Origin of the sequence: Streptomyces sp. Inha503 (genome assembly GCF_047215865.1) — a bacterium.
Lineage (GTDB): Bacteria > Actinomycetota > Actinomycetes > Streptomycetales > Streptomycetaceae > Streptomyces > Streptomyces lycopersici.
In genome coordinates, this window is sequence record NZ_CP178360.1 from 1,660,890 (window position 1) to 1,890,773 (window position 229,884).

At 71.8% G+C, this 229,884-nt stretch carries 189 protein-coding genes, 3 rRNA genes, 5 pseudogenes and 1 riboswitch (1 of these 198 cut by a window edge); of the genes and pseudogenes, 73 read left to right on the top strand and 124 right to left on the bottom strand.

Features of this window, described 5'->3' with window-relative positions; translation table 11 throughout:
* A protein-coding gene (locus ACJX2R_RS06835; protein ID WP_413099266.1) for a sulfite exporter TauE/SafE family protein crosses the window boundary here: on the bottom strand, positions 1–477 show its 5' portion. Its footprint begins 285 nt before the window's first position; the window shows 477 of its 762 coding nt (coding positions 1–477); its start codon is at positions 475–477; the stop codon falls past the left edge of the window.
* A gap of 84 nt (positions 478–561) precedes the next feature.
* Here ACJX2R_RS06835 and ACJX2R_RS06840 point away from each other — a divergent pair, with 84 nt between their 5' ends.
* Complete coding sequence (locus tag ACJX2R_RS06840; protein ID WP_413099267.1) at positions 562–1,485, top strand: LysR family transcriptional regulator; 924 nt, start codon at positions 562–564, stop codon at positions 1,483–1,485.
* A gap of 253 nt (positions 1,486–1,738) precedes the next feature.
* Here the strand turns inward: ACJX2R_RS06840 and ACJX2R_RS06845 are convergent, their stop codons facing one another.
* Entirely contained in the window at positions 1,739–2,188 is a 450-nt protein-coding gene (locus ACJX2R_RS06845) for an RrF2 family transcriptional regulator (RefSeq protein ID WP_413099268.1), read from the bottom strand.
* A 178-nt stretch (positions 2,189–2,366) separates the two neighbouring features.
* Between ACJX2R_RS06845 and ACJX2R_RS06850 the strand changes: the two genes are divergently transcribed.
* Entirely contained in the window at positions 2,367–3,485 is a 1,119-nt protein-coding gene (locus ACJX2R_RS06850) for an NADH:flavin oxidoreductase (RefSeq protein ID WP_413099269.1), read from the top strand.
* 143 nt (positions 3,486–3,628) lie between these two features.
* Here ACJX2R_RS06850 and ACJX2R_RS06855 read toward each other — a convergent pair whose 3' ends face one another.
* A complete protein-coding gene (locus ACJX2R_RS06855) occupies positions 3,629–4,972 on the bottom strand; it encodes a cellulase family glycosylhydrolase (RefSeq protein WP_413099270.1) in 1,344 nt (447 codons plus the stop codon).
* Between the two features lie 159 nt (positions 4,973–5,131).
* On the opposite strand from ACJX2R_RS06855, the gene ACJX2R_RS06860 reads away from it, so the two are divergent.
* Complete coding sequence (locus tag ACJX2R_RS06860) at positions 5,132–5,521, top strand: TraR/DksA family transcriptional regulator (RefSeq protein ID WP_413099271.1); 390 nt, start codon at positions 5,132–5,134, stop codon at positions 5,519–5,521.
* Between the two features lie 30 nt (positions 5,522–5,551).
* Here ACJX2R_RS06860 and ACJX2R_RS06865 read toward each other — a convergent pair whose 3' ends face one another.
* Positions 5,552–6,478, bottom strand: a complete 927-nt coding sequence (locus tag ACJX2R_RS06865; protein ID WP_413099272.1) for an SDR family oxidoreductase — start codon at positions 6,476–6,478, stop codon at positions 5,552–5,554.
* Between the two features lie 213 nt (positions 6,479–6,691).
* Between ACJX2R_RS06865 and ACJX2R_RS06870 the strand changes: the two genes are divergently transcribed.
* On the top strand, positions 6,692–7,627 hold the full coding sequence (locus ACJX2R_RS06870; protein ID WP_262700229.1) for a D-alanyl-D-alanine carboxypeptidase family protein: 936 nt from the start codon (positions 6,692–6,694) through the stop codon (positions 7,625–7,627).
* Here ACJX2R_RS06870 and ACJX2R_RS06875 read toward each other — a convergent pair.
* Positions 7,615–8,301, bottom strand: a complete 687-nt coding sequence (locus tag ACJX2R_RS06875; RefSeq protein WP_413099273.1) for a hypothetical protein — start codon at positions 8,299–8,301, stop codon at positions 7,615–7,617. The two genes, ACJX2R_RS06870 and ACJX2R_RS06875, sit on opposite strands and share 13 nt — an antisense overlap.
* Before the next feature lie 158 nt (positions 8,302–8,459).
* On the opposite strand from ACJX2R_RS06875, the gene ACJX2R_RS06880 reads away from it, so the two are divergent.
* Together ACJX2R_RS06880 and ACJX2R_RS06885 are read left to right on the top strand one after the other, a co-directional pair.
* Positions 8,460–9,464, top strand: coding sequence for a tetratricopeptide repeat protein (locus ACJX2R_RS06880; protein WP_413099274.1), 1,005 nt, complete (start codon positions 8,460–8,462; stop codon positions 9,462–9,464).
* Between the two features lie 175 nt (positions 9,465–9,639).
* Positions 9,640–10,602, top strand: a complete 963-nt coding sequence (locus tag ACJX2R_RS06885) for an alpha/beta hydrolase fold domain-containing protein (RefSeq protein WP_413099275.1) — start codon at positions 9,640–9,642, stop codon at positions 10,600–10,602.
* Between the two features lie 48 nt (positions 10,603–10,650).
* On the opposite strand, the gene ACJX2R_RS06890 is transcribed toward ACJX2R_RS06885, so the two are convergent.
* The gene (locus ACJX2R_RS06890; protein WP_413099276.1) at positions 10,651–11,610 is read right to left on the bottom strand and encodes a LysR family transcriptional regulator; all 960 of its coding nucleotides are present in this window, start codon (positions 11,608–11,610) and stop codon (positions 10,651–10,653) included.
* Between the two features lie 146 nt (positions 11,611–11,756).
* Between ACJX2R_RS06890 and ACJX2R_RS06895 the strand changes: the two genes are divergently transcribed.
* The 4 genes and pseudogenes from ACJX2R_RS06895 to ACJX2R_RS06910 all read left to right on the top strand — a co-directional run bounded on the left by ACJX2R_RS06895 (position 11,757) and on the right by ACJX2R_RS06910 (position 16,776).
* Positions 11,757–12,875: a PrpF domain-containing protein gene (locus ACJX2R_RS06895; protein WP_413105789.1), complete on the top strand. Its 1,119-nt coding sequence runs from the start codon at positions 11,757–11,759 to the stop codon at positions 12,873–12,875.
* Positions 12,872–14,266, top strand: a complete 1,395-nt coding sequence (dctA, locus tag ACJX2R_RS06900) for a C4-dicarboxylate transporter DctA (protein ID WP_413099277.1) — start codon at positions 12,872–12,874, stop codon at positions 14,264–14,266. The genes ACJX2R_RS06895 and dctA overlap by 4 nt, the downstream gene beginning before the upstream one ends.
* A 208-nt stretch (positions 14,267–14,474) precedes the next feature.
* Positions 14,475–14,874, top strand: a pseudogene (locus tag ACJX2R_RS06905) (hypothetical protein); the annotation flags it as partial.
* Between the two features lie 387 nt (positions 14,875–15,261).
* The gene (locus tag ACJX2R_RS06910; protein ID WP_413099278.1) at positions 15,262–16,776 is read left to right on the top strand and encodes an LCP family protein; all 1,515 of its coding nucleotides are present in this window, start codon (positions 15,262–15,264) and stop codon (positions 16,774–16,776) included.
* A gap of 64 nt (positions 16,777–16,840) precedes the next feature.
* Here the strand turns inward: ACJX2R_RS06910 and ACJX2R_RS06915 are convergent, their stop codons facing one another.
* Positions 16,841–17,683 (bottom strand): helix-turn-helix transcriptional regulator, encoded by an 843-nt coding sequence (locus ACJX2R_RS06915; protein WP_413099279.1) that lies wholly within the window; start codon positions 17,681–17,683, stop codon positions 16,841–16,843.
* A gap of 81 nt (positions 17,684–17,764) precedes the next feature.
* Here ACJX2R_RS06915 and ACJX2R_RS06920 point away from each other — a divergent pair, with 81 nt between their 5' ends.
* Positions 17,765–18,481: an SDR family oxidoreductase gene (locus ACJX2R_RS06920; protein ID WP_413099280.1), complete on the top strand. Its 717-nt coding sequence runs from the start codon at positions 17,765–17,767 to the stop codon at positions 18,479–18,481.
* Between the two features lie 79 nt (positions 18,482–18,560).
* Here the strand turns inward: ACJX2R_RS06920 and ACJX2R_RS06925 are convergent, their stop codons facing one another.
* The 3 genes from ACJX2R_RS06925 to ACJX2R_RS06935 form a co-directional block, all read right to left on the bottom strand.
* A complete protein-coding gene (locus ACJX2R_RS06925; protein WP_413099281.1) occupies positions 18,561–20,177 on the bottom strand; it encodes an MDR family MFS transporter in 1,617 nt (538 codons plus the stop codon).
* Between the two features lie 118 nt (positions 20,178–20,295).
* A complete protein-coding gene (locus ACJX2R_RS06930; RefSeq protein ID WP_413099282.1) occupies positions 20,296–21,531 on the bottom strand; it encodes a glycosyltransferase in 1,236 nt (411 codons plus the stop codon).
* 66 nt (positions 21,532–21,597) lie between these two features.
* Complete coding sequence (locus tag ACJX2R_RS06935) at positions 21,598–22,911, bottom strand: UDP-glucose dehydrogenase family protein (RefSeq protein WP_413099283.1); 1,314 nt, start codon at positions 22,909–22,911, stop codon at positions 21,598–21,600.
* 264 nt (positions 22,912–23,175) lie between these two features.
* Between ACJX2R_RS06935 and ACJX2R_RS06940 the strand changes: the two genes are divergently transcribed.
* Entirely contained in the window at positions 23,176–23,805 is a 630-nt protein-coding gene (locus ACJX2R_RS06940) for a TetR family transcriptional regulator (protein ID WP_413099284.1), read from the top strand.
* A 77-nt stretch (positions 23,806–23,882) separates the two neighbouring features.
* On the opposite strand, the gene ACJX2R_RS06945 is transcribed toward ACJX2R_RS06940, so the two are convergent.
* The 21 genes from ACJX2R_RS06945 to ACJX2R_RS07045 form a co-directional block, all read right to left on the bottom strand.
* Positions 23,883–24,755 carry a peptidoglycan-binding protein gene (locus ACJX2R_RS06945; RefSeq protein ID WP_262700244.1) on the bottom strand — a complete coding sequence of 291 codons (873 nt, stop codon included), beginning with the start codon at positions 24,753–24,755 and terminating at the stop codon, positions 23,883–23,885.
* A gap of 79 nt (positions 24,756–24,834) precedes the next feature.
* Positions 24,835–26,370, bottom strand: a complete 1,536-nt coding sequence (locus ACJX2R_RS06950) for a DUF6519 domain-containing protein (RefSeq protein ID WP_413099285.1) — start codon at positions 26,368–26,370, stop codon at positions 24,835–24,837.
* 102 nt (positions 26,371–26,472) lie between these two features.
* Positions 26,473–28,650: a hypothetical protein gene (locus ACJX2R_RS06955; protein WP_413099286.1), complete on the bottom strand. Its 2,178-nt coding sequence runs from the start codon at positions 28,648–28,650 to the stop codon at positions 26,473–26,475.
* On the bottom strand, positions 28,647–32,618 hold the full coding sequence (locus ACJX2R_RS06960) for a putative baseplate assembly protein (RefSeq protein ID WP_413099287.1): 3,972 nt from the start codon (positions 32,616–32,618) through the stop codon (positions 28,647–28,649). Before ACJX2R_RS06960 ends, ACJX2R_RS06955 begins: the two co-directional genes overlap by 4 nt.
* Positions 32,615–35,797, bottom strand: coding sequence for a putative baseplate assembly protein (locus tag ACJX2R_RS06965; protein ID WP_413099288.1), 3,183 nt, complete (start codon positions 35,795–35,797; stop codon positions 32,615–32,617). The genes ACJX2R_RS06960 and ACJX2R_RS06965 overlap by 4 nt, the downstream gene beginning before the upstream one ends.
* 118 nt (positions 35,798–35,915) lie before the next feature.
* The gene (locus ACJX2R_RS06970) at positions 35,916–36,314 is read right to left on the bottom strand and encodes a GPW/gp25 family protein (RefSeq protein WP_020873817.1); all 399 of its coding nucleotides are present in this window, start codon (positions 36,312–36,314) and stop codon (positions 35,916–35,918) included.
* Entirely contained in the window at positions 36,311–36,655 is a 345-nt protein-coding gene (locus ACJX2R_RS06975; RefSeq protein ID WP_413099289.1) for a hypothetical protein, read from the bottom strand. The genes ACJX2R_RS06970 and ACJX2R_RS06975 overlap by 4 nt, the downstream gene beginning before the upstream one ends.
* A 29-nt stretch (positions 36,656–36,684) precedes the next feature.
* Positions 36,685–37,218 carry a phage baseplate assembly protein V gene (locus tag ACJX2R_RS06980; protein ID WP_413099290.1) on the bottom strand — a complete coding sequence of 178 codons (534 nt, stop codon included), beginning with the start codon at positions 37,216–37,218 and terminating at the stop codon, positions 36,685–36,687.
* 33 nt (positions 37,219–37,251) lie between these two features.
* On the bottom strand, positions 37,252–38,391 hold the full coding sequence (locus tag ACJX2R_RS06985; protein ID WP_413099291.1) for a hypothetical protein: 1,140 nt from the start codon (positions 38,389–38,391) through the stop codon (positions 37,252–37,254).
* The gene (locus tag ACJX2R_RS06990) at positions 38,381–38,773 is read right to left on the bottom strand and encodes a hypothetical protein (RefSeq protein WP_413099292.1); all 393 of its coding nucleotides are present in this window, start codon (positions 38,771–38,773) and stop codon (positions 38,381–38,383) included. Before ACJX2R_RS06990 ends, ACJX2R_RS06985 begins: the two co-directional genes overlap by 11 nt.
* A 6-nt stretch (positions 38,774–38,779) precedes the next feature.
* Positions 38,780–39,466 (bottom strand): hypothetical protein, encoded by a 687-nt coding sequence (locus tag ACJX2R_RS06995; protein WP_211834553.1) that lies wholly within the window; start codon positions 39,464–39,466, stop codon positions 38,780–38,782.
* A gap of 46 nt (positions 39,467–39,512) precedes the next feature.
* On the bottom strand, positions 39,513–40,283 hold the full coding sequence (locus ACJX2R_RS07000) for a hypothetical protein (RefSeq protein ID WP_413099293.1): 771 nt from the start codon (positions 40,281–40,283) through the stop codon (positions 39,513–39,515).
* A 17-nt stretch (positions 40,284–40,300) separates the two neighbouring features.
* The gene (locus ACJX2R_RS07005; RefSeq protein ID WP_413099294.1) at positions 40,301–46,879 is read right to left on the bottom strand and encodes a DUF4157 domain-containing protein; all 6,579 of its coding nucleotides are present in this window, start codon (positions 46,877–46,879) and stop codon (positions 40,301–40,303) included.
* Positions 46,876–47,169, bottom strand: a complete 294-nt coding sequence (locus tag ACJX2R_RS07010) for a hypothetical protein (protein WP_413099295.1) — start codon at positions 47,167–47,169, stop codon at positions 46,876–46,878. The genes ACJX2R_RS07005 and ACJX2R_RS07010 overlap by 4 nt, the downstream gene beginning before the upstream one ends.
* Positions 47,160–49,394, bottom strand: coding sequence for an ATP-binding protein (locus ACJX2R_RS07015; RefSeq protein ID WP_413099296.1), 2,235 nt, complete (start codon positions 49,392–49,394; stop codon positions 47,160–47,162). The genes ACJX2R_RS07010 and ACJX2R_RS07015 overlap by 10 nt, the downstream gene beginning before the upstream one ends.
* A gap of 35 nt (positions 49,395–49,429) precedes the next feature.
* The gene (locus tag ACJX2R_RS07020) at positions 49,430–50,341 is read right to left on the bottom strand and encodes a DUF4255 domain-containing protein (protein ID WP_413099297.1); all 912 of its coding nucleotides are present in this window, start codon (positions 50,339–50,341) and stop codon (positions 49,430–49,432) included.
* Positions 50,342–50,345: 4 nt separating this feature from the next.
* Positions 50,346–51,089, bottom strand: a complete 744-nt coding sequence (locus ACJX2R_RS07025; RefSeq protein WP_413099298.1) for a hypothetical protein — start codon at positions 51,087–51,089, stop codon at positions 50,346–50,348.
* On the bottom strand, positions 51,082–51,960 hold the full coding sequence (locus tag ACJX2R_RS07030) for a hypothetical protein (protein WP_413099299.1): 879 nt from the start codon (positions 51,958–51,960) through the stop codon (positions 51,082–51,084). The genes ACJX2R_RS07025 and ACJX2R_RS07030 overlap by 8 nt, the downstream gene beginning before the upstream one ends.
* A 104-nt stretch (positions 51,961–52,064) precedes the next feature.
* A complete protein-coding gene (locus ACJX2R_RS07035) occupies positions 52,065–52,589 on the bottom strand; it encodes a phage tail protein (protein ID WP_014058531.1) in 525 nt (174 codons plus the stop codon).
* Between the two features lie 7 nt (positions 52,590–52,596).
* Positions 52,597–54,444 carry a phage tail sheath family protein gene (locus ACJX2R_RS07040; protein WP_413099300.1) on the bottom strand — a complete coding sequence of 616 codons (1,848 nt, stop codon included), beginning with the start codon at positions 54,442–54,444 and terminating at the stop codon, positions 52,597–52,599.
* A gap of 501 nt (positions 54,445–54,945) precedes the next feature.
* On the bottom strand, positions 54,946–55,521 hold the full coding sequence (locus tag ACJX2R_RS07045; protein WP_413099301.1) for a DUF6817 domain-containing protein: 576 nt from the start codon (positions 55,519–55,521) through the stop codon (positions 54,946–54,948).
* Between the two features lie 180 nt (positions 55,522–55,701).
* Here ACJX2R_RS07045 and ACJX2R_RS07050 point away from each other — a divergent pair, with 180 nt between their 5' ends.
* The 5 genes from ACJX2R_RS07050 (at position 55,702) to ACJX2R_RS07070 (ending at position 59,689) form a co-directional block, all read left to right on the top strand.
* Positions 55,702–56,631 (top strand): LysR family transcriptional regulator, encoded by a 930-nt coding sequence (locus ACJX2R_RS07050; protein WP_413099302.1) that lies wholly within the window; start codon positions 55,702–55,704, stop codon positions 56,629–56,631.
* A 194-nt stretch (positions 56,632–56,825) separates the two neighbouring features.
* Entirely contained in the window at positions 56,826–57,833 is a 1,008-nt protein-coding gene (locus tag ACJX2R_RS07055) for a sporulation protein (protein WP_413099303.1), read from the top strand.
* Positions 57,834–58,015: 182 nt separating this feature from the next.
* Positions 58,016–58,525, top strand: coding sequence for a DinB family protein (locus ACJX2R_RS07060; RefSeq protein WP_413099304.1), 510 nt, complete (start codon positions 58,016–58,018; stop codon positions 58,523–58,525).
* Positions 58,526–58,685: 160 nt separating this feature from the next.
* Positions 58,686–58,817, top strand: coding sequence for a hypothetical protein (locus tag ACJX2R_RS07065; protein ID WP_413099305.1), 132 nt, complete (start codon positions 58,686–58,688; stop codon positions 58,815–58,817).
* A complete protein-coding gene (locus tag ACJX2R_RS07070; protein WP_413099306.1) occupies positions 58,814–59,689 on the top strand; it encodes an MBL fold metallo-hydrolase in 876 nt (291 codons plus the stop codon). The genes ACJX2R_RS07065 and ACJX2R_RS07070 overlap by 4 nt, the downstream gene beginning before the upstream one ends.
* Before the next feature lie 67 nt (positions 59,690–59,756).
* On the opposite strand, the gene ACJX2R_RS07075 is transcribed toward ACJX2R_RS07070, so the two are convergent.
* Positions 59,757–60,299 carry a hypothetical protein gene (locus tag ACJX2R_RS07075; RefSeq protein WP_413099307.1) on the bottom strand — a complete coding sequence of 181 codons (543 nt, stop codon included), beginning with the start codon at positions 60,297–60,299 and terminating at the stop codon, positions 59,757–59,759.
* Positions 60,300–60,478: 179 nt separating this feature from the next.
* Between ACJX2R_RS07075 and ACJX2R_RS07080 the strand changes: the two genes are divergently transcribed.
* Positions 60,479–61,399, top strand: coding sequence for a glycosyltransferase family 2 protein (locus ACJX2R_RS07080; RefSeq protein ID WP_413099308.1), 921 nt, complete (start codon positions 60,479–60,481; stop codon positions 61,397–61,399).
* Positions 61,400–61,509: 110 nt separating this feature from the next.
* A pseudogene (locus ACJX2R_RS07085) lies at positions 61,510–61,635 on the top strand (glycosyltransferase family 2 protein); the annotation flags it as partial.
* On the opposite strand, the pseudogene ACJX2R_RS07090 reads toward ACJX2R_RS07085, so the two are convergent.
* Both ACJX2R_RS07090 and ACJX2R_RS07095 read right to left on the bottom strand, forming a co-directional pair.
* A pseudogene (locus ACJX2R_RS07090) lies at positions 61,632–61,914 on the bottom strand (carbamoyltransferase); the annotation flags it as partial. The pseudogenes ACJX2R_RS07085 and ACJX2R_RS07090 sit on opposite strands and share 4 nt — an antisense overlap.
* Before the next feature lie 53 nt (positions 61,915–61,967).
* Positions 61,968–63,233, bottom strand: a complete 1,266-nt coding sequence (locus tag ACJX2R_RS07095) for an APC family permease (RefSeq protein ID WP_413099309.1) — start codon at positions 63,231–63,233, stop codon at positions 61,968–61,970.
* A gap of 222 nt (positions 63,234–63,455) precedes the next feature.
* On the opposite strand from ACJX2R_RS07095, the gene ACJX2R_RS07100 reads away from it, so the two are divergent.
* Complete coding sequence (locus ACJX2R_RS07100) at positions 63,456–63,815, top strand: ArsR/SmtB family transcription factor (RefSeq protein WP_164431515.1); 360 nt, start codon at positions 63,456–63,458, stop codon at positions 63,813–63,815.
* Positions 63,816–63,845: 30 nt separating this feature from the next.
* Here the strand turns inward: ACJX2R_RS07100 and ACJX2R_RS07105 are convergent, their stop codons facing one another.
* Entirely contained in the window at positions 63,846–64,859 is a 1,014-nt protein-coding gene (locus tag ACJX2R_RS07105; RefSeq protein ID WP_413099310.1) for a cation diffusion facilitator family transporter, read from the bottom strand.
* 235 nt (positions 64,860–65,094) lie between these two features.
* On the opposite strand from ACJX2R_RS07105, the gene ACJX2R_RS07110 reads away from it, so the two are divergent.
* The 5 genes from ACJX2R_RS07110 to ACJX2R_RS07130 all read left to right on the top strand — a co-directional run bounded on the left by ACJX2R_RS07110 (position 65,095) and on the right by ACJX2R_RS07130 (position 71,392).
* Entirely contained in the window at positions 65,095–66,144 is a 1,050-nt protein-coding gene (locus tag ACJX2R_RS07110) for a LacI family DNA-binding transcriptional regulator (protein ID WP_413099311.1), read from the top strand.
* Positions 66,141–67,142 carry a 2-hydroxyacid dehydrogenase gene (locus ACJX2R_RS07115; protein ID WP_413099312.1) on the top strand — a complete coding sequence of 334 codons (1,002 nt, stop codon included), beginning with the start codon at positions 66,141–66,143 and terminating at the stop codon, positions 67,140–67,142. Before ACJX2R_RS07110 ends, ACJX2R_RS07115 begins: the two co-directional genes overlap by 4 nt.
* A 14-nt stretch (positions 67,143–67,156) precedes the next feature.
* Positions 67,157–68,362, top strand: a complete 1,206-nt coding sequence (manD, locus tag ACJX2R_RS07120; protein WP_413105790.1) for a D-mannonate dehydratase ManD — start codon at positions 67,157–67,159, stop codon at positions 68,360–68,362.
* A 5-nt stretch (positions 68,363–68,367) separates the two neighbouring features.
* Positions 68,368–69,885 carry a mannitol dehydrogenase family protein gene (locus ACJX2R_RS07125; protein WP_413099313.1) on the top strand — a complete coding sequence of 506 codons (1,518 nt, stop codon included), beginning with the start codon at positions 68,368–68,370 and terminating at the stop codon, positions 69,883–69,885.
* Positions 69,886–69,997: 112 nt separating this feature from the next.
* The gene (locus ACJX2R_RS07130) at positions 69,998–71,392 is read left to right on the top strand and encodes an MFS transporter (protein ID WP_413099314.1); all 1,395 of its coding nucleotides are present in this window, start codon (positions 69,998–70,000) and stop codon (positions 71,390–71,392) included.
* 4 nt (positions 71,393–71,396) lie between these two features.
* On the opposite strand, the pseudogene ACJX2R_RS07135 reads toward ACJX2R_RS07130, so the two are convergent.
* Together ACJX2R_RS07135 and ACJX2R_RS07140 are read right to left on the bottom strand one after the other, a co-directional pair.
* Positions 71,397–71,480 (bottom strand): annotated as a pseudogene (locus tag ACJX2R_RS07135) (30S ribosomal protein S18); the annotation flags it as partial.
* 97 nt (positions 71,481–71,577) lie between these two features.
* The gene (locus tag ACJX2R_RS07140; RefSeq protein WP_413099315.1) at positions 71,578–72,654 is read right to left on the bottom strand and encodes an enoyl-CoA hydratase/isomerase family protein; all 1,077 of its coding nucleotides are present in this window, start codon (positions 72,652–72,654) and stop codon (positions 71,578–71,580) included.
* A gap of 211 nt (positions 72,655–72,865) precedes the next feature.
* Here ACJX2R_RS07140 and ACJX2R_RS07145 point away from each other — a divergent pair, with 211 nt between their 5' ends.
* The 4 genes from ACJX2R_RS07145 to ACJX2R_RS07160 all read left to right on the top strand — a co-directional run bounded on the left by ACJX2R_RS07145 (position 72,866) and on the right by ACJX2R_RS07160 (position 76,988).
* The gene (locus ACJX2R_RS07145; RefSeq protein ID WP_413099316.1) at positions 72,866–74,320 is read left to right on the top strand and encodes a serine hydrolase domain-containing protein; all 1,455 of its coding nucleotides are present in this window, start codon (positions 72,866–72,868) and stop codon (positions 74,318–74,320) included.
* A gap of 182 nt (positions 74,321–74,502) precedes the next feature.
* Positions 74,503–75,033, top strand: a complete 531-nt coding sequence (locus ACJX2R_RS07150; RefSeq protein ID WP_413099317.1) for a hypothetical protein — start codon at positions 74,503–74,505, stop codon at positions 75,031–75,033.
* A gap of 70 nt (positions 75,034–75,103) precedes the next feature.
* The gene (locus ACJX2R_RS07155) at positions 75,104–76,630 is read left to right on the top strand and encodes an FAD-dependent oxidoreductase (RefSeq protein ID WP_413099318.1); all 1,527 of its coding nucleotides are present in this window, start codon (positions 75,104–75,106) and stop codon (positions 76,628–76,630) included.
* A 109-nt stretch (positions 76,631–76,739) separates the two neighbouring features.
* A complete protein-coding gene (locus ACJX2R_RS07160; protein WP_262700292.1) occupies positions 76,740–76,988 on the top strand; it encodes a DUF5133 domain-containing protein in 249 nt (82 codons plus the stop codon).
* A gap of 40 nt (positions 76,989–77,028) precedes the next feature.
* Here ACJX2R_RS07160 and ACJX2R_RS07165 read toward each other — a convergent pair whose 3' ends face one another.
* The 10 genes from ACJX2R_RS07165 to ACJX2R_RS07210 form a co-directional block, all read right to left on the bottom strand.
* Positions 77,029–77,931: a DUF1396 domain-containing protein gene (locus tag ACJX2R_RS07165; RefSeq protein WP_413099319.1), complete on the bottom strand. Its 903-nt coding sequence runs from the start codon at positions 77,929–77,931 to the stop codon at positions 77,029–77,031.
* 70 nt (positions 77,932–78,001) lie between these two features.
* Entirely contained in the window at positions 78,002–80,320 is a 2,319-nt protein-coding gene (locus ACJX2R_RS07170; protein WP_413099320.1) for a molybdopterin-dependent oxidoreductase, read from the bottom strand.
* Entirely contained in the window at positions 80,317–81,498 is a 1,182-nt protein-coding gene (locus ACJX2R_RS07175; RefSeq protein WP_413099321.1) for a peroxidase-related enzyme, read from the bottom strand. Before ACJX2R_RS07175 ends, ACJX2R_RS07170 begins: the two co-directional genes overlap by 4 nt.
* 20 nt (positions 81,499–81,518) lie before the next feature.
* Positions 81,519–83,366, bottom strand: a complete 1,848-nt coding sequence (locus tag ACJX2R_RS07180) for a dipeptide ABC transporter ATP-binding protein (RefSeq protein WP_413099322.1) — start codon at positions 83,364–83,366, stop codon at positions 81,519–81,521.
* A 22-nt stretch (positions 83,367–83,388) separates the two neighbouring features.
* Positions 83,389–84,573, bottom strand: coding sequence for a M24 family metallopeptidase (locus ACJX2R_RS07185; protein WP_413099323.1), 1,185 nt, complete (start codon positions 84,571–84,573; stop codon positions 83,389–83,391).
* Positions 84,570–85,457, bottom strand: a complete 888-nt coding sequence (locus tag ACJX2R_RS07190) for an ABC transporter permease (RefSeq protein WP_413099324.1) — start codon at positions 85,455–85,457, stop codon at positions 84,570–84,572. Before ACJX2R_RS07190 ends, ACJX2R_RS07185 begins: the two co-directional genes overlap by 4 nt.
* Positions 85,454–86,386, bottom strand: a complete 933-nt coding sequence (locus ACJX2R_RS07195; RefSeq protein ID WP_413099325.1) for an ABC transporter permease — start codon at positions 86,384–86,386, stop codon at positions 85,454–85,456. Before ACJX2R_RS07195 ends, ACJX2R_RS07190 begins: the two co-directional genes overlap by 4 nt.
* Complete coding sequence (locus tag ACJX2R_RS07200; protein ID WP_413099326.1) at positions 86,383–87,939, bottom strand: ABC transporter substrate-binding protein; 1,557 nt, start codon at positions 87,937–87,939, stop codon at positions 86,383–86,385. The genes ACJX2R_RS07195 and ACJX2R_RS07200 overlap by 4 nt, the downstream gene beginning before the upstream one ends.
* Complete coding sequence (locus tag ACJX2R_RS07205; RefSeq protein ID WP_413099327.1) at positions 87,936–89,120, bottom strand: C45 family autoproteolytic acyltransferase/hydolase; 1,185 nt, start codon at positions 89,118–89,120, stop codon at positions 87,936–87,938. The genes ACJX2R_RS07200 and ACJX2R_RS07205 overlap by 4 nt, the downstream gene beginning before the upstream one ends.
* Positions 89,117–91,042, bottom strand: coding sequence for an FAD/NAD(P)-binding protein (locus tag ACJX2R_RS07210; RefSeq protein WP_413099328.1), 1,926 nt, complete (start codon positions 91,040–91,042; stop codon positions 89,117–89,119). Before ACJX2R_RS07210 ends, ACJX2R_RS07205 begins: the two co-directional genes overlap by 4 nt.
* 360 nt (positions 91,043–91,402) lie before the next feature.
* On the opposite strand from ACJX2R_RS07210, the gene ACJX2R_RS07215 reads away from it, so the two are divergent.
* From ACJX2R_RS07215 to ACJX2R_RS07225, 3 genes are all read left to right on the top strand, one after another.
* Positions 91,403–92,215, top strand: coding sequence for a GntR family transcriptional regulator (locus ACJX2R_RS07215; RefSeq protein WP_413099329.1), 813 nt, complete (start codon positions 91,403–91,405; stop codon positions 92,213–92,215).
* Positions 92,216–92,378: 163 nt separating this feature from the next.
* Positions 92,379–94,847 (top strand): SpoIIE family protein phosphatase, encoded by a 2,469-nt coding sequence (locus ACJX2R_RS07220; RefSeq protein ID WP_413099330.1) that lies wholly within the window; start codon positions 92,379–92,381, stop codon positions 94,845–94,847.
* Between the two features lie 134 nt (positions 94,848–94,981).
* Positions 94,982–96,280 (top strand): GAF domain-containing protein, encoded by a 1,299-nt coding sequence (locus ACJX2R_RS07225; RefSeq protein WP_413099331.1) that lies wholly within the window; start codon positions 94,982–94,984, stop codon positions 96,278–96,280.
* Here the strand turns inward: ACJX2R_RS07225 and aspA are convergent.
* The 4 genes from aspA to ACJX2R_RS07245 form a co-directional block, all read right to left on the bottom strand.
* Complete coding sequence (gene aspA / locus ACJX2R_RS07230) at positions 96,263–97,678, bottom strand: aspartate ammonia-lyase (protein ID WP_413099332.1); 1,416 nt, start codon at positions 97,676–97,678, stop codon at positions 96,263–96,265. The two genes, ACJX2R_RS07225 and aspA, sit on opposite strands and share 18 nt — an antisense overlap.
* A 41-nt stretch (positions 97,679–97,719) precedes the next feature.
* Complete coding sequence (locus ACJX2R_RS07235) at positions 97,720–98,754, bottom strand: asparaginase (RefSeq protein WP_413105791.1); 1,035 nt, start codon at positions 98,752–98,754, stop codon at positions 97,720–97,722.
* Positions 98,755–98,872: 118 nt separating this feature from the next.
* Complete coding sequence (locus tag ACJX2R_RS07240) at positions 98,873–100,312, bottom strand: amino acid permease (protein ID WP_413099333.1); 1,440 nt, start codon at positions 100,310–100,312, stop codon at positions 98,873–98,875.
* The gene (locus tag ACJX2R_RS07245; protein ID WP_413099334.1) at positions 100,309–101,064 is read right to left on the bottom strand and encodes a FadR/GntR family transcriptional regulator; all 756 of its coding nucleotides are present in this window, start codon (positions 101,062–101,064) and stop codon (positions 100,309–100,311) included. The genes ACJX2R_RS07240 and ACJX2R_RS07245 overlap by 4 nt, the downstream gene beginning before the upstream one ends.
* Before the next feature lie 108 nt (positions 101,065–101,172).
* On the opposite strand from ACJX2R_RS07245, the gene ACJX2R_RS07250 reads away from it, so the two are divergent.
* From ACJX2R_RS07250 to lnt, 3 genes are all read left to right on the top strand, one after another.
* Entirely contained in the window at positions 101,173–102,186 is a 1,014-nt protein-coding gene (locus ACJX2R_RS07250; RefSeq protein ID WP_413099335.1) for a sugar ABC transporter substrate-binding protein, read from the top strand.
* A gap of 115 nt (positions 102,187–102,301) precedes the next feature.
* On the top strand, positions 102,302–104,788 hold the full coding sequence (locus ACJX2R_RS07255) for a SpoIIE family protein phosphatase (RefSeq protein ID WP_413099336.1): 2,487 nt from the start codon (positions 102,302–102,304) through the stop codon (positions 104,786–104,788).
* A 155-nt stretch (positions 104,789–104,943) separates the two neighbouring features.
* Positions 104,944–106,467 carry an apolipoprotein N-acyltransferase gene (lnt, locus tag ACJX2R_RS07260; protein WP_413105792.1) on the top strand — a complete coding sequence of 508 codons (1,524 nt, stop codon included), beginning with the start codon at positions 104,944–104,946 and terminating at the stop codon, positions 106,465–106,467.
* Here the strand turns inward: lnt and ACJX2R_RS07265 are convergent.
* Together ACJX2R_RS07265 and ACJX2R_RS07270 are read right to left on the bottom strand one after the other, a co-directional pair.
* Entirely contained in the window at positions 106,379–107,344 is a 966-nt protein-coding gene (locus ACJX2R_RS07265; RefSeq protein ID WP_413099337.1) for a Gfo/Idh/MocA family protein, read from the bottom strand. The two genes, lnt and ACJX2R_RS07265, sit on opposite strands and share 89 nt — an antisense overlap.
* Positions 107,341–108,567 carry an FAD-dependent monooxygenase gene (locus tag ACJX2R_RS07270; protein WP_413099338.1) on the bottom strand — a complete coding sequence of 409 codons (1,227 nt, stop codon included), beginning with the start codon at positions 108,565–108,567 and terminating at the stop codon, positions 107,341–107,343. The genes ACJX2R_RS07265 and ACJX2R_RS07270 overlap by 4 nt, the downstream gene beginning before the upstream one ends.
* Before the next feature lie 86 nt (positions 108,568–108,653).
* Between ACJX2R_RS07270 and ACJX2R_RS07275 the strand changes: the two genes are divergently transcribed.
* The 13 genes from ACJX2R_RS07275 to ACJX2R_RS07335 all read left to right on the top strand — a co-directional run bounded on the left by ACJX2R_RS07275 (position 108,654) and on the right by ACJX2R_RS07335 (position 121,755).
* On the top strand, positions 108,654–109,307 hold the full coding sequence (locus ACJX2R_RS07275; RefSeq protein WP_413099339.1) for a TetR/AcrR family transcriptional regulator: 654 nt from the start codon (positions 108,654–108,656) through the stop codon (positions 109,305–109,307).
* Positions 109,308–109,348: 41 nt separating this feature from the next.
* Complete coding sequence (locus ACJX2R_RS07280; RefSeq protein WP_413099340.1) at positions 109,349–109,855, top strand: DinB family protein; 507 nt, start codon at positions 109,349–109,351, stop codon at positions 109,853–109,855.
* A gap of 597 nt (positions 109,856–110,452) precedes the next feature.
* Entirely contained in the window at positions 110,453–111,484 is a 1,032-nt protein-coding gene (locus tag ACJX2R_RS07285; RefSeq protein ID WP_262700315.1) for a hypothetical protein, read from the top strand.
* 31 nt (positions 111,485–111,515) lie between these two features.
* Complete coding sequence (locus tag ACJX2R_RS07290) at positions 111,516–112,787, top strand: FAD-dependent oxidoreductase (protein WP_413099341.1); 1,272 nt, start codon at positions 111,516–111,518, stop codon at positions 112,785–112,787.
* Positions 112,788–112,907: 120 nt separating this feature from the next.
* The gene (locus ACJX2R_RS07295) at positions 112,908–114,311 is read left to right on the top strand and encodes an MFS transporter (protein ID WP_413099342.1); all 1,404 of its coding nucleotides are present in this window, start codon (positions 112,908–112,910) and stop codon (positions 114,309–114,311) included.
* A gap of 72 nt (positions 114,312–114,383) precedes the next feature.
* Positions 114,384–115,232 (top strand): FAD binding domain-containing protein, encoded by an 849-nt coding sequence (locus tag ACJX2R_RS07300; RefSeq protein ID WP_413099343.1) that lies wholly within the window; start codon positions 114,384–114,386, stop codon positions 115,230–115,232.
* Positions 115,229–117,601 carry a xanthine dehydrogenase family protein molybdopterin-binding subunit gene (locus tag ACJX2R_RS07305; RefSeq protein WP_413099344.1) on the top strand — a complete coding sequence of 791 codons (2,373 nt, stop codon included), beginning with the start codon at positions 115,229–115,231 and terminating at the stop codon, positions 117,599–117,601. The genes ACJX2R_RS07300 and ACJX2R_RS07305 overlap by 4 nt, the downstream gene beginning before the upstream one ends.
* Positions 117,598–118,137 (top strand): (2Fe-2S)-binding protein, encoded by a 540-nt coding sequence (locus ACJX2R_RS07310; protein WP_413099345.1) that lies wholly within the window; start codon positions 117,598–117,600, stop codon positions 118,135–118,137. Before ACJX2R_RS07305 ends, ACJX2R_RS07310 begins: the two co-directional genes overlap by 4 nt.
* Positions 118,128–118,769 (top strand): SRPBCC family protein, encoded by a 642-nt coding sequence (locus tag ACJX2R_RS07315; RefSeq protein ID WP_413099346.1) that lies wholly within the window; start codon positions 118,128–118,130, stop codon positions 118,767–118,769. Before ACJX2R_RS07310 ends, ACJX2R_RS07315 begins: the two co-directional genes overlap by 10 nt.
* Positions 118,766–119,473 carry an isochorismatase family protein gene (locus tag ACJX2R_RS07320; protein WP_413099347.1) on the top strand — a complete coding sequence of 236 codons (708 nt, stop codon included), beginning with the start codon at positions 118,766–118,768 and terminating at the stop codon, positions 119,471–119,473. The genes ACJX2R_RS07315 and ACJX2R_RS07320 overlap by 4 nt, the downstream gene beginning before the upstream one ends.
* On the top strand, positions 119,470–120,321 hold the full coding sequence (locus ACJX2R_RS07325) for an alpha/beta fold hydrolase (protein ID WP_413099348.1): 852 nt from the start codon (positions 119,470–119,472) through the stop codon (positions 120,319–120,321). Before ACJX2R_RS07320 ends, ACJX2R_RS07325 begins: the two co-directional genes overlap by 4 nt.
* Positions 120,322–120,357: 36 nt before the next feature.
* Positions 120,358–121,194: an Asp/Glu racemase gene (locus tag ACJX2R_RS07330; protein WP_413099349.1), complete on the top strand. Its 837-nt coding sequence runs from the start codon at positions 120,358–120,360 to the stop codon at positions 121,192–121,194.
* An 81-nt stretch (positions 121,195–121,275) separates the two neighbouring features.
* A complete protein-coding gene (locus ACJX2R_RS07335) occupies positions 121,276–121,755 on the top strand; it encodes a MarR family winged helix-turn-helix transcriptional regulator (protein ID WP_413099350.1) in 480 nt (159 codons plus the stop codon).
* Between the two features lie 38 nt (positions 121,756–121,793).
* Here ACJX2R_RS07335 and ACJX2R_RS07340 read toward each other — a convergent pair whose 3' ends face one another.
* Together ACJX2R_RS07340 and ACJX2R_RS07345 are read right to left on the bottom strand one after the other, a co-directional pair.
* Complete coding sequence (locus tag ACJX2R_RS07340; RefSeq protein ID WP_413099351.1) at positions 121,794–122,258, bottom strand: hypothetical protein; 465 nt, start codon at positions 122,256–122,258, stop codon at positions 121,794–121,796.
* A gap of 91 nt (positions 122,259–122,349) precedes the next feature.
* Positions 122,350–123,405: a helix-turn-helix transcriptional regulator gene (locus tag ACJX2R_RS07345; protein WP_413099352.1), complete on the bottom strand. Its 1,056-nt coding sequence runs from the start codon at positions 123,403–123,405 to the stop codon at positions 122,350–122,352.
* A gap of 86 nt (positions 123,406–123,491) precedes the next feature.
* On the opposite strand from ACJX2R_RS07345, the gene ACJX2R_RS07350 reads away from it, so the two are divergent.
* Positions 123,492–123,905: a DUF3224 domain-containing protein gene (locus ACJX2R_RS07350; RefSeq protein WP_413099353.1), complete on the top strand. Its 414-nt coding sequence runs from the start codon at positions 123,492–123,494 to the stop codon at positions 123,903–123,905.
* Positions 123,906–123,928: 23 nt separating this feature from the next.
* Here the strand turns inward: ACJX2R_RS07350 and ACJX2R_RS07355 are convergent, their stop codons facing one another.
* The 10 genes from ACJX2R_RS07355 to ACJX2R_RS07400 form a co-directional block, all read right to left on the bottom strand.
* Entirely contained in the window at positions 123,929–124,609 is a 681-nt protein-coding gene (locus tag ACJX2R_RS07355; RefSeq protein WP_413099354.1) for a uracil-DNA glycosylase, read from the bottom strand.
* A 142-nt stretch (positions 124,610–124,751) separates the two neighbouring features.
* Complete coding sequence (locus tag ACJX2R_RS07360) at positions 124,752–125,513, bottom strand: SDR family oxidoreductase (protein ID WP_413099355.1); 762 nt, start codon at positions 125,511–125,513, stop codon at positions 124,752–124,754.
* Between the two features lie 18 nt (positions 125,514–125,531).
* Entirely contained in the window at positions 125,532–126,293 is a 762-nt protein-coding gene (gene fabG, locus ACJX2R_RS07365) for a 3-oxoacyl-ACP reductase FabG (protein ID WP_020873750.1), read from the bottom strand.
* 169 nt (positions 126,294–126,462) lie between these two features.
* The gene (locus ACJX2R_RS07370) at positions 126,463–126,858 is read right to left on the bottom strand and encodes a DUF3037 domain-containing protein (RefSeq protein WP_201854765.1); all 396 of its coding nucleotides are present in this window, start codon (positions 126,856–126,858) and stop codon (positions 126,463–126,465) included.
* Positions 126,855–127,679 (bottom strand): HipA family kinase, encoded by an 825-nt coding sequence (locus ACJX2R_RS07375; RefSeq protein ID WP_413099356.1) that lies wholly within the window; start codon positions 127,677–127,679, stop codon positions 126,855–126,857. Before ACJX2R_RS07375 ends, ACJX2R_RS07370 begins: the two co-directional genes overlap by 4 nt.
* A 361-nt stretch (positions 127,680–128,040) precedes the next feature.
* Positions 128,041–128,991: a LysR family transcriptional regulator gene (locus ACJX2R_RS07380; protein WP_413099357.1), complete on the bottom strand. Its 951-nt coding sequence runs from the start codon at positions 128,989–128,991 to the stop codon at positions 128,041–128,043.
* 49 nt (positions 128,992–129,040) lie between these two features.
* On the bottom strand, positions 129,041–129,898 hold the full coding sequence (locus ACJX2R_RS07385; RefSeq protein ID WP_413099358.1) for an NAD-dependent epimerase/dehydratase family protein: 858 nt from the start codon (positions 129,896–129,898) through the stop codon (positions 129,041–129,043).
* A gap of 42 nt (positions 129,899–129,940) precedes the next feature.
* Positions 129,941–130,579 (bottom strand): SDR family NAD(P)-dependent oxidoreductase, encoded by a 639-nt coding sequence (locus ACJX2R_RS07390; RefSeq protein WP_413099359.1) that lies wholly within the window; start codon positions 130,577–130,579, stop codon positions 129,941–129,943.
* A 42-nt stretch (positions 130,580–130,621) separates the two neighbouring features.
* The gene (locus tag ACJX2R_RS07395; RefSeq protein WP_413099360.1) at positions 130,622–131,353 is read right to left on the bottom strand and encodes an SDR family NAD(P)-dependent oxidoreductase; all 732 of its coding nucleotides are present in this window, start codon (positions 131,351–131,353) and stop codon (positions 130,622–130,624) included.
* A 105-nt stretch (positions 131,354–131,458) separates the two neighbouring features.
* Positions 131,459–132,295: an SDR family oxidoreductase gene (locus ACJX2R_RS07400; protein ID WP_413099361.1), complete on the bottom strand. Its 837-nt coding sequence runs from the start codon at positions 132,293–132,295 to the stop codon at positions 131,459–131,461.
* A gap of 95 nt (positions 132,296–132,390) precedes the next feature.
* Here ACJX2R_RS07400 and ACJX2R_RS07405 point away from each other — a divergent pair, with 95 nt between their 5' ends.
* The 3 genes from ACJX2R_RS07405 (at position 132,391) to ACJX2R_RS07415 (ending at position 136,383) form a co-directional block, all read left to right on the top strand.
* The gene (locus tag ACJX2R_RS07405; RefSeq protein ID WP_413099362.1) at positions 132,391–132,960 is read left to right on the top strand and encodes a TetR/AcrR family transcriptional regulator; all 570 of its coding nucleotides are present in this window, start codon (positions 132,391–132,393) and stop codon (positions 132,958–132,960) included.
* Positions 132,961–133,317: 357 nt separating this feature from the next.
* On the top strand, positions 133,318–134,397 hold the full coding sequence (locus ACJX2R_RS07410; protein WP_413099363.1) for a PP2C family protein-serine/threonine phosphatase: 1,080 nt from the start codon (positions 133,318–133,320) through the stop codon (positions 134,395–134,397).
* Positions 134,398–135,069: 672 nt separating this feature from the next.
* Positions 135,070–136,383, top strand: coding sequence for a hypothetical protein (locus ACJX2R_RS07415; RefSeq protein WP_413099364.1), 1,314 nt, complete (start codon positions 135,070–135,072; stop codon positions 136,381–136,383).
* 27 nt (positions 136,384–136,410) lie between these two features.
* On the opposite strand, the gene ACJX2R_RS07420 is transcribed toward ACJX2R_RS07415, so the two are convergent.
* The 23 genes from ACJX2R_RS07420 to ACJX2R_RS07530 all read right to left on the bottom strand — a co-directional run bounded on the left by ACJX2R_RS07420 (position 136,411) and on the right by ACJX2R_RS07530 (position 162,680).
* Positions 136,411–138,843: an NB-ARC domain-containing protein gene (locus ACJX2R_RS07420; RefSeq protein ID WP_413099365.1), complete on the bottom strand. Its 2,433-nt coding sequence runs from the start codon at positions 138,841–138,843 to the stop codon at positions 136,411–136,413.
* A 163-nt stretch (positions 138,844–139,006) separates the two neighbouring features.
* The gene (locus ACJX2R_RS07425) at positions 139,007–139,705 is read right to left on the bottom strand and encodes a haloacid dehalogenase type II (RefSeq protein WP_262700334.1); all 699 of its coding nucleotides are present in this window, start codon (positions 139,703–139,705) and stop codon (positions 139,007–139,009) included.
* Between the two features lie 184 nt (positions 139,706–139,889).
* Complete coding sequence (locus tag ACJX2R_RS07430; RefSeq protein WP_413099366.1) at positions 139,890–140,603, bottom strand: LuxR family transcriptional regulator; 714 nt, start codon at positions 140,601–140,603, stop codon at positions 139,890–139,892.
* Positions 140,600–141,307 carry a response regulator transcription factor gene (locus ACJX2R_RS07435; RefSeq protein ID WP_413099367.1) on the bottom strand — a complete coding sequence of 236 codons (708 nt, stop codon included), beginning with the start codon at positions 141,305–141,307 and terminating at the stop codon, positions 140,600–140,602. The genes ACJX2R_RS07430 and ACJX2R_RS07435 overlap by 4 nt, the downstream gene beginning before the upstream one ends.
* 230 nt (positions 141,308–141,537) lie before the next feature.
* Entirely contained in the window at positions 141,538–143,121 is a 1,584-nt protein-coding gene (locus ACJX2R_RS07440) for a class I adenylate-forming enzyme family protein (protein ID WP_413099368.1), read from the bottom strand.
* Positions 143,122–143,152: 31 nt separating this feature from the next.
* Positions 143,153–143,884 (bottom strand): 2-hydroxychromene-2-carboxylate isomerase, encoded by a 732-nt coding sequence (locus ACJX2R_RS07445; protein ID WP_413099369.1) that lies wholly within the window; start codon positions 143,882–143,884, stop codon positions 143,153–143,155.
* A gap of 13 nt (positions 143,885–143,897) precedes the next feature.
* Positions 143,898–144,641, bottom strand: a complete 744-nt coding sequence (gene fabG / locus ACJX2R_RS07450) for a 3-oxoacyl-[acyl-carrier-protein] reductase (RefSeq protein WP_413099370.1) — start codon at positions 144,639–144,641, stop codon at positions 143,898–143,900.
* Positions 144,642–144,656: 15 nt separating this feature from the next.
* Positions 144,657–145,166, bottom strand: coding sequence for a 3-hydroxyacyl-ACP dehydratase FabZ family protein (locus ACJX2R_RS07455; RefSeq protein ID WP_413099371.1), 510 nt, complete (start codon positions 145,164–145,166; stop codon positions 144,657–144,659).
* A complete protein-coding gene (locus ACJX2R_RS07460) occupies positions 145,163–145,549 on the bottom strand; it encodes a 3-hydroxyacyl-ACP dehydratase FabZ family protein (protein WP_262700340.1) in 387 nt (128 codons plus the stop codon). Before ACJX2R_RS07460 ends, ACJX2R_RS07455 begins: the two co-directional genes overlap by 4 nt.
* Positions 145,546–145,809, bottom strand: coding sequence for an acyl carrier protein (locus ACJX2R_RS07465; protein ID WP_262700341.1), 264 nt, complete (start codon positions 145,807–145,809; stop codon positions 145,546–145,548). The genes ACJX2R_RS07460 and ACJX2R_RS07465 overlap by 4 nt, the downstream gene beginning before the upstream one ends.
* Before the next feature lie 89 nt (positions 145,810–145,898).
* A complete protein-coding gene (locus ACJX2R_RS07470) occupies positions 145,899–147,026 on the bottom strand; it encodes a beta-ketoacyl synthase N-terminal-like domain-containing protein (protein ID WP_413099372.1) in 1,128 nt (375 codons plus the stop codon).
* 59 nt (positions 147,027–147,085) lie between these two features.
* Entirely contained in the window at positions 147,086–147,481 is a 396-nt protein-coding gene (locus ACJX2R_RS07475) for a hypothetical protein (protein ID WP_413099373.1), read from the bottom strand.
* 3 nt (positions 147,482–147,484) lie between these two features.
* A complete protein-coding gene (locus ACJX2R_RS07480; RefSeq protein ID WP_413099374.1) occupies positions 147,485–147,892 on the bottom strand; it encodes a hypothetical protein in 408 nt (135 codons plus the stop codon).
* Position 147,893: 1 nt separating this feature from the next.
* Positions 147,894–148,220 carry a hypothetical protein gene (locus tag ACJX2R_RS07485; protein ID WP_413099375.1) on the bottom strand — a complete coding sequence of 109 codons (327 nt, stop codon included), beginning with the start codon at positions 148,218–148,220 and terminating at the stop codon, positions 147,894–147,896.
* A gap of 63 nt (positions 148,221–148,283) precedes the next feature.
* Complete coding sequence (locus ACJX2R_RS07490; protein WP_413099376.1) at positions 148,284–149,294, bottom strand: thioesterase family protein; 1,011 nt, start codon at positions 149,292–149,294, stop codon at positions 148,284–148,286.
* Positions 149,291–150,172 (bottom strand): alpha/beta fold hydrolase, encoded by an 882-nt coding sequence (locus ACJX2R_RS07495; RefSeq protein ID WP_413099377.1) that lies wholly within the window; start codon positions 150,170–150,172, stop codon positions 149,291–149,293. The genes ACJX2R_RS07490 and ACJX2R_RS07495 overlap by 4 nt, the downstream gene beginning before the upstream one ends.
* Complete coding sequence (locus ACJX2R_RS07500) at positions 150,169–151,191, bottom strand: beta-ketoacyl synthase N-terminal-like domain-containing protein (protein WP_413099378.1); 1,023 nt, start codon at positions 151,189–151,191, stop codon at positions 150,169–150,171. The genes ACJX2R_RS07495 and ACJX2R_RS07500 overlap by 4 nt, the downstream gene beginning before the upstream one ends.
* On the bottom strand, positions 151,188–152,339 hold the full coding sequence (locus tag ACJX2R_RS07505; protein WP_413099379.1) for a beta-ketoacyl synthase N-terminal-like domain-containing protein: 1,152 nt from the start codon (positions 152,337–152,339) through the stop codon (positions 151,188–151,190). Before ACJX2R_RS07505 ends, ACJX2R_RS07500 begins: the two co-directional genes overlap by 4 nt.
* A 22-nt stretch (positions 152,340–152,361) precedes the next feature.
* Entirely contained in the window at positions 152,362–153,606 is a 1,245-nt protein-coding gene (locus ACJX2R_RS07510) for a beta-ketoacyl-[acyl-carrier-protein] synthase family protein (protein ID WP_413099380.1), read from the bottom strand.
* Positions 153,607–153,659: 53 nt separating this feature from the next.
* The gene (locus ACJX2R_RS07515; protein ID WP_413099381.1) at positions 153,660–153,911 is read right to left on the bottom strand and encodes an acyl carrier protein; all 252 of its coding nucleotides are present in this window, start codon (positions 153,909–153,911) and stop codon (positions 153,660–153,662) included.
* Positions 153,912–154,052: 141 nt separating this feature from the next.
* A complete protein-coding gene (locus ACJX2R_RS07520; protein WP_413099382.1) occupies positions 154,053–155,237 on the bottom strand; it encodes a cytochrome P450 family protein in 1,185 nt (394 codons plus the stop codon).
* A gap of 30 nt (positions 155,238–155,267) precedes the next feature.
* Positions 155,268–156,515, bottom strand: coding sequence for a crotonyl-CoA carboxylase/reductase (ccrA, locus tag ACJX2R_RS07525; RefSeq protein ID WP_413099383.1), 1,248 nt, complete (start codon positions 156,513–156,515; stop codon positions 155,268–155,270).
* An 84-nt stretch (positions 156,516–156,599) separates the two neighbouring features.
* Positions 156,600–162,680, bottom strand: a complete 6,081-nt coding sequence (locus ACJX2R_RS07530) for a type I polyketide synthase (protein WP_413099384.1) — start codon at positions 162,678–162,680, stop codon at positions 156,600–156,602.
* A gap of 775 nt (positions 162,681–163,455) precedes the next feature.
* On the opposite strand from ACJX2R_RS07530, the gene ACJX2R_RS07535 reads away from it, so the two are divergent.
* Complete coding sequence (locus ACJX2R_RS07535; protein WP_413099385.1) at positions 163,456–165,153, top strand: AfsR/SARP family transcriptional regulator; 1,698 nt, start codon at positions 163,456–163,458, stop codon at positions 165,151–165,153.
* 12 nt (positions 165,154–165,165) lie between these two features.
* On the opposite strand, the gene ACJX2R_RS07540 is transcribed toward ACJX2R_RS07535, so the two are convergent.
* Positions 165,166–166,785, bottom strand: coding sequence for an ATP-binding cassette domain-containing protein (locus ACJX2R_RS07540; protein ID WP_262700358.1), 1,620 nt, complete (start codon positions 166,783–166,785; stop codon positions 165,166–165,168).
* Positions 166,786–166,929: 144 nt separating this feature from the next.
* Here ACJX2R_RS07540 and ACJX2R_RS07545 point away from each other — a divergent pair, with 144 nt between their 5' ends.
* Positions 166,930–167,436: a Rieske (2Fe-2S) protein gene (locus ACJX2R_RS07545; protein WP_262700359.1), complete on the top strand. Its 507-nt coding sequence runs from the start codon at positions 166,930–166,932 to the stop codon at positions 167,434–167,436.
* Here ACJX2R_RS07545 and ACJX2R_RS07550 read toward each other — a convergent pair.
* On the bottom strand, positions 167,402–168,196 hold the full coding sequence (locus ACJX2R_RS07550) for a cysteine hydrolase family protein (RefSeq protein ID WP_413099386.1): 795 nt from the start codon (positions 168,194–168,196) through the stop codon (positions 167,402–167,404). The genes ACJX2R_RS07545 and ACJX2R_RS07550 overlap by 35 nt on opposite strands.
* Positions 168,197–168,253: 57 nt before the next feature.
* Here ACJX2R_RS07550 and ACJX2R_RS07555 point away from each other — a divergent pair, with 57 nt between their 5' ends.
* On the top strand, positions 168,254–168,721 hold the full coding sequence (locus ACJX2R_RS07555) for a pyridoxamine 5'-phosphate oxidase family protein (RefSeq protein ID WP_413099387.1): 468 nt from the start codon (positions 168,254–168,256) through the stop codon (positions 168,719–168,721).
* A 20-nt stretch (positions 168,722–168,741) separates the two neighbouring features.
* Here ACJX2R_RS07555 and ACJX2R_RS07560 read toward each other — a convergent pair whose 3' ends face one another.
* Positions 168,742–169,647 carry a LysR family transcriptional regulator gene (locus tag ACJX2R_RS07560; protein ID WP_413099388.1) on the bottom strand — a complete coding sequence of 302 codons (906 nt, stop codon included), beginning with the start codon at positions 169,645–169,647 and terminating at the stop codon, positions 168,742–168,744.
* Between the two features lie 73 nt (positions 169,648–169,720).
* Between ACJX2R_RS07560 and ACJX2R_RS07565 the strand changes: the two genes are divergently transcribed.
* A complete protein-coding gene (locus tag ACJX2R_RS07565; RefSeq protein WP_413099389.1) occupies positions 169,721–170,728 on the top strand; it encodes a DMT family transporter in 1,008 nt (335 codons plus the stop codon).
* Here the strand turns inward: ACJX2R_RS07565 and ACJX2R_RS07570 are convergent.
* Entirely contained in the window at positions 170,725–172,053 is a 1,329-nt protein-coding gene (locus tag ACJX2R_RS07570; protein WP_413099390.1) for an aminotransferase class I/II-fold pyridoxal phosphate-dependent enzyme, read from the bottom strand. The genes ACJX2R_RS07565 and ACJX2R_RS07570 overlap by 4 nt on opposite strands.
* Positions 172,054–172,089: 36 nt before the next feature.
* Between ACJX2R_RS07570 and ACJX2R_RS07575 the strand changes: the two genes are divergently transcribed.
* Positions 172,090–172,791, top strand: a complete 702-nt coding sequence (locus ACJX2R_RS07575) for a pyridoxamine 5'-phosphate oxidase family protein (RefSeq protein WP_413099391.1) — start codon at positions 172,090–172,092, stop codon at positions 172,789–172,791.
* Positions 172,792–172,874: 83 nt separating this feature from the next.
* On the opposite strand, the pseudogene ACJX2R_RS07580 reads toward ACJX2R_RS07575, so the two are convergent.
* Positions 172,875–173,865, bottom strand: a pseudogene (locus tag ACJX2R_RS07580) (EamA family transporter).
* Between the two features lie 49 nt (positions 173,866–173,914).
* Entirely contained in the window at positions 173,915–174,424 is a 510-nt protein-coding gene (locus ACJX2R_RS07585) for a Clp protease N-terminal domain-containing protein (RefSeq protein ID WP_413099392.1), read from the bottom strand.
* 236 nt (positions 174,425–174,660) lie between these two features.
* On the opposite strand from ACJX2R_RS07585, the gene ACJX2R_RS07590 reads away from it, so the two are divergent.
* The gene (locus tag ACJX2R_RS07590; protein ID WP_413099393.1) at positions 174,661–175,089 is read left to right on the top strand and encodes an SRPBCC family protein; all 429 of its coding nucleotides are present in this window, start codon (positions 174,661–174,663) and stop codon (positions 175,087–175,089) included.
* A 5-nt stretch (positions 175,090–175,094) separates the two neighbouring features.
* Here the strand turns inward: ACJX2R_RS07590 and ACJX2R_RS07595 are convergent, their stop codons facing one another.
* The gene (locus tag ACJX2R_RS07595) at positions 175,095–175,766 is read right to left on the bottom strand and encodes a PadR family transcriptional regulator (protein ID WP_413099394.1); all 672 of its coding nucleotides are present in this window, start codon (positions 175,764–175,766) and stop codon (positions 175,095–175,097) included.
* Between the two features lie 224 nt (positions 175,767–175,990).
* Between ACJX2R_RS07595 and ACJX2R_RS07600 the strand changes: the two genes are divergently transcribed.
* Positions 175,991–176,815 (top strand): PhzF family phenazine biosynthesis protein, encoded by an 825-nt coding sequence (locus tag ACJX2R_RS07600; RefSeq protein WP_413099395.1) that lies wholly within the window; start codon positions 175,991–175,993, stop codon positions 176,813–176,815.
* A gap of 28 nt (positions 176,816–176,843) precedes the next feature.
* Here the strand turns inward: ACJX2R_RS07600 and ACJX2R_RS07605 are convergent, their stop codons facing one another.
* Both ACJX2R_RS07605 and ACJX2R_RS07610 read right to left on the bottom strand, forming a co-directional pair.
* Positions 176,844–177,656, bottom strand: coding sequence for a CPBP family intramembrane glutamic endopeptidase (locus tag ACJX2R_RS07605; protein WP_262700370.1), 813 nt, complete (start codon positions 177,654–177,656; stop codon positions 176,844–176,846).
* Positions 177,657–177,732: 76 nt separating this feature from the next.
* On the bottom strand, positions 177,733–179,235 hold the full coding sequence (locus tag ACJX2R_RS07610; protein WP_413099396.1) for a glutamate--cysteine ligase: 1,503 nt from the start codon (positions 179,233–179,235) through the stop codon (positions 177,733–177,735).
* A gap of 447 nt (positions 179,236–179,682) precedes the next feature.
* On the opposite strand from ACJX2R_RS07610, the gene ACJX2R_RS07615 reads away from it, so the two are divergent.
* Positions 179,683–180,270 carry a hypothetical protein gene (locus ACJX2R_RS07615; RefSeq protein WP_413099397.1) on the top strand — a complete coding sequence of 196 codons (588 nt, stop codon included), beginning with the start codon at positions 179,683–179,685 and terminating at the stop codon, positions 180,268–180,270.
* 263 nt (positions 180,271–180,533) lie between these two features.
* Positions 180,534–180,740: a DUF5999 family protein gene (locus ACJX2R_RS07620; RefSeq protein WP_037964925.1), complete on the top strand. Its 207-nt coding sequence runs from the start codon at positions 180,534–180,536 to the stop codon at positions 180,738–180,740.
* A 92-nt stretch (positions 180,741–180,832) separates the two neighbouring features.
* Here ACJX2R_RS07620 and gcvP read toward each other — a convergent pair whose 3' ends face one another.
* Positions 180,833–183,748, bottom strand: coding sequence for an aminomethyl-transferring glycine dehydrogenase (gene gcvP / locus ACJX2R_RS07625; protein WP_413099398.1), 2,916 nt, complete (start codon positions 183,746–183,748; stop codon positions 180,833–180,835).
* A 191-nt stretch (positions 183,749–183,939) separates the two neighbouring features.
* Positions 183,940–184,037, bottom strand: a riboswitch (glycine riboswitch).
* 146 nt (positions 184,038–184,183) lie between these two features.
* On the opposite strand from gcvP, the gene ACJX2R_RS07630 reads away from it, so the two are divergent.
* On the top strand, positions 184,184–184,501 hold the full coding sequence (locus ACJX2R_RS07630) for a PRC-barrel domain-containing protein (protein ID WP_020873604.1): 318 nt from the start codon (positions 184,184–184,186) through the stop codon (positions 184,499–184,501).
* On the opposite strand, the gene ACJX2R_RS07635 is transcribed toward ACJX2R_RS07630, so the two are convergent.
* The 13 genes from ACJX2R_RS07635 to ACJX2R_RS07695 form a co-directional block, all read right to left on the bottom strand.
* The gene (locus ACJX2R_RS07635; protein ID WP_413099399.1) at positions 184,477–186,033 is read right to left on the bottom strand and encodes a DNA polymerase IV; all 1,557 of its coding nucleotides are present in this window, start codon (positions 186,031–186,033) and stop codon (positions 184,477–184,479) included. The genes ACJX2R_RS07630 and ACJX2R_RS07635 overlap by 25 nt on opposite strands.
* Positions 186,034–186,141: 108 nt before the next feature.
* The gene (locus tag ACJX2R_RS07640) at positions 186,142–186,768 is read right to left on the bottom strand and encodes a MerR family transcriptional regulator (protein ID WP_413099400.1); all 627 of its coding nucleotides are present in this window, start codon (positions 186,766–186,768) and stop codon (positions 186,142–186,144) included.
* A 167-nt stretch (positions 186,769–186,935) separates the two neighbouring features.
* Positions 186,936–187,409, bottom strand: coding sequence for a bifunctional nuclease family protein (locus ACJX2R_RS07645; RefSeq protein WP_014058684.1), 474 nt, complete (start codon positions 187,407–187,409; stop codon positions 186,936–186,938).
* A gap of 52 nt (positions 187,410–187,461) precedes the next feature.
* A complete protein-coding gene (locus ACJX2R_RS07650; protein WP_413099401.1) occupies positions 187,462–188,217 on the bottom strand; it encodes a MerR family transcriptional regulator in 756 nt (251 codons plus the stop codon).
* Between the two features lie 17 nt (positions 188,218–188,234).
* Positions 188,235–189,065, bottom strand: coding sequence for an FHA domain-containing protein (locus ACJX2R_RS07655; RefSeq protein ID WP_371106008.1), 831 nt, complete (start codon positions 189,063–189,065; stop codon positions 188,235–188,237).
* 130 nt (positions 189,066–189,195) lie between these two features.
* Positions 189,196–190,077 carry a DUF881 domain-containing protein gene (locus ACJX2R_RS07660; RefSeq protein ID WP_413105793.1) on the bottom strand — a complete coding sequence of 294 codons (882 nt, stop codon included), beginning with the start codon at positions 190,075–190,077 and terminating at the stop codon, positions 189,196–189,198.
* Positions 190,078–190,610: 533 nt separating this feature from the next.
* Positions 190,611–190,943 (bottom strand): small basic family protein, encoded by a 333-nt coding sequence (locus ACJX2R_RS07665; protein WP_014058688.1) that lies wholly within the window; start codon positions 190,941–190,943, stop codon positions 190,611–190,613.
* Entirely contained in the window at positions 190,940–191,866 is a 927-nt protein-coding gene (locus tag ACJX2R_RS07670) for a DUF881 domain-containing protein (RefSeq protein ID WP_413099402.1), read from the bottom strand. Before ACJX2R_RS07670 ends, ACJX2R_RS07665 begins: the two co-directional genes overlap by 4 nt.
* A 116-nt stretch (positions 191,867–191,982) precedes the next feature.
* Positions 191,983–194,478 (bottom strand): sugar phosphate nucleotidyltransferase, encoded by a 2,496-nt coding sequence (locus tag ACJX2R_RS07675; RefSeq protein ID WP_413099403.1) that lies wholly within the window; start codon positions 194,476–194,478, stop codon positions 191,983–191,985.
* A 114-nt stretch (positions 194,479–194,592) separates the two neighbouring features.
* The gene (locus tag ACJX2R_RS07680) at positions 194,593–195,201 is read right to left on the bottom strand and encodes a CDP-alcohol phosphatidyltransferase family protein (protein WP_262700379.1); all 609 of its coding nucleotides are present in this window, start codon (positions 195,199–195,201) and stop codon (positions 194,593–194,595) included.
* Positions 195,202–195,346: 145 nt separating this feature from the next.
* Positions 195,347–195,463, bottom strand: a 5S ribosomal RNA gene (rrf, locus tag ACJX2R_RS07685).
* 96 nt (positions 195,464–195,559) lie between these two features.
* Positions 195,560–198,680 (bottom strand): 23S ribosomal RNA (locus ACJX2R_RS07690).
* A gap of 285 nt (positions 198,681–198,965) precedes the next feature.
* A 16S ribosomal RNA gene (locus ACJX2R_RS07695) occupies positions 198,966–200,492 on the bottom strand.
* Together the 16S, 23S and 5S rRNA genes form the textbook arrangement of a ribosomal RNA operon.
* Before the next feature lie 565 nt (positions 200,493–201,057).
* Here ACJX2R_RS07695 and ACJX2R_RS07700 point away from each other — a divergent pair.
* Together ACJX2R_RS07700 and ptsP are read left to right on the top strand one after the other, a co-directional pair.
* The gene (locus ACJX2R_RS07700; protein WP_413099404.1) at positions 201,058–201,504 is read left to right on the top strand and encodes a PTS glucose transporter subunit IIA; all 447 of its coding nucleotides are present in this window, start codon (positions 201,058–201,060) and stop codon (positions 201,502–201,504) included.
* Positions 201,505–201,609: 105 nt separating this feature from the next.
* Positions 201,610–203,280, top strand: a complete 1,671-nt coding sequence (gene ptsP / locus ACJX2R_RS07705) for a phosphoenolpyruvate--protein phosphotransferase (RefSeq protein ID WP_413099405.1) — start codon at positions 201,610–201,612, stop codon at positions 203,278–203,280.
* A 99-nt stretch (positions 203,281–203,379) separates the two neighbouring features.
* Here the strand turns inward: ptsP and ACJX2R_RS07710 are convergent, their stop codons facing one another.
* Both ACJX2R_RS07710 and ACJX2R_RS07715 read right to left on the bottom strand, forming a co-directional pair.
* Positions 203,380–204,333 carry a hypothetical protein gene (locus tag ACJX2R_RS07710; protein WP_413099406.1) on the bottom strand — a complete coding sequence of 318 codons (954 nt, stop codon included), beginning with the start codon at positions 204,331–204,333 and terminating at the stop codon, positions 203,380–203,382.
* Between the two features lie 22 nt (positions 204,334–204,355).
* Entirely contained in the window at positions 204,356–205,717 is a 1,362-nt protein-coding gene (locus ACJX2R_RS07715) for an MFS transporter (protein WP_413099407.1), read from the bottom strand.
* A 63-nt stretch (positions 205,718–205,780) separates the two neighbouring features.
* Between ACJX2R_RS07715 and ACJX2R_RS07720 the strand changes: the two genes are divergently transcribed.
* Positions 205,781–207,178, top strand: coding sequence for an aminotransferase class I/II-fold pyridoxal phosphate-dependent enzyme (locus tag ACJX2R_RS07720; RefSeq protein ID WP_413099408.1), 1,398 nt, complete (start codon positions 205,781–205,783; stop codon positions 207,176–207,178).
* Positions 207,179–207,498: 320 nt separating this feature from the next.
* Here the strand turns inward: ACJX2R_RS07720 and ACJX2R_RS07725 are convergent, their stop codons facing one another.
* Positions 207,499–209,517: an acetoacetate--CoA ligase gene (locus ACJX2R_RS07725; RefSeq protein ID WP_413105794.1), complete on the bottom strand. Its 2,019-nt coding sequence runs from the start codon at positions 209,515–209,517 to the stop codon at positions 207,499–207,501.
* Positions 209,518–209,854: 337 nt separating this feature from the next.
* On the opposite strand from ACJX2R_RS07725, the gene ACJX2R_RS07730 reads away from it, so the two are divergent.
* Together ACJX2R_RS07730 and ACJX2R_RS07735 are read left to right on the top strand one after the other, a co-directional pair.
* Positions 209,855–212,542 carry a glycoside hydrolase family 31 protein gene (locus ACJX2R_RS07730; protein ID WP_413099409.1) on the top strand — a complete coding sequence of 896 codons (2,688 nt, stop codon included), beginning with the start codon at positions 209,855–209,857 and terminating at the stop codon, positions 212,540–212,542.
* Between the two features lie 477 nt (positions 212,543–213,019).
* Complete coding sequence (locus tag ACJX2R_RS07735; protein WP_413099410.1) at positions 213,020–213,820, top strand: M15 family metallopeptidase; 801 nt, start codon at positions 213,020–213,022, stop codon at positions 213,818–213,820.
* Between the two features lie 7 nt (positions 213,821–213,827).
* Here ACJX2R_RS07735 and ACJX2R_RS07740 read toward each other — a convergent pair whose 3' ends face one another.
* The 4 genes from ACJX2R_RS07740 to ACJX2R_RS07755 form a co-directional block, all read right to left on the bottom strand.
* On the bottom strand, positions 213,828–214,640 hold the full coding sequence (locus ACJX2R_RS07740) for an ABC transporter permease (protein ID WP_413099411.1): 813 nt from the start codon (positions 214,638–214,640) through the stop codon (positions 213,828–213,830).
* A 113-nt stretch (positions 214,641–214,753) separates the two neighbouring features.
* Entirely contained in the window at positions 214,754–215,599 is an 846-nt protein-coding gene (locus tag ACJX2R_RS07745; protein ID WP_262705174.1) for an ABC transporter permease, read from the bottom strand.
* Position 215,600: 1 nt separating this feature from the next.
* Positions 215,601–216,782 (bottom strand): ABC transporter substrate-binding protein, encoded by a 1,182-nt coding sequence (locus ACJX2R_RS07750; RefSeq protein ID WP_413099412.1) that lies wholly within the window; start codon positions 216,780–216,782, stop codon positions 215,601–215,603.
* Between the two features lie 91 nt (positions 216,783–216,873).
* Complete coding sequence (locus ACJX2R_RS07755; protein WP_413099413.1) at positions 216,874–217,953, bottom strand: ABC transporter ATP-binding protein; 1,080 nt, start codon at positions 217,951–217,953, stop codon at positions 216,874–216,876.
* 155 nt (positions 217,954–218,108) lie between these two features.
* Here ACJX2R_RS07755 and ACJX2R_RS07760 point away from each other — a divergent pair, with 155 nt between their 5' ends.
* The 4 genes from ACJX2R_RS07760 to glpK all read left to right on the top strand — a co-directional run bounded on the left by ACJX2R_RS07760 (position 218,109) and on the right by glpK (position 222,383).
* The gene (locus ACJX2R_RS07760; RefSeq protein ID WP_413105795.1) at positions 218,109–218,561 is read left to right on the top strand and encodes a Zn-ribbon domain-containing OB-fold protein; all 453 of its coding nucleotides are present in this window, start codon (positions 218,109–218,111) and stop codon (positions 218,559–218,561) included.
* Complete coding sequence (locus ACJX2R_RS07765; protein ID WP_262705177.1) at positions 218,558–219,748, top strand: lipid-transfer protein; 1,191 nt, start codon at positions 218,558–218,560, stop codon at positions 219,746–219,748. The genes ACJX2R_RS07760 and ACJX2R_RS07765 overlap by 4 nt, the downstream gene beginning before the upstream one ends.
* 323 nt (positions 219,749–220,071) lie before the next feature.
* Positions 220,072–220,836, top strand: coding sequence for an MIP/aquaporin family protein (locus tag ACJX2R_RS07770; RefSeq protein ID WP_413099414.1), 765 nt, complete (start codon positions 220,072–220,074; stop codon positions 220,834–220,836).
* Between the two features lie 14 nt (positions 220,837–220,850).
* Positions 220,851–222,383 carry a glycerol kinase GlpK gene (gene glpK / locus ACJX2R_RS07775; RefSeq protein ID WP_413099415.1) on the top strand — a complete coding sequence of 511 codons (1,533 nt, stop codon included), beginning with the start codon at positions 220,851–220,853 and terminating at the stop codon, positions 222,381–222,383.
* 89 nt (positions 222,384–222,472) lie between these two features.
* On the opposite strand, the gene ACJX2R_RS07780 is transcribed toward glpK, so the two are convergent.
* From ACJX2R_RS07780 to ACJX2R_RS07795, 4 genes are read right to left on the bottom strand one after another with little or no spacing between them, the layout of a single operon-like run.
* A complete protein-coding gene (locus tag ACJX2R_RS07780; protein ID WP_037964151.1) occupies positions 222,473–223,063 on the bottom strand; it encodes a GTP-binding protein in 591 nt (196 codons plus the stop codon).
* On the bottom strand, positions 223,044–223,439 hold the full coding sequence (locus ACJX2R_RS07785; RefSeq protein ID WP_020873579.1) for a DUF742 domain-containing protein: 396 nt from the start codon (positions 223,437–223,439) through the stop codon (positions 223,044–223,046). The genes ACJX2R_RS07780 and ACJX2R_RS07785 overlap by 20 nt, the downstream gene beginning before the upstream one ends.
* A 15-nt stretch (positions 223,440–223,454) precedes the next feature.
* Positions 223,455–223,883, bottom strand: coding sequence for a roadblock/LC7 domain-containing protein (locus ACJX2R_RS07790; protein ID WP_413099416.1), 429 nt, complete (start codon positions 223,881–223,883; stop codon positions 223,455–223,457).
* Positions 223,880–226,564 (bottom strand): nitrate- and nitrite sensing domain-containing protein, encoded by a 2,685-nt coding sequence (locus ACJX2R_RS07795; RefSeq protein ID WP_413099417.1) that lies wholly within the window; start codon positions 226,562–226,564, stop codon positions 223,880–223,882. Before ACJX2R_RS07795 ends, ACJX2R_RS07790 begins: the two co-directional genes overlap by 4 nt.
* Before the next feature lie 345 nt (positions 226,565–226,909).
* On the opposite strand from ACJX2R_RS07795, the gene ACJX2R_RS07800 reads away from it, so the two are divergent.
* Positions 226,910–227,359 (top strand): hypothetical protein, encoded by a 450-nt coding sequence (locus ACJX2R_RS07800; RefSeq protein WP_413099418.1) that lies wholly within the window; start codon positions 226,910–226,912, stop codon positions 227,357–227,359.
* On the opposite strand, the gene ACJX2R_RS07805 is transcribed toward ACJX2R_RS07800, so the two are convergent.
* Both ACJX2R_RS07805 and ACJX2R_RS07810 read right to left on the bottom strand, forming a co-directional pair.
* Entirely contained in the window at positions 227,307–228,509 is a 1,203-nt protein-coding gene (locus ACJX2R_RS07805) for an NAD(P)/FAD-dependent oxidoreductase (protein ID WP_413099419.1), read from the bottom strand. The genes ACJX2R_RS07800 and ACJX2R_RS07805 overlap by 53 nt on opposite strands.
* Entirely contained in the window at positions 228,506–228,868 is a 363-nt protein-coding gene (locus ACJX2R_RS07810; RefSeq protein ID WP_044579289.1) for a bifunctional 3-phenylpropionate/cinnamic acid dioxygenase ferredoxin subunit, read from the bottom strand. Before ACJX2R_RS07810 ends, ACJX2R_RS07805 begins: the two co-directional genes overlap by 4 nt.
* 151 nt (positions 228,869–229,019) lie before the next feature.
* On the opposite strand from ACJX2R_RS07810, the gene ACJX2R_RS07815 reads away from it, so the two are divergent.
* Positions 229,020–229,817: an IclR family transcriptional regulator gene (locus ACJX2R_RS07815; RefSeq protein WP_138912448.1), complete on the top strand. Its 798-nt coding sequence runs from the start codon at positions 229,020–229,022 to the stop codon at positions 229,815–229,817.
* The last annotated feature ends 67 nt before the right edge of the window (positions 229,818–229,884 follow it).

Consider the following 229,884-nt stretch of genomic DNA (forward strand, 5'->3'; position numbering starts at 1 on the left):
GATGCCCACGGCACCGCCGAAGTATCCGCCGTACACGGCGAGCAGGAACTGACCGGCCAGGACGGCCCGGGGGCTCATGCCGACCGCATGACCCCTCGCCTCGCTCACCGCGCGGGAGACACGGCGCCCGAAGGCGAGGACCACCGTGGCGAACGCGAGCAGCCAGGGCACCGCGGCGTCGAACGACACCGCGGGCAGCGCCAGCAGCAGACCGGCACCGAGCCCGCCACCGATCACACTGACCGCCGTCAGGGCCCGTGTGGACGTGTTCCCGACCGGGGCCAGATCGCGCCGGTACACCCACGCGCTCGCCACGCTCCCGGGAACGAGGGCCACGGTCGAGGACGCGTTCGCCGTCACGGGGGACAGACCGGCCGCCACCAGGGCGGGGAGCGCCACGAAGGTGCCCCCGCCCCCGATGGCGTTCAACGCCCCGGCGGCCACACCCGCCAGCAGAACAAGCACTGTCTCGGACACCCGCCGAGCATCGCCCCATGGCCCGTGGGCCCACAATGCGTGATCCGCGTAGCCGGCCCAAGGCTCTGCCTTAGGCTCATCAGGGTGCGGTATGACCTGGACGACCTGCGGCTCTTCCTTCACATCGTGGCGGAGGGCTCGATCACGGCGGGCGCTCGCCGGATGCATCTGAGCCTCCCGTCGGCCAGTGCGCGGGTGCGCTCGCTCGAGCACCACGCGGGCGTGGACCTGCTGATCCGCGGCCGGCGGGGCGTGCGCCCCACCCCGGCGGGGACGGCGCTGGCCCGCCACGCACGGGACGTGCTCGACCGGACGGCGCGCCTGGAAAGCGCCGTGGCGAGCTACGCCCGGCCGCCGACCGCCCCGCTGACCCTGCTGGGCGGTGGCTCCGCGATGCACCGTCTGGTGCCACGGGCCCTGGTCTCGTTCCTCCGCGCACACCCGGACGTCGACGTCGAGGTGTCCGAGAGCCGCACCCCACGGACCGTGCGGATGCTCGCCGACGGCGAGGCGGACCTGGGCGTCGTCCTCGACGGCGAGGCCCGCGACTGCGGTCTCACCATGGAACCCCTCGGCGACGACTCGCTGGTGGTGATCGGCCAGTGCGGCGGGATCCTCGCGGGGCGTACCGAGGTGACCTACAGCGAAGTGGCCGAGCATCCGCTCGTGGGGCTCGACGCCGGTTCCTCGCTGCGACGCTCGATCGAGAAGAACCTCGGTCCGCACGCTCCGGCGGTGCGCTACCGCACCACCGTCGCCCATCTCAACACCCTGGTCTCCCTCGCGGCCGCCGGTGTCGGACTCGCCGTCGTGCCACGCCGTGCCATCGCCCCGTACCATCCGCTCGACGTCTGCGACCTCCGCGATCCCTGGGCACGCCGCCACCATCTGCTGGCCTGGGGTGCGAAGGCCCCGGCGTCGTCCACCGCCACCGCGGCACTCGCCGAACATCTGCGCCGCGCGGCCATGTCCGAGCCGGACGGGGGCGATGGCCTTCCGGTCCAGTAGGGTGCCGCCGCCGGGAGCGGCAGCCAAGGGAGCCGACGGGAGAGACCGTGCCACGTAATGTTCGCCTGCCTCTGGGGCGGCTGGCAGTCCTCACGTGCACGTCCGTCCTCGCCGCCACGGGCTGTGGTGACGACGATTCCGGCGCCCCCAAGCCGACCGCCGACGCCGGGCTGATATCCGTCACCCGAGCCCCATCCTCGGCCGGTGGCTGGGGACTCGCCCGCCCGTCGCCCCGGAGGTCGCCGGGCCCGGATCAGCCCTGCCGGGGGTGGTCCGTGCAGAGGCGGCGCAGTTCGCTCACGCCGTCCGCGAGCGTGCGGTCGCCCAGCGATGCGAGGACCGCTTCCTCGGCCTCGGCGGTGAGCGTGGCGAAGTACTCACCGGCGTGCGCGGTCACCGGGCACACGGGCTCCGCCCCCGGCGAGGTGGCGAACAGGGGCTTGTCGCCGACGGCACAGCGGTAGATCTCGGCCAGGGTGATCCGGTCGGTCGGCCGCCCCAGGCGCGCCCCGCCGGTACGGCCCTTGACGCAGACGACCAGCCCCTCGTCCGTCAGCGGGACGAGGAGTTTCCGGACCAGGCTCGGGTTGGCGTTGAGTTTGTGGGCCAGCTCGGCGGAGCTCAGCGGCCCGGCCCCGTTGTCGGCGGCCATGGCGAGGAACAGCATCACCTGGAGCGCACGGGAGAACCGGATGTCCAACACCTTCTCCACCTCCGCCCGCGGATCGGGGCACAGCCTACTCGACGGTGCCGTTCCGCCCTCACCCAAAAAGCAATCAACACAGTTGCAGTTTACGCCGTTGAAACTGTATCTTTCAGACTCACATTTTTGAGGCTCCGGGGGAAGCCTCCTCGGCACGACACGTCTGGAGAGCGACACCGTGAACACCCGCCTGGCCACGGCACTGTCCCGCCCGTTCGCGCTGGGTTCGGCCAAGCTGCCGAACCGGATCGCCATGGCGCCCATGACCCGCGGGCACTCCCCCGACGGCATCCCCGGTGAGGATGTCGCCGCGTACTACGCGCGACGGGCGGCGGCGGGGACCGGCCTGATCATCACCGAGGGCACCACCGTCGACCACCGGTCCGCCGGTTACATCGACGGCGTCCCCCGGTTCCACGGCGAGGAGCAACTGGCCGGATGGCAAAAGGTCGTTGACGCCGTGCACACCCACGGTGGCGCGATCATGCCCCAGCTGTGGCACGTGGGCATACAGCGCCCCGCGGGAGCGCCGCCGTTCCCCGACGCCCCGTCCGTGGGCCCGTCCGGGATCGCGCTGGACGGCACGCCCGGAGCGGGCGAGACGATGACCCTCGCCGACATCGACGACGTCATCGGCGCCTTCGCGAAGGCCGCGCGAGCGGCCGAGGAGATCGGCTTCGACGGCGTGGAGCTGCACGGCGCGCACGGCTATCTCATCGACCAGTTCCTCTGGGAGCGCACCAACCGGCGCACCGACACCTACGGCGGCGATCCGGCCTCCCGGACCAGGTTCGGCGCCGACCTCGTGGCCGCCATCCGCGAGCGGGTCGCGCCCGACTTCCCCGTCGTACTCCGGTTCTCCCAGTGGAAGTCCGACAACTACGACATCCGGCTCGCCGAGGACCCCAAGGAGCTGGAAACCCTGCTCACGCCGCTCGCTGAGGCCGGGGTCGACGCGTTCCACGCCTCCGGGCGGCGCTACTGGCAGCCGGAGTTCCCCGACACGGGATCGGATCTGAACATCGCCGGATGGACGAAGAAGGTCACCGGCAAGCCGGTCATCACCGTCGGCTCGGTCGGCCTGGACACCGCCTTCCACCCCGGCTCCCTCTCCGGAGCCAACGCGGCCGTGGACTCCATCGACCGGCTCCTGGAACCTCTGGAGCGGGATGAATTCGACCTCGTCGCGGTCGGACGCGCACTGCTCGCCGACCCGGAGTGGGCCGACAAGGTCCTGAACGGCCGGGTGAGCGAGCTCACCCCGTTCAGCCGGGACGCGGTGGAGTCCCTGTACTGAGTCCCTGAGTTCTCGCACCGATCCCCGCACCGACGGGAACGGCGCCGGCCAGCACGGGGGTATCTGGCCGGCGCCGGGCACGGGGTGCGCTAGTTAGTTTAACATTTCACGATCGCTCCGCGTTCCCGGTGCCGTTTCCGGCGTCAGCCGGTGGCGCAGGTGCCGCCGTCGAGGGTGAAGGCGGTCGGCGCGGCGTTGGTGGCGCCCTTGCCCGCGGTGAAGCCGATGGTGACCGAACCACGGGCGGGGATGGTGGCGGTGTACGAGGCGGGGGTGACGGTCACCGCGGCACCGCTCTGCCGCGGCGTGCCTCCCCACATATTGGTGATGGTCTGGCCGTTGGCGAAGCTGAACCCCAGCGTCCAGCCGGTGATGGCCGCGGTGCCGGTGTTACGGATGGTGATCTCGCCCTGGAAGCCACCACCCCATTCGCCCGCCACCCGGTAGCCGACCGAGCAGCCGGCGCCGGAGCCGCCGCCGTAGACGGTGGCCTCGCGGGAGGTCTCGGCGATGCCGTCGGGGCCATTGAAGACGCGCTTGCCCCAGTCGGTGAGCCTGGCCGGGTCGAAGTCGGTGGCCAGGTCCAGGATGGGATCGGTGTTGCCGCTCCAGGACCAGGCCAGATAGCCCAGCTTCAGCCGCTGGGCGGTGGCCATCATGGTGTTCTCGTCCGGATCGCCCCACTGGTCGGCGGGCCCGCCGAACTCGCCGATGAGGATGGGCAGCCTGGCGCTCACGAAGGCGTTCAGATAGTCGGTGATCTCCTGCGCCGTGTCATAGACGCTGTACATATGGATCGAGAAGATCAGGTTGCCGGTGGAGTCGGCCTCGTAGACGGTCCGGGCGTTGGTGCGCATCACGTTCTGGAGGTCCTGCCCCCAGTTGGGGGCGTCCACCATGATGGTGTGCTGGAACCCGGCGTCGCGCAGCTTCTGGACGGCGGCGACGGTGGGCGCGGTCCAGCCGGCCGGGTCGGTGTTGCCCCACGGTTCGTTGCCGATATTGATGATGACGTAGCTCTCCTCGCCGGTGAGCACGCTCTTGAGGCCGATCCAGTAGTCGGCCGCCTGGTCGAGCGTGGCGGCCGCGGCGTCCTCGCCGTAGCCGGTGGTGTCGTGCACCTCCAGTACGCAGATGAGCCGGTTGGCCTTGCACTGGGCGATGATGGCGGCCACGTCCTCGGGGCTGTTCCTGGTCCAGCGGTGTCCGCTGGAGAGGACGACCCGGACGGTGTTGGCGCCCAGGGCCTTGATGTCGGCCAGCGACCGCGTCTCGCCCGGATACCAGGTGTGGGCGTGGTTGACACCGCGCATCACGAAGTCGTTGCCGTTGCCCTCCAGCAGGCGGCCGTCGCCGATGTGCAGACCCGCGGCCACGGGGGCCCGCTGGCGGGCCGGTTCGGCATGGGCGGTCCGGCCGAGACCCGCGATCCCGAAGAGGCTGACCAATAAGGCCAGTAAGGCGGCCAAGGATCTCTTCCGTCTCATCATGACTCCAAGGAGTGAGCGCGCGATGGCGTCCGTATGGGGCGCACGGTCGAATTTGGGAGCGCTCCCATCCATTGCATCGGGCCCGGGAGACGTCAAGGCCTCCGGGGAGGGGTGGCAGCCGGAATGCGGACCGGGCGCGCCGAGGTTGTGCCGGGCATGAGCGATTCATCCGGTGCGGCCGCTTCCCCTCCGGCCGGGCGCGAAGCCATCCGCGGACGACTGGCGGCCGAGCGTGCCGAGACCAGCACACGGATCGCTGCCCTGAACCGTGAGTTCGACGCGATCGTCGCGTCGAACGCCCTGGTGGCGGTGGATGACGAACACGACCCGGAGGGGTCGAGCACGGCCTTCGAGCGAGCCCATGTCGCCGCCTTGCTGACCCAGGCCCGCGATCATCTGACCGCCCTGGACGAGGCGCTGGAACGGCTGGACCGCGGCGGCTACGGGCGGTGCGAAGTGTGCGGCGAGCCGATCCCGGCTGAGCGCCTGGAGGCGCGCCCCTCGGCGACCACCTGCGTACGCTGCGCGACCGCCCGCCCCCGCTGAGCGGCTGGGCGCGCCACGGCCTCGGCCGTGTCAGGTCGCGGACCAGCTGTCGGGTTGCGAGCCGTCGGTGTCGGTGAATCCGTACTCCCGGGCGAGCTCGGCGGAGCTCACCGATCGCTGGTTCCACCTCGCCCGGCCGGGGTCGGCCGCCAGTGCCGCGATGGCGCGGCCGACGTAGCGCGGCGACTCGGAGGACGCGAAGGCTTCGGGGGCCGTCGGGCGGCCCTCGGCACGGTCCGGGAGCAACGCGTCGCGCCAGTTGCCCTCGCCGACCCCGTACGCGTCCAGCATCATCTCCGAGCGCAGCCAGCCCGGTGTGATGGCGACCGCCGTCGCCCCGTACGGCGCCAGCTCGTGGCCCTGGGAGAAGGCCAGCCGGTTCACCGCCGTCTTCACGAGGTCGTAGAAGACCGAGATGCGGTACCGGTCGGCGTTGTACGCGGCGGTGCCGTCGGTCATCTCCACGAGCAGCCCACCCGGCTTGCCGATCAGCAGTGGCAGCAGGTGGTGCGAGGTGATCAGGTGGGTGTCCAGCCCGAGCCGGAGGATGCGCAGTCCGTCGTCGAGGCTGTGCTCCCAGATCGGGGTGTTCCAGTCGGCCGGCCCGCCCTTGAGCCGCTCGGCGCCCCAGATGTCGTTGACCAGCACATCGATGCCGCCGTGAGCGTGGCGGACGCGCTCGGCCAGCCGCCCGACCTGCCCGGGGTCGAGATGGTCGGTCCGTACGGCGACACCGGTGCCACCGAGCCGGGTGACGAGCTCGGCCGTCTCCTCGATCGTCTCGGGCCGGTCGTAGTCCGACCCGCCCCCGCCCGACACACTGCTGCGTCCGGTGCAGATGACGGTCGCTCCGGCCTCGCCCAGCGCGGCCGCGATACCGCGCCCGGCGCCACGGGTCGCCCCGGCCACCACGGCGACACGTCCGCGCAGCGCATCGTGGTCGAGTGTCCGGTTCACACCATGAGTGTGGCAGATCGCCGATCATCGGGCGCGCGCTCAGGCCCACACGTGGCCGCCCCGCACCCGCCATCGGGCCAACAGCGCTGGTCCGAACACTAGTTGTTTCCCCAAAACCACCGCGTGTCCGCCACCCCGAGGCATGGCCGATTTTCGCCTGGTGAGACGATGCGTTCGCCCGAAACACACCTCAACAAGCGAAACGGAGGGCGAATGCATAAACGTCGTGGAACCGTGACCCGCCGCTGGAGAGTCGCGGCGGTCGCGTCCACGGTGGCCGTAGCGATCGCGGTCCCGGTGGCGATGGCCCAGGCTTCGGCCGAACCGCCACCGGAGGTCAGCGCCAAGGGCGCGTACCTGCTCGACACCGGTTCCAACAAGGAGCTGATGGCCAAGGACGCCGACACCAAGCGTCCGATGGCGAGCACCACGAAGATCATGACTGCCCTCGTGGTGCTCGAGACCCGAGGCCTCGACCTCAACAAGCAGATCACCGTCAAGCAGGAGTACCGCGACTATGTGACCAAGTCCGGTGCCAGCACGGCGGACCTGCAAACCGGTGACAAACTCACCGTCAACCAGCTGCTGTACGCATTGATGCTGCCATCGGGCTGCGACGCGGCGATGGCGCTGGCCGACACGTTCGGCACCGGCGACACCACCGCCGAGCGGACCAAGTCGTTCATCTCCAAGATGAACGCGAAGGCGCAGGACTTGGGGCTGACCAACACCAAGTACGACTCCTTCGACGGTGTCTCGGCCGACGCCGACAACTACTCGACGCCCCATGACCTGGCGCAGCTGACCCGGCGCGCCATGGAGAACGCGACGTTCGACACGGTTGTCAAGTCGGTGTCCACCAAGCAGGAGGCACCGGCGGCCAACGGCCGTACCCGGTACTACTCCTGGGACAACACCAACACGTTGCTGGGTTCGTACCAGGGCGCGATCGGCGTCAAGACCGGGACCACCACCCCTGCCGGTCCCTGCCTGGTGTTCGCCGCCAAGCGCGGCGACAAGACGGTCGTGGGGGTCATCCTCAACGACGCGGACCGCTACCCGGACGCGAAGAAGATGCTCGACTGGACGTACGACACCACCACCGAGGTGAAGTGGCGCCAGCTTCCCAAGGGCGCTCAGCGGGACTGATCCACAAGCCCCGTGAGGCGACAGCGCGGTGCCCCGGCCGGACTCGCTCCGGCCGGGGCACCGGTGCTCGTGGCCAAGCCCGTCGAGTGACACATCTGCCGCCCGAGGCGCGACTGGCGCTCATCGCGTGCGAGGTGGTCCACGATCCCCAGTACGTCCTCACCGGACTCCCGGGCCATCCCCTCGTCGTGGTCGCCGAGACCTACCGCGGCAACGGCGGCGCGCTGGATGGCAGCGGCGCGCCCGGGGCCGCGGGTGCGTACGGGGCCACCGGACCGTCCGGCGTCGGTTACAACGGCATGGACGGCGGCCCCGGCGGACCCGGCGGCACCGGAAGCACGGGCGGCGCCGCCACGCCCGTCACGGTGCTCGCGCACACCATCACCGACCTGCGGATCGCCGCCCGCGGCGGTCAGGGCGGCCGGGGTGGTACGGGCGGGCAAGGCGGGCGCGGCAAGGACGGCGCCCGTCCGCCCAACCGGCCGGACCCGCCCGACTCCATCCCGGGTGGCATCGGCGGCCCCGGTGGACCGGGTGGCACCGGGGGCGTCGGCGGCCCGGCCGCGGAGATCGTGGTCGAGACGGTCGCGTACTCGGGGCTGTCGCTCGACGGGGCGGGCGGAGCGCCCGGCGCCACCGGGTCCGGCGGCAGAGGCGGCACCGGAGGCAGGCACGGCGGCGAGAACGGGCCCGGCGGGCCATCGGGCACCGCCGGGGCCACGGCCGGTCCGGGGGTGGAGCCCCGGCTCCTGGCGCACTCCGACGCCGACTGGTGGGGCATGGTGCGGTCGCGCCTGGGCGGGCGGCGGAGTGGGCCCACTACCGGACGGCGGTGGGCGAGTTCCTCTTCCGCTCCTACGCCCCCGGGTTGCCGGAGCGGAACGGCCACCGCGACACCGCGGCCCATGAGTTCGGCCGGGCCCTCGCGCTCGACCCGGGGCAGGAGCGGGCCGCCGAGCTGTCGCGGTACATCGCGACCAACCTCTCGCCGATCGGCCAGCCGTACAACCTCGACCTCATGCCGGACTTCCCGAACTTCGAGGACGTGGTCGTCGACTACGACCCGATCGTGCACGGCCGCTTCATCGACGCCATGAACCTGCTGCGCTCCGTCCTCAGCACCGGCCAGAAGCGCGAGCTGCTGAAGACCGACATGGAGCAGCTGGCCGGTATGCGCGATGTGCTGGTCCTGGAGGAGAAGGCCGCGGGGCTGGCGCTGGAGGGGGCCGAGGGCCGACAGAAGATCATCAACCAGCAGATCGAGGAGGTCAACCAGCAGATCCAGCAGGTCCGCGAGGAGATGACCCGGCAGCGCATGCAGTTCCCGCCGGGCAACGGTCTCGGCCCGCTGGTGGGCGCGGCCATCGCGGTGGCCGCCTACCGGGTGCTGGCCGCCGCCAACCCCGCCTTCGAGACGGTGATGGCGAAGATGCTGGTGTTCCTGGGGATGTATCTCCAGCATGCGGGCCGCCACGAGGAGGCGGTGACGGCCGGACGCGACGCGGTGGCGGTCTGCCGCCGCCACGAGGATCTGCCCAATCTGGCCTGGGCGCTGAGCAATCTCGGCGCCCTGTTGCAGTCCGCGGGCCGGCCCGGCGCGGGCGCCGACGCATGGCGGGAGGCGCGCGACATCTACCAGCGGCTCGATGCCACCGTGCCCGGCACCTACCGCCCGCTGCTGGCCATCGCCGCGTACCGGCAGGCGGCGCTGCTGGTGGCGGACGGGCGCCGTGCGGAGGCCCTGGCCGCGGCCGACAGGCGGTGGCGCTGTACGAGGAGCTGGGCGCGGCCGGTCCCGGCAAGTACGGCGCCGAGACCGAGGCGGCCAGGAAGCTGAGGGACTCGCTGCGGCCCGGATGAGGAGTCCGGGGCGGAGCGCCGCACCCGGCGGAGCCACACCCGGTAGGAGTCGTCAGGCCGCCGCCAGTCCCTGTACCGGGCCTCGAGCGCAACTCGGCAGTCTGGGAGGACAGTTGGGGCAGCGGCCCCGCCGTCCTCGAACGGAGTCGACCATGGCCTTCACCCTCGACCCTGAGCTCGCCGCGGTTCTCCAGGCCCTCGCGGAACAGAGCGGCCCCGCTCCCCCGCCCGAGCGCGACGACTGGCGGACGCTGCGCGCCAGGGGCACGGCCTCGATGCGGTGGATGGCCTCACTGCTCCCCGCGTACCCGTCCGGCTATCCGCTGGTGAAGGCGTCCTCGCACAAGGTGCGGTCCGCGGACGGGGCGGAGATCCTCGTCCGCTGGTACGAGAAGGCCGACTCCGCGCCGGGTTCCGCGGTCGTCTACGCCCATGGCGGCGGGATGATCTCCGGGAGTGTCGATCTCTATGACTCCGTGGTCGCCGGGTATGTCCAGGCCACCGGGGTGCCGTTCCTGTCCGTGGACTACCGGCTGGCCCCCGACGCGGCCACCGGTACCGGCCCCGTGGAGGATGTGTTCGCCGCGCTGATCTGGCTGGGCGAGCAGGCGCCCGAGCTGAGGGTCGATCCCCGCCGCATCGCCGTCATGGGCGACAGCGCCGGGGGCGGGCTCGCCGCGGGCGTGGCGATCCTCGCCCGTGACCGGGGCGTTCCGCTCGCCCGCCAGGCCCTGCTGTATCCCATGCTGGACGACCGCACGCTCACCCCGGATCCCCGGCTGGCCCCCTATGTGGCCTGGACCTGGGACGACAACTGGACCGGCTGGCATGCCCTGCTGGGCGCGGCGTTCGGCACCGACGACGTCCCACCGCAGGTGGCGCCCGCGCGCGTCGCCACCGTCGAGGGTCTGGCACCGGCCTATGTCGAGGTCGGAGAGCTCGACATCTTCCGCGCCGAGGCCGTCACCTACGCCCAGCGGCTCGCCGACGCCGACATCCCCACCGAACTGCATCTGCACAGCGGTGCCATCCATGAGTACGACCGCCTCGCCCCCGCCTCCCGGCTCGCCCGCCGGGCCATGGAGGACCGCAGGCGGGTGATCTCCTCGCTGTGAGAGCCCGCCATATGAGGGCCCGCTGAGAGCCCGCCATATGAGAGCCCGTCATGAGCCGGAGCGCGGATCCGGCACCACCGCTCGCCCGCCCGCGTCCATGGCGTCGGTCCGCCGGGCCGCGGCGCTCTCCCGCAGCGAGCCGAGGAACGCCCCGGCGGCGGGGGTGAGGACGTGGTCGGCCATGCGCACGAGCAGGATCCGGCGCACCGGCGCGGGCGGGCGCAGCGGCAGCACGCTGACGCCGGGGCGGATGCCCTCCAGGGCCAGGGTCGGGGCCAGCGCCACGCCCAGACCGGCGGCCACCAGGCCCTGCGCCTCCTGGTAGTCGTGTGCCTCATAGGCGATCTGCGGTTCGAAGCCGACCGCCCGGCAGCTGCGCACCAGCGCCTCGGCCACCGGATGGCGGTCGGCGCGGGTGATCCACGAATCGTCGGCGAGATCGGCGAGGGTGGCGTCGGTACGGGTGGCCAGCGGGTGGCGGTCGCCGACGAGGAGGGCGGGCGGATCGTCGAGGAGCGGGGTGATGTCCACGTCCTCGCGGTCGATGCGGCACCAGTCGTAGTCCCACATCAGCGACATCTCGATCTCCCGGCTCTCCAGCATCGACCACAGGCCCGCGATACGGGCGCTGCGCACGGTCAGCCGTACGTCCGGGTGGGTTTCGCGGAAGGCGATGACGGCGGGTGGCAGCAGCGAGGCGCCGACGGTGGGGAAGGTGCCGATGCGCAGAGTGCCCGCGCGGAGCCCCGCGAAGTCGGCGAGCTCACTCTCCGCGGCCTTCAGCTCACGGGCGATCCGCTCCCCGCGGTCGGCCAGGGCGCGCCCGGCGTCGGTGAGGGTGACCCCCCGTGCGTGGCGGTCAAGCAACGGCTGGCCGGCCTCCGTCTCCAGCCGGCTGATCTGCTGGGACACCGCTGATGGCGTGTAGTTCAGGGCGCGGGCGGTGGCCGTCACGGAGCCGCGCCGGGCCACCTCGGCGAAGAGCAGAATGCGCCGGACGTCCAGCACGACATCACCTCAAGCCTTCAGCTCTGCTTAATACCCCTACAGATTTCCGAGATTGTACTTCACGCTGCGGTAACACACCGTAGATGCCACCGCTCACGGAGCAGCCGTCGGCGGGGTGTCGATTCCACGGCCATGGGGAGTCCGTTGTGTTGCGTCTGCCGGGCGAAATGATCCGCGGGGGTACCAGCAAGTGCTGGATCTTCGACCACCACGAGGTGGTGGCCACCGGAGTGGATGCCGACACCCTGCTGCTCGCCGCCTTCAACGCGGCCGACCCCCGCCAGATCGACGGGGTGGGCGGCGCCTCGTCCACCACCTCCAAGGCCGCGATCGTCCAGCTGTCGGACGTGGCGGGCGTGGATGTCTCCTACGCCTTCGCGCAGGTGGGCATCGGCGATGAGCGGGTGGAGTGGACCAGCAACTGCGGCAACTGCGCCACCGCGGTAGCGCTGTACGCCGTCCACCGCGGGCTGGTGCCGATCACCTCGGACACCACCACCGTCCGCATGCTCAATGTGAACACCGGGGCCCGCCTCACCGGCACCATCCCCACCCCCGGCCTGACCGCGCCCGACGAGGGCACCGCCGTGGTGCCCGGCACCGACGCGCTCGGGGTGCCGGTCCTGCTGGGGTTCCAGGACCCGGCCGGGTCCACCACCGGCCGCGCCCTGCCCACCGGCCGCCCCCTGGACACCCTGACCGGGCCGGACGGCCCCGTCGAAGCCTCGCTCGTGGACGCGGGCGCGCCCGCCGCGCTCTTCGACGCCAAGGCGTTCGGCCTCGACGGCTCCGAGTCCCTGACCGCGTTCGCCGCCGTGGTGCCCGCGCTCACCGTGCTGCGCCGCAAGGCGGCGCTCGCGATGGGGCTGGTCCGCGAGGACGCGCCGGTCAGCCACGCGGTGCCCAAGGTCGGCGTCGTCGGCGGCCCCGTAACATATCGCACCACTCACGGCCTACAGGTCACTCAGGACCAGTACGACGTGGCCGTGCGCATGGTCTCCATGCACGCCCCGCATCCGGCGATCGGCCTCACCTCCGCCGTCGCCCTGGCGACGGCCGCCGCGACCCCCGGCACCCTCGCCCACCGCGTCACCCGGCAGACCGCCGACGGCACGCTGCGGCTGGGCACCCCCGCGGGCGTCATCACCGCCCGAGCCGTCCCCGCACCGGACGGCGCGTCCCCCACGGTGTTCCTGCACCGCGCCGCCCGGCGCATCGCCCGAGCCGAACTTCTCGTTCCCGTCCCGGAAGGACGCCCCGTATGAGCCGCAACGCCGCAGCGCCGGGCACCGCCACCGCCCCCGACCGGCCCGGCCGCCTCCGCCTGCTGCTGTCCCGCCTCTATGTCCAGTGCCTGCTCGCGGTCCTCGCCGGGGTCGTCGTCGGTTCGCTGTGGCCCTCCTTCGGGGCGGAGCTGAAACCGCTGGGAGACGGTTTCGTCGCGCTGGTGAGGATGATGATCGCGCCGATCATCTTCTGTACGGTCGTCCACGGCATCGCCGCCATGAGCGACCGCAGAACGGTCGGCCGGGTGAGCCTCAAGGCCCTGGTCTACTTCGAGATCCTGACCACCATCGCCCTGGTCATCGGGCTGGTCGTGGTCAACGTCGTACGGCCCGGCAGCGGACTGCACGTCGATGTCTCCACCCTCAGCACCGACAGCCTCCCGGCCGAGGCGACCCAGGCCCATGAGAGCTTCACGGACTTCGTCCTCAGCACCATTCCGGACACCCTCGTCTCCGCGCTGACCGGCGAGGAGATCCTGCCGGTGCTGTTGGTGGCGGTCCTGTTCGGCTTCGGCCTCCAGGCCAGTGGCGAGGCCGGGGCGGGCATCGCCGCGGGCATCGAGAAGCTCTCCACGGTGCTGTTCCGGCTCATCCGCTGGATCATGCGGCTGGCCCCGATCGGCGCCTTCGGCTCGATGGCCTTCACCATCGGCAACTACGGCCTGGGCACCCTGCGCCATCTCGCCCTGCTGGTCGGCTCGTTCTGGCTGACCGCGCTCTTCTTCGTCCTGGTGGTCCTCGGCGCGGTGATGCGCCTGGGCGGACTGCGCCTGTTGCCGTTCCTCCGCTACATCAAGGAGGAGCTGCTGATCGTGCTCGGCACCTCGTCCACCGAACCGGTGCTGCCGCGCATGATGGCCAAGCTGGAGCACGCGGGCGCCTCGAAGCCGGTCGTGGGCATCACCCTGCCCGCCGGGTACTCCTTCAACCTCGACGGAACCGCCATCTACCTCACCATGGGTTCGGTGTTCCTCGCCCAGGCCGTGGGGATCGACCTCAGCCTCACCCAGCAGCTGACCATGCTCGCCGTCATGCTGCTCACCTCCAAGGGCGCGGCGGGGGTGACCGGTTCGGGCTTCGTCGCCCTGGCCGCCACGCTCAGCGCCGTCCCCCATGTCCCGGTGGCGGCCCTCGCGCTGATCTTCGGCATCGACCGGTTCATGTCCGAGGCGCGGGCCCTGACCAGCCTGGTGGGCAATGGTGTCGCTACCCTGGCCGTGGCCCGCTGGGAGGGGCAGCTGGACGAGGCCCGGACCCGCGCGGTGCTCCGGGGCGACCTGCCCTTCAACCCCGATGACACGGCCACCGACGGCCTCGTTCCCGAGGAGTCGGCGGGATCGCCCCGCGAACCCGTCCCCGCCATCGGCTGACCACGCCACCACCTGGCGCACCGTCTGGGCCGAAGCGTTCGCTTCGGCCCGGACGTCGTTTGTCGGCCCGCCATTTTCCGTTGCACGTGGGTAAACCCAGCAGTGCCATATGTGCAATTGCCGTCATTCGCGAGGGTGCCTACGGTCGAGGCACAGACGGCGAAGCGCGCGCCAAGCCTCCCCCTCTTTCACCATCGCGGGAGCACTCATGTCCATGCCCAGCGGCACCACCACCTCCGAAACCGGCCTCGACGCCACCCTGCTCACCCGGGTCACCGAGGCCGTCCAAACCGCCGGTGACCTGCTGCGGGAGCGCCACACCCGACACGCCCGCGGAGTGGAGCTCGACGAGATCGTCGCGGAGATCCACGCCAACGACGACGCGGTGCTGGACGTTCTGAAGGGGCCGCTGATGGCCGCCAGGCCGGGTGCGCGCTGGGCCGAGGACGAGTTGGAGGGCGGTGCGCTGCCGCCGAGTGCTCACCGTCGTCCACCTTCCGCTGACCGGCGACTGGTACACCGCGATGGCCCATGTGGCCGCCGGGCGCATGGACGCGTTCTGGCAGTTCTCCGATGTGCCCTCGGGCCTGGTGGCCGGCGCGCTGCTGGCGCACCACCGCCACCACCGGATGACCGCGCCCGCCGAGCTGTCCACCCCGCCCAGCGTCTATCTCTCCGGCGACGACGCGGATGCCAAAGCCATCACCGCGGGCCTGCTCGGCGACCTCGGCCGGAAGCCCGAGTGGATCGAGGACCTGGGTGACATCACCACCGCCCGTGCCGCCGAAGCCCTCGTACTGCTGGTCCCCCATGTGGTGCGCCGCCATGGATTCCGGCCGTTCGCCGTCTCCCTGGCCCGCTGACCGCCCCGCACCTCCGGCACCGCGGGGACGTGTCGTACCACACGCTATGAAACATGCCCTTGCGCATCGATTGAACCTCAGGCCAGCATCGATCGTCTTCTCTTCCGAACAGCCGCCGGACGAAGGACGCGCATGACAGGCAGAGACGGGGAGACGACGGGGAGCGCTGCCGCGGAACGGACGGACGCGGGGCGGCAGCGCAAGGGGCGCCGCCCGCTGCGGATCGCCCTGGTGATCGTGGTGTCGTTCCTCGTGCTGCTCGGCGGCGGAGTGGGCTGGCTCTACTTCAAGCTGAACGGGAACATCACCACCTTCGGGTCGGACGGCCTCTCCGACAACCGCCCGGAGGGAAACGCCGCCGGTCAGAACGTGCTGGTCATCGGCTCGGACACGCGGTCGGGCGACAACAGCAAGCTGGGCGGCGGCACCGGAGACGTGGGCCGTTCGGACACCGCCCTGCTGCTGCACGTCTACGCCGATGGCAAGCACGCGGTCGGGGTGTCGATACCGCGCGACACCCTGGTCGACATCCCGCCGTGCCGGCTGCCCGACGGCTCATGGACCAGGACGCGACGGAACGCCATGTTCAACTCGGCGTTCTCGGTGGGCGAGACCGCCCAGGGCAATCCGGCCTGCACCCAGAACACCGTCGAGAAGCTGACCGGGCTGCGCATGGACCACACCGTCGTCATCGACTTCGAGGGCTTCTCCCGGATGACCTCCGCGGTCGGCGGGGTCCAGGTGTGCGTGCCCCAGGACGTCTACGAACGCGATCTGAGCCCCAGCCGGTCGACCCGCGGCAAGCGCATCTTCAGCAAGGGGGTTCAGACGGTCTCCGGGCAGAAGGCGCTGGACTACGTGCGCATCCGGCACGGGATCGGCGACGGCTCCGACATCGGGCGCATACGGCGGCAGCAGGCGTTCATCTCCGCCCTGCTCAAGAAGGTGAAGGGCCAGGGAATCAACCCGACCACGCTGTATCCGCTGGCGGACGCGGCCACCAAGTCCATGACCGTGGATCCGGGGCTCGGCTCCGCGAAGAAGCTGATGTCCTTCGCCATGTCGATGAAGGACATCGATCTGCACAACACCAAGTTCGTCACCATCCCCTGGCGCTACCAGGGCGAACGGGTCGCCATCGTCCAGCCCGACGCCGACGGGCTCTGGGCGGACATCAGGGCCGACCGGACCATCGACGGGAAGGCGGCCGGCGGAAAGAAGGACGAGCCCCGGGACCCCGCCACGCCAAGTGCCACGTCCACCGTGTCGGGCGCGGGCATCAGCGTCACCGTCTACAACGGCACCACCTCCCCGGGCCTCGCCGCACGCGCCGCTGACACGCTCAGGACGCATGGCTTCACCGTGACCGGCGCCACGAACGCCGAAACCCAGGATCACGCCACCACCGTGGTCGGCTACGGTCCGGGTGAGCGGGACCGGGCACAGACCGTGGCCCGGCTCTTCCCCGGCGCCGGGCTGCGCCCCGCCACCACCCCGGGCGTCAGCCTCACCCTGGGACGCACCTACCTCACCGCGCCCTCCCCCGACGCCTCCACGCCCTCCGCACCGTCCACACCGTCCTCCCATGTGGCCGACGACGCCCGCTCCGCCGACGACGACCCCTGCGCCAACCTGTCCTACGGCTGACCGGATCCCCGTACGCGCCCGCACACCCGGTCCGGGCGTCGTGTACGGCCTGTCGTTCGGCGGTTCACGGAACTGACGCATCCATCGCGCTCATCCTGTCCGCCACCGCGGCCGCGAGCCCGCGGATCGTACGGGCGGAGGGGGATCCGGGGTCGGCCGTGATCAGGACCACCTCCTGGTCGTCCTCGGGGACGAGCAGGACGTCGCAGTTGAGCCGGAGTGTTCCGGCCGTGGGGTGGTCGACGGTCTTGGTCCGGTGTCCGGGGGCGTGGACCGGACGCTCCTCCCAGATCTGCCGGAACTCCTCGCTGCCGGTGCGCAGCTCGTCCAGCAGCGCGGTGAGCGCCGGGTCCCGGGGGTAGCGGTCGGCGGCCCGGCGCAGCCGGGCGACCACGATGTGGCCGAACTCCTCGGCGCTGGAGCTCTCGTACGCGTGGCCCCGGCCGAGGAAGCGGCGGCGGGCGAGGTTGCCGTCCCGGCCGAGGTCGTCGCCGAGCAGGACCCGCGCCAGCGGGTTCCAGGCGATCACGTCGTAGGCGGCGTCGGTGACGATCGCCGCGGTGTCCGGCAGCCGCCGCAGCATCTGGGCCACATGCGGACGGACCCGCCGTACCGCCCGTGCGCCCGGGGGCGCGCTCGTCCCCGCGAGCCGGAACAGATGGCTGCGCTCCGCGGGCGCGAGCCGCAGCGCCCCCGCCAGCCCGTCCAGGATGCGCGGCGAGGGCCGGGGGCCACGGGCCTGCTCCAGGCGGGTGTAGTAGTCCACCGACATATGGGCCAGCTCCGCCACTTCCTCCCGCCGCAGCCCGGGCGTACGGCGGTGGGGGTCGGCGGGCAGTCCGATGTCCTGGGGGCGCAGCCCCTCGCGGCGGTCCCGCAGGAAGCGGGCCAGCTCGTGCCTCGCCATGCTGCCTCCTTCGGCTGATGGGTACTGCCTGGGACAGGTTGTCCCTGGCAGAGTGAACGTGGCCGGGGAACCCTTGGTGCCATGAACGATCGCACAGCACTGGTCACCGGTGCCAACAAGGGCATCGGTAAGGAAATCGCACGCCAGCTCGCCGCCGAGGGACTAACCGTGTACGTGGGCTCGCGCGACGCCGAGCGGGGGCGGCGGGCCGTCCGGGAGATCGGCGGCGACGCCCGGCTGATGGTGCTCGACGTGACCGACGCCGACAGCGTCGCCACGGCCGCGGCCCGGCTGGAACGGCTGGACATCCTGGTCAACAACGCGGGGATCATGGTGGGCGGCGCCACGGCGCCCGAGGCCGATCTCGAGGACTTCCGCCGGACCTATGAGACCAATGTCTTCGGCGTCCTCGCCGTCACCAACGCCTTCCTCCCGGCCCTGCGCCGCTCGGACGCGCCCCGGATCGTCAATGTCTCCAGCGGCACCGGCTCGCTGACCTGGAGCGCGGACCCGGAGCACCAGTTCGCCGTGTCCGCCGGGTCGGGCGCGGCGTATCGCTCCTCCAAGACGGCCCTGAACGCCCTGACCCTCTACACCGCACAGGCCCTGGCCTCCGAAGGCTTCAAGGTCAACGCGCTGGCCCCCGGGCTGCGCAGGACGGATCTGAACGCCCGCGCCGCCGGGAGCGACGGGGATCCGGCCGAGGGCGCGGCGGGCGCGGTCCGGCTCGCCCTCCTCCCGGACACCGGGCCCACCGGCGGGTTCTTCTCCTGGGACGGCACTCCGGCGCCCTGGTAGTCCCCGGCCTCACCCGGGCCGTGCGGTGGTCCGCTCGCCGTCGCCCCGGTGCCCCGCCCGCTCCCGCCGACCGCGTCGGTCAGTCGGCGGAGAGCTGGGTGTTCGGCACCCGCCAGGCGGCGATCACGAAAGCGATCAGGCCCACCGCGGCCCCGGTGAGGAAGACCACGCGCAGGGCGCTGACATAGCCCTCCAGGAACGGCTGCGCCACGGCCGGATCGAGGTGGTGGAGGAAGGCCGAGTCCTCCAGGTTCACCCCGCCGTCGGGCCGTACGACACCCTTCAGCGCCGCCGCGTTCGCCGGTTCCTCGGCGAGCCCGCGGAACGACGCGTCCTGGGAGGCCACCGCCAGGCGGTCGCTGATCCGCGTACCGGCCAGGGAGAAGAGGATGGACAGGAAGGCGGCGGCGCCCACCGTGCCGCCGTTGGACCGGAAGAAGTTCACCGACGCGGTGGCCGCCCCCATGTCCCGCCCGGGCACCTCGGACTGGGCGAGCGTGGTGATCGTCTGCATCGCCGCACCCAGGCCCGCCCCCATGAACACCATGCCGATGGCCACGTACCACAGCGGGCTGTCGTCCCTCAGCGTGGCGAACACCAGCATCGCGACGGTGAGGGAGCCGACGCCCGCCACCAGATGGACCTTGAACCGGCCCGTCCGTGACATCAGCCTGCCCACCACCAGGGTCACCGTGACATTCGCCGCCATGGTGGGCAGCGTGGCCAGGCCCGCCCCCATCGGGCTCATGCCCTTGGCCAGCTGGAGATAGAGCGGAAGTGTCGTCATGGCGCCGAACATGGTGATGCCCACGGTGAAGTGCAGCACGGTGCCGAGCCGGAACGCGCGGATGCGGAAGAGCCTGACGGGCAGCAGCGCGGCATCCGCCATCCGCCGCTCCAACAGTACGAAGCAGATCAGTCCGACCACGCCCACCGTGTACATCACCAGCGCCCGGGGCGAGGCCCAGCCCCAGCTCCGTCCCTGTTCGGCCACGACGAGCAGCGGCACGATCCCGACCGCCAGCGTGAGCGCCCCGCCGTAGTCCAGCCGGTGCCGTACCGGCTGGTGGGGTATGTGCAGCACGCGCAGGATCACCACGATGGCGAGGGCCGCCAGCGGCACGTTGACCAGGAAGATCCAGCGCCATCCGTCGATCCCCAGCAGAGTGGCGCGCCCGGCGAACACCCCGCCCACCAGGGGGCCGATGACACTGGACCCGGCGAACACCGCCGTGATGTAGCCCTGGTAGCGGCCGCGCTCCCGTGGCGAGGTGATGTCGGCGATGATCGTCATGGCGAGGGACATCAGCCCGCCACCGCCGAGGCCCTGCACCGCACGGAAGGCCGCGAGCTGGTGGATAGACGTGGCGAATCCGCACAGCAGCGACCCGAAGGTGAACAGCACGATCGCGGACAGATAGACCGGGCGGCGGCCGTAGATGTCGGAGAGCTTTCCGTACAGCGGGGTGACGATGGTGCCGGTGACGAGATAGGCGGTGGTCACCCACGCCTGGGCGGTGAGTCCGTGCAGATCGTCGGCGATGGTGCGCAGCGCCGAGGAGACCACGGTCTGGTCCAGCGCGGCGAGGAACATGCCGAGCACCAGCCCGGACAGCACGGTGACGACCTGGCGGTGGGTCAGCCGGGCGGGGGTCTGGGGCTCGGTGGGCTCGGTGGTGGTGGATGAGGACGACATACGTACCTGCGAACCTTCTCTGCCGCGCGTGGGGGGCGCGTGGCGGGGGCTGGAAACCCGCGGGGAGGAGCGGGCCCGGAGCCCGGGCGCCGGGGGCCCGGGCTCCGGCGTCGGGGTGTTATCCGGCGAGCTTCTCCAGGTCGGGGACGGCACTGTCGATCTCCGGGAGCGCCAGCATCTCCAGCCGCGCCCGGCGGGCCACGGCGCGGCAGCCTTCGTCGGCCAGCACCTCACGGCAGCCGGCGACGATACCGTCCGCCGTGGTGTCGGTGATGTGCTTGCCGAGCCGGAGTTCCGCGACCCGCTGTGCGTTGCCGGGCTGATCGCCGAACTGGGGCAGCACCGCCATCGGTGTCGCCGTGCGCAGCGATTCGCGGATGCTGTTGAAGCCGCCGTGGGTGAGGAAGAGGTCCACGGATTCCAGCAGCAGTGGCTGGGGCAGCCGCTCGGTGATGTGCACGTGCGGCGGCACCCCGTCCGTGTCCACGGGGATGCCCCCGGTGGCGAGGATGACGGTGCACTCCTCCAGCCGGGACACCCCCTGGATCATGGTCCGCAGCGTCTGCACCGGGTCCGGCATCGGCATGGCCGGCGCGGAGGCGTCCGCCTCGCGCGCCTTGTCGCGGAGCATGGGGATCGCGGTGCCGATGGCGGCGAACACCAGCGGGCGGTCGGTGGGCAGTTCGGCGACCCAGCGCGGCAGCACGGCGCCGCGGTCCACGTCCACCGTCTGCCGGTAGGCCCGGGACGTCGGCAGGTGCTGGGCGAAGGAGAAGGCCGGGGGTACGTAGTCGATCCGCCCGTGCGGGACCACCGACAGCGGGTCCTCGGAGGTGGGCAGCCCGCGCCGCTGCCGCAGGGCGTTGAGGTGCGGCAGCACCTTGTCCGGGTTGAAGGTGTTGCTGCTCCCGGAAGGGGTGGGCAGCTGCGGTATGCCGAGGGTTTCGGCGATGAGGCAGGAGCCGAGGTCCATGCCGTCGCGCAGGATGAGGTCCGGCCGGAAGTCGCGTGCCACGGGGAGCAGGGCGTCCAAGAGCGTCGTGGCCATCGGGCCGGACAGCACCTTGGTGATGACGCGCAGCAGGAAGGCCTGCCGCTCCGCATCGTCCATCCGGGCCATGTCCGGCGGACCGTCCGGGCCGGACTCCTCGGCCATCGCGGGGCCGAGGAAGGTCGCCGGGGAGAGGTCGTCGAGACACGTGGTCACCCGCACATCGTCCGACGCGAAGACGGAGGCGAGGACCGGGGTGGTGGCCACCAGCACCTCATGGCCGGCCGCCGCGAGGGCTCGGGCCAGGGGAAGCTGGGCGCGGCCGTGGGAGGGGCTGCCGAGCGTAGTGAACAGTACCCGCAACGCAGGGGCCTTTCTGTGGGAAGGGTCTCGTACGGGAGGGATACGGCGAGAGAGGGGGCGGGGCGGTCAGCTCGCCATCGCGGGCGTACGGCCGATGCCCTCGCAGGTGAGCCCGGCGCGGCGCAGCCGGTCCGGGTCCAGGAGGTTGCGGAAGTCGTAGACCACCGGGGACCCGAGCAGTCCGGCGACGCGCTCCCAGTCGAGGGCGCGGAACTCAGGCCACTCGGTGAGGACGAGACAGGCCCGCGCTCCCCGGAGGGCCTCCTCGGGGCTGTCCGCGAGGGTGAGCAGATCGCTGAGGTCGGGGCGGGTCTCGCTGAGCGCGGGGTCGTAGGCGTGGAGTTCGGCGCCCCGCTCCTTGAGCAGCCGGGCGATGGCCAGTGCCGGTGAGTCGCGCAGATCGGAGGTGCCCGCCTTGAACGCCAGGCCGAGCACGCCCAGCCGTACGCCGCGCAGTGAGCCGTCGCCCGGGGTGCATCCGGCCACCACGCGTTCGACGAGCCGCCGCTGGTGTTCGACGTTGGTCTCGATGGTGGCGCCCAGCAGCGGGAAGTCCACACCCGACTCCTGGCAGATCGTCAGCAGGGCGTGGGTGTCCTTGGGCAGGCAGGAGCCGCCCCAGCCGGGGCCCGGCTTGAGGAACGCCGAGCCGATGCGGGGGTCGTGGCCGATGCCCGTGAGCACGTCGTCCACATCGGCGCCGAAGTGCTCGCACAGCGTGGCGAGGTTGTTGGCGAAGGAGAGCTTCATGGCCAGGAAGAAGTTGGCCGCGTACTTGGCGAGTTCGGCACCCGCGGCGTCGGTGAGCACCAGCGGGGCGTCCAGCCCTGCGTACAGGTCCGCCACCCGCCGTGCCGCGTCCCGGTCCGCGGCGCCGACCACGATGCGGTCGGGGTGGAGGAAGTCGCGCACCGCGTAACCCTCGCGGAGGAACTCCGGGTTGCTGACCACGGCCACGTCGGGGCGGTCCAGCAGCGTGGCGACGCGCTCGGCGGTGCCCACGGGCACGGTGGACTTGTTGACCACCACGCTGCCGCGCGGCAGCGCGTCGCGGATCTGGTCCGCCACGGCCTCCACGGCGGCGAGGTCGGCGGCGCCACCGACGCCCATCGGGGTCGGCAGGCACAGGAACACCACGTCGGCGTCGGCTACCGCGGCCCGGGTGTCGCGGACGAACGCGAGCCGCCCGGAGTCCAGTCCCTCGCGGACGAGTTCGGGCAGCCGGGGCTCGAGGATGTCGACCTGTCCGCGCCGGAGCCGTTCGACCTTCTGGTGGTCGGTGTCCGCGCACACCACTCGATGGCCGAGGGTGGCCAGACAGGCGCCGGTGGTCAGTCCGACATAGCCGGTGCCCACCACCGCGACGCGTCGTATCTGCACAGGGGATCACCACTTCTGCTGGGGGTCAGATGCGGATGCGTGGCGAGGGCGGCGCGGGGCCGCCCGGTCGGGATACGAGCAGGCCGGACACCGTCGTCCGGCCTGGATCGCGCGATTCGGCGACCAAAGTCACCACGCGTTGACAAAACATAACGCGCCGACCCACAGCTTGGTCAACAACTGATGACAACAGTGGGTGACTTCTGGACATGCGAGGCTGAACCGGCAGCATGTACGGCAGCGGTCCAGGCGGAGGTACGACAGGTGAACCGGGCAAGCGACTCACGGGGGTGCGACGGCCACCCCGGCCGCGCCCGCAGATACGACGCGGCGGGCACGCGCAGCGCCCTGCTGGGCGCCGCCGCGCTGCGGTTCGCCAGGTACGGCTACGACGGTTGCAGCGTGCGCGACATCGCCAAGGACGCGGGGGTGGACGCCGCCCTGGTCTACCGCTATTTCGGCTCAAAGGAGGCGCTGTTCGACGCCGTGTCGGCCAGCACCGGTATGTTCGAGCCGCTGCGCCATCTGCCGCTGGACGAGGTGTCGGCGTGGATCTGCGATGTCGTCTCCACGGGGCCCACCGAGGAGGAGGCCCCGCATCCGCTGCTGACCAAACTGCGCTCCTCCAGCCGGGAGGAGACCGTCGGGCGGTTCCGTGAGGAGATCACCGAGGTGTTCTCGGAGGGGTTCGCGCGGCGTCTGGAGGGCGAGGACGCCGAGCTGCGGGCCGAGTTGATGGCGGCGTGGCTGATGGGCATCACCCTGCTGCGCCTGGCCATCCGCTCACCGGCGCTGGCCGCCACACCGGACGAGACCCTGCTGCGCTTCCTCCGGGCGGGCATCGACCCGCTGCTGGACGCGGGCTGCCCCGGGAGCAGGAGCGAGGACGGCTGACCTGTCCTCGCTCCGCCCCCGGGGCGGGTTAAGAGCCCCCACGCGGCGGAGCCGCGTTTCGGGAACCGGTGTGGCGGCTAGACGTTCGGCACGCGCAGCTTGTCCCAGCTGGTCTTGCCGGGGACGCCGTCCGCGTCATCGCCTGAGTAGCCCAGCTTGCGCTGCCAGGCCGCGTAGGACTTGCGGTCCGCCTCGGTCCACTCCGGGCTCGGGCCCTCCTCGTAGCGTCCGCAGCCCTCGGCCACCAGCCGCTTGCCCATCGCTGTGATGATCTTGCTCTCGCGGCCGTTCCGGAAGAAGTCGGCGCCCGGGAACGGCTCGTAGGTCGCCGGTGGTTTGGGCGCGGGGCCGTCCGGCTTGGCGCCGAGCCGCTTGGCGACGCGGCTGCGCATGCTGTCCATCGTGAAGCCACGGGGGTCGACCTTGCCCGGCTGCCACTCCAGATGGCCGATCACCGAGCGCTGGGTCCAGCCGTGGGCGCGGCAGATGGCCGCGGACACCTTCTCGATCGCCAGCTTCTGCGCCTCCGGCCAGGGGTCCTCGCCGTCGCCGAGGTTGACGCACTCGAAGCCGTAGAAGTGGCGGTTGCCGTCGGTGTCGGCCTCGTTGTCGGGAGGCAGCGCGGATTCGTTGACGACGGCTCTGAGCACGTCGCTGTCGCCCAGGCCCGCGTGGTTGGCGCGGCCGTTGCCGACCAGGTGGACCGCGCCCGACTTGTCGATGACGCCGTGGCACAGCGGCCCCGGCAGCGAGGAGTGCCCCTCGTAACACAGCTCCACGGAGGAGTCCGTGCCCTTGGTGACGGTGTGATGGATCATCACTCCGTTGACCGGCCCCCAGGGGCCCTTGCTGTTGCGGTTGTGAGTCCGCCAGTCGCGGTACTCATGGACTTCCAGTCCCTCGTCGCGAAGCGCCTTGAGCAGACGGTCGGCGGTGAGCGGCGTGGCCATGGTGATGTGCTCCTTAGGGATGAGGCATGGTGATGTACGGATGCCACGGGTCCGGAGCTCAATCGGCTCCGGACCGGGCCTACGCTTCCGGTTCGGCGTCCTCCCCGGTCCGGGTCTCGGCCGCCGCTTCGGCCTCCGCCGCGAGCGCCGAGGCGTCCGCGGCCGGGGCGGGCACCGCCAGTGGCCCGAACACCATCCGCAGATCCAGCTCCGCCTGCTCGGCGGTCACCCACGCCAGGGGCGCGTAGTGCGCCTGGATCCCGGCCGGGGACTGGAGGAGCGGTTTGCGGGCCGCGTTGACCGGCCACTCCACGCTGCCCGTGGCGGTGCGGGCCGGGATCAGCCAGTGGTCCCCTGAGCGGTAGGCGCCGTCGGGGGCGAAGTACACCTCGACTCCGTCCTCCAGGGGCAGCCAGCGGCCCTCCTCGACCTTGAGCGCACCGCGCCTCAGCCGCGCCGCCGCGCCCTTGCGGGGGCGCCGGGTGGTCTCCCGGTGGTCCCAGCGGCGCAGGAACGGCCGCAGCTCGGGGCGGCGTCCGACACCCGGCTCGGGCTCACCGGACAGCCGCACCCGCCGCCCCGGCAGGTCGACCTCCTCCACCCGCAGCAGCGGCAGCGGTTCGCCCCGGCTGGTGTAGGCGGTGTCCACGAACTCCACCAGGTCCCCGACGCCCAGGTCCAGCTTGTCGTCGCTGCCCAGTGACGCCAACTCCACCCAGGTGCCGTCGAGTTCATCGACCGGGAAGACCACCGAGCCGTTCTCCCTGGACCATTTGAAGGTGGCCTCCTTCGCCGTGCCGCCCTCGTGGATCTCCACCCGGTACAGCTGGTTCTCCGGCCCCCGGTAGCGGGCGTCCGGGCGGACCAGGCAGGGGTCCTGGTCCGCGTGTTCCGGCCGCTCGGCGCGCGCCGCCAGCCCGGACCCCGGCGCCGTGGCCCTCCGCGCCCACGCCTCGAACGCCTTGCCGACCTGCTCCTTGCTCGCCCCTCCCGGGTTCTCCAGCTCCAGCTCCGAGCTCTCCACCGGAAGCACCTGCCAGACCACCTTGACCCGCGCCGCCGTGTCCGGCATCGCCGAGCCGAGGGCCACTTCGCGCAGCGCCGGGTCCTCGGCGGCGGTCACCGACCGCTCCCACACCTTCAGGGCGACCAGGAACGGACGCTGCTCCGGCAGCCGGTCGCCCGGCCGCTCCGGATCCCGGTAGGCGTCAGGCTGGTCCCAGTAGGTCCAGGTGGCGGGCGGCTCGTCCGGCTCGGGCGCGTCGGCCTCGCCCTCCTGGCCGGATGGCTGGTCCGCCGCCTCGTCGTCGACCGCCACACCGGGCAGCGGCCGGGTCGCGTCGCACAGGATGCCGTCCACGTAGTAGCGGCCGCCCTCGATGATCAGGTCGTCCAGATCGCGGCTGCCGCCCTTGAACCGGATGTGGAATCCGGCCTCCCCGGACGGGCCGCCGTGCTGCCCGATCAGGTCGGCGGCGAGCGTACGGGCCTGGTGGAGCTGGATCGCGGTCTGCTCGTTGGCGTCGGCGTCAAGCTGTACGCGGCCCTGCTGGGCGACGACGGCGGAGTAGCGCCGGTCGGGCCGGAAGGTGAGTCGGGAGAGATCGGCGTGCATGGAAGGGGTCCCCCTCGGAAGGTTCGGAAGTCCGGCGGGCGCGGCTCGGACGAGCGGGCGGGCGGGCCGGGGCATCGGTGTCAGTGTCGGTGTCACATCGGCTCACGTCACGGCGATGACTCCCGCGTCCGTGCCCGCCGGCGCGTACTCCGCGAGCCGCGCCCGCAGGCTGTCCTCGCGCTGCGGCTGGTACAGGTCGTGGAAGGCGCCCATCTCGGCACCGTCCTCGGCGCCCCGGCGGATCTCCTCCGCGCACCCGGCCGCCAACTGCCCGTACACCGGGGTGCCGTAGCGCTCGCCGCTGAACAGCGGCCGCACCCGCCACGCCTCCTCGGCCCCCACCAGATCCGGCTGGCAGCGGTGGCGGCGCGGGGTGCGCGAGCCCGGCGGCACATAGCTGAACCGCAGACATCCGACACCGCGCCTGGCCACGTGCATCCGCCCGGTGAAGAGGCTGTTCTCGCCGATCCGCACGGCGTGGGTGTGCACTTCGCCGATGACGGTGGTGCGGTGGGCGTGCAGTACGGCGTGGGCGTGGCGGCAGTCCGGGGCGGACAGCGCCGGGCGGTCGTGTCCGGTGGCGTCCAGGATGGAGTCGCGGATGTGGAGGGCGAGCGGGTCGGTGTGCACCTCCTCGCCGATCACCTCGATGGTGCCGAGGACGCTGCGCTCGATCTGGACGCAGGCGGTGGTGCGCTCCAGGACCAGGCTGGGCTCGTCGGGCGAGCGCGGCTCGCACTCCGGCTCCAGGGACCAGCCGGGGACGAGGGTGCAGTGGCGCAGCACCACGGCGCCGACCGGCCCGGTGACGTTGAGGCCGCGCCCCGCGATCAGCAGCCCGTCCAGGGCGATGCGCGGCGCCTCGCCACCGGTGTTCCCGTGCTCCTCCCGCGCCCGGATGTTGAGCGCGTCGGGGCGGTTGCTGTACCAGTCAAGCAGCCGGATCACCGGCCGGGTGCCCTCGGCGGCGCGCAGTTCGAGCCGGTCGCCCGGGTCCAGGTCGAAGTCCAGCTGCTCCTGGTAGGCGCCGCTGTGGGTGATCTCGATGATGCCCTCGGGGCCGCATCGCCCACTCCGCCGGTCGTGCTGCCACTGCCGGTACGCGTCCATGATCCGCTGGTACGCGCACCCCGGCCCGACCCGGTAGACCTCAGCGGCCTGGGAGGTCTCGCGGTCGTCCCGGTCGTACTCCCCGCCGCCCATGTCATCGGGGGACGCGTAGTGGTAGGTGACCCAGACCCCGTGGCGGGGCGCGGTGCGCGAGCCGAAGGCGATCCGGCCGAGTTCGGGGTCGACGACCACCTGGCCGCGCTTGGCGCGGTAGCGCCAGTCCGTCAGATCGGCCACCACGATGTCCGACGGCGGCACGGGCTCGTCGTGGCCGTCCCGCCAGACGGTGAAGCTCTTGCCCGGACCGTAGTAGTCGAGAAGGTGGTCCGCGAGCTGACGGCGGCGGATGTACGCGGGCACGTTGTCGATGGAGGCGATGTGCGCGGCGGACGGCTCGGGTTCCGGACGGGTCACCAGCGGGGTGTCATTGCCGAGGATCGAGAACGTGTAGAGGTTGCGGGCCCGGTCGACGCAGTACGCGGGCGCCCTGGTCGCGTGGTACGGCTTCAGCCGCCATACGAACAGCCCGACTCCGGCCGGGGTGTGGCCGCCCTGTCCGCGGCGGGAGCCCGCGCGCCGTACGTCCACCGAGCGCGCCACCGTCCCGAACGGCCCGCCCGCCAGGTCCAGCGCCGCCCCATCCCGCAGATCGGCGAGCCGGCCCCGGGAGAGCCTGCGCAGGTCCGCCGCCGCGCCACCGGTCCCGCCGTAGAGCTTGACCGGCTGGTGGTGCGCGGTGAGCCGGGAGAGCTCGACGGCGCGGGCGGGCCATCCGGCCACCGACGCGGAGAGCTCCTCCAGCAGCGCGAGCGTGCCCTTGCGCCGCCGGTGGGCCACGGTGGCGGCCACGTCCCGGCGTGGTGCCAGCGCCTCGGCCAGCCGCGCCAGGGACGCGTCCGGCGGTCCGCCGTCGCGCAGTCCGGTGGCCAGTACCCGCTCGTAGCCGGGCAGCGGGCGGTAGCCCACCAAATCACCGAGGTAGGGCAGCACCCATGCGGTGGCGGTCTCCACGAACCAGTCGTCGTACTGGTGCGCCACCCCGTCGCGTACCCGATCGACCTGCTCGGCGATCACGGCGAGCAGGGCGCGCAGGGGCTCGCCCGCCTCGGCGTCCCTGAGGCGGTGCCACTGCGGAAGCAGCTCGACGAGCCCGTCCGGCTCCCTGCTCATGAGGTGACCTCCGTGAGGATCAGCGTGTCCGGGACATCGGGTGAGAACATCGCGAGCCGCGCCGGGCGGATACCGCGGAAGACGGAAACCGAACGGCCCCTGGTGAGGCGGCGGGTGTCGGTGATGTCGGGGTTGAGGCGCAGCAGCTCGGCGAGCGGGATGCCGTGGCGTCCGGCGATGTCGGTGAGCGTCTCGCCGTCCGTGGCGGTGACCCGGTAGGTGTCCTCGGCGTACTCGGCGGACCGGGCGGGCACCACGGCGCCGGGCTCGGTGAGCCGGGCGGCCAGGCCGGCCAGTTCCCCCGGGGTGCTGGAGGCCGGGACGCCGGTGAAGGCGTCCACGTCCACGTAGTCCACACCGGGCACCGACTGGGCGGTGGCCAGCACCTCGGAGAGCGCGGCCGGTTGCCCCAACTCGCGCCCCGGATAGCCAAGTTCGCGCAGCAGGGCCTGGCGCAGCCGGGGTTCGACCAGCTCCCAGGAGTGGTCCGGCGCCACCTTCACCCGTGCCACCAGCACCAGCAGCACCAGCTCCCGCACATCCACCCGGACCGGCAGCCGGGTGTCCCCGTAGGCCGCCAGCGAGGTGCGCAGGGCGCGCAGCACCTCGGCGTCCTCGCCGATCGGCGCGTCGTCCACCCCGGCCACGGTCACATGGAGCACCCTGCGCCGCCCGTCGAAGAGTTCGCGGGCGGCGGCCCGGCCGATGCCCGCGCGGGACCGGGCGAAGTCCTCGTAGTCCTGGAGCGAGACCAGCCGGTCGAGCGCGGAGACCGCGAGCGGGATGGTGCGTCGGGTCAGGCCCGGGCCGTCGCCGTCCGCACCGCCGGTGGCGGGCCGCGGATTGGTGACGGCGGTGACGCCGAGGGGCCGGGTCAGGGCCTGGGTGATCCGGTCCGCGGGCACGTTGGCGGCCTCGCCGGTGCCGAAGCGGTAGCGGGCCCGTACGTTCTCGTGGCCACCGGGCAGCCGGGCGCCGTGCACCCCGTCGCCGAAGGTCACCGTGGTCCGCCCGTCGCCGGTGGTCCCGGTGACGTAGACGCGCTCGCGCGGCCCGCGTCCGGCGAGGCTGTCCACCCGGTGCCACAGCAGCCCGTCGACGCGGATCTCGAGGGCGGGGACGGCGCCCAGGGGGTTGTCGGCGGGGAGCCAGGTCAGCGGCGACTGCCACAGTGTGAAGGTCTGGCCGGGCACGGCCGGGTCGCCGCTGCCGATGGCCTCGTCCCGGCTCTCGCCGTGGGTGGCGGGCACGACATTGCCCTGGACACGGACCGTCTCACGGCGGTAGCGGCAGGCCAGATCGGCGGTGAGGGTGAGGGTGGTTTGCACATGGTCGCCGGGCAGCTCGGGGTCGACGCGCTGGTCCACGGCGGCGATCACCGCGAGCTCCGTGCCCCGGACCCCGGTCGGCCCGCCGGGACCGGCCGGGCCCGGGATGTCGGTGCGCTCGCCGGAGACGACGATGCGGCGGCCGGGCCGCAGCCCGTCGTACAGCTCGGCGAGCTCGATCTCGTTGCCGTGCACGTCCTCGCCCAGCGGCTCGTCCGCCGGGCGCAGCGGCTCACCGCCCGCGTGCACGGTGGTGTCGCGGATCGCGGAGAGCAGCACATCGTGTTCGTCGAGCCACGGGTCGGCGAGGGTCAGCTGGGTGCCGCGGCCGGTGATGCCGTAGTTGGTGTACGCGGCGGTGCGCACGGCGACGACGCGGGTGGTGACGGAGGCGAGCTTCCTGTCGCCCGGGATGCCGTCCGGCTCGCCGGACCCCTTGCGGGGGCGCTCGATGGCCACCCAGCTGCCGACCGTGACGGAGTTCTGCACCGAATCCAGCGGCAGCACATAGCGGTTGGTGGGCTCGGGCACGGTGGCGATGCCGATCTCGACGGCCGGGGGCTCACTGCCGGGGGTGAAGCGCAGCGTCAGTTCATAGTCGCCGTAGCCGATCTGTTTCGGGGGTTCGCCACGGCTGAGCATCCACTGCTTGGTCTCCCCGTTGTCCACGACCACATGCACCCGCCCGTCCTCGGCGGGCCGGGACACGAACAGGGTGAGCGCGGGCAGTCCGGGCAGCAGGGTGGCGGTGACACCGGGCTCCTGCGAGTCGGTGGGACGCCCCCGGAGCCAGCCCAGGTCGTGGTCCTGACCCACCCGGGTGGACAGCCGCACCCGTCCCGGGCCGAGCTCGAACTCGGCGGTCTGCGGCAGGTTCTCGCCGCGCTGCCACGACGTCCCGGACTCGATGTGCTGGAACTCCGCCTTCACCGGCGCCTTGACCGCCGTGTCGTACACGATCCGTACGGCGGTCAGCTCACCGCCGGTCAGCGGCCAGTCGGTCTGCCGGATGACCCGGCCCCGGTCGTCCTGCACCGGCTTGAGCGGCGCCATCGCCCCGAACGGCGCGGCCGTCACCCGCATCGCCAGCAGCTCGCGCAGCAGCGGGACGGTCCCCGGCGGGGCGGTGGCGGCCGGGGCGGCGCGGCGCCACGCCGCGTACATCCCGCTCCCCACCCTCGGGTCGAGGGCCGACAGCAGCCCGGCGGCCAGGTCGGACCCCGGCCCGAAGAGCCGCCGCGGATCGTGCGCCGCCGTGGCGCGGGCGCCGGACGGGGGCCGTACGACGCGGGTGCGCAGGGCGGGCAGTACGGCGCCGAGCGCGCGCATGGCGGCGGCGCCATGGGCGGGCCCGGTGTCGGGGGTGTGGGCCCCGGTTCCGATGGCGGGGGCGTGGGCCCCGGTTTCGGTGGCGGGGTCGTCGGTTTCGGTGGCGCGGTCGCTCGCGGGTGGCCGGTCCTCGGCGAGCTGGGACCGCAGCCGCACCTCGCCGGACCCGGCGGCGTCCAACTCCCCCGCCCGCTCGCGCAGTTCGCCGATCACCGCCTCCAGCCGCTCGAACCAGGCGGCGACCTCCTCGTACGGGGCGGCCAGCACCTGCGCCTCCGCCAGCCGGTCATGCGGTTCGGCGAGCCGCCGGGCGAGCTGCCCGGGCGTGGTGATCCCGTCCAGGTCGCCCCGCAGCGGCGCCAGGACCTGCGCGTCGAACTCCTCGATCAGACGGCTGACGGGACGCGGATCGGGGTGGTCCGGCGTGGGCTCGGCGTCCCCCCGGTCGTCCGGGTCCTCGTCCGCCTCCGGGTCGGTTATCCACCGCCGTACCTCGTCCACCAGCTCCTTGAGCGACGGCGGGGCGGACTCCGGCAGCCCGATCGCCGTCACGTCCTCGTCGCGGTCGACGGTCACCCGCGCCACCGGCAGCAGCCGCCTCAGTCCACCGCCCCCGGACTCCGCCGTCCCGCCGAAGACGAAGAGCAGCTTGTCGCCGGCGGTCAGTCCGAGCGAGGTTCCGGACACCAGCAGTTCCGAGCGGCGCCGCAGGTCGTCGGGGCCGATCAGGGCGGGCCGGCGGCGGCGCACCGCCAGTTCGTTCCACGCCCAGCGGGCCGCCAGGTCCTCGCTCGTCTGAAAGGTCTGCGACTCCTCGTCGGAGGCCGCGGGGACGCTGTGGCTGATGGCCCCGCGCGGAATGGTCACCACGACGTCCTCGGCGCGCGGATCCCGGTCCAGGGTGTACGCGAGGTGGGTGTCGGCGGCCACGCCCGGCCGTGGCACATGTCCCACCAGCCGCCCCAGGAGGGCGAGCGAGCGGGGGTCGTGGGCGGTGCGCAGATAGCCCTCGTCGGCGATCCGCTCGGAGTGGAAGGTCAGCAGGTCGCTCAAGACCGCCCAGGCGTCCAGCAACCCGATGGCCGGGTCGTCCGGGGTGCGTACGGTCAGGCCTCGCAGCGCGGGGTAGGCGGGCGAGGCGAGCCGGTCGAGCATGGCGGCCAGGAACGAGCCGTAGTCGCCGACGCGATAGTCCAGGGCGGTGCGGCCGGGCGGGTTGTGCGGGGTGCCGGGGGCGGCCCGGCGCTCGTCGTGGCCGCCGCAACCGCAGCCACAGCCGCCGGAGTCGACGTGGTCGGGGTGGTCGCTCATCGGGCCCCCTTCAGCTCGATGACCAGGCGGCCGTTCTCGGGCCGGTCGGGGTCGTTGTCGCATTGGGCGATCTCCAGGGGGCCGATGCGCAGGATGCCCTCCTCCAGCGCCTCGCCGTGTGACGTCTCGTACGAGGTGCCGTCATCGGGCTCCTTCGGCCCCTCCAACCCCTCGTGCCACAGCCGTCGCAGCCGGGTGACATCGACGCGCCGCACCCCCGGCACCGCCGCCGCGACGGCCACCAGGCGGCTGAGCCGCACCGGTTCGCCGAAGGTCAGCGCGTCGGGGTGGAAGAAGCCGAGCCGCCCGCCGGAGAACCGGCGGCTGCCCAGCGCCCGGTACAGCTCGGCGAGGATCTGCCCGTGCTGGTGTCCGGGCGCGGCGCACACCTCGATCGCGATGTCCAGCGGCACGGCGCGGGCCGGGCCGACCACCAGGTCGTGTCCGATCCGGCGGTAGCCCTCCAGGGCGTGCGCGACCGAGTCGAGGAGGGCGGGGGGCGGCGCCCCGGTCCCGTACGCGTCGATGGCGATATGTGCCTCCCGCACACTGCCGGTCCAGCGGATCTCCGCCGCCGCGCGCCGCACCCCGGGCAGTTCGGAGGCGAGCGCCGCGTAGTCCTCGGCGGTGATGGCCCGGTGCCGGACGCGCTTCAGATCGAGCGGGGCGAGCTGGCGTACCTGCTCGACCGGCTCGGGCTCGGCGCCGCCGACGGCGGACAGCGGATTGCGCACCCCGGCCACGGGCAGGGGCCGTCCGGTGTCCGCCGCTTCCGGATCCCGGCACAGCACCAGGTGGTTGATGGCCTCGGGGCCGACGTTGCCCGCCGTGCCACCTCCGGTCCGGTAGTGGACCGCGAGGCGCGCCCCGGGCCTCGGCACGGCGCCGTACCGGCCGTCGCCGAAGCGCAGCGCGATACGGCCGTCGTCCTCCAGCTCGCCGACGAAGTGGCGGTCCCGGGGGCGGGAGGTGAGCAGATCGCGGCGCGGCGTCCAGGTCTCGTCGCCGTCCTCGACCCTCACGGCGGGGAGCGCGGCCCGTGGGTCCTGGACGAGGGCGGCGGCCGGACCGTGCAGCACCGGATCCTCGGGGCGCAGCCCGGCGGCGTACGCCCGGCCCCAGCTGTGCGCGATCTCCCAGGCGATGCGCCCGTCCAGGACGGTGCCCGCCCGTGCTCTGGCGGTCAGTGCGGCCAGGCGCCCCAGCTTGGCGTCGAGCAGCCGGTCGCAGCGGTGCAGCAGCTCGCGCAGCGCGCGGACGGGGTGGCGGGCGAGTTCGAGGCGCTCCAGGACGCGCGGCCCGAACAGCACGGTCAGCTCGGCGATCTCCTCGTCCGAGAGCCCGTCGCGGTCGCGGGCGCTGCGCCACAGCTCCGTCAGCCGCTGCCGCACCCGCCCCGGGACGGCGGCCAGATGCTCGGCCTGCCCGGCCGCGATATGGCGCGGATCGGGGAAGGGCACGGCCTGGGTGACGGGGGCCTGGTGCAGTACGGGCCGGAAGCGCGGCACGATCCCGGGGTAGACGGACTGGGCGAGAAGCGTCCGCAACGCCTCGGCCTGCGCGTACGCGGTGCCGGGCACGACCTTCTCGCGCCGCTGCCCGGCCGGCTCCAGGCCGATCCCGGCCCGGCCGGTGGCCTCCGGGCCGACGGTGGTGAACAGCTCCCGTACGTCGTCGGGGGTCAGTTGCCGCCCGTGGCGGGCCCGGTCCAGCAGGGAGTCGATGAGCCGCGCGGGCGCGTTTCCGGCGTCCCTGTCGAAGCAGCCGAAGGCGGGCGGGTCACAGGACCCGGCGACGGCGGGGACGGGCGGCACGGTGAGGCTCTCCGGTGTGCCGCAGCAAAAGGTCAGCGAGCGGCCGTGGTCGACCAGCACCACATTGCCGCGCGCCACGCTGACGTCCTCGACGGGCGCGCAGTCCGGACCGCCCCGGGTGGCCAGGCACAGCGGGAAGGCCAGCGCGTCCTCCCGCGCCCAGGTCACCTCGAGCACCGGCTGTTCGGCGAGCCGGTCGACGGCGGGGGTGACGGAGAGCAGGCGCACGGCCTGCCGGTGCGACGGGTCGGCGTCGCCGGGCGTCCCGGAGCGCGGCCCCCGCACCTCCTCGAAGAGCAGCAGATCGCCGGGGCGCAGATCGAGCGCGCGGGCCTGGCACTCCTCGTCGGCCCACGTGTCGCGCAGCGTCGCGGAGGTGGCGCCCACGGGCAGCGAGCACACCTCGCCGCCCCAGGTCCACAGGCGGATGCGGTGGTGTTCCGGCCGCAGGTGAAGGGGTCGGTCGGTGACGACGGGCTCGAACACCTCAACCGATCCGCGCTCATCGAGCACGGCCAGCTCCCGGTCGTCCAGCACGGCCCCGATGTCCGGCCGGTCCAGCGGGCCGAGCGTACGGATGTCCACGGCGGCGAAGCGGTACTCCCCCGGCTCCAGCGTCAGCGGCTCGACGGTCTCCACGGTGACGAAGGCGCGGGCGTTGCAGCCGTCGTGCATCGGATAGTCGATGAGCCGCACGTGGCGGCGTACGGACACCCGGCGGCGGGCGGTGTCGAGATACGCCTCGGTGGCCACCGCGTCCTGCTGGTAGCTGATCTGGTCGGCGGTGTAGGCGAGCAGTTCGACCAGGGTGGTGCCGAGGTCGGCGGCGCCGCGCTCGACCCAGTCGGGGGTGGTGAGGCGGAGCCGGTCCAGGACGACCTGACGGAGGGTGTCGTAGTCGCGGGCGGTGTAGTCGATGACGGGGGCGGGCCGGAAGGTGGCGGGGAGGTCGTGCCCGTCCCGCTCCTGGCAGTCGAAGGGGGTCGGGCAGTCGGGCCGGAAGGTGAACTCGGCGGAGAAGTACCGCTGGTCGAAGCCGGGGAAGGGCTCGGTGCCGGGCCGTCCATAGGGGTCGGTGTCCACGACGGAGAGCCGGTAGGCGGAGGTGTCCCCGGCCCGGTCCACGGTGACATACAGCTTGTCGTCGAGCTCGGGGTCCTCCTCGCGCTCGACGGAGATCTCCATGACCTCGATGCCGGTGATCCGGCGGCCGCCGTCGACGCGTACGTTCTCCGGGCACAGGCCGTGCGGGGCCTTGCCGAGGAAGGTGACGGTGAGGGTGATGCCGTCGTCGCCGACCTCGACGGCGTCCACCCCGTTGAGGTGGGCGGCCCTGATGCGATCGCGCCGTGACGCGGTGCTCATGCCCCTCCCTCCCGCTCAGTCTTGGCGCGCTTCCATGCGCGGGCTTCCTTCGTCACTGCTCGCTCCTTCGTCGCTGCGCGGCTCCTCAGTCCAGCCCGTGCAGCGCGCCAAGACACGCTCATGCGGCGCCCCTCCCCTCGAACACCTCATCGCGCAGGCCTGCGGTGGCGCGCACCACATACCGCAGGTGGACGCGTACGACGTTCTCCTCGCTGACCACGTCCAGGGACTCCACCTCGATCAGCTCGCCGAGCCAGCGCTGTAGCGACGCCTGGACGGACAGCTCGACGGCGGAGGCCAGTTCGGGGCTGTTGGGCGTGAAGACGAGGTCGAGCAGCCCGCAGCCGAAGTCGGGCCGCATCACGCGTTCGCCGGGGCTGGTGAAGAGCAACTGCTCGATGAGATCGCGTATGTGGTCGTCGTGGTCGGCGTGCGCGGTGCGCCCGCGCCGGTCGATCCGGAACGGGAAGGCGATATCGGTCCGTACGGTGTGTGTCCTGCCGGTCCGTGTCCTCATCCGCACCTGACTCCTTGCCGCGCGGCGGAGACGACGGGTGGCCCCTGCGGCACGAGCCCCGCGCTGAAGCACTGTGCCGAGGAGGTGTCGAGCAGAACGGGCACGCCGTCGACCAGCACCGTGTCGCGGTCCGGAGTCCACCGGACGGTGGTGCACGGCAGCGGGACGCGGTCGACGGTGTGCGGGCAGCCCACGACCGTGAAGACGTCGTCGGCGGTCGGCACGGGCTGCCCGTCGAGCCGCACACCGGACGACGGAACGGATGCCGCCCGTACGCGTCCGCCATGCGGACAACTGATCACGGCGGTATGGCTGACGAGGTTCCCGGAATTCCCGGACACGTCGCTTGTCCCTCCCCGTTAGCTGCTGGCTATCGCTTCTTGGGCACGGTCAACCGGCCCTGATTCAGGTCGACTTGATCGCCGACCAGGGAAACGGAAGCCCCCTGGCCGTTGTTGATGTGCACTCCGGTCGCGTCGATCCGTATGGACGCGCCGCCGGGTGCTTGCAGCAGGATTCCCTCGGCCGGAACGTCGGACATCACGATCTTGTGCTTCCCCGGTGTCTGGATCACCACGGGGTGCGCGGTCGCCGGATCGGTCCGTGCGTCCTCCGGTAGCTGCTCCCTGGCCCCGAACCAGCACCCCGTCCAGATGGGGAAGCTGGGGTCCCCCTGCTCGAACTCCACCCACACCCCGGCCCCGACCGACGGCACGACGTATTGCCCGGCGGGCCGCTGCTGGTCCCCGGTGAAGGGGAAGCAGGGCATGGCCCAGGTCGACGGCTCATCGCCGAGGACATCGGGCACCTCGACGGTGATCCGGCCGATTCCGAGCGGGTCCTGGTTGTCCCGCACCCGGCCCCGGAACTTGCCGAGGAAGCGGTTGTTGGGCGTAGCCGCCATGGGGCTCCTGATCCTTTCCTCTTGTTCTATGGCTCAGGGGCGAACTGTGCCGCTCCGGGCGATGAGCCCTTCGCGGGTGAGGGTGAAGTTCTGCTGGAACGAGCCGGGCCGGAGATTGTGGGTGACGGATTTGACGTAGTACTCCCCGTCGTAGGTGACCCCGGCGCCCCGGACGCCGACGAGCTGGCGCGGCTGGAGGATGTACCCGTGCCGGTTGACGTCGAGCGAGCCGGAACCGGAGATGGCGTCGGCGGTGGTGGCGGCCCTCGCCAGGGCCTCGGCCTCGGCCTGCGCCCGGTCCTTCTTGGCCGTGCCGGAGAGCGTCTTGCGCTTGAGGGCCGGGGTGGCCCGTTTGCCGAGGGGCGGCCGGAGGGGGCTGATGTCGGGCTGGGCGAGGAGGGTGGAGGTACGGGTGGTGGGGTCCTGCCAGCGGGCCTGGGGCTCCTCGCGGGCGGTCCCGTCGTAGGCGAACGTCAGCTGGTCGACGGTGGAGTTGACGTCCATGTTGACGCTGAGGGCGTGCTGGGCCGTGCCGATGCGCTTTTCGGGCCCCCAGTAGGCGGTGGAGACCCCGGCGACGGGCCCCGGGATGAGGTAGAAGACATAGCCGTTCGCCTGGGCGAGATCGGTGACGTACTGGAGGTCGGTGCCGGTCTGGTAGTCCACGCGGCGCTGTGCGTTGGGCGGTTGGAGGATCTTCTCCTCGATGACGTCCCCCTCGATCCCGTAGTCGGTGTACTTCGCCAGGATGCGGCCGACGCGTTTGAAGGGCGGGAGGTTGGGATAGCGGTCGGTCCGCTCCTCGAGGTCCAGGAGGAGGGTGAGATCCTCGCCGGTGACGGTGAGGGTGGTCTGCCCGGGCTGGTTGCTGGCCCCCACCTCATGGCGCACGATGAGCCCGTCGAGGAGGACGATCGGCGTGCCCTTGACGGCGGCCGTGACGATGACGCGGGTGCGGGGGTCGAAGAACCCCTCGGGAAGCAGCCGATCGATGATCGCGCCCTTCTTGGTGAGGTCGAACGCCATCTGGAAGCCGCTGCGTTCGCCCGCGGTGGTGGTGATCTGCGCGGACAGCAGCGCGTCGGTGACCTCGGGGGGCACGGGGCGGGTGAGCTTGGGTCCCATCCGTAATTCGAGGTGGATGGGCCCCTGCCCGACGGGCTCATCGGCCATGGCGCCCACCGCCTCCGCCCGCGAACCCGCCCGCGAACCCGTTGGGGATCTCTATCTCCTCGCCCGGCTCGGCGGTCAGCTCGCGGGGGTCGAGGACGGGGTTGGCGTCGGCGATCCGCCACCAGGCGGCGGGGTCGCCGAAGTAGCGCTGACCGAGGTGGTCGGGGCGCTCGCCACCGCTGACGGTGTGAGTGGCGGTGTCCCCGCCCACCTCGCCGAGGGGCGGCAGCAGCCGCCGCTTGACGTAGCGGACGGGGGTGCCGTCGGGTTGGGTGTGGATCCCGATCTCGGCGTCGTGGTAGCGGCTGGAGCGGGGGTAGGGGTGCGACCCCGGAATCGCGTCGAGCACACTCTCGTATGGCTGTGGCTGTGATCCGGCCATCTGCTTCTACACCCTCCCCAGCCCGATGTCCCCGCTGTTCAACCCCAACGCGCTGAGCGCCCCTCCGCGGGCCGCCGCCGCGAGCCGCTCCTTCTGCGCGAGATGCGCCAGATAGAGCTCGGCACCTCGGTGGCCGGCGGGCAGATCGCTCACGGTGAGCACCTTCAGCCCGATGCTGAGGGATGCGCGGATGGGGTTGAGGTTGACGTCGAACGCCGATTCGTTGATCGAGAGTTCCGTTATCCGCACGGGCATGACCCGCTTGCTGCCCCAGGTGAAGAGGGTCAGCGGCATCTCGATCGGGCTGATCTCGATGGTCCCCTTCTTGGACAGCCGCATGGCGTCCCGCAATTTGGCGGTGGTCGGCTGCACGAGCATTTCGAGCGTCGCGAGCTGCGGGTGAATCCCGTCGGGCGCGGCCACCTCGAACTGATCGGTCGCATCGATCTCCGCGGTGAACTTCCACGTCTCCTGAGCGGGGCCTTTGAGTCTGAGGGCTTCATTTTTGTCCCCGCTTCCGCTGCCGCCTCCGCCGCTGTCGGCTTGGTCTCCGGCGGATTGGGGAGCCAATGACCGCTCCAGTGTGTCGGGGTTGAACTGGAGGATGATGATGCGTTGGGGGGTGCCGCGTTCGGGGTCTACGAGGACTATTCCGGAGCGGATGGGTTTGGGGATGTCGGGGTAGCGGGTCACAGGATCTCTCCGTCTCCGAGGGCAGCTGGTTCTTGAAGCGATGCCATCACCACTCGTCCTCCAACAGATCCCGGACGTCGTCAGCAGGGAAAGGGGCCTTGGCCGGCCATGAGGCAGCCAACCGTTTCAGTTGATCAATCCATCTCGCAGCACAGTCCATTTGGAGAATCGCCAGAGCGATATGCGCCTGGATAGAGATGTCCGGATCGCCCATGGCGATGGACAGAGCCTCGACTGACTGATCCGTATTCATCGATCCCAAGGCGCTGATGGCCGAGATGCGATTTTGCGGAGCCTCGCGCACGTCGTAGGCGATCACCCCGAGAAGCTGAACGAATTCGATGTCATCTGCGTCCTTGGCGCCGACGACTCTGGAGCAAGAAGCCAATGCAAGGTTTCGTACTTCGCCGTTGGTCGTGGTATCGATTATCTTTTTGACAAGACGGAAATCCTGAGGAGAAATAATATTCGCTGTGGCAAGAAGAGCACTTGCGTGATTCGCCCCTTCACCCGTGTGCGGACTGAGACTTGCAGGGGACGGCGGAGACTCGAGTGTCGCACGCGCGATCTGCAACACCTCCCCGCTGTACACGTCCAGTGGGTTCACCCCACCCATTCTGCTTCCGGATTCGCTCATCTCATAGTGATCCATGGCAACTCCCGCTGCCACACTGTCTCCGCTACGCAAGAGCGTCAGAAAGCTAGCGAATCGCGCCTCTACATCACCGGGATTCGTCAACTCCTGGTAAGCCTCAACGAGCGCGTCCTGATGCAACTGAGAATCTTGCCAGTAGTGCGAATGCTTCACAGTAACCACGGTCTTGTTCCTTGCTATCAGAAGATCTTCGTGATGGCGCTCTTGGGGATGCGTTTACGCACGAGCAGTTCCTGCGTCCGAACGACGTCTTTCAGTACTCCGACGTGCCGAGTGCCTTCGAGCGCCGGCACGAAGGCGTGGCGGGAGTGAGTGAGCGTGGTGGTGAGGTCCAGTACGTCGTCCCTGGAAACCTGTGCCATGTCGATCAAGATTACGCCGGAACCGTACCGCTGTTTCTCGCCCGGAGGAGTCGCCAATCGTTCCCCTTCCCGCCCGCCGAGAGGGTACCCGTTGGGATCGGTTATCTCGGCATCGAGTTCCTTGGAGACAGATATCCAGTTCGATGGTTTCTCTCCACGCGCATGTGCCCACGGAGAAGGATACTTCTTGGACCCTGATCCGCTGATCCTGTTTGATTCAGTAACGGAAACGATGTAGCTTTCAGATTTGGTGTTTATGCGCTCCAGATCGTCGGGCGTGATGTTCCGTCGAAGAAGACGCGGTATCAGCTGATTCTCCTTGTCGAGCACATATTCTTCGCCGTCGGGGCCTTTGATCACCTTCTGGTTCTCATGCTGCTCCTTTGTTCGCGGCTGCTCCTCGAACCTTCCCCCCTTCTTGTACATGCCAATAGGAACGGGGTTGAACGGGGTTGCCTTGGGAACAACGAAGACAACAAGTGAATCCGGGAAAGTTTTGACGTCCAGCCTGTCGCCGCCCTTGAGGATTGCACGCACGGCCTTCCGGCACTCAAGGTCGACTTCCCAGTAGTCCGCGCCCTTTGATTTCATTCTCTCGAAGGCTTCGGAGATCGCATTCTTGACGTGAGTGTACCGCTTGTCGTTGAGACCGAACGACTCATGGTGGTCATCCAAGTTCAGGACAGCAAGGTTGTCATCCCAGACTCCGCGCTGAACTGACCCCTCAGGGTTTAGGGCAGCCGTTACGTCGAAGTTGGGGCGGCCCACGGCAAGAAGTCGAGTAAGTCGATACCACGCACTGAGGCCCGCAAGCACTCCACGAAATGGCATGCCCTCGATTCCGTGCTTCAACAGGGTGCGGACCTTGGGGCGGATTCGTGCGATGATCTTCTTGAGACGATCCTCCTTAGACTCCTTCGAGTCCTCCTTCTTCTTGCGCTTATCCTTTTCCGGCTTGGACTTGGGCCTGCCCGGACCGCTCTTGTCGGGATGGGGCTTGCGGTTGTTGGGGCCCTTCTTATTCGGCCGCCTGCCGGGGCCGTCCTTGTCGGGTTTGGGCTTTCGGGGACCTGGCTTGTCGCCGTCCTTGTCCGGCTTGGGCTTCTTGCGGTCGCCTTCCTTCGGCCTGGTGGGCTTGTCGCCGTCCTTGTCGGGCTTGGGTTTCTTCGGGTCGTCCTTGTCGGGCTTGGGCTTGGTGGGGTCCTGGTCCTTGGGGTCCTTGGTTGAGGGCTTGTCGTCGTTCTCGGGCCTGTTCTCGGGGCCCTTGTCGTCCTTGGGGTTGGGCTTTGTCTGCGGCTTGGGCTTGGCCGGGGGTTCCGGCTTGGGCTTGGGTTTCGGAGATGGGGTCGGGCGGGTGTCCGGGCGGTCTTCCTCGGGCTTGGGCTTGCCGTTCTTGTCCTTCGTGGTGGGGGCTGGGGTCTTGGTGTCCGGTGTTGGCTTGGGCCCGGTGGGGGTTTCGGGGCTGGTGGGTTTGGTTTGTGGGTGCGATCGCGTTGTCGGCTTCTTGGGCGTCGGTTCGGCGCCCGGTTTCGGCTTCGTGGCCGTCTGCGTCGGGCGCGTCGTTGTTTTCGGTGCCGTGGTCGGCTCCTGCGGCTTCTCTTCGGTGCCCGGTTTGCCGCCCCGACCGTCCGCGCCCTCCCCGGCCGCGCCGCCCTTCCCGCCCGCTCCGCCCTTGCCGCCCTTCCCCTGGCCCAGCTTCGCCGCGATGTTCTTGAAGCGCCGACCCACCTTCGCGACGTACTTGCCGATCCCCGACAGCAGCGCCTGGTAGGCCAATTCGAGGAGCGCCACGATGCCCGCCGCGACGGCCTTCGCGAAGAGGATTCCCGCGCCACCCATGCGGACGAGCTTCAGCCAGTCCAGGACCGCGCCCACCGCGCGCAGGATCGCGCCGAGCGCGCCGATGGCCGTGCGGATGGCGTCGATCACGGCCATCACCCAGCCCGCTCCCGGGATCAGCTTGGCGACGACCTTGGTGATGACGATCTCGCCGATGATCAGGGGGAGTTGGGGGACGATCGCGTCCCACGTCTCCTTGACGATCTGCTCCAGCGTGAAGCCGCCCTTGAGCAGCTTGTCCAGGATGGCCTTGGGGACGCCGATGATTTCCTGGATCTTGGACTGGAACCAGTCCTTGACGGCCGACTTGACCTCGCGGAAGAGGTGGTTCTTCGCACCGTCCACCGCCGAGTTCTTCGCACCGCTCAGCCAGCCGCCGGGGTCGGAGAGGAAGTCGACCGCGATGAGCATGAACTCCCCGAGCGCGCCCAGGAGCTTGGAGGCGAAGTCCAGGACCGCCTTGACCGCGTCCACGACGGCCTTGACCACGTCCAGCAGCATCTTCTTCAGGACGTCAAGGATGCTGCTCAGCAGCTTGCCGAGGGCGTTCAGCAGGTCGGTGATGGCCTGCTTGAGCATGGTGGCGAGCTTGTTGACGAGGGCGATCGCGGCGTTGATCAGGCCGGTGATGAAGTTGCGGATGCGCTTGGCCAGGTCGATGACGGCCCGCACCATCGCCTTGGCGAACTCGATCAGGTCATTGATGAAGTTCTTGATCGCGTCGACGATCGCCTTACGGGCGTCGTTGATCCAGCGCTCGACGGTCTCCTTGAAGTTCTTGATGAACCCGATGACCGCGTCCCGCGCCTCCCTGATGACACGGACGATCGCGTTCTTGATCTCGATGACCTTGTCCTTGATCCAGTCAAAGGCCTTGCTGACCCAGTTGCCCGATTCCTCGACGCTGTCGTCGCGCTTCTTCTCGGCGTCGCGTTCGGCCTGGTCGCCCTTGTCCTGGATCTTCTTGTCGCTGTCGTCCTTCTCCTTGTCGACGTCCTTGTCGGTCTGCTCTTCCTTGTCCTTGACGTCCTTGCGGATCTTCTCGTGGCGGTCGGTCTTCTTGTCGCCGAGTGACTGAAGCTCCTTGTCCTGCTCCGTGCGCCAGTCCTGACGCTTGGCGGTGACCTCGGCCGTCGCCTTCTCACGCTCGCTCGCCTGGCTCTTCGTATTGGCCGCGACCTCTGCGTCGACCTGCCGCTTGTGCTGCTGCTGACCGTCCCGGAAGTCGCGGTCCTTGGTCTGCCGCCCCTCGGACACGCTCTTCTGGCCGTCGGTGAACGCCGCCTGGAACTGCGGTCCGCGTTCGTGCTCGGCCACTTCCGACGCGGCCTCGGGAGGCACGGCGCCCGTCGTCGCGCCGCCTCCCGGCGCACCGCCGCCCCCGCCGCCCTGCTGCCCGGGCACCTTGGCCGACATCTGCTCCTTGGGAGCGTTGGGGTAGACCTGATCCTCGCCCATACCCCGGCCCGCGTCGTCGCGGCCCGTCGCGACGGTCTCCTGGCCCTTGGTGTCGACGGCCGAACCCTGCTCACCGGCCGTCTGGTCGGCGGAATCCCGCATCCGCACACCCGGCGCGCTGCCCGCCTGGGCCTGCTTGAGCGCTTCGTCCTTGGTCGGCAGCCCGGCGAACTTCGCGGCCAGTGCCTGCGGGTCCACCACGGGCTTGTCGGCGCCGAAGAGGCTCGCGACCCCGTTCACGATCTTGCCGCCGATGAAGCCCAGGGCCATCTTGAAGGTGTCCCAGCCGCCGGGCTCCTCGGCCTTCTCCGCCTCGATCTGGCCCTCGGGCTCCTTGGCGCCCGTGACCTTGGCGTCCTCCTTCTCCGGCGCCTCGGACTTCTGGGCCGGATCCTGCGAGTACTGGGCCGGGGCGTCGGTCTTCGGCTTGCCCCGGAGGGTCTGCGGGGCGCCCGCCGGGCGCTGCATCGAGGGCGGGGCGGCGGCGAGCGCCTTGTGTTCGTCGCCGACGGTGCGGTCGACCGATCCGCTCACGCCCGTCATGGCCTGCAACGCCACATGGGGCTTGAGCTTCGAGGCGGTGGACAGGCCCGCTTCCGGGGACACTTGGGAGAGGTTCGGGGCCGGTCCGGAGTCCTTCTTCTTGCCCTTGGCGGAGGCGGACGCCTTCCCGCCGCCACCGCCTCCCCCACCACCGGCCCGGGACCCGCCGCCACCGCCACCGCGTGGCGCCTTGGCGGACGGTGCCGACCTGGGCGCGGCGGCCTTCGCGCCCGGTGCGGCCTTGGGCGCCGGTGTCTCCTTCGCAGTCGCGGCCGCGGTCGCAGGCTCAGGGGCCTGGTCGGGCTCGGCGGACTTCTTCGGTTCGGGTGCGGGCGGCGCCGACTCCGCCGCCGGGGCCTCGGTACGCTCCGTCGGCGCGCTCTGCTCGCTCTGTGCCCCGCTGCTCGCCCCGCCGGGCGTATCCGCGTTGGATCCGCCCGTGACCTGGGTGTCCCGCGCGGGAGAGGGGGACTTGGCGTCCGCCGTGGGTTCGCTCTTGGCCGCCGGCGCCGCGTCCGCCTTCTTCCGCTCCTCCTCGGCCGCGGGCTCCTGCGCCGCCTGACCGCCCACCGCCTGCTGGGACGCCTTCTCCCGCGCACCGCCGGACGCGTCACCCGCCGCCGAGGTGCCCTTCTCCTCCTTCGCGGCCTGCTCCGTGGCTTCGCTGCCGTCCTCGGACCTGCCCGCGGCCTCCTGCACCGTCGTCTGGGCGGCGACGGGCCCGTCCTTGGGGTCGGCGCCGCTCTTCGGGTCGCGTGTCACGGCCGGTCCCGGTCGGCTCTCGGCGGCCTGCTCCACGGCGAGACGGTCAAGCCCGCCGCCCGCGGCCGCGCCGCCGTCGTCCGCCTCCGCCGCGGGCTCGGCGTCGGCGGCCGAGTCGGCGGCGTCCTCCTCGGGTTCGGCGTCCTCCGCCTCGTCCTCGGCGTCCTCCGCGTCCCGCTCGGCCTGCACCTTGTCGGCCTTGGTCAGCGGAGGGGCGGGGAAGGACGGGACGGGAGGGTCGGCGGACGAGGCGGGGTCGAGCGTGTCCGCGGTCGGTACGCCGGACACGTCGAGATCCTGCTCCGGCAGGAAGTCCTCCGGCTGGAGCTTGATGTCCCAGGCGCTCTTCTCCGCGCCCCCGACCTCGACCTCCGACTCACTGCCGGAGCCGAACGGGTCCTCCTCGGCCCGCTCCTCCGGGCCGTCGAGATCCTGGGCGCGTACGCCGTCGAGCGTGGAGAACGCGCCGGGCGACTGGGTGTCCGCACCCGAAGCCGTCGGCGAACCGGTGGGCTTGTCCGGGCCCCGCTTGTCCTGCTGCCTCAGCTGCTGACCCGCCACGAGCGAATCGGCCGCGCCCGGGCGGTTCTTGGCCGCCGACTCCTCCTTGCTCGGCGTCGCGACGCCCTGCTGCTCCTGCCCTTCCTTCCCCTCCCCCTCCTTGCCTTCCTTGCCCTCCTCGGAGCTCTCGGCCTTCTTCTCGCCATCCTGCTGCCCGCCCCCGGACTTCCCACCCGACGAAGGGCTTCCGCCCTCGCGTCCCGCGTCGGCGCCCGGCCGCTGCTCCCGGCTCCCTCCCTGGCCCTCCTTCTCGGGCGCGCCCCCGCCGTTCCGCGGTGTACTGCCCGGCGCGCCCTCCCCCGCGGGCCCGTCCTTCTCCGGACCCGGCGCGGGCGCCGGGCGCCGCTCCTCCTCGCGTCGCTCCTCCGCCCTCCGCCGCCGCGTCTCGCGCTCGAACAGCAACTCCTCGACCGGGTCCGGCTCGACGTCCGGGGCGGCCAGCGACTCCCGCTCCAGGTTGTCGTCCGCCTCGATCTCGTCGACGAAGTCCAGCACCCGCTCGTGCTCCGAGCTCAGGAGCCTGGTCTCCAGCCGGTCGAGGACGGCGTCCTGCACCTCGTCCGGCATCCGCGCCAGTTGCATACGGGTGCGCTTGGAGCGGTCCTCGGGGTCGCCGCGCAGGGAGCGGACGACGCTGTTGGCGAGGCGGTCGACCAGGGTCGCCGGATCGAGCTTCTCCATGCGGTTGCGGTCGGCGTCGACCGTGGCGTAGCGGAGCCAGCCGGGGGTCGCGGACGGCCGCGGCTCCGTCCCGGTGTCCGGCTGCCCGCCGCGTGCCAGGTCCCGCGCCGTGTCCTCCGCCTCGCGCTCCATCGCGTCCTGGGGCAGGCTCACCGCGCCCAGGTCGCGGCCCGCGCGCAGGGTGCCGAGGCCGTGGGGGTTCTGGACGGTGTGGAGCAGTTCGTGGGCGAGGAGGCGGCGGCCCTCCGTCGTGCCGGGGCGGTAGGTGTTCTCGCGGAAGAAGATGTCCTGGCCGACCGCCACCGCGTCCGCGCCCAGCAGTTCGGTGAGGTGGCCCGCGTCCCGGTCGGTGTGCAGGCGGACCTGGCCGAGGTCGTGGCCGAACTGTTCCTCGAGGTCGCGCCGGACGCTCGGGTCGAGGGGCTGTCCGGCGCCGCTGACGATGTCCTTGGGTTCGGGCGTACGGGCCTTGCCGGTCCGCTCCTTGCGCTTGCGGCGCTTGGCGGACTGGGGCCCGCGGTCGTCCTGGGTGGTGGACGGTGCGTTGCTCATCTGCCCTCCCGCCCCCTTCCGGACAGGCCCGCGTGCACGGCCCGGGCCAGGGCCTCGCCCAGCCGGGCCGGGGAGGTGGTGGCGGGGAGCGGGGGCAGGCCGGACAGGGCCTCGATCGCCGTGCCCTCCCCGGTCGCCGCGAGCGGTACGCCGCGCTCCCGCACCAGCCGGGCCAGCTCGGCCTGGAACGCCGCCGAGACCCGGTCCGGGTCGATCCCGGCGCCGAAGCCGGTCAGCGCCAGTTCGCCGATGTCCACACGGACCGTGCGCGGCTCCTCGTTCAGACCCATCCGGTGACCTCCGAGGGTGTGAGCGAACGGTCCAGCTTCTGGTACTCGGTGCGCGCCGCCGCCAGCATGTGGCGCATCTGGAGGCGGTCGCCCTCCTCGGCGGCGAGGAAGGCCCCGGAGAGCGCGATGTTGCGGATCGAGCCGCCCGCCACGGTGAGTTGGGCGAGGCGGTCGGGGTCGATGTCCTTCATCGGCGCCCGGGCGGGGAGCACCCGGCGCCAGATCTCGGCGCGCTCGCCCTCGCCCGGGAAGGGGAAGTCCACGACGAAACGGATCCGGCGCATGAAGGCCGGGTCGAGGGCCTTCTTCATGTTGGTCGTGAGGATGGCCAGGCCCCGGTACGACTCCATCCGCATCAGCAGATAGCTGACCTCCAGGTTGGCGTACCGGTCGTGGCTGTCCTTGACCTCGCTGCGCTTGCCGAACAGCGCGTCCGCCTCGTCGAAGAGCAGCAGTGCGCCACCGCGCTCGGCGGCGTCGAAGACCTTCCGCAGGTTCTTCTCGGTCTCGCCGATGTATTTGCTGACCACCTGGGAGAGATCGATGATGAACAGGTCCAGGCCCAGCTCCTTGGCCATCACCTCGGCGGCGAGGGTCTTGCCGGTGCCGGAGCCGCCCGCGAAGAGGGCGGTGACGCCCAGACCGCGGCGGAGTGTCGCGGCGAAGCCCCACTCCTGGTGGACGGTGGCGCGCTGCCGTACGTGGGCGACGATCTCGCGCAGGATCCGCGCCTGGTGGTCGGCGAGCACCAGGTCGTCCCAGGCGGCCTCGGGTTCGATCCGCCGGCCCAGCTCGTCCAGGCCGATGCGGGCCTCGACGAGCCCGGCCCGCCAGGCGAGTTCGGCGGGGTCCAGCGGGTCATCGGTGAGGTCACGGCGTACGGCTGCGGCCGCGGAGCGGATGATGTGCGGCGGCAGCTGGAACTGGGCGACCAGCGACCGCAGATGGGCCTCCGCCATCCGCGGGATGCCGGCGAAGGCGTCCGCCCAGAGGGCGAGTTGTTCGCTGTCGTCCAGCCCGGGCACGGCGACGCGCTCGCCGCGCGGGCGGCCGGTCCGGCGCGGGTCCTCGCTGGAGACCACGAGGGGCACGGCCGCGCCCTCGATGAACGCGTCCGTGGCGGCGGTCTGCTCCCGGTCCATCTCGCCGACCTCCAGCAGGAGCGCGGCGGGCAGCAGCACGGCCTCGCGCTGCCAGAGCCGGGCCAGGCGGTCGCGTTCGGCCGCGTCGGTGGGGACGTCGTCCGAGGCCATGACGTACAGCGCGAGCCCGGTGCGGCGGGCGGCCTCGGCGGCGATGTCGGTACGGGTGGTCAGGTCGCCGCCGACGAGCTCCACCCGCAGCGGGGCCTCCGCACGGGACTCGTTCCAGCCCGCGGCCACCTGGTCCGCCGCCCGTTCGTACGAGGGGGGTAGGGTCCGCGGGGGCCGCGCACGGCGCAGCAGTCCGTGCAGCCGGGCGTCGAGGTAGGGCGATCCGGCCAGGAAGTGCAGGACGCGCTCGTCGATCCGGAGGCGTGAGGTGGTGAGCCGGGTCTCGTCGTCGAGGTCTATGAGCCGCCAGCGGCGGAGCGGGGACACGGGGGTGAGCGCGCTCCAGTGCGGCTCGTCGAGCGCGGCGAGGGCGAGCGAGAAGGTGGGGTAAGCACGGGCCGGATCGCCGCTGGCGGCGGCGCACCGCGCGGCGGCGGTGGGGTCCAGCTCGGCGGCCGCCGCCAGTACGACGAGCTGGCGCTCGAAGGCGCTGAGGCCGAAACAGGCCACGAGCGCGTCGAGTGCGGCGGGGCCGGGGATCGCTTGCTCGTGGTCCTCCGTGTGGGGCGAGTGGGGCGGTTGGGCGGCGGTGGCTGAGAGGCCGCCCGAGAGGGTCGCGGTCTCGGGCTCGCCCGGCGGGCCCGGTGTGGCGTCGGCCAGGGTCGTTGTTCGGGACGTGGGTCCTTGGGACGTATGGCGGTCGTGGCGTCGGCCGTCGTCGGCCGGAGCGATGGGCTCGTCAGTGGTGGCGGCGCCGGGCCCGGCCACATCGTGGCGGGTGGCGCCCGGCCGGGTGGCGCCGGGGCGGGAGCCGTTGGCGGTGGCGCGGCGCGCGTGGGCGTCGACGCGGGCCAGTACGGCCTGGACGGCGGCGGCCAGGGCCTGTCCGTCCTCGGCCGCGATGGCGGCCACGCTCACGCCGGCCTCATCGGCCGCCGACGCGCGGCCGCTTCGGCCGTCTCTCGTGCCCATGGTGTCGTCCGCCCCCTTCTCCCCCACCGGGTGCCTCAGCTCTCCGTGTCCTCGGAGCGGCCGCCGCGGCGCCGGGGCGTGGACTTGCGGGTACGGGCGGGCGAGGCGGCGGACTTCGTGGTCTTGGTGGCGGCCGCCTTGGCGGTCCTGGCGGCTTTGGCCGTCTTGGGCGCGGCTGTCTTCGCGGCGGCCGCCTTCGCGGCGGCGGGGCGCTTCTTGGCGCGCTGGACGGGCGACGGGGTCTCGTTCTCCGCCGACGCCTCCGCCGACGCCTCCGTCTCTTCGGGTTCCTCGGGTCTCTCCGCCCCCGGCAGGGTGGGTGGCTCCGGCGCTCCCGGGGCGCCGAAGGGCAGTACCCGTACCGTGGGCCGTTCCACCGGCTTCGCCGGGACCGGGCGCTCGCGTCCCTCGATCAGGACCAACGAGCCCTGGTAGCAGACCGACAGCACATACGGGGTCTGGTAGAGCATCCCCCAGAGCTTGGAGGTCTCGTCCACGTCCATCTGTGTCGGGGTGAAGCGCATCCGCTGCACCGCCTCGACCAGATCGCTGCCCGTCAGGTACGAGCGCCGGGCGGCCTCCTCGATCACGTCCTTCGGCAGCATCGGGATCTCGTGCAGGATGCGTACCACGGTGCCGATCAGGCGTTGCCCGACCAGTTCGGACTCCTCGCCGTACGCGCTGATCAGATAGTGCAGATCCATGGCCGCGGCCGGTCGCTTGAGCAGGGTTCCGTCGGAGGCGCGGGTGGGCAGGTCGGTGGCGCGCAGCGAGGCGTTCGGGGTGACCTGGTAGAGGAAGACGTTGATGGTCGGTTCGGTGGGCGGCTCCGCCGGGGGCCTCCGGGTGTCCACCGTGACCGCGATGTCGATCTCGGGCCGCAGATTGTTCGCGATCAGCAGCGCGAGGGCCTGGGTGACGGTCGCGAAGGCGAGTCCGTTGCTCATGGTGTCAGTCCCTCCTCTCACCGCGTGCCAGGTAGTCCTCCAGGCTCAGCGCGGGCGCGCGCCGCCCCGTCGCTCCGGCGCGGGCGCCCGTGGTGCGGTCGGCGCCGGGCGGGGCGGCGGCGGTGACCTCCAGCCGTCCGATCTGGACGTGCACCGTGCGCTGGGCGGATCGGGCGCGGCGCCGCCCGGCGGGGAGGCGTGCCGCCTCGCGGCTCAGGGCGGGGTCGGCCACGCGGGGCGGCGGTGGCGCGGCGGCCACCGCGGACCACACGTCCGCGGACGGCAGGCCGGGCGGGGGCCCGGCGGCAGCCGGTGTGGCATCGGATGCCGGGGACGCCGTGGTGCCCCGCCGGGTGGCCGGGCCGTCGGGGGCGACCGGTTGCGGGCTCGCGGTGATCTGGGCGCCGGGGAGCAACAGCGGTGCCGGGCCCGGGGGTCCGGCGTGCCGCTCCACGTTCTCGTACGGTGTGGGCTCGGCGCGTACGACGGTGTGCCGGTCGGTCCTGACCTCGCGGTCGTGCCGGACCACCTCCTGGTGGCGGTCGGCCGCCGGGGGCGGGGACATCCGTGCGGGCGCGGGCTCCTCCGACAGCGGCGATTCCCCCCGCAGCGCCTCGATCCGCTCGTACGGGCCGGGCAGCCGCGGCCGTACCCGGACCGGGCGGTCGCCGACGCCGCCGCCCGCGGCCGGCCCGGACACGGGGGCGGGGGCGTGCCGCGCGAGCAGCCGGTCGAAGTAGTCAGCCATCTGCGCAGAGCTCCAGGTAGTAACGGCGCCGCAGCGGGCTGAGCGCCAGGATCTGAGGCTCGCTCCAGCCGTACGCGGTGGCGAGCAGGTGGACGTCGAGGAGCAGGTCCCGGGCCCAGTGGTCGAGTTCGGCCCAGAGGTAGGAGGCGATATCCAGTTCGGCCCGGGTGGCCTCGCCGCATTCGGGGCAGGCGACGTTGAGCGTCACATCGGCCGCCGGGTCGGCGCGTTCGGCGGCCTCGGCGATGCGTCGCTGCACCGGCTCCGGCAGTTCGGCCGCGGGGAGGCGGTCGGCGGTGATGAGCCGCCCCGAACGGTGCACGGAGACGATGCAGCGGGCGAGCAGGGCCCGGCGGGCGCGGGCGGCGGGGGTGGGTTCTCGCTCGGCCCCGCCGCCGTACGAGGCCGAGTCCGCGTCCGAGGCCGCGTCCACGTTCCCGTGCGCGCCGACGCCCACGCTCGCGTTCCCGCCCACGTCCACGGGCCCGCCCGCTTCGGCCGCCGCCTGCGCGGCGGCCTCCAGGTCGGCGACGGTGGGCAGCCGGAGCTCGACCGTCCACTCGCCCTCCTCCACCCGGAGCGGACCGTCCTGCTCCCCCGGGCGCACGCCCAGGTCGCGTGCGTCGAGGTCGAACTCCATGGCCTCGCCGCACGCACCGCACTCGGCCCGGATCTGCATCCGCTCGCCGAAGAGCGCGCGCCGCAGGGCGTACAGATCCGCCTCGCGCTCGCCCACCGGCAGTGCCAGCAGTTCGTCCGCCGCGGCCTCCGGGCGGGCCGCCCGGTGCAGCAGCAGGGCGCGGCCGGGGCCGTGACGCGCCAGCCCCGCCTCCCAGATGGCCAGCAGCTCCGCGGGCCCCGTGTTCCCCATCTCTCAGGCCGTCCGCTCCCCGTACCGTGCCGTGCCGTTCCCCGTACCCGTGGCCCGCCGCCGCGTCCCGATGACCGCCGCCGTCCCGCGTCCCCGTCCCCCGCCTACGCGGGATGCGTGAACGAGGGCTCTTCCGGCTCCGGCACCTCGTAGTCCCGCTCCCAGCCCTCGCACTCCAACTTCAGGCTCTGGATCGCGACCGCGTTGGCGTTGGCGTCCAACTCGCCGAGCACCTGGTACTCGCTCGGCCAGGTCCGGTAGAGCTTGTGTGAGACGGCCACCTGGCCCGCCTCGTTGAGGACCTGGATGACGATGTCCTTGCGGAAGTCGGCGAGCGAGACCTCGGCGCCGAGCCCCGCGCCGACCTGCCAGACCTTGTTGGCCCAGCGGTCGAACTCGGGGTCGTGGGTGACGCCGCGCTCCAGGGTGATCCCCTCGAACTCGGACCGGCCCGGGGACTTGCGGGGTGAGCTGGGGTCGCCGCCGTTGCGGTGTTTGACGACCTCGGTGGTGCGCTTGAGCGGACTGATCTTGCTGATGCCCGCGACCGTACGACCGTCCCAGAGGACCAGAAACTTGAAGTTCTTGTACGGGTCGAAGCGATGGGCGTTGACCTGGAACTCAGCCATCACATTCCTAAATCTCGAACTGTCCGGCCATCTGCTGGATCTTGACGATCACGAACTCCGCGGGCTTGACCGGCGCAATACCGACCACGACATTCACGATGCCGCGTGCGATGTCCTCGTCCGTCGTGGTGTCCTTGTCGCACTTGACGAAGTACGCCTGTCGCGGAGTACCGCCCTTGAACGCGCCCTTCTCGAACAGCGTGTGGAGATAACCGGAAGCGTTCAGCCGGATCTGCTGCCACAGCTGCTCCGTATTGGGTTCGAAAACGACCCATTGCAGTCCGCGGCGCAGGCTCTCCTCGATATGCAGCGCCAGCCGCCGTACCGGTACGTACTTCCATTCGCTGCTCTGCGCGTCGGCGCCGCGCAGCGTGCGGGCGCCCCAGACCAGCGGGCCCACCACCGGGAACGTGCGCAGGCAGTTGATGCCCAGCGGATTGAGCAGCCCGTTCTCGCGGTCGGTCAGCTGGACGGCGAGCGAGTACACCCCGGCCAGCCGGGCCTCGGTCCCGGCCGGTGCCTTCCACACACCGCGCTCGCCGTCCGTACGGGCCATGACGCCCGCGAGCGCCCCGGAGGGCGGGAAGGCGCGCAGCCGCCCGGTGAGCGGATCGGTGAGCCGCAATTGCGGGAAGTACAGCGCGGCGTGGTCGCTGCGGACCGGTTCGAAGGCGCCGATCCCGGCGCGGGCCGCGTCCACGCTGCCCCAGGCGGAGGGCGCGTCGACCAGCAGGAAGATCCGCCGCTCCCGGCACAGCCGGTCGGCCGCCGACAGTACGGTGACCATGTCGCCCACGGACTCGTATCCGGCGATCTCGGGCAGCGACAACAGGTTGACGTCCTCGATGTCGCGCAGCGCCTGGAGGCCGGTCTTGTCCGCCTCGCTGCCGATGAGGTCGCGGGGGCCGGGCGGGGCGCCGTCCTCGCCGCCGGACAGCGGGAAGACGGGCGGGTTGACCGATGCCTCCAGGCCCAGGTCATTGGCGCATTCGCCCAGGAAGCGCACCACGTCGTCGGGGTCGATGGAACCGGCGACGACCTGGAGGCGGCGACCGAACGCGGTGACCTCGGTGCCCGCGAAGGCGTGCTTGCCGGGGGCATCGGGCAGTGCGCGCAGCTTGCGCTCCAGGAGCAGGGCCAGCTCGGTGACGTCACACGGGGCCTCACCGTCGCAGTCCGGGTCGTAGAGGGTGAACGCGCGCTCCACCTCGCCGATCTTGACCGTCAGCTCGACCTCGAGGTCGGGGAGTTCCTCCGCGAACGGCTTGGAGACCGTGCCGGAAGGGTCCGGCCGGCCCTCGCCGACCACCTTGACCCGGATCAGCGCCGACCCGGCGTTGATCACGGTCTCGGCGTGGCGGCCGTGGGCGGGGTCCATGGACAGGTTGGTGAAGGACTCGCGGGAGGCGCCCCGGGCGTCGAGCACATGGAGGTTGAAGGTCTCCTCCGGGCACGGGGTGTCGTAGTCGACGGCCAGCCGCAGGCCCGAGCCCCAGCGGCCGGGCTCCTTGGCGTGCACCTCCAGCACGGGGCATTCGCTGTGGCCCTCGGTGGATTCGAGGGTGACGCAAGCGGCCTTGCCGGTCCCGGCCTTGGTCACGCGGACGACGACCGCCACGGTGCCGCCGTTGCCGAAGAACTGGTGCACCGCGTAGCCGACCGCGCTCTGCGAGGTGAGGCCCCCGAAACGGCGCTCGAAGTCGGCGAAGCTGGTGATGCGGACCGGGGTGTTCAGCGGGCCCCGCCGGGTGTGGCCCACGAAGGCGGTCACCGAGGTGGTGACCGAGGCGATGGTACGGACGCTGCTGGGAAGCTCTTCGATGTAGACACCGGGATAGCCCGCGGGCGTCGGCATTCCCCCTCCATTCTCTTCAGCGCATCAAGAGATGAGGAGGGGAAGTGAAGATCACACGCGCGGATTTCCCGTCGCGCACACATTTTCTCCTTGTACTTCCCCCGGTCGCACGCCCCCGCGAAACCGGTATCGCAGGATTCGGAACGTCGCTTGCGGCTCCTGATGCGTGAGTGCGGTTTGAGTTTCCGCGCTCGGCGCGATTCCGGTCAAGACATTGATCCGGTCATCTCCTTCACGGGGAATTCCTAGATCGTTTCATCCTCTCCATGAAGTTGACCAAGCCATTACCGTGCGCGAACGCTTCCGGCAATTCGTGATCACAAAATCCCGGCCGGTGGGTGCCGACGGCGAGAACGAGCCGAAAAGGTGAACGGTTCGGCGCGCCGTTTTGCGGTCCCGCTCTCCCGGCGATATCACACCCGCGCCCGCGGGCCGCGCCCGCTGAGCAGGCACTTCAGTCGCGGGGCACTTCAGTCGCCGGGCACGTCAGCCGCGGGGCACTCAGTCGCGCGCGAGCGGGGACGGCGCGAGGGTCGCATGGCCGTCCAGCCAGGCCGGGCGGCTGAGCAGCGGGCGGCAGCGGGTGAACAGGGCGAGGAGTTCGGGGCCGCGCCGCTCCCGCAGGGCGGGGTCGAGACGGGCGAGGTCCAGCTCATTGGCGGCCGAAAGCTCGGCGAAGTCCCGGAGCAGCCGGGGTTCGGGGATGTGCGCACGGCCGGTGAAGCGGTCGTGGAAGACCGCGTCGGTGTCGCCGAGCGCCGGGCAGGTGGCCTTCCGGTCGCAGCTCGCGTAGAGGTACACGATGGCTTCGGCCTCCGCGCCGATCACCGCCACGAGTTCGCCGCGGCGGCCGAGGGGCAGCAGGGTGACGGGGAAGCCGTCGGTGCCGTAGAACGCGTGGCACAGCCCGGCGAGTTGGAGCTCGGGGCGGGCTCCCCAGGCGGCGAGCCGGGCGCGTACGCGCTGGAGGTGGGCCAGGAGGGTGCTGCCACCGGGGTGGGCGATGCGCGCGGCGCCGAGGCGGCGCAGGAGGGTGACGGCCCGGTCGGCGGCGGGGGGAGGGGGAGCGACAGGCACAGGTCGTGTCCTTTCGGTGCTTGGCAGGTCGGCACCCGCACCGCGCCCCCACCCGGTCCGGATCCTCGTGCGAGCGCCGTACGGGTTGCCGCCTGAGCCCTGCGACGATCGTCGCGACCACCGGCCACCCCAGTCAATCCTGGGAATTGCTCGCCAACTCCAAGCTCTACCTTGGGGGTTATGACTCTGGACGATCTGCGGGTGTTCGTGGCCGTGTGCCGGGCGGGCAGCCTCAGCGCCGTGGCCCGTGAGCTGACCTGCACACAGTCGGCGGTGAGCCAGCGGGTGAAGCGGCTGGAGCGCGAGACCGGCGTCAGCCTGCTGGAGCGCCAGGCGCGCGGGGTCGTGCCCACCCCGGCGGGACGCATTCTGTGCGAGGCCGCCGCCGACGGGATCGCCGGGCTCGATCTGGCGCTGCGCCGCCTGGGGGACCTGGTACACGGGGAGAGCGGTTCGGTGCGGATCACCACCGGCAGCACCACCGTGCGGCACTTCATGGCCGAGGCGATCGTCTCGTTCCGCCGCCGCTATCCGAAGGTGAACCTGGAGTTCCAGACCGAGAGTTCCAGCCGTGGCTGCCTCGGTGCCCTCATCGCCGGCAATCTGGATCTGGCCTGGATCACCCTTGGCGGCCCGGTGCGCGGCGTCGAGCAGCGGCCGGTGGCCGAGCTGCCGTGGGTGCTCGCCCTGCGGGCCGGGGATCCGCTCGCGGCCAGGTCGCGGGTGGAGGTGTCCGACCTGGCCGAGATCCCCCTGGTACGGCTGCCGCCGAACTCCACCTCCGGCGGGCAACTCCACGCGGCCCTGGCCGAGCTGGGCGTACGGGCCGGTTCCGACACCAGCGTCGCCGACTGGGACACGGCCCTGCTGCTGGCCGAACTCGGCCTGGGGCGTGCCGTGGTACCCGCCCTGCCGGGGCTGCCGGTGCCCGGGGACGACGGGCCGCTGCGGCTCGTCCCGATCCCCGCGCTGCCACCGCTGCCGGTCGGCTGGGCGGCCCGCCGCTGGGACGCGCTCCCGCCGCTGGCCAGGGCCTTCGCTGACACGGTGGCCGACACCTTGCGCGTCGTCGCCTCGTCCGAAGGGCACTCGACACGGCCCCACGAGTGATCATTTTCGGACTTCCGCCGTCAACGGGCCGGGATGGGCCGCCTCGACGCGGCGCGCACCCCTATGCTTCTACACGCATGTAGAAGCACGCACCCACTCGCACCCGTAACTCCATTCTCACCCGTAACCCCCCACGCACCCGTAACCCCCTACGCACACGCGACAGTACGCACATTGAAGGAGTGGACGCCCTCATGGTGTTCAAACGACTGCTCGGCTCGCTCGGTGTCGGCGGGCCCACCGTGGACACGGTGCTGGACCCCGGCCCGGTACACCCCGGCGGGCCGCTGACCGGTCAGGTCCATCTCCGGGGCGGCACGGCGGACTTCGAGATCGAGCAGATCACGCTGGAGCTCGTGGCCCGGGTGGAGGACGAGCACGGCGACGAGGAGCGGGAAGGGGTCGTCCTCTTCGACCGCTTCACCGTCGGCGGCGGCTTCCGGCTCGCCGAGGGCGAGCACCGCAGCCTCCCGTTCACCGTCCACCTCCCCTGGGAGACGCCGATCACCGAGCTGTACGGGCAGCCGCTGGGCATCATCCTCGGCGTCCGCACCGGGCTGGAGGTCGCGAGCGCGAAGGACAAGGGCGACCTCGACCAGCTGACCGTGGCCCCGCTGCCGGCCCAGGAAGCCGTTCTGGAAGCGCTGGGGCAGCTCGGCTTCGGCTTCAAGTCCGCCGATCTGGAGCTGGGCCATGTGGGCGGCACCGGGCAGCGGCTGCCGTTCTACCAGGAGATCGAGCTCACCCCGGCCCCCCAGTACGCCCACGCCATCAACGAGCTGGAGGTGACGTTCCTGGCGAGCCCGGGCGGCATGGACGTCGTCCTGGAGGCCGACAAGCGCGGCGGGCCCTTCTCCTCGGGGGAGGACGCCCTCACGCTCTTCACCGTCGGCCATGAGGGCGTCGAGCACCGCGACTGGAACGCCGAGGTCGGCGACTGGATCCGCCGGCTCGTCGAACGGCGCGCCGCCTATGGCTCTTACGGCTCGCATGGCTCCTACGGGCACGGTCACGGCTACGGGTCCGCGGACCACCACCACGATGGGCACCACGACGGCGGGCGGCGCTCCGGCCCGAGCACCGCGGCGGTCGTCGGAGGCGTCGCGGCGGGTGTCGCGGTCGGCGTCGTCGGCGGGATGGTCGCCGCGGAGGTCGTCGACGAGATCGGCGACGCCTTCGAGGACGAGGAGGACGAGGACTGACCACCTTCCCCGGCCAGGGGCGGCCCCCGGCCTCCCCGGCCAGGGGCGGCCCCGGGCCGGGGAGCCTTCTCGGCGTTTCGGCCATGGCCCGGTGCGGCCGGGTCCCGACGGCCGTGGTCCCATGGGGCCGAACAGCGCCACCCGAGGACCCGCCGCCCAGCCGTCGAGGAGGACGAACGACCATGACCGCCGACAGCCGCCCGGAACCACCCCACTTCGGCGACGAGCGCGAAACCCTGCGCGCCTTCCTCGACTACCAGCGGGCGACGCTCGCCATGAAGTGCCGGGGGCTGACGGACGAGGAGTTGCGGCAGCGCTCGATGCCGCCCTCGACGCTGACGCTGCTGGGCCTGGTGCGGCACCTGGCCGAGGTGGAACGGGCCTGGTTCCGGCGGGTGTTCGAGGACAACGACGCCCCGATGGTCTGGTCCCCGGTGATCGACTTCCAGGCGGCGTACGACGTGAGCGAGGCGACCGGAGCCGAGGCGTTCGCGGCCTGGGAGGCGGAGGTCGAGACCTCCCGCCGGATCGAGCGGGAGGCGGACTCGCTCGACCTGACGGGCCATCAGCCCCGGTGGGGCGAGGAGGTTTCGCTGCGGATGGTGCTGGTGCATGTGCTGCTGGAGTACGGCCGCCACAACGGGCACGCGGACTTTTTGCGCGAGGGCGTGGACGGGACTGTGGGGGCCTGAGCGACTTGACGGTGTCATCCCGGCCATGGGGTACGCGCAGCTGCCCATGCGGAGCGGACGCCCCCGCGACGGGGCGGGGCGGCTGGTTGAGGCGGCCGGAGCTGGGCACTCCGTGGGTCACGTGACCCGATACGACCGTGCCGGATGCCAAAGGACGATCATGAGCGAGCCCAGGACATCGACATCCCCCCGCATGCTCGGCATCTACCTCAATGACCACCTGACCGGAGCGACGGCCGGAATGCGACTGGCCGGCCGGACGGAGCCGCGGGAGGCGGTGGTCGGAACATGACTCCTCCCGCTCCCCGCACTCCTCCCACTCCTCCCGCACCTCCCCCGGACGGCGCCGCCGAGTTCCTCTTCATCGGCAATGCCACGCTCCTCATCCGCTACGGCACGCTGACACTGCTCACCGATCCCAACTTCCTGCACCGGGGCCAGTACGCCTATCTGGGCAAGGGGCTGATGTCCCGGCGGCTGACCGAGCCCGCCCTGAGCGTCTCGGAGATCCCGTCCGACCTGGACGCCGTGGTGCTCTCGCATCTGCACGGCGACCACTGGGACCGGGTGGCGCGCCGGCGGCTGGACCGCGCGCTGCCCATCATCACCACCCCGCACGCCTCCCGGCGGCTTCAGGGCGTCCATGGGTTCAGCCGGGCAACCGGGCTGCCCACCTGGCACGATCATGTCCTGGTGAACGACCGCAGCCAGGTCCGGATCACCGCACTGCCCGGCAGGCACGCCCCGGGCCGGTGGCAGCGGCTGCTGCCACCGGTGATGGGGAGCCTGCTGGACTTCGGCGCGCCGGGGGCGGCGCCACGGCTGCGGGTGTACATCACCGGCGACACGCTGATGTTCCCGGGCATCCACGAGATCGCCCGGCGCTACCCGGATGTGCATCTGGCCGTGGTCCACCTGGGCGGCACCCGGCTTCCTGGCGGGCTGATCGTGACCATGGACGCGCTCCAGGGGGCCGGTCTGGTCAAGGCCGTACGGCCGGAGCGGGTGCTGCCGGTGCACTACGACGACTACGCCGCCTTCAGCTCCCCGCTCTCCGCGTTCCTGGAGGAGACCCGGCAGCCGGACTTCCCGTCCGAGGTGGTCCACTGCCCCCGCGGCGAGCGCGTCACCGTGAACGCGCAGGGCGTGCTCCAGGCGCTGTGACACGCGAGGCCAAGGCGGCGGCGTGCCGACCCGCCGTCAGGCCGCGCTCCGTGGCGTGCCGGTGCTATCAGGCCGCGCTGGTGGGCGTCTGGTCGTCGCTGCGCAGCAGCCGCAGGCGTTCCAGCAGCTGGGGACGGTGCAGCTCCACGACGCACGCCATCAGGTCCGGATGGCGCATCAGCGGCGCGGCCTGCCAGTCGTGGGCGTCGGGCTCGGTGAGCCGCCGGAACTCCCTGGGCGACCCGGCGGCGTGCTCACAGTCGGCGAGCGCCGCCACGGCCTCGGCCGCGAGGGTGGAGCAGGTGAGCAGGGCCGCCGCCCAGCTCGCCACGACCTCGTCCACCCAGGTGCGCCAGACGCCGTCTGGGCCGCGGATCTCGTACGGCTCAGCGTCCACGAGCCAGTCCAGCCGGTAGGAACCGCCCGGTCCGGCCATGGTCACCAGGGCGGCGTCGGTGGTGGTCGGGTAGCGCAGCCACGCGGCGACGGTCACGGCCTGTCGAGCCTGCGCCTCTGCGAGCGCGGCGTTCATCGCGCCGTCGGCCGCCGGATAGGCCCTGATCAGCCACTGCGCGGTCGCCGCTATGACGGATGACAGGTCCAGGGACAAACGAGCCGCTCCTCTTGCGCGATAGCTGTCAGCACCGTACCCGCAGGACGGCGGTGTCGAACATGACATAGATCACTCTCAATGGCGGCGCGCCGGTATGGACGCGCGGGCGAGGAGCGCATAGCGGCCCGGCGGTCGGTGTACCGCATAGCGGCCGGGGCGCCGGGTACCTGGTGGCCATGAACGCCCCAGGTCCCGCCGTCGGTGTGGTCATCGCCACCCGCGATCGCGCCGAAACACTCGCCACCGCCCTGGAACACCTCACCGCCCTGCCGGAGCGGCCACCGGTCGTGGTCGTGGACAACGGCTCGACGGACCACACCAGGGCCATGGTCGCCGAGCGGTTTCCCCAGGTACGGGTCCTGGCGCACGGGGCCAACCGCGGCGCGCTCGCCCGCAACGACGGTGTACGCGCCATCGGCACACCCTACGTGGCCTTCAGCGACGACGACTCCTGGTGGCGGCCCGGCGCCCTGGCGCGGGCCGCCACCCTGCTGACCGGCCATCCGCGGCTGGGGCTGCTGGCGGCCCAGGTGCGGGTCGGGCCGGAGGAGCGGCCCGACCCGCTGAACGCCACGATGAGCGCCTCCCCCGCCGGCCGGGCCGCGGACCTTCCCGGCCCCGAGGTCCTCGGCTTCCTCGCCTGCGGGGCCGTGGTGCGCCGGGATGCCTTCCTGGAGGCGGGCGGCTTCCATCCACTGATCTTCTTCGGCGGCGAGGAGACCCTGCTCGCCTATGACCTCGCCGCGATGGGCTGGGGCGTCTCGTACTGCCCCGAGGTGGTCGCCCACCACCATCCGGCCTCCTCGCCGCGCAAGGACCGCACCGCCGTGATGCGGCGCAACGAGCTGATCGGCTGCTGGCTGCGCCGCCCACTGCCGCTCGCCGCCCGGCGCACCGCCGGGCTGCTCACCGAGGCCGGGCGGGACCCGGTGGCGAGAACCGCGCTGCGCGGTCTGCTCGCCCGGCTGCCCGCCGCGCTGTGGCAGCGCCGGCCGCTGCCGCCGTGGGTCGAGGAGGCCGCCCGGCGCGTGGACCGGCAGCGGACGGACGACGCGTCCCTACAGGAGGAGAGGCAGGCCGTCACCCATGACCGATGACCAGGGCGAGGACCGGGGCCGGGACCAGGGCCTGGGCCGGGACCGGGACCTGGGCCAGAGCCAGAGCCAGGGCCCAGGGACCGCCGACGGACGCCACGACGGTCGTCGTCATCACCCGCGACCGGCGGGACGAGCTGCTGCACACCCTGGACCGGCTGGCCGAACTGCCCGAGCGGCCGCCCGTGATCGTCACCGACAACGGCTCCACGGACGGCACGGCGGAGGCGGTGGCCCGGCGATAAGGCCCCTCGCGGGCGATACGGGAGTTGGCCACGCACTCCCCCGGCCAGGGTCAGCACCCGGTCATGGGTGCGCCCGTGCAGCCGGCGCACCAGGTCCAGCAGCGTCTCCTCCAGACACGCCTGGGCGCTCGCCGCGAGATCGGCATGCGGCTGCGACCACGCCCGGCCGGGGCGCAGCGGGGGGCACAGCTCGGCCCAGGGCACCCCGGTGGCGTGGAAACCGCCGTCGCCGGTGGCGTACACATACCGCCGCAGCTCGTCCAGCATCCGGGGGTTCCGTAAGGGCGCCCGTGTCCGGGGCCCGGCTGACACGGGTTGCCGTACGTCTACGCGGCCGTCGCGCGCCGCACCCCGTAGGCCGCGGCCCCCAGTGCCAGCACCGCCGCACCGGAGACCACCGAGGAGACCGGCAGGGCGAAGGCGAGCAGCAGACAGCCGGCCAGGCCGAGCCCCGGCACGATCCGCGGTGGACGGCCCTCGGCCGGGGTGAGGGTCCAGGCGGAGGCGTTGGCGACGGCGTAGTAGGCCAGCACCCCGAACGAGGAGAACCCGATGGCGCCGCGCAGATCCGCCGTCGCCGCCAGGACCGCCACCACCGCGCCCACGGCCAGCTCGGCGCGGTGCGGCACCGCGAACCGGGGGTGCACGGCGGCCAGCGCGGGCGGAAGGTGCCGGTCGCGGGCCATGGCCAGGGTGGTCCGGGAGACGCCCAGGATGAGCGCGAGCAGCGACCCCAGCGCGGCCACCGCGGCGCCCGCCCGCACCACCGGCGACAGCCCCGGGAGCCCGGCGGCACGCACGGCGTCGGCCAGCGGGGCGCCCGCCGCGCCCAGCCCGCCACTGCCCAGCACGGTCAGCGTGGCGACCGCGACCGCCGCGTAGACGGCCAGGGCGATGCCGAGCGCGAGGGGGATGGCGCGGGGGATGGTGCGCGCCGGGTCGCGGACCTCCTCGCCGAGGGTGGCGATACGGGCGTATCCGGCGAAGGCGAAGAACAGCAGGCCGCCCGCGCGCAGCACCCCGCCGAGGGTGGCGTCGCCGCCGATCTCCAGCCGTGCGGCGGCCGCATCCCCGGAGGTGAGGAGGGCCACGACCACGGCGGCCAGGACCGCGAGCACGACGGCCACGATCGCCCGGGTCAGCCAGGCGGCCTTGTGCACGCCCACGTAGTTGACCGCCGTCAGCGCCACCACGGCCGCCACCGCCACCGCGTGTGCCTGGGCGGGCCAGACATAGGAGCCGACGGTCAGGGCCATCGCCGCGCAGGAGGCGGTCTTGCCGACCACGAACGCCCAGCCGGCCAGATACCCCCAGAAGTCGCCCAGCCGCTCACGGCCGTAGACATAGGTGCCACCGGACCGCGGGTAGCGGGCGGCCAGCCGCGCGGAGGAGGTGGCGTTGCAGTACGCCACCAGCCCGGCGGCCACCAGGCCGAGCAGCAGCCCCGTCCCCGCCTCCCGCGCCGCGGGCCCCAGCGCCCCGAAGATGCCCGCGCCGATCATCGACCCCAGGCCGACCACGACCGCGTCGAAGACGCCCAGGCGCCGCCGCAACTCCCCCGGTCCGGCAGGGGTGTTCACCGTGTCCCCCATCGCTCAGCCCCGGTCCGTGTCGTGGCTGCACCCGGTCCGGCGGCGCGGGCGCGGGCCGCTGACCGGCCCGAGGGCGCGCGGCGGCGGGAGTTGGCGGGCGAGGGCGTAGCGCATGTGCTTCAGTATGGTGCCGGGTTTCGGCCACCGGCCAGGGCCCGCCCTCTCGACACCGTGCGGGCCCAAGCGGGGTCCGCCCGCCGCCCGCCGCTCTACGATGGGGACATGCCGGTCAGCGAACCCTCCTCAACTGCGACCCGGTCGCATACGCATCCCAGCGGCGCGGCGCAGTTCGCCACGGCCGCCAATGTCTTCTCGCTGCTGTCCGACCCGACCCGGCTGCATCTGGTGTGGTCCCTCGCCCGGGGCGAGGCCGATGTCAACACCCTTACCGAGGCCAGCGGGGCGGCCCGCCCGGCGGTGAGCCAGCATCTGGCCAAGCTCCGGCTGGCCGGGCTGGTCCAGGTGCGCAAGGAGGGCCGCCGCTCGGTGTACTCCCTCCACGACGGCCATCTGCGCCGGCTGGTCACCGAGGCCGTCAACCACGCGGACCACATGGTCACCGGGGCCCCGCCGCACGACTGAGCCTCGGCAGAGGACGCCGACGGGACCTCCTCACACGGCGTGGTGGGCCAGCAGCCGATGCGGGTCCTCCGCGCCCGGCGCGGGGGCCGGATCGGTGTGCACCAGGGCGGCGGTCAGCCGGGGCACCGCGTGACGGAGGGCGTGTTCGGCCCCGACCGCCACATCGTGCGCCGCCCGCAGATCCAGGCCGCCGTCCACCTCGACCGTGACCTCGGCGCGCAGCCGGTGGCCGATCCAGCGCATCCGGAGCTCGGTCACGCCGAGCACTCCGGGGACCTCCCGCAGGGCGGCCTCGCCCGCGTCGATCACCGCCGGGTCGACGGAGTCCATCAGCCGCCGGAACACCTCGCGGGCCGCGTCCTTGAGGACGAGCAGGATGGCGGCGGTGATGGCCAGGCCGACGATCGGGTCCGCGCGCTGCCAGCCGAGGGCCGCGCCGCCCGCGCCCAGCAGCACCGCCAGGGAGGTGAAGCCGTCGGTGCGGGCGTGCAGCCCGTCGGCGACCAGGGCCGCCGAGCCGATCCGCCGCCCGACCCGGATCCGGTGCCGGGCCACCCATTCGTTGCCGATGAAGCCGAGGACCGCCGCGACCGCGACGACCCCCGGGTGGGACATGGCGCGCGGGTGCAGCAGCCGCTCCACGGCCTCGTACGCGGCCAGGGCCGCCGAGGCGGCGATGGTCAGGACGATGACGATCCCGGCCAGGTCCTCGGCCCGGCCGTAGCCGTAGGTGAACCGGCGGTTCGCCGCGCGGCGCCCCAGGACGAACGCCACGCCGAGCGGCAGCGCGGTCAGCGCGTCGGCGGCGTTGTGGACGGTGTCGCCCAGCAGCGCCACCGAGCCGGAGAGCACGACGACCGCGGCCTGGAGGACCGCGGTGGCGCCCAGGACGGCGAGGGAGAGCCATAGGGCGCGCATGCCCTCCGCCGAGGACTCCAGCGCGGAGTCGACCTTCTGGGCCGACTCGTGGGAGTGCGGTTTCAGCAGATGCGCGAGCTGGTGCCAGCGGTGGTGGTGCCGGTGTCCATGGTGATGCGACTCCATACCGCCATTATGTGCATACACGCGCACGCATGCACCCGTTGAGCCGGAGAAGACTCCGCCGGACCACGAAAGAGGCCTCTCCGAACACGCGAAAGACCTCTCCCGACCATGGAAGACCTCGGTGCCGACCGGTCTTGCCAATGTTTTGGCAAGCATTGACAAGGTTGCGCAACGGTGAAGACCATGCCACATGCCGTTCATCCACCCCACCTCGTCACACCGGTAACGGGCTGCCATGGCCCCCACCCTGACCGATGTCGCCAAGGGCGCCAATGTGGCACTGTCCACGGCGTCCCGGGCGTTCAGCGACCCCGGCCGGCTCGGCCCCCAGACCCTGCGCAAGATCCTGACCGTCGCGCAGGAGCTGGGGTACGAACCACCCGTGGCGCGCACCGCCGAGAGCGCCACCGCGGCCCGAGCCGAGACCGCCACCGTCGCGCTCGTCGTCCCCGATATCGCCAACCCCGTCTTCGGGGCCTTCGTCAAGGCCGCACAGGGCGAGTGCCGGCACCGCAGGCAGACCGTCGTCCTCGCCGACACCGACCTCGACCCGGACCGTGAGCGCGAGATCCTCGCACACCTCAAGGAGCGGGCGGACGGCCTGGTCGTGTGCTCTCCCCGGCTCGACGCGGACGATGTGCTCGACATCTGCGACCGCACCCCCGCCGTGCTGGTCAACCGCGAAACGTCCGGCACCGACTGTGTGCTCGCCGACGCCGCCCACGGCATGCGCCAGGCCGTGGAGTACCTCGCCGCCCTGGGACACCGGCGGATCGCCTACGTCCAGGGCATGCGGCGCTCCTGGTCCAACGCCCACCGCGTGGACCTCGTCCGCGCCGAGACCGAACGGGCCGGGCTGGAGCTGGAGTTGCTGGGCTGGCAGTCCGAGACGGTGGCGGGCGGCACCGCCGCCGCCGCGAGCGTCATGGCCTCGGGCGCCTCCGCCGTCATCGCCCACAACGACCTGATGGCGTTCGGCGTGCTGACCGGCGCCCGGGCGCTGGGGCTGAGCGTGCCCGGGGACCTCAGCGTCATCGGGTTCGACGACATCCCCTTCGCCGAGGTCTCCCAGCCGTCCCTGACCAGCGTCGCCGTGCCGATGGCCCGTGCCGGGGCGCTCAGCCTGCAAATGCTGGGGCAGGTCCTCGCGGGCGAACGGCAGATCCCGCGTACCCACCGGCTGCCCACGCAGCTCATCGTGCGCGACTCCACCGGCCCCGCCACGACCACCGCCCCCAGCACGCCCGCCACCCCCACCATCCCCGCCACCAAGGACCCCTCATGACCGCCGACCCCCTGACCGTGGTGGTCGCCGACCCCAATCTCGCCCCGCTGCGCGCCGAGTTCGAGGCCGCCCTCCCCCACGGCACGGTCGTCCACTGGCCCGACCCCCGGCACACCGAGGCGGTCGAAGCCGCCGTGGCGGACGCGGACGTCCTCGTCTCGGGCCGGTGCACCGCCGCCATGGCCGCGGCCGCCACCCGGCTCCGGCTGGTCCACGCCGCCGGCGCCGGGACGGACAACATCGACATCGCCGCGCTGGCGCCGGGCACCCAGGTGGCCAACACCTTCCACCACGAGAACGCCATCGCCGAATACACCCTGTCCGCCACGATCCTGATGCGCCGTGGCTTTCTGCGCCAGCACACCGCGCTGCGCCGGGAAGCACACTGGGACTCCCCCGCCCATGACCCACGGGCCCCCTGGGCGGAGGACCTGACCGCCGCCACCGTCGGGTTCATCGGCTTCGGCCACATCGGGGCCCGCTGCTGGCGGCTGTTCCAGGCGTTCGGCGCGCGGGGCGTCGCCGTCACCCGGAGCGGGAAAGTGGACGCGGCGGCCCACGGACTGCTGTGGGCCGGGACCGTCAAGGACCTCGACGCCCTGCTGGAGAGCTGCCACGCCGTGGTGGTGTCCGTGCCACTCACCGAGGACACCACCGGGCTGATCGGCGCGGCCGAGCTGTCCCGGATGCGCCCGGACGCGGTCCTGGTCAACGTCGGCCGTGGCCCCGTCGTGGACGAGGACGCGCTGTACGAGGCGCTGAGCGACCACACCATCGGCGGCGCCGCGATCGACGTCTGGTACCGCTACCCGGCCGACGGACACACCGCCGCCCCCGGCAACCACCCCTTCGACACGCTGGACAACGTGCTGATGACCCCACACTCCTCGGGCCTCACCCGCCAGACCTTCGTCCACCGCACCGCCGACATCACCGCCAACATCCGACGGCTCGCCGCGGGCGAACCGCTCCGCAACGTGGTGGCGGTGGCCCCGTGACGACGAACGACACCATCACCGCCGTCGACGTCCTGGTCACCAGCCCGGGCCGCAACTTCGTCCTCCTCAAGATCACCACCGCGGACGGCGTCACCGGCTGGGGCGACGCCACCCTCAACGGCCGCGAACTCGCCGTCGCCTCCTACCTCCGCGACCACCTCGCACCCCTCCTGATCGGCCGCGACCCGGCCCGCGTCGAGGACACCTGGCAGTACCTCTACCGCGGCGCCTACTGGCGGCGCGGACCGGTGACCATGACCGCCATCGGCGCGGTGGACATCGCGCTCTGGGACATCAAGGGCAAGACCACCGGACAGCCCGTCTACCAGCTGCTGGGCGGCGCGGTCCGCGACCGGATCCTCGCCTACACCCACGCCACCGGCTGGGACCTCCCCCAACTGCTGGAGTCCATCGAGGCACGGCGGGACCGCGGCTTCCGCGCCGTACGGGCCCAAAGCGGCGTCCCCGGCCTGGAGATGGTCTACGGCGTCAGCAGAAGCGGCACCGGATACGAACCGGCCGGCCGGGGCGCCGCCCCCGTCGAGGAGACCTGGGACACCGACGCCTACCTCCGCCACATCCCCCACGTCCTCACCCGGATCCGCGAACACGTGGGCCCCGAGCTGAAGCTCCTCCACGACACCCACCACCGGCTCACCCCAGGCGAGGCCGCCCGGCTCGGCCGCGCCCTGGAACCGGCGGACCTCTTCTGGCTGGAGGACGTCACCCCCGCCGAGAACCAGGAGGTACTGCGGCACATCCGCCACCACACCACCGTCCCACTGGCCATCGGCGAGGTGTTCAACACCGTCTGGGAGTGCCAGACACTGATCACCGAGCAACTGATCGACTTCATCCGCACCTGTGTGAGCCACGCCGGAGGCATCAGCCATCTGCGCCGCATCGCCACCCTCGCCGACCTCTGGCAGGTACGGCTCGGACCACACGGCCCCTCGGACATCTCACCCGTCGCCCTCGGCGCCTCACTCCACCTCGGCCTGGCCACCCCCAACTTCGCCATCCAGGAGTACATGGGCTACGAACCCCTGGTCCACGAGGTGTTCCGGCACGCCTGGTCCTACGCCGACGGCCACCTCCACCCCGGCGACGCACCCGGCATCGGCGTCGACATCGACGAGGAACTCGCCGCCCGCCACCCCTACGAACCCGCCTGTCTGCCGGTCGCGCGACGGCTCGACGGCTCGATGACGGACTGGTGACACCGATGCCCCACCCCCTCCCCCGGCTCCGCCGCGCCACCACCCCCGCCGCCGCCCTCACCCTCCCCCACCCACCCACCGAAACCGGCATCGTCCACCTGGGCCTCGGCAACTTCCACCGCGCCCACCAGGCCGTCCACACCGCCGCCGCCCTGCGCCACACCGACGGCCCCTGGGGCATCCTCGGCGTGGCCAGCCACTCCGCCACCGTGGCGCGGGCCATGCGCGACCAGGAGATGGCCTACGCCGTCGTGGAGATCTCCCCCGACGACACCCGCGTCACCGTCCCCGCCGTGCACACCGGCACCCTGGTGGCCACCGAGCAGCCCGACGACCTCCTCGACGCCCTCGCGGCCCCCGCCACGGCCGTCATCACCCTGACCGTCACCGAACACGGCTACACCTTCTCCCCGCGCACCGGCGGCCTCGACCTCGACGCCCCCGCCGTCCAGGCCGACCTGCGCGGCCACACGCCACCACGGACCACCATCGGCCAGATCGTCCGCGGCCTCCAGCGCCGCATGCGCACCGGAGCCCGGCCCGTCACCGTGCTCAGCTGCGACAACCTCGTCGGCAACGGCACCCAGACCAGGCGGCTCGTCCACGAGTTCACCCAGGCCCTCCCGGCGGCCGAACGCGACGACCTCACACCCTGGCTGGAATCCGCGGTGACCTTCCCCAGCTCCATGGTCGACCGCATCGTCCCCGCCACCACCGACACCTACCGCGACGCCGTCGCCACCCACCTCGGCGTACGCGACACCGTCCCCGTGCCCGCCGAACCCTTCAGCATGTGGGTCATGGAGGACCGCTTCGCCGCCGGACGCCCGCGCTGGGAAACCGGCGGGGCACTCTTCACCGACGACGTCGAACCCTACGAACTGCTGAAGCTGCGCCTGCTCAACGGCACCCACTCCCTCATCGCCTACCTCGGCGCACTGGACGGACGCGAGACCATCCCGGATGCCACCGCCCGGCCGTTCATCGCCGAAGCCGCCCACGCGGTACTCCACGACGACTATCTGCCGACCCTCACCGTGCCCACACACATCAACCCCGACCACTACATCGGACAGCTCTTCGACCGCTGGGCCAACACCGCCCTGGGCCACCGCACCCGGCAGGTCGGCTCCGACGGCTCGGTCAAACTGCGCCAACGGGTCCCCGAACCCGCCCTGTTCCACCTGCGGGCCGGACGCATGCCCCACCATCTGGCGCTCACCGTCGCCGCCTATCTGTGCTGCGTGGCACCGCGCCCCGGCTTCTCCCCCGGCCCCCACGCCACCGCGATGGCGGACCCCGCCCGGGAGCCGCTCGCCACCATCGCCGCGCGGAGCGCCACCGCCTCCGGGCCGCCCTTCGTCGAAGCCGTCCTGGACAGCGGATTGCTCGGCGACGGGCTGAGAGACCACCCGGACTTCGCCGCCCGGGTATCCGAGCTGATCGACCTCATCGTCCGCCACGGCCCCGCCGCCGCGGCAGCCGACGCCGCCGGGGCCCTCCGGACCCCCGCCCACCACTGACCCCGTCCCCCCTTTCTCCCCCACTCCCCATCTCTCCACTTCCCCCGTCCCCTTTCGCCCGCCCTCCCCTCCACCGCTCCGCTGCGTCGATCCGTTCAAGGAGGCATGGATCATGGACAGCAATCCCACCCCCGCCACGGCGCGTCCCCCGTCGCCGGCCACCGCCCCCTCCGACCCATCCACCCCCGCCGAACCACCCGCCGACCCCCGCGCGGTGCGCCGCGCCGCCCTGGCCGGCCTCATCGGCACCGCGCTCGAACAGTACGACTTCGTCATCTACGGCACCGCCTCGGCGCTGATCTTCAGCGATCTGTTCTTCCCCAACGCCTCGCCGTCCGTGGGCATCCTGGCCAGCTTCAGCACCTACGCGGTGGGCTTCGCCGCCCGCCCGCTCGGCGGGCTCTTCTTCTCCCGATACGGCGACCGCCTCGGCCGCAAGTGGGTACTGGTGGCGACCCTGCTCCTGATGGGCGGCTCCACCCTCGCCATCGGACTGCTGCCCACCTACAACGAGGTGGGGCTGCTCGCCCCGATCCTGCTGCTCATCTGCCGCATGGGGCAGGGGTTCGGGGCCGGGGCCGAGCAGTCAGGCGGCGCCACCCTGCTCACCGAGACCGCCGCCCCAGGGCGCCGCGGCAGACTGTCCTCCCTCGTCATGACCGGCGCCGCGCTGGGCACCGCCCTGGGCGCGGTGGCCTGGATCCTCGCCCAACGCCTGCCCGACGACGCCCTGATGAGCTGGGGCTGGCGGCTGATCTTCGGCAGCAGCCTCCTCGTGACCGTGATCGCCCTGGTGCTGCGCCGCAAGCTCGACGAGAGCCCGGTCTTCACCGAACTCAAGGAGCAGCGGGAACGGCCCGCCTCACCGGTGAAGGAGGTCTTCCAGCACGGCCGGAAGCCCATGCTGCTGGCGCTGTTCATGAACTTCGGCGTCAGCACCCAGTCCTACACGTACCAGGTGTTCATGGCCTCCTACCTGGTGTCCAGCGTCGGCGTCGACAAGGACTTCGTCCCCCAGGTGCTGCTGATCGGGGCCCTGTGCGGCGGTCTCGCGGCCATCTGCTTCGGCACCCTCTCCGACCGCCTCGGGCGGCGCCCGGTGTACTCCACCATCGCCGCCGCGCTGGTGCTGCTGCCGGCCCCGACCTTCATCGCGCTGAACACCGGCTCACATGTGGCCATCACCGTGGCCATCGTCATCGGCTTCATCCTGGCCTGCCACGGCTCGGTCGGCGTCCAGATGAGCTACTTCCCCGAACTGTTCGGCAAGCGCTACCGCTACGCGGGCGTCACGCTGGGCCGGGAGTTCTCCTCACTGATCGGCGGCGGGGTCGCACCGCTGATCTGTAGCGCGCTCCTCACCTCGTTCTCCGGCTCCTGGATACCGGTCGCCATCTATATGTCGCTGGTCACGGCGGTCAGCCTCGTCGCCACCCGGATGTCCCCGGAAACCCTCGACCGCGATCTGAACACCGCGGCCGACGCCACCGAGCCGGTGCGCCGGTGAACGCCTAGCGCGATCCGCAGGGCAGCAGCGCCATCCCCCGCGCGTTCGTGATCGCACGGGCCAGTTGGCGCTGCTGCCGCACTCCGGCAGAAGAGCAACGCTTGGCACACTATTTCAGCCGTCGACGCCAAGGGTCCGCCCGTCGACGCCAAGGGTCCGCCCGTCGACGCCGACGGAGCGTCCGGCTACGGTGCGTCGCCGAGGCGAAGATCACCGTCGATGGGCGGCACGAAGAAACCGGCCACCTCCGCCTCCGTGACCTCGGCGAGAGCCGCCGGGGTCCAACGGGGGCGGCGGTCCTTGTCGATCACCTGGGCGCGGATGCCCTCGATGAGGTCCGGGCGGGACAGGGCCGCGCAGGAGACGCGGTACTCCTGCTCCATGACCCGCTCCAGCGAGCCCAGCGTCCGGGCCCCGCGGACGGCGGCCAGCGTGACCTTCAGCGCGGTCGGCGACTTGGCGAGGAGGGTCTCGGCGGCCTCCTTGGCGGCCGGTTCGCCGACCGCCATCAACCGGTCCACGATCTCCTCGACGGTGTCCGCCGCATAGCACTGGTCGATCCACTCCCGGTGGCCGTCCAGGGTTCCGGCCGGGGCCTGGACGGCGTACCGGGGCAGGACGTCCGCCACCGGCTCCACGGCCAGGTCCCGGGTCAGCGCGGGCAGCTGACCGGAGGGGACAACATGGTCGGCCAGCCCGCAGCGCAGGGCGTCGGCGGCGCCCACCGACGCCCCCGTGAGCGCCAGATGCGTGCCCAGTTCGCCCGGTGCGCGGGCCAGCAGATGGGTGCCGCCGACGTCCGGTACGAAGCCGATCGTGGTCTCGGGCATGGCCACCCGGGAGCGTTCGGTGACGATCCGCACACCGCCGTGTGCCGAGATCCCGACGCCGCCGCCCATCACGATGCCGTCCATCAGGGCCACATAGGGCTTGGGGTAGCGAGCGATCCGGATGTTGAGCGTGTACTCGTCGCGCCAGAACGCCCGCGAGGCCGCGCCGCCGCCCGAGGTCACGTCCTGGTGGATCAGGCGGATGTCGCCGCCCGCGCACAGCCCGCGCTCCCCCGCCCCGTCGATCACCACGGCCGCTACGGCCGGGTCCCGCTCCCAGGCGGTGAGGGTCTCGGCGATCCGGGTCACCATCGGATGGGTGAGGGCGTTCAGGGCACGGGGCCGGTTGAGGGTGAGATGTCCGGCGCGGCCCTCGACGCGCGTCAGCACGGCGTCGTCGTCGGTCGCGCGATCGGTCACGGAGTCGGTCACGAGGTGTTCGTTCCTTCCGTCGTCTGGTGCGTTCGCGGATCACCGGCGATCCGTCACCGCCGATCCGTCACCGCCGATCCTCTCAACGACCCCTCGGCCCGCCGCGGCCGCGCCCTCCGCCCGGCCGATCGGCACAAAACCCTCTGGACACCCGCCGCCCCGCCGGGGAGGGTTGGCGCAGCCCACCCCTGACCCCATGAGGACCCCTCTGATGAGTGCTCATCCGCTGCCCACCAGCACCCCCGCCGCCGAGGGCGTGGACGCGCGGGGCGTCCACGCCTTCCTCGACGCCGTCGAGGGCGCGCCGGACATCGAGCCGCACAGTCTGATGATCCTGCGCCACGGCCGGCTGATCGCCTCCGGCTGGTGGGCGCCGTACACCGCCGAGCGGCCGCATCTGCTCTACTCCCTCAGCAAGAGCTTCACCTCCACGGCGGCGGGGCTGGCCGCCGCCGAGGGGCTGCTGGACCTCGACGCTCCGGTGATCTCGTACTTCCCGGAGTTCGAGGCGGAGATCACCGACCCGGGCAGCCGCGCCATGCTCGTACGCCATGTCGCGTCCATGGCCAGCGGACACCTCGAGGAGACGATGGAGCGGGCGTTCGGGCTGGACCCGGAGGAGCCCGTGCGCGGCTTCCTGCGGCTGCCGCCGGACCGCGCGCCGGGCACCGTCTTCGCGTACAACCAGCCGGCCACGTACACGCTCGCCGCGATCGTCCAGCGGGTGACCGGGCAGTCGCTGACGGAGTATCTGCGGCCGCGTCTGTTCGATCCGCTGGGGATCGGCGAGACGGCCTGGCTCCAGGTGCCGGCCGGGCGCGACCTCGGCTTCAGCGGGCTGTTCGCGGCCACCGACGCGATCGCCCGGCTGGGGCTGCTGTATCTGGGGGGCGGTGAGTGGGAGGGCGAGCGGCTGCTTCCGGCGTCCTGGGTCGAGGACGCGACCCGGCTGTGGATCCCGACCGAGGAGCCCATGGCGGGTGGCTCGGGGCCGGACTGGCGGCGGGGGTACGGGCTCCAGTTCTGGATGTCCCGGCACGGGTACCGGGGCGACGGGGCGTACGGGCAGTTCTGTCTGGTGCTGCCCGAGCACGATGTGGTGATCGCCACGACGGCGGACACCGAGCGGATGCAGGCCGTCCTGGACGCGGTCTGGGAGCAGCTGCTGCCCGCGTTCGGTGACGCCCCGCTCACCGGCCGCGAGGACGAGGACGCCGCGCTGGAGCGGCGGCTGTCCCGGCTCGCCCTGCCGCCGCTGGCAGCGAAGCCCGCACCGCTCACGGACCCCGGCGCCTGGTCGGGTGCGGAGTTCGCCCCCGAAGGCGGCGTCTGCGCGGACCAGCCGACCCTGACCGGGGTCACCGTGGCCGAGGACGGCTCCGGCGGCTGGGCCGTCTCGCTGGCCGAGCGGGCGTCCCGGCTGGACCTGGGGTTCGACGGCGCGGGGTGGCGGGTGCACGCCGGGCCGGAGGCGCCCGTTCCGACGGCGGTGAGCGGGGGCTGGACGGACCCGGACACGCTGACCGTCGACATCGCGTTCCTGGAGACCCCGCACCACCTGGTGGTCACCTGCTCCCTCCCGGACCGCGTCTTCACCGCGCGGTGGCGCACGACGCCGCTGCACCGCGGACCGCTGCACGCCATGCGCGCACCGGGGCCGCGCTGACGCGTTCCGCCCGTCTGACCGAGGCACGGCCCGGCCCGGGGCACCCCCGGACCTGGCCCCCTCGCGGACGGATCGCGGCCCGCGGAGCGGCTGTGCGGTGGCCGTCTCTTGGGAGTCCTCCCGGCGGGTACCCGTCGGAGCGCTGACAGCGCTGCTCGGGGCCCGGCGTCGGGAGGACGACCATGGCTGTACCGGCCGCGACCCGCTCCGGCGGCGTCCACGCGCCGCCGTGGCTCGGGATCTACCTCAACGACCATCTGGTGGCCGCCACGGCAGCGGTCGGGCTGGCCCGCCGGATGAATCGCAGACACCGGCGCTCGGCGTACGGCGGCGAGCTGGCGAGGCTCACCGCGGAGCTCGTCCAGGACCGCAGGTCGCTGCTGTGGTGCATGGCCTCGCTCGACGTCCCCGTCCGCCGCGGCAAGCTCCGCGCCTCGCGGGCGGCCGAGCGCACGGCGCGGCTGACGCCGGGCAGCCGGCCGCGGCGGCGCACCGGGGTGAACACGCTGGTGGGGCTGGAGGCGCTCCGGATGGGCGTGGAGGGCAAGGCGCTGCTGTGGCGCTCGCTGCTCGCGGTGGCCGTCCATGACACCCGACTCCAGACCGGCCGCCTCGCGGAGCTGCTGGAGCGGGCCGGGCAGCAGCTCACCACCCTGGACTCGCTGCACTCCCGGGCCGCCTCCGCGCTGATCGCGGCCGAGGGCCCGGTGTAGCCGGCGGCCGGTTTCGCCCGGCGCTCCCGCCCATCCGCTTCAGGAGTGCGCCGGTGGGCACTCGGGGACGATGACGAAACTTCCCGGCGCGCCCGAGTCGTACTGGATGGCCACCGCCCCGCCCGGCATCCCCCACCCGGCCCTCACCGAGGACCTGGAGGTCGATGTGGCCGTGATCGGCGCCGGGATCGCGGGGCTGAGCACCGCGTGGGAACTGGCCCGCGCCGGGCGCCGGGTGGCGGTGCTGGAGGCGGACCGGATCGCGGCGGGCGTCACCGGCCACACCACGGCCAAGCTCACGGCGCTGCATTCGCTCGTCTACGACCGGCTGCGGCGCACCCGCGGGCCGGAGGGCGCCCGGATGTACGCGCGGTCGCAGTCCGAGGCCGTCGAGCGGGCGGTGGCGATCGCGGCCGAGCTCGGTATCGACTGCGATCTGGAGCGCGTCCCGGCCTTCACCTACACCGAGGACCCGGCGCGCGCGGACACCATGCGCGCCGAGGCGGACGCCGCGAGCGAGGCGGGGCTGCCCGCCTCGTATGTGACGGAGACCGGGCTGCCCTTCCCGGTCGCGGGCGCGGTCCGGGTCGAGGGAGGGGCGCAGTTCCATCCGCGCGCCTACCTCCTCGGGCTCGCCGAGGATCTGCGCGCCCGCGGCGGGCGGATCCATGAGCACACCCGCGCCACCGGCCTGGAGGAGGGCACCCCCTGCCGGGTCACCACGGAGGGCGGGGCGGTGGTGACGGCGGGGGACGTGGTGATCGCCACCCACTACCCGGTGTTCGACCGGGCGCTGCTGTTCGCCCGGCTCTCGCCGCACCGCGAACTCGTCGTGGCCGGTCCCCTTCCCGCCGACCGGGATCCGCGGGGCGCGTACATCACCCCGGACCAGCACACCCGGTCGGTGCGCACCGCGCCGCACGGCGACGGGCAGCGGCTGCTGATCGTGACCGGAGAGAGCTTCACCCCCGGCACCGGGGACACCGCCGAGCGGTTCGAGCGGCTGGCGGACTGGACCCGGGAGCGCTTCCCCGGCGTGGAGATCACCCACCGCTGGGCCGCCCAGGACAACGACCCGACCGACACCGTGCCGCTGGTCGGCCCCTTCCACCCCGGCGCGCGCCACACCTATGTCGCGACGGGCTTCGCGGGCTGGGGCCTGAGCGGCGGCATCATGGCGGGCCGACTGCTCACCGCGCTCATCGGCGGTGAACGGCCGGAGTGGGCCGGGCTGTACGACCCCCGGCGGCTGGGGACCGCGCTGCGCGAGGCCCCGGCGCTGCTCGGCCACCAGTTCCACGTCGGGAAGCATTTCGTCGGCGACCGGCTGAGCACCCCGGGCGCCGACTCGGTCGACCGGATCGCCCCGGGCACCGGGGCCGTGGTCCGCCTGGACGGGCGGCGCCGCGCCGTCTACCGGGACGAGGACGGCACGGCTCACGCGGTGTCGGCCCGGTGCACCCATCTGGGCTGTCTCGTGGCGTTCAACGCCGCCGAGCGGGCCTGGGAGTGCCCCTGCCACGGCTCCCGCTTCGGCACCGACGGCCGGGTGCTCCAGGGCCCGGCCAACCAGCCCCTGGAGCGGCGCGACATCTGACCCGCGGCGCCCTATCCCCGCGGTGTGTTGGCTGGAACACGTACATGGCCCCCGGCCACGGGGGTACACGCCTGGTGGCAACCCGTCGGCTGAGAAAGGACCACTTGCCGTGCTGATGGCCCACCCGGTCGTACTTCAGAACCTCATCGAGCAGTACGAGACGCTGCGGACGCTGCACGCCGAATCGGGCGGCACCGAGGTACGGCAGCGGATGGACGACCTGGCCTACACCCTGTGCGTCTCCACCGGGACGCGGGATGTGGACGCCGCCCTCATCGCCGCCCGGCACCGGCTGCCCGGCGCACGGGTGGAGGACGACTCGGCCCTCACGGCCGGGGCGGGCGCACCGGGCGCCTGAGCCCGCCGCGCCGCCCACGGATGAGGCCGCGCCCGCCCGATCAGCCCTCGGCCCCCCGCGCAAGCTCGGAGAGATCCATGGTCTGGTTCGCCGGTGGCGCCTTGACCGTGACCGGCTCGTTGAGCGCCGAGAAGGTGATGGTCATGTCGAGCGGGCCCTTGTCCCCCTCGCCGCGGACGCGGAACCGCTTGGTGTGGCCGTCCGGGTCGATCCACATGTCCATGGACAGCCGGTCGATCCCCATTCCCTCGTACGCCTTGACGTTCTTCTCGCGGCGCTCGCGGGTCGCCGCGTCCTCGTCCTTCAGGCTCGCGCGCATCTGGCGGAGGCTGATGGTGCCCCGGTAGTGCGTCGTGCGCACCCCGTCGATGGTCTCCTCGCCGACCCGCTTCACATCGTCGGCGCCGGAGAGGAAGGCCGACTCGTCGGCCGGGTTCTTGTCTGCCTGGCGGGAGAGCGAACCGCCGGCCAGCGCGCTGGTCGCCTTCTCGCCCAGCGCCCCGAGGTCCAGCTTGAGCCAGGTCTTGCCGTCCAGCCCGGCGGCGGCCTCCTTGCCCCCGTCGAGGTACATCGCCCCGTCGAGCATCCGGATCTCCACCGCCGCGTCGGCGCCCTGGCCGACCGCGCGCATCTTCATGCTGACGGCGACCGGCTCGGTGCTCATCGCCGCCTCGCCCTCGATCCGCCCGTCCTCGGGGGTGCGGCCGCTCATCCGGTAGCGGAACGAGGTGAGCTTCTCGCTCTTCTTGGCGGCCGCGCGCACGGCCGCCGCCGGGGCCAGCCGCACCTGCTCCGAGGACTTCTCCCCCGCCTTGCCCTCGGACTTCCCGTCCGCCCCGGACGATCCGCAGCCGACCGCGCCGCCGCAGAGCAGCACGGCGGTGAGCACGGCACCGGCCGCACGGGCACCCCTGCCATGTCCCCCATGTACGACCATGGCCATAAACCCCACCCCTTGCAGAACTTCTGTTCGTTTCACTGTGATCCGGGAGAGTACCAGCAGACGCCGACAGCTACCCGTGCACCCGGACCGGGGGCAGGGGGCCGCCGTGGCGTTCGAGGGCGACGCGGGTGAGCTGTCCGGTGCAGCCCTGGGCCAGCCGTGAGGTGCCGATGTCATGGGTGACGGCGTTGGGGTTGCCGTGGACGCAGGTGGCCACCTCGGGGGCGGAGGGGTCCCACCAGGCGCCGGTGGCGAGTTGGGCCACCCCGGGGCGTACCGCGTCGCTGATCTCCACTCCGGCCAGACAGCTGCCGACGGCGCTGCGGATCCGCACCACGTCGCCGTCGGCCAGCCCCAGTGATCCGGCGTCCCGCGGGTGCAGCCGGACCGGCTCACGGCCCGCGATCTTCGACGACGCGCTCAGCTCACCGTGGTCGAGCTGGCTGTGCAGCCGGGTGGCGGGGTTGTTGGCGACGAGCCAGAAGGGGTATTCGGCGTCCTGCCCCGGGTCCGGGGGCAGCCAGGCCGGGTGGCCGGGGCAGTCGTCGTAGCCGTACGAGGCGATGGTCGCCGAGGCCAGCTCGATGCGGCCGCTCGGAGTGGCCAGCGGACGGGCGCCGGGGTCGGCCCGGAAACCGGCATAGAGGGTGTGGTGTTCGCGCAGCCCGCGCAGGGGGATCCGGCCCGCCCGCCAGAAGGTGTCGAAGTCCTCCTCGGGGGCGTAAGCCGGGTCGAGCCCCGCGCGCCAGCTCTCGTAGAGGTGCTCCAGCCAGCCGCGTTCATCGCGGCCCCGCGAGAAGTCATGGCCGATGCCCAGCCCGTCGGCGAGGTCGGACAGGGCGCGGAAATCATCGCGGGCCTCGCCCACCGGGGCGGCGACGCGGTGCATGGCGATGAGTGCCGCGTCCTGACGCGCGCCGCCGATGTCGTCGCGTTCCAGGGTGGTGGTGGCGGGCAGGACCACGTCCGCGTGGCGGGCGGTGGCCGTCCAGTGGGGCTCATGGACCACGACCGTGTCCGGGCGGCCGAAGGCGCGGCGCAGCCGGACCAGGTCCTGGTGGTGGTGGAAGGGGTTGCCACCGGCCCAGTGGACGAGGCGGATGTCGGGGTAGGTGTACCGGCCGCCGTCGTAGTCGAAGGTCTCCCCCGGGCACAGCAGCAGATCGGCGATCCTGGCGCAGGGGATGAAGTCGGGGACGGGGTTGATGCCCTGGTCGAGGGTGGGCAGCCGGTACGGGAGAGTGCCGGCGCCGACGCCGGCGGTGGCTCCGTACCCATGGCCGAAGCCGCCGCCGGGCAGCCCGATCTGGCCGAGCAGGCAGGCCAGGGCGATCCCCGCCCACAGGGGCTGCTCACCACGGTGGGCGCGTTGCAGGGACCAGCTGAGGGAGATCATGGTCCGGTGCCGGGTCAGCTCGCGGGCGAGCTCGGCGATCCGGGCGGCGGGGATGCCGCAGATCCCCTCGGCCCACCGCGGGGTCTTGGGAGCGGAGCCGTCCCGGCCGAGGACATGGCGGGCGAAGGTGTCGAAGCCCGTGCAATGGGTGCGGCAGAAGTCCGCGTCGTAGCGCCCCTCCTCGATGAGGACATGGCTGAGCGCCAGCATCAGCGCGGTGTCGGTGCCGGGGACGGTGGCCAGCCACTCGGCGTCGAGTTCGGCCGCGAGGTCGTCGCGCACCGGGCTCACGAGGATGAACCGGGCGCCCCGGGCGCGGGCCGCGGCCAGCCGCTCCGCGGTGCGATGACGGCTGATGCCGCCCGCGTTGACCTGGAAGTTCTTGGCCGGCATACCGCCGAAGCAGAGAAAGAGGCCGGTGTGCTCGGCCAGCACCGGCAGGGTGGTGGGGGCGCTGATCGGCGAGTCGTCGCCGACGACATGGCGCAGCAGGGTGCGGGACGCGCCCAGGCTGTAGGTGTTGACCGAACGGGTGTAGCCGCCGAAGCAGTTGAGGAAGCGGTGGATCTGGCTCTGCGCGTGGTGGAAGCGGCCCGCGCTGCTCCAGCCGTAGGAGCCGCCGAAGACGGCGCGGTTGCCGTGGTCGGTGCGGACCCGGCCGAACTCCCGGGCCAGGAGGGAGATCGCCTCGTCCCAGGACACCCGTACATAGGTGTCCGAACCGCGCTCGGGGTCGGGCCCGGGGCCGTGCTCCAGCCAGCCGCGGCGGACATGCGGGGCGAGCACCCTGCCACGCGGGCCGAGAGCGGCGGGGACGTTGCGCAGCAGGGGCGACGGGTCGGGGTCCCCGGGGTCGGGGATCACCTCAAGGCCGCCGCCGGGGAGGGGCGCGGCGGTGAAGGCGCCCCAGTGCGAGCTGTGGGGGCGGGGGGCGGGAGCGGGTGCCGGCGGCGTGTCGGAGGGCAGCGCGTGGCCTGGCCGGTCCGGGGTCATCCGGTGGCCTTCCTCCCGTCGTCCTCCTCCGTCTCCCCCGCGACCGAACCGAGGCTCAGCATCAGGCGGTTGGCCCAGCCGAAGAACGCCGCACAGTGCACGAGGTCGACCAGCGCGAGCTCGGTGAGACCCTGCGCGCGCAGCGCCTCCACATCGGCTTCGGCGGCGGTGGCCGGGACCGGGGCGAGCCCCGCGGCGAGCCGGACGATCAGCTTCCAGCGGCGGCCGAGGACGGCCGTGGAGCCGTGCGCCAGGAAGCGGTGCACCGGGGCGGGGTCACCGTGCAGCCGGGCGGTGAGCCGGGCGTGCACCGAGGCGCAGTAGACACACCCGTTGTACAGCGATACCGCGGTGGCGGCCAACTCCCGTTCGGCACGCGGCAGTCCGCCCTCGGCGGTGAAGGCGGCCAGGTCGATGGCGGTCCGTACGGCGAGGATGCCGAGGTCATGGCCGAGGGTGCGGAAGTACGGCGTGTCGGCGCGCCGTTTGCCGGCGAGCGCGGCGCGGTGCTCCTCGCCCAGCTCCTCGGGGGCGAGCGGACGGATGGCGGGACGCCAGGTGAGGACGTCGGTGGTGTACCGCGGCCCGCCGGACACGGTGGTCGAGGGCGCGCCGGGGTCGGTTCCGGTGCCCGAGTCACCGGTGGCCAGCAGCGCCAGCCCGGCGGCCAGGTGCATCTGGTGGTTGGCGAAGGCGACGGTCTGGGAGAGCGTCACGATCTGCGGATCGGTGAATCCGGCGGCGCGCGGCGCGTCCGGTCCGCCCTCGGCCGGAGTGTGGGTGAGCAGCCGGGCGTGGGCGACGGCGGCGGCGATGCGGCGTGCCGTCGCCGTCGCCGTATCACCGTTCAGTGGGGTGCGGGCGGTGATCCGTTCCGCGGTGGTGGTGTCCCCCGTGGCGGCCTCGAGCAGCGTGCCGTAGTGGCGGACCGCCGGGGCACTGCGGTGCTCGACGGCCACGGCGAGGGCGGCCGCGGCGCGCTCGGCGGCGCTGACGCCGGTGTCGGCGGCCGCCCCGGGGCCGGGTGGGAACAGCACGTCATACGCGCGCTGTTCCAGTTCGACCAGCTCCGGGCGCAGGGCGCGCAGCCGGGCCAGCTCCGGGGTGGCGCCCGCGAAGTGGTCCAGGACGTCGATGACGCCGATGGGGTGCTCGGCGTTCTGCGCGGCTTCGTTCACGTCGGGGCCTTTCAAACCGGTCATGACGGGCGGCGCGGGGACGGGGCGGCCTCGATCAGCGCACGGGTGTAGTCGCTGCCCGGACGCTCCATGATCTGCTCACGGTCCCCGGTCTCGACGATCCGGCCGTGGCGCAGTACGGCGATCCGCGAGCACATGTGCCGTACGACGGTGAGGTCGTGGGAGATGAAGAGCATCGCCAGCCCCCGGTCCCGGCGCAGCTGGGTCAGGAGGTTGAGCACCTGTGCCTGGACGGAGACGTCGAGCGCGGACACCGGCTCGTCGGCCACCAGCAGCCGGGGCTCGGGGGCGAGGGCACGGGCGATGCCGACGCGCTGGCGCATCCCGCCGGAGAGCCGGTCCGGGTAGGCACCGGCCAGCTCCGGGTCCAGGCCGACCTCGGTGAGCAGCGCGGCGACACGTTCACGACGGGCCGCTCCGCGGGGGAGCGCGGCGCCGATCGTGTCGCCGACCCGGCGGTCGGGGTTGAGCGAACCGTACGGGTCCTGGAACACCATCTGGATCCCGGCGGCCAGCTCACGGCGGCGGCGCCGGGTGGCGTGGGTGATGTCCTCGCCGTCGAAGTGCACGGTTCCGGAGCCCGCGCGCTGGAGGCCGAGCAGGACGCGGGAGATGGTGCTCTTGCCGGAGCCGGATTCGCCGACGAGGCCGAAGGATTCGCCGGGGGCGATGGCGAAGTCGACGTCGTCGACGGCCTTGAGTGGGGGGCGGGCGAGGGCGCCGGGGTAGGTGACGGTGAGCGCTCGGACTCGGAGCAGGGGTTCTTCCCCACCCCGCCCCTCCCCGAACCGGGGCTCCGCCCCGGCCCCCACCGGGGGCTCCGCCCCCACACCCCCGCCGGGGCTCCGCCCCGGACCCCGGTCCTCAATCGCCGGACGGGCTGGATTGCCCGTGGTCTCCGGCACGGCCAGGGCGTCCCGAGCCACCGTGGTGGCGGTCGGTTCGCCGGAGGCGATCCGCAGGGACGGGTCCGCCAGGGACTCCTCGTCCACGGGGCCCACCAGGGCGGCGACGGTTTCGGGGACCGTGGGCAGGCGGGTGCCCGGGGTGTCGTCCATGCGGGGGACGGATGCCACCAGGGCTCGGGCATAGGGGTGTTGGGCGGCGGTCAGGATGCGGTCGGTCGGGCCCTGTTCGACGACCCGGCCCCGGTACATGACCACCAGGCGCGAACACATCCGCCCGATCACCCCGAAGTCATGGCTGACCAGCACCACCGCCATGCCCATCGCACGCTGGAGCTCCGCGAGGAGCTCCAGGACCTGGGCCTGGACGGTGGCGTCCAGCGCCGTGGTGGGCTCGTCGGCGATCACCAGCTCCGGTTCGTTGACCAGAGCGGCGGCGATCATCACACGCTGGCGCATCCCGCCGGAGAACTGGTGCGGATACTCCTTGGCGCGCCGCTCCGGCCGGTCGATGCCGACGCGTTCCAGCAGTTCCACGGCGCGGGTGCGGGCCTCGGACCGCTTCACGTCGTGGTGCAGCCGGTACGCCTCGGCTATCTGGGCGCCGACCGCGCGGTAGGGGTTGAGCGCGTCGAGGGCGTCCTGGAAGACCATCGAGACGCGGCGGCCGCGCAGTCCGCGCAGGGTGCGTTCCCCGGCGCCGACCAGCTCCTGGCCGCCGAGCCGGATGGATCCGGTGATCCGCGCCCGCGGCCCGTGGAGGCCGAGGACCGCCAGTCCGGTGGCGCTCTTGCCCGAGCCCGACTCCCCCACCAGGCCGACCGTCTCGCCCGGCCGGACCTGCCACGACACCTCGCGTACGGCCTCGACGCCGGCGTCGGGGAAGGCGACGCTCAGGCCGGACACGTCCAGCAGCGGGTTCGCCCGTTCCTGTTCCGTCACCGGTTCCGTCCTCTCTGACCGCTCAGACCTGGATCAGGTCGCGTCGGGTGTGGGTCAGCAGCTCATGGCCGTCTTCGGTGATCACCAGGCTGTCCGAGTGCTGGAGGCCGCCGAAGCTGGGGATGCGCAGGTTCGGTTCGAAGGTGAGCGTCATCCCGGGCTCCAGCACCAGGTCGTCCTGCGGGCCGAGGCTCGGCTGCTCATGCGGGCCGAGGCCCAGGCCGTGGCCGACGCGGCCGGGGAGGTAGTCGCCGTAGCCGTGCCGGAGGTAGCTCTCCCGGGCCGCCTCATAGACCTCGGCGCAGGTCAGTCCGGGCCGCAGATACGGCTGGACCTCCTCGCGGATGGCCAGCAGCGCCTCGAAGGCGCGCTGCCGCTCGGCGGGCAGCGGTCCGACGGCGACGCTGCGCTCGTTCTCGGCGTGCATACCGTCGATGGCGGTCCAGATGACGGTCCACTGGATCTCGCCGTCGACCGGGCGCCGGGAGGTGGGCGGTGCGGAGTTCATCGGCACCCGGTCGCCCACCAGGGAGTAGGCCCACAGGGCGTTGAAGACACCGCCCTCGAGGTTGCCGAAGTCCATGGCGAGCCGGTCGGGGTGGCGGCCGGACCACACCTCCTGCATGGTGCGCATGGCGGCCGAGGAGACCTCGACCTCGCTGCGCCGCGCGGCGACCGCCGCCAGCGCCGCGTCCATGCCCGCGTCCGCGATCTCGCAGGCGACGCGGAGCGATTCGAGCTCGGCGGCGTCCTTGACGTAACGGGCGCGCATCAGGGCCTGGCCGCTGTCGGTGAAGACCGCCTCGGGCAGGGTGTGTTCCAGGGTGCGCTGGTAGTTGACGGGCAGGAACTCGCCCTCGATGCCGATCCTGGCGTCGCCGAGACCACGTTCGGCCATCACCTCGGCGAGCACCTGCCACCAGTGGTCGGGGCCGATCTCCTTGGCCCAGCGCCCGTAGGGGCGGATGTCGGAGATCCGGGAGACCGTGCGGGAGCTGTGGGCGCGCAGCGCGTGCAGGATGAACACCGGCTCCCCTTCCGCGGGCAGCACCACCAGCACCGGATGGGAGTAGATCATCGGCGTGTAGCCGGAGAGGTAGAAGGTGTTCTGCGGCTTGACGACGACCATGGCGTCCACGCCGTCGGCCCGCAGGTTGTTCTGGACGCGGGCCCAGCGGGCGCGGACGGTCCGGGTGTCGGGGATCATACGGTGGTGCTCCTCGCGGTCACGGTCTTCTTCACGGTGCTGCGGGCCGTGCGGCGTCCCTCGCCGCGCTCGGCGAGCCGCTCCCCCAGCAGATTGGCGCCGATCACCATCGCCACCAGGCCGAGGCCCGGAGTGACGGCGATCCACCAGGCGCCGAGCAGCTGCCCCTGCCCCTCGGCCACCATCAGCCCCCAGTCGGGGGCGGGTGCCTGGGCGCCGAGGCCCAGATAGGTGAGTCCGGCCTCCATCAGCACGGCGCGGGACAGGTCGAGGGTGGCGGTGACGGCGACGAGTCCGCGCACCCCGGGCAGCAGGTCGTAGACCAGCACCCGCCAGATGGGGATGGACTGGGTCAGCGACGCCTCGACATACGCCATGGTGCGCAGGGCGAGCACCCGTGAGCGGACGAGGCGGAAGTAGGCGGGCCAGCCGGTCAGCGCGATCACCAGCACCAGGACGGCGGTGGACTGGCCGCCGAAGGTCAGCACCAGCAGCGCCAGCAGCACGGACGGCAGGGCCAGTTGCACATCGGCCAGCCGGGAGAGCACCTGGTCGAGCCAGCCGCGGGCGAAGCCGGACAGCAGCCCGAGCAGCGTCCCCACCAGACCGCCGCAGACCACGGCGACCACCCCCACCACCAGCGGGGTGCGGGCGCCGTACAGCAGCCGGCTGAGCAGATCGCGGCCCAGTTGGTCGGTGCCGAGCGGATGGCCGTGGACGCCGGGCGCGGCGTCGGTGTGGGCGAGGTCCTGGGCGAGCGGATCGTGCGGGGCGAGCACGGGCGCGAGCAGTGCCATCAGCACCACGAGGGCGAGCAGCACGGCGCCGGTGGCCCCGGCCGCGCCCGGCCGGAAGCGCCGGCCTCGCTGGTCGATGCGGCTCATCGGCTCTCTCCCGCCTGGTGCCGGACTCGTGGGTCGAGCACGCCGTAGAGCAGGTCCACGACCAGGTTGACCACGACGAAGGCGGTGATCAGGAAGGTCAGGTCGGCGAGGACCAGCGGATAGTCCTGGTTCTGGAGGGCGGTGATGGCGAGCTGGCCGACGCCGGGCCAGGAGAACACCGACTCCACGATCACGGTGCCGCCGAGCAGCGCGCCCGCCTCCAGTCCGAGGACGGTGACGGTGGGCAGCATCGATCCGTACGCGGCATGCCGCACCACCCGGGCGCGGCTCATGCCCAGCGCCGTCCCGGTGCGGGAGTACGGGCGGGCCAGCTCACCGCGGAGGTTGTTGCTGAACACCCTGGCCAGCGGGGGCAGCACCCCACAGACGAGGGTGACCGCGGGCAGCACGATGGAGGTGGCGGTGGTGGCGCCGGAGGTGGGCAGCCAGGCCAGCTCCACCCCGAAGACCCACACCAGCAGGACACCGATGTAGAAGCCGGGCACCGACTGGGTGAGGAACACCAGCCACATGGGCCATTCGCGGCGCGCCCCGCCACCCTCGCGCGACCCGGTCCACAGCCCGACCAGGAGCGCCGCGGCGGCGGCTCCGGCAAGGGCGACGGCGGCCAGCAGCACGGTGGCGCCGAGCCGTTGCAGTACCACGTCCATCGCGGGCTGCTGGAAGGTGAGCGAGTCGGGGAAGTGGCCGCGCAGAGCGTCGCCGAAGAACGACGCGTACTGCTCGGCCAGCGGGCGGTCGTAGCCGAGGGCGTGGCTCAGCTGGGCGACCTTCTCCGGCGGGGAGCCGATCGGGGCCATCAGCACGGCGGGGTTGCCGGAGGAGTGCAGCAGGCAGAAGACGGCCGAGAGGGCGCCCCAGACGGCCAGCGCGGTGAGCGCGAGGCGGCGGATCAGGAAGCGGATCATCGGGTGGCCCCCTTCCAGGACATCTCGGCGGGGCGGACCCAGTCGTCGCGCCTGGCCCGCCAGTTCAGGCCCTCGGCGGTGGCGTAGAGGCCGGGCTGGGGGAAGAGGAAGAGCACCGGGGCCTGGTCGCGGGCGCGCCGGGCCGCCCGGCCGTACAGCCTGTCGCGCTCGGTGCGGTCGTCGGTGCCGCGCGCCCGGGTGACGGCGTCGGTGAACTCCTCGTCGTGCCAGTAGGCGTAGGGGCTGTCGGAGACGAAGAGCCCGTAGAGCCCGCCGGCGGCGAGGGTGGGCCAGGCCTGGGTGATGTACTGCATATCGGGCATCGCCTTCTGTTGCAGGTACTTCTGCATGTAGACGGCGAACGGCACGCTGTTGATCTTCACGCTCACGCCGGTCTCGCGGAGCTGCTGGGCCACGGCCTGCACGACCAGTTCGCCCGCCACGTACTGACCGCTGGGCACGGTCAGCTCCAGCCTCAGCGGGTGGCCCGTGCCGTATCCGGCCTCGCGCAGCAGCGCCCTGGCCCGGTCCGGGTCGTGGGGGTAGCCGGTGAGGCCCTCGGTGTAGCCGGAGTAGGACGGGGTCATCAGCTGGCCGGGGCTGGGGTCGACGGTGTCCTTCAGCAGACTGGAAGTGATGGCCCGCTTGTCGACCGCGTAGTTGACCGCGCGCCGGACCCGTACGTCGCGCATCGGACCCTTGAGGGTATTGAGCTTGATGAACGCCATCCGGGTGGTGTCCAGCCGCTGGATCCTCAGGCCCCGGTCGGCGCGCAGCCGGTTCAGGTCCTGCGGGTCGAGCCCGGCGACGGCGTCGAGTTCCCCGGAGAGCAGCCCGGAGACGCGGGCGGCCTCGGAGGGGGTGATCCGGAAGGTGACCCGGCGGATGGCGGGCGCGGGGCCCCAGTAATCGTCGCGGGCGCGCAGCTCGACGGTGCCGCCGGGGCTGTAGCCGGTGATCGTGTAGGGACCGGATCCCATCGCCTCGGTGGCGGGCTTGTGGCTTCCGGCCCAGCGGGGCTCCAGCAGGTACAGGAAGGACAGCGCGCCGAGCAGATCGGCGTCGGGGCGGGAGGTGATGAGATCGACGGTGTGCCGGTCCACCTTCTCCGCGCGGATGAGGTCGGGGAAGTTGGGGGTCATGCGCAGCGCGTTGTCCGCGTTGAGCAGCCGCCGGACGTTCCAGACCACGACATCGGCGTCCAGCGGGGTGCCGTCGGCGAACGCCGCCCCGGGATGGAGGCGGAACCGCCAGCGGGTGGGCACCACTCGCCGCCAGGAGGTGGCGGCGTCCGGGCCGATGGTCAGATCCGGCTTGCGGGTGACCAGCGAGGAGTGGACCGAGGACAGCACGGACAGATCGGTGCCGACCGAGGTGGTGTTCATCGGGTCGAGGGTGGTGACGGCCGCGGACAGCCCGATCACCACATGCGAGGCGTCCGCCCGGTCCCGAGGGGTGTCTCCGGGCAGGCAGCCGGCCAGCGCCGGGGCGAGGGCGAGACCGGCACCGAGGCCGAGCAGACCGCGCCGGGTCAGCGGTGGTGTGCCGTTCATCCGGCCGCTCCGGCTGCCGGGGAGTCGCCGAACACCGTCCGGTCGGAGGCGCAGGGGTTGCCGAGGGTCACATAGAAGGCGCCCTCGGGGAGGACGGCGATGGAGGCATAGGTCGTCTCGGAGCCGGCCCCCTCGACCTGGTGGCGGCAGAGCGAGTCCTGCGGATAGCCGGTGTGGTCGGTGAGCAGTTCGGCGAGCGCGCCCGGGGTGAGCCCGTGGGAGGTGCCCAGGGCGCGGCCCGCGGTGGCGGCGCGGTGGTACGAGGAGGCGTTCTCGTCCGGGCCGGGGGCGAGCTGTGCGGTGGCCGGGCACTCGTAGTGGTTGGTGAGCACGTGGTGGTCGGCCGGGTCGCGGACGGTCACCTCGGAGGCGGTGGCCTCCACGGCGAGCCGGTCGCCCGGGTCGGCGAGCGCGATGTTCAGCCCGCTCAACCGGGGCTGCCCGCGCAGCAGGTCGGCGAACTCCGCCGCGGTGCGGGCGCGGCGCAGCAGATCGTGCGAGTTGATGAGGATCCATCCGGTACCGGAGGCCCGCCAGTCCACTCCGGTGCGCTCGCTCCAGACGCCGGAGGTGGACATCGCCACCCCGGAGTCGTTGATCCCGCTGCCCGGCCACAGCACACTGCCCGCGACGGTGACTTCGGTCATCCGCCGCCCGTCGGGGTAGCGGCGGCGCAGCACGACATGCCGGGCGAAGTGGCCCGCCATGTCCCGGGTCTTGGCGAGCAGGGTGTGCCCGTCGGCGGCGCGGTCCCCGGCGGCCAGGAGCTGGCTGCACTCCTGCGGGACCCAGCGCAGCACCATATGGGCGGGCAGGTTGAGGGCGAGGACGTCGTCCAGGGGCGCGTCCGCGCCCTCGGCGATACCGCACAGCTCGGCCCACTGCTCCGGGTCGTGGCGGCGCACGAAGCCGGCGTTGGCGGCGAGGCACTGGCGGTAGCGGCTCACCGACTCCTCGTCGGCGCACAGTTCGCCGATGTCGCGGCGTACGGCTTCGATATTGGCGGCGATCGCCGCACGGGCGGCCCGGCCGTGCTGCCGACCCTGTTCGGCGGGGTCGCCGGAGAGGTCGAGATAGGCGGGGTCGGCCGGCTCCCCGGCCGGTCCCGGGGCCGGCCCGGCCGGCCCCCACTCCCGCCAGCGACTGGGATGGGCGGCGCGGACAGGTTCTGCGACGGTCACGGCTGGCTCTCCTCGGTCAGGGGACGGTGTGGGGCGGGGACGGCGGCGGCGTTGCGGCGCTCCGACGGGCCGACGGCGCGCAGGAGTTCGGCGGCGACGTGATCGGTCTCGTGGAAGAAGTCCGCGTCCGTACCGGGCCTGGCCCCGATGGCGGTGGTCCAGCGAACGCCTTCCAGGGGGACGCCCACGGCGAAGAGCGCCTGGTGCACCGTGCCGTCGGGGCGGCGCACCCGGCCGTCCGCGGGGCGGACGTCGAGCGCGCCGGTGGGCAGCGGCCGGGCGCCCGTGCCGTCCGGGGCCAGCCGGTGGGGGCGGCCCATGCCGTCGGCGAGGAGCCGGCGTACGACGCCGGGGCCTTCGGTGGTGACGTCCGTTCCCGGCAGCCAGGCGTCGATCACCACGTCGGCCCGTACCGACAGCCCCGCCACGACCGCGGACTCCGCCCGCGTCCCCGGGCGGACCGGCCCCAGCAGGCCCACCACGCCGGCGTCCAGCAGCGCCCGCAGCTGACGGATCCGCAGCGCGGGCGGGCCGCCGGAGACGAAGTTGGCGAAGCCGTTGAACCAGCCGAGGACGTCCCGCCGGTAGGACTCGCCGCTGAGGTTGCCCGCGGTGATGAGCGTGCGCAGCGCGGGGCGGGCCTGGCGTACGGCGACGGCGAGCGCGGCGGGCGGCGGCACCCGGGGATCGGTGGTCGCGGCCACATCGGCGTCGAGGTACCCGGCCCACCATTCGTGCAGTTCCGCGGAGCGGGCGAAGCTCCGCCCGCGCAGCGGTTCGGCGATCGCGTCCAGGTCCAGCCGGAGGGCGGCGGGGGCGGCGGCGCGCAGGGCGGTGTCGCGGTCGGGGCCGGGCGGCTCGGCGAGGGCGCGGCGCAGCGCGCCGGGGTCGGGCAGTTGGTCCGCGTGGAGCTCCAGCACCCGGTCGTACCAGGCGAGTTCGAAGTCGGCGAGCAGCAAGGGCAGCACATCGGCGCGGAAGTCCAGCCGATCGCGGGCGGCGAGCGTGGCGACTCGCTCGGGGGTGAGGAAGGCTACGGGCGCCGTGACCCCGGGGACGTCCACCCGGGCGTGGAACGGGACACCGCGTCGGCTGGTGATCCAGATGTGCGGCTCCCGGCCGCTGGGGATGTAGCCGTGCTCGCCGAAGCGGCCGCCCCGGCCGAGGGTGAGCAGGGCGAGTACGTCGAAGGCGTTGAGCCCGCCGCCCCGCAGCAGCACCTGGGCGTGCGGGGCGATGGTGTCGAGGGCGTAGTCGGTGGGGTGGCCGCCGGGAAGGTGGAGCGGCTCGCGCCGCGGCGGGGCGGCGGGCGCGTCGAGATGGCCGGTGGCGAGGACGACGGCCCGGGCCGCCAGCCGGTCCCCGTCGTCCAGGACGACCTCGTATCCGGCCGGTGCGCCGGAGGAGTCCACCGGGGCCGTCAGGGGTGTCACCCGCACCACGGCCGCCGTGCGGACCGCTGTCCGGATACGGTCCCCCGCGGCCGCCCGTATCCGGTCCAGGGCGTCGGCGAGATAGGCCCCGTAGACGCGCCGCGGGGCGTAGTGGCGGTCATCGGCGCGGGCGGCGAATTCCGCGACGGTGGAATCGGGATGGCCCTTGCCGGCGATACCCCGCAGCCATTCCGAGAACGTGGGGCCGGTGTCCACGGGCGCGTCCAGGCGTACCGATCCATCGGGGAAGACGGTGTTGTCGGCCACCATCGTGTTCATCAGCAGCTGCGGCGGCTGATCACGCCGCCACACCCGACCGGCGCCCGGCGGATACGGGTCGACCAGCACCGCGCTGAGCGGACGGCTCCCCGAGGCCGCCCTCGCCACCAGCCGTTCCAGCACCGACACCCCGCGCGGACCGGCGCCCACGATCACCGCGTCGACCGGTCGGCGGTCGGGCCTCGGCGCGGGCACGGCGGAATCGTTCATAAAGATGTCACATTTCTGGGACGGCGCGGGAAAGCGGCGGGACGAAATCTTGCGGGCCGCGTCCCCGCACGTCAAACCCCTGTTTGGGGAATCCCGAATAGTGGCTTTGGGACCGGGCGGAAAAGCGAGCGGCGCGGGGAGTGGATCTGTTGCATCAGATTTCCCGGACGACGGGGAATAGGGTGTTGTCCCTGCCGGTCGGCCCCGTCGCGATCCGGCCCGGTGCGCATCTGGTGCATCAGGCCGAGGGCTGTGGTATCCGTCACAGTCACCCGCCGGGAGCCTCCGGAGCCCGGCGCGGCCGGCGGACGTACAGGACGCGGCCAACGGACGCACAAGAGAAGAAGCAGACGACACGACATGACCGCATCCGAACCACCCGAACCACCCGCCTATCTGCGCCTGGCCCGGGACCTCCGCCGCCGGATCGAGGACGGCCGGCTCCCGGCGGGCGCCCAGCTGCCCTCCCGTGCCCAACTGGCCCGGACCTACGGCGTCGGCCCGAACGTGGCGAACTCCGCGGTGCGGGTGCTGATGGCCGAGGGGCTGGTGCACGGCCGCGCGGGCAGCGGGGTGTACGTGCGCGAGCCCAGGGCGCTGCGCCGGATGCTGCGCTCATGGCACGACGGACGGCTCAGCGGCACTCCGTATGTACTGGATCTGCCGGGCCACGGCGGGGGCCGGCGGGAGGGGAGTTCCACCACGCTGACCGCGCCGCCGGGGATCGCCGAACGGCTGGGGCTGGCGTCCGGAGCGCAGGTGGTACGCAGCGCGTATGTGTTCTGGAGCGGCGGCGGGAGCGGTGAGGGCGCCGCGCGTGAGGGCGCCACGGGCGAGCGGGCCACGGGCGAGCGGGCCATGATCTCGACGAGCTGGGAACCGCTGGAGCTGACGGGCGGCACACCGGTCGCGCTGCCGGAGGCGGGCCCGCTGGCGGGGCGCGGGGTGGTGGCGCGGATGGCGCACATCGGGCTGCCGGTGGACCGGGCGGTGGAGGCCGTCGTGGCGCGCACGGCGTCGGCCGAGGAGGCGTCGCTGCTGGAGATCGCGGCGGGTTCGGTGGTCGAGGCGCTGGAGCGCACGTACTACAGCGGCGATCGGGCCGTGGAAACGGCGGACATCGTCGTCCCGGCCGGACGGTATCAGCTGGTGTACGAGTTTCCGGTCGACTGACCGGCCGCCCCGGCCGCGATCCGCGGGCCGCACCGTGTGCCGACCCCTCGGACCGTGGGCATACTTGAAGACGCGACCATTGGTTCACTCTCCGCCAAGGGCGCCACGGTGGAGCCGGCACCCCGCCCACGGCGGAAGACCGGGGCAAGGGTGAGATGACAGCATGACGCGACCGGACACCCCGCGGGACGAGTGGTCCGTCCGGTCGGGCGATCTCCTCGGCGAGGGGGCCACCGCCAAGGCCACGGTCGACGAGCACGGCATCGTCACCCAGTGGAACGAGGCGGCCCGCGGGCTGCTCGGCTACCGCCCCGCCGAGATCGTGGGCAGGCCCGCGGCCGAACTCCTCCACGACTCCTCTTCCGCCCGCGCCGAGGTGCCGGCCGCGCTGGGCTCCCCCTCCCCGCCCGCCCGGCTGAACGGGCGGGTCACCCTGCTGCGCCGCGATGGCTCCACCGTGGAGCTGGGGCTGCTGGCGCACCGCCGCACCTCGTCCGCCGGGGCCCCCGAGTGGCTGATCGTCTCCGCCGTGCCGCGCGCCGGGGACACCGCCCGGGACGAGGAGTTGATGCGGCGCGCCTTCCTCGAGGGCCCCTGCACGATGGCGGTCTACGACACCGGGCTGCGGCTGCGCTGGGCCAACCGCGACCTGGAGCGGGTGCTGGGCCTGGAGCAGGAGGAGATGCGGGGGCTGCGGATTCCGGAGATCCTGCCCGGCCCCGAATCCGAGTCGGCCGAGCGGACGATGCGGCGGGCGCTGGAGACGGGCGAGGGGCAGCGGCTGGAACTGGCCACGCCCATGCCCGACCGCCACCGCCCGCTCGCCTGGTCCGCCGTCGTCGCCCCGCTGCTGGACGACGAGGGCCGGACGGCGGCGGTGATGCTGTCCGCTCACGACACGACCGCCCAACTGACCGCCCGGCAGCGGCTGACACTGCTCAACGAGGCCAGCGTGCGGATCGGCAGCACCCTGGACATCGACCGGTCCGCGCAGGAGCTGGCCGATGTGGCCGTCCCGGCACTCGCCGACTTCGTGACGGTCGATCTGCTGCCCGCGGTGCACGACGGCGGCGAACCGCGCCCCGGCCCGCCGGGCAGCCATGTGCTGCTGCGCCGGGTCGCCTGCCGGTCGGTCTTCGCGGGCTGCCCGGAGGCCGTGCTGGAACCCGGGCAGGTGGCCGCCTACCCCGACTTCTCCCCACCGGCCGAGTGCCTGAAGGCCGAGCGGGCGATGCTGAACCGGGTCACCGACCCCGCCGTGGCCCGGTGGGCCGACGAGGCACCGGAGCGGGCCGCCATGATCCGCCGGTTCGGCCTCCATTCGACGATGGCCGTTCCGATGCGGGCCCGCGGCACCACCCTCGGCGTGGCCACGTTCTCCCGGCATCGCCGCCCCGAGCCGTTCGAGCAGGACGATCTGCTGCTCGCCGAGGAGATGACGGCCAGGGCGGCCGTCTGCGTCGACAACGCCCGGCGGTACACCCACGAGCGGCACACCGCGCTGGCCCTCCAGCGCAGTCTGCTGCCGCGCACCCTGCCCCCGAGCGCCGCCGTGGAGGTCGCCTCCAGCTATCGGCCGGCCGACTCCCGGTCCGGGGTGGGCGGCGACTGGTTCGACGTCATCCGGCTGTCGGGCGCGCGGGTCGCCCTGGTCGTCGGCGATGTGGTGGGCCATGGCGTACGGGCGTCGGCGGCCATGGGGTGGCTGCGGACGGCGGTACGCACCCTCGCCGACGTCGATCTCGCCCCCGATGAGCTGCTCACCCATCTGGACGATCTGATCAACCATCTGTCGGACGAGACGGAGAACGACAACGATGACGCGGACTCGGCGGAGGCCGTGGGGGTGACCAACGCGCAGGTCGGCGCCACCTGTCTGTACGCGGTCTACGACCCGGTCTCCCGCCGCTGCTCACTGGCCCGGGCCGGGCATCCGCCGCCCGTGCTGGTGACGCCCGACGGCACCGCCGCCCTTCTCGACCTGCCCAGCGGGCCGCCGCTGGGGCTGGGGAGCCTGCCGTTCGAGACGGTCGAGCTCGAACTGCCCGAGGGCAGCCTGCTGGCCCTCTACACCGACGGTCTGATCGAGTCCCGCGGCCAGGACGTCGACAAGGCGATCGACACCCTGCGCCTCACCCTCGCCCGGCCCGCCGCCTCCCTGGACGGCCTCTGCCGGGCGGTGCTGACCAAGCTGCTGCCGGGCCACCCCACCGACGACATCGCCCTGCTCCTGGCCCGCACCCGGGGGCTGGACGCGGACAGCGTGGCCACCTGGGAGCTGCCGGACGACCCGGCCGTGGTGGCCCGGGCCCGCCAGGAGGCCGCCGAGCGGCTGACCGCGTGGGGGCTCGAGGAGGCCGCCTTCACCATGGAGGTCGTGGTCGGCGAGCTGGTCACCAACGCCATCCGGCACGCCACCCCGCCCATCAGGCTGCGTCTGATCCATGACCGGGCCCTGATCTGCGAGGTCTCCGACGGCAGCGCCACCGCGCCGCATCTGCGCCGCGCCCGCGCCTTCGACGAGGGCGGCCGCGGACTGCTGCTGGTGGCCCAGCTCACCGAGAGCTGGGGCACCCGGCAGACCGCCACGGGCAAGACCATCTGGGCCGAACTGTCCGTGCCCGCCGTGTAGCAGCCATGGCCCCGAGGGCCCCGCATATCGCCGCCGCCGCTCCACGGCTTCACGACCGCAGCCCCCGCCGCACCTCTTCACTACAATCGCGGAACAACGAAGCCCCGCCCAGCAGAGGCTGAAGGCTGCCATCCATGCGTATCCAGCACCCACGCGACGCCAGTCCCCTGGCCGCGCTGAGCCCCGCCGAATCGGCCCGTCTCATGGCGGTGATCCGCGAGGCGGCGCTGAGCCGGGGACGGCTTCCGCTGCCCGCCCGCCCGGTGATCGGCGCCTCCTGGGACCGGATGCTGCGCCTGGGCCTCGACCCCGATCACGGCCGCGCGCCACGGCCGCTGGGCCTGGACGAACTGGAGCGCCGGAGGCGGCAGACCCGGCTGGCCGAGGTGCTGCCCACCCTGCGGGACGGGCTGCTGGAGGCGGCGGAGGCGGCCGCGCACATCATGATCATCGCCGATGCGGAGGGCCGGATCCTGTGGATCGACGGCCATCGGGGGGTGCGTCGGCAGGCCGACGGCATCGCGCTCGTGGAGGGTTCGCACTGGGCCGAGGACGTCGTCGGGACCAGCGGAATCGGCACCGCGCTCGCCGTGAAGTCCCCCGTACGGGTGCATTCGGCGGAGCACTTCGTGAGCGCCTTCCACACCTGGAGCTGCGCGGCCGCCCCGGTCCACGACCCGCGCGACGGACGGCTGCTGGGCGTCATCGACGTCAGCGGCCCCGCCGGGACCGCCCATCCGACGGTGCTCTCCCTGGTCACCGCGACCGCCCGGTGGGCCGAGGGCGAGCTGCGCCTCGCCCACAGCCAGGAGCTGGAGGGCCTGCGCGCGGTCGCCGCGCCGCTGCTGGCGCGGATCCACGGCAAGGCCGTGGTGGTCGACCAGCACGGCTGGATCGCCGGGGTCACCGGGGTGACCCCGCGCGAGCGCCGGCTGTCGCTGCCGAAGGCGCCGTACGACGGGCCGGTGTGGCTCCCGGCGCTCGGCGCGTGCGCGGTGGAGCCGCTGCCCGGCGGCCATCTGCTGCGGGTGCTGGACGGCGACACCCCCGAGGGGGGCGGTCCGGGCTCGGGCGATCTACTGCTGGACGTGCGCCGTCCGCACCGCTGGACCCTGACCTTCTCGGGCCCCTCGGGCACCTGGACCCATGAACTCAGCGCCCGCCAGGCAGAGGTGCTGCTGGTGCTCGCCGCGCACCCCGAGGGGCGCTCGGCGGCCCAGCTGGCCCAGGACCTGTTCGGGGACCCGACGCGGACGGTGACCGTACGGGCCGCGATGTCCCGGCTGCGCGGACGCGTAGGGGCGGTGCTGGCGCACCGCCCCTACCGCATCGCCGACAGCGTCCGCATCGACGTGGCAGGCCCGGACCACCCCACCGAACTGCTCCCCCACAGCTCGGCCCCGGGGGTCGTCCAGCTACGGACGGGGCCCTGAGACCTGCCCGGCCACCTCTTCCGGCCTCAGCACCTCGGCCAGGCGGTCGGCGGGCAGCAAGCCCTTCTCCAGGACGAGTTCGGCCACGCCGCGGCCCGTGGCGAGGGCCTCCTTGGCGATGCTGGTGGCCGCGCCGTAGCCGATGTACGGGTTGAGCGCGGTGACCAGGCCGATGGAGTTCTCCACGGAGGTGCGCAGCCGCTCGGTGTTGGCGGTGATGCCCGCGACGCACCGCTCGGCCAGCACCAGGCAGGCGGCGCGCAGATGGGTGACGCTCTCCGAGAGGGAGTGCAGGATGATCGGCTCGAAGGCGTTGAGCTGGAGCTGTCCGGCCTCGGCGGCCATCGTGATGGCGACGTCGTTGCCGATCACCTCGAAGGCGACCTGGTTGACCACCTCGGGGATCACCGGGTTGACCTTGCCGGGCATGATGCTGGAACCCGCCTGCACCGGGGGCAGGTTGATCTCGTTGAGCCCGGCCCGCGGGCCCGAGGAGAGCAGCCGCAGGTCGTTGCAGCTCTTGGAGAGCTTGACGGCGATGCGCTTGAGGACGCCCGACAGATGGACGAACGCGCCGCAGTCCTGTGTGGCCTCCACCAGGTTGGCGGCGGTGACCAGCGGCAGTCCGGTGATGGCCTCGAGGTGGCGGCGGGCGGCCTCGGCGTAGCCCTCGGGGGCGTTGAGGCCGGTGCCGATGGCGGTCGCGCCGAGGTTGATCTCGTGCACCAGGGTGGCGGCCTCCAGCAGCCGGCTCTGGTCCTCCTCCAGCATCACGGCGTACGCCGAGAACTCCTGGCCCAGCGTCATGGGCACCGCGTCCTGGAGCTGGGTGCGCCCCATCTTCAGGACGTCGCGGAACTCCTCGGCCTTGGCGGCGAACGCCCGACGCAGCGTCTCCATGGCCGTGTGGAGCTCACGGACGGCGATGATCGTGGAGACGTTGACGGCGGTCGGATAGACGTCGTTGGTGGACTGGCTGAGGTTGACGTCCTCGTTGGGGTGGAGGTGGGCGTAGTCGCCCTTCTCGTGGCCGAGGAGTTCCAGCGCCCGGTTGGCGATCACCTCGTTGGCGTTCATGTTGGTCGAGGTCCCGGCGCCGCCCTGGATCACATCGACGATGAACTGGTCGTGCAGGGCGCCCCGGCGTATCTCCTGGCAGGCGGCCGCGATGGCGTCGGCCTTCTCCGTGGTGAGCAGCCCGAGGTCCTCGTTGGCGCGGGCGGCCGCCTCCTTGACGGCGGCCAGGGCGCTGATCAGATGGGGATAGGCGGAGATGGAGGTGCCGGTGATGGGGAAGTTCTCGCCGGCGCGCAGGGTGTGGATGCCCCAGTAGGCGTCGGCGGGGACGTCGCGGTCGCCGAGCAGATCGTGTTCGCGGCGTTGGCCGGTGGCGCTCATGGTGTGCGGTCTTCTTCCTTGGTTCCTGGGAAGGGCGGGCGTCATGCGGTGGGCGGGGCCAGGACGTCGGTGGGGTGCACACCGCCGACGGCGGCCCCGCCGCCGTACACCGGTGTGGTGGCGAACTCGGCGAGGACACCGAGGTCGATCCCGCAGTGGGCCAGCGCCGCGGCGGTCACCGGCATCCGGGCGCGGTCCGCGCCGTCGGCGATCTTCACGGCGACGGCCCGGCCGTCGGGCAGCGCCGCGATCTGCACGCCCTCGAAGCCGTCCTTGGCGATCAGGCCCGGTACGGCACGCATCAGCCGGGCCACGTCCCGGTCGGTGCCGGACGCCATGTCCGGATGGGCGCGCAGGGCGGCCGCGACCCGCCCCTCGGGGGTGTCCATGGCGCCGGAGGCGATCCGGGCGGCGGCCGTCGCGAGCCCGCGCAGGGAGACGGAGAACAGCGGCGCGCCGCAGCCGTCGACCGAGACCCCGGCGATGCCCTGCCCGGTGAGGTCGGCCACGGTCTCGGCGATCGTCCGCTGAAGCGGATGGGCCGGGTCGAGGTAGTCCTTCAGCGGCCAGCCGCGCAGCTGGGCGGTGAGCAGCATCGCGGCGTGCTTGCCGGAGCAGTTCTGGGCGAGCCGGGTGGGCTCGCCGCCGTCGCGCAGCCAGGCGTCGCGCTCGGCGGCGCCGTACGGCAGGTCCGGGGTGTTGCGCAGGTCGGCCTCGGTGAGCCCGGCCCGGTCGAGGATGCGGCGGGCGCCGTCCAGATGGCGCGGCTGGCCGGAGTGGCTGGCGGCGGTGAGCGACAGCAGCTCCCCGTCCAGCGGCAGCCCGGCCCGCAGCAGGGCCACGGCCTGGACGGGCTTGAGCGCGGAGCGCGGGTAGAAGGCCACGTCGATGTCGCCGGCCTGGAAGGCGACCCGGCCGTCGGCGGCCAGGACGACGACCGAGCCGTGGTGGACGCCCTCGATGGCCCCGCCGCGTACCACATGGGCGAGCGGCACATGGCGGGGTTCACGGATGGCGGGGGGCTCGGCCGGGGTACGGCGGGTCGCGTCGTCGGTCCGTCCGAGGAGGGTGTTCATGGTGGTGCTCTCGTGGTCGGGGGTGTTCACGGGGTGGGATTCCTCCGGGTGGTGGTGGAGGGAGAGGGCGTCCGGGGGTGGTGCGGCCGCGCAGGAGAAACGATTCCTCAGTGTGGGCTCACGAGGGGTCCTTCATCCGGCTGCGGGCCGCGTACCAGCCGATGACCAGCGCCACCAGGATCGCCGGAAGCGCCATGACGGTCAGCCGGCTGGGGCCGCCGTCCGCCCACATCAGGACGAGGACGGAGGCGAGGAAGCCCAGGGTGACGATCTCGGTGTACGGGGAGCCGGGGAGCCGGTAGCCGGGGCGGCTGACCAGGCCTGCCTGGGCGCGCCGCCAGAACAGCAGATGACAGAGCATGATCACGGCCCAGGTCGAGAGGATGCCGATCGCGGCGAAGTTGAGCACGATCTCGAACGCCTCGCTCGGCACCACGTAGTTCAGACCCACGCCCAGCACGCAGAAGAAGGAGGTGAGCAGGATGCCTCCGTAGGGCACATGGGTGCGGCTCATGGCACCGGTGAACCTGGGCGCGGAGCCGGACATCGCCATCGAGCGCAGGATCCGGCCGGTGGAGTACAGCCCGGAGTTGAGGCTGGACATCGCGGCGGTGAGCACGACGAGGTTCATCACGCCGCCGGCCGCCGGGACGCCGATCTTGGACAGCACGGTGACGAACGGGCTCTCGTCGCCCGAGTAGGAGCCGGAGGGCAGCAGCATCGAGAGCAGCACCACGGAGCCGACGTAGAACAGGCCCACACGCCACATGATGGAGTTGATCGCCTTGGGCATGATCTTCTCGGGGTTCTCGGTCTCGCCCGCGGCCACGCCGACCAGCTCCACGGAGGCGTAGGCGAAGACGACGCCCTGGATGACCAGCAGCATCGGCAGCACACCGTGCGGGAAGACACCGCCGTGCTCGGTGATCAGGCTGGGCCCGGTGCTGCCACCGGCCACCTGCTCGCGGGTGACCAGCAGGAAGATGCCGATCGCCATGAAGACGACGAGCGCGCCGACCTTGATGATCGCGAACCAGAACTCCAGCTCACCGAAGATCTTCACCGAGATCAGATTGACCGTGAGCACCACGGCGAGCGCGATCAGGGCGATCACCCACTGCGGGATCTCGGTGAACATCCCCCAGTAGTGGGTGTACGTCGCCACGGCCGTGATGTCGGCGATCCCGGTGGTGGCCCAGTTCAGGAAGTACATCCAGCCCGCGACGAAGGCACCCTTCTCGCCGAGGAACTCACGGGCGTAGGACACGAACGCGCCGGAGGAGGGCCGGTGCAGCACCAGCTCGCCCAGGGCGCGTACGACCAGGAAGGCGAAGACGCCGCAGACCGCGTACGCCAGGGCCAGCGACGGCCCGGCGTCCTTGAGCCGCCCGCCGGCGCCTAGGAAGAGGCCGGTGCCGATGGCGCCGCCGATGGCGATCATGTTGACGTGCCGGGCCTTGAGGGACTTGCTGTAACCGGCGTCGCCCGCGTCCACATGCGCGGGGCTCCCGGCCTGGTGCTGTTGGCGGTCTTCTTGCCGGAGGGACTGCTCGCTCACGCCTGCTGTCCGCCTTCCGTCGGTGCTGTCGTCCGGCTGTCCGCCGCAGCGGGCCGCACGATGGAGGTCAGGGTGGTCTCCACGCGTTCGAGGTGGTGGGACATGGCCTCCACCGCGTCGTGTTCGGACCCGTCGGCGAGCGCCTCGACGATCGCCCGGTGTTCCCGGTTCGACTGCTCGCGGCGGCCGCCGAGTTCGTTGAGAAATGCCGACTGCCGGGCCAGGGCATCGCGGATCTCCTCGATGACCCGCCGGAAGACCGGGTTCCGGGCCGCCTGGGCGACGGCGAGATGGAACAGCGTGTCCATCGCCACCCATGCGGTGGTGTCGGTCTCCCGCTCCATCCGCTCCAGCAGATGGGCCAGGTGGTCGAGGTCCTCGGCGGAGCGGCGCCGGGCCGCGTAGCCCGCCACCGGGATCTCGATGTGCCGGCGCACCTCCAGCAGGTCGCTCGCGGCGTAGTCGCCGAAGGTGGGGTCCTCCACCGGACCGCTGGAGATGACGAAGGTGCCCTTGCCGGTGCGCGAGGCGGTCAGCCCCATGGTCTGGAGAGCCCTGAGGGCCTCCCGGAGCACCGGCCGGCTCACCTCCAGGCGTCGGCAGAGCTCGGCCTCGGAGGGGAGTTTGTCCCCCACCGCGTAGTCGCCGCGCTCGATCGCTTCCCGGAGGTGGTGGAGAACCGCTTCCATCGCGCTCACGCGACGGGGGGCGGTGAATCCGGAGCCGCCTGTCTGGCTGTCTGACAAGTTCACGCGGCGATCCTCAGGCGTACACCGGAGGGTTGTCAAGGGTCGACTTTCCCCTCCTTGCCGCCCGTTCTGTGTTGATATGGGTTATCCATCCTGAATGTCGGAGACCCCATGCCCCACCGCCTCACCACCGCCACCGCGGCCCTGCTCCTGCTGTGCGGCCCGGCCGTCGCGGGCTGCGGCGGGGGCGCGGACTCGGGCAAGGTCGGCGTGGTGCTGCCGCTGCTCGCCTCGCCCTTCTGGGAGGCGTACAACGACGAGATCCCGGAGCAGGCCAGGAAGGCGGGCGTACGGGTACTGCCGACGGTCAACTCCGAAAACGACCCGGGCAAACAGATCACCGATATCGACAATCTGCTGGCACAGGACGTGGGCGGCCTGGTCGTCTCCCCGATCGACTCCGCCGCCATCGACCCCGGGCTGAGTGCCGCCCGGCGCGCCCATGTGCCGGTGGTCGCCGTCGATGTGGCCCCCGACCGGGGCAGGGTGGCCATCGTGGTCCGGGCCGACAACCGCGCGTACGGCGTCAAGGCGTGCCACAGCCTCGGCCGCGCCGTGCGGCGGGGCACGGTGGTGCAGATCGAGGGCGATCTGGCCTCGGCCAACGGCCGGGACCGCACGGCCGCGTTCGACCGCTGCATGGCGCGGCACCACCCGGACATCAAGATCCTGGACATCGCGGCCGGCTGGCAGGCGGAGAAGGCGGCGGCCGGTCTGGAGGCCCTCTACAGCGCCCACCCCGATATCAAGGGCATCTACCTCCAGGCCGGCGGCGTCTATCTGGCGCCCACCCTGCGCACCCTCCAGCGCCACCGCGCGCTGGTCCCGGTGGGCCGGCCCGGCCATATCGCCATCGTCTCCAACGACGGGATCCCGCAGGAGCTGGACGCGATCCGTAAGGGTCTCATCGACGCCACCGTCTCCCAGCCCGCGGACCTCTACGCCGTCTACGGCATGCGCTACATCAGGCAGGCCATGGCCGGGAAGCCCTTCAGGGCCGGGCCGACCGGCCACGGCAGCACCATCGTCCGGCTGCCCGGCGGCAATCTGGAGGACCAGCTGCCCGCCCCGCTGGTGACCCGGGCCAATGTCGACGACCGCTCCCTGTGGGGCAACCGGGTATGACCGGGCGCGGTCAGCGGGGCGCTGATCGTGGGGCCGGGGCTGAACGGATTCATCGTGCCCCAGGCCCAGGAGTCATAGTATTAAAGGAAATGTATCCGCAGATGGGACTGGTGCGATGGCCATCCCCGAGGGAATCGCGCCGACCGAGACGCATGTCCCGTTCGACATGGCGGATGCGGCCTCGGCGCTGATCGACGCCACGGGGACCATCATCGGCTGGACCCCGGCGGCGGAGCGACTTCTCGGCTATCCGGCGGCGGATGCGATGAAGCAGTCGGCCAGGATGCTGCTGGCGACGCCGGAGGACGCGGCGAAGGCCGAGGCGATCGGCTCGTGGTGCCAGGAGCACGACGGCTGGGGCGGTCTGGGTCGGCTCCGGCACCGGGACGGCCGCCGGATCGAGGTGGGGCTGCGGATCTCCGCCATGCGCGACCCGGACGGCGAGGTCTCCTGGCTGGTCTCCGGGATCGATGTGGGCTCCATCCCGACCTGGGCGCTCAGCGGCTCGCTGCTCCAGGCGTTCCTCACCCGGTCGCCGGTCGGGATCGCCGTGCTCAGCCCGGATCTGCGGTATGTGTGGCTCAACGACACGCTGGAGCGCTACGGCGGGCTGCCCCGTGAGCAGCGGATAGGGCGCCGGATGGCGGAGTGCCTGCCGGGGCTGGACACCGAGGCGCTCGAGGCGCAGCTGCGGCAGGTGCTGAAGACCGGCGAGCCGGTGATCGACTACGAGTACCGGGGCTGGACGATGGCCGCGCCCCACCGCGAGAACGCGTACTCGACCTCGTTCTTCCGGCTGGACAACGCCGAGGGCCGTCCGGTGGCCGTGTGCCACATGGTCATCGACGTCACCGACCGCTGGCGGGCCCGGGAGCGGCTGGCCCTGCTCAACGAGGCCAGCGAGCAGATCGGCAGCACGCTGGACGTGATGCGCACCGCGCAGGAGCTGGCCGACTTCGCGGTGCCCAGGCTCGCCGACTTCGTCACCGTGGATCTGCTGGAGTCCGTCCTGCGCGGCGAGGAGCCCTCGGCGCGGCACCCCCGGGCCATCCCACCCTTCCGGCGCGCCGGCCAGGCGTCCATCCACGAGGGCTGCCCCGAGTCCATCGCGGCGCGCGGTGATCCGATCGCCATCTCCCCGGCGTCGCCCTTCGCCTGTAGCTTCCTCGAGGGAGAGGCGGTGCTGGATCCGGAGCTGGACGTCGCCCTGGAAGCGTGGAGCGGCGAGGACCCGGACCGGACGCGGAAGGTGCACGAATTCGGGATGCGCTCGTTGATCGTGGTCCCGATCTGCGCCCGCGGCGCCGTCCTGGGCGTGGCCTCGTTCGTCCGCTCCGACCATCCGGACCCGTTCGAGGAGGACGATCTGCTGCTCGCCGAGGAGCTGGTCGCGCGGGCCGCCGTGAACATCGACAACGCCAGCCGCTACAGCCGTGAGCGCGCCACCGCGCTGGCCCTCCAGCGCAGTCTGCTGCCGCACGCCCTGAGCGGCGGCCAGGCCGTCGAGGTGGCCTCGCGCTACCTCCCCACGGACGCGCGCAACGGGGTCGGCGGCGACTGGTTCGATGTGATCCCGCTGTCCGGCGCCCGGGTGGCGCTGGTGGTCGGCGACGTGGTCGGGCACGGCATCAACGCCGCGGCCACCATGGGGCGGCTGCGGACGGCCGTGCACACGCTCGCCGACATGGACCTGCCGCCCGAGGAGCTGCTGGCCCACCTCGACGACCTGGTCATCCGGCTCACCGAGGAGGAGGCCGGGCAGGAGGGCGTGGCGGCCGCGTTGATGGGCGCCACCTGTCTGTACGCGATCTACGACCCGGTCACCCGGCGCTGCACGATGGCGCGAGCGGGCCACCCGACCCCCGCGATCGTGGACCCCTCGGGCGAGGTGACCTTCCCCGCGCTGCCCGCCGGTCCCCCGCTGGGCCTGGGGTCGCTGCCGTTCGAGTCGGCGGAGCTGGAGCTGCCCGCCGGAAGCCTGATCGCCCTCTACACCGACGGGCTCATCGAGACCTGCGACCAGGACATCGACGTCGGTCTCAGCCGGCTGAGCAACGCCCTCGGCCAGGCCGTGCTGCCGCTGGAGGAGCTCTGCCGCACGGTCGTCGACACCCTGCTGACCTCCCCGCAGACCGACGACGTGGCCCTGCTGCTGGCCCGTACCCACGGTCTGGGCACCGGCCATGTCGTCTCCTGGGACCTGCCCTCCGATCCGGCCGTGGTGGCCAGCGCCCGCTCGCTGGCGATGCGCCAGCTCGCCGAGTGGGGTCTTGACGAGCTGATGACCACCACCGAGCTGATCGTCAGCGAGCTGGTCACCAACGCCATCCGCCATGGCACCGGCCCCATCCGGCTGCGGCTGATCCGGCACGACGTGCTGATCTGCGAGGTCACCGACACCAGCAACACCTCGCCACGGCTGCGCCACGCCCGCACCACCGACGAGGGCGGCCGGGGGCTGTTCCTCGTCGCCCAGCTGACCCGCCGCTGGGGCACCCGCTACACCGAGGGCGGCAAGCTCATCTGGGCCGAACAGGACCTCCCGGAACGAGACCTGCCGGAACACGACCGCCCGGAACACCATCTCCCGGAATCGGCATGAAGCACGCTCCGGCGCACCCCCGCCCTGTTCATGATCGGCTGACTCCCGCACACTGGCCCTGTGCCAACAGGAGGGGGGCATCCGAGGTGCGGAGGCCGGTCGGCGACGGGGATCTGTGGGAGCGGCGGCTGGACTCCCCGTGGTGGCGGGGCGCGATGGCTCTGCTGGCGGGCGCGCTGCCCGCGCTGGCCTTTCCGGCGCCCTCGCTGTGGTGGTGGGCGTATGTGGCCCTGGTGCCCTGGCTGATGCTGATGCGCTCGGCGCCCACCGGCCGCCGGGCGATGCGGGACGGCTGGCTGGGCGGCGCCGGGTTCCTGCTCGCGGTACACCACTGGCTGATGCCGAGCCTGCATGTGTTCATCGTGCTTCTGGCGCTGCTGCTGGGGCTGTTGTGGGTGCCCTGGGGGTGGCTGACGCACCGGCTGCTGCACGGCTGCCCGGGGGCCGGGCGGGTGGCGGCGGCGCTGGTGCTGCTGCCGTCCGTCTGGCTGATGGCCGAGCTGGCCCGGTCCTGGCAGTATCTCGGCGGGCCCTGGGGGCTGCTGGGCGCGAGTCAGTGGCAGGTGGCGCCCGCGCTGCGGCTGGCCTCGGTGGGCGGGGTCTGGCTGCTCGGGTTTCTGCTGGTCCTGGTGAATGTGGCGGTGACCGTGCTGATCGCGGTGGCCCGCGCCCGTACGGTGGCGCTGGCCGGGCTCGCCGCGTGCGGCGCCGCGGCGGCCGGGGCATGGGCCTGGGTGCCCGAGGCCAAGGAGCCCGGGACGGCGCGGATCGCGGTGGTGCAGCCGGGGGTCATCCAGGGGCCGGGGCCGCGCTTCGAACGCAGCGCGGAGCTGACCCGGCAGCTGGCCGGCCGCGATGTCGACCTGGTGGTGTGGGGCGAGAGCAGCGTGGCCCATGATCTGACCACCCATCCGGGGCTGCGCGGGCGGCTGGCCGCGCTGTCCCGGACGGTCGGCGCGGACCTGCTGGTCAACGTGGACGCGCGGCGGGGCGATATGCCCGGCATCTACAAGAGCTCGGTGCTGATCGGGCCGAACGGTCCTACGGGGCAGCGCTACGACAAGATGCGGCTGGTCCCCTTCGGGGAGTACATCCCGGCCCGGCCGCTGCTGGGCTGGGCCACCTCGGTGGGCAAGGCGGCCGGTGAGGACCGCCACCGGGGCACCCACCCGGTGGTGATGAACCTCCCCGGTTCCCTGCGGATCGGGCCGCTGGTGTGCTTCGAGTCGGCGTTCCCGGACATGAGCCGGACCCTGGCGCGGGAGGGGGCGCGGATGCTCGTCGTCCAGTCCTCGACCTCGACCTTCCAGGGGAGCTGGGCGCCCGAGCAGCACGCCTCGCTGGCCGCGCTGCGGGCCGCCGAGACCTGGCGGCCGATGGTGCACGCCACGCTGACCGGGGAGAGCGCGGTGTTCGGGCCGCGTGGCGAGCCGGTGGGCCCCCGGATGTCCACCGACACCAGCGCGGCCAGCGTCTACACGGTGCCGCTGGGGCAGGGCACCAGCCCGTATGTGCGGATCGGGCCCTGGCCGGTGTACGGGGCCATGGCGGCCCTCGCCGTCTACTGCGCGGCCGAGGGGGGCCGGGCGCTCAGACGGCGGACGGGCCGGCCGGCGGACCGGAGGCCGGGGCGACCGGCGGACCAGCGGACGGACCAGCCGACTCCAGGGCGTCCCTAACGACCCGTTCGCACAGCTCATGGGTGCGCAGGGCGTCCTCCGCGCCGATCCGCCGCCCGGCGCGCACCGCGTCCAGGAAGGCGTCGGTGATCTGCTCGATCCCGCGCTGCCGCGCCACCGGCACCCAGTCGCCCCGGCGGCGCACGCTCGGCTGGCCCTTGTGGTCGACCACCTCGGCCAGATTGAGCACCTGCCGCTTGGTGTCCTGGCCGGAGACCTCCAGGACCTCCTCGGTGGAGCCGCTCATCCGGTTCATCACGCCGAGCGCGGTGAACCCGTCCCCGGACAGCTGGAGCAGCACATGGTGTATCAGCCCGCCGCGGATCCTGGCGCGCACATCGATGTGGTCCACCGGCCCGGGTGCGAGGAAGCGCAGCGTGTCCACCACGTGGATGAAGTCGTCCAGGACCAGGGTGCGCGGGTCCTCGGCGAGGCCGACGCGGTTCTTCTGGAGCAGGATCAGATCGCGCGGATGGTCCAGGCACTGGGCGTAGCCGGGTGCGTAACGCCGGTTGAAGCCGACCATCAGGCTCACCCCGCGCTCCTCGGCGAGCCGTACGAGCCGCTCGCTGTCGGCGAGGTGGTACGCGAGCGGCTTGTCCACGTAGGTGGGCACCCCGGCCTCGAGCAGCCGGGTGACGAGGTCGGCGTGGGTGTCGGTCGGGGCGTGCACGAAGGCCGCGTCGAGCCCGGCCGCGAGCAGTGAGTCCAGGTCGGCGTGGCGCTGGGCGTCCGGGACCCGATAGGTGTCGGCGACCCGCCGGAGGGTGGCGGGGGTGCGGGTGTGGAGATGCGGCTCCAGGCCGGGGCGGGCCATCAGCACGGGCAGATACGCCTTCTGCGCGATGTCGCCGAGCCCGACGCAGCCGACCCTCATATGTTCTCCCCGGTCTCTTCCGATCGTGCCTTCCGCTGTGCCCCCGCAGGATACGTGGGGGTGGGCGGACACCAGTCGGCGATGCCGTCGAAGGAGCGGAGGGCAAGACCGGGGGCGAGACGGCCGAGGGCGGCGATCGCGGCGTCGCGCAGGGCGACGGAGGGGGCGCCGGTGAGGGTCATCATGCGGGCGCCGCGCGCCGAGCGGCGCACTACGTCCATGGTGCGGGGCAGCCGGTCTCGGGTGTAGGAGGCCAGGGCGGCGGAGGGGGCGGCGATGTCGGGGGCCAGATGGTGGGCGAGGACGACGGCGTCCTCGATGGCCTGGTTGCCGCCCTGCCCCATGGTGGGGGCCATGGCGTGGGCGGCGTCGCCGAGGAGGGCGACCCGGCCCCGGTGGTAGGCGGGCAGGGGCTCGGCCATGTACCGGATGTCATGGCGCAGCACGTCCCGGGGCGCGACGGCGGCGAGGACGTCGGGGATGGGGCTGTGCCAGTCGCCGTAGAGCCGCAGCAGTTCGGACCGCTCGTCGTCCGGGGCCCGGCCGCCGGGCGGGGCGACGGCCGCCGCGTAGGCGTAGACCCGGCCGTCCTTGAGCGGCTGGGTGCCCCAGATCCGGCCCCTCCCCCAGGTCTCATGGGGCTCGAACGGCCGGTCGGGGGCCGGGATGACGACGCGCCAGGTGGTGAATCCGGCGTAGCGGGGCCCGGGGTGGTCCGGGAAGAGCGCGCGGCGGACGGCCGAGTCGATGCCGTCGGCGCCGATGACGAGGTCCGCCTCGTGGTCGCCGTCCTCGGTGGTGACCCGGGCCGGGCGGCCGGCGGCGCCGGGGTCGGCCAGCCGGGCGGCGGTCCCGGTGTGGACCGCGCCCTGGGGCAGCCGGGAGACGAGCAGGTCGACGAGGGTGGCCCGGTGGAGGAGGACCAGCGGGCCGCCGAAGCGCTCGGCCATCGAGGCGCTGTCCATCCGGGAGAGCCAGCGGCCGCCGGGGGCGCGCAGTCCGCCGCCGCCCTGCCAGGCGGCGAGCGCGCGCACGTCGTCGCCGAGGTCGATGGCGTCCAAGGCGCGCTGGGAGTTGGCGGCGAGCGAGATTCCGGCGCCGACCGGCTCGAGGCGGGCGGCCCGCTCCAGGACGGTGATGGACCAGCCGCGGCGGTGCAGGGCCGCGGCGGCGGTGAGCCCGCCGACTCCGGCACCGATGACGACGGCACGGGGCTGCTGCATGACTCCTCCAAGGGCACTACAGATGTAGTACTCAGTTACGTTACTACATCCGTAGTGCGAGTGGCGGATGGGCTTAGGTTGGCCCCATGACCGCTGATCGAACCGCCGCCTCCGCTTCCGGCGCCGCCCCGTCCGCCCCCGCTTCCGGAGCGTCCCGCGCCGAGCTGATCGCCGACACCGCGCTGGCGCTGCTGGCCGAGCGCGGAATGCGGGGACTGACGCACCGCGCGGTGGACGAGGCGGCCGGGCTGCCGCTCGGCTCGACCTCCAACCACGCCCGGACCCGCGCCGCCCTGCTCAAGGCGGCGGTCCGGCGGCTGGCCCAGCGGGAGGCGGAGGTACTGGCGCCCGACGAGATGCCGGGCCCCGCCGGCGCGGCACCCGACGGAACCGATCCGGTCGCGGCCCTGGCCGACGCGCTCGCGCTCGCCCTGCACCGCTCGCTCACCACCCAGCGCGATCTGCTGATCGCCCGCTACGAGCTCGCGCTGGAGGCGACCCGCCGCCCCGAGCTGCGGGAGTTCTACGACGCCACGGGGCGCGGCTTCCGGGAGCCGCTCGAGGCGATGATGACGGCGCTGGGCTCCACCGAGCCCCGGCGGCACGCGCGGTCGCTGGTGGCCTGGTGCGAGGGGCTGATGTTCAGCTGCGCCGCGGGCGCCGACCACGACGCCGTACCCGACCGCGCGGCGCTGCGCACCGGGTTCGGGGAGCTGCTGCGCGGGATGCTGGACGAATAACGCGTGGCGGGCCGGGTGACGGCGCCGCCATCATGACCGCCATGACAACCACAGAACGCCCCGACCCGCCCCGGACCGCCGATGAACGCACCAGCCTGGAGGGGTGGCTGGACTTCCACCGCGCGACTCTCGCCCTCAAGTGCGAGGGACTGGACGACAAGCAGCTGCGCGAGGCGTCGGCGCCGCCGTCCGGGCTGACCCTGCTCGGCCTCGTACGGCATATGGCCGAGGTCGAGCGGAGCTGGTTCCGCCGGGTGCTCGCCCAGCAGGACATAGCGCCGATCTGGTACAGCGAGGAGGACCCGGACGGGGAGTTCCACCTCACCGACGAGGACACCTCGGAGGCCGCCTTCGCCATCTGGCAGGAGGAGATCGCCAAGGCCAAGGAGGCCGCCGCGGGCCGTTCCCTGGACGACGTGGTCAGCCGTCCCGTCCGCGGGGACTACAACCTGCGCTGGATCTATCTGCACATGATCGAGGAGTACGCCCGCCACAACGGCCACGCCGACCTCATCCGCGAGCGGATCGACGGCGCCACCGGCGACTAGGCGGTTTCCGGCGGATCTTGGCGCCCGCGGCGGGCCGCCCCCCTCCCCGCCCCTTCCCACGACTGGGACTCCGCCCCAGACCCCGGATCCAGAGAGCCGCAGGGCCGGTGCCCTGCGGCTCTCGCATGGGCAGTGCGCCGAGGGACGCGGGGGATGACCATCGGAGCCCTCCTTGGAGGCGGCGCGCCGCCGAGAACCAGCCATCGCCAGGCGGCTCAGGACACGCGATCCGGATGTGAACAGAAACCATCCGAGCACGTACGAACTCTCGGCGCAAGGCTTCGCGCCAGCCGCAATCATCTTTCGTTCATCTTCATGAAGTCGGGGAAGACGGCCGACACCTGGGGAAAATACGAGGTCAGCAGGGTTGTCCCGCCCTCCGCAGCCACCCCGGGAGGCGGACTGATCACAAAAAAGTTCGGCCGAACCCCTTGCCAGACCCAGATCGTACGCGTTCGGATTAATTGCGTCGGCGGCGCCCATGAGACCCGCGTCTCCCCATGAAGCCCCCTGGCCGCATGGCTGGATCTATACCCCTACGCCTACCCGGACCGTGCGATCGCCGTCTGCCACCTTCCCCCTCCCCAGGAGCGAGACATGCTCGACCTCACCTCCGTTGACCTGCTCGACGCGTTCACCCAGGAGCTGAAGCTGTGCAAGCTCAAGCCCGATGAGCACGTCGTCGTCCTGTCCGAGCCCACCAGCCGCGGCGACTACGTGGCGGCCGCCTTCGGCGCGGCCAAGGCCTGCGGCGCGCATGTCATCGCCGCCACCGTCCCCGGCGGCAACCCGTCGCCTTCGGACAGCACCCGCACCGGTGCCGGTCCCGGCCTGAGCGCGGTGCTCGGCGACACCGCCGCGCAGGACCTGCTCAAGGCCGCCGACCTCGTCGTGGACCTCACCCGGGAGGGGTTCATCCACGCCCCGCTCCAGCAGGAGATCATGCGGACGGGCACCCGGATCCTCTTCGTGTGCGACGCCCCCGACGTACTCGTCCGCAATCTGCCCAAGCCGGAGGACAAGGCGGAGGTGCTCAAGGGCGTCAACCTGCTGAAGGGCGCATCCGTCATGCGGGTGACCTCCGAGGCCGGCACCGACCTGACCGTCGAACTGCCGGGCGCCAAGCCGGAGTTCCAGGTGGGCTTCGCCGACGACCCGGGCCGCTGGGACCACTGGCCGAGCACCATGGTCCTGTGCTGGCCGCGGTTCTCCGAGGGCCGGATCGTGCTCTCCGAGGGCGACATCCTGCTGCCGTTCAAGGAGTACGTACGTCAGCCGGTCACGCTGGAGATCGCGGGCGGAAACATCGAGAAGGTGTCCGGTGGCGCCGAGGCCCACCTGCTGAACACCTTCTTCGACGACGCGGACGACGAATGGGGACGCAGCCTGTCCCATATGGGCTGGGGCCTGATGCGCACCGCCGACTGGTTCGCCACCGCCCTGTACGGCAAGGAAGAGCTGATGGGCATGGACGCGCGGGCGTTCGCCGGGAACTTCCTGTGGTCCACCGGACCCCACCCCGTACTCGAGCGCGAGTCGTACGCGCACGTCGACATCGCCATGCGCGGCTGCACGGTCTCCGTCGACGACCAGGACGTCGTCACCGCGGGCCGACTCGTCGACTACTGATCCCGCCGCCGCACCTGTATCTGGAGAGAAGATGGCATCCACCCAATCCCTCGACGTCGTCATCGTCGGCGGCGGGCTCGGCGGAATGACCGCCGCGCTGTCGCTGCGGCAGCGCGGGCATCACGTGACCGTGCTGGAGCAGGCACCGCGGTTCGGCGAGATAGGCGCGGGTATCCAGACAGCGCCCAACGCGAGCCGAGTCCTGCTCGGGCTGGGGCTGCGCAGGCAGCTGGAGGCCATCCGCACCGAGCCCCTGGACCAGGTGCGGCGCCGGTGGAAGGACGGCAGCGTCATCGGGCTGACCCAGCTCGGCGACCACTGCAAGCAGCAGTACAACGCGCCGTACTGGCACTACCACCGGGCCGATCTGCACGGTGTCCTCACCGATGCCTGCGTCGACCCGACCGGCCCCGGCCCGGTGGTCGCACTGCACACCTCGAGCCGGGTCGGCGAACTGGACCGGAGCGACCCCCACCGCCCCGCGGCCGTGACCGATGACGGCCGGCGCTTCGAGGCCGATGTGCTGATCGGCGCCGACGGCATCCGGTCCCGGGTCCGTGACCTCATGGGCCTCCCGGACACCCTGCTGTTCTCCGGCGAGATGGCCTTCCGGGCCCTCATCCCCGGCGACCTCATCGCCGCCGACCCGGCCACGCGCTTCTTGATGGACCGCTTCCAGAGCACCATCTGGTACGGCCCCGACCGGCACCTGGTCCACTACATGATCCGTGGCGGCGAGTACCTCAACGTCGTCGGCTGCGTCCCGTGCACGGACGAGATCGCCGAGAAGTGGACCGGCTCGGCCACCGCGGAAGACCTGGTGAACGCCTACGAGGGCTGGGACGACCGGGTGGCGGCGATGCTGTCCAAGGCCAAGGAGGACGTGCTCTCCTTCGCCCTCTACCACCGCCGGCGCGACCCGGTCTGGATGGACGGCCGCACGGCCCTCCTGGGCGACGCCTGCCACGCCATGCTGCCCTACCAGGCCCAGGGGGCCTCCCAGGCCATGGAGGACGCCGCCGTACTGGCCGAGGAACTGGGCCGGGTCAACGCCGACGGCGTCGAGGGCGCACTGCGCCGCTACGTGGACCGGCGGGCCAAGCACGCCGGCATGGTCCAGGACGCCTCACTTCAGAACAAGACCTTCTACCACTATCCCGACGGCCCGCAGCAGGAGGCCAGGGACGCCCTGCTGCGGCGCGGCTTCGACGGCGAATCCGACGTCTCCTACCACTGGTTGTGGAGCGGCAGCCCGCTCGACGACCCGGACCTGGGCGCCTTCGACTACCGCTTCGCCCGCTGACCGGCCCCTCCCGTCCCCTCCCCTCCCGTTCATCACCCGCCCCCTCCGGGGCCACTTCCCGCTCATCCACCTCGGTGTCGCCCCGCGCGGGCACATCCCCGAACACCCCGTGGAGCGACAGTGAAAACAGGCGACCAAATCGTCCAGGACCTCCCATGGAGATGGGGGGTCCAGGGCAGGATCTTCATCATCGGCGGCCTCGGCTACCTCTTCGACGCCTATGACATCGCCCTCAACGGCTTCCTGATGCCGCTGCTGGGCGACCACTTCCACCTCTCCCTCTCCCAGCGAGGTCTGGTGGCCACCGCCAACCTGGTGGGCATGGCCGTGGGCGCGGTGACCTGGGGCGCGATCGCCGACCGCATCGGGCGCAAGAAGTCCTTCAGCGTCACCTTGCTGATCTTCGCGCTGTTCTCGGTGGCCGGCGCCCTGGCCCCGAACTACGGGATCTTCCTCGCCCTGCGCTTCATCGCGGGTGTCGGACTGGGCGGTTGTGTTCCCGTCGACTACGCCCTGGTGGCGGAGTTCTCCCCGACGAAGTACCGCGGACGCGTACTGACCGCGCTGGACGCCTGGTGGCCGATCGGCGTGACCCTGTGCGGTCTGGTCTCGACGGCCATGCTGTCCCTCGAAGGCAACTGGCGGTGGATGCTCAGCGTGATGAGCGTTCCGGCGCTGCTGCTGTTCTGGGTGCGGAGGGGGGTGCCGGAGTCGCCCGTCTACCTCAGCAAGAAGGGCCGGGAGGCCGAGGCGCGGGCCGTCATCGACGATCTGGTCGCCCGTACGGGTGCGCCCGTCGAGCCGTACGTCATTCCCGCCCCGGTGCCCGAGGCCGGCGGGAACGGCCCCCGCGCCGCGCTCGAACAGCTGCGCGCGGTCTGGAAGTTCAGCCCGCGCATCACCTCCGCCGCCTGGCTGCTGTTCGCCACCGTCATGCTGGTGTACTACGCGGCCCTGAGCTGGCTGCCGTCCATCCTCAAGGAGGAGGGCCTCGGCGACACGGCCGCCTTCATGAGCACCACGCTGATGAGCGCGGTCGGCATCGTCGGCGTCCTGACGTCCACGGTGCTGGTGGACGCGGTCGGCCGGAAGTGGCTCATAGGGGTCTCGGCCCCGGTCGCCTCGCTCGCACTGGTGGTGTTCGCGCTGGTGATGCGGATGCCGACGGGTTCCATCGTGGCCATCGCCGTCTTCGGCTTCCTGATGCAGCTGACCATCCCCGCCATGTACGCCTACGCCTCCGAGCTGTACCCGACAACGCTGCGGGCCAGCGGTTTCGGCTGGGCGTCCTCGTTCAGCCGGGCGCTCACCGGCTTCGCCCCGATGCTGTTCGGCTCGGTGATGTGGCCGCTGCTGGGGTTGCCGCTGACCTTCGGGGTACTGGCCGCGGCCGTCCTGGGGGCCGTCGTCTGGACGGCGTTCGCGGCGCCCGAGACAAAGGGACGCGACCTCGACGAGGACGACCCGACCGCGGTGCCCGCCCCCGCGTCCCCGGAACCGGCCGTCGGTCAGCCGGTGCGCTGAGGGGCAGCCCGCCCCACCTGGGCCGCCCGGGACCGGACCGCCCGGGCGGCCTTCGAAAACGACAGGAGAAACATGAAGCCCGCTCCCTTCCAGTACCACCGAGCGCGCGACGTCGAGGGCGCCACGGCACTCCTGGCCGAACTCTCCGACGAGGCCAAGGTCATCGCCGGCGGCCAGAGCCTGGTCGCGATGATGAACTTCCGGCTGGCCCGCCCGGGGCATCTGGTCGACATCGCCGGCCTGCGCGAACTCGACCATCTCGGGGTCGGGGCCGACGGCGGGCTGCACATCGGGGCGCTCACCACCCATCACACGGTGGAGACCGCGCCCGCGGAACGGCTCGGGGCGGGTTTCGGGGTCATCCGCGACGCCATGCGCTGGATCGGCCATCTGCCGATCCGGACCCGCGGCACCGTGGGCGGCAGTATCGCGCACGCCGATTCGACCGCCGAGTGGTGTCTGCTGGCCGTGCTGCTCGACGCCGAGTTGGTGGCCCACGGTCCGCACGGGCGGCGTCGCATCCCGGCCGGTGAGTTCTTCTTCGGCTACTACACCACCGCCCTGGACCCCGACGAGATCCTCGTGGAGATCGTCTTCCCCCGCCCGGCGCCGCGCGCGGCGCTCACCGAGTTCGCCGAGCGTCGCGGGGACTTCGCCATCGTCTCCGCCGCGGTCGATCTGGCGACCGACGGCGAGGACGTCCGCGGCGGCCGGGTGGCCCTGGGCGGAGTCGCCGCGATGCCGGTACGCGTACCCGAGGCGGAGGCGGTGCTGGCGGCCGGCGGCTCGTTCCGGGACTGCGCGGAGGCGGCGGCCTCCGCCGTGGATCCGCCGAGTGACGGAGGCGGCAGCGGCGACTACCGCAAGCACCTCATCCGCAATCTGATCGAGCGAGCCTGTGAGGAGGCGATGTCACGATGACGTCCGCCAGGGACGACCGGCTGGTCGGCAGGTCGGTGGCGCGCCGGGAGGATCCCCGGCTGCTGTCCGGACGTGGCCGTTTCGTCGACGACATCGAGCTGCCCGGCATGCTGCACGCGCAGTTCGTCCGCAGCACGGTCGCCCATGGGACGATCACCGAGATCGATCTGACCCGGGTGCGTCAGGTCCCGGGGGTCGTCGCCGCGTTCACCGCCGCCGATCTGGAGCTGGGTGACATCACCGCCCAACTCGGCCGTCCGCTCTCGGAGTTCGTGCCGACCGCCATGCCCGTCCTCGCCCGCGACCGGGTCCGCTATGTCGGCGAGCCCGTCGCCGTGGTCGTCGCCCGCGACCCCTACCTCGCCGAGGACGGCCTGGAGGCCGCCAAGGTGACGTACGCGCCCCTCCCGCCCATCACCTGCGAGGAACAGGCCCTCGCCCCCGGCGCTCCGCGGGTGCATGCGGAGGCCCCCGACAACACCCTGGTCGACGTCGGCCTGTTCGCCACCGAGGGCATCGACGAGATCTTCGACCAGGCCCCCTGCGTGGTCCACGTCGATGTGCGAACCGGCCGGCAGAACGCCCTGCCGCTGGAGACGCGTGGCGCGGTGGCGCAGTGGGACGCCCGGGACGAGCAGCTCGTCCTGCACACCTGCACCCAGACCCCGCATCAGGTGCGGACCGTGGCCTCCCGCTGCCTGCGGCTGGACGAGCGCGCGGTGCGGGTGATCGTCCCGGACATGGGTGGCGGTTTCGGCCTCAAATGCGTGGTCGGCCGCGAGGAGATCGCCGCCGCGGCGGCCGCGCTGCGGCTCGGCCGGCCCGTCAAATGGATCGAGGACCGCAAGGACGCCCTGTCCGCCTCGTTCCTCGCCCGGGAGCAGCACTACACCGCACGCGCCGCCTTCGACGCCGACGGCCGGATCCTCGGCCTCGACGCGGACGTGGTGTGCGACATGGGCGCCTACTCCTGCTATCCGTTCACCGCCGGTATCGAGCCGCTGATGGCCTCCGCCGAGATGCCCGGCGTCTACAAGGTCCCCGCCTACCGGGTGCGCGGCCGGGCGATCACCACCAACAAGGCGCCCACCGCCCCCTACCGGGGCGTGAGCCGCCCGAGTTACGTCATGGCCATGGAGCGGCTCATGGAGCGCGCCGCCCGCGAACTGCGCCTGGACCCGGTGGATATCCGGCGCCGCAACGTCATCACCGAATTCCCGTACACCGGCGTCAACAACATCACCTACGACCCCGGCTCATATCTGGAATCCCTCGACCGGTGCGAGCGGGCGGTGCGCGAGGCGGGCTGGTACGACCGGCAGACCGCGGCCGCGGCCGAGGGCCGGCACATCGGGATCGGCTTCAGCTGCTTCAGCGAGCGCACCGGCTACGGCTCCGCCGCCTTCGCCCAGCGCAAGATGGAGGTCGTGCCCGGGTTCGACCTCGCCGAGGTCCGCATGGACACCAGTGGCGCGGTCACCGCCACCACCGGCACCATCAGCCACGGGCAGAGCCATGAGACGACCATGGCGCAGATCGTCGCCGATACGCTCGGCCTCGACATCGCCAAGGTCAAGCTTCACCAGGGCGACACCGACCGCATCACCTACGGCTGGGGCACCTTCGCCAGCCGCTCGATCGCGGTCGGCGGCAGTGCCGTACGTCTGGCGGCGGGCAAGCTCGGCGACAAGCTCCGCGCCATCGCCGCCGACGAGTGGGGCATCCCCCCGGAGGAGACCGAACTGGACCGGGGTCGGGTCAGGCGACGCGACGACCCGGATGTCGCACTCACCTACGAGCACCTGGCCGACACCGCCTACCTCAAGTCGCATCTGCTGCCCAAGGACATCGACCCCGGTCTCACCGCCACCGCCGTCTTCGACGTCCACAACGACGGCACCTTCTCCAATGCCACCCACGGGGTGGTGGTGGAACTGCACGAGGGCACCGGGCAGGTGGAAATCCTCGCCTACTTCTGCGTCGAGGACTGCGGTGTCGCCGTCAATCCGCAGGTGGTGGAGGGGCAGTGCCGGGGCGGTATCGCGCAGGGCATCTCGGGGGCGCTCTTCGAGCAGATCACCTACGACGCCCAGGGCGAGCCGTCGGCCACCAGCTTCATGGACTACAAGGTGCCCACCGCCCATGAGATCCCGGAGGTGGTGATCCACCATCTGGAGACCCCTTGCGCCTTCACCGCGACGGGCGCCAAGGGCGCCGGCGAGGGCGGCACCATCGGGGCCCCCGCCGCCGTACTCAACGCCGTCAACGACGCACTGCGGCCCACCGGCGTCGAACTGGACAACACGCCCATCACACCGGAGACGGTCCACCGTGCCCTGACCCCCCGCACCCCGGAGCAGACACCATGAACGACACCACCGGCCTGGGCGACGACGTCCAGCTCATCACGCTCGACGTCAACGGAACGTCCCACGAGGTGATCTCGGCGCCGCGCCGCACCCTGGTGGACGTGCTCCGCCACGATCTGCGGCTGACCGGCACCCACGTCGGCTGCGAACACGGGATCTGCGGCGCCTGCACCGTGCTCGTGGACGGGCTCCCGGTCCGGGCCTGTCTGATGTTCGCCGCCCAGGCGGAGGGAGCGCGGATCACCACCGTCGAATCCCTCGCCGACTCCGGCACCGGCGACCTCAGCGATCTCCAGCGGGCCTTCACCGCCCACCACGGCTTGCAGTGCGGCTTCTGCACCCCCGGCTTCCTGATGCTGGCCCAGGGCTTCCTCGCGGAGCGGCCGGAGGCGACCAAGGAGGAGATCCGGGAGGTCGTCGCCGCGAACCTGTGCCGGTGCACCGGCTACCAGACCATCGTCGAGGCGATCGACGCCTGCGCGACCGCCCGGCGCTCCCAGCGGGCCATGGGCGCCGAGGAGGACTCATGCAACTGATCAATACCGTCTCCGTCAAAGCCGAGCCCGACGCGGTGTTCGCGCTGCTCGGCGACGTCCAAAGGGTGGCGTCCTGTATGCCGGGCGCCGCTCTCGAAGGCCGTGACGGCGATGCCTGGCGTGGCGCGGTCAAGATCAAGGTGGGTCCGATCACGGCCGCCTATGCCGGCACCGTGCGCTTCCTGGAGGTCGACGCCGAGAAGCGGAGGCTGCGTGTCCACGCCCGCGGCGCCGACACCCACGGCAGCGGCGACGCCGAGGCCGAGGTCTCCCTGGAGGTCGTCCCGGCCGAGGACGGCGCCCAGCTGAACCTCTCCACCGACCTGGTGATCCGGGGCAAGATCGCCCAGTTCGGCAAGGGAGCCATCGGGGCCGTGTCCGACAAGATCCTCCAGCAGTTCGCCCAGAACCTCGGCAACCTCCTCCTCCAGCAGGACGGCGCGGAAGCGCCCCCCGCCTCCGGCGCGGCGCCCGCCGCGTCCGCTCCCGCGGCCGGCACTCCCGCCGAGGCGCCCGGTGAGCTCAACGGGATGGTGCTGATCGCGGGCCCGCTGCTGAAGAAGTACGGCCCGGTCGCGGCCGCGTTCCTGCTCGGGTTCGTTCCCGGCTGGCTGCTGGGGAGGCGCCGATGAGCGGCGGACTGTACGGCCTCACCACCAACCGCACCTACCAGCGGGCCGGCTTCGGTGCCGCGGTGCGGCGCGGCAGCCGTCCGGCGATCGTCGTGGTGGACCTGACCCGGGGTTTCACCGAGGACTCGTACCCCTCGGGTGCCGACCTCTCCGAGGTCGTGGCCGCCACCACGCGCCTGATCGAGGCGGCCCGGCCCGCGGATGTGCCGGTGATCTTCACCGCGATCGCCTACACCGAGGCCGAGGCTTCCGGTGACGCGGTCGCCTGGCTGCGCAAGGCTCCCGGCATGCGCGCCCTGGTCGAGGGCAGCGATGCCGTGGCCATCGACCCGCGGCTGCCCATGCGGCCGGAACACGATCAGCTGGTGGTGAAGAAGGGGGCCTCGGCCTTCTTCGGCACGAGTCTCGCCGCCACCCTGACCGGCCTGGACCGCGACACCGTCGTGGTGTGCGGCGCCACCACGAGCGGCTGTGTGCGGGCCACCGTGGTCGACGCCGTCCAGTCGGGCTTCCCGGTGCTGGTGCCCCGCGCCTGCGTGGGCGACCGGGCCCAGGGGCCGGCGGACGCGGCGCTCTTCGACATCCAGGCCAAGTACGGCGACGTCGTCACCCTCGAGGACGCCGTCGGCTACCTCACCTCCGTTCCCGCCCCGGCGGCGCCTGACGCGGCCCGGCGTTCCCATCGACGAGGAGACAGCACATGACACGGCGTTCGGTCCAGCAGAGCGCGCTCGCCGATCTGGCCGATGTGCCGGCCACGAGCCGGTGGGCCCGCTCCGGAGAGGTACGGCTGCACGCCCTCGACTACGGAGGCGACCTGCCGCCGCTGGTCGTCCTGCCCGGTATCACCAGTCCCGCGGTCACCATGGACTTCGTGGCACGCGAACTGACCGACCTGGTCAGGCCGGTGGTGCTGGACGTACGCGGCCGGGGTCTGTCCGACGAGGGCGACGGCTACGGACTGGAGGAGTACGCCGAGGACACCGAAGCCCTGATCACCCACCTCGGCCTCGACCGTCCGCTGCTCCTCGGCCACTCGATGGGCGCGCGGATCGCGGCGGCCGTCGCGGTGCGCGCCAAGGTGTCCCTGCGCGGCACCGTGCTGGCCGATCCGCCGATGAGCGGCCCGGGCCGCGGCCCCTACCCCACCCCCCGGGAGGTGTTCCTGCGGCAACTCACCGAGGCCCGGCGCGGAACGGACGCCGACGAGGTGGCCGCCTCCTGGCCCACCTGGCCGCGGCGGGAACAGGAACTGCGGGCCCGCTGGCTGTCCAGTTGCGCCGAGGAGGCCATCGTGGCCACCCACCACGGCTTCGAACACGAGGACTTCTTCGACTGGTGGCCCCGGGTGCCAGGACCGGCCCATCTGCTCTACGGGGCCGACAGTCCCGTCGTGACGGCGGAAGGGGCGCGGGAGGCCACCAAGAGCAATCCGTCGGCGCCACTGCGCAAGATCCCCGGCGCCGGCCACATGATCTTCTGGGACGCCCCGGCAATCGCCACCGCGACGCTCCGCGAGGCGCTGCGGGCCATCCTCTCCCCGGCCGCCTGACCGGTGCCCACTGCCCCGCTTCGGAGGACCGACCCCATGACAGACCATCACATCGGGCTGATCGTGCCCAGCTCCAACCTGACGATGGAGACCGAGCTCCCCCGGATGCTCAACGCGCGGGAGTCCATCGCGCCCGACGACCGCTTCGTGTTCCACACCAGCCGGATGCGGATGAAGCACGTCACCCCGGAGGAGCTGCGCGATATGAACGCGCAGACCGAGCGGGCCGCCCTCGAACTGGCCGACGCGCGGCCCGACGTCGTCGCCACCGCCTGCCTGGTTGCCATCATGGCGCAGGGGCCGGGACACCACTGTGTGGCGGAGGCCGACATCACCTCCGCGCTGCGGGCCGAGGGCTCCCGGGCGCCCGTGGTCTCCAGCGCCGGGGCCCTGCTCAGCGGCGTCGAGGCGGTCGGTGCCCGCCGGGTCGCGATCATCACGCCGTATATGAAGGAGCTCACCGCCAAGGTGGTCGACTACATCGAGGACGCCGGGATCGAGGTGGTCGACGCGCTCAGCCTCGAGGTCCCGGACAATCTGGCGGTGGCCCGTCTGGACCCCGCCGATCTGCGCGGCCACTGGCGCCGCCTGAACCTGAGCGGGGCCGACGCGCTGGTGCTGTCGGCCTGCGTGCAGATGCCGTCGCTGGCGTCGATCCAGCCCGTCGAGGACGAGGCGGGGCTGCCCGTGCTGTCGGCGGCCACCTCCACCGCGTTCCGCATCCTGACGGAGCTCGGGCTGCCGCCCGTCGTGCCCGGCGCCGGAAGCCTGCTCGGCGGCCAGCTCCCCAGCCCTGCCGGGAGCGGCGCCGGAACGACGGCCGGCAGCGGTGCCGGCGGTACGGGACCGATCCACCTCGGTACCGGTCGGTGAGGCCGCGGCCGGGGCCGAAGGGTGCGCCGGCCTCCGCCCCGCTGTCCCTCGGCGTCAACCGTGCGTGCTTAAGTAGGTTCTATGACTGATCCCACCCCGCCCGCCCAAACCGGGCCGGAGGCCCCCACTGCCCTGACAGCCGCGCCCGGCTATCAGGTCCGCCGTCTCTACCAGGCGTATCTCGCCGTGTGGGCACGGGAGGTGGACCCAGTCCTCACCGGCCCTCAGTTCGCGGTGCTCCAGACCGTGGAAGCCCATCCCGGCCAGGACCAGCGTTCCATGGCCGCCGCCGTCGCCCTGGACACCTCCACCATGGCCGATGTGGCCCGTCGGCTGGAGAACCGTGGTCTGCTCGCCCGGAAGACCGCGGCCGCCGACGGCCGCCGCAAACTGCTCTACCTGACCGACGCGGGCAAAGAGGCCCTTCAGGAGGCGAACCACCGGGCGCGCAGGCTCGACAAGATCCTCCTGGAGTCCTTCGACGAGGCGGAGCGCGAACGGTTCGTCGTCGAGCTGAGGGCGCTCGCCGACCGCTGGGAGGGGCTGGCGGAGGCGGCTTAGCCGGACCTTCAGTCCTCGACGGCGCCTTCCCCTGGCCTTCAGTCCTCGACGGCGCCCTCCAGGACCAGCGTCAGCCGCAGGATGGCCGCCCGCACCCCGTCGCCGTACGGATCCTCGCCGAGCGCGCCGGCGGCCTCGCGTGCCCGTGCCAGCTGACCCCGGGCCGCCTCCTGCTGGCCCAGCTTCAGGTGGCCCGCGGCCACATTGAGGTGGAGGGAGGGCAGGAACGCCCGCGGCGCCAGGGCCCCGGTGAGTCCGTCGGCGGCGGCGAGCGCCCGCAGGTCCCAGATCAGCTCGTCGAGCGGGTCGTCCTGGGTGTCGGCCAGATAGTGGGCGAGGGCGCAGCGGTGGAACGGGGCGCCGTCCCGTTCGATCTCCCGCCACAGCGCGGCGAGGCGATTGCGCGCCTCCTCCCGGTCGCCGCCCCGGTGCAGCATGACCGCCTGCCCGATCCGGGTCAGTACGGCATCGCCCTCCGGCGCCTGCTGCCGCGCTTCCGCCATCGCCGCCTCCCGTCTTTCGGACGACGCCAGGGCCTGTCGGTCAAAGGGGGGCGCCCCGCTCGCGGCCGGGCGCCCCCCTTGACGACAGACCCTAGCCGCTCGCGCCCGCGCCGCTCGGCGTGTCGTGGCGCGGCGGGGCATCTGGGGTATTAGGGGTATCTGGGGTATCGTCCGGCGCGCCGTAGCGGCGGGCCAGCTCGGCGACGGCGCGGGCGACGGCCGACCGCAGCTCGGGCGGGCCCAGCACCTCGGCGTCGGTGCCCAGCCGCAGCATGTCGTGGACCGCGACCGGAAGCGACTCCACGGGGAGGACGACACGCCGTCGCCCCTGGTCGTCGGGTGGGCCCGCCATGGCCACCGCCTCCGCGCCCACCGCCCCGAACTGCATCGGGAGCAGCTTCACCCCGCGCTCGGAGAGCAGAAGTTCGGCCTCGCTCTGGAAGCGCATGGACTCCAGTCGGCGGGACGACTCCGCCCAGGAGGCGGCGAGGTCGAATCCGGCGGGCCGCTCGAAGACCTCCGCCAGCACCTCGGCGTCGAGGATCCGCGACACCCGGTAGCTGCGTACGGAATCCTCGACCCTCGCCGCCAGGTACCAGATGCCGCCCTTGAGGACGAGGCCCAGCGGGCACAGCTCGCGCCGCACCTCGCCGCGCCAGCGGCGGTAGTGCACCCGCAGGACGCGCCGCTCCCATACGGCCTCGGCGGCCGCCGCCAGATGGGGCACCGGCTCGGCGTCCCGGAACCAGCCCGGCGCGTCGAGGTGGAAGCGCTCCTGGATCCGCCGGGACCGCTCCCCCAGCTCGGCCGGGAGCGCGGCCCGCAGCTTGAGCTGGGCCGTGGTGAGGTCGGCGCCCAGCCCCAGCTCGGCGGCCGGGCCGGGCATCCCGGCGAGGAAGAGCGAGTCGGCCTCGTCACCGGTGAGCCCGGTCAGCCGGGTGCGGTAGCCGTCGAGCAGCCGAAAGCCCCCGGCCGGGCCCCGGTCGGCGTAGACCGGCACCCCGGAGGCGCTCAGCGCCTCCACATCGCGGTAGACGGTGCGCACCGAGACCTCCAGCTCGGCGGCGAGCTCGGGCGCGGTCATCCGGCCCCGGTTCTGCAACAGCAGGAGCAGTGAGAGAAGGCGGTCGGCGCGCATGCGGTCCATTGTGGCCGCCGTACCTGACAGAAGATGTCAGGTACGGCGGCCAGAGTGGCTTTCGCAGCCGATCCCGGCCCCGGAAAGGATCCACCATGACCACGCACACCACCGGCCACTTCACCTACGCCGACTGGCAGGAGAGCGTCCTCGATGAGACCGAGGGCGCCGAGAGCGGCGCCAAGCTGGCCCGGGCCGTGGTCACGAACGCCTTCTCGGGCGGCATCGAGGCACCGCGGACCAGCTGTCAGTACGCCATCACCTATCTGTCCGACAAGACCGGCGTCTGCTGCGGCTACGAGCTGCTGACCGGCACCCTGGACGGGCGCGCGGGCAGCTTCGTCGTGGTGCAGCACGGCAGCTGGGGCGAGGACGCCACCGTCCGCTGCACCTTCGAGGTGGTGCCCGGATCCGGCACCGGCGAGCTGACCGGGCTCACCGGATCGGGCACCTTCTCCGCCGTCCAGGGGGAGTCCGAGATCCCCTACAGCTTCGACTACGCGCTCTAGCCCGGTCAGGCGCCGAGATCCGGTCAGGCGCTAAGGTCCGGGATCCGCCAGTCGATCGGGGTGTGGCCCTGGGCCTTGACCGCCTCGTCGATCTGGGTGAAGGGGCGCGACCCGAAGAACTTCTTCGCCGACAGCGGGGACGGGTGCGCCCCCTTCACCACCGCGTGCCGCGACGCGTCGATGAGCGGCAGCTTCTTCTGGGCGTAGTTCCCCCAGAGCACGAAGACGGCCGGATCGGGGCGCGAGGCCACCGCGCGGATCACCGCGTCGGTGAACTTCTCCCACCCCTTGCTCTTGTGGGAGTTGGCCTCGCCGCCCCGGACCGTCAGCACCGCGTTGAGCAGCAGCACGCCCTGCTCGGCCCAGGGCATCAGATAGCCGTTGTCGGGCACCGGGTGGCCGAGCTCGTCCTTCATCTCCTTGAAGATGTTCCGCAGCGACGGCGGGGTTTTGACGCCCGGCCGCACCGAGAAGCACAGACCGTGGCCCTGGCCCTCGCCGTGGTACGGGTCCTGCCCGAGGACAAGCACCTTCACCTGGTCGAACGGCGTGGCCTCCAGGGCGGCGAACACCTCCTCGCGCGGCGGGTACACCGGCCCCTTGGCCCGCTCCTCCTCGACGAACTCGGTGAGCTCCTTGAAATAGGGCTTCTCCAGCTCCTCGCCGAGGACCCCGCGCCAGGACTCGGGCAGCACATAGGGCACGTCTTCAACCTCCGGTCGGTGTTTCCGTCTTACCGGCACAGAACCTACCGGTGGTCACTGACAACGCCTCATACGCGCCCGGGCCGCTTCAGCGGCGCGGGGCCGGACCGGGGCGGCGCGGCCCCGGACCGGGCGCCGGTCGTCAGCCGAGCCCGGCGCCCAGGAGGATGCCGCCGTCCACCACGAGCGTCTGCCCGGTGATCCACGCCGACTGGTCGGAGGTGAGGAACGCGGCCGCGCCCCCGATGTCCTCCGGCACGCCGAGCCGCTTCAGCGGGTAGGCCGCCGCGGCCTCGTCCTCCCGCCCCTCGTACAGGGCGGTGGCGAACTTGGTCTTCACCACCGCCGGGGAGATGGCGTTGACCCGCACCCGCGGGGCGAACTCCTGGGCGAGCTGCACCGTGAGGTTGATCATGGCGGCCTTGCTGACGCCGTACGCCGCGATGAACGGCGAGGACGACATCCCGGCGAGCGAGGCGATGTTGACGATGGTGCCGCCGTTCTCCTGCTGCCAGGCCTTCCAGGTCCGCTGGGCGAAGCCCAGTGCCGAGACGACATTGGTCTCGAAGACCTTACGGAGCACATCGAGGCCGAGATCGGCGATGGGCGAGTAGACCGGGTTGGTGCCGGCGTTGTTCACCAGGTGGTCGACCCGGCCGAACGCCTCCATCGTCCGCTCGACGGCGACCGCCTGGTGCGCCTGGTCATGGGCCTTCCCGGCGACGTAGATCGCACGGTCGGCCCCCAGCCGCTCCACGGCCTCCTTGAGCGCGTCCTCGTTGCGCCCGGTGACGCACACCTTGTCACCACGGGCCACCATCGCCTTGGCGATGGCGTAGCCGATCCCCCGGCTCGCCCCGGTGATGAGCGCGGCCCTGCCGCTGTCCTGTATCTGCGCGGTCATGTGGTGCGTGACTCCTGATCAGTTGAGCGGGCCGCCGGCCACGTACATGACCTGGCCGGAGACGAAACCGGCCGCCTCACCCGTGAAGAAGGCGATCGCGTTGGCGATGTCGGCGGGCTCCCCGACGCGCTGTACCGGGATCTGGCTCGCGGCCGCCTTCTGGAAGTCCTCGAAGCCCATGCCGACGCGTTCGGCGGTCGCGGCGGTCATGTCGGTGGCGATGAAGCCGGGCGCCACGGCGTTGGCGGTGACGCCGAACTTGCCGAGCTCGATGGCGAGGGTCTTGGTGAAGCCCTGCATACCGGCCTTGGCCGCGGAGTAGTTGACCTGGCCGCGGTTGCCCAGCGCCGAGCTGCTGGAGAGGTTGACGATCCGGCCGAAGCCCGCGTCCACCATGTGCTTCTGGCAGGCGCGCGACATCAGGAACGCGCCCCGCAGATGCACGTTCAGCACGGTGTCCCAGTCGGACTCGCTCATCTTGAACAGCAGATTGTCGCGGAGCACACCCGCGTTGTTGACCAGGATCGTCGGCGCGCCGAGCTCCTCGGCGACACGCGCGACGGCGGCCTCGACCTGCTCGGCGTCCGACACATCGCAGCCCACGGCGATGGCCTTGCCGCCCGCCTCGGTGATCTTCTCCACGGTGGCCGCACAGGCCCCCTCGTCGAGGTCGAGCACGGCGACGACGCGGCCCTCCTCGGCCAGGCGCACGGCGGTCGCCGCGCCGATGCCGCGGGCCGCGCCCGTCACGATGGCAACGCGCTGCTCAGTGGTGGACATGCGGGTTCTCCTCGCATCGATGGCGGCTCACCGTCCCGGCCCCGGGAGTGAGCAACCGCTTAGTCTCTCCTGCGCACGAGACGCTATGAGGCCCGCCACCGCCTGTCAACGACCACCCCTATGTACTCGCTATGTACTCGCTCACCTCCGCGTGCTTTGAGCCGGTGCGTCACCGCACCAGCAGGTCGAGCAACCGCTCGACCTCCGCCTCCGCGTCCGCCGTCAGACCCGTGTGCACCGGCCCCGGCTGGACGACCGTGGAGCGCGGCGCCACGAGCCAGCGGAAGCGCCGTCCCGCGTCCTCCCCGGCCGCCTGACCGGCCCGTTCCCCTCCGCCGCAGACACACTCGACCGCGCGCAGCGCGGCCCGTACCGCGGGCACGTCCGCCGAGGGGTCCAGGGCGCGCAGCCGGTCCTCGTCCAGATGGATCCGGGCCGCCACGAAGGAGGTGGCGCGGCAGTAGACGACCACACCCGCGTTGATCCGCTCACCCCGCTCGACCCGGGGGACGACCCGCAGCACGGCGTATTCGAAGACATCCCGCCCGTTGTGGAACCCGCTCACCGCGGCGCCTTTCCGTCGACCCACACCCGCAGCCACTCGGGGGCCTTGGACGGCCCCTCACCGGCGCGCTCCCCGAGCGTGATCCTCTGCCCCACCGTGGCCGCCCGCTCCAGCAGCACCTCGACATAGGCGCGGCGTACCGCGTCCGGGCCGTCGAAGCCCGGCTCGTCGGTCAGCCATTCGTCGGGGACGTCCGCCACCACCTCGGTGAGCAGTTCCTCGGTGATCCGCGGCGCCAGGGCCCGGCCGGCCGCGGCGATGTCCGGCGCGAACGGCGCGAGGACGTGGTCGGAGGCGTCGTACGGCTTGGCGGCGGCCTTGTCCAGCCCGCGCCAGCCGTGGTGCCAGATCATCGTGGCGCCGTGGTCGATGAGCCACAGCCGCCCGTGCCAGACCAGCATGTTGGGGTTGCGCCAGGAGCGGTCCACATTGCCGATGAGCGCGTCGAACCACACGACCCGCCCGGCCTCCTCCGCGCCCACTTCGAAGGCGAGCGGATCGAAGCCGAGCGACCCGGGGAGGTAGTCCATGCCGAGGTTGAGCCCGCCACTGGCCTTGAGCAGCTCCTGCACCTCCTGGTCCGGTTCACTCAGACCGATCACCGGGTCCAGCTGGATCCGCACCAGATCCGGCACCCGCAGCCCCAGCCGGCGGCCCAGCTGACCGCAGACGACCTCGGCGACGAGGGTCTTGCGGCCCTGCCCGGCGCCGGTGAACTTCATGACGTAGGTGCCCAGATCGTCGGCCTCGACGATGCCCGGCAGCGATCCGCCCTCACGCAAGGGCGTGACATACCGGATCGCGGTGACTTCGGTCAACATTTTCCCAGGCTATCCGACTTACTGACCTTGCAATCCACGATTTTCTCCAGGCACCCACAAGCCGGCGAATCCGCTCCGATAAGCCTGGGGAGAATCTGGGGAGTTTCGGTCGGCATGTCGGTCCCCATGCCTCCAGCGTGATCGAGGCGTAGGAGTGCCGCAGCGCATGGAAGCCGTCCTGCGCCGCCGCCCATTGCCACGGCCTCGAGCCGCGTCTTCCGCTCCTGGTCGTCCTGCGTCTTCGGACCTCGTCCGCGGAGGCCGGCGTGGCGTTCTCGGCGGACTTCGTCGAACGAGGTGGTGCCGCCCGGGTCGGTGACCCGGCGCAGCACCGCGAGGGCCCCGGGCATCCGTGAGGCGATCACCCGGAACGGCGCAAGTTCCGGTCGGCGCGCTCGGCCTGGTCCTCGATGGCGTGGTGGTCCGGCGGGGCCAGGCGGTCCGCCAGGGCGGTGAAGTCGTGGATGAGTGGGGAGCGGTGGGTGGCGGGCCAGGCCAGGCAGACGCGGTTGGGGCCAAGGTCATCTACGGGGAGCACCATGACATCGGGGCGGGTGTAGAAGGTGGCGGTGGAGAGCGGCAGGACGCAGATGCCCGCCCCCGCCGCGACCAGTTCGAGCTTCTCCTCGACGCTGTGGATGGGCGGGACTTCGGCGCGCTCGCCGGTGCGCAGCTCGCGCGCCACATCGCGCCACTCCGGCACGGCGTCCGGGTCCTGGAGAAGGTGATCGTCGGCGAGGCCGTCGACCGTGATCGCGGACCTCGCGGCCAGTGGATGGTCCGCGGGGACGACGGCGACGCGTGGCTCGGTGAACAGCGGCTGTACTCGCAGGCCACTCTGGTCGATGGGCAGGCGGACGATGCTGACGTCGGCCCGGCCGTCGCGCAGAACGGCCACCTGGTCGTCCCAGCTGGTGCGCAGGAGGCGGACGCTGAGCCCGGGGTGGCGGGCCTTGAGAGCGCGGACCGCGGGGGTGACAGTGATGCCGGGCATGAAGCCGATGGTGAACACCGGGGTGTCCGCGGCCGCGGCGGCGACCCGGCGCACCATGGCCTGCGACGCCGCGAGCAGCGGCCCCGCCTCGTCCAGGAGCCTGGCCCCGGCGGGGGTCAGGGCCGTGGCCCGCCGGTCGCGCCGCAGGAGCCGCACGCCCAGGTCGTCCTCCAGGGCGCGTACCTGCCGCGACAGGGCCGGCTGGGCGATGTGCAGCCGCTCGGCGGCGCGGCCGAAGTGCAGTTCCTCGGCGACCGCCACGAAGTAGCGCAGCTTCCGCAGATCGACGTCCATATCGGTGCCGCATCCCGTCGTCATCCGTCCCCGTCTCCTCCTTCGTACCGCACCTTTCCCGGCGCCGCGCCGGTCACCCCCGGGCGAAGACGGCGAGCGGGTCGGTGTGCGCGGGGACCCAGCCCAGTTCGGCGCGGGCGCGTGCCGGGGTGAGCCGCTGGTCGAGGGCGAAGGCGTCGGCAATGAGCCCCATGTCCGCGCGCGCCTGCTCCAACGTGAGGGACACGGTCTTCCCGCCCAGGCCGATGCCGTGGCTGACGGCCTGGGCCACCTCCTTGGCCGTCGGGTTCACCCCGCCGACGCCCGCGTATACGGAGCCGGCCCTGGCGCGCAGCGCCGCGACGTACAGTTCGGCCAGGTCGTCGACGTGGACCAGGGCCCAGTGCTGCGCGCCGTCGCCGATGTAGGCGATCGCTCCCGCCTGCCTGCCGGGCTGGGTGAAGAAGACATCGATGAGCCGGTTCTCGCCGCCGTAGAGGAGGCCGGGTCGGACGATAACCGGTCGGCCGCCGCGGGCGGCGCGGGCCAGGACGGCGTCCTCGACGGGGCGACGCCAGGCGACCAGGGCGGGTGGGTTCCAGGGGGCGTCCTCGTCCACGAGCCCGTCGGTGTCGCCGTAGACCCAGGTGCCGCCGGTGTGGACGTAGGTGCCGGCGCCGATGCCGTCCTGCATGGCGGTGGCCGCGGCGGAGTCCTCCTCACCCTTCTCGGCCTGCGCGAGATGGATGACGGCCTCGGCATGCGCCGCCGCCTCGTTGAGTACGCCCAGGTCGGAGAGACCGCCGCGGACCGGGGCCGCCCCCAGCGCCTCGACCGTGTGGGCGGCGCGTTCGCTGCGGGCCAGCGCGCGCACGGTATGGCCGTGCCGCAGCAGCGCGCTGATCACGGCCTTGCCGATATAGCCTGAACCGCCGGTGACGAAGACCTTCATGACGTACTTCCTCTCGTGGAGAAACGCTGTTCGGGATCGCTTTCACCGTGCGGCCGGACGGGCGGCGGCGTCCAAGACCTGTTCCGCTCGCTGTGATGCCGCCTCGGCATCAGTCCAGTGCCGAAATCGCCGAACAGACCTACCGGCACCGCAACACGGTCCGCGACCGGCCCCAGACCGTCGGGAACGCCACAGACCATGAGCCTGCTCAGTACCGGCGGACGCAGCCCCCGGTACGGGGTGGGCGATGGCGGTCGAGGCGATGTACAGGATCCGCCCGTGGTCGGCGAGGTGTTGGGCGGCCCGCTGCATCGTCAGGATCGCGCCCTTGGCGTTGACGTTGAACATGCTGTCGATCTGCTCGTCGCTGAGCTCGGCGATCGGGACTCCGAGAAGTTCCAGACCGGCGTTGGCCACGACGATGTCGAGGGAGCCGAAGCGCTCCTTGGCCTCTGTGAAGAGGCGGTCCACTTCGGTGGCCTTGGAGATGTCGGCCTGGACCGCGATCGCCTGTCCCGCGTGTTCGTGGACCTCTTTGAGCGCCTGTTCGCCGTTCGCGGTGCTGGACGCGTAGTTGAGCACGATGTTGGCGCCGAGTTGCGCGTAGCGCAGTGCGATGGCCTTGCCGATGCCCCGGGCGGAGCCGGTGATCAAGGCGGTTTTGCCGGTGAGGTCAGTCATGTCTTTCTCTGGTTTGTCGTCGGTGGGGTGCCGGCGGAGGGGCTACTTCGGAGCCGGTGCGGGGAAGCGGTACTCGATCTGGGTGCGGTCGGTGTACAGCCGCCAGTAGGTCTCGGCGAGGTCGGCGGGGTCGATGACGTGCATGCCGGTGGTGCCGCCGGTGATCTCGGCGAGCTGCTCGGGTGAGACGGCGTTGTACGCCTCGCTGTGCTTGATGAGCGCGGACAGGGTGACGACTCCGGCATAGACGCCGGCGTCGGCGACCTCGCCGTGGAGAGAGTGGATGAAGTTGCGGATGCCGGACATGGCCGGGCCGATGCCGCTGATGAAGGGTTGGGGGTCGGCCGCGGTGAAGCCGCCGGTGACCATGAAGCCGCCTGCGCCCCGGGCGGTCATCTCGGGCAGGACGGTGTGGGCGATCTCGACGGGGGTGAGCAGGAACAGGTTCACCCAGTGGGCCAGGCGTTCGGCGTCCAGCTCGGTGGCGGGGACAAAGGCGGTGCCGCCGGGAAGGGGCTGGTAGGACACGACGTCGATGCGGTCGTAGCGGTGCTTGATGGCCTGGACCACCCCGGCGGCGTTGGCCGGGTTCGACAGGTCGGCGGGGAAGGCGGTGGCGTCAATGCCCTCGGCGGCCAGTTCGTCGGCCATGGCTTGCAGGCGCGCCGCGTTCCGGGCGACCAGCGCGATACGGAAGTCCTCCTTGCCGAAGCGGCGGGCGAGGGCGGTGCCGAGGCCGGAGCCGGCACCGAAGATGGCAAGAACCTTGGACATGGCTGTTTTCCTTTTCGTGCTGTTGGTGAGGCAGGACGGCCCGGTTTTGGGCGTGCCTGGGCAGAAGCTGTCGCAGCGATGGCCGGGAGGCTGGGCCGGGTGGTGTCAGAAGTCGGTGGAAGCGGCGATCGCCTTGCCGGCGTCGAGCTCGGCGATGCGGTCGCTCAGGGCGGTGCGCATGGCGGTGTAGGCGTCACTGCCGAGAGCAAGGCGGCGCGGCGCTGGAGTCGAGTCGGCAGAGGCGATGATCGCTGAAGCGACCTTGTGAGGGTCGCCGGGCGCCTCGGCGGTGACGTTGTCCACGGTTTCGAGGTAGCTGCGGATCTGCCCGGCCGGGCCGTCGGCGTACTCGGGCATCCCCGGCGCGATGTCGAGATTGGCGCCGAACGTGGTGCGGATGACGCCGGGCTCGACCATGGTGATCTGGACGCCGAAGGGGGCGACCTCAGGGAGCACGGACTCGAAGAAGCCCTCCACGCCCCACTTCGAGGCGTGATACATGCCGGCCCCCGGGGTGGAGATGTGCGCGCCCATGGTCGAGGTCTGGATGAACCGGCCCCCGCCCTGGGCCCGCAGGTGGGGAAGCACAGCACGCAGCAGCTGGATCGGCGCGCTCATGTTCAGCGCGATCTGCGCCGCAATGATCTCGTCCGACAGCTCCTCCGCCGCACCGACCGAACCCCGCCCGGCATTGGAGAACACCACATCCACCGGCCCGACCTCCCGGAACAAGCGCTCCACAACGGTGCGCAGCGCCGCGGTGTCGGTTACATCCAGCGCCGCGGTCCACAGCAGGTCCGGGTACTTCTGCGCCAGGTCCGCCAGGGCTTCCGGCCGCCGTGCCGTAGCGGCCACCCGGTGCCCCGCGGCGAGGAGCTGCTCGGTGACGGCGCGGCCTATCCCCGCGGTGGCTCCCGTGATCATCCATGTCTTCAATGTCATGATATCGCCCTTCTATTTCAACCGGTTGGTTGACTCTTTGAACGTACGGGCATCCGATGGCGATGTCAAACGGACGGTTGAAATAGAATCGGGGCATGGCCTACGACCCCGCCGCTACACGCGCCCGACTCCTGACCGCCGCCTACGACGAGTTCCTACGGGTTGGCATGGCCGGCGCCCGGGTCGCCCGGATCGCCGAGGCCGCCTCGGTCAACAAACAAGCCGCCTACCACCACTTCGGCTCCAAGGAAGCCCTCTTCGACGCGGTCATGGCCGACCGGCTGCGCATCCTGGCGGACGCCGCCCCCTTCACGCCGGACGACCTGCCCGGCTATGCCGGCGCCCTCTTCGACGCCTTGGTCGCCGATCCCGGAGTACAGCGTCTGAACCAGTGGAAGATGTTGGAGACCCCCGAGGCTTCCGCGGGCGAGGTCGAGGCCCACGTGTCCAAGGCCGCGGCTGTTGCCGAGCATTACGGCGTCGAGATGGCACTCGCCACGGACGTCATGATGATCGTGCTGGGCATGGCCATGAGCTGGAACACGACCGAAGCGAAGATCCGTAACCCTCACGACGAGGACAGTGACCAACGCCTTCTGGAACATCGCACCGCCGTGGTCACCGCGGTCACCGCGGTCACCAAAGCCCTGCTCGGGCAGCACTGACGTCTGCGTAAATGAGCTAAGCACCCCACTCGGCCGATGCACCCCGAAATGACCACCGCCTGGTCCGGCTACTGGCCGTCCGCAGCCCGTGACCGCGCGAGATTCAAGCGCCGATACCCGGTCTCCGATCGACATGACCAGCTTGAGCAGTCCGGTCGCCTCCATCCGCCACCGATCGGGGGTGATGCGGCGTGGGGCCGCACTCCGGCCCTGCCATCGGGTATGGCGGTATGGGCGGGAGAACACTCTCTCACCGCCGCGGGCCGGACACGGAGCGGGAGAGTGCGGATGGCGGACGAGGCGAGGGCGGCCGGCCGAGGAGCCGGTGCGCGCGGGGGCGGGGTGGGGGGCGGGTCGGTGGAGAGGACGCGCGGCGGCTGGGCCCGGCTGCTTGCCGTGGTCCCGGTGCTGCTGCTGATCGGCGGTGTGGTGCTGGACGTCTTCGGGCCGGTGCCCTACGCCGGGTTGCCCCTGCTGTCCGCCGGTCCGCTCGCGGCCTGCATGGTGCTGACGTTCCGGGGTGCGGTGGTCACCGCGGTCGCCGCGTGTGTGCTGGCGGTGTGTGTGGACGTGCTGGTGAACCGCCCGCTGACGGCGCTCGTGGTGAACCTGCTGGACGTGGCGGTGATCAGCGCGATCGCGCTGTGGCTGAAGTGGGTGGTCCGGCGTCAGGGGCGGCGCTTCGCGGCGGTGCGCGCCGTGGCCGAGGTGGCGCAGCGGGCGGTCCTGCCACCGCCGCCCGCGCGGGTGGGGACGGTGTCGGTGGCCACCCGCTATGAGTGTGCGCACGCGGAAGCGCTGATCGGCGGGGACTTCTACGCGGTGCACGGTTCGCCGTTCGGGGTGCGGGCGCTGATCGGGGACGTACGGGGCAAGGGGCTGCCCGCCGTGTCCACCATGGCCGTGGCGACCAGCGCCTTCCGTGAGGCGGCGGAGCAGGCCGCGACGTTGTGGGAGCTGGCCGAGTACATGGAGCGGGCCCTGGCCCGGTTCGCGGCGGATGTCGGCGACCAGCCGGACGCGCTGGAGCGGTTTGCCACCGCCGTACTGGTCGAGGTCAGCGAGGAGGAGGGGCGGGTGCGGTTGCACCACCGCGGTCATCCGCCGCCGTATCTGATCAGCGGGGGCCGGGTGACGGCGCTGGAGCCGTCCGCTCCGGGGCTTCCCCTGGGGCTGGGGATGCCGGAGGGCGTCGGCGAGTCCGGCTGTGACACCTTCCCCTTCCACCGGGGGGACTATCTGCTGCTGGTGACCGATGGTGTCACCGAGGCGCGCGACCGGCACGGGACCTACTACGAACCCCGCACGAGGCTGGCCGACCGGGATTTCCGCACGGCGTCGGAGGTGGTGGACACGCTCGTTGCCGATGTCACCGACTGGACCGGGGGCCGGCGACACGACGACATGGCGATCCTGGCCCTCACACCGGTCCGCTGAGGGGAGGCACCGGCCCGCACCGCGGAGCGGGACACCGTGCGCCCTCCGATCGCCATGGCACTGTGTTCGAGCTCCGTGGCATCTGGATAACATCTGGCCGAACGCCAGGTGAGGCGGATTGGATCCAGTAAGGGGAAACGGGCCAGCGGTGGTGACGGGTGGGGTGGCGGCACGCTTGCGAGTACCAGTGGGCGAGGACGCCGGGCGGTGGGTCACCCGTACGGGCTGCCGACGGGTCTTGCTCGTCGTACACAACGTGACGTCCGCGACACGCCTGTTGGATGTGCTTCCGCTGTTCCACGATGATATCGGTGTGCAGCTGTTCGCCACCTGCACCGGGTCTTCCCCGTTCCTGGCCGGGGTGCCCGAGCTGTTGGCGGGGGCGGGGCTGCCGATACTCCCCTGGGCACAGGCCAAGGACACGACGTTCGACTTGGCGGTGGCAGCGAGCTACGGCGGCGAGCTGAGTCAAATACGGGCGAAATTGGCCGTATTGTCGCACGGGATTGGCTACAATAAGAGGTTGGCGACGCCGAACGCCGAACGCCGAACGCCGAACGCCGAACGCCGAACGCCCAACGCCCAACGCCGGTCTTCGGGCTGTCGCCGGAGTGGCTGCTGGAGGACGGGAGTCCGCTGGCAACCGCCACCGTCCTGTCGCACCCCGAGCAGTTGGAGCGGCTGCGTACCTCCTGCCCGGAGGTCGTTCCCACCGCCGTGCTCGCGGGGGACCCGTGTTTCGACCGCATCCTCGCCGCCCTTCCTCAGCGTGACCGCTTCCGCCGGGCCCTGGGCGTGGGGCCGGGGCAGCGACTGATCGTCGTCAGCTCGACTTGGGCGACGCGTTCGCTGTTCGGTGGAGGAACCGTAGGGACGGCGGCCGGCGGAGCGGATACGGACGATGTGCTGCCTTGGCTGTTGTCCCGCCTGGCCACGGAACTGCCGGCCGACGAGTACCGGACCACCGCCGTCCTGCATCCGAACATCTGGCACGGCCATGGCCCCGGGCAGGTCCGCGCCTGGCTCGACACCGCCCGCCGGGCCGGTCTGGAGGCGATCCCGCCCCTCGAAGGGTGGAGACAGGCGCTGATCGCGGCCGACTGCGTGCTGGGCGATCATTCCAGCGTCACCTATTACGCGGCGTCCATCGGCAGACCCGTCCTCCTCGGCGCCTTTCCCCAGGAGGATCTGGACCCGCTCTCCCCGGTCGCCGCCCTCGGCCGGACCGCCCCGCTCCTGGTACGCGGCGAAAGCCTGCGCGCGCAGATCGACCGGGCCATCGAGTGCCACGAGCAGAACCGGTACGAGGAGCTGATGGAGCAGGCCAGTTCGTCGCCCGGAGAGTCGGCCGCGCTCCTTCGGCGCCTGTTCTACGACCTCATGGGCGCCTCGGAACCCGAAGGCCGCTCCGCCCTGCTGGACCCACTGCCGCTGCCGCCCTACCTGCCCGCCCGCCGTACCGTGCCGGTCCGCGTGCTCACGCGGGCGGTCACGACCGATCCACCCGAGGTCGCAGTCGTGCGCCACTGCGTGGTCGGCGACGAGCCCGACCCGTACGAGAGCCTGACGCACGAGGTCGACAGCGTCCATACGGTGGTCGACGAGGAGACACGGGAGAGCGGGCGGCTGCGGATCGCGGACATCGTCGTCCGGCGCGCGGCCGACGACGACCCTCGGCTCGGACCGGCCGGCGCCTGGACGTCGGAAGCGCTCGCGTGGTACCCGCACTGCGGGCTCGCCGCCTACATCGACGGTCCGGACCGCTGCGTCGTGGGCACCCGCGCCGGGGACCTGGTGCGGCTGTCCGCCGCCACGGGTCCGGACGGACGACCCGACCTGTGCGACCCCGCCGCCTACGCCTCGGCTCTCTACGCCTGGCTCGTGAGCGGGCGGACGCTGGAGCAGGCCGCCCCCGTGCTCACCGTACGCACCGGCTCCACGGCACACCGGGTCACCATCGAACGCGTCAGGACGCCTTCGGCGTGACCCGTCCCTCGCCGTGCTCCCGAACCGTCACGCCCCGAGTTCGCCCAGCCGCGCCCGGACCCTGTCCTGCCCGGCCCGGTCGCCGTTGTCCTCGTAGTACGCGGCGGCGGTGCGCAGTTCCTCCGCCTCCTGGCCGGGGCGGCCGGCGAGGCGGTGGCAGCGGGCCCGCAGTTCGGTGGCGTCGGCCAGTTGCAGCCCCGCCCCCGCCGTCTCCATGGCCTTGACGGCCTGGTCCAGGCAGACGAGCGCGAGATCCGTGTCCCCCGCGTCCATATGCGCCTCGCCCAGACTCATGTAGACGCGGCCCTCGTTGTACGGGTCGCCGCCGGGCAGTCGGCGGAACAGCGCCAGCGCGTTGTTCAGCCGGGCGAGGGCGGAGCCGAATTCTCGCTGCGAGGCCTGGGTGCGGCCTATGTGGTGTTCGAGGATGGCCGTGGCGCGGGGCACGTCCTTCCGGCCGTCGCTGCCCTCCGGGATGCGCCCGAGGATCCGCTGTGCCTCCTCGAAGCACTCCTGGGCCTCCGCGTACTCCCACCGCTTGCGGTGGAGGAGCCCCAGCGCCTCGACGGCGGTCGCCTGTCCGCGGTGGTGCCCGCAGTCGCGGTCCGCCGCCGCGGCCTGCGCGAGAGCCGTCGCGGCATCGTCGCCCCGGCCGAGGCCCAGGTAACCGAAGGCGAGTTGCGTCAGCATCCGGCCCGGGGCGCGGGGGTCGCCGAAGTCCGCCGCGCTGCGCCGGGCCGCGTCGACCCCGAGCAGATGCGTGTCGATCCACTGGGCGTGGAATCCAAGGAGCAGATGCAGCCCCCACATCGCCTCGCACAGTTGCCAGACGAGGTCGTCGAAACCGTGGTGCGCGGCGGCCTGGATGACGGCCGCGAGGTTCTCACGCTCGCGGCGCAGGCTCGTCAGCGCGAGTTTGCCGTCCGCCGGATCGCGCTCTTCCGGCAGCCTGAGCCCCCGATAGGCAGGGCCGAGCCGCCAACGCAGCGGCATCACCCGGAAGTCGGCCTCCGCCGCGAACCGCAGGTGCGCGACCGTCGTCCGTCGCACGGCGGCGGCCATGCGGCCGTGCCCGTCTTCCTCGATCGCCCGCCCACGCGCGTGGGCCCGCGTCAGGTCGTGGAAGCGGTAGCGTTCCTCGTCGACTTCTTCCAGCAGGTGGACCCGGGCGAGCTCCTCCAGCAGCTCCCGCGCCCGGTCCACCGGGACATCGGCACAGTGCGCGGCACACAGGACGGTCACGGTCGGCCAGGCCCACACGGCGATCGCGCGGTAGAACGCGGCGCACTCGGGCGTCAGTTCACCGTAGGTGACCTCCTGTACCAGGCGGACAGGGTCGCCGGGTGCGCCCGAGGCGTGGTGCTCCGCGTCCTGCATGGCGGCGTGTCCCCGGTCAGGACCGTGGATCCGGTCGGACAGTTGTCGCGCCGCCCGTTCCCAGGTGAGATGTTCGCGGACGGCGAGACTGGCGCCCGTGGTGCACAGCGCGAGCGGGACCCCGCCGGTGGCCTCCGCCACCGTCCGCACGACCGCCTCGGCGGCCGCCGACCGGCCGCGCTCGGCAAGGCGCCGCAGCAACCGGACGGAGTCGACGGTGGACAGCGGCCGCAAGGTGAGCGGATGAGCCCCGTGGTCGGCCACCAGACGGCCCGGCCGGTGCCGACTCGTCACGATCACGAGGCATTCCGGGGAGGCCGGCAGCAACGCGATGGCCTGTGCGTCGTCATGGACGTTGTCCAGCACGATGATCAGGCGCCGGTCGGCCGTGCAGTCGCGATACAGGTCCCGTTGGCGTGCTTCATCGCCCGGCACCATGGCCGGTGGCACCCCGAGCCGCTCCAGGAACCGGGCCAGCACATCGGAGGGCGACAGCGCCGTGCCGGCGGACGCACCGGCCAGGTCGACGAAGAGGACCCCATCGGGGAATCGATCGCGCAGCTCGTAGGCGCACCGGACGGCGGTGGCGGTCTTGCCCATGCCGCCGGGCCCGGTGAGGGCGACCACCGTTGGAGCACCCGGCGAGCGGCCCGCCTCGTCCAGCAGGGCCGTGATCTCGGCGATCACGTCCTCCCGGTCCGTGAACGCCGCGGTGGCCGGTGGCAGCATCTGGGGGCGGGAGGCGTCGTCCGCCACGGCGGGCACGGCGCGGGGGGCCAGCCACGATGCCTCCCGCACCCACTCCCTCACCTCGCGGGCGAACTCGGGTGACCTGCGGGCGACGTCCAGAAGGCGCCGCGCGGCCGCGGTCTGCTCGGACTCGCTCATGGGCAGGGTGAGGTGCTGCCCGTCGCACCCATCCGGGTCGGCGGTGGCGGGCGTCGAGTCCTCGGCACGCGCCCGCCTCAGCAGTCCGTAGAGCCTTTCGGAGGTCCGTCTGCCCATCTCGCCGCCGGCCCCGGACAGCGCGCCCGAAGCGACCGTACCGACGGTTGAGAGCACCATGCCCGTCAACGGTTCCATCCAGCTACTCCCCCAACTCGGCCTTCCCGAAATCGTATCCACGAGATCGGGAAGAGGGGCCCAGAACCGGCCGCCGAACCCTGGCGGCAAGCACCCAGGGAGAGCCGCTCCCTGCCGTACCCGCTGTCCGGCTCCCGCGACGCCTTTTCGTGGGGTCAGCGGGTCAGCCGGGCGGGGCGGCTCCCAGGCGCCGGGCCAGATCCGCGACCCCGGTCGCCCGCCGGTCGGCGGGACGCGCCGCGGACGGGTAGGGCACCGGAGTGCGCCGCAGCCAGACGGTGGAGAGACCGGCCCGGGCGGCGCCGTCGATGTCCCACGGGTGCACCGCCACCATCGTCGCCGCGCCGGCCGGCACGCCGACCGCACGCAGCGCGTAGGCGTACGCGGCGGGAGCGGGCTTCCACTGGCCGCCGGCGCCCTGGACATCCAGGTGGGCCTCGAAGCAGTCGGCGCACCCGGCCCGGTCCAGTACCGCACGCGTGGTGTCCGCCGAGCCGTTCGTCAGGGTGACCAGGCGGTGTCCGGCCGCGTGCAGCGCCCGTACGCCCTCGGGGACATCCGGCTGGACGGGCAGCTCCGGCAGGCCGCTGAGCACGTGGTCCACGGCCGCCGCCGGGTCCGCTCCCCCGGGCCCGTGCCGGGCCAGGAGTGTGCGCAGGACGTCCCCGGCGACCTCGGCGAACGTCGCGCGACCGCCCGCGAGGGACAGGGCGATGCCGTCGCGCAGAACACCGGCGAACCACACCGGCAGCAGATGGCCGGGCAGACCGATGTCCTCCAGGCGCGCGGCGAGCGGGGTCATGTCGGTGAGTGTCTCGTTGACGTCGAAGACGAGGACGTCCGGGCGGTCGTCAGCGGCCATGGGAGCACCGTTCCCGATAGCCATCCGATCACTCCCGCCGTCCTGTCCAGACCGAGGTCAAGTGGACATTACGGGCAGGCCCAGCGGTCCGCGAGCGGACACACCGCGTCGCCCAGACGGCGCCCCCAGGACCTCGTCCGGTCCGTGGCGCACCCGGCCGGTGGTGGCGGCCGGGTGCGGTCCGTCAGTGTCTCTCCACCGGAGGCGGAAGCATGTCCAGCTCGGCGGCGAGCAGCCCGGCCTCGAAGCGCGACCGCGCGTCGAGCCGTTCCATGATGTCCGCGACATGTCTGCGGTAGGTCCGCACGGAGATGGACAGTGCCCGGGCGGCGACCTCGTCGGTGGCTCCGACGCGCAGCATCCCGAGGATCTCGGCGACCAGCCGGGTGCGGCGGCGGTCGCTGAAGTCGGGCCGCGCCGAGAGCGGGGCCGACTTCTTCCAGATGGAGTTGAACAGCGTGTGCAACGCCTGGACGGGCAGCACCTCCTGGGTGGTGAAGATCTGCGAGCCGGTTTCCGCCCGCGGATTGGCCAGGGCCGTACGGCCGTCCGCCATGACCGCCTCGATCGGATCGAGACGGGCCAGTCTCACCTCCGGCCCGCCGCCGTCGCCACCGTTGGTGAGCGGCAGATGACGGTCATAGGTGTGGCGGGTGCACAGGATCCGCACCCGGACGTCCGGTTTCGCCTGGTCCAGGAGGTCCGGGAGGAGGGACCGCAGCACCTCGCGCTGCGTCCCTCGGGGCAACGCGAGGATGATGGACACATGCTGCCCGGCCTCGCGCACGATCGCCCGGGCGTCCTCGGCCGGGCCGGGGCCCCGGCTCAGCGGTGCGGCGGGCGGCCGCGGAGGAGAGCCGATGGGAATCGGGGCAGCGGGAAGAGGAAGAGCCGTCATTGGGCGTCCTCCAGGGGCGACAGCAGCCCGAGCTCACTGGCCCGCACCCCGGCCTGGAAGCGGGACTCCGCGCCCAGCCCCTCCAGGATCTCCGCGACCCGGCGGCGATAGGTGCGGTAGGAGATGCCCATCTTCTGCGCCGCGACCCGGTCCGTGTGCCCGTCCCGCAGATGCCCCAGGACTTGCCGCTGGTCCTCGTGCCGGACCAGCTCCCGCCGCTTCAGGAATTCGGCGAGCGGTATCGCACTTCCCCACGCACCGAGGAAGAGAGATCCCAGTGCGCCGATCTCCGCGGATTTGTCGAAAAGCGCCACACTTCCGTCCTTGAGGGCGATCGGCGACCACAGCAACGCGCCGCGGAAGTCGGCCATCGCCACGCCTTGCAACGGACTCTCGGCAATTCGGACAGCGACGTTCTCCCGCTCCGTGGTCAACCGGTGCAGAACCTCGACGTCAAAAGTGCGAGAGGAGAAGAGAACCCGGAATTCGACGTCCGGGCGCACCGTCCTCGCCATGACGTGGAGCGCCGGACCGAATTCCGACAAACCTCGTCGATCACTGGGAATCGTGACGTTCACACTACTTGTGGCCTGGTCGGCCAGGGCCGTGGCGGCGGCCACCAGAAGGTCGGTGTCGAGCCGCTGGATCGCGGCGGCCCGCCGCATCCCCGTTTCCAGCGGATCGATCGTCACCGTGTCCGCCAAGGGCGGAACTCCGCCCGTATTTCTCATCAATGTGGAACCCCCGTGCCAACATCTCTTACACCCGGACTCAGGCAACTCCGGGCACGTGCCGAGGAGTCTACGTCTCGGTACTTTTCACGCGCTTTCACTTTGCTTACATGCACGCCACACGGGCCGATTCACCTACGTGGCCGGGGGTGTTTTACGCGTGTTCGGGCAGAGTGGGGTTCCGGCGGCGCTTCAGGGGGGCGTCATGGCCGCCGGCCGCCGAGCACCCGTGCCCGCAAGGCTGCTTTGTCCACCTTTCCGCTGCCATTCCGGGGCAGTGCGTCGAGATGGTGAACGGCCGTGGGGAGCTTGTACCGGGCCAGCCGTTGCCCGATGAACGCCCGGATCTCCTCCAGGGTGGCCCGGCCCTCCCCGTCCTGGCACACCACCGCCACCGGGCTCTCGCCCCACCGCGGATGCTCCACCCCGATCACGGCCGCCTCGCGCACACCGGGGTACTCGGCCAGATGCCGCTCCAGCTCGGCGGGGTAGATGTTCTCCCCGCCGCTGATGATGACGTCCTTGAGCCGGTCCACGATGAACAGCAGACCGTTCTTGTCGACGCGGCCGATGTCCCCGGACCGGAACCATCCGGCGTCGTCCAGCACCCGCCCGGTCGCCTCCGGGTCGTTCCAGTAGCCCGCGAAGACATGGGGCCCCCGGACGCAGATCTCCGCGGGCACCTCCGGTTCGGTGACCACACCTCCGGTGGCCGGATCGACCAGCCGTATCTCGGTGTGGGGCAGCGGGAATCCGGCCGCGTCGGGGTGGGCGGCCACCAGCTCGGTCGGCAGATGGCTGGCCAGCGGCGCGGTCTCGGTCATCCCCCACGCCTGGTGCAGGGGGATGCCGTGGGCGAGGTAGTCGCGGACCAGGGTGGGGGGCACCGGGGCCCCGCCGACGATCGCGGCGCGCAGCGCGGAGAGGTCGGCGCGCGGAAAACCGGGCGTCGCGGCGATGGCCGCGAACATCGTCGGCACCGCGATGAGATTGGCCACCCGGTGCTCGACCAGGTCCTCCAGGCACTGCTCGGGAGAGAAGGAGCGCCGGATCACCAGGGTGCCGCCGTGACAGAGGGAGCCCAGGGTGAAGCCACTGAGCCCGGCGATGTGGAACATGGGCGCGAGCACCAGGGTGGGGTCGCCCAGCCGGGTGCGGATCACGGCGGCGGTGTTGAGGTGGTTCCACCACAGATTGCCGTGGGTGAGCACCGCGCCCTTGGGCCGCCCCGTGGTGCCCGAGGTGTACATGATGACCGCGGGGTCGGTGGGCCGGACCGCGACCGGCGGCGCGGCGTCCGCGGTTTCCGGCGGCTCCACAGCCTCCGCCACCTCCGGCATCGGCAGTGGTTCCCAGCGGGGGTGCGCCCCGGAAGCGGCCGGGCCGCGCTCGGCGAGCAGGAACCGCTGGACGGGCACGGTGTCCGCGATGCCGTCGATCAGGGGCCGGCCCGCGTCCTCGGCGATGAGGGTGTGGGGGCGGCAGTCGCCGAGGAGGTACGCCACCTCGCTTCCGGCCAGCCGGACGTTGAGCGGTACGAAGACCGCTCCGAGGTGGGACGCGGCCAGCGCCGCCGCCAGCAGCACCGGGCCGTTGCGCCCCAGGAAGGCGATCCGGTCGCCCGTGCGCACCCCGCCGTCGGACAGGGCCGCCGCCAGCGATCGCACCCGGGCGGACAGCGCCCCGTAGCTGATCCGGGTGGACTCGTACACGATGGCGGTGGTGTCCCTGGCGGTCCGGGCCCAGTAGTGGACCGCCGCCGCCGAGCCAAGGTTCTGTTCCTTCATCGGTTCCTCTTCGCCGATCGTCGGGTCGCGGTCAGCCGCAGCCGCCCGCGTGCCCCTGGTCTCCGCCCCGGCCGGGCGCCGCGGCGGACGGTGCGGTGTCCGACAGTCCGGTGTCCGGCGACTCGGCGTCCGGCCGCCCCGGCGCGGCGCCCGTCACCGACGCGATGAACGCGGCGAGCCGGTCCACGCCCCAGAACTTGTGGAAGCCGTGGATGAAGAACGGCACGCCGAACACGCCGTCCGCGTCGATCCGCAGCAGCGCCTCGACCCCGCGTTCGCGCAGTTCGTCGTCGTCCGCGGCGCCCGCCAGCCGGTCCTCGGGCAACCCCAGTTCGGCGGCCACCTCCGCGATGGTGGCGGGCGCGCAGATGTCCCTGCCCTCCTCCCAGCGGGCCCGGTAGACGCGTTCGACGAACTCCGGGCCCTTCCCCGCGTCCACGGCGGCGAGATGGGCCAGATGCGGGACCTCCCACACCGGGTCCCGGTCGACCGGCCACACGGGCTCGAGCCCGCGCTCGGAGCACAGCCGGCGCACGTCCTGGAGGATGTAGAGGTGCTTGGCGCGGGACATGGCGACGTACGGGAAGCCGCCGCCCGCCTTTTCCAGCATCAGCAGGCTGCGGGCGTCCGGCTCCCAGAAGGGCCGCCAGGTGATGGCGTCGGCCACCTCCGGGTGTTCATCGCGCAGTTGGCGGTAGGCGAGCCAGGAGTACGGGCTGCGCAGGGAGAAGTAGAAGCGGGGCGTACGGTCCCTCCGGGGCATGGCCGGCCTTTCCTCAGATGACGATGCCGCCGTCGATCTGCAACACGCTTCCGGTCACGTACTCGGCCGAGGCCAGGTACGCGACCATGTCCGCGACCTCTTCCGGGCGTCCGAAGCGCTGCAACGGGATCTTCTTCGCGGCGTCCGCGCGGGCGCTGTCGGCCAGCGCGGCGGTCATGTCGGTCTCGATGAATCCGGGTGCCACCACGTTGGCGCGGATGCCGTACCTGCCGACCTCCTTGGCCAGCGCCTTGGTGAACCCGATGATCCCGGCCTTGGAGGCCGAGTAGTTGGTCTGGGTGGGGTGTCCGTGGACTCCGGCGACCGAGGAGATGTTCACGATGCAGCCCCGTCGGCGTTTCATCATCTCGAAGACGGCCGCGCGGCACACGTGGTAGGTGCCGTCGAGGTTGGTGTCCAGGACCTGGTGCCACTCCTCGTCCTTCATGAGCAGCAGCGGATTGTCGCGGACGATGCCCGCGGAGGTGACCGTGACGTCGATGGGGCCGAACTCCTCCTGGACGGCGGCCATGAACCGGCGCACCTCGTCCGCGTCCGAGACATCGGTCCGCAGGGCCATCGCCCGCCGGCCCAGTTCCTGGACCTCCTTCGCCAGCAGTGCGCCGGGCTCCGGATCGGGTGAGGCGTGGCAGAAGGCCACGTCGTACCCCTCGCGTGCCAGGCGCAGCACCGTGGCCCGTCCGATGCCGCGCGTACCGCCGGTGACCACGGCCACCCGGTTGTCGGTACCGGTCATGTCGTCCGCCTCCCCTCAGGCCCGGTCCGCCGTGGCCGGGGTGGCCGTGGCCAGCCCGGATCCCGGCCGGAACGCGATGACCAGCTGTTCGATCTCCATGACGGTCTCGTCCCCGACCGTGCTCCGCCCCTCGAAGATCACGGTGTCCGCGAAGCTCCGGACCAGCCGCACCTGGTGTTCCACCACGTCGCCCGGGCGCACCCGCCCGCTGATCCGGACCCCGGAGATGCCGCCGAACAGCATCACGCGATCGCCCCGCGCGTCGGGCACCGGGGCGTCCCAGGTGGCGAGGAGGCCGGCGGCCTGGCAGCAGGACTCGACGAGCAGCACCGCCGGGTAGTCGTGGTCCCGTTCGGCCGCGTCGTCGGCCAGGCGCTCGTACCAGGGTTCGTTGCAGGTGACGGCCTTACGGGCGATGAGCCGCGCGCCGGGCTCCACTTGGACGACCCGGTCGAGCAGCAGCATCGGGTGGCGGTGCGGAAGCCGTCGCTTGAGTTCGGCGACACCGGCGGACGTTCCGGTCACCACGCCCCCTCGTCCTCGAAGCGGAGGGCGATCCGGGCGACGGTGCCGCGCGGGCCGGTGACCGAGGCGGAGCAGCGCCCGCCCGCGCCGTCGCGGCGCCAGGTCAGATCGGCGGTGAGCGTGTCGCCCGGGAGGACGGGGTTCATGAACCGTGCGCTCTCGATGCCGGACAGCGCCCAGCCGCGGTCCGGTTCGGGGGCGGTGGCCAGCGCTCCGCGGTGCAGGAACTCGATGACGCAGACGCCGGGGAAGATCGGGAATCCGGGGTAGTGGCCGGGGAAGACCGGCTCCTCGGGCCCGACCGTCATCGATACGCGCGTGGTCCCGTCCGGGGCCGTGCCGTGCTCGATCCGGCCCGCCACCGGAGTGCACACCGGGCTCATCCCCGGGCTCCGAGCTTGTCCGTGAGCACGTCGTAGGTCCGTGGCAGCGTGGTCAGCCCGCGCACATCCGACTCCGCGAACCGCACGGCGTACTTCTTCTCCAGGGCGACGATCACCTCGAGCGCCAGCAGCGAATCGCCGCCCAGATCCTCCACGAAGCGGGTCTCGTCGGTCACCTCGCCCGGGTCCACGCAGAACACCTCGGCGATGGTGCGCCGCAGATCCTCCAGGTCGAGGGGGGTCGGTTGGGTGTCGGGCATCGTGCCTCGCCTCTCCATCGAATTGCGGTTCGCCGGCGGTTGCGGGTCGCCAGACATGGCGGGTTCGCCATCGGACATGGCGCACGGGGTCATGAACCCGCGAGCCTCAGCAGGGCGGCTCCGACCATGCCGTTCGCCTCGGCGGAAGTGATCAGTACGGTCCGGGCCCCGGCGTCGGCCTCCCCGGATCCGGCGCGGGCGAGCACCGCGGCGATCTGGAAGGCGGCGGAGGCCGCGAATGTGTCGCCGATGGAATCGGCGCACGCCACCCGGGGCGGAAGGCGGGTGCCGAGCACCTCGGCGACGGCGGCGCGCTCCGCGTCGCCGTCGGGCCCGGCCAACTGGGTGTCGGCGAGGGCGTCGACGCCGTCCGCGGCGAGGCCCGACCGGTCCAGCAGCCGGCGCAGACAGTCCACCAGCACCGGCCGGATCGCCGAGTGGTCCTCGGCGAAGCCGAACCCCAGCCCCATGACCTCCGCGATACCGCGCCGACCGTGGGCCCGGGCGTCCTCCGCGTCCTCGAGCAGCCACACCGCGGCGCCCTCGCCGAGGACCGTGTCGCGCCGCCCGCCGTCGCCGGTGACTCCCCTCGCGTGCCAGGCGAGCCAGGCGCGGGCCGTGGAGAACTCCTCGACCGCGCCGCACAGCAGGGTCCGCGCTCGGCCCGCCCGGTGCAGCCGCAGCGCGTACCGCAGGGCCAGCAGTCCGGTGGCCCTGCCTCCGGCGATCGTGGTGTTGGGCCCCTTGAGGCGGTGCCAGATGGCCGACTGCCCGGCGGCGCAGTTCATCACGGTGTTGGGGAAGCGCGCCGGGTCGACCAGATAGGGGCGGTCCCCCACCAGGGAGTCCCGGGTGAAGTCCATCATGCTCTGGGCGCTTCCGGTGCTGGTGCCCAGCACCAGGCCGGTGTCCTCGTCGATCCCCGGCAGCCGCCCGGCGTCGCCGGTGGCGAGCAGCCGGCCGAGGGCGACCACGGCCAGGCCGGTGATCCGGTCCATCGAGCGGGTGCCCTTGCGGCCCAGCAGCCCCCGGATGTCGAAGTCGGGGACCAGGCAGGCCTCCTGGTACGGCACCTGCCACTCCTCGCGGTCCAGCCGGACCGCGGCCCGGCGGCCGGAGCCCAGCCCCCGGGAGAACTCGGCGCCGCCCAGCCCGAGCGGGGAGATCGCGGACCAGGCGGAGATGACCGGGCTGCCGGCCGTGTCGGTGGAGACCATGGACGGTTGTTTCCTTCGGGCGCGGGCGGGAGGCGGATGGGGGTGGGCGCGGTCGGGGGTCAGAAGAACCACACCCGTGCGTAGTCGGACCAGCGGCTCACCAGCTCGGCCCCGGCCACGCGGCGCACTCCGGGGAGCAACCGCTCCCGCGCACGGGCGCCCAGCGCGGACAGATCGGCCTCCTCCACGAACACGGTGGCGCCGTCGTCGAGGAGTCGCCGGAGCAGCCGGCGCGGGTCGGGGAGCGTGTCGAGCGTCCGCCCGGCGATGCGCAGGGCCGCCTCGTACGTGGTGTCCACCGCGTACGAGGCCGCGAGCCCGCGCAGCACCACATGGAGGCCTCCGCTCTGCCGGTGCAGCTCACGGACGAAGAACAGGGTGTCGGCGAACTGGGTCTCGACCGCGCCCCGATGGGCGCGCTCGATGATCAGCAGGGTGTTGTCGTTCGTGGCCACGGTTCAGCAGACCCCCATCGCCACGACCTTGTCGGTGGCTCGTACGTGCTGCCAGAACTGGCTCGGCGGGCGCTTGAGCACCTCGGCGATCTGCTCGGACCTGCCGCGCTCCGCACAGCAGAACCGGCAGACGTACCAGTCCAGGCGCTCGGGGTAGGCGGTGAGCAGTTCCCGTACCACCGTGCCGGTGGAGGGGTGGTCCACCGTGCGCTCGGCGACGTTGACGGGTTTGCTGTCGCCGAAGGCGGCGCAGGTGAGCGCGGTGGCGTCGCCGCAGGCCCAGACCTGTACGGCGGCGCCCTCGTCCAGCAGGGCCTGCGCCAGCCTGAGCGCGCTGGTCACCAGGTCGGTCTGGTGGGGCGCGCCCAGCAGTTTCAGCATCACATCGGTGTGTCGGACGGCGAAGACCATGTCAGTGCCACACCATTCGCACCGTGGGACTCAGCAGCTTCCGCGCCACGTCTCGCATCTCCACCAGCCGGGCACCGGGCACCAGATCCTCGGCGTCAACGGCCCGCTGGCGCAGGGAGAACGCGTCCACCCACAGCTCGCCGCCGTTTCCCAGCAGGGCGTCGAGTTCGGGCATGGCTCCCCGCACCGCTCCGGCCACGCCGTTCTCGACCAGGAACAGCACGACGTCCTCGCCCTGCCGCACCAGTTGGGCGGCGTCGCCGGCGAACCGGTGACTGCCCGGACCGGCCGGCGGTCCTCCGCTTTCGATCAGCAGGTATTCGTCCATGGCTTCAGATGTCTCCGGGTCCGTCGGCGTCCGGTCGGTCGGCGTCCGTCCGTGCCCCGGCCGTCAGCCGGCGGCCGGTTCGCCGCCGAGGGCACGCAGGACGCGGTCGTCGAAGGTGACCAGGGACCAGTCGTGGCGGCTCTCGATCTCCGCGTAACCGTGGGTGATGGTGCCGGTGGCGGTCCGCACGAGCCGGCCCTCACGCACCACGTAGCAGTCCATGCGGGAGGTGTAGGTGAAGTCCTTGAACACGTCCTCGACCGTGTAGACGGTGTAGAGCTCCTCCTCCATCAGCGCCTCGTCGAGGACGTGGATGGAGGAGTGCGGGACGACGGGTATCCACTTGCGGTCCTCGAGCAGCTGCTTGATGGAGATGCCCCGGTCGGCCAGGAAGAGGTCGACCACCTCCTCCATCTGGCGCAGATAGCCGGACATCTGGATGCGCTCGCTGAAGTGGCAGTACGGGTACGGGATGCGCCACTTCCAGCCGAAGGCGTTCTCCCCGGCGGTCAGCTGGTCCAGCACCGGGTCGGCGCCGGTCGTGCCCCGGCCGAGGGAGAGCGCGCGGTCGTCGGCGGGCATGGCGGCGGGAGGTGACTGCGCCTGCCCGGTGCCCAGCCTGGACACCACGAACCGGGCCAGTTCGGCCGGCGGCTCCCCCTCGGAGGGCAGGAAGTCGCCGCGCCGCAGGGAGACCGCGACCTTGGAGGTGGCCGCCTTGACGCGCTGCCCGCCCCGCTCCAGGGTCAGTGTGACCCGGAAGCGCAGGACGTCGTCGGTGTCCTTGGTCGCCGGTTCGACCCGGGTCTCCACGAGGTCGTCCATGTGCAGGGCGTGCAGGATGCGGGTGTCCAGGCCGACGAGGTCCAGACCCAGGCCGTAGTCCTCGAACAGGGCCCGGGCGGGCATCCCCGCGCTGCGGAAGTGCTCGAGAACGGCTTCCTCGATCAGGTAGTTGACGTGCTTGAACCCGATCCAGGTGCAGATGTTCGAGCCTTCGTACCGGGGCCGCAGGGCCACCTGCGTGCTCTTGGCGAGCAGCGGTTCCAGTACGGGCTCGGTGTCGGTGGTCATCGGTTGTGCTCCATGGTGAGGTGAGGGGATCCTGACGGCGGCCCCGGCAGCCGGGTCCGCAGGAACGTGTTGGTGAGGTCGGCGAACTCCTCGGCCGCCGTGACCATCGGGAAGTGTCCGTGGCACGGCAGGACGTGCACGGAGGCGTCGGGAAGCGACTTGGCGAGCCCTTCCGCGTCGGAAGGCGCGGCCACCATGTCCTCGCCGCCGCTGACGAGGAGGAACGGCATCGTCATCCGTTCGGTGCGCATCTGCGGCATCCGCAGATAGGTGCCGAAGAACTGGAACCACCCGTAGGGGCTGACCAGATCGCGGATCTTCATGGCGATGGTGTGCCGGCGCTCCTCGGGCAGACGCCTGCTGGGCCCCATGTGCATGCCCTCGATGAGGATCCGGTCGAAGTTGTTGACGTAGTAGGCGAGCGAGTTCCAGTCGAACTCCTCGGCCGTGGCCCGGTACAGCGGGGAGACCAGCACCACGGCGCTCGGCCCCCGGGTGTCCGCGCCGCCGGTGCTCCAGCGGTCCAGCCAGGTCAGCGCGGCGCTGGTGCCGAAGGAGTGGGCGATGACGACGTCGGGCCCGTCCGGTACGGCGGCCACCGCCTGATCGGCCCAGGTCTCGACGGGGAGGCCGGTCCAGCCGTGCACCCCGGTGCCCCGCCACGGCAGGTCGGCGGTCCACAGCTCGCACCGCGGGTCGGCCAGCGGCAGGAAGGGCTCCCAGACACCGGCGTTGCTGCACAGCCCGTGCAGCAACAGCACCCGCAGCGGGTCGGGGGCCAGTGCCCGCCGGGCGCACCGCACGATCACCGGCTGCTGCTCCGCCTCGTCGCCGGATGGGCGTACCGGGGTGGCGTACCGGCCGGGGTCCACGCTCACGGGCGCTCCTCCCGGGCGGAGTGCAGCAGCAGGCCCGCGACCGCGTCATCGGTGTCATCACCCGTGGTGATCAGCGCCGTTCCGGTGGGGTAGGAGCCGAACCGGCCGACGGCGGCGGCGCACTGGAGCACGCCCAGGGCGCCGTCGGCCCGTCCGAACACGCCGGTCGGGTCATGGCGCGGCGCGTCGGGGAAGCCGGGCGTGCCGACAGCCGGGGGCTTCTCCTGGGAGGTGAACCAGATGCCGGGGGCGGGGCGTCCCTCGGGGAGCACCCGCTCGACCACGGCCCGGACACTTCCCTGCCGGGTGTACGGCCCGAGGGCGGCCATCGGCCGCGCGCCACGGGCGCGGGCGGCCGGCCCGCTCTCGACGACCAGGGCGACGGCGCCGTCCAGCAGTCCCTCCGCCACCCCGCCCAGCAGCCCTTCCACCACGGGGTTGGCGGTCTCCACGCCGATGACGACCGCCCGGTCGCACCGGCCGGCGGACACCAGGGCCGCGGCCCAGTACACCGCGTCGAGCCCCGAGGTCGGCCCGTTGCAGAACATCAGATTGGGGCCGCGCAGCCCGTGCTGCATCGCCACCGAGGAGGCGATCACATTGCTCGACGCGTTGGGCAGCGCCATGGGGCTGATGCGCGAGGTCGTCTCCGCCGCGATGGCCGAGGCCACCTCGCAGACGGTGTCCAGGTTGCCGAGGTTGGAGCTGACGGCGACGCCGACCGAGTCCCCGGGAACGGTCAGTCCGCCCTCGCCGTCGGCCGGCAGCAGCCCGGATGAGCGCAGGACGTCCTGTGCGGCGCACAGGGCGAGCTGGGTGGCCCGGTCCTTGTAGCGCAGGCCCCGGCGGCCGATCAGGGTGCCGGGGTCCACCGGCTCGGTGGGCTCCCGGGTGGTGCGCAGCAGGTCAGCGGCGTGGCGGGCGCCGGGCAGCGCCAGGCCGACGCCGGTCACGACGGCGTCAGATGCGGTGGCGGCGGCGTCAGGTGCGGTCACGGCGGCGTCAGGTGCGGATGTCACGCGGCCGCTCCTTCCACGATGGCGACCGCGTTGACCCCGCCGAAGCCGAACGCGTCGACCTGCGCGATCCGCAGCCGCTCCGCCTCCTCCGGCGGGGTGGGCCCGGTCGCGAAGCGGAACCGCCCGGCGGCCCCGGCCGGGGTGTCCAGGGCGATGGTCGGTGGGACCCGGCCCGCGGCCAGCGCCCGGGCGGCGACGATCAGGCCGAGCAGCCCCGATCCGCCCGAGGTGTGCCCGGTCATGGACTTCACCGCGGTCATCAGCGGCCGGCCGATCCCGCTGCCGAAGACCTCGCACAGGGCCGTGGCCTCCGCCTCGTCGTTGAGGGCGGTTCCGGTGCCGTGCAGCAGGACCAGGTCGACGTCGTCGGCCTTGATGCCGGCCTGCTCATGCGCCAGCCGGATGGCCTGGGCGATACCGGCCGGGTCGGGCGCGGTCGGGTGGGAGGCGTCGCAGTTCATGCTCGCGGCCCGGAGCCGGCCCCTGGCCAGGCGGGCCGTGGGGTGGTCCTCCCGGGTGAGCACCACGGCCGCGGCGCCGTCGCCCATGAGGGTGCCCCGGCGGTTCTGGTCGAAGGGCCGCACCCGGTCCGGGGGGTCCAGCTGCACCCGGTCCAGCAGCCCGAACATGCTCGCGGTGATGGTGTCCACACCGGCCACCACCACCGCCTCGGCGGTGCCCGCGGTGAGCAGGTCGCTCCCCATGGCCAGGGCGTGCAGGGACGCCGAACACGCGTTGGAGATCGTGTAGGTCCAGGTGGCCCCGAAGCGCTCGCGCAGCGCGGTCCCGAAGTGGAGTCCGCCGAGGTCGAAGTCGGCGCCCTCGCACCACTTGAGCTCGACGGACCGCAGCTCCCGCAGCCCGGTGCCGACGATCACCGGGGTGGCGGAGAGATCCTCGTCAAGACCGGCGTCGCGCAGTGCCTCGGCCACCGCCCGCAGCAGCCAGGCGGTCGCGCGGGACGGCACATCGGCGCCGTCCGCGGGGCGGTCGTCGATCTCATAGGCGTATGCGGCCCGGTAGTTGCGGCTGTCGAAGCCACGCAGCGGGGCGCGTCCACTGCGCCCCGCGCAGAGGGCGTCGAAGACCTCGTCGGCGTTCCTCCCGATGCTGGCCACCGCACCGGTGCCGGTTATCGCCCAGTTCATCGGGACCGTCGCGTGCGGTCGTTCACCCGTGCCACGTCTGTTCCTCCTCGTATTTGCCCAGGATCAGCACAGCGTTGTTTCCTCCGAAGGCGAGGCCGTTGTTCTGCACGACTCTCGGTTTGGCGGCGACGGCCTCATTGGGCACACAGTCGAGGCCGCATTCGGGGTCGGTCTCGACATGGTTGATCGTGGGCGGGACGAACCCTTCGACGATGGCGAGCACACAGCCGATCGAGGCCAGCGCGCTCGCGGCTCCCATGCTGTGACCGAGCATCGATTTCATGGAAATCGTGCGCGGGGCCGTGTCCGCCCCGAACACCCGGCGCACGGCGGCGGCCTCGGTCACGTCGTTGGCCCGGGTCCCGGTGCCGTGGGCGGAGATGAAATCGACATCTCCGGGCCCCACTCCGGCATTCTCCAGCGCGAGCCGCATACAGTCGGCCACGCTGTCCTCATCGGGTGCGACCGGGTGATGCGCATCGCAGTTCAAGGCGAACCCGAGCACTTCGGCGTGAATGCGCGCGCCCCGCGCGCGGGCGGACTCCAGATTCTCCAGGACCAGAACGCCTGCGCCCTCGCCGGTGAGTATTCCCTGGCGGTCCTTGTCGAAGGGCCGACATTTCTCGGGCGCGATGGTGCCGATCCGGTAGAAGCCGGTGAACGTCTTGCGGCAGAGCGCGTCGGCGCCGCCGCACAGCGCGTAGTCCACGTCCCCGGAGCTGATGGCGTCGTACCCGTAGCCGATGGCGTAGTTGCCTGCGGCGCAGGCGGTGGGCAGTGTGACCGCCTCCACCGAGCGCAGGCCCAATTCGCGCGCCACCGCGGACGACAGCCGGCCCGCGGTGACCCGCTCGGCCACCACCGGGTCCATCGCCTCGGGCCCCTTCGACACCTCTGTCTCGACCAGCCGGTCCATGTCCCTGGCCTCGCCGTCGGTGGTGCCGATCGCGGTCAGGCCCCGGCGGGCCCGCAGGTCCGCCTCGTCCAGCCCGGCGTCCTCGACGGCCATCCGGGCGGCCGACACCGAGAACTGGCCCGCCCGGCCCAGCGTGTGCGGGGGGACGTTGCGGATGTGGTCCTCGGGGGCGAAGCCCGTCACCTCGCACCCCATGGCGTGGGCGAACCCCTCGGTGTCGAACGCCGTGATGGGCCGCACCGCGCTGCGCCCGGAGCGCAGCCCGGTGAGAAAGTCAGCCGTTCCGATGCCGATACTGGATATCGCTCCCATACCGGTGACGACGACTCGGTGAGGGGCCTCACTCCGCATGATCCCGCTGTCTCCTCAACTCCCGGCCGGCCGATCGAAATCCCGTTACGCTCTTACTTTTCGCTCGCCTCGGAGACCACCGCGTAAATCCCGTCGAGATTCACCATGCGCGACATCTCGGCCTGGTCGATGGAGATTTCGAACGTCTTCTCCAGAGCGGCCAGGATCTCGATGGCCCGGAGGGAGTCGGCGTCGTGGTCCTCCTTCAGGAGGCTGCTGTCCGTCAATTCCTCAGGATCGATTTCAAGGATGTCGCAGACGATTTCCTTGATGTCATCGCGGCGCTCCTGCACAAGTGCGCTCATATGCTCTTCCTCTGCCTTCTTCGCATGTGTTGGGGCCGACGCTTCAGGACATTACGTTCGGCCGAGCAAGGGGTTCAAGAGTTGCGGACACATGCTGCCAACAACGCCTCATTGATAATGGCGAGTTGTCCATGTTCCGGCTTATGCCATGCGCAGCGGCAGGCTTTCCAGCCCGCGCATCAGAGTGCTGCTGCGCCATTCCAGCTGTGCCACCGGAGTGGCGAGTTCGATCGTCTCGAAGCGGTCGAGCAGCTTGGTGAAGACGACTTCCGCCTCCAGCCGGGCCAGCGGCGCTCCGAGGCAGAAGTGGACGCCGTGCCCGAAGGAGACATGGCCCCGGGCGTCCCGCTTCAGATCCAGCCGGCCGGGCTGGGGGAACCGCTCGGGGTCGTGGTTGGCGGAGTCGACGTTCACCATCACGAACTCGTCCCTGGGGATGACCACACCGCCGATCTCGACCGGTTCCTTGGTGAAGCGCATGGTCGCCTGGTTGACCGGGCTCTCGTAGCGCAGGAACTCCTCGATGGCCCCGGGCAGCAGGGAGCGGTCGGCGCGCAGGGCGGCGAACTGGTCGGGGTGGGTCACCAGGGCCAGTGCGCCGTTGCCGATGAGGTTCACGGTGGTCTCGTGGCCGGCCGCGAGCAACAGCACGGCCATGGCCGCTATTTCCTCGTCGTCCAGCGCCGACTCGCTGTCCTCCGTGGCGAGGGCGGAGATCATGTCGTCCCCGGGAGCCACGCGTTTGGCGGCCACCAGCTCACGGATGTACGCGTCCATGGAGACGCTCGCTTCCCTGAAGACCTCGGGCTCGACCGCCAGGACGAAGGCGTTGGTCCAGGATCTGAAGGTGCGCCGGTCCTCCTCGGGCACGCCGAGCAGTTCGCAGATCACGGTGATGGGCAGCGGGAAGGCCAGTGCCTCGATGAGGTCGATCGAGTCCTGTCCCTGGACGGCGTCCAGCAGTTGGTCGGTGATCTGCTCGATACGGGGTCGCAGCCGCTGCACCCGGCGCAGGGTGAAGCCCTTGTTCACCATGTGCCGCAGCCGGTGGTGCTCGGGCGGATCGGTGTTGAGCATGTGGTGGCTGAGCGCCTGGCTGAAGATCTCCTGATGGGCCTGGATCCGGCGCTCCCGCAGGATCCGCATGATCTGCCAGGAGTCCTTGGCGAACCGGGGGTCCGACAGCGCCTGGCGCACCGGCGCGTATCCGGTGACGAGCCACAGTCTGGTGCCGTTCGCCATCTCGAGCGGGTGGACGGTGCGGGGGGCGGGCGCCGCCCCCGGCTCCGGCGCCGGCCGCTCGGCGGCATGAGGGGGTTGGTGCACGGTGTTCTCCTGGACGTATGGGTGCCCCGATCAGGCGGGCAGGGTGTTCATGCCGCGCTCGGGGGCGTTGACGAGGACGGACATGTTGCCGCCCGGGTGGGTGTTGTCGTGCATCAGCTGGTGCAGCCGGCCGACTCCCTCGAAGTCGTCGCAGCGGGTGAGGCAGGGGTCGAGGACGCCCTCGCTCACCAGCTTGGTCACCTCGCGGAACTCCCGGGTGTTGGCGCCGTGCGAGCCTTGGAGCCGCTTGGACCGCATCCAGAGGTGGCGCAGGTCGATGTCGCCGTTGTAGCCGGAGGTGCCGCCGCAGATCACCACCATGCCGCCGGTGGCGCACAGATAGACGGAGGTGGGCAGGGTCGCCTGGCCGCTGTGCTCGAAGACGATCCGCGGTGCGGCGCGCTCGCCGAGGATCTCCCAGATCCTCTTGCCGAAGGCCCGCGCGCCGCGCAGGAAGCGGGCCATGCCCTCCTCGTCGTCCGCGTCCGGGAGCCGGCCCCAGTGGTCGAAGTCATTGCGGTTGATGACTCCCCGGGCGCCGAGTCCGAGGCAGAACTCGGCACGCCGGTCGTCGGACACCACGGCGATGGGGATGCCGCCGACCATCCGGGTCAGCTGGATGGCGCTGGAGCCGAGGCCGCCCGCGCCGCCCCAGATGAGCACCGGGTCGCCGGGGCGCACCGTATTGCCAGACCAGCCGAAGAGCTGGCGGTACGCGGTGGGCGCCGAGAGCATGAAGCAGGCCGCCGCCTCCCAGGAGAGGTTCTGCGGCTTGGGGTGGCACTGAACCTCGTTGACCAGGCAGAACTGGGCGAAGGAGCCGTAGTTGGTCTCATATCCCCAGGCGAGGGCGGAGCTGGAGAACGGGGGCTCGCCGCTGAGGCGGATGTCCTCGGCCGTCTCGTCCCACTGCCCTCCGGAGAGGACCACCTGGTCTCCGGGCCGGACGTGGCGGACGCCGGGGCCGACCGCCCACACCACTCCGGAGCCCTCCGAACCGCCGATGTGGAAGTCCTCGGGGAGGCCGAACTTCTGCCGTGCGGCGATGACGTCGACGGGCTGGCCGCTCGCCGCCCAGACGTTGTTGTAGTTGATGCCCGCGGCCATCACATAGACCAGCACCTGGCCGGGTCCGACGGCGGGGACGTCGACCACCTCGGTGCGGAACGCCTTGACCGGCTCTCCGAACCGATCCTGGCGGATGAGGGAGGCGTACATCTGCTGGGGGACCTCGCCCAGCGGGGGCAGTTCACCGAGCTCGTAGAGGGATTTGACCATGAAAGGGGGCTCCTCATTCACATGCTGGGTTCAGGCGCTATTCACATGCTGGGTTCAGGCGCTGTCGGACGACGGGGTGCGGGCTCATCGGGTGGCGAAGGTGTCCGCCAGCCAGGTCCGGACGGCCTCGGCGGTGCGCGGGGCGTGTTCCTGCATCATCGAGTAGTGGTTGCCGGGGGTCGGAACCGTGATGTCCACGTGCTCCGGCGGCGGTGTGACGGCCCCGGTCTCGGGGTTGAGCACGGCCTGCTCCTCGGCCCGTACCAGCAGGGTGGGCACGGAGAGGGCGGGGATGTCGCTCCACTGGTGGAACATCGGCAGGTAGCGGCCCATGGCCGTGAGCTCCTCGGGCGGGACCTCCAGGTCCCCCTCCCGCTCGTGGTGCTGGTTCATCATCGTGGAGAAGACCCGGTTGTCCTCGCGGTGGCGCAGGCTGAAGCTGTCCAGCATCACCACCGCGGCGGGCGGCCGGCCTAGTTCCTCGAGCCGTGCCGCGGTGCCGTGGGCGACCCAGCCACCGGAGGAGTAGCCGAGCAGGACGAACGGCGCGTCCCCGGCGGTGTCGAGCACCGTCCGCGCCTGGGTGGCGAAGAGCGTGTCGAGGTCGGCGGGGAGCGGCTCGCCCTTGGCGAAACCGGGGTGGGAGAGCGCCCACAGGTCCCGTACGCCCCGGAAGGGCGCGGCGAAGCGCGCGTACTGGTGGGCGCCCGCGGGTGCGACGTAGGGGGTGAGGCAGATGAGCGAGGGCCGGTCCGGGCCCTCCGCCAGCCGCACCGGTACGGGACGGGAGGCCGGCTCGTCCGGGGCGGAGTAGGCGGGGCGCAGCTGTCCCGCGACATGCAGCATCTTCACCGCCTCGTCCACGTGGCCGTGGGCGCAGGCGTAGTTGTAGAGCTGGACCAGGGTGTCGTCGGACGCCGTGGTGGGGGCGGCGGCCGGGGCTTCGGCGGGGGTGCCCTCCGTCGCGGCGCCGTCGGCCCCGGCGGCGGGTGGCGCCACGTTGGACCATACGTATCCGGCGAGTTCGCGCGGGGTCGGGTGGTTGAAGGCGATGGTCGCGGGAAGCCGCAGTCCCACCGCGGTGCCGAGGCGGTTGCGCAGCTGGACCGCGGAGACGGAGTCGAGGCCCATCTCGAGGAACGGGCGGTCGGGGTCGACGTCCTCGGGCGAGCCGTGCCCCAGGACCTCGGCGAGCCGGTCGCGGACCAGTTCCAGGACCCGGGCCCGCTGCTCCTCCGGGGTGACGGAGGCCAGGCCGCGCTGCCAGTCCTCGGGCGTGCGCTCCGCGCCGGAGCCGTCACCCTCTCCGGTCGGCTCGGTGGCCGGGGCGTCGAGGCGCTCCATCAGGGCCAGCGCCTCCGGGATCCCGGCCAGCAGCGGCCGGCGGCGCGCGGACGCGTATCCGGTGGTGAACCGTTCCCAGTCCACGTCGGCCACCATGGTGACCGCGTCGCCGCGGTCCAGGGCCGTGCGCAGGACCTCCAGCTGGGTCCGCGGGTCGATGCCGCGCAGCCCCCAGAGCTCTCCGGTCTCGGCGGCGGCCTCCTCCTTGGTCATACCGAGGCGGTCGAAGGCGCCGTCGGGCAGGCCGTGCCGCCGCAGGGCCTCCTGCGAGGCGTCCTCCACGGCCATCCCGCCCCCGGTCCAGCCGGTCCACGCGAGCGCGGTGGCGGCCAGGCCCCGGCTCCGGCGGTGCTCCGCGAGCGCGAGCAGATAGGCGTTGGCCGCCCCGTAGTGGCCCTGGCGGCCGACGCCCCACACCGCGGAGACGGCCGAGAAGAGGATGAAGGCGTCCAGGCGGATGCCCATCTCCTCGGTGAGTTCGTGCAGATGGCGCGCGCCCTCGGCCTTCGCGGCGAAGACGTCGGAGAAGTCCTGTGGTGTGGTGTCGGCAAGTGCCTGAAGGCGGCCGATCCCCGCGCAGTGCACGACGGCGGTGAGCGGGTGGCGCCCGGGGACGGCGGCGAGCAGGTCGCGTACCGCCTCCCGGTCGCGCACATCGCAGGCGACCACGGTGACCTCCGTGCCGCGCGCCCTGAGTTCGGCCACGCGTTCCGCCACGCCCGGGGCCTCGGGGCCGCGCCGGCCGGCGAGCATCAGGTGGCCGGCGCCCTGGTCGGCCAGCCAGGTGGCGACATGACCGGCCAGCGCACCGGTGCCACCGGTGATGAGGACCGTGCCGTCGGAGTCCGGGCGCCATCCGGCGGTGCCCGGTGCGGTGTCCGCCGCGCGTATCAGGCGGCGGGTGAACACACCGGCGTCCCGTACGGCGAGCTGATCGTCGTCGCCGCCGGCGAGCAGGGCGGTGAGGGTGCGCACCACGGCCGGACCCGGCTCGGCGGGCAGGTCGATCACACCGCCCCACCGGTCGGGGTGTTCCAGGGCGAGCACCCGGCCCAGGGCCCAGGTCTGCGCCTGGACGGGGTGGGTCACCGGATCGCCGTCGCCGGTGGTGACGGCGCCCCGCGTGATCAGCCACAGGGGCACGTCCGCCCCCGCGTCCCCGAGCGCCTGCATCAGCGCGGCGGTGTGCGCGGTGCCCGCCGGTACGCCGGGGGCGGCCTCGGACGGCGTGTCGTCGTCCAGCGCGAGGAGGGACACCACCCCGGAGAGCGGCTGGCCGGGGAGGAGGTCATGGATCCCGTCCATGAGGGACGCCCGGTCGTCCTTGGCCTCGACCGACAGGGTCAGCACCGTCTCGGTGTGCCCGCGCACGGCGTCCACCACCGCCCGGGTGACGGCGTGTTCGGCGTGTTCCGCCGGTACGGCCACGAGCCAGGGGCCGCGGTCGCCCGCGGGGTCCGGGCGCGCCGGCCCGAGGGGTTCCCAGGCGATCCGGTAGCGCCAGTCGTCGGTTCGGTGGCGCCGGTGCCAGGTGGCCATGGCCGGGAGGGCGTCCGCGAGGGCGACGGCCCGGCCGTCGCCGGCCATGCCGAGGACACCGGTGAGCGCGGTGAGGTCCTCGTCCTCGACGGCGCGCCAGAAGGGATCCCGTGCCGGGTCCGCGGCGGCGGCCGGCGGGCCTGCCGCCGGTGCCGGGCCGGAAGCCGCGGCCTTGAGCCAGAAGCGCCGCCGCTGGAAGGGGTAGGTGGGCAGGTCCACGCGGATACGGGGCGGGTCGGGGAAGGCCGTGGCCCAGTCGACGTCGACCCCGGCCGCGTAGAACTCGGCCGCGGCGCGCCGGAAGCACACGGGCCCGTCCTCGTTCCGGCGCAGCGAACCGCCGGCCACCGCCGGGACCTGGGCGTCGAACGCCAGATCCTGGACGGCCGCGGTGAGGAGCGGATGCGGACCGGCCTCCAGGAACGCCTCGTGCCCCTCGGCCATCGCGGCCCGTACGGCCAGGTCGAAGCGCACGGTCCGGCGGGCGTTGTCGTACCAGTACCCGGCGTCCAGCCGCGCGGTGTCCACCGGCTCCCCGGTCACCGAGGAGTAGAAGGGGACATGCGTCGAACGCGGCGTCACGGCGGCCAGTCCCGAGACCAGTTCCTCGCGCAACGCCTCGACCTGCGCGGAGTGGCCCGCGGCGTCGGCGCCACGGATCTTGCGCACCCGGACGCCTTCCGCGCGCACCTCCTCCAGCAGGGCGTCGACGGCCTCGGGGGTGCCGGAGACGGTGATCTGGGTGGGGCCGTTGACGGCCGCGACGGAGATCTCGCCGTCGTAGCCGCCGAGCCGGCGCTCCACCTCGTCCAGGGGCAGGTCCACCGCCGCCATGGCTCCGTTGCCGAGCAGCCGCATCAGGGCCCGGGTGCGGATGACCATGATCAGGGCGGCGTCCTCCAGGCCGAGGGCTCCGGCGACCACCGCGGCGGCCACCTCGCCCTGGGAGTGGCCGACGACGGCGGCCGGTTCCACACCGTGGGCCCGCCACAGCTCGGCCAGGGCGACCGACACCGCGAACGACACCGGCTGGAGCACTTCGGGCTCGTCCAGCGAGGGCGCGCCGGGGCGCTGCCGCAGGATGTCCTCCACCGACCAGGTCACCAGGGGCGCGAAGGCGGCGTCGACCGCGCGGAGGGCGCGGGCGAAGGCGGGCGACCAGTCGAGGAGGTCGGCGGCCATCCCGGGCCACTGGGCGCCCTGCCCGGGGAAGACGAACACGGGGCGGCCGAGGCCGGGGCGGGCGGCGCCGGTCACCGCGTTCTCGGCCGTTTCGCCCCGCTCGACGGCCGCGAGGAGATCCTCGAAGGTCTCCCGGTCCGATCCGACGAGCACCGCCCGGTGGGTGAAGGGCGAGCGGGTGGTGGCCAGGGCCGCTCCGATGTCGGTGACGGAGGCCGCGGTGTTCCGCGCCACCGTGGTCCGCAGCCGCCCGGCCTGCTCCCGCAGGGCGTCGGCGGACCGGGCGGACAGCACCCACGGCACCGCGGTGGCGTGGGTGGGGCCAGTGGCGAACGCGGAGTCCGTGGTGGGCGCGGAGTCGGTGGCGGTGGCGGACACCTGGCCGGCGTCGGCGGTGGGCAGCGTGGCGGTCACCGCGGGGGGCTGCTCGACGACGAGGTGGGCGTTGGTCCCGGAGACACCGAAGGACGACACGCCGGCCCGCATCGGCTCCTCGCCTTCGGGCCAGGCACGGCCGCTGTCCAGCACCCGCACCGCGCCCGAGTCCCACGGGACCCGCCGGGAGGGGGTGTCGACATGCAGGGTCTTCGGCAGCCACCGGTGCTCCATGGCCTTGACCATCTTGATGAGACCGGCGACGCCTGAGGCCGCCTGGGTGTGCCCGATATTGGACTTGATCGACCCCAGCCACAGCGGCCGGTCCCCGTCCCGGCCCCGGCCGTAGGTGGCCAGCAGCGCCTGCGCCTCGATGGTGTCGCCGAGGGGCGTGCCGGTGCCGTGGCCGTCGACCGCGTCCACCTGGCCCGGCTCCAGCCCGCCGTCGGCGAGCGCCTGCCGGATGACCCGTTCCTGGGAGGGGCCGTTGGGCGCGGAGAGCCCGTTGGAGGCGCCGTCCTGGTTCACCGCGGTGCCGCGGATCAGGGCGAGGACACGGTGTCCGGCGCGGTGGGCGTCGGACAGCCGCTCCAGTACGAGGACCCCCGCTCCCTCGCCCCAGCCGGTGCCGTCGGCGGTGTCCGCGTACGCCTTGCACCTGCCGTCCGCGGCGTGCACCCGTTTGCGGGCGAAGTCGATGAAGGCGCCGGGTGAGGACATCAGCGCCACTCCCCCGCCGAGCGCCAGGTCGCACTCCCCGTCGCGCAGCGACCGGCACGCCTGGTGCAGGGCCACGAGGGAGGAGGAGCACGCGGTGTCCACGCTCACCGACGGGCCCTGGAGGCCCAGCACATAGGAGACGCGGCCGGACAGGACGCTCGCCGCGTTGCCGGAGATGAGGAATCCCTCGCTCTCCTCGGGCGGCTGGAAGAAACGCGACAGATAGTCCTGCTCATTGGTGCCGATGAAGACCCCGGTGGAACTCCCGCGCAGAGTGTGCGGCGCTATTCCGGTCCGCTCCACCGCCTCCCAGGCCACTTCCAGCAGCAGCCGCTGCTGCGGGTCCATCGCCACGGCCTCGCGGGGTGAAATGCCGAAGAAATCCGCGTCGAAGTCGGCGATATCGCCGATGAAGGCTCCGGAACGGGTGTAGGAGGTGCCCATGTGCTCCGGGTCGGGGTGATAGATGCCCGCCACGTCCCATTCACGGTCCACCGGGAAGCCGGTGACGGCGTCGCCACCCTGCTCGAGGAACTCCCACAGCTCTTCGGGGGAGTTGATCCCGGCGGGGAAGCGGCAGGCCATTCCGACGATGGCGATGGGGTCTTCGGCCCGGCCGCCGGTATGGTCGCGCGCCACCGGCCGCCGCTCCGCACTCTCGTCGTCCGCCCCCTCCTCTTCCGCCCGCTTCTCTTCCGCCAGTTCCTCTTCCGGCCCGGTGAGACGGGTGAGCAGATGAGCGGCGAGCGCGGCGGGATCGGGGTGGTCGAAGACGGCGACGGAGGAGAGCGGAACACCGGTGGCCGCGGTGAGACTCCGCAGCAGGGCCGCCGCCTTGTCACGGACGAGCCCGAGCGCGCGGAAGGGGGTGTGGGCGTCGATGGACCGCGCGTCACCGGTTTCCCGTTGTTCGGCGACCTTGCTGCACACGAGCCCGAGGAGAATCTCCAGCCGCTCGTGCCGCGGCAGCGGAGCCAGACGTTCCCGCAGTTCGTCCGGGGTCATTCCAGAACGGCTCACAGTAGCACTCCGAAAGAAGACAGCAAGACGGTTCCTCGCGATATGAGCCCGCGCTCTCCGCTTCCGGGAACCTGAGAGACAACGGCGCGCGGCATGGGAATTGCAGCGGCGCCGACGACTGACGAACACCGAACCGCGAACGGCGACAAGAGTGAACGGGCCGGTCGGCTTTACCCGGAGATCGCCCCATGCCCTGCGGGCATGTGTTCCTCCGGAGTCGCGGATGTCATACGGCCGAAATTAGCACCGGCGGTGCGGGGATCACGAGCGCGGCGATCAACGTGACCGGTAGTGTCCACGGGGCTTGCTGGGCAATTGGGTGTGACGTAGCGTCAATCGCCGCGCGCGCCGGGTATCGCGCGCCGGGTGCGGGCCATTTCCCGGGTCGACTTCCCCGGGCGACTTCCCAGGTCCACTTCCCCGGGCGACTTCCCGAGCAAGTTCCCGATCAACTCCCCCATCAGCAAGGATGGTTTTCGGGCGAGTGCCGTGCAACGATCGCGCCGTGAAGTTCTACGTTCTGGGATCCTTGCGAGTCTCCGACGGGGAAGGCCCGCCGATAACCCTGGTCGGGAGGCGAGACAGGGCGTTCTTGGCCGAACTCTTAGCCCATGCCGGACAATCGGTGTCGACCGATCACATTGTCGAGGCCACAACGCCGGATCCACCTCCGACCAAACGGCTCAACGCGGTGCATGTCAGGGTGTCCCGGCTCAGGTCGCTTTTCCGGTCCCTGGCCGGACCGGACACCGTCACGTCCGTGATATCGACCCAGCCGGGTGGATATCGGCTGGTGCCCGCCGAAGTCGACTCCGAGCAGTTCGAGAAGCTGCTCGCCGCCGCCATGCGGGAACGGGACAAGGGCTATCTCGAGGGGGCGGCGGTCAGGCTCGAGCGCGCGCTGTCCCTCTGGGAAGGTGACGCGTTCAGCGACGCCGACACCGGCGACTGCGTCGCGGCGGAGGCCGACCGGCTGGCCGAACTGCGGCTGGTCGCCCTGGAGGAGCAGACCGATGTGATGCTGGCCATGGGCGCCCACGCCCAGGTGGTGAGCAGGCTCAAGCCGCTCATCGAGCGATACCCGCTGCGCGAGACCCTGTACCGCCACCTGATGTCGGCCCTGCACCAGTCGGGCCGTCCGGCCGAGGCCCTGGCCGTCTACGCCGATCTGCGGGCCAAGCTCGCCGAGGAGCTCGGCACCGAGCCGACCCCCGATGTGCAGCGCCTGTACCGGGCCCTGCTGTCACCGCAGCCGAAGCACCACGGATCGACCGCCGTGTGGCCGCCGTTCGCGGTGCTGGCCGGACGCCGGGCGCCCTCCCAACTCCCCGGCGACATCGCCGACTTCGTACCCTGTGAGACCACGGACGTGCTGGCGCCCGCCCTGACGGCGAGCGACCGGACCGCCACGGCCGTCACCGCCATCACCGGCCAGGGCGGAGCGGGCAAGACGGCCACCGCCGTCCATCTGGCGCACCGGCTGCGCCCCTGGTTCCCGGACGGCCAGCTCTACGTCGACCTCGGGGGCAGCACCGGGCACCCCACCGACCCCGCGGCGGCGCTCGCCCAGATGCTCCTCGCGCTGGACCACCCGATGTCGGCGCTGCCCGAGGGGATCGGGGCCCAGGCCGCCTGCTTCCGTGACAGCCTCCGCGGCCGGCGCGTCCTCACCGTGCTCGACGACGCGGCCGACGAGGAGCAGGTCCGGCATCTGCTGCCGGGCAACCTGGAGAGCGCGGTCATCATCACCAGCCGGGCGCGGCTGACCAGCCTCCCCCTCACCTCCCGGGTCGAGCACGCCGACATGAGCCTGCACCAGGCCCTGATGCTCTTCCGGCGGGTCCTGGGCACCTCGAGGGTGGACCGGGACCTCGCGGCGGCACGCGAGGTGGCCCGGCTGTGCGGCTGTCTGCCGCTCGCCCTGCGCATCGCCGCGGCCAGGCTCGCGGCCCGGCCCCACTGGAGTTTCGGTGACCTCGTCCACCGGCTGACGCACCGCTCCAGGCCGCTGGACGAACTCACCTATGGCCCGCTGAGCGTGCGTTCCTGCTTCGCCCCGGACTACCAGCGCCTGGCCGAGGACGATCGCCGGCTGTTCCGCATGCTCGGACTGTCCGGGGTCCGGGTGCTGTCCGCGCCCCCGGGGACCGAGCTGCCGAGCCTCGCCGTGCCCGACGTGGCGGAAGCGCTGGAACGGCTGGCGGACACCCGGCTGCTGAAGGTCGTCCATACGGGCGCCCCCGGTGCCGTGCCACGGTTCTGGCTGCACGGCCTGGTCTCCGCCTACGCCCGGGAGCGGGCGGAAGCGGAGGCGTCGGAGATCGAACGCGCGGCGGCCCAGGAGCTGCGGCGTCTGGAGGACCAGGAAGCCACCGTCCCCATGCTTCCGGCGGCGATCGGCCTGATCCGGCCCGGCCGGCAGGGGGCATGGGGCCCGGTGGGGAGGGAGCCTCTGTAGCCGGGAGGGCGCTCAGCGGACCCGGTCGACGCGGCGCTCGTCCCAGACCGGCTCCGCCGTCTCGCGGACGACGCCGTCCGACCCGAAGACCAGGAAGCGGTCGAAGGACCGCGCGAACCAGCGGTCGTGGGTGACCGCGAGCACCGTGCCCTCGTAGGCTCCGAGCCCGTCCTGAAGCGCCTCGGCCGACTCCAGGTCCAGGTTGTCGGTGGGCTCGTCCAGCAGCAGCGCCGTCGTCCCGGCCAGTTCGAGCAGCAGGATCTGGAACCGGGCCTGCTGACCGCCCGAGAGCCGGTCGAAGGTCTGGTCGCCCTGGCGGTCGAGCTCATAGCGGCGCAGCGCGCTCATCGCGCGGCCCCGGTCCCGGGCGTGTTCGGTCCACAGGATGTCCACCAGCGTGCGGCCGAAGAGCTCCGGATGGGCGTGGGTCTGGGCGAAGTGGCCGGGCACGACCCGCGCGCCCAGCTTCCACTCCCCCCGGTGGGCGACGTCCTGGCCGGCCAGGAGCCGCAGGAAGTGGGACTTGCCCGAGCCGTTGGAGCCCAGTACGGCCACCCGCTCGCCGTAGAAGACCTCCAGGTCGAAGGGGCGCATCAGCCCGTCGAGCTCCAGCGCCCGGCAGGTCAGCGCCCGCACCCCGGTGCGTCCGCCCGCGAGCCGCATGGTGATGTCCTGTTTGCGCGGGGGCTCCGGTGGCGGCCCGGCCTCCTCGAACTTCCGCAGCCGGGTCTTGGCGGCCTGGTAGCGGGAGGCCATCTCGTCGCTGCGGGCGGCGTACCGCTGCATGTCCACGACCAGCCGTTTGAGCTGGGCGTGCTTCTCGTCCCAGCGCCGCCGGAGCTCCTCGAAGCGCTCGAACCGCTCCTCGCGGGCCTCGTGGTAGGTGGCGAAGCCGCCGCCGTGCACCCACACATCGCTGCCCGCCGGGCTGGGCTCGACGCTGACGATCCGGCCGGCCGCGCGGGCCAGCAGCTCCCGGTCGTGGCTGATGAAGAGCACGGTCTTACGGGTCTCGCGCAGCCGCTCCTCCAGCCACTGCTTGCCCGGTACGTCCAGGTAGTTGTCCGGCTCGTCCAGCAGCAGCACATCGTCGGGCCCGCGCAGCAGCGCCTCCAGCACCAGCCGCTTCTGCTCGCCGCCGCTGAGCGTGCGCACCTCGCGCCACTGCGCCCGTTCGTACGGCACTCCGAGCGCGGCGGTGGTGCACATGTCCCACACCGTCTCGGCCTCGTAGCCGCGCGCCTCGGCCCAGTCGCTCAGGCTCTGGGCGTAGGCCAGCTGGGCGGCCTCGTCGTCCCGCTCCATGATCGCCAGCTCGGCCTCGTCCACCGCGCGGGCGGCCTCGCGGATCCGGGGCTGGGCCACCGACACCAGCAGGTCGCGCACCGTCCGCTCATCGCGCACCGAGCCGATGAACTGCGGCATCACCCCCAGGGAGCCGCTGACCGTGACCGTGCCGCCGTGCGGCTCCACCTCGCCGGAGACCAGCCGCAGCAGTGTGGTCTTGCCCGCCCCGTTGGGCCCGACCAGGGCGGCCACCGTGCCCTCGGCGACGCGGAACGACACGTCGCCGAGCAGCAGCCGGCCGTCGGGCAGGAAGTAGGCGAGGTGCGCGGCCTCCAGATGTCCCATGGACCGGCATTCTCATGGCTCGGCCGGGCGGTCGGCAAAGCGATTTTCCAGCCCGGGGCGCGAGGATGCTCAGGGGCGGCTGAACGCGGCGGCCCCGCCGTCCGTATGGAACGGTGAAACGTCCCCCGAGCAGGAGGCACCACCATGACGCAGTCGGCAATCCCCGGGCAGGGCACCACCCGCCGTGCCGTCGTCACCGCGGCCGGAGCGGCCGGGCTGGCCGCCACGCTTGCCGCATGCGGCAAGGACGACGACGGCGGTTCTGGCGGCGGCAGCGCGGACAGCGCCCAGGACGCCGGGGGCTCGCAGCCGTCACAGAGCGCGTCGCAGGGCGCGGAGGGCGGCCAGTCGGGCGGCGGGGGCGGCATGGAACTCGCCAAGACCTCCCAGATCCCCGAGGGCGGCGGCATGGTCTTCAAGGACCACAAGGTCGTGGTGACCCAGCCCAAGGCGGGTGATTTCAAGGCGTTCTCATCGATCTGTACGCACCAGGGGTGCTCGGTCGGCGATGTGAGCGGCGGCACCATCAACTGCCCCTGCCACCAGAGCAAGTTCGACATCACCGACGGCAGTGTGAAGGGCGGCCCGGCGCAGAAGCCGCTGCCTGGCGCGCAGATCAAGGTGCAGGGAAGCTCGATCTGGATGGCGTGACGCCCGTCCTGGACGGCGTGACGGCCGTCCGCCGCCAGCAGGCGGCCACCTCGTCGGCCGTGGTGACGGCGGCCACGAGGGCGAGGGTGTGACGGACCATCGCCGGGGTGTACGAGGCGGGCACCCCGGCGATCGCGTCCTCGGGTACCACGGCCGCATAGCCGAGGTTGACGGCGTCGAAGACGGCGGCCGGGATCGCCACGTTGGCCGACACGCCGATGATGACCAGCGTGCGACGGCCCAGATTGCGCAGCAGCGCGTCCACCTCGGTCCCGGCGATCGGTGAGAGACCGTGCAGCCGCCGTACGACCAGGTCCTCGGCCGCCACCGGAACCGGTTCGGCGATCTCCACCGCCGCGCTTCCGGTGAGCTGCCGGACCGGCAGCCGTTCGACGGCCCGGAACAGCGGGGCGTTACGGCTCGCGCCGCGTCCGTCGGCGCGCCGCTCGGCCACCGCGTGCAGCACCTGGACGCCCGTGTCGTGGGCGGCCGCGACCAACTTGGCGACACGCCCGAGGGCACCGGACTCCTGGGCCACGGCGGCCAGTTCGGGCAGTGCGCTGTCCGGCCCCACCACCCCGCGCTGGCATTCGACGGTGAGCAGCGCGCAGCCTTCCGGCCGGAGCAGTTCCACGAGGTCTTCGCGGGGACGCGGAGCCGCGGCGTCTTCGCGCGGGGGCGCGGCGTTGGGGCTCGGGGGCACGGCGTCTTCGTGGGGGCTCGGGGTCACGGCGCGGGAGAGTAGCGTCCCTTGCGTCATCAAGGAAGAGCCATCATCCTGTGCCGCACAACGGGTTACCGGGAGGTACAGGTTCGGATGACCGTCACCCAGCGGCGGGGACGCCGCATCATGATGAGCCAGGACGAACTGGACGCCTTCCTCGCCGAACAGCGCACCTGCCGGGTGGCGACCGTGTCCGCGGACGGGCGGCCGCATATCAGCCCGCTGTGGTTCTGCTGGGACGGCACCGCCCTGTGGCTGTACTCCCTGACCCGCAGCCGCCGCTGGGCCGAGCTGCGCCGCGATCCGCGGATCGCGGTGGTGGTCGACGACGGACACGACTACGGCGAGCTGCGCGGGGTGGAGCTCGCCGGCGAGGCGGTCCCGGTCGGTGAGGAGCCGCGCACCGGCGTGTCGTGCCCCGAACTCGACACGCCGGAGCGGATGTTCGCGGCGAAGTACTTCGGCCTGGACGCCATGCCGCACGACGGTCGGCACGCCTGGCTGCGCCTGGACCCCGAGGCCATCCGCTCCTGGGACTTCCGGAAGATGCCGCAGGGCTGAGAACCCCGGTCGAGGGACGGTCAGTCGATGATCTTCTCGCCGACCGACCGCAGCACCTCGACCGCCGCCCGGATCGACGGCCTGCGATCGGCGTCGGCGCGCCAGATCGCGTAGATGTGCCGCCGCATCGTGGGCTGGCTGACCGGCACCATCCGCACCCCCTCGGGCACCGGGCCGCGGCCCAGCCGGGGCACCACGGCGATGCCCAGCCCGGCGGCGATCAGCGCGAGCTGGGTGTGGTGCTCATGCGCGGTGTGCCGGATCCTCGGCTCGATGCCCTTGCCGCGCAGGGTCACCATCAGCCAGTCGTAGCAGAACCCGCCCTTGGGCCAGGAGATCCACTCGTCCTCCACGAAGTCCTCCGGCTCGACCGCGCGACGGTCGGCGAGGGGGTGGTCGGCGGGCATCGCGACATCCACCGGGTCGTCCAGCAGGGCGGCCTTCACCAGCCCGCCGGGCATCGGCAGCGGTTTGTTGTACCAGTCCAGGACCACGGCCAGATCGATGTCGCCACGCACCACCGAGGGCACCGACTCATCGGGCTCCATCTCCTGGAGCCGCACGTTCAGCTGCGGATGTTCGGTGCGCAGCCGGCTCAGCGCGTCCGGGAAGAGACCACGGACGGCGGTCGGGAACGCGCCCAGCAGCAGCTCGCCGACGGCGTGGCCGCGCTGCGCCTCCAGATCCGCCTGGGCCAGCTCCACCTGGGAGAGGATGCGCGCCGCGTGGTCGGAGAGCAGCCGCCCGGCGTCGGTGAGCCGGATCCCGCGCCCGTTCTTGGCGAGCAGTTGCTGACCGGTCTCCCGCTCCAGCTTGGCGAGTTGCTGCGAGACGGCGGAGGTGGTGACATGCAGCCCCTCGGCCGCCCCGCTCACGGATCCATGGCGGGCCACGGCGTGCAGCGTGCGGAGGCGATCCAGGTTCATGTAAGGAATACTACGCGATACCGCGAACGAATTCTCGCTTGTCCTAAGAGGTTGCAACCCACATCGTAAAGGCATGACCTCAGCCGCCGCCTCGGCGCCCCCTGCCGCCGCCTCCACCGCGGAACCCTCCCCCGAACCCGTCCGCCGACCGCTCCTCGACTGGCGCGTCCGCTTCGGCGCGCTCTCCCTGGTGTGGGGGTTCAGCTTCCTCTTCATCAAGGTGGGCAATGAGGCGTTCGCGCCCTTGTACGTCACGCTCGGTCGGATGTTGTTCGGCACCGCCGTGCTGCTGGTGACGCTGGTGGTGAAGCGGGAGCGGCTGCCGCGCGGGGCGCGGGTCTGGGGCCATCTGGCGGTGGCCGCGTTCTTCCTGAACGCACTGCCGTTCTCGCTGTTCGCCTACGCCGAGCTGACCATCCCCTCCACCCTGGCCGGGATCTGCAACGCCGCCTCGCCGCTGTGGGGGATGCTGCTCGCGGTGGTCGTGGTCTCCGACGACCGGCCGACCCGTCAGCGTGTCGCGGGTCTCGGGCTCGGCTTCATCGGCGTGTTGATCGTGCTGGGCGCCTGGCAGGGCTTCTCCGGCCAGGATCCGCTGGGCACGGCGCTGGCGCTGATCGCCTCGGCCAGCTACGCGGTCGGCTGGCAGTACGTCCGGCGCACGCTGAGCGACACGGGCCACTCCCATCTGTCGATGTCCGGCGGTCAGCTGCTGCTCGGCACGGTGCAACTCGCCCTCGTGGCACCGGTGTTCGCGACGACGCCCACCTCCTTCCCGGTCCTGCCCCTGCTCTCGGTGCTCGCCCTGGGCGCGCTGGGCACCGGGGTGGCGTTCCTGGTCCAGTACGGGCTCGTCGACGAGGTCGGCCCGACGACGGCGATGATGGTCACGTACTTCGTCCCGGTGATCGCCACCACCGCCGGCGTGGCGATCCTCGGGGAGCACCTCACCTGGAACACGCCGGTGGGCGCGGTGATCGTCCTCATCGGCGCGGCCCTGACCCAGCGGCACTCCGGCGCGTCCCGGGCCCCGTCCGGCGGACGCACCCGAACCATACGGATCCATCGCACAGGCTCCTAGCCCAGCCGTCCCGACACCGTCGCCCCCGCCGCCGCGGCCACCGCGTCGGCGACCGTCCCGATCTCGTCGGCGGCCAGCGGCGAGACGGTCAGCCGCACCCCCGGTGGCGAGGCCACGCGGAAGCGCGCCCCGGGGGCCACGGCCCAGCCCGCGGCCAGCAGCCGGGCGACCGCGCCGGTCTCGTCCGGGACCGGCACCCACACATTCATCCCGCCGCGTCCGTACGCGGCGATCCCCCGCTCGCGCAGCGCCCGCACCAGCGCCGAGCGCCGCGTGTCGTACGACGCCGCCACCGCCGCCGGGTCGACCGCGCCCGTCCGCCACAGCCAGGCGACCGCTTCCTGGAGCAGATGGCTGACCCAGCCGGGCCCCAGCCGCTGGCGGCCGCGCACCCGGTCCAGGGTGACGGCGTCGCCGGTGAGCACGGCGAGGCGCAGATCGGGGCCGTACGCCTTGGCGGTGGAGCGGACCAGCGTCCAGTGGTCGGTGCCCCCGGCCAGGGGGCGCAGGGGGGCGTCCACGATGCCGTGCCCGTGGTCGTCCTCGATCAGCAGCACATCGGGGTGGGCGGCGAGCACGCCCCGCAGCTCACCTGCGCGTGTCGCGCTCACCGCCGCGCCCGTCGGGTTCTGCGCCCGGTCGGTGACCACCAGCGCCCGGGCGCCCTGGGCCAGCGCGTGCTCCACCCGCTCGGGCAGCGGTCCGTCGTCGTCGAGCCCTACGGGGAAGGCGCGCAGTCCGAGCGCCGGGATCAGGTCCAGCAGACTGCCCCAGCCGGGGTCCTCGACCGCCACCGCGTCACCGGGGCGCAGATGCGCTGCCAGCACCCGCTCGATCGCGTCGAGCGAGCCGGAGGTGACGGCGACCGGCCCTGGCGGCACCCCGTCCGCGTCGAGGGCGGCCCGGGCGAGTTCGGCCACCTCGGGCACGACGTCCGGCGCGCCGTACAGCGTGGGGCGCTCCGCCGCGCGCGCCGCGGCCGCCGCGAGCGGCGCGCCGAGCGGGGGCAGCAGCGCGGGGTCGGGGTTGCCGCTCGACAGGTCGCGGGCGCCGGCGGCGTCCACGCCGATCCACTCGCGGGGCGTGCTGGACGGCCGGGAGCGCACCCGGCTGCCCCGGCGCCCGGCCGTCTCGATCACGCCCCGTTCGCGCAGCACGCGGTAGGCGGCCGCGACCGTATTGGGATTCACGCCCAGCCGCTCGGCCAACTCCCGCAGGGGCGGCAGCAGTTGGCCCGGTGGCAGCTCACCGGCGCCGACCGCGCGCTCCACACTGGCCGCGATCTCGGCTGCGCGACGACCTGCGATCGGATATTCTCCTAGCACAAATGCTATTTTGCACTAGTGCAATGGAGGACGCAAATGCCCGCCCCGGACGCCACCGCCGCGACCAACGCGCCCGACAACGCCTATCCGACGACCGACCGCACCGTGCCCACCCGCTCCCGCGAGCGCGCCTCGTACGACCGGGAGGTGGTGCACGCGATCCTCGACGAGGGCTACGTCTGCCATCTGGGCTTCATACGCGATGGCGCCCCCGTCGTCCTGCCGACCCTCTACGGCCGGGTCGGGGAGCGGCTGTACGTCCATGGCTCGACGGGGGCACGGCCGCTGCGCATGGCGGGCGCGCCGGGTGCCGGGGAGCCGGGGCTGCCGGTGTGTCTCACCGTGACCCATGTCGACGGGCTGGTCCTGGCCCGCTCGGCGTTCCATCACTCCATCAACTACCGCTCGGTGGTGGTGCACGGCACCGCCCGCCCGGTGACCGATCCGGCCGAGCGCACCGCGGCCCTGGACGCCCTGGTGGACCATGTGGTGCCGGGCCGCGCCGCCGACTCCCGGCCCGCCAACGCCAAGGAACTGGCCGCCACCGCGGTGCTCCGCCTGGACCTCGAAGAGGTCTCCGCCAAGGTCCGCACCGGCGGGCCCAACGACGACGAGGAGGACCTGGGGCTCCCCCACTGGACCGGCGTGGTGCCGGTGGCCCGCGCCTACGGCGCGCCGGTCCCCGCCGACGACCTCGCGCCCGACACGCCGGTGCCCGGCTACCTCACCCGGCTCTGACCGGCCCGCCCCGCCGCCCTCCGCGCGCTTCGCTCATGTCCTCGCACGCCGGGCGGCGGGGCCGGTCACCCCGGTGGGGCCGGTCAACCCCCCGCCGTGTACTCCCGCTCCCCCTCCACCGGCGCCGAGGCCGCCACCGGCTCGGCCGCGGCGGCCTTCGGAGTGGAGGTCTGAGCGATCAGGGCGCCCGTCAGCACCACCGCACCGCCGACGACCTGCGCCACGCCCAGGTGCTCATCCAGCAGCACCCATGCCAGAACGGTCGCGATGACCGCCTCCAGACAGGCGACCACCCCGGCCACCTGCGGTGAGAGCCGGCGCACCGACACCACTCCGGTGAGATACGCGAGCACCGTCGCCACCAGCACGATCCAGCCGAGCAGCGCCGACGCGGGGACACCGGCACCCGCCAGGTCGGCGCGCCCGGCGAGGACCGTCCAGTCCATGCCCCAGGGGCGGCTGACCATGGTCAGCGCGACGGCCCCGATCAGCAGCCCATGGGCGATGACACCGAGCGGATCCGCCGGGTCCTGTCCGTCACTGCCGTGGTCGGAGAGGACGAAGTAGCCCACCTGACAGAACGCCGCGCCGAAGGCGAGCAGGACTCCGAGGGCGTTGAAGCTCAGCCCGGACCAGACCTCCACCACACACGTGAGGCCGCCGACGGCCAGGACGACCCCGACCGCCGCGGCCCGGCTCACCGGCCGGCGCTGGACGAACCGCACCCCACCCCAGCACCAGCGCGGGCGCCAAGTATTCGATGAGCAGCGCCACGCCGACGGGGATCCGGGAGAGCGCCGCGAAATAACACGCCTGCACCCCCGCGACGGCCAGCAGACCGAAGCCCACCAGCAGTCCGGGGCGGCGGGTCAGCAGCCCGCGATGGCGCCAGGCCAGGGGCAGCAGCACCAGGGCCGCGCCGGTCACCCGCAGCCAGGTGACCTCGAGCGGCGCGAGCCCCGCCTCGATCAGCGGTTTGGCGGCGACACCCGATCCGCCGAACGTGAACGCCGACAGCAGGGCGAGCCCCAGACCGGCATTCCTTTGCCGTGAGTGATCTCCGGATACGCGCACCGGGCCATCATGTCAGCTCACGTCAGCACCGTCACCCCTGTGACTACTGTCAGCTTCCCCCCTCCAAGGCGGTGACCAGTGGCGCCACGGCGACACCCGCGCGCCGCAGCACCTCCATGGCACGACACTCCCGGTCACGGACGAACGCGGCGAGCAGATCGAGGCCGGCGGCCCGCGTCGCGCCACGGGAGGCGGCGCGGCGGACCGCCGCATCGAGGGCGGCCGCCGCGGCGGGCGACCATCCGGCCATCCCGCTCCCCGCCGACCGCGCCGCCCCCGAGTCCTCGACACCACCGCTCCACCGGAGCCCGTAGCCGATGGCGCGCTGCACCAGATACCCCAGCAGCCGGATCACCTGGGGCGAGCCGCCGGGGAACGCGTCCCGTACGTCCGGGTCGGACTCCAGGAGGCCGTGCAGCAGATGGGCGGTGTCGATCTGCGCGTCGCCGTCGCGTACGGCGCGCCGACGGGCTCCCGCGATCACGGCGGCCACCACGTCGCTCACCCGGTCCTCGCATCCGGTGTCGTCCGGGCCGGCGGAAAGGGTAGGACTTCGCACACTCTCACCCCATCAGTCCCTTCGGGCCGGAGCATCCTCGCCGGGAAGCATGCGCGCATCCCACCGTGGTTGTGCGTGGATGACCGGTTCTCCTCCTCGGGGAGGAGAGGGGCGGAGAGCGACCCTGATGGACAGGAACTGATGACCCGTCAGTATTGAATGTTCCGCGGCCCGGGGCTACGTTGCCCGGCACCGTCGCACCACACCCCGCAGCAACGCGCCGAAGGGACTCCCCCATGGCCGAGGTCAGCGCGCAGACACACATCGAGGCACCGGCCGAGAAGGTCTGGGCCCGGCTGACGGACTTCTCCACGTACGGCGACTGGAACGCCACCCACACCAGCTTTCCCCAGGGCGGCCCGGCCACACTGGAGGTGGGGGCCACCTATCAGGAGAACATGAAGCTGATGGGCTTTCCGGCCGAGGTGACCTGGACCGTCGAGGAGTGCGAACCGGCCCGGCTGCTGACCACCCGGGGCAAGGGCCCGATGGGCGTGAACCTCGCCATGCGGTACTCGCTGACCCCGGACGGCGATGCCACGGCGGTGCGCGTCGACGGGGAGTTCACGGGGGCGGCGGTCTCGTTGATGGCCGGGAAGCTGAAGGACTCGGCGTCCACCGCGCTCAATGAATCGCTGCGCAAGCTGAGCGCGCTGGTCGTCTGAATTCGTCAGCTCTCGCCGCCGCGCTCGGCGCCGCCGTTCGCCTCCTCCTGTTCGGCGAGGATGAGATACAGCCGCTTGCGCGACTCATTGATGACGGAGACGGCCTTCTGCCGCTGCGCCGCGCTGCCGGTCCGCCAGACCTGGGCGAACGCCTCCATCAGCCCGAAGCCCGCCTGGCGGACCTCCTGCATGGCCTCCCAGTCGATACCGCGCCCGGCCTCCTCCCACGGGGCGGCGGGCACCGCCTCGGCCTCGGCGCGCCCGGCGTCGGTGAGCGCGAACAGCTTCTTGCCGCCCTCGCTCTCGCTGCCGATCAGCCCCTCGTCCTCGAGCAGCTGAAGGGTGGGGTACACCGAGCCGGGGCTGGGCCGCCAGGCCCCGCCGCTGCGCTCGGTGATCTCCTGGATCATCTCGTAGCCGTGCATCGGGCGGTCCTTCAGCAGGGCCAGGATCGAGGCGCGCACATCGCCGCGCCGCGCCCGACCGCGCACCCCCCGGCCACCCGGTCCGCCGCGGCCACGGCCGCCGAACGGGGGGCCGCCGAAGGGCGGACCATCGAAACCGGGGCCGAACGGGCCGAACGCCGCGCGCCGCCCCTCACGCCCCTCACCTTCACCCCAGCCACGGTGGCCGGGTCCGCAGTGCTCACGTCCATGTCCATGTCCCTGAGAACGCATCGTGACGCTCCTCTCTATCGTCGATCCATCACGACACTTCAACGATATATCGGAACCGATCGGATGCCAACCCCCTTCTCTCACCGCACCGAGGCCCCGAGGCATCCTGAGAGCCGATTTCCAGACTGCGGCTCCCTCAAAAGCGGCTCTGTCCGCCCCCAAAAGGAGCCACATCCAGGCGATTGGCCATGGCTCACCCGCCGCCCGCCGCCTACCGTCGGCTTATGCGGATACGAATCGTCGACGCGTTCACCGACCGCCCCTTCGCCGGAAACCCGGCCGGGGTCGTCCTCCTCGACACCGACGCCTTCCCGGACGACCACTGGCTCCAGCAGGTCGCCGCCGAGGTCAACCTCGCCGAGACCGCCTTCGCCCACCCCCTCCCCCGGGCCGCGGAGGCCGACTGGGCGCTGCGCTGGTTCACCCCGGTCACCGAGGCGCCCATGTGCGGCCATGCCACGCTCGCCACCACCCATGTCCTCAAGGCCACGGGTGCCGCGACCGGTACGGTCCGCTTCGCCACCCTCAGCGGGGTGCTGTCGGCGACGGCCGACGACGGCGGCTCGATCACACTGGACTTCCCCACGGCCTCACTCGGCGAGCTGCGAGTCCCCGAGGAGACCGCCGAGGTCGGCGCGGCGCTCGGCGCCCAGATCGTGGCCGCCCATCACGCCGGCCCGTTCATCGACGACCTCCTGATCGAGGTGGCCGACGAGAAGACCGTGCGTGCCCTGGCCCCCGACCTCGCCGCGCTCAAGCGGATCAGCCACCGGGGCATCATCGTGACGGCGGCCGCCGAGGACCCGGGGCGCGGCTACGACTTCGTCTCGCGGATGTTCGCCCCGGGCGTCGGCATCGACGAGGACCCGGTCACCGGCAGCGCACATACCGCGCTCGCGCCCTACTGGTCGGCCCGGTTCGGCCGCGACGAGCTGACCGGGCTCCAGGCGTCCGCGCGCACCGGCCTGGTCCGCACCGCGCTGCGCGGCGACCGTACGCTGCTGACGGGCGGCGCCATCACCGTCATCGACGGCGAGCTGCTGACCTGAGGCCCGTCACACCACGCCGGACGGCGGGTCAGGCCGTGGGCAGCCAGTCCACCCGGCCCGCCAGCGCGGCGTATCCGACGAAGGCCACGATGTCGATCAGCGCATGGGCCGCGACCAGCGGCCCGACCCGCCCCCAGCGGCGGTAGAGCAGCACGAAGACCACGCCCATCGCCATATTGCCGAAGAAGCCGCCGATCCCCTGGTAGAGGTGGTACGAACCGCGTAGCGCCGAGCTGGCCAGCAGGGCGGCCATCGGGGTCCAGCCCAACTGCCCGAGCCTGCGCAGCAGATAGCCGACCACGACCACCTCCTCCAGCACCGCGTTCTGCACGGCGGAGGCGATCAGTACGGGGATCTTCCACCAGACGTCGGGCAGTGACTCGGGCACCACCGTGAGGTTGCCCCCCGCCGCCCGCGCCCCGAGGTACAGCAGCAGCCCGGTGCCGCCGATCGCGGCCGCGATCGCGGCGCCCCACCCCAGGTCGAACCGGGGCCGGTCGCGGTCGAAGCCGATCACCCGCAGCCCGGCGCCCTCACGCAGCAGCAGATGGGCCACGAGCGCGACCGGCACCAGCGCGGTGGTGATGCCGAACAGCTGCCAGGCGAGATCCAGCCAGGGCCGTCCCGGCGCCGCGGAGGAGTTGAGATTGGCCGCCTGGTCCTTGAGCCCGCCCGGTTTGGTCACCGAGCCGATAAAGCTGATCAGCGCGGACAGCCCGCTCGCGCCCAGGGACAGCGCCAGTACGAGCAGCGTCTCATCGCGCAGCGTCCGCCGCGAGAGCCCGTCCTCGACCACGGGCGGCTCCGCGCCCCGCGCCTGTGACCGCACTCCTGTCCCCACTTCCGTCTCCAACGCCTCATCGGTGCACCCGCCCCGCTCACCGGACAATACGGGGTCGTGGTCCACGGTGGGGGCGTCACCCGGAGAGATCGGTGGGCCAGGTGTGCACCGGCGCGTCGGTCCGCATCAGCGCGCAGTAGCGGCGGGTCATGGCCGCGAGGGCGGCTTCCCGGTCCAGTCCGCCGCCCAGCGCCCGGTGGTAGGTGGCCGCCTGCCAGGACGCGCCGTTGACCCCCAGCTTGCAGCGCTCCTCGATCACGCCGAGGTAGCGGTCGCGGTCGGCGGGTTCCACGCCCCAGGAGTCGAGGCCGGACGCGGCGAGCGGGAGCAGTTCCTCGCGGACCAGCCGTACGGCGGAGGTGCGGGTCAGGGACGCCGAGCGGCCGGATTTGGGCCACTGGAGGACCGCGTCGATGCCATGCCGGCAGGCCGCCTCGAAGTTGGCCGCGGCGGCCGCGAACGGCAGCCGGGTCCACACCGGGCGGGACTCCTCGGCGAGCGCCCTGACCAGCCCGTAGTAGAAGGCGGCGTTGGCGATGACATCGGTGACGGTGGGCCCGGCCGGGAGCACGCGGTTCTCCACGCGCAGATGCGGCACACCGTCCACGACGTCGTAGACAGGCCGGTTCCAGCGGTAGATCGTGCCGTTGTGCAGCGCCAGTTCCTGGAGCTCGGGCACCCCGCCCTCGTCCAGCGCCCGCAGCGGGTCCTCGTCCTCGCCGGTGGAGAGCAGCGGCGGGAAGTAGCGCAGGTTCTCCTCGAACAGCTCATACGCGGAGTCGATCCAGCGCTCGCCGAACCAGGTGCGCGGGCGCGCCCCCTGGGCGGCGATCTCCGGTGGGCGCACATCGGTGGCCTGGAGGAACAGCGGCGGCCGGGACTCGCGCCACGCCTCGTGGCCGAAGACGAAGGGGGAGTTGGCGCCCACCGCGATCTGCGCGGCGGCCGCCGCCTGCGCGGCGTTCCACGCGGCCGCGAAGCGGCCAGGGGTGACCTGGAGATGGAGCTGGACGGAGGTGCAGGCCGCCTCGGGCGCGATGGAGGAGCTGGCGCAGGTGAAACGCTCCCGGCCCTCGATGTCGATGAGGAAATCCTCACCGCGGGCGGCCAGCATCTGCTCATTGAGAAGTTTGTAACGGTCGTCATAGGAGAGGTTCGTGGATCCCAGATCGTCCGCTTCGAGAGTTGGCAGAATTCCGATCATCACGATCTCGGAAGACACTTCCCTCGCCTTGCGATCGGCATATGACAAACCGGTTCGGAGCTCTTCGGAGAGCTGATCGAGAACGCGTCCGTGCAAACGGTGGGGCACGATGTTTACTTCAAGATTGCACTGCCCGAGTTCGGTCTGGAAATCATGACTCCCGATGCGCTCCAGAACCTCCGCGTTCATCATCCTCGGCAGCCCGTCGGCCCCTGCGAGATTCAGCTCGATCTCCAGCCCCATCAGATTCCTCGGGCGGTCGAATCGCTTGTCGGCCAGGAGCCGGCCCAGCCCGTCGAGGCACTGCCGCAACCGGACGCGCTGCCGTCGCCGGCCGGACGGGTCGAACTCACCGGCTATGAGCTTCTCCCCCATCGAAGCGTCCCTCCTCGAGTGGATCATCGGCGCCGGGCGTGTGCACACCACGCTCGATGATGCCCACCAATGTGATCGATAACGCCCCGCGATCCCCACCCAGCCGGTAGGCTCTGTGGAACTGCGCATTGCGCTGGGGAAATGAACCAGCGAGTTCCAGCCTACCGCGCGGGACCCAAAATGCCAGGTCATATCCGTTCATCTGGCACTGAATCGGGGAAAATCCCCGCCGCCCCGGGGTCTGGATATCCTCTTGTCGGCGATATCGGCAGCGGCTAGACGAAACACAACGGGAACACTTGTCGTATAAACTCGGCTAACGAGGCAGAGAGATAACGCCCGAACGGTCTGTTCCGGCTCCCCTCTGACCCGTGTTCCACCGACAGCGCCGCCCAAACCCGGCCCGCTATCGCTTCACCGTGTCTTCAAAGCGAGAGGCGACCCACCATGCCGCTGCATGTGCCCCAGGCCCCCGCGCCCGCCCTGCGCAGCGTCCTCACGGCCCTTGATTCCCCCACCGCCGTCCGCGAGGCCCGCACCCCCGTGCTCTCCACGCTCACCGGCCCCTTCGAACCCGAACTCCCGCTCCCCGTCCATGTCCTGGACGACATCACCGCCCCCGACGGCCCACCGCGCACCCGGCTCACCGGCTGGCGATTCCTGATCCGCGACGGCGACCGTACGGTGGCCGCCGCCGAGGCGATGCTCACCGCCGACGGCTGGGCCTTCTCGCACTTCTCCGAGGGCCCCTACGTCAGCTCGGCCGAACTCGCCCTGAGCCAGGCCGAGTCGCTGTCCTCGGCGTACCAGCCGCGGCTGCTGTCCATCCCGGAGCTCTACATGGTCACGCTCTGGCTGCACGGCGACCTGACCGCGGACGGCGCCGAAGGCGGCCTCGGCGCCGGGGACCTGCTGGTGCCGCTCGCCCCGGCCCCGCCCGGAATCGCGGCGCACCGGGCGCACCGCGCAACCGATCTGCTGCCCGTCCTCACCCACCGGCTGACCCGGGCCCCCTTGCTTGGCTCACCCGCCTGACCTGGGCCTTCATCAGATCGGGAGCGCCCCGTGACCGCCGGGTCACGGGGCGCTCCGCAGCATCCTCGTAACAGTCCGGCCGCGATGAACCCTCCGGACGGGTGATGCGTCATTATCTAGCGAGACCGGTACCGCGAAATCCCTGCGGATTCCAGGCCGCGGGGCAACACTGGAGCAATCGACCGACTCAACCACGGGGGGCGGCCATGAACGCCGCAGCGAGCCGCAGGACCTTCACCACTCCGCAGCGAAAGAACCCTGTCATGTGCCAGCATCAACCACCCTGCCCGTCAGCCGACTCAGCCGACCGGGAGGCCGCCCATCTCGTGGCGCACCACCCGGAGCAGGGATGGAGCCTGCTGTGCAACGGCGTCCTGCTCTTCGAGGACACCGGTGAGCTGCTGCCGGACGGGCGCGTGATCGCACCGTGCCGACCGCTGGGTTCCGAGCACGTCGTCACCGCGGCCTGACCTCCGCCGTCGACGACACGTACATATCAGGGGCCGGCCCGGCGCATCCGCCGAACCGGCCCCACTGACGCATCGCGGGGCTTTAAGACCCCTCAGCCCTCGTAGGACTCCAGCGGCGGGCAGGAGCAGACGAGGTTACGGTCCCCGTAGGCCCCGTCGATCCGCCGCACCGGCGGCCAGTACTTGTCGGCCGCCGAGACCCCGGCGGGGAAGACCGCCTCCTCCCGGGAGTACGGGTGGTCCCACTCCGCGGTCAGCGACGCCGCCGTATGCGGGGCGTTCCGCAGCGGATTGTCCTCCTTGGCCCACTCGCCGGAGCCGACCCTCTCGATCTCGGCCCGGATGGCGATCATCGCCTGGCAGAACCGGTCCAGCTCCGCCAGATCCTCGCTCTCGGTCGGCTCGATCATCAGCGTCCCGGCCACCGGGAACGACATCGTCGGCGCGTGGAAGCCGTAGTCGATCAGGCGCTTGGCCACGTCGTCCACGGTCACGCCGGTGGCCTTCGTCAGCGGACGCAGATCCACGATGCACTCATGCGCCACCAGGCCGCCGGGGCCGGTGTAGAGCACCGGGTAGTGCGGCTCGAGGCGCTTGGCGACGTAGTTGGCGCCGAGCACCGCGACCTGGGTCGCGCGGCGCAGCCCCTCGGCGCCCATCAGCCGGATGTACGCCCACGAGATCGGCAGGATCCCCGCGGAGCCCCACGGCGCGGCCGAGACCGGGCCGACGCCGGTGGCCGGACCGGCGGCGGGCTGAAGCGGGTGGTTGGGGAGGTAGGGCGCCAGATGCTCGCGCACCGCGACCGGGCCGACGCCGGGGCCGCCGCCGCCGTGCGGGATGCAGAAGGTCTTGTGCAGGTTCAGATGCGAGACATCGCCACCGAACCGGCCCGGCTCGGCGAGCCCGACCAGCGCGTTGAGGTTGGCGCCGTCCACGTAGACCTGGCCGCCCGCGTCGTGCACGGTCGCGCAGATCTCGGTGATGTGCGCCTCGAACACCCCGTGGGTGGAGGGGTAGGTGACCATCAGCACGGCCAGCTGGTCGCCGTACTGCTCGATCTTGGCGCGCAGGTCGTCGGTGTCCACCTCGCCGTCCTGGCCGGTCTTGACCACGACGACCTTCATACCGGCCATCACGGCGCTGGCGGCGTTGGTGCCGTGCGCGGAGGACGGGATCAGGCAGACGGTGCGCCGGGTGTCCCCGTTGGCCCGGTGGTAGGCGCGCACCGCCAGCAGCCCGGCGAGCTCCCCCTGGGACCCGGCGTTCGGCTGTAGCGAGACCTTGTCATAGCCGGTGACCTCGGCCAGCCGCTCCTCCAGCTCACGGATCAGGGTCAGATAGCCCTGGGCCTGCTCGGCCGGTGCGAAGGGGTGCAGCGCGCCGAACTCCGGCCAGGTGACCGGCTCCATCTCGGTGGTCGCGTTGAGCTTCATGGTGCAGGAGCCGAGCGGGATCATGCCCCGGTCCAGGGCGTAGTCCCGGTCGGCCAGGCGCCGCAGATAGCGCAGCATCGCGGTCTCGGAGCGGTGCTGGCGGAAGACCGGATGGGTCAGATAGCCGTCCTGGCGCAGCAGGGCCGCGGGCAGCGCGTCCGGCGCCGAGGCGTCCAGCTCCTCGACCCCGGGGATGCCGGAGGCGTCGCCGTTGCCGCCGTCCACCCCGAAGGCGGACCACACGGCGGCGAGCTGCGCGCGGCCGGTGGTCTCGTCGCAGGCGATGCCGACGTGGTCGGCGTCGGTCAGCCGGAGGTTGACCCCGGCCTCGCGGGCCGCGGCCACGACCTCCGCGGCCCGGCCCGGCACCCGCGCGGTGAGGGTGTCGAAGAACGCGCCGTGCACCACCTCGACACCACCGGACCGCAGCCCCTCGGCGAGCACGGAGGCGTAGCGGTGGGTGCGGCGGGCGATCGCCGCGAGCCCGTCCGGGCCGTGGTAGACGGCGTACATCCCGGCCATCACGGCCAGCAGCACCTGTGCGGTGCAGATGTTGCTGGTGGCCTTCTCCCGGCGGATGTGCTGCTCACGGGTCTGCAACGCCAGCCGGTACGCCTTGTCGCCGTCGGCGTCCACCGAGACCCCGACCAGACGGCCGGGGAGGTTGCGGGCGTAGGCGTCGCGCACCGCCATGAAACCGGCGTGCGGTCCGCCGAAGCCCATCGGGACGCCGAACCGCTGGCTGCTGCCCACCGCGATGTCCGCGCCCAGTTCGCCGGGCGAGGTGAGCAGGGTGAGCGCGAGGAGGTCGGCGGCGACGGTGACGACGGCGCCGAGCTCATGGGCCCGCTCGATGACCGGGCGCGGATCGCGCACCACACCGGAGGCGCCCGGGTACTGCAACAGCACGCCGAAGACCCCGCGCTCGGCGATCTCGTCCGGGATGCCCTCGGCCAGGTCGGCGACGACGACCTCGACCCCGGTCGGCTCGGCGCGGGTCCGTATGACCGCGATGGTCTGCGGCAGACAGTCGGCGTCGATCAGGAAGACGCCCTCCTTGACCTTGCCGACGCGCCGCGACAGCGCCATCGCCTCGGCGGCCGCGGTGGCCTCGTCCAGCAGCGAGGAACCGGCCGTGGGCAGCCCGGTCAGATCGGCGACGACGGTCTGGAAGTTCAGCAGCGCCTCGAGCCGGCCCTGGGAGATCTCCGGCTGGTAGGGCGTGTACGCCGTGTACCAGGCGGGGTTCTCCAGCACATTGCGCAGGATCACCGGCGGGGTGTGGGTGCCGTAGTAGCCGAGGCCGATCATCGACGGCAGCACCTGGTTGCGGTCGGCGAGCGCGCGCAGCTCGGCGAGGACCTCCGGCTCGCTGCGGGCCGGCGGCAGGGCGTCCAGCGCCTCGGTGCTCTTGATGACGTCCGGTACGGCGGCCTCGGTGAGCTCGTCCAGCGAGCCGAAGCCGACCTGGGCGAGCATCTTGGCCTGCGCCTCGCCATCCGGGCCGATGTGACGCCGCTCGAACGGAGTACCGGATTCCAAGTCGGAGAGTGCGATGCGATTGGCGGTCATCTGCGGGGGCCTCCTGGTCTGTGACGACCTACGAGGGGCACCGCGGCTCGGGTGCCCGGACGGCCTCCCCCTCTGTCATCTCAACCTGAGAGCTTCACCGGCCCACATACCGCCTGACCGGTTTTCACCGTCGGTGAGGAGGGGTTCCGGAGCTCTGCTCGCCCGTGGCCCACCCTGCTTTCCAGAGTGACCTCACCCGCACGGTACGTGTGCCTGAGAGATTCCGGGGAGGGTTTGCTCCTTCGGCGCCTCCGACAGCGTCGGCGGAGGACTCTCCCGCACGGGGTCAGCAGCCACAGTCAGCGTACCAGCGGTTCTGCCGCGGGGGACGGTCGCGGGCGCTCGAGTGGCCGAGTGCGGCGATGTGGCTTTTTGTAGGTAGCAATGGGCACTTGCCACTTGCTTGTCATCTGTTTGCCACCTGTGGGAGAGAGCGTGCAGACCGATATCGACCCGCGGACCCTGATCGGCCGCAAGGCATTCGACCGCGAGGGCGCCAAGATCGGCACCGTGGACGAGGTCTACCTCGACGACGCGACCGGCGAGCCCGAATGGGCGGCGGTACGCACCGGGCTGTTCAGCCGGGACGTCTTCGTGCCGCTCGAACCGAGCGAGGTCGTCGGCGACACCCTGCGGGTGCCGTACGACCGGTCCCTGATCAAGGACGCCCCGGACTTCGGGGTGGGCCGCCACCTCTCCCCCGAGCAGGAGCTTCAGCTCTACCACCACTACGGCCTGGACGTCACGGGCTGACCCGGGCCCGGTCCTGGGCCGGGCCCACCACCGGGCCCGGGGGCCTGCCCGTCCCGGCCCTCTGCCTCCTCCGGGTCCGCTTCCGCGTCCGCGTCCGGGCGCAGCAGCGGCAGCGGGTCGGCGGGCTGTAGCGCCGGGTCGTCCACGGGGAACGTCCGTACCCTGCCCGGTGGCGACCAAGGCTCCTCGAAGCGCACGGTCACCCGGCCCACCCCGCTTCCCTGCACCCAGCCCGCCCCGTACGCGGCGTGCCGCACATCCGAGCCCGGTAGCCAGCGCCGCGGCTTCTCAGCGTCCCCAGAAGCCTCTCCCGCGCCCTCCCCCAGGGACTCCGGTCTCTCGGGCCCCGGCGGGCGCCCGGCGTCCCCCACGGCCTCATGAGCGGCCTGAGCGGCCTGAGCGGTCTCAGCGGCCTCAGCGGTCTGAGCCGCTTGGGCGACTTGGGCGGCCTGCGCGGCCTGCGCGGCCTGCGCGAAGAGATCCTCCTGCGTGTAGTCCGCCAGACCGCTGACTCCGACCCCCAGCAGCCGCACACCCGCCGTGGTGTCCACCCCGTCGATCAGCCGTGCCGCGGCCTCGCGCACCACCGCCGGGTCGTCGGTCGGCCCGCGCAGGGTCTCCGAACGGGTGAGCGTGGAGAAGTCGTACCGCCGCACCTTGATCACGACCGTCCGCCCCGAGCGGCCCGCCTCGCGCAGCCGCCCCACACAGCGGTCGGCGAGCCGCGCGATCTCCAGCTGCACCCGGGTGCGGTCGGTGAGGTCGACGTCGAAGGTGTCCTCGACCGAGATGGACTTGGCGTCCCGCTCGGCGACGACGGGCCGCTCGTCCCGGCCCTCGGCCATCAGGAACAGCGACGCGCCGTGGGCCCGCCCCAGCTGCCGCACCAGCTCCGCCTCGCCCGCCTCCCGCGTCTCGGCCACGGTGTGGATCCCGGCCCGGCGCAGCGTCTCCGCCGTGGCGGGGCCGACGCCCGGGAGCGTCCGCACCGACATCGGTCCGAGCAGATCGCGCTCCGTCCCGGGCTCGATGACCACCAGACCGTCCGGCTTGGCCTGCTCCGAACCGATCTTGGCGAGCATCTTGGATCCGGCGAGCCCCACCGATCCGGTCAGCCCGGTGACCGCCTTGATGTCGGCCCGCAGCCGCTCCGCCACCGCGCGCGCCGCCTCCACGGTGGGCTCGGTGCCACCCGCCTCCAGATCGACGAACGCCTCGTCCAGGCTCAGCGGCTCCACCAGGGGTGACAGCGTGTGCAGCAGTGCCATGACCGCGTCGCTCACCTTGCGGTAGAGGGCGAAGCGGGGGATGAGGAACGCCGCGTTCGGACACAGGCGGCGGGCCTGGGCCATCGCCATGGCGGAGTGCACCCCGAACACCCGGGCCTCATAGGAGGCCGTGGCCACCACGCCACGCGGCCCCAGACCCCCTACGATCACCGGCTTTCCGCGCAGGCTGGGCTTGGCCGCCTGCTCCGCCGAGGCGTAGAAGGCATCCATGTCCAGATGGAGAATCGTCGGCGCACCCCTCACACCTCCGATGCTGCCGCACACCACTGACAATGGGGCGGCACAACGGCCGGGGGCGGGCGCGGGGGCGACACTCGGTTCACCACCGGGGCGCCGGGCGGTGGGGCGGCGCTAACCCGCCCGGTTGCGGCGCGCCGCGAGCTCGTCCGTCGGGTTGGGCCGGACCAGCGTCTCGCCGGTGTCCACCCGCTCGCCGTGCAGCTGGGACAGCGCGCTCTCCACATCCCGCCAGACGACGCCCACGGCGATCCCGAAGACGCCCTGGCCGCCCTGGAGGAGCTCCACGACCTCATCGGGCGAGGTGCACTCGTAGACGGTCGCGCCGTCGCTCATGAGCGTCATCTGGGCCAGGTCGTCGAGTTCCCGGGCGCGCAGGTGCGTCACCGCCGCCCGGATGTTCTGGAGCGACACACCGGTGTCCAGCAGCCGCTTCACGATCTTGAGGACGACCACGTCCCGGAAGCTGTAGAGCCGCTGGCTGCCCGAGCCGTACGCCGGCCGGACGCTCGGCTCCACCAGCCCGGTACGGGCCCAGTAGTCCAGCTGGCGGTAGGTGATGCCCGCGGCCGCACACGCGGTGGGCCCGCGGTAACCGATCCGCTCCGTCCCCCCCGCGGCGGGCTCACGCGGCGGTGCGGCCTGTGCCGCGACCCGAGCCTTCAATGCCGGATCGGCCGATGCGCTCCCCTGGAGCGCATACGGACCTCCGGCCGCCGTGCCGTCGCCGGTGCTTCTCACGCCGACCTCCGTCCTCGACCTGCCATCTTGAAGGTAGGCAGTCACCCGGGGTGCGTCAACGATCGCCACACTCGGCACGCCGAGTGATAATCACCCTAAGAGTGGTTTCCCGTGTCCCTCGTCCGGGAAAGGCTACTCGAATGCGCGAGCGAGGACCGGCATACGGTTCACTGGCTGCTGGTTCCGAAGTCCTCGGGCGAGATCTGGTCGAGGAACTCGCGGAACTTCTCCACCTCGTCCTCCTGCTCGTCCGGGATCGCGATACCGGCGTCGTCCAGCACGCCGTCGCTGCCGTAGATCGGCGTTCCGGTGCGCAGCGCGAGCGCTATGGCGTCGGACGGCCGGGCGCTGACCTCCACGCCGCTGGCGAAGACCAGCTCCGCGTAGAAGACCCCCTCGCGCAGATCCGTGATCCGGACCTCCGTGAGCTGCTGGCCGACCGCTTCGAGTACGTCTTTGAAAAGGTCATGGGTCAGCGGGCGTGCCGGAGCCATGCCCTGCTGAGCGAAGGCGATCGCGGTCGCCTCACCTGGTCCGATCCAGATGGGGAGGTAGCGGTCGCCTCCCACTTCACGCAGGAGCACGATCGGTTGGTTGGAGGGCATTTCCACCCGGACACCCACGACGTCGAGCTCGTTCACACAGCAACCCTAGGACGTGCCCGGCCGGTTTGGATAGTCGGGGCCCGGTCGGTCACCGCTCCTGGACCCGCAGAGCCGACCGCACCAGGGCCGCGTGCAGCCGTACGGAGAGCGTGGCGAGCTCCCGCACACTGGCCTCCGCATGCGCTCTGGTCTGCGGATTCCTATGCGACCGCAGCGGCGCGACCACCTGCTCGACCATTCCGGCCTCGCGCTCGGCGGAGGCTTTCATGATTCGCAGATGACGTGGTTCCAGGCCGAAACGACCGAGTTCGGCGATGAGCCGGGCGACGGTCACCGCCTCGATGTCGTACCCGCCGCCTTCCGCGGTCGGCGCGAGCAGCCCGTACGACTCCCATTCGGCCAGCTCCGCCTCGCTGACCTCGGCCGTTGCCAGCAGCTCGGCACGGCCGACCCGGGCGGCCGTGGGGCCGTCCGAGACCGCGCCGGGGCCGCCGTCGAGCGGTCCGGGCCGCTGCGCTCCCTGCGAAACGGCAGGAAGCTGCAACGGTTCGCCCCGCTCCAGGGCGTCCAGATGCTCCCGGATGACCTTGAGCGGCAGGTAGTGGTCACGCTGCATCCGGAGGATATGGCCGAGCCGTTCCACGTCCTGCTGGCTGAATTTGCGGTAGCCGGACGGCGTCCGCCGCGGCTCCACCAGCCCCTCCGACTCCAAGAAGCGGATCTTGGAGATGGTGACCTCGGGGAACTCGTCCCGCAACAGATTCAGCACGGTGCCGATGCTCATCGACCGACCGCCCGTGGGGGCGGTGCCGATATCGGCACCGCCCGACGGTGTCTGAAGCATGGACCTCCCCTGACGGGTCAGATGCCGACGCCCCGCTGGCTCGGGTAGAAGACCAGCCGGTACTTACCGATCTGCACCTCGTCCCCACTGGTCAGGACCACCGGCGCGTCGATCTGCTCCCGGTTGACATACGTCCCGTTGAGGCTGCCGACGTCCGAGACGGTGAAGCTGCCGTCCTGGCCGCGCCGGAACTCCACATGGCGGCGGGAGACCGTCACATCGTCCAGGAAGATGTCGCTCTGCGGGTGACGGCCCGCCGTGGTGACATCACTGTCCAGCAGGAAGCGGCTGCCGGAATTCGGCCCGCGGCGGACCACCAGCAGGGCCGACCCCAGGGGCAGCGCCTCGACGGCGGCCTGCGCCTCCGGGCTGAGCGACGGCAGCGGCGTCTGCCCGGTCACCTCGGAGTCGTACGCCTCGAGACCCGAGATCGAAATGGTGGAGGTGGTCTCCGAGGCACGCTCTGAGGGCGCGCCGCCGCCCCGCAGCGGGGCGCCGCAATTGGAGCAGAACCGGCTGGCCTCCGCGTTCCGGTGGCCACACCGCTGACAGACCGGCAAGCCGAACCCTCCACCACTCCGAGAGGCCGATGGGTCCTCGAAACCTATGGGCCCGGCCGCGGAGGGGTCAACAGACGCGCCCTGCCCGCCGACCTGGTCACGGAAGAGCGGGCGCTCCTCGGTTCCCCCTCCGCTCTCCTCCGCGGCACGCGAGGCGCGGTGGCGAGCGGTGCTGCTGCCACCGTCCTGGCGGGCACTCTTACCGAACAACTTCCCGAACAACTTCACGGGCGATTCCCCTTGACTGAAACAGACCCGCCCGTGGGGCAGGACAAACCCTCGATGCACACACCAGACGGTCCGGACATCCTCACAACGTCCGTGACCACCAGACAGTTTCCATCACGCGCGGATCTTCTGGTGCGTTGACCCCCCGCGTCCACATGGTCTCCCCGAGAGACCCTCATTTCGAACCGCCTCACCGTGATGACGACCGAGCGTAGTCAGGCCGCTTCGCCGATCGCAAGGCATCCACAACGATCTTCTTCTCCCGCTGGACGGACACTGTGGCCTGCTCCTTCTCCAGACTCTGCACCACCCCGCCCGGGATGTTCAGGGCCGGCTCCAGATCCTCCGGCTTGCCGATCACCTTCACAACATACGGTCGCGTCACTTTCCGTCCATCGATCCGGATCGCGCCACCGCTGTCCGAGAAGTAGGTGCCGGCGACCACGCGCACCTTGCCGATCTGGATCGCCTCGGCGCCCGCCGCGCGCAGCTCCTGGACCGTGTCGAGCAGCATGTCCGACTCCACGGAGCCCCGGGAGTCGTCAATGGTGATCGTGATACCAGGACCCTGTGCTGCCACCGTACCCGCGAGCACGCCCAGCTGCTGCTCCTTCTGGAGCGTCTGCTTCCGGGCCTCCTCGGCCTGGTCCGAGCTGTTCTCCAGCTCGGTGCGCTGGTTCTCGAGGCGGCGCTTCTCGTCCTGGAGCCGCTGGGTGCGGGAGTCCAGCTCGTCGAGGATCCGGACCAGGTCCTCCTGCCGGGCGCCGCGCAGCACGCTGCTCTCGTTGGTCGAGCGCACCTGGATGGCGAGGCCCAGGCCGAGCCCGAAGAGCAGCAGGGCGACGATCAGCTGTGCGCGGGTGAGCCGCGGCGGCCATACGCCCTTCACCAGCCGCTGGCGGCCGGTCAGGGCGTCGTCCGGCCTCCGGTTGCCCCCGGAGCCCCCGGGGCCGGGGGCGGGGGCCACACGCTCTCCGGGGCCGTTCTCGGACCCGTCGGCGGACCTGGGGCCCTCGGCGCGCGCCCCGGGCGTGTCCGCCGCGACGGGCCGGCCCTGGGCCTGCGGCGGCAGGGCCTGGGGCAGCACGGCCTTGGGCAGGGGCGTCCTCAGCGCGAGGTCCTTGAAGCCGCCCGGCGGGGGCGTGGCGGGCCTGTCCGGCCGCTCCCCGGGCGCGTCGCGGCGCTCGGGCTTCCGGGCGGGCGACGGGGTGCCCGGGCGCGGCGGTCCGGCCGCCGGCGGCCGCTTGGGGTCGGGCCGCTTCGGCTGGGCCCGCTCGCGGGGCTGCCCGGGGCGCGCGGGCCGCTCGGGAGTCTCCGGCCAACGCGGCGGCTCGGGCGACCGCCGGGGCGGCTCAGCGGCCTTCTCGGGCGTTTCGGCCTTCGCCGCTTGTCCGGCCTTCGGCGGCTGCTCGGCCTTGGCGTCCCTCTCCGCCGGAGGCGGCGCGTCGGCCGACTGGTGCGGCGTGTCGGCCGACTGCTGTCGCGGCGTGTCGGCGGACTGGCGTGACGTGTCGGCAGGCTGTCGCGGCGTGTCGGACTGCCGTCGGTTTTCGGCCGACTGCGCGCTGTCGGGCTTCTCCGGGGTGTCGTCGGTCGTCATCGGCCTCACGCCCGGAACACATGGCGGCGGATAGCGGCCGCGTTGGAGAAGATCCGGATGCCGAGCACGACCACGACTCCCGTCGACAGCTGGGCACCGACGCCCAGCTTGTCACCGAGGAAGACGATCAGTGCGGCCACCACCACATTGGACAGGAACGACACGACGAAGACCTTGTCGTCGAAGATCCCGTCCAGCATCGCCCGGAAGCCCCCGAAGACCGCGTCGAGTGCCGCCACGACGGCGATCGGCAGATAGGGCTCGACCACCGTCGGCACCACCGGTCGGACCACAAGTCCCACCACGACTCCCACGATGAGCCCCAATACGGCGATCACGATGTGCCCTTCCCTGTGTCGGCGTCACCCTTGCCGGAGCCACCGGCTATCGGTTCCGCGGTGCGTACGATCAGGCTCGGCGCGGCCGGAAGCCGGAGCGAGTCCTGGGCGGAAATGCTCGTACGGATGTCATAGTTCTGCTGGAGCACATGCAGGTACTGTCCGTCCGCGCTGTTCTGGAAAGCGGTGCTCAGCCGCTGCCCATCCCCCACCGCGAGCACCGTATACGGCGGCGCCAGCGGCTTGTTGTCGACCAGTATGGCGTCTCCCGCGGCCCTGATCGCCGAGAGCGCCGTCAGCCGCTGCCCGTTGATCGAGACGGCCTCCGCACCCGACTCCCACAGGCCGTTGACGACACGCTGCATATCGTGGTCGCGCACCCGGCCGGTGTCGGAGAAGTCGGCGCTCTCCCGCGGTCCCCCACCGCTGCTCGCCGCGTCCTTGGCGTCGTCGACCACCAGCTTCACCCCGGGGCCCGTCACCTCGTTGGCGCCCGAGAGCAGCGCCACCAGATCGGCCTTGGCCCCGCCGTGCTTCTCCAGTGCCTGCCGCTGCTTCTCCCCGACCTCGCCACGGAGCTTGTCCACGCTCCGGGCGAGCTTGTCCGCGTTCGAGTTCCCCGTCTCGATGCGGTCGATCAGTTCTCCCCGCTCCTTGGCCAGCGTCGGCGCCGATATCCGCGCCTCGGCGGCCCCGATGGTGATGACGACCGCGACCAGGACGAGACCGAAGGCCAGCCCCAATTTGGCCCGCACGGTGCGCGGCAGGCCCGAGCGACCGGTCTCCCCGCGCCGCGCGGCGGCCTCGGCGTAGCCGTCGTCAAGGCTGTGGTCCATCACATTGGTCAGCAGCGACATGGACGCGTCGAGGCGCGGGCGCGGGCGCGGCGATGCTGTGCTCCGAACGGGGGGCTGCTGCGACATGCCGCACATCGTCGCACGTGGGGGCCGCCGCCACCGAATGGCCCCTCCGGCGTGCCGGATCCGGGACCTCGGGACGGCGGCCCCACGCGCTCAGACGCGCTCGGGCGGCCCCGCGATCAGCGCCCCGCGCTGTCCACGACGCTCGACCACTCGTCCAGCAGGGCCTGCGCGGACGCGTCGTCCGGGCCCTCCGCCCACAGATGGGTGACCGCCTCGGCCGGGTCGGGCAGCACCATGACCCACCGCCCGTCGGTCTCCACGACCCGCACCCCGTCGGTGGTGTCCACGGAACGCTCCCCCGCGGCCTCCACCACATGCCGCATGACCAGGCCCTTGACCGCCCAGGGGGTGGCCAGATCACGCCGCTGGACATGCGCCCGCGGAATCCGCGCATCGATCTGACTCAGCGTCAGCTGAGTGCGCGCCACCAGGCCGATCAGCCGGACGAAGGCGGCCGTGCCGTCGAAGACGCTGCTGAACTCGGGGATGATGAACCCTCCGCGCCCATCGCCTCCGAAGATGGTGGACTCCGACCGGGCGACCCGGGTCAGATCGTCCGCCGCGGTGGTCGTCCACTCCACCTGTGTGCCGTGGTACGCCGCCACCTGCTCGGCGATACGGGTCGTGGTCACCGGAAGCGCCACCCGCCCGCTCCGCCGCTCCGCAGCCACCAGGTCCAGCATCACCAGCAGCGCCCGGTCGTCCTCCACGATCCGGCCCCGCTCGTCGACGAGCGAGAACCGCTCACCGACCGGGTCGAACCGCACTCCGAACGCGGCACGCGCGGAGGCGACGATCTCACCGAGCCTGGCCAGCCCCGACCGCCGGGCGTCGGCGGTCTCCGTCGGACGCGACTCGTCCAGGCCGGGGTTGATGGTCAGCGCGTCCACCCCGAGCCGGCCCAGCAGGCTGGGCAGCACCAGCCCGGCGCTGCCGTTGGCGGCGTCCACGACGACCTTCAGCCCGGACTCGGCGATACCGCTGATGTCCACGGCGCGCAGCAGCGAGCCCGTGTAGGAGTCGAAGACGCTCGACGGGAAGCTGAGGTCACCGATCTCGCCCGGGAACGCCCTGCGGTACTCCTGGCGGGCGTACACCCGGTCCAGCTTCCGCTGACCGCCCGCGGAGAGGTCGGCGCCCCGCTCGTCGAAGAACATGATGTCGACCGAGTCGGGCACCCCTGGCGAGGTCCGGATCATGAAGCCGCCGGCACTGCCGCGCGCGGTCTGCTGCCGGGCCACCGGCAGCGGCACGTTCTCCAGGTCCCGTACGTCGATGGCGCTGGTCTGGAGGGCGGAGATCATCGCGCGCTTGAGCGCCCGCGCGCCCCTGGAGTGGTCACGCGCCGTGGTGACCGTGGAGCCCTTCTTGAGCGTCGTGGCGTACGCCCCGGCGAGCCGCACCGCGAGCTCCGGGGTGATCTCCACGTTGAGGATGCCTGAGACGCCACGGGCGCCGAACAGATGGGCCTGCCCCCGGGACTCCCAGATCACCGAGGTGTTGACGAACGCGCCCGCCTCGATGGTCTTGAACGGATAGACCCGGACATTGCCCTGGACGATCGATTCCTCGCCGATCAGGCACTCATCGCCGATGACGGCCCCGTCCTCGATCCGGGCGGCACGCATGATGTCGGTGTTCTTGCCGATGACACAGCCGCGCAGATTGCTCTGCTGGCCGACGTACACATTGTCGTGCACCACCGCCTTGTGGAGGAAGGCGCCGCTCTTCACCACGACATTGGAGCCGACGACGGTGTGTTCACGGATCTCGGCACCGGCCTCCACCTTGGCGTAGTCGCCGATGTAGAGCGGACCGCGGAGCACGGCCTCCGGATGCACATCCGCCCCTTCGGCGACCCATACACCGGGCGAGATCTCGAATCCGTCGAGCTCGACATCGACCTTGCCTTCGAGAACGTCCGCCTGGGCCTTCACATAACTCTCATGGGTGCCGACGTCCTCCCAGTAGCCCTCGGCGATATAGCCGAAGATGGGCTTGCCTTCCTTCATCAGCTGGGGGAAGACATCTCCGGACCAGTCGACCGGGACATCGGGATCGACATAGTCGAAGACCTCCGGCTCCATGACATAGATGCCGGTGTTGACGGTATCCGAGAAGACCTGGCCCCAGGTGGGCTTCTCCAGGAAGCGCTCGACCTTTCCGCCCTCGTCGACGATGGTGATACCGAACTCGAGCGGATTGGGAACGCGGGTCAAGCAGACGGTGACAAGGGCGCCCTTTTCCTTATGGAAATTGATCAGATCCGTGAGGTCGAAATCGGTCAGGGCATCACCCGAGATCACAAGGAAGGTGTCGTCCTTGAGTGCTTCCTCCGCGTTCTTGACGCTTCCGGCGGTGCCGAGTGGCTTCTCCTCATTCGCGTACGTGAGCTCCATGTCGAGCTCCTCGCCGTCACCGAAGTAGTTCTTGACGAGGGAGGCGAGGAACTGGACTGTCACCACGGTCTCGCTGAGACCATGCCGCTTGAGCAGCCGCAGCACATGTTCCATGATCGGCCGGTTGGCCACGGGCAGCAGCGGTTTGGGCATGGTCGAGGTCATCGGGCGCAGACGAGTCCCCTCGCCCCCTGCCATCACGACGGCCTTCATATCGGAAGCGTCCTCCTTGAAGAGACGACGGTCATGCCGACCGCGCACGCCCGATGGCCCTTACACCTGAAGTCGCTACGGGCCCCGGCCTCTATGGACGCCGCTACGGCGCGCTCAGTCGGCCGCGGTGTCCGCCCTGACGAGTCGGCGGACCTGAACCACGTAGAGGACTCCTGCCCACCAATAGAGTGTTGTACCCCATCCGGCGAACGCCCATCCGAAAATAGCGGCGGTCGTGTGAAGCCAGCCACTTCCCTCACTCAGAAGGAGCAACGGGAAGGCATACATCAGGTTGAAGGTGGCAGCCTTGCCGAGGAAGTTCACCTGGGGCGGCGGATAGCCATGGCGCCGGAGGATGCCCACCATCACCAGCAGCACCAGCTCTCGCGCGAGAAGGGCCGCGGTGAGCCAGAGGGGCAGGATCTCGCGCCAGGTGAGCCCGACTAGAGTCGACAGTATGTAGAGGCGGTCGGCCGCCGGGTCGAGAAGCCGGCCGAGCTTGCTGATCTGGTTCCAGCGACGGGCCAGCTTCCCGTCGAGATAGTCGCTGATACCGCTCAGCGCCAGTACCAGCAGCGCCCAGCCATCGCTGTTGGGCCCGCCGAACTCGGGCCGGAGGATCAGCCACAGGAAAAGCGGCACGCCGACGAGGCGCGCAGCGCTGAGGATGTTCGGGATGGTGAGCACACGGTCCGTCTGGACGCGTGTCTCCTGTACCTCCACCCGGGAGCCTCCCGTGAGAAACAGGCCGATGATGCTCCATGACTCTACCGGTAGGCCCGCACAGGCCCCGCACCGGGGCGTAGTGGACATGGGCATAAAAAAGACCCCGAGCGGAATGAATTCCCTCGGGGTCTTTTGAAGAATTGTTCGGCGGCGTCCTACTCTCCCACAGGGTCCCCCCTGCAGTACCATCGGCGCTGAAAGGCTTAGCTTCCGGGTTCGGAATGTAACCGGGCGTTTCCCTAACGCAATGACCACCGAAACACTATGAAGATTCAAACCGGACCCACCCACACACATATGCGTGGGGGTCGGACGGTTCGTTGCTTCAGAACCAACACAGTGGACGCGAGCACCTGAGGACAAGCCCTCGGCCTATTAGTACCAGTCAACTCCACCGGTCACCCGGCTTCCATATCTGGCCTATCAACCCAGTCGTCTACTGGGAGCCTTAACCCATCAAGTGGGTGGGAGCCCTCATCTCGAAGCAGGCTTCCCGCTTAGATGCTTTCAGCGGTTATCCCTCCCGAACGTAGCCAACCAGCCATGCCCTTGGCAGAACAACTGGCACACCAGAGGTTCGTCCGTCCCGGTCCTCTCGTACTAGGGACAGCCCTTCTCAAGACTCCTACGCGCACAGCGGATAGGGACCGAACTGTCTCACGACGTTCTAAACCCAGCTCGCGTACCGCTTTAATGGGCGAACAGCCCAACCCTTGGGACCGACTCCAGCCCCAGGATGCGACGAGCCGACATCGAGGTGCCAAACCATCCCGTCGATATGGACTCTTGGGGAAGATCAGCCTGTTATCCCCGGGGTACCTTTTATCCGTTGAGCGACGGCGCTTCCACAAGCCACCGCCGGATCACTAGTCCCGACTTTCGTCCCTGCTCGACCCGTCGGTCTCACAGTCAAGCTCCCTTGTGCACTTACACTCAACACCTGATTGCCAACCAGGCTGAGGGAACCTTTGGGCGCCTCCGTTACCCTTTAGGAGGCAACCGCCCCAGTTAAACTACCCACCAGACACTGTCCCTGATCCGGATCACGGACCCAGGTTAGACATCCAGCACGACCAGAGTGGTATTTCAACAACGACTCCCCCTGAACTGGCGTCCAGAGATCACAGTCTCCCACCTATCCTACACAAGCCGAACCGAACACCAATATCAAGCTGTAGTAAAGGTCCCGGGGTCTTTCCGTCCTGCTGCGCGAAACGAGCATCTTTACTCGTAATGCAATTTCACCGGGCCTATGGTTGAGACAGTCGAGAAGTCGTTACGCCATTCGTGCAGGTCGGAACTTACCCGACAAGGAATTTCGCTACCTTAGGATGGTTATAGTTACCACCGCCGTTTACTGGCGCTTAAGTTCTCAGCCTCGCCCCATCGAAACAGAGCTAACCGGTCCCCTTAACGTTCCAGCACCGGGCAGGCGTCAGTCCGTATACATCGCCTTACGGCTTCGCACGGACCTGTGTTTTTAGTAAACAGTCGCTTCTCGCTGGTCTCTGCGGCCACCACCAGCTCAAGGAGCAAGTCCCATCACCAGCAATGGCCCCCCTTCTCCCGAAGTTACGGGGGCATTTTGCCGAGTTCCTTAACCATAGTTCACCCGAACGCCTCGGTATTCTCTACCTGACCACCTGAGTCGGTTTAGGGTACGGGCCGCCATGAAACTCGCTAGAGGCTTTTCTCGACAGCATAGGATCATCCACTTCACCACAATCGGCTCGGCATCAGGTCTCAGACACATACTGGACGGATTTACCTACCCAGCGTCCTACACCCTTACCCCGGGACAACCACCGCCCGGGCTGGACTACCTTCCTGCGTCACCCCATCACTTACCTACTACCACCTTGGACCGTCGGCTCCACCACTCCCCTCAACTCCGAAGAGATCAGGGCGGCTTCACGGACTTAGCATCAGAGGATTCGATACTGGGCGTTTCAAAGCGGGTACCGGAATATCAACCGGTTGTCCATCGACTACGCCTGTCGGCCTCGCCTTAGGTCCCGACTTACCCTGGGCAGATCAGCTTGACCCAGGAACCCTTAGTCAATCGGCGCACACGTTTCCCACGTGTGTATCGCTACTCATGCCTGCATTCTCACTCGTGAACCATCCACAACTCGCTTACACGGCTGCTTCACCCGGCACACGACGCTCCCCTACCCATCACAACGGCCGTTAGACCACATGCTGCAATGACACGACTTCGGCGGTACGCTTGAGCCCCGCTACATTGTCGGCGCGGAATCACTTGACCAGTGAGCTATTACGCACTCTTTCAAGGATGGCTGCTTCTAAGCCAACCTCCTGGTTGTCTCTGCGACTCCACATCCTTTCCCACTTAGCGTACGCTTAGGGGCCTTAGTCGATGCTCTGGGCTGTTTCCCTCTCGACCATGGAGCTTATCCCCCACAGTCTCACTGCCGCGCTCTCACTTACCGGCATTCGGAGTTTGGCTAAGGTCAGTAACCCGGTAGGGCCCATCGCCTATCCAGTGCTCTACCTCCGGCAAGAAACACACGACGCTGCACCTAAATGCATTTCGGGGAGAACCAGCTATCACGGAGTTTGATTGGCCTTTCACCCCTAACCACAGGTCATCCCCCAGGTTTTCAACCCTGGTGGGTTCGGTCCTCCACGAAGTCTTACCTCCGCTTCAACCTGCCCATGGCTAGATCACTCCGCTTCGGGTCTTGAGCGCGCTACTCAACCGCCCTATTCGGACTCGCTTTCGCTACGGCTTCCCCACACGGGTTAACCTCGCAACACACCGCAAACTCGCAGGCTCATTCTTCAAAAGGCACGCAGTCACGACGCAGGGACAAGTCCCTGCGCGACGCTCCCACGGCTTGTAGGCACACGGTTTCAGGTACTATTTCACTCCGCTCCCGCGGTACTTTTCACCATTCCCTCACGGTACTATCCGCTATCGGTCACCAGGGAATATTTAGGCTTAGCGGGTGGTCCCGCCAGATTCACACGGGATTTCTCGGGCCCCGTGCTACTTGGGAAATGAGCAAGCAAGCCATCACGATTTCGGCTACGGGGGTCTTACCCTCTACGCCGGACCTTTCGCATGTCCTTCGCCTATCGCAATGGTTTCTGACTCACCCAGCCGCCGGCAGACGACTGAAGCTCACTCCCACAACCCCGCATGCGCAACCCCTGCCGGGTATCACACACATACGGTTTAGCCTCATCCAGTTTCGCTCGCCACTACTCCCGGAATCACGGTTGTTTTCTCTTCCTGCGGGTACTGAGATGTTTCACTTCCCCGCGTTCCCTCCACATACCCTATGTGTTCAGGTATGGGTGACAGCCCATGACGACTGCCGGGTTTCCCCATTCGGACACCCCCGGATCACAGCTCGGTTGACAGCTCCCCGGGGCCTATCGCGGCCTCCCACGTCCTTCATCGGTTCCTGGTGCCAAGGCATCCACCGTGCGCCCTTAAAAACTTGGCCACAGATGCTCGCGTCCACTGTGCAGTTCTCAAACAACGACCCGTACCCCGTCACCCACACCCACAGGCGCAGTACACCGGGACCGGCCGAAGAGACGAGCATTCCTGCCCGTACCTTCAGACACCCAACAGCGTGCCCGACACGACCTCCGATCCGGCCCGCGTTCCACGCCCCAGGAGGGCAGTACTAGCGGTCATCACACGAAGAACCGTGCCGAGTAGTCAACGTTCCACCCATGAGCAACCGTGCAGGACACTTGCCTACAGTCGGCTATGCGCTCCTTAGAAAGGAGGTGATCCAGCCGCACCTTCCGGTACGGCTACCTTGTTACGACTTCGTCCCAATCGCCAGTCCCACCTTCGACGGCTCCCTCCACAAGGGTTGGGCCACCGGCTTCGGGTGTTACCGACTTTCGTGACGTGACGGGCGGTGTGTACAAGGCCCGGGAACGTATTCACCGCAGCAATGCTGATCTGCGATTACTAGCGACTCCGACTTCATGGGGTCGAGTTGCAGACCCCAATCCGAACTGAGACCGGCTTTTTGAGATTCGCTCCACCTCACGGCTTCGCAGCTCATTGTACCGGCCATTGTAGCACGTGTGCAGCCCAAGACATAAGGGGCATGATGACTTGACGTCGTCCCCACCTTCCTCCGAGTTGACCCCGGCAGTCTCCTGTGAGTCCCCATCACCCCGAAAGGCATGCTGGCAACACAGAACAAGGGTTGCGCTCGTTGCGGGACTTAACCCAACATCTCACGACACGAGCTGACGACAGCCATGCACCACCTGTACACCGACCACAAGGGGGACCCTGTCTCCAGAGTTTTCCGGTGTATGTCAAGCCTTGGTAAGGTTCTTCGCGTTGCGTCGAATTAAGCCACATGCTCCGCCGCTTGTGCGGGCCCCCGTCAATTCCTTTGAGTTTTAGCCTTGCGGCCGTACTCCCCAGGCGGGGAACTTAATGCGTTAGCTGCGGCACGGACAACGTGGAATGTCGCCCACACCTAGTTCCCAACGTTTACGGCGTGGACTACCAGGGTATCTAATCCTGTTCGCTCCCCACGCTTTCGCTCCTCAGCGTCAGTATCGGCCCAGAGATCCGCCTTCGCCACCGGTGTTCCTCCTGATATCTGCGCATTTCACCGCTACACCAGGAATTCCGATCTCCCCTACCGAACTCTAGCCTGCCCGTATCGAATGCAGACCCGGGGTTAAGCCCCGGGCTTTCACATCCGACGCGACAAGCCGCCTACGAGCTCTTTACGCCCAATAATTCCGGACAACGCTTGCGCCCTACGTATTACCGCGGCTGCTGGCACGTAGTTAGCCGGCGCTTCTTCTGCAGGTACCGTCACTTGCGCTTCTTCCCTGCTGAAAGAGGTTTACAACCCGAAGGCCGTCATCCCTCACGCGGCGTCGCTGCATCAGGCTTGCGCCCATTGTGCAATATTCCCCACTGCTGCCTCCCGTAGGAGTCTGGGCCGTGTCTCAGTCCCAGTGTGGCCGGTCGCCCTCTCAGGCCGGCTACCCGTCGTCGCCTTGGTAGGCCATCACCCCACCAACAAGCTGATAGGCCGCGGGCTCATCCTGCACCGCCGGAGCTTTCCACCACCAGACCATGCGGTCGGCAGTCATATCCGGTATTAGACCCCGTTTCCAGGGCTTGTCCCAGAGTGCAGGGCAGATTGCCCACGTGTTACTCACCCGTTCGCCACTAATCCCCGGCCGAAACCGGTTCATCGTTCGACTTGCATGTGTTAAGCACGCCGCCAGCGTTCGTCCTGAGCCAGGATCAAACTCTCCGTGAATGCTTCCGGGCTATCCCGGCAACACATCACGAGAGCGGAACGGAACCGGAGGAATAACCCGGCCCGTCCACAGCGTCCTCGCTGTGTTTTTCTTCAAAGGAACCTCGTCCACGAGTGGACGGGGTATCAACATATCTGGCGTTGACTTTTGGCACGCTGTTGAGTTCTCAAGGAACGGACGCTTCCTTCGAAACCGTTTCACCGGCTTCTCCGGGCGCTTCCCTTCGGTGTTTCACACGCTATCAGACTATTTCCGGCTCTCCGTACCCGTGTCTCTCGCAAGGCATGCGAAAGCGGATCCGAGATTTGGATCAAGTAACTGATGGCGCCGCCCTGAACCTGGATGTGCACGCAGATGTTCACAGTGCTTCATCCGGTGGGCAGGGATACGACAGTACAGCCCCCCGCGCGGCCGTGGCAAATCGATTCCCGGCCCGGGCACCCCCTCCTGCCTGCGCCACGTGTGCGGAATCCGTAGTTCCTATGACTTACTCTTCTGGGCAGTGCGCTGTCCGGGACAGGTGGTGACGGCGCGTGATGAAACTTCACCTCCCGGGAGGCTCCCATGACCAGCGTGACCTCACCGGTCGCCGGCCGCGTGATCGGACTCGAAGCGGTGCCCGATCCGGTGTTCTCCGGCGCCATGGTCGGTCCGGGTACGGCGATCGACCCAATCCTCGAGCCCTTCGTGGCCGTAGCCCCGGTCGACGGCATCGTCGTCTCCCTCCACCCGCACGCGTTCGTCGTCGTGGACGGGGAGGGGCACGGTGTGCTCACCCACCTCGGCATCGACACCGTGCAGCTGAACGGTGAGGGCTTCGAGGTCCTCATCAACAAGGGGGACACCGTCAAGCGCGGTGACGCGATCGTACGCTGGGACCCGGCCACCGCCGTGGCCGCGGGCAAGTCGCCGATCTGCCCGATCGTGGCGCTCGAGGCCACGGCCGATGCCCTGTCCGACGTCAAGGAGGACGTCGATGTGAAGACGGGCGACGCACTCTTCAACTGGTGAGCCGGGCGTACGCCCGGCGGCCGATGGGGACCGGGCCGGGCGGCGCACTGCGGGTACGACATCCACCATGGCGGGGTTCCGCCGTATCGACCGGGGACGGGTGACATGGAGACAACGCTGCGAGGCGTCGGCGTGAGCCACGGGGTGGCCATCGGCGAGGTGCGCCATATGGGGACGGCGGTCCTGGAGCCGCCGGCCAAGCAGATTCCGGCCGATGAGGCGCCGCGTGAGCAGGGGCGGGCGCGTCAGGCGGTGGAGGCCGTGGCGGCCGACCTGGTCGCGCGCGGCAATCTGGCGGGCGGTGAGGCCCAGGCCGTGCTCGAGGCGCAGGCCATGATGGCGCAGGACCCGGAGCTGATCGCCGATGTCGAGCGGCGGATCGCCGTGGGCAGCACCGCCGAACGCGCGGTGTACGACGCCTTCGCCGCCTACCGGGCGCTGCTGGCGGGGGCCGGTGACTATCTGGCGGGCCGGGTGGCCGACCTCGACGATGTGCGGAACCGGATCGTGGCGCGGCTGCTCGGTGTGCCGATGCCGGGTGTACCGGACAGCGATGAGCCGTATGTGCTGATCGCACGGGACCTCGCCCCCGCCGACACCGCGCTGCTCGACCCGACGCTGGTGCTGGGGTTCGTGACCGAGGAGGGCGGGCCGACCAGCCACAGCGCGATCCTCGCCCGTGCCCTGGGGGTCCCGGCCGTGGTCGCGCTGCCCGGTGCCGGGGATCTGATCGAGGGAACCCTGATCGCCGTCGACGGCAGCACGGGTGAGATCTTCGTGTCCCCGAGCGAGGAGAAGCGGGCCGAGCTGACGCGCGCCGCCGAGGAGCGCCGGGCCGCGCTGGCCGCCTCCTCCGGGCCGGGTGCGACGTCGGACGGGCACAAGGTGCCGCTGCTGGCGAACGTCGGCGGACCGGCCGACGTACCGGCGGCGGTGGAAGCGGGCGCAGAGGGTGTGGGGCTGTTCCGCACCGAGTTCCTCTTCCTCGACGACAGCACTCAGGCGCCGTCGGAAGAGAAGCAGGTCGTGGCGTACCGGCAGGTGCTGGAGGCGTTCCCCGAGGGCCGGGTCGTGGTCCGGGTCCTGGACGCGGGCGCGGACAAGCCGCTGGACTTCCTCACCCCGGCCGATGAGCCCAACCCGGCGCTGGGTGTGCGCGGTCTGCGCACCCTGCTGGACCACCCCGAGGTGCTGCGGACGCAGCTCACGGCGCTGGCCAAGGCGTCGGAGGGGCTGCCGGTCTATCTCGAGGTGATGGCCCCGATGGTGGCCGACCGGCTGGACGCCAAGGCGTTCGCCGACGCGTGCCGCGAGGCGGGGTTGCGGGCCAAGTTCGGCGCGATGGTGGAGATTCCGTCCGCCGCGCTGCGGGCGCGCTCGATCCTCCAGGAGGTCGAGTTCCTCTCGCTGGGCACCAACGACCTGGCGCAGTACACCTTCGCGGCCGACCGTCAGGTCGGTGCCGTGTCGCGGCTCCAGGACCCGTGGCAGCCCGCGCTGCTCGACCTGGTGGCGGCGTCGGCGGAGGCCGCGCAGGCCGAGGGCAAGAGCTGCGGTGTCTGCGGCGAGGCCGCCTCCGATCCCCTGCTGGCGTGTGTGCTGGCGGGTCTGGGGGTCACCAGCCTCTCCATGGGTGCGGCTTCCATTCCGTATGTACGCGCGACGCTGGCCAAGCACACGCTGGCGCAGTGCGAGCGGGCGGCCTCCGCCGCGCGCGCGGCGGACACCGCGGAGGATGCCCGCCGGGCCGCGCAGGCGGTGCTGTCCGGCGAATGAGCCGGTGAGCTGTGAGATATGAGCTTTGGGCTTTTTGCTTGGGCTTTGGGCTTTGGGCTGTCGATGAAGGCGTCCCGCCGGGTGGCGGGACGCCTTCGGTCATTCCGGGCGGCTGAGCGGGATGCCCGCCCGGTATTCGACGCCGTGCTCCGGGGGAATGGGTTCACCGGTCTCGGCGTCGGTGCAGTACGCCGTGAACACCTCCGCCTCGCTCAGCGGGCGCAGCCAGCCGTCGTGCAGCGCCCAGCCGCGGACCGTCTCCGGGGAGTCCGCCACGATGGTGCGCAGCACCAGGCCGCCGGGGCTGCCCAGGGCGAAACCGCAGGCCAGGACGGTGCGGAAGACCAGGCCCGAGGGCTCGGCCAGCTTCGGTGGACCCGCTTCCCGCGCGTCGGCGTGGAGCACGGCGACCAGTGAGGTGCCGTCCGCCGGGACGCTGCAAACCACATGGTGGACGCCCGGCCCGACCGCCTCGACGACCGCGCGCAGCGCTGCCCCGGCGCGGTCGAACGCGGCGCGGGCGGTGGTGTCGTCCCGGCACTCCCCGCGGTGGCCGGCGCGGGAGAGCAGCGCCGCGGCGTACTCCCAGGTGGCCTGCTCCTCGGCCACGCCGATGAGCCGTGGCACCAGGCGGGCGATCGGCTGGCCCTCGTATGTGACGGTGCCGCCCACGACGGCCAGCTCCGCCGTATAGCGTGTGCGGCTCGCGGCGGTGTCCGGGTCGAGCCGGGTGTCCGCGCAGAACTCCTCGTAGGCGACGGGATCGAAGAGGGCGACGGTGGTGTGGACGCCCTTGGCCGCGAGCGCCTTCAGCAGCCCCTCCATCTCCCGTAGATACGCTCCGTGGTCGTCGAAGGCGAACGACCCGTAGTGCCGCATGGCGGCGAAGTCCCGCTCGTCGGCGAGCAGGGCCACGGTGCTCGGCACCTCTCTGCGGAGGGCGTGCCGGGTGGTCTGCCTCCTCGTACGCCGCCGCGTGCTCTGCTTCTGTGTCTTCGGCTTCCGGTGCCCGCCCGGGCGGTTCCGGTGACTCCTGCGTCCGGTGTGCGCCATGACTCCCCCTCAGCGCGGATGTTCAGTGCTCACTCACCGTAACCGGGGCCACTGACAACGCTCCGTCACCGCGGTCCCGTACCAGGTGGCGCTGGACGCCGCACATCGCGGCGAGCCCGGCGCCGAGGCCGAGCCAGCCCAGGGGGCCCGCCGCGATCGCCGTCGTCACCGCGAGGGGGCCCGCGCTGCGCTGGACGGCCTGGGCCAAGCCGTGCACGCCGAGGTAGCTGCCCTGTGCCGTGGGCGGGGCGAGGACCACGGACAGCTCCCAGGAGATCGTGGCGTGCAGCATCTCCGCCACGGTGAAGGCGGTGGCGGCCAGCACCAGCGTGACGGCCGCGAACCAGGGCGCGCCGACGGTCGAGGCGGCCAGCGCGGCCCCGCCGACGAGGAAGGCACCGGCCAGCGGCCACAACGAGGTGCGGGCGGTGTGCGGGGTGGCGCCGAAGCGGGCGAACGGGACCTGGAAGACCACCACGAGCAGGTTGTTGAGGACGAGCAGCAGGGGGACGAGTTGGTGCGGTGTGCTGGTGGCCGTCACGGCCCACAGCGGCAGGCCGACCTTGAAGACCGAGTCGTCGAGGAAGAGGACGGCCTCGCTGGCGGTGTAGGCGAGATAGCGGCGGTCGCGCCAGGGGTTGGGGGCGGTGGTCTTCTTTGACGCGGGGGCGGGGGCGAGTTCCGCGGGGGCGAGCGCGGTCGCGGGTGCGGGTTCCGCGGGGGTTGATTCGCCGGGTTCCGCGGGTGCGGGTGCGGGTGCGGATATTGCCGCTATTCGGGAGGCCGAGGGCGGTTCGGCGCAGCCGAGTGTGAACAGCGCGGAGGCGACGAAGGAGAGCGCGTCGCCGATCAGCAGCCAGCGGTAGACGGTGACCGTGCCGCCGGTGAGTGCCGCGGCCGCCGCGAGGCCGCCGACGGCCCAGCCGACGTTCATGGCGGTGCGGCTGATGGCCTGGTACCGGACGCGCTCGGGGCCCGCGACCCGGGTCGCGTACAGCTTCGTCAGGACGGCGGCCCCGCGGTCGCCGAGGCTGCCCACCGAGGCGATGACGAGCAGAAGCCGGAGGTCGGTGGTGGTGAGGAGGGCCGATGAGGCGGCGGCGCGCACCAGTTGGACGGTGATCAGGAGCGGGCGCAGCCGGACGCGGTCGGCGAGGAGGCCGCCGAGGGGCGGGCCCGCGATGCCGATCGCTCCGGACACGGCGAGCAGTACGCCGATTTCGGCGGTGCTGAGCCCGGCGGCGAAGGTGAAGTAGAGCGTCGCGGTCGCGCCCCACAGGCCCGAACCGATCCGGTCGACGAAGGTCACGATCAGCATGCGTCGGCCGTCCCGGCCGCCCGGGATGCGGTCGCTGAGCGCGGTGCGGCGCGTTGGCTTGCCCACCCTGGCCCCCTTGGCATTCTCGTTCCTTGACATTCTCGTTTGTATTGATACAGAGTGTTTTCTGTGGCGACACAATATGAGATCACCGGTGGGTCGGCCAAGGGGATTGCCGCATCCGTCGAACGGGGCGTGGTGGAGGGGGCGTTGACGCCCGGTACCGCGCTGCCTCCGGTGCGCCGGCTGGCGGAGCGGCTGGGCGTGAGTCCCGGCACCGTCGCGACCGCCTACAAGGAGCTGCGGCGGCGGGGGATCGTGGTGACCCGGGGGCGGGGCGGCACGGTGGTCGCGCCGACGCCCGCCGTCGCCTCGCGCCGCCCGCCGCCGGTGCCGGAGGGGGTGCGCGATCTGGCGGGCGGTCACCCCGATCCGGCCTTCCTGCCCGATCTGCTGCCGACCGCCCGGCTCTCCCCCGGAGTGCGGTCGCACCGCGCCCAGCCCCGGCTGGCCGTGCTGGAGGAGCTGACCCGCGCCTGGTACGAGCGTGACGGCGTGCCCGCCGAGCACCTGACCTTCGCCCATGGTGCGCTGGACTGCGTGGCCCGGCTGCTGTCGGTCGAGCTCAGGCCGGGTGACGCGGTGGCGATGGAGGACCCCGGCTACCACCATCTGCTGGACCTCGTCCCGGCGCTGGGGCTGCGGAGCGTGCCGGTGGCCGTGGATGACGAGGGGATCCGGCCGGACGCGCTGCGGGATGCGCTGCGGGCCGGGGCGCGTGCGCTGGTCTGTAGCCCGCGTGGGCAGAACCCTTACGGCGGCTGGTTCTCGGCGGGGCGGCGGGATGCGCTGCTGGGGGTTCTGAGTGAGGCGCCGGGTGAGGTGCTGGTGATCGAGGATGATCATGCGGCGGATGTCGCGGGGGTGCCGTTGCACAGCCTCGCTGGGGGTGGTGGGGGTGGCCGTGCGGGGGACGGTGTGGGGGGTGCGGGTGGCCGTACGGGTAGTGCGGGTGGCCCTGCGGGGCGTCCGGCGCGGTGGGCGCATGTGCGCACCGTCTCCAAGCACCTGGGGACCGACCTGCGGTGGGGCGCGCTCGCCTGCGACCGTACGACGCTGGCGCGCCATGACGGCCGGATGCTGCTGACCTCCGGCTGGGTCAGCCATGTGCTGCAAGAGACGGTCGCCCGGCTGATGACCGACCCGGAGACCCAGGCCCTGGTGGCCGCGGCCCGGTCCGCCTACGCCCGGCGGCGTGAGGCCCTGCTGGCCGCGCTCTCGGCCCGGGGGGTCGCCGCGCACGGGGCGAGCGGGATGAACGTATGGGTGCCGGTGCGGGACGAGGCGGCGGTGGTCAACGGGTTGCGGACGCGGGGGTGGTGGGTGGCGGCCGGTGCGAGGTTTCGGCTGGCCGGCGGGGCGGGGGTGCGGATTACGACGGCGGGGTTGGGGGAGGCGGATGCGGGGGTGTTGGCGGGGGATTTGGCGGGGGTGTTGGGGGAGGCGCAGGCGACGTATGGGGGGTAGGCGGGGGTTTTTCCCCACCCCGCCCCTTCCCGAACCGGGGCGCGGCCCCGGCCCCCGCCGGGGCTCCGCCCCAGGCCCCGTTCCGGGGGCTCCGCCCCCGAACCCCCGCCGGGGCTCCGCCCCTGGACCCCGCTCCTCAAACGCCGGAGGGGCTAGAGGGTGCGGCTCCCCCCTGGGGCTCCTCAAACGCCAGAGGAGCCAGAGGGTGCGGCTCCCCCCTGGGGCTCCTCAAACGCCGGAGGGGGCCGGAGGGTCCGGCTCCGCCCCCGGGCTCCTCAAGCCTCGGAGGGGCTGGCGGCTCGCGCCCCGCCCCGGGCTCCTCAAGCCCCCGCCCCGCCCCTCCCCTGGGCCAAGCGCTCGTAGTACCGCAGCAGTTCCACATCGTCCACCGAACCCAGGTTGACCGCCTTGTCCAGGGAGGTGCCCTGGAGGAGGCGCTTGACCGGGACCTCGATGCGTTTGCCGGTGAGGGTGTGGGGGACGCCGGGGACCTCGATGACTTCGTCGGGGACGTGGCGGGGGGAGAGTTGGGTGCGGATGGTGGTTTTGATGCGGGTCAGGAGCTCTTCGTTCAGGGTGGCGCCGGGGGCCAGGTGGACGAAGAGGGGCATCCAGTAGCCGCCGTCGGGTTGTTCGACGCCGATGACGAGGGATTCCCGGATCTCGGGGAGGCGTTCGACGGCCTCGTAGATGTCGGCGGAGCCCATTCGGACGCCCTGGCGGTTGAGGGTGGAGTCGGAGCGGCCGTGGATGATCACGGTGCCCCGGGAGGTCAGGGTGATCCAGTCGCCGTGGCGCCAGGCGCCGGGGAACATCTCGAAGTAGCTGTCGCGGTAGCGGATGCCGTCGGGGTCGTTCCAGAAGCGGACGGGCATCGACGGCATGGGGCGGGCCACGATCAGCTCTCCGACCTCGTCGACCACCGGTTCGCCCTGCGGGTCCCACGCCTGGAGGTCGGTACCCAGGCCGGGGGCCTGGAGTTCGCCGATGTAGACGGGGAGGGTGGGCACGGCGCCCGCGAAGCAGCTGCACACGTCGGTGCCGCCGCTCACGGAGGCGATCCACATGTCCTCGGCCACCTCGTCGTGGATCCACCGGAAGCCGTCCGGCGGCAGCGGGGAGCCGGTGGTGGCTACGCATTTCACTGCGGAGAGGTCGAAGTCGCGGCCCGGGTGGACGTCGGCCTTGCGGCAGGCCATGACGTACGCGGCGGAGGTGCCGTAGAGCGTGGTACCGGTGCGTTCGGCGACGCGCCACTGGGCGGCGGTGTCCGGGTAGCCGGGGCTGCCGTCGTAGAGGACGACGGTGGCGCCCACCAGCAGCCCGGACACCAGGAAGTTCCACATCATCCAGCCGGTGGAGGTGTACCAGAAGAAGCGGTCGTCGGGGCCGAGGTCGCTGTGGAGGCCGAGCTGCTTGAGGTGTTCGAGCAGGATGCCGCCCTGGGACTGGACGATCGCCTTGGGCAGCCCGGTGGTCCCGGAGGAGTAGAGCACCCACAGGGGGTGGTCGAAGGGGAGCTGTTCGAAGACCGGCTCCGCCGGTTCGCAGACGATTTCGTCCCACACCAGCGTGGCCTCGGGGGCGGGGGTGCCCAACAGTGGGATGTGGACGACGGCGCGCAGGCTGGGCAGCTCGGCGCGCAGCTCGGACACGGTCGCGGTGCGGTCGTGGGTCTTTCCGCCGTAGCGGTAGCCGTCGACGGTGAAGAGGACCACCGGTTCGACCTGCTGGAAGCGGTCCAGGACGCTGCGGGCGCCGAAGTCGGGAGCGCAGGAGGTCCATACGGCGCCGACCGCGGCGGCGGCCAGGAGGGCCACGGTGGCCTGGGGGATGTTCGGGACATAGCCGCTGACCCGGTCGCCCGGGCGGACGCCGAGGCGGCGCAGCTCGGCGGCGACCGCGCCGACCTGGCCACGCAGCTCGGCCCAGCTGACCGGGCGCGGGTCCTGGACCTCGTCGACGTGGAGCAGCGCGGGTTCGTCGGCGCGGGCGGGGTCCTCGGCGGCGCGCAGGGCATGCTCGGCGTAGTTGAGGGTGGCTCCGGGGAACCACCGGGCGCCGGGCATGGCGGGGTCGGCGAGCACCCGCTCGTACGGGGTGGCGAAGCGCACCTCGAACCATTCGGCGACCGCCCGCCAGAAGGTCTCCAGCTCCGCCACCGACCAGCGGTGCAGCGCGGCGTAGCTCGCGGTCGGGTCGTCCGGGCTGGGCGCGGGGGCGCCGTGACGCTCGGCCGCCCAGGCGTGGAAGGCGGTCAGCCGGGACCGGGCGATCCGGTCCGCGCCGGGCTGCCACAGGGGGTGCGGCCGGTGGTCGGAGTGGGCTGCGGTGGTCATGGGTGTCGGCTCCCGGCTGTCCGCGTCGGATGCGTCCGCGTGTATCCGTGTATATGCGTGGGTGTCCGTGGTGTCCGTGGTGTCCGTGGTGTCCGTGGTGTCCGTGGTGTCCGTGGTGTCCGTGGTGTCCGTGGTGTCCGTGGTGTCCGTGGTGTCCGTGGTGTCCGTGGGTCGCACATCCGCCTCGTATGCGTCCGGTCAGGACGATGCCATGTGATCGACTCCCGCACCAGGGGCACCACTCCACATCACAAGGCGGGATCATGTGCGAGGACCACAGGTGAACGGCAGTTGAACCATGTCCCTGCCGGGCTTCGGCAATGGCAGGCTGATCAGTATGGATGCGCGTGACCTGGTGCGGTCGGAGAAGCTGGTGCGGTCGGTGAGGGTGCTCTGCACCGCGCAGGGGTTGCGGTCACTGCGCTCCGCGTGGCGGCGTCGGCGTTCCGACGCGGCCGCGCTGCCCCGCCGGGGCACCGAGCTGGCCCGGGTGCCGGGTGCTGTGCAGGGGGCCGATCCGGAGCCGGGGGGCGGGGTGGTGCGGTTCGCGCGATCCTCGCTGCGGGTGCGGGTGACCACGGGCGGCGCGGTGTTCTGCGGCTGGGACGGGGCCGAGCCGGAGCCGTCGTACGCCCTGGACGGGCCCTGCCCGGAGGCGGACGAACGGGCGGAGCTGGAGCCGGACACCGATGGCGGCTGGCGGGTGGTGTCCGAGCGGGTCACGGTGATGGTGGGGCGGACCGGCACGGTGGAGGTGCGGACCCCGGGCGGGGTGGTGCTGCGGCGGGACCTGCCGCCGCGGTGGTGGGAGCCTGCCGGGGTGCGGGGGCCCGTGGGGTCGGGGGCGGGGGTAGCGCTCGCGAAGCCGGGGGCGGGGGCGGGGGCGAGGTCCGCCGAGCTGGCCGGGCTCGCGGAGCCGGGACTGGGCGCGGGCGCGGGGGCGGGATCCGCTGAGCCACGGCTCGCGGAGCCGGGGGCAGGGACGGGATCCGCCGAGCCGGGGGCGGGGGCAGGATCCGCCCTGCCGGGGGCAGGGGCAGGATCCGCCGCGCCGGGGGCGGCGCCCGGGACCGTGGAGTCGGGGCTCGGGCCGGGGCTGGGTGGGGAGGGTGCCCGCTGGCTCCAGTTGTCCGAAGTCGCCGCGGACGCGCGCTTCTTCGGGCTCGGCGGGCGGGCCTCCGGGCCCCGGCTGCGGGACGGGGGGTACCGGCTGTGGAACACCGATCCCGGCGGCAGCTTCGAGCCGGGGGACGATCCGCTGTATCTGACCATGCCGGTGCAGCTGGTGGTGGCCGACGCGGGCACCCATCTGGTGTTCCACGACAACTCCTGGGACGGCACGGTCACCCTGCGGGAGGGCGAGGAGGGCTCGGGCTCCGGCCATGACCGGCCCGGCCGCTGCCGGACGCGGATGGAGGGCGGTCCGCTGCGCTACTGGGTGATCGTGGGCACCACCCCGGCGCGGGTGCTGCACGGCTGGACGGCGCTGACCGGCGCCCCGGCGGTGCCGCCGCGGTGGGCGCTCGGCCATCACCACGCGCGCTGGGGGTTCCACGACGCGGAGGAGGTACGGCGGGTGGTGGCGGGCTACCGGGAGCGGGATCTGCCGCTGTCCGCGCTGCACCTGGACATCGACCACCTCATCGGCCACCGGGTGTTCACGGTGGACGGCGCGCGCTTCCCCGATCTGCCGGGGCTCGCCGCCGAACTGCTCGAGGACGGGGTGCGGCTGGTGTCGATCGTCGACCCCGCGGTGAAGGCGGAGCCGGGCAACGCGGTGTACGAGAGCGGGGCGGCGGACGACGTCTTCGTACGCGACGCCCAGGGGCGTGAGGTGCGCGGAGTGGTCTGGGCGGGCGAGTCGGCGTTCCCCGACTTCACCGATCCCCGGGTGCGCAAGTGGTGGGGCGGGCTGTACGCGGAGCGGCTGGCGCAGGGCTTCTCCGGGGTGTGGCACGACATGAACGAGCCGGTGTCGTTCGCCGCCTTCGGCGAGACCACGCTGCCGCGCTCGGCCCGGCACGCCCTGGAGGGCCGGGGCGGCGACCACCGCGAGGCGCACAACGTCTACGGGCTGGCGATGGCGCGGGCGGGCTACGAGGGGCTGTGCGAGCTGCGCCCCGACGAGCGGCCGTTTCTCTTCTCCCGCTCGGGGTGGGCGGGGCTCCAGCGGTACGGGGGCAGCTGGTCCGGCGATGTGGCCACGGGCTGGGCGGGGTTGCGGGCCTCGCTGTCGCTGGTGATCGGGCTGGGCCTGTCCGGGGTGCCGTATTCGGGACCCGACATCGGTGGCTTCACCGGTTTTCCCTCGCCGGAGCTGTATCTGCGGTGGTTCCAGCTGGGCGCGTATCTGCCGCTGTTCCGCACCCATTCGGCGATCTCGGCGGGGCGGCGGGAGCCGTGGGAGTTCGGCCCGCGGGTGCTGGAGCACGCGGCGGCGGCGCTGCGCGAGCGGCAGCGGCTGCTGCCGTACTTCACCACGCTGGCGCAGCTGGCCGCGCGCACCGGCGCCCCGTATGTGCGGCCCGTGTGGTGGCGCACGCCCAAGGACCGGGCGCTGCGCGACTGCGAGGACGCCTTTCTGCTGGGGGACGCGCTGCTGGTGGCGCCGGTGCTGGAGGAAGGCGCCCGCCGCCGCCCGGTCCGGCTGCCGCGCGGCCGCTGGTACGACACGGTGACCGGCCGGGCGTACCACGGCCCCGGGCGGGTGGTGCTGGACGCTCCCCTGTCGGGCATCCCGGTCCTGGCCCGGGCCGGTTCGGTGGTGCCGGTGGCGGCGCCCGGCGGCGGCGTGGAGCTGGAGGTGTGGACCCCGTGCCAGGGCCGCAAGGGCGCGGGCGCGGGCACGCTGGCCGTGGACACGGGCGACGGCTGGGAGAAGCCGGAACTGCTGCGCTTCACCACCCGGCTGCGGGACGGCGAGGTGGCCGTCGAGCGCGAGGGTGGCGGCGAGGTGGGCTACCCGATACGAGTACGAGGCGAGGCCCCGCCCTCCGAGGACCGCCGCGGCCCCCGGGCGAGCTGACCGCGACGTGCGGCCTGCCCAGCGCGCCGACCCAGGCGGCGACCCGGCGGGCCGCCGCCCTCGTGGGCTCCCCCGGGCTCACCGCGGTGAGGCCGCGGCCCGGCCGCGGAAGCGGGCGAGAGCCGAAGCGCGCCCCGCGCCCCGGCGGAAACGGCCCCGGCCGAAGCCGTCCGCCCTGGACCACCGTGCGATGGTCGGCAGCGGGAGCTGTGACGGCTCGGCGAGGGGCCGCCGGCGGAAGCAGATCGCGGCGGGGGCGGCAAGCCGCGCCCGGACGGCCGGGGCGCCAGGGTGCCGGCGCGCCAGGGCGACAGCCGATCGCGGCGCGGCGAGCCGAGGCAGCCCCCGCAGGAAGCCGACCGCCGCGCGGAGACCCAGCGGCAACAGCGCCAAGGGATCCCGCGAACACGGGCTCGCGCAGGCGGGCTCGCGGACGCGGGCTTGTTTTCGCTTCTCGGGGTGGGATAAGTGATGGGCATGCCAAGACTCGCCGTCGCGCTGCGTGCGCTCGCTCTGCCCGTTGCCGCTCTGCTGGCCGTCGCGCCGTACACCCCGGCGCAGGCGAAGGCGGAGCCCAAGGCTCCGAAGGAGTTCGTCGCTCTCCGGGACGTCGATCCGACGATCCGGCAGGAGATCCGCTACTTCACGCCGCACAACTTCACCGGCGATCCGGTGGACGGATATCGCAGGCCGATGTGTGTCCTGACCCGCCCGGCCGCCGAGGCGCTGCATCGGGCGCAGCGTCAACTGCTGCGGCGCGGCTACACCTTGAAGGTGTACGACTGCTATCGGCCACAGCGCGCGGTGAACGACTTCGTGGAGTGGGCGAAGGATCTGGACGATCAGCGGATGAAGGGCGAGTTCTATCCGGAGGTCGACAAGACGCGGCTGTTCGAGGACGGCTATATCGCCGAGAAGTCGGGGCACAGCCGGGGCAGCACGGTGGATCTGACGATCGCGCGGCTGCCCGCGCTGCCCACGCGTCCGTATGTGCCGGGCGAGAAGCTGGTGCCGTGCTACGCGGCCAAGGAGGACCGCTTCCCGGACAACTCGGTGGACATGGGCACGGGTTACGACTGCTTCGACACGCGCTCGCATACGCTCGATCCGCGGATCAAGGGTGTGCAGCGGGCCAACCGGCTACTGCTCAAGGGCACGTTGGAGAAGCTCGGGTTCGTCAATCTGGCCGAGGAGTGGTGGCACTACACCTTCAAGCCGGAGCTGTTCCCGGACACCTACTTCGACTTTCCCGTCTCGCGCCGCTCGCTGACCGGCTGAGTGAGCGTCACAGCCGTCCGCCCGCCGTGTCCGAGGACAGCCGCTGGGCGATGTACACGGGCACCACGGACGCCAGGATCAGCAGCGCGGCGACGACGTTGACGACGGGGGCCTGGTGGGGGCGGGCCAGGTTCTCGTAGATCCAGATGGGCAGGGTGCGGGTGCCGGGCCCGGCGGTGAAGGTCGTGACGACGATCTCGTCGAAGGAGAGCGCGAAGGCCAGCAGCCCGCCCGCGAAGAGGGCGGAGCGCATCGCGGGGAAGGTGACGTACCGGAAGGTCTGCCAGGAGCGCGCCCCGAGGTCGGCGGACGCCTCGGCCAGGGAGGGCGCGATACGGCGCAGCCGGGCGCCGATGTTGTTGAAGACGATGACGACGCAGAACGTGGCGTGCCCGACGACCACCGTGAACAGGCCGAAGCCGATGCCGATCGGGTCGAGGACGGTGCGGAAGGCGGCGTTGAGGGCGATGCCGCTGACGATGCCGGGCAGCGCGATCGGCAGGACGAGCAGGAAGGACACGGTCCGCCGCCCGAAGAAGCGGTGGCGGTGGACGGCGTACGCGGCGAGGGTGCCGAGCACCAGGGCGATGGCGGTGGCGGCGAGTCCGGCCCTGAGCGAGGTGAGCAGGGCCTCGCGGGCGCCGTCGCTGTGCAGGGCGGCCCGCCACCAGCGGCCGGTGAGGCCGCTGGGCGGCCAGCCGAAGGAGCGGTCGGCGTTGAAGGAGTTGAGCAGCACCAGCAGCAGGGGGACGTAGACGATCGCGAGGCCGGCCGCGGTGACACAGCCGAGGAGCACTCGGGCGGTGCGTGAGAGACGCATGGGGCCACCTCCTGGGGCGACTGTGGCGACTGGAGCGGCTGGGGCGATTGGGGCGGCTGGGGCGATTGGGGCGACGGCGATTGGAGCGGCTGGGGCTGGGGCGACTGGAGCGGTCAGAGCGAGTCGAGGGCGCCCGCACGGCGTACGGCGGCCAGGTAGCAGACGATGAGGACCACGGGTACGGCGGAGAGCGCGGCGGCCATCGGCAGGTCCAGGGTGACCTGTGAGGCGATCACATTGCCCAGCAGCTGGGTCTTGCCGCCGACGATCTGCACGGTGAGGTAGTCGCCCAGGCTGAGCGAGAAGGTGAAGACGGATCCGGCGAACACGGCGGGGCGTACGGCGGGCAGGACGACGGAGCGCAGGGTCCGCCAGGCGCCGGCGCCGAGGTCGGCCGAGGCCTCCAGCATCCGCTCGGGGAGCCGTTCCAGGGCCGCGTACACCGGAAGGATCATGTACGGCAGCCAGAGGTAGGCGAGCACGATGACGACGGCGGTGGTGCCGTAGCCGGGCCCGTGCAGCCCGAACGGGGCCAGGGCGGCGCCCACGACGCCGTCCTCGCCGAGCATGACCCGCCAGGCGTACGCCTTGACCAGATAGCCGGCCCACAGCGGGGTGAGCACGGCGACCAGCAGCGGCCGCCGCCACCGCCGCCCCGCGACCCGCGCCATGCAGAACGCCATGGGCAGGGCGAGGAGCGCGTCGATGACGGTGACGGCGACCGCGATGGACAGGGTGCGCAGGGCGATGGTGCGGTAGACGGGGGTGGTCAGCAGCTCGTGGAAGTTGTCGGTGTTCCAGGTGTGGACGACGTCGGAGGTGAAGGAGTCGGTGGCCCAGAAGGCCGACAGCAGCAGGATGGCGAGCGAGCCCAGATAGGCCAGGGTCAGCCAGAGCAGGGGCGGGGCGAGGAGCGCGGTGAGGCGCAGCCGCGAGCCTGGGGTGGGCGCGGCGGGCATCTCAGCCCTTGACCTCCGTCCAGGCCCGGGTCCACTGGGCGTAGTCGGTGCAGGTGGCGTCCTTACGGCCGTCGAGGCACTCCTTGATGGGCGTGGTCCAGAAGTGGACGCGCTGGAAGTACTTCTCGTCGTCCGCGTGGAAGATCGCGCAGTGGTTCGGGTCGGAGGTCTCGGCGCACGCCTTACGGTTGGACGGAGCCTCGCCGAAGTACTCCGCGACCTGGGCGTTGACCTTGGGCGAAACGATCCAGTCGAGCCACTTGTAGGCGCAGTTGGGGTGCTCGGCCTTGGCGGACACCATCCAGGTGTCGGACCAGCCGGTGGCGCCCTCCTTGGGGAGCACCGCCTTGACCGGGGCCTTCTCGGCCTTGGTGAGGTTGGCGATGACCTGCCAGGTGGTGCCGATGACGCTGTCGCCGCCCTTGAAGGCGGTGATCTCCTTCTGGTAGTCGCTCCAGTACTCCCCCACCGCCTTGTGCTGCTTCTTCAGCAGGGACACGGCCGCGTCGAGCTGCTTCTGGTCGAGCGCGTAGGGGTTCTTGATGCCGAGCGAGGGCTTGGCGCGCATCAGATAGAGCGCGGCGTCGGCGATATAGATGGGCGAGTCGTAGGCGGTGACGTGCCCCCCGTAGCGCGCGGAGTCGTCGAAGACGGCGCGCCAGGAGTCGGGCGCGGGCTTCACCTTGTCGGTGCGGTACATGAGGAGGTTGGCGCCCCGGCCGTGCGGAATGCCGTACATCCGGCCGTCCTTGGAGTTGAACGGCTGGTTCTTGAGGGCCGGGAAGACGTCCTTGTAGTTGGGGACCAGTTTGGTGTTGACGGGGGCCGCGTCGCCGGAGGCGATGAGGCGCAGGGTGGCGTCGCCGGACGCGGAGACCGTGTCGTACTGCCCGGTCTTCATCAGCGAAACCATCTCGTCGGAGGTGCCGGCCGTCTTGGTGTTCACCTGGCAGCCGGTCTTCTTCTCGAACGGGTGAACCCAGTCCACCTTGGGGTCGTTGGAGCCGTCCTCGGCGTAGCCGGCCCAGGCGATGATGTTGACCTTGCCCTCGCCCTTGCCGAGCTTGTCGGGTGCGTGGCCGCCCTTGTCATCGTCGCCGCCCGAGCCGCACCCGGCCGCGGTCAGCAGCAGCGCGCAGACGGCGGCCGCGGACCTCCACGCAGACGTCTTCCGTTTCCGCATCCGGTCCTCCTCGTCCCACTAGGCACTTGAGGCCCGGCCAGTATCGGGCCGGCGATGGGCCCTCGCCAGGGTGCCGTCGGCAATGACAAGGTCAACTCGGTACCGGGAAGGCGTCCTTCTCGTCCCAGGACAACCCGATCTCGCCGCCCGGGCGGGCGGATTGAGGGAGTCCGGTGAGGTTCTGGCGGAGCACGGTGAGCCCGTCGCCGTGCGGAAGCGCGATGGTGAAGCGGGTGTGCGCCCCGGCGTGCACGATATCGGTGACGCGCCCCGTGACGGTCCGTCGGCCGTCAGCGGATGCCGCGGCTTCGGCGGGCGGCTCCACGGGCTCGGTGAGCAGGATCCGCTCGGGCCGGATGGAGTACGTGCCGGGCCGGCCCACGACACGCACCGCGGCCTCGCCGCGCAGCAGGTTGGTGGTGCCGACGAAGCCCGCGACGAAGGCGGTGGCGGGGCGTTCGTACACCTCGACCGGCGGGCCGGTCTGCTCGATGCGGCCGTCGCGGACCACGGCGATGCGGTCGCTCATGGTCAGCGCCTCGTCCTGGTCGTGGGTGACCAGGAGGAAGGTGATGCCGGTGGTGCGCTGGAGCTCCTTGAGTTCGGTCTGCATCTCCTGCCGCAGCGCCAGGTCGAGCGCGCCGAGCGGTTCGTCGAGCAGCAGCACGGCGGGCCGGTCGACGAGGGCGCGGGCGAGCGCGACGCGCTGGCGCTGGCCACCGGAGAGCTCGGCGGGGCGGCGGGTGGCGAAGCCGTCCAGCCGTACGGTGGTCAGCGCCTCGCGGGCGCGGGCGAGCCGCTCGGCCTTGCGGACGCCGCGCACGGTCAGGGAGTAGGCCACGTTCTGCTCGACGCTCATATGCGGGAAGAGCGCGTAGTCCTGGAAGACGGTGTGTGCGTCGCGGCGATGGGGAGGCGTCGCGGTGACGTCGTCCCCGGCGAGTTCGATACGCCCCGCGGTGGGCTGTTCGAACCCCGCGACCAGCCGCAGCAGGGTGGTCTTCCCCGAGCCGGAGGGGCCGAGCAGCGAGAAGAACTCGCCCTCGTGGACGGTGAGGTCGACGGCGTCCACCGCGCGCACCGTCCCGAAGTCCTTGGTGACGGCATCGAGCCTAACGGCCGTGCGCGTCGTCGTGGTCCCGGTCCGCGTCCTGGTCTCCGTCTCCGCCACCGACCGCTCCCCTCGCCCTTCGGCTGATCAGGCCCGTGATCGCGGCCCGTGATCGCGGTCACTGTACCGGGGTTACGCGCGCTGCGGTCCCCGTGCCACACTTCTGACACATCGTCAGTTACCAGGAATCGGGAGGGACCGTGCCCCCCACACATATGCCCGTGGTGGACGGGTGGTTCACCGCCGAGGGCGGGGAGTTCCGGCTGCTGGGGACGTGCTGCCGGGACTGCGGGGCGGTGTACTTCCCCCGGGAGGACGCCCTCTGCCGTGCCCCGGGCTGCTCCGGAACCGAGCTGGCGGAGGTTCCGCTGTCCCGCCGCGGGCGGGTGTGGTCCTACACCGACGGCCGCTACCGGCCACCCGCCCCCTACCCCTCCGACCCCGAGCGCACATGGCGGCCCTACACACTGATCGCCGTGGAGCTGGCCGCCGAGCGGATGGTGGTGCTGGGGCAGGGCGCCCCCGGGGTGGACCTGGCCGATCTGGCCATCGGTATGGAGGTCGAGGTGGTGCCGGGGGTGCTGGCCGAGGAGGACGGGCGCACCCTCACCACCTGGCACTGGCGGCCCGTTCCCGAGGAGGGGCCCGTTCCCGGGGAGGCGTCATGACCGGTGAGGTGGCGGTGCTCGGCGCCGGGATGCACCCCTGGGGCAAGTGGGGCCGCTCCTTCGTGGAGTACGGCACGAAGGCGGCGCGGGCCGCGCTCGCGGACGCCGGGCTCGAATGGTCCGCGATCCAGTCCGTGGTCGGCGCCAACACCGTGCGCTGCGGCTATCCGGGGCAGGTCGCGGGCGCGACCTTCGCCAAGGCGCTGGGCTGGCAGGGCGCCCGTGTCACCAGCGTGTACGCGGCCTGCGCGTCCGGCGCGCGGGCCATCGACACCGCCCGCGCCCAGATCCTGTCGGGCATGGCGGACACCGTGTTGGTGGTGGGCTCCGACGCGGCGCCCAAGGGGTTCTTCGCGCCCGCGGGCGGTGAGCGGCCGGACGATCCGGACTGGCTGCGCTTCCGGGTGCTGGGCGCCACCAACCCCGCCTACTTCGCGCTCTGGGCACGCCGCCGGATGGCGCTGTACGGCGACACGGCCGAGGACTTCGCGCGGGTGAAGGTGAAGAACGCGGCCGCGGGCGCCGCCAATCCGTACGCCCGCTACCGCTCCCCCGTCACCGCCGAGGAGGTCGCCGCGTCGCCGGTGGTCGCCGATCCGCTGCGGCTGCTGGACATCTGCGCGACCTCCGACGGGGCGGCGGCGCTGGTGCTCGGCAGCGTGGAGACGGCTCGGCGGCTCGGGATGGCGCGCCCGGTCCGCGTCCGCGCCGTCTCGTCGGTCTCCCCCACCCATCCGCGCACCGCGCTGGACCTGCCGGACATCGCCACCGACTCCGCCCCGCCGGGCTCCCCCGCACCCGATCCGTTCCGGCCCTCCATCGCGCGGGCGGCGTACGAGGAGGCGGGTCTCGGACCGGAGGATCTGTCGCTGGCCGAGGTGTACGACCTGTCCACGGCCCTGGAGCTGGAGTGGTACGAGGACTTGGGGCTGTGCGCGCCCGGGGAGGGCGCGAAGCTGCTCCGCGAGGGGGCGACGGCGCCGGGCGGGCGGATCCCGGTCAATCCGAGCGGGGGTCTCGCGTCCTTCGGGGAGGCGGTTCCGGCGCAGGCCATCGCCCAGGTGTGCGAGCTGACCTGGCAGCTGCGCGGGCAGGCGGGCGAGCGGCAGGTGCCGGGCGCGCGCGCCGGGATCACCGTCAACCAGGGGCTGTTCGGACACGGTTCGTCGGTCGTCGCGGTCCGCTGAGCGGTCAGCTGAGCGGCGCCCGGACGGCAACCGCCCGGTGGCTGTCAGATGGCTGTTCAGTGACAGCCAGGTGTCCAAGTGGCGCCCGCGTGCGCGGCGATACCAGGGCAACGCCCTTACGGTTGTCACGAACACCGTTGCCGTCCATCACCTTGACGCCCCCTGACCCCCGGTGAACACTGCTGCGGTGTCAGTCGGCGTCGCCGCGCGCAGACTCTCTCCACGGTCACTCCCACGGGCGATTCCGATGCACCCGCACGCTCGAAACGACCCAGCACGGAGGACCGGGGCCGTCCGCCCCGGGCGAGGTCCTAGGAGCCGCCATGAGCAATGGGGACATCTTCACCGGTGAGGTCATCGGCACCGCGATACTGATTCTCTTCGGCGCCGGTGTGTGCGCCGCCGTCACCCTGAACCACTCCAAGGCCAAGTCGGCCGGGTGGATCGTGGTCGCCTTCGGCTGGGGCTTCGGCGTCATGGCCGGCGCGTACACCGCGGCCCCGCTGTCCGGCGCCCATCTCAATCCGGCGGTGACCGTGGGCGTCGCCGTGGACACCGGGGACTGGGACAAGGTGCCGCTCTACATCCTCGGGCAGCTGGTGGGCGCCGTGATCGGCGCGGTGCTGACCTGGGCGCTGTACTACGCGCAGTTCGCCGCCAACACCGACGAGAAGACCGCCCTGCCCACGCTCGGGGTCTTCTCCACCGTCCCGGAGATCCGGAACCCGGTGGCCAACCTCGTGACCGAGATCATCGCGACGGCCGCGCTGGTGCTGCCGCTGCTCGCGTTCGGCCAGGTCGAGGGCATCGGGATCGGTCCGGTCACCGAGGGCGGCGGCACCGTGGTCCTCGGCTCGGGCATCTCCGTCCTGCTCGTCGCCTTCCTGGTGGTCGGCATCGGCCTCTCCCTGGGCGGGCCCACCGGCTACGCCATCAACCCGGCGCGCGACCTCGGGCCGCGCCTCGCCCACGCCCTGCTGCCCATCCCCAACAAGGGCACCTCGGACTGGGGTTATGCCTGGATACCGGTGGTGGGCCCGCTGATCGGGGCCGTGCTGGCGGGTCTCGTCTTCAACGCAGCCTTCTGACCGAAGGAGACGCCATGCCGCATCCGACGGACACCTACGTCGCCGCGATCGACCAGGGCACCACGTCCAGCCGCTGCATCATCTTCGACCGGAACGGCGCGATCGTCGCCGTCGACCAGCGCGAGCACCGCCAGATCTTCCCCAAGCCCGGCTGGGTGGAGCACGACGCCACCGAGATCTGGTCCAAGGTGCAGGCCGTGGTGGCCGGTGCGCTGGCCAAGGCGGGGCTGCGGGCCGACGAGCTGACCGCGCTGGGCATCACCAACCAGCGCGAGACGACGGTCCTGTGGGACCGCCGTACCGGCAAACCGGTGCACAACGCGATCGTCTGGCAGGACACCCGCACCTCCGGCCTGTGCGAGGAACTCGGCGGCGAGGTGGGGCAGGACCGCTTCCGGGACACCACCGGACTGCCGCTGGCCAGCTACTTCTCCGGCCCCAAGGCCGCCTGGCTGCTGGACCATGTGCCCGGGCTGCGCCGCCGCGCCGAGATGGGCGAGATCGCCTTCGGCACCATCGACTCCTGGCTGATCTGGAACCTCACCGGCGGCACCGACGGCGGGGTGCACGTCACCGATGTGACCAACGCCGGACGCACCCTGCTGATGGATCTGCGGACCCTCCAGTGGGACACCTCGATCCTCTCCACGATGGGTCTCCCCGAGGCGATGCTGCCGGAGATCCGCTCCTCCGCCGAGGTGTACGGCACGGCGGTCGGGCAGTTGGCCGGGGTGCCGGTGGCCTCCGCGCTCGGCGATCAGCAGGCGGCCGTCTTCGGCCAGACCTGCTACGGCGTCGGCGAGGCCAAGAACACCTATGGCACCGGCAGCTTCCTGCTGCTGAACACCGGTGACCGCCCGGTGCCGTCCAAGAGCGGGCTGCTGACCACGATGGGCTACCGGCTCGGCGGCGAGCGGCCCGTCTACTGCCTGGAGGGATCGATCGCGATCACCGGCGCGCTGGTTCAGTGGTTCCGCGACCAGCTGGGCATCATCCGCTCCGCCGACGAGATCGAACCGCTCGCGGCGAGCGTGGACGACAACGGCGGGGCGTACATCGTCCCGGCCTTCTCGGGTCTTTTCGCCCCGTACTGGCGCTCGGACGCCCGTGGTGTGATCACCGGCCTCACCCGCTATGTCACCAAGGCGCATCTGGCCCGCGCCGTCCTGGAGGCGACCAGCTGGCAGACGCGCGAGGTGGTCGACGCGATGTACCAGGACTCCGGGGTGCGGATCAGCACGCTCAAGGTCGACGGCGGCATGACCGCCAACGGGCTGCTGATGCAGCACCAGGCCGATGTGCTGGGCGTCCCGGTGATCCGTCCGGTGGTCGCCGAGACCACCTGTCTGGGCGCGGCGTACGCGGCGGGGCTCGCCACCGGCGCCTGGCAGGACCTGGACGAGCTGCGGGCCCACTGGAAGCGGGATGCCGAGTGGACCCCGCGGATGACCGAGGAGGAGCGGACGCGCGAGTACGGCAACTGGCGCATGGCGGTGGAGCGCAGCTTCGGCTGGCACCGGGAGGGGCAGTCGGCCGAGGGCTCCTGAGCCGCACCCGGCTCCGGCGGACTGCGGCCTGGTACGGCCGGCCCGAACGGCGGCCCGTACCCCGGACGGCGGGGTGCGGGCCGTGCCGTTCAGCCCCGCGCGGAAGCCAGCATCGCGTGCTCCACCACCGAGATCAGCACATGCTTGGCCGACTCGCGCTCCCGGGCGTCGCACAGGACGACCGGGGTGCCCGGGTCGAGGTCCAGGGCGTCCCGCACCGAATCCTCCGGATAGCGGTCGGCCCCCTCGAAGCAGTTGACGGCCACGGTGAAGGCGATGTCCCGCCGCTCGAAGTAGTCGATCGCGGCGAAGCAGTCCTCGAGCCGGCGGGTGTCTGCCAGCACCACCGCGCCCAGCGCGCCGGTGGCCAGCTCGTCCCACAGGAACCAGAACCGGTCCTGGCCCGGTGTGCCGAAGAGATAGAGCACCAGGTCCTCGCGGAGCGTGATGCGCCCGAAGTCCATGGCGACGGTGGTGGTCGTCTTGGACTCCACCCCCGCGATGTCGTCGACCGGCCGGCCCGCCTCGGTGAGGATCTCCTCGGTGCGCAGCGGTCTGATCTCGCTGACCGCGCCCACCAGGGTCGTCTTGCCCACCCCGAAGCCGCCGGCCACCAGTATCTTCAGTGTGACCGGTTCGACGATATGAGGGCGGCCCAGGTCAGAGTGCCCGTAGACCATTGATCACCTCGCGCAGAATCCTCTCGTCCGGCAGTTCCGCCGGAGGTACGGGCCGGGACACTCGGACGAGTGCGGCGTGGAGCAGATCGCCGATGAGCACACGGATCACGCCGATCGGAAGGTCGAGCTCGGCCGCCAGTTCGGCGACGGACTGCGGGCTGTCCCGGCTCAGTTCGACGATGTCGATGTGTTCCGGGGACAGCGTCTGGTCGGCGACGGTCCGGTGGGTCGCGCTGTCGGCCACGACGACAGCGATCAGATCCAGCTTCTCCTCGGCGGCGCTGCGGGTGCGTCCCCGCGTCATCGCATAGGGCCTGACCACCGGTCCCGCCGCGTCGTCGAACCACCGGGCGGCGCGCTCCGGGTCTCCGCTCATTTCCCCCGGCCTCCGTCACCCGGTGGAGCGCGGGGCCGAGCCCAGATGCATGCCCACCCGCTTGACCAGAAGCGTCATCTCGTACGCTATCTGGCCCACATCGGAGTCGGCGTCGGCCAGGACGGCGAGACAGCTGCCGTCGCCGGCCGCGGTGACGAACAGGAAGGCGTCGTCGAGCTCGACGATGGTCTGCCGGACCCGGCCGACGTCGAAGTGGCGGCCGACGCCCTTGGCGAGGCTGTGGAAGCCCGAGGCCACGGCGGCCAGATGTTCACCGTCCTCCCGGGACAGATCGCGTGAGCCGCCCGTGAGGAGCCCGTCCCCGGACAGCACCAGCGCCTTGCGGATGCTGCCCACTCTTCCGACCAGTTCGTCCAGCAGCCAGTTCAGCTCGCCCGACGCGTTGGGCGATCCGTTGGGCGCTGCGGCGTTCGATGCGGTCATCGACCGTCCCCCTCTTGTGTCGTTCCCGGACTTACGTCCGCGCCTCCGGATCCGGTGGCCGACTGCCGCCGACCGCGCTGCCAACCCCGTTGGAGCGAGGCCATGGTGGCCCTCGCCTGCTCGGCTTCGCGCTCGGGATCGTTCTCGGCAGGGGTTCGGTCGTCGGTCGGGGGTGCGGGGTCGTTCTTCAGCTGCGGGGCCAGGCTCGCCTGCCGGACCCGCTTGGGGAGGCCGGAGGCCGCCCGCTGGGTGGGCACCGGGCTCTCCTCCGGTCCCCGGCGCTCCGGCCCCGTGCGCCGCGGGCCCTGGTCACGGCCCTGGGCCTGGTCCTGGCCCTGGCGCTCGGAGCGCTCGGCCCAGGACGGCTGCCCCGGGCCCTGGGTACGGCTCTGCCGTCCGCCGGACGTGCCCTCGACCGGCCGGCCGTGGTCGGCGACCAGGACCGGCGGGACACGGCGGGGCAGCGGCGCGGGGCCGCCGCCCGGTTCCGGGCCCGGGCCGTCCGGAGCCTGCTGGTGCTGCTCCACGGTGGACGGAACGGGTCCGGTGCGCGTGGACTGGCGCGTCTTGAGGCCGCGGGCGCGGAAGATGCCGCCCACTTCGTCGTCCTCGTCGGCGTCGTCGTGGTGGGCCTCGTGGGTCAGGGACGCGGTCAGCGAGGCGAGCTGGGAGGCCGGCTCGGCCTCGTCGGCGGGCCCGAGCCGGACGTCGCCCACGCCGCGCCGCGCGGTGTCGGTGTGACGGCCGCCGGTGTCGCGGCCGTCGGTGTCCCCCCGGGCGCCGTCGTCGGTGAGCAGATTGGCGGGGATGAGCACGATGGCCGTGGTGCCGCCGTACGGGGAGGGCTGGAGCGAGACCCGCACCCCCTGCCGCTGGGCGAGCCGGCTGACCACGAACAGCCCGAGCCGGTCGGTGTCGGACAGCTCGAACTCGGGGGTCTCGGCCAGCCGGAGGTTGGCCTCCAGCAGCGCGTCGGGCGTCATGCCGAGACCGCGGTCGTGGATCTCCAGGGTGAAGCCCTTGGCGACCCGCTCGCCGTGCACCTGGACGGCGGTGTGCGGCGGCGAGAAGACGGTGGCGTTCTCCAGGAGTTCGGCGACGAGGTGGGTGAGGTCGCCGACGGCCGGGCCGACGACCGCGAGCCGGGGCAGCCGGCGGATCTCGATCCGCTCGTAGTCCTCCACCTCGGCGACGGCGGCGCGCACGACGTCCATCAGCTGGATCGGCTTGCGCCACTGCCGGGAGGGGGCCGCGCCGGAGAGGATGACCAGACCCTCGGCGTGCCGCCGCATACGGGTGGTCATATGGTCCAGGCGGAACAGGTCGGACAGCTCGTCGGTGTCCTCGGTGCGCCGCTCCATGGTGTCCAGGAGGGTGAGCTGACGGTGCAGCAGCACCTGGCTGCGGCGGGCGAGGTTGACGAAGACCTCGGAGACGCCCTGGCGGAGTTCGGCCTGTTTGACGGCGGCCTCGACGGCGGCCCGCTGGAGGGTGTTGAGGGCCTGGCCGACCTGGCCCATCTCATCGGGGCCGTAGTCCAGCCGGGGGGCTTCGGTCTCCACGTCGATCTGCTCGCCCGCGCCGAGGCGGCGCATCACGCTCGGCAGCCGGACGCTGGCGACCTCCTGGGCGTCCCTGCGCAGCCGGGACAGATCGCGGACCAGGCTGCGGCCGATCCGGAACGAGACGAAGATGGAGACGATGAGGGCGACCAGGCCGAGGATGCCGGCGATACCCGCCTTGAGCATCACGCTGTTGGCCACCGGGTCGATGCGCTTCTGGAGCCGGTCGGTGGCCTCCTCGCCCAGCCGGTCGTAGTCGTTGAGGACGGGCTGGGCCGCGGCCTCCCAGTGCTCCTGGTCCAGCGACTTGATGGCCGTGGCGGGGTCCATCGAGGAGAGGATCTTGCCCTCGGCCACGCGCAGGGCGGCGGGGGCGGCGTTGGTGCGCCGGTAGTCGGCGAAGACCTTCTGCTCGGAGTCGGGGAGGATCGGCAGGTTGATCTCGTAGAGCAGGGTGCGCTCGGCGATGAGGTCGGACATCGCCTGGAGGTCCGCCAGGGACATCTTGCGCGCCGTCAGCGCCGAGACGTACAGCGCGTCCTCGCGGGAGAGCGCCTCCCGGGCGCGGATCATGGCGACCAGCGCGCGGCCCTGTTTGTCGAGGTCGGTGTCGGGCACCGCGTGGAGGGAGCTGCGGAAGGTGTAGCAGAGGTCGACGAGCTTGTTGTAATACTCATACGCCTGGGTCGGGGAGATGCCGTCGTCCTCGACCTTGCGGCGCAGACTGTCCAGTCCGTCCGCGGCCTTGAGGATGTTGTCGAGCTGTTCCTCGGAGTCGTCGTTCATCTTGCCGTGCACATCGCCGTCCGACTCGGCGGCCCGCAGCTTGTCGATCGCCTGGTCGGTCTTGCGCTGGAGGGAGTGGAGCACGGGCAGGGCGTCCGACTGCCGCGGATCGGCCAGCAGGATGAGCGTCTGCCGGCGCTCCTTCTGGACGGCGTGCACCGCGTCCTCGGCCGGCTGGCCCGCCTTGTCGATGATGTCGGACGCGTCCACCAGTTGCATTGCCTCGCGACCGGTGATCACCGTGGCGAACGCCCATATCGCCGTCAGCGACACGAGCGGCACCAGCAACAGCGCCACGATCTTCCTGCGGATGGACTTACCGCGAAAGCGCATGGCCTCCCTAACGTCAACCCCGAATTCCAGGGGCGGGGTTCCGAGTTCCGACATCGAGCGGGCGCGAGCCTACTACTGCCGGTTGGTCAGTTCGAAGGCATGTCCACTTGATGCAGGGAGTCCCTTACAGCCCGTGATCGGGAGTTGTCGGGCGATTCCCCGACTTACCCCCCACCGCTCGGCGCCCCTCCCCCGGACACCGCATACGGCCATTCGGCCGCGCTTGGCTTGTTTTCCCCTCCCCAGGGGAACCCGTGGTCGGTGCCATTCGTGATCCAACGGGGCACACTAGGGGGGCATACGACCCAAGTCCCGCTATCTGACTCGGCCGCACCGGGGCAGAGCATGGAAAGGGGTGGGAGCGTCATGGACGCGATGGACAAGGATCGCGACATCCCGGCGCACGGGGTCCGGCCGTTGTGGACCGAGGAGCCGGCGCGCAGGCGGCGGCTGCCCGATCCCGTCCGTACGGCGGCGGTGCGGGCGGTCATCATCATCGCCGTGACACTGGTGGAGGTGATGGTGGCCCTGCTGTGCACCCTGGCGGGCTCATGGTCCGCCTTTCCCGTCGTGCTCGCCACGGTGGCGAGCACGGTGGTGGCGACCTGGGGGGTGCTGGACGTGTGGGTGACCCGGCAGGTCTGGCGCCAGCGCTACGGGGTGGTGTCCCGGCCCAGCAGCACGGCCCGCGAGATGCGTCGCCGACGCCGCCGGGAACGGGCCCGTGAGGCGGATCCGACGGTCACCCCCCGGCCGGCTGCGGAGCGCGGGCCAGCTCGCGGCGCAGCCGCATGAAGGGCCGGGGCCGGTCCACGCCGAGGGCGGCGGTGGGAATCCCGTCACGTTCGTAGACGGCGAGGAAGCCGCCGCCGTCGGCAGGGTCCCCCTCGAGGATCCGGACCGTGTCCCCGGGTTCGCGCCGCCCGGCGTACTGGATGCGCGCGCCGTACTGGTCGGACCAGAAGTAGGGGAGCGCGTCGAAGCGTTCGACGGTGGACCCGGCGAGCAGATTGCGGGCGGCCACGTCGCCCTGGAGCATGCTGCTGGTCCAGTGCTCGGCCCGGACGGTGCGGGCGGTGCCCGGCCGGTCCAGCCGGGCCACGTCCCCGACGGCCACGACGTTGGGCAGCGCGGTGACACAGCCCTCGTCGCACCGCACCCCGTCGTCCAGGGCCAGACCGGAGCCTTCCAGCCACCCGGTGACGGGACGCACCCCGACCCCGACGACCACCACATCGGCGGGCAGCACCCGCCCGTCGGAGAGCTCCACACCGGTGACCCGGCCGGCTCCGCGCAGACCGGCCACACCCGTGCCGCACAGCAGCGTGGCCCCGCCCCGCGCGTGCAGCCCGGCGCACACCCGGGCCATCTCCTCGCCCAGTTGGGGCACCAGCGGCAGTGGCGCGGCCTCCACGACGGTGACGTCGAGCCCGAGGGCGGCACAGGAGGAGGCCACCTCGGCGCCGATGAAGCCCGCGCCGATCACCACCGCCCGCTCGGCGCCCGCGCGCAGCTCCGCGCGGAGCCGGAGCGCGTCGTCGAGGGTGCGCAGGGTGTGCACCCCGTCCAGCGGTGGGAGGGGCAGCGTCCTGGGCGTGGCGCCGGTGGCGATGACGACGCCGTCGGTGCGCAGGGCGCGGCCGCCGGTGAGACGGATCTCCCCGGCCGCGGTGTCCAGCGCCTCGGCCCGGACGCCGAGCAGCCACTCGGCGTCCAGCTCGGCCTCCTCCTCGGGGTCGGTGAGGGCCAGCGGCCCCAGACCCCCGCCCGGGTCGCCGTCCCCGGTCAGGAACTCCTTGGACAGCGGCGGGCGGTCGTAGGGGCGGTGGCGCTCCTCGCCGACGACGACCAGCCGCCCGTCGTACCCCTGGGAGCGCAGGCCCCGCGCGGCGTGCAGACCCGCGAGCGAGGCCCCGACCACGGTGACCGTCCTGACCGCCGTCATGCCACGGCTTCTTCCGGCGCCGCGTGCACGGGCTGGCCGGGAACGGTCTGCACCGCGGGGTGGACATACAGCATTCCGTCCACGACCGTGACAGCGTGGGTCCGTACGGGCTTACGGGCGGGCAGACAGGTCGGCTCGCCGGATCGCAGATCGAACAGCGCGGCGTGCAGCGGGCATTCCACGTAGCAGCCTTCCAGCCACCCGTCGGAGAGGGAGGCATCCTGGTGGCTGCAAGTGTCATCGATGGCGTAGAACGCACCGTCGGTGTGGAACACCGCGATCGGCGCGGTGGCATCGCCGGCCTCGATACGCACCGACTCACCCTCCGGCAGGTCCTCGATACGGCAGACGGGAATCATTGGCCCCCCTCACGTTGATCGGTATCATGCGTTGTGGATAGTGCACTGAAAAGCGCGATGCGCAACAGAATCCAGATCGGGAAGGCAGCCGTCAAGAGTTCCCCGGCCCGAGGGGCCCCACGCAGAGCCGCCGGATGGTGAGATCAGAACCATGACGAACACGACCGAGGATCGGGCCGAGGAGAAGCGGGGGGCCGCCGGGGCAGTGCAGTCGGTGGACAGGGCGGTCAGCGTCCTGGAGATCCTTGCCAGACTCGGCGAGGCCGGAGTGACCGAGATCGCCGACGAGCTGGGGGTCCACAAGTCGACCGCCTTCCGGCTGCTCGGCGTACTGGAGAACCGCGGACTCGTCGGGCAGGAGCGGGACCGGGGGAAGTACTACCTGGGCGCCGGGGTGCTCAGACTCGCGGGCGCCGCCGCCATCCGCCTGGACATCTCGCAGGAGGGCGCCCCGGTGTGCCGGGCGCTGGCCGACGAGACCGGCGAGACGGCCAATATCGCCGTCCTGGACGGGGACGCGGCGGTCAACATCATGCAGGCGCGCGGCGCCGCCGCGGTGACCGCCTTCAACTGGCTGGGGCGGCGCACCGCGCTGCACGCGACCGCGAGCGGCAAGGTGCTGCTCGCGCATCTGTCGGGCGAGCGCCGGGAGCGACTGGTGACGCGGAAGCTGCCGCGGTTCACCGAGCACACCATCACCACCTCCGCCGAGTTGCGGCAGCAGCTGGAGACCGCGGCCGAGCGCGGGTTCGCCTACTCCTGCGAGGAGCTGGAGATCGGGCTGAACGCGGTGGCGGCGCCGGTGCGCGGCCACGACGGCGCGGTCATGGGGGCGATCGGCGTCTCGGGACCGGCGTACCGGATGGCCCAGAGCCGGCTGCCCGATCTGGCCGAGTACGCCGTGAAGACCGCCGAGGAGCTGTCCCGGCGGATGGGCTTCCCCGGCTGAGCCAACCCACCACCCCACCCATCCGACGAGGGGGCCGGACGACTCCGGCCCCCTCGTCACGTCTGTA

Excerpts from the sequence above, each read along its gene's own strand:
- ACJX2R_RS07185 (WP_413099323.1), bottom strand. The coding sequence starts at position 84,573 with ATGATCCCCGACACCCGGACCGTCCGCGCCCGCTGGGCCCGCGTCCAG.
- ACJX2R_RS07320 (WP_413099347.1), top strand. The coding sequence starts at position 118,766 with ATGAGCGGCGGACTGTACGGCCTCACCACCAACCGCACCTACCAGCGG.
- ACJX2R_RS07575 (WP_413099391.1), top strand. The coding sequence starts at position 172,090 with ATGCCCGCCCCGGACGCCACCGCCGCGACCAACGCGCCCGACAACGCC.
- ACJX2R_RS06915 (WP_413099279.1), bottom strand. The coding sequence starts at position 17,683 with ATGGCGAGGCACGAGCTGGCCCGCTTCCTGCGGGACCGCCGCGAGGGG.
- ACJX2R_RS07470 (WP_413099372.1), bottom strand. The coding sequence starts at position 147,026 with ATGGTCTCCACCGACACGGCCGGCAGCCCGGTCATCTCCGCCTGGTCC.
- ACJX2R_RS07155 (WP_413099318.1), top strand. The coding sequence starts at position 75,104 with ATGACGAAACTTCCCGGCGCGCCCGAGTCGTACTGGATGGCCACCGCC.
- ACJX2R_RS07750 (WP_413099412.1), bottom strand. The coding sequence starts at position 216,782 with ATGCGGAAACGGAAGACGTCTGCGTGGAGGTCCGCGGCCGCCGTCTGC.
- ACJX2R_RS07710 (WP_413099406.1), bottom strand. The coding sequence starts at position 204,333 with ATGGCGCACACCGGACGCAGGAGTCACCGGAACCGCCCGGGCGGGCAC.
- ACJX2R_RS07360 (WP_413099355.1), bottom strand. The coding sequence starts at position 125,513 with ATGACCGCGCAGATACAGGACAGCGGCAGGGCCGCGCTCATCACCGGG.
- ACJX2R_RS07650 (WP_413099401.1), bottom strand. The coding sequence starts at position 188,217 with ATGCTTCAGACACCGTCGGGCGGTGCCGATATCGGCACCGCCCCCACG.
- fabG (WP_413099370.1), bottom strand. The coding sequence starts at position 144,641 with ATGACCGGTACCGACAACCGGGTGGCCGTGGTCACCGGCGGTACGCGC.
- ACJX2R_RS06860 (WP_413099271.1), top strand. The coding sequence starts at position 5,132 with ATGAGCGATTCATCCGGTGCGGCCGCTTCCCCTCCGGCCGGGCGCGAA.
- ACJX2R_RS06955 (WP_413099286.1), bottom strand. The coding sequence starts at position 28,650 with ATGAGCAGGGAGCCGGACGGGCTCGTCGAGCTGCTTCCGCAGTGGCAC.
- ACJX2R_RS06970 (WP_020873817.1), bottom strand. The coding sequence starts at position 36,314 with ATGAGGACACGGACCGGCAGGACACACACCGTACGGACCGATATCGCC.
- ACJX2R_RS07785 (WP_020873579.1), bottom strand. The coding sequence starts at position 223,439 with ATGAGCGGAGACCCGGAGCGCGCCGCCCGGTGGTTCGACGACGCGGCG.
- ACJX2R_RS07215 (WP_413099329.1), top strand. The coding sequence starts at position 91,403 with ATGACCGCATCCGAACCACCCGAACCACCCGCCTATCTGCGCCTGGCC.
- ACJX2R_RS07725 (WP_413105794.1), bottom strand. The coding sequence starts at position 209,517 with ATGACCACCGCAGCCCACTCCGACCACCGGCCGCACCCCCTGTGGCAG.
- ACJX2R_RS07700 (WP_413099404.1), top strand. The coding sequence starts at position 201,058 with ATGACCAGCGTGACCTCACCGGTCGCCGGCCGCGTGATCGGACTCGAA.
- ptsP (WP_413099405.1), top strand. The coding sequence starts at position 201,610 with ATGGAGACAACGCTGCGAGGCGTCGGCGTGAGCCACGGGGTGGCCATC.
- ACJX2R_RS06980 (WP_413099290.1), bottom strand. The coding sequence starts at position 37,218 with ATGGCGGCTACGCCCAACAACCGCTTCCTCGGCAAGTTCCGGGGCCGG.
- ACJX2R_RS07595 (WP_413099394.1), bottom strand. The coding sequence starts at position 175,766 with ATGCGTTCTCAGGGACATGGACATGGACGTGAGCACTGCGGACCCGGC.
- ACJX2R_RS07225 (WP_413099331.1), top strand. The coding sequence starts at position 94,982 with ATGCGTATCCAGCACCCACGCGACGCCAGTCCCCTGGCCGCGCTGAGC.
- ACJX2R_RS07080 (WP_413099308.1), top strand. The coding sequence starts at position 60,479 with ATGAACGCCCCAGGTCCCGCCGTCGGTGTGGTCATCGCCACCCGCGAT.
- ACJX2R_RS07790 (WP_413099416.1), bottom strand. The coding sequence starts at position 223,883 with ATGACCGCATCGAACGCCGCAGCGCCCAACGGATCGCCCAACGCGTCG.
- ACJX2R_RS07030 (WP_413099299.1), bottom strand. The coding sequence starts at position 51,960 with ATGGGGAACACGGGGCCCGCGGAGCTGCTGGCCATCTGGGAGGCGGGG.
- ACJX2R_RS07810 (WP_044579289.1), bottom strand. The coding sequence starts at position 228,868 with ATGATTCCCGTCTGCCGTATCGAGGACCTGCCGGAGGGTGAGTCGGTG.
- ACJX2R_RS07735 (WP_413099410.1), top strand. The coding sequence starts at position 213,020 with ATGCCAAGACTCGCCGTCGCGCTGCGTGCGCTCGCTCTGCCCGTTGCC.
- ACJX2R_RS07010 (WP_413099295.1), bottom strand. The coding sequence starts at position 47,169 with ATGGGTCTGAACGAGGAGCCGCGCACGGTCCGTGTGGACATCGGCGAA.
- ACJX2R_RS07065 (WP_413099305.1), top strand. The coding sequence starts at position 58,686 with ATGAGCGAGCCCAGGACATCGACATCCCCCCGCATGCTCGGCATCTAC.
- ACJX2R_RS07600 (WP_413099395.1), top strand. The coding sequence starts at position 175,991 with ATGCGGATACGAATCGTCGACGCGTTCACCGACCGCCCCTTCGCCGGA.
- ACJX2R_RS07315 (WP_413099346.1), top strand. The coding sequence starts at position 118,128 with ATGCAACTGATCAATACCGTCTCCGTCAAAGCCGAGCCCGACGCGGTG.
- ACJX2R_RS06925 (WP_413099281.1), bottom strand. The coding sequence starts at position 20,177 with ATGTCGTCCTCATCCACCACCACCGAGCCCACCGAGCCCCAGACCCCC.
- ACJX2R_RS07765 (WP_262705177.1), top strand. The coding sequence starts at position 218,558 with ATGACCGGTGAGGTGGCGGTGCTCGGCGCCGGGATGCACCCCTGGGGC.
- ACJX2R_RS07745 (WP_262705174.1), bottom strand. The coding sequence starts at position 215,599 with ATGCCCGCCGCGCCCACCCCAGGCTCGCGGCTGCGCCTCACCGCGCTC.
- ACJX2R_RS07565 (WP_413099389.1), top strand. The coding sequence starts at position 169,721 with ATGACCTCAGCCGCCGCCTCGGCGCCCCCTGCCGCCGCCTCCACCGCG.
- ACJX2R_RS07130 (WP_413099314.1), top strand. The coding sequence starts at position 69,998 with ATGGACAGCAATCCCACCCCCGCCACGGCGCGTCCCCCGTCGCCGGCC.
- ACJX2R_RS07445 (WP_413099369.1), bottom strand. The coding sequence starts at position 143,884 with ATGCCCCGGAGGGACCGTACGCCCCGCTTCTACTTCTCCCTGCGCAGC.
- ACJX2R_RS07255 (WP_413099336.1), top strand. The coding sequence starts at position 102,302 with ATGGCCATCCCCGAGGGAATCGCGCCGACCGAGACGCATGTCCCGTTC.
- ACJX2R_RS07035 (WP_014058531.1), bottom strand. The coding sequence starts at position 52,589 with ATGGCTGAGTTCCAGGTCAACGCCCATCGCTTCGACCCGTACAAGAAC.
- ACJX2R_RS07675 (WP_413099403.1), bottom strand. The coding sequence starts at position 194,478 with ATGAAGGCCGTCGTGATGGCAGGGGGCGAGGGGACTCGTCTGCGCCCG.
- ACJX2R_RS07275 (WP_413099339.1), top strand. The coding sequence starts at position 108,654 with ATGACCGCTGATCGAACCGCCGCCTCCGCTTCCGGCGCCGCCCCGTCC.
- ACJX2R_RS06945 (WP_262700244.1), bottom strand. The coding sequence starts at position 24,755 with ATGGCCACGCCGCTCACCGCCGACCGTCTGCTCAAGGCGCTTCGCGAC.
- ACJX2R_RS07560 (WP_413099388.1), bottom strand. The coding sequence starts at position 169,647 with ATGAACCTGGATCGCCTCCGCACGCTGCACGCCGTGGCCCGCCATGGA.
- ACJX2R_RS07770 (WP_413099414.1), top strand. The coding sequence starts at position 220,072 with ATGAGCAATGGGGACATCTTCACCGGTGAGGTCATCGGCACCGCGATA.
- ACJX2R_RS07420 (WP_413099365.1), bottom strand. The coding sequence starts at position 138,843 with ATGGAACCGTTGACGGGCATGGTGCTCTCAACCGTCGGTACGGTCGCT.
- ACJX2R_RS07380 (WP_413099357.1), bottom strand. The coding sequence starts at position 128,991 with ATGACGACGGGATGCGGCACCGATATGGACGTCGATCTGCGGAAGCTG.
- ACJX2R_RS07015 (WP_413099296.1), bottom strand. The coding sequence starts at position 49,394 with ATGGGCACGAGAGACGGCCGAAGCGGCCGCGCGTCGGCGGCCGATGAG.
- ACJX2R_RS07545 (WP_262700359.1), top strand. The coding sequence starts at position 166,930 with ATGACGCAGTCGGCAATCCCCGGGCAGGGCACCACCCGCCGTGCCGTC.
- ccrA (WP_413099383.1), bottom strand. The coding sequence starts at position 156,515 with ATGGTCAAATCCCTCTACGAGCTCGGTGAACTGCCCCCGCTGGGCGAG.
- ACJX2R_RS07405 (WP_413099362.1), top strand. The coding sequence starts at position 132,391 with ATGGCCTACGACCCCGCCGCTACACGCGCCCGACTCCTGACCGCCGCC.
- ACJX2R_RS07550 (WP_413099386.1), bottom strand. The coding sequence starts at position 168,196 with ATGACGCAAGGGACGCTACTCTCCCGCGCCGTGACCCCGAGCCCCCAC.
- dctA (WP_413099277.1), top strand. The coding sequence starts at position 12,872 with ATGAGCCGCAACGCCGCAGCGCCGGGCACCGCCACCGCCCCCGACCGG.
- ACJX2R_RS07115 (WP_413099312.1), top strand. The coding sequence starts at position 66,141 with ATGACCGCCGACCCCCTGACCGTGGTGGTCGCCGACCCCAATCTCGCC.
- ACJX2R_RS07490 (WP_413099376.1), bottom strand. The coding sequence starts at position 149,294 with ATGACCACCGACACCGAGCCCGTACTGGAACCGCTGCTCGCCAAGAGC.
- ACJX2R_RS07610 (WP_413099396.1), bottom strand. The coding sequence starts at position 179,235 with ATGGGGGAGAAGCTCATAGCCGGTGAGTTCGACCCGTCCGGCCGGCGA.
- ACJX2R_RS07620 (WP_037964925.1), top strand. The coding sequence starts at position 180,534 with ATGTGCCAGCATCAACCACCCTGCCCGTCAGCCGACTCAGCCGACCGG.
- ACJX2R_RS06885 (WP_413099275.1), top strand. The coding sequence starts at position 9,640 with ATGGCCTTCACCCTCGACCCTGAGCTCGCCGCGGTTCTCCAGGCCCTC.
- ACJX2R_RS07265 (WP_413099337.1), bottom strand. The coding sequence starts at position 107,344 with ATGAGGGTCGGCTGCGTCGGGCTCGGCGACATCGCGCAGAAGGCGTAT.
- ACJX2R_RS07150 (WP_413099317.1), top strand. The coding sequence starts at position 74,503 with ATGGCTGTACCGGCCGCGACCCGCTCCGGCGGCGTCCACGCGCCGCCG.
- ACJX2R_RS07395 (WP_413099360.1), bottom strand. The coding sequence starts at position 131,353 with ATGTCCAAGGTTCTTGCCATCTTCGGTGCCGGCTCCGGCCTCGGCACC.
- ACJX2R_RS07615 (WP_413099397.1), top strand. The coding sequence starts at position 179,683 with ATGCCGCTGCATGTGCCCCAGGCCCCCGCGCCCGCCCTGCGCAGCGTC.
- ACJX2R_RS07050 (WP_413099302.1), top strand. The coding sequence starts at position 55,702 with ATGACTCTGGACGATCTGCGGGTGTTCGTGGCCGTGTGCCGGGCGGGC.
- ACJX2R_RS07235 (WP_413105791.1), bottom strand. The coding sequence starts at position 98,754 with ATGAACACCCTCCTCGGACGGACCGACGACGCGACCCGCCGTACCCCG.
- ACJX2R_RS06910 (WP_413099278.1), top strand. The coding sequence starts at position 15,262 with ATGACAGGCAGAGACGGGGAGACGACGGGGAGCGCTGCCGCGGAACGG.
- ACJX2R_RS07105 (WP_413099310.1), bottom strand. The coding sequence starts at position 64,859 with ATGGAGTCGCATCACCATGGACACCGGCACCACCACCGCTGGCACCAG.
- ACJX2R_RS06965 (WP_413099288.1), bottom strand. The coding sequence starts at position 35,797 with ATGAGCACCGCGTCACGGCGCGATCGCATCAGGGCCGCCCACCTCAAC.
- ACJX2R_RS07095 (WP_413099309.1), bottom strand. The coding sequence starts at position 63,233 with ATGGGGGACACGGTGAACACCCCTGCCGGACCGGGGGAGTTGCGGCGG.
- ACJX2R_RS07070 (WP_413099306.1), top strand. The coding sequence starts at position 58,814 with ATGACTCCTCCCGCTCCCCGCACTCCTCCCACTCCTCCCGCACCTCCC.
- ACJX2R_RS07540 (WP_262700358.1), bottom strand. The coding sequence starts at position 166,785 with ATGGGACATCTGGAGGCCGCGCACCTCGCCTACTTCCTGCCCGACGGC.
- aspA (WP_413099332.1), bottom strand. The coding sequence starts at position 97,678 with ATGAGCGCCACCGGCCAACGCCGCGAACACGATCTGCTCGGCGACCGC.
- ACJX2R_RS07250 (WP_413099335.1), top strand. The coding sequence starts at position 101,173 with ATGCCCCACCGCCTCACCACCGCCACCGCGGCCCTGCTCCTGCTGTGC.
- ACJX2R_RS06855 (WP_413099270.1), bottom strand. The coding sequence starts at position 4,972 with ATGAGACGGAAGAGATCCTTGGCCGCCTTACTGGCCTTATTGGTCAGC.
- ACJX2R_RS07325 (WP_413099348.1), top strand. The coding sequence starts at position 119,470 with ATGACACGGCGTTCGGTCCAGCAGAGCGCGCTCGCCGATCTGGCCGAT.
- ACJX2R_RS07815 (WP_138912448.1), top strand. The coding sequence starts at position 229,020 with ATGACGAACACGACCGAGGATCGGGCCGAGGAGAAGCGGGGGGCCGCC.
- ACJX2R_RS07425 (WP_262700334.1), bottom strand. The coding sequence starts at position 139,705 with ATGGCCGCTGACGACCGCCCGGACGTCCTCGTCTTCGACGTCAACGAG.
- ACJX2R_RS06990 (WP_413099292.1), bottom strand. The coding sequence starts at position 38,773 with ATGGCCGGATCACAGCCACAGCCATACGAGAGTGTGCTCGACGCGATT.
- ACJX2R_RS07340 (WP_413099351.1), bottom strand. The coding sequence starts at position 122,258 with ATGGCGGAAGCGCGGCAGCAGGCGCCGGAGGGCGATGCCGTACTGACC.
- ACJX2R_RS07005 (WP_413099294.1), bottom strand. The coding sequence starts at position 46,879 with ATGAGCAACGCACCGTCCACCACCCAGGACGACCGCGGGCCCCAGTCC.
- ACJX2R_RS07020 (WP_413099297.1), bottom strand. The coding sequence starts at position 50,341 with ATGAGCAACGGACTCGCCTTCGCGACCGTCACCCAGGCCCTCGCGCTG.
- ACJX2R_RS07390 (WP_413099359.1), bottom strand. The coding sequence starts at position 130,579 with ATGACTGACCTCACCGGCAAAACCGCCTTGATCACCGGCTCCGCCCGG.
- ACJX2R_RS07310 (WP_413099345.1), top strand. The coding sequence starts at position 117,598 with ATGAACGACACCACCGGCCTGGGCGACGACGTCCAGCTCATCACGCTC.
- ACJX2R_RS07440 (WP_413099368.1), bottom strand. The coding sequence starts at position 143,121 with ATGAAGGAACAGAACCTTGGCTCGGCGGCGGCGGTCCACTACTGGGCC.
- ACJX2R_RS07510 (WP_413099380.1), bottom strand. The coding sequence starts at position 153,606 with ATGCGGAGTGAGGCCCCTCACCGAGTCGTCGTCACCGGTATGGGAGCG.
- ACJX2R_RS07165 (WP_413099319.1), bottom strand. The coding sequence starts at position 77,931 with ATGGCCATGGTCGTACATGGGGGACATGGCAGGGGTGCCCGTGCGGCC.
- ACJX2R_RS07210 (WP_413099328.1), bottom strand. The coding sequence starts at position 91,042 with ATGAACGATTCCGCCGTGCCCGCGCCGAGGCCCGACCGCCGACCGGTC.
- ACJX2R_RS07480 (WP_413099374.1), bottom strand. The coding sequence starts at position 147,892 with ATGGTCTTCGCCGTCCGACACACCGATGTGATGCTGAAACTGCTGGGC.
- ACJX2R_RS07400 (WP_413099361.1), bottom strand. The coding sequence starts at position 132,295 with ATGACATTGAAGACATGGATGATCACGGGAGCCACCGCGGGGATAGGC.
- ACJX2R_RS07220 (WP_413099330.1), top strand. The coding sequence starts at position 92,379 with ATGACGCGACCGGACACCCCGCGGGACGAGTGGTCCGTCCGGTCGGGC.
- ACJX2R_RS07465 (WP_262700341.1), bottom strand. The coding sequence starts at position 145,809 with ATGCCCGACACCCAACCGACCCCCCTCGACCTGGAGGATCTGCGGCGC.
- ACJX2R_RS07805 (WP_413099419.1), bottom strand. The coding sequence starts at position 228,509 with ATGACGGCGGTCAGGACGGTCACCGTGGTCGGGGCCTCGCTCGCGGGT.
- ACJX2R_RS07110 (WP_413099311.1), top strand. The coding sequence starts at position 65,095 with ATGGCCCCCACCCTGACCGATGTCGCCAAGGGCGCCAATGTGGCACTG.
- ACJX2R_RS07530 (WP_413099384.1), bottom strand. The coding sequence starts at position 162,680 with ATGACCCCGGACGAACTGCGGGAACGTCTGGCTCCGCTGCCGCGGCAC.
- ACJX2R_RS07590 (WP_413099393.1), top strand. The coding sequence starts at position 174,661 with ATGGCCGAGGTCAGCGCGCAGACACACATCGAGGCACCGGCCGAGAAG.
- ACJX2R_RS07555 (WP_413099387.1), top strand. The coding sequence starts at position 168,254 with ATGACCGTCACCCAGCGGCGGGGACGCCGCATCATGATGAGCCAGGAC.
- ACJX2R_RS07100 (WP_164431515.1), top strand. The coding sequence starts at position 63,456 with ATGCCGGTCAGCGAACCCTCCTCAACTGCGACCCGGTCGCATACGCAT.
- ACJX2R_RS07060 (WP_413099304.1), top strand. The coding sequence starts at position 58,016 with ATGACCGCCGACAGCCGCCCGGAACCACCCCACTTCGGCGACGAGCGC.
- ACJX2R_RS07515 (WP_413099381.1), bottom strand. The coding sequence starts at position 153,911 with ATGAGCGCACTTGTGCAGGAGCGCCGCGATGACATCAAGGAAATCGTC.
- ACJX2R_RS07460 (WP_262700340.1), bottom strand. The coding sequence starts at position 145,549 with ATGAGCCCGGTGTGCACTCCGGTGGCGGGCCGGATCGAGCACGGCACG.
- ACJX2R_RS07385 (WP_413099358.1), bottom strand. The coding sequence starts at position 129,898 with ATGAAGGTCTTCGTCACCGGCGGTTCAGGCTATATCGGCAAGGCCGTG.
- ACJX2R_RS07025 (WP_413099298.1), bottom strand. The coding sequence starts at position 51,089 with ATGGCTGACTACTTCGACCGGCTGCTCGCGCGGCACGCCCCCGCCCCC.
- ACJX2R_RS06870 (WP_262700229.1), top strand. The coding sequence starts at position 6,692 with ATGCATAAACGTCGTGGAACCGTGACCCGCCGCTGGAGAGTCGCGGCG.
- ACJX2R_RS07335 (WP_413099350.1), top strand. The coding sequence starts at position 121,276 with ATGACTGATCCCACCCCGCCCGCCCAAACCGGGCCGGAGGCCCCCACT.
- ACJX2R_RS07055 (WP_413099303.1), top strand. The coding sequence starts at position 56,826 with ATGGTGTTCAAACGACTGCTCGGCTCGCTCGGTGTCGGCGGGCCCACC.
- ACJX2R_RS06985 (WP_413099291.1), bottom strand. The coding sequence starts at position 38,391 with ATGGCCGATGAGCCCGTCGGGCAGGGGCCCATCCACCTCGAATTACGG.
- ACJX2R_RS07670 (WP_413099402.1), bottom strand. The coding sequence starts at position 191,866 with ATGTCGCAGCAGCCCCCCGTTCGGAGCACAGCATCGCCGCGCCCGCGC.
- ACJX2R_RS07375 (WP_413099356.1), bottom strand. The coding sequence starts at position 127,679 with ATGTTGACCGAAGTCACCGCGATCCGGTATGTCACGCCCTTGCGTGAG.
- ACJX2R_RS07305 (WP_413099344.1), top strand. The coding sequence starts at position 115,229 with ATGACGTCCGCCAGGGACGACCGGCTGGTCGGCAGGTCGGTGGCGCGC.
- ACJX2R_RS06920 (WP_413099280.1), top strand. The coding sequence starts at position 17,765 with ATGAACGATCGCACAGCACTGGTCACCGGTGCCAACAAGGGCATCGGT.
- ACJX2R_RS07040 (WP_413099300.1), bottom strand. The coding sequence starts at position 54,444 with ATGCCGACGCCCGCGGGCTATCCCGGTGTCTACATCGAAGAGCTTCCC.
- glpK (WP_413099415.1), top strand. The coding sequence starts at position 220,851 with ATGCCGCATCCGACGGACACCTACGTCGCCGCGATCGACCAGGGCACC.
- ACJX2R_RS07270 (WP_413099338.1), bottom strand. The coding sequence starts at position 108,567 with ATGCAGCAGCCCCGTGCCGTCGTCATCGGTGCCGGAGTCGGCGGGCTC.
- ACJX2R_RS07760 (WP_413105795.1), top strand. The coding sequence starts at position 218,109 with ATGCCCGTGGTGGACGGGTGGTTCACCGCCGAGGGCGGGGAGTTCCGG.
- ACJX2R_RS07195 (WP_413099325.1), bottom strand. The coding sequence starts at position 86,386 with ATGATCCGCTTCCTGATCCGCCGCCTCGCGCTCACCGCGCTGGCCGTC.
- ACJX2R_RS07125 (WP_413099313.1), top strand. The coding sequence starts at position 68,368 with ATGCCCCACCCCCTCCCCCGGCTCCGCCGCGCCACCACCCCCGCCGCC.
- ACJX2R_RS06950 (WP_413099285.1), bottom strand. The coding sequence starts at position 26,370 with ATGCACGCCGATCTCTCCCGACTCACCTTCCGGCCCGACCGGCGCTAC.
- ACJX2R_RS07485 (WP_413099375.1), bottom strand. The coding sequence starts at position 148,220 with ATGGACGAATACCTGCTGATCGAAAGCGGAGGACCGCCGGCCGGTCCG.
- ACJX2R_RS07430 (WP_413099366.1), bottom strand. The coding sequence starts at position 140,603 with ATGACGGCTCTTCCTCTTCCCGCTGCCCCGATTCCCATCGGCTCTCCT.
- ACJX2R_RS07300 (WP_413099343.1), top strand. The coding sequence starts at position 114,384 with ATGAAGCCCGCTCCCTTCCAGTACCACCGAGCGCGCGACGTCGAGGGC.
- ACJX2R_RS07200 (WP_413099326.1), bottom strand. The coding sequence starts at position 87,939 with ATGAACGGCACACCACCGCTGACCCGGCGCGGTCTGCTCGGCCTCGGT.
- ACJX2R_RS07350 (WP_413099353.1), top strand. The coding sequence starts at position 123,492 with ATGACCACGCACACCACCGGCCACTTCACCTACGCCGACTGGCAGGAG.
- ACJX2R_RS07285 (WP_262700315.1), top strand. The coding sequence starts at position 110,453 with ATGCTCGACCTCACCTCCGTTGACCTGCTCGACGCGTTCACCCAGGAG.
- ACJX2R_RS07345 (WP_413099352.1), bottom strand. The coding sequence starts at position 123,405 with ATGGACCGCATGCGCGCCGACCGCCTTCTCTCACTGCTCCTGCTGTTG.
- ACJX2R_RS07730 (WP_413099409.1), top strand. The coding sequence starts at position 209,855 with ATGGATGCGCGTGACCTGGTGCGGTCGGAGAAGCTGGTGCGGTCGGTG.
- ACJX2R_RS07330 (WP_413099349.1), top strand. The coding sequence starts at position 120,358 with ATGACAGACCATCACATCGGGCTGATCGTGCCCAGCTCCAACCTGACG.
- ACJX2R_RS07170 (WP_413099320.1), bottom strand. The coding sequence starts at position 80,320 with ATGACCCCGGACCGGCCAGGCCACGCGCTGCCCTCCGACACGCCGCCG.
- ACJX2R_RS07800 (WP_413099418.1), top strand. The coding sequence starts at position 226,910 with ATGGAAAGGGGTGGGAGCGTCATGGACGCGATGGACAAGGATCGCGAC.
- gcvP (WP_413099398.1), bottom strand. The coding sequence starts at position 183,748 with ATGACCGCCAATCGCATCGCACTCTCCGACTTGGAATCCGGTACTCCG.
- ACJX2R_RS07780 (WP_037964151.1), bottom strand. The coding sequence starts at position 223,063 with ATGGTCTACGGGCACTCTGACCTGGGCCGCCCTCATATCGTCGAACCG.
- ACJX2R_RS07145 (WP_413099316.1), top strand. The coding sequence starts at position 72,866 with ATGAGTGCTCATCCGCTGCCCACCAGCACCCCCGCCGCCGAGGGCGTG.
- fabG (WP_020873750.1), bottom strand. The coding sequence starts at position 126,293 with ATGTCCACCACTGAGCAGCGCGTTGCCATCGTGACGGGCGCGGCCCGC.
- ACJX2R_RS07795 (WP_413099417.1), bottom strand. The coding sequence starts at position 226,564 with ATGCGCTTTCGCGGTAAGTCCATCCGCAGGAAGATCGTGGCGCTGTTG.
- ACJX2R_RS07505 (WP_413099379.1), bottom strand. The coding sequence starts at position 152,339 with ATGAACTGGGCGATAACCGGCACCGGTGCGGTGGCCAGCATCGGGAGG.
- ACJX2R_RS07280 (WP_413099340.1), top strand. The coding sequence starts at position 109,349 with ATGACAACCACAGAACGCCCCGACCCGCCCCGGACCGCCGATGAACGC.
- ACJX2R_RS07290 (WP_413099341.1), top strand. The coding sequence starts at position 111,516 with ATGGCATCCACCCAATCCCTCGACGTCGTCATCGTCGGCGGCGGGCTC.
- ACJX2R_RS07740 (WP_413099411.1), bottom strand. The coding sequence starts at position 214,640 with ATGCGTCTCTCACGCACCGCCCGAGTGCTCCTCGGCTGTGTCACCGCG.
- ACJX2R_RS06960 (WP_413099287.1), bottom strand. The coding sequence starts at position 32,618 with ATGAGCGACCACCCCGACCACGTCGACTCCGGCGGCTGTGGCTGCGGT.
- lnt (WP_413105792.1), top strand. The coding sequence starts at position 104,944 with ATGGCTCTGCTGGCGGGCGCGCTGCCCGCGCTGGCCTTTCCGGCGCCC.
- ACJX2R_RS07190 (WP_413099324.1), bottom strand. The coding sequence starts at position 85,457 with ATGAGCCGCATCGACCAGCGAGGCCGGCGCTTCCGGCCGGGCGCGGCC.